Genomic DNA, 230686 nt, shown 5'->3' on the forward strand with positions numbered 1-230686 from the left:
CGACGACCTGGTCACCCTTGACCACCGGCAGCCGCTTCACGTGGTTCTTCTCCATCAGCTCCACGATCTCCGCGAGGGCGGCGTCTTCCGTGATCGTCAGGGGAGACCTGGTCATGACCTCAGACACCTTGCGTCCATGCTCGTGGACGAAGTCGGCGGCTGATTTTCCCGGCCCGAGAATAAAACGGAGCCAGCGGCCACGCTTGCGTCCCGTGCCGATCTCCGTACGGCGGATGAAATCACCTTCCGAGACGACGCCGACCAGCTTGCCGCTGGCATCGACCACCGGCAGGCCGCTGACGTGGCGTTGGAGCATGATGTTGGCCGCGTCCACAATCGACGTATCCGGCGAGACGGTGATGACGGGACGGGTCATGATCTGATGGGCGCGCATGGCGAACTCCGATGTCAAAAGCTGCAGAACCGTAATCCCGCGGTCAAGCCGTGAATTGACCCAGGTCAAAGAGGAGGTTGCTCGGTTATTGATGCAGCTCAAGGTTTTGGGCGTGACGTGGGTTAAAGGTGAATTGATTAGCAAGAGGAGAGGTGCCCATGTCTGAGCTCTCCGGGGCAAATGTCGTGGCCGAGGAAACGGCCAAACTGTCCGAACGTGTTGCTCTGTCCAATAAGCATGCGCTTGAGTTGCTCGTCGGCTCGCAGCAGATCATTCTGGAAGAGATTCTCTTCGCCAGCAATGAGGCGCTGGACCGCACGCGCACGGAAACGCATCTGTTGGCCGAGTTCGTATCGAAGCTGGCCGGGGTGCATTCCGTCAAGGGAATCCAAACGATGGTCCAGGAATGCGGGCAGCATCAGCTCGACTTCGTCAGGCGTGATTGCGACCGGCTCTTCAAGCATGGGCAGCGGCTCATTGATGCCAGTGTGAATCTCGTGGGGCAACGGTGGCGAAACTGAAGAGTGGGGGGGCATCGCGTCCGGATCGTCGCGAAGCAAAGAGCCTCCAGGTCCGAGGCGGGGCGCAGGACGTTGGCGGTGCCGCTCCGGTGTTGGCGGAATCGAGCCAGCTGGCCCGCCTCGACGCGCAGCCGCTCCCTCAGGATGCCGAGACGATTGCCAGGGAGTTCAGCCGCGAGGATCATGAGCTGGACAAAGCCTTCAGCGCGGTCCTGGCGCGCGTAACCGGCGGAATCTCGCCGGCTGCGCTATCGATGGCCTATCTGGATTGGGCTTGCCATCTCGCGGCGGCGCCTCAACGCCAGATTGAAATCGCCCGGAATGCCTGGCATGGTGCTCGGCAGCTCGCCGAGCGGTCGTTGCATCTTGCGGACCCGGACCGGGCTCCCTGGGATCTGATAAGGCCGCAGGCCAACGATCATCGCTTTTCCAAGCCGCAATGGGCGATGCAGCCGTTCAACCTGATGGCTCAAGCTTTCCTGCTCGGCGAAGATTGGTGGCACAAGGCAACGACGGGCGTCCGCGGAGTCAACCCGGCCAATGAAGCCGTCGTGGATTTCTCGCTTCGTCAGCTGCTCGATATGTTCGCGCCATCGAACTTCGCAGCGACCAATCCCGAAGTGCTGGAAAAAGCAGTTCGAAGCGGTGGCGAGAACTTCGTTTTCGGCTGGCAGAATTGGCTCGCCGATCTCATGCAGGTTCTGCAGCCCGGAAAGACATCAGGTCGCTCCGAGTTCGTGGTCGGCCGGACGGTCGCGACTGCGGCTGGCAAGGTGGTGTACCGAAATCGTCTGATCGAGCTGATCCAATATGCGCCGACAACCGAAAAGGTGCGGCCGGAACCGGTGCTGATCGTGCCCGCATGGATCATGAAGTTCTACATCCTCGATCTATCGCCGCACAATTCCCTGGTCAGGTATCTGACCGACCAGGGCTTCACGGTGTTTATGATCTCCTGGCGAAATCCGGGAGCGAAGGACCGGGATCTTGCCTTCGACGACTACCGCTCGCTGGGCGTGATGGCCGCGTTGGGCGAGATCGGGAAGATCGTCCCGGACACGCCGGTCCATGCCGTCGGTTATTGCCTCGGAGGAACGCTGCTATCGATCACCGCGGCGGCCATGGCGCGGGATGGAGACGCGCGTCTCAAAACGATCACCCTGTTTGCGGCTCAGACCGATTTTACGGAAGCCGGAGAGCTGACGCTTTTCATCAATGAGAGCCAGGTCGCATTTCTCGAAGACATGATGTGGGAGCGCGGCTATCTCGATACGACGCAGATGGCAGGCGCCTTTCAATTGTTGCGATCCAACGATTTGATCTGGTCGCGGGTCTCGCGTGACTATCTTCTCGGCGAGCGGGCCAATCCGAGCGACCTGATGGCGTGGAATGCGGACGCCACGCGCCTGCCGTATCGGATGCACTCCGAATATCTGCGCAAGCTGTTTTTGAACAACGATCTTGCCGAAGGACGGTACAGGGTCGAGGGAAAGCCGGTGTCCCTCTCGGACATTCATACGCCGATGTTCGTTGTCGGCACGCTGCGCGACCACGTCGCCCCGTGGAAGTCCACTTACAAGATCCATTACGAGGTCGACGCCGACGTCACCTTTGTCTTGGCGAGCGGCGGACACAATGCCGGCATCGTGGCGCCGCCAGATGAGCCCGGACATTCGCATCAGGTGCGCACCAAGGCGGCTGACGCGCCGTATCTTGGTCCAGACGAGTGGCAGAGCACGTCGCCGCGGATCGAGGGCTCGTGGTGGCCGACCTGGACCGCTTGGCTGGCGCAGCAGTCTGGAGTGCCGGGCGCAGCGCCGCAACTGGTGACGGACCACTCGAACGAACTTGGGAGCGCGCCGGGCGACTACGTCCACACGTAGGCTCGGCATTCGTCTTGGGCCGTTGCCCGACCGTGCGGCGCCGTCCTCAGCGGTTGATCCGAAGTTGCGATATGCTTCGGTCCAGCGTCGTTTCCGGCGTTCCCGACGCATCCACCTGAAACCAATCCAGAGCGCCGATGTCATAGCGTTCCTGCTCTTGAGCGACCGCCTCCGTGGCGTCGGACGCATCGTTGACCCGGTGCTGAATCCTCTCCTGGCGGACGCGCAGGTCTGCAACGAGGAAGAGGCCAGCAAAGGGCACTTGCAGTCGATTTGCCAATTGCTGGACTGCCTGACGTTCGGCCTCGCGTGCAAACACGGCGTCGACAATGACGGTGAAGCCCTGGGCCAGCACCTGCGCGGCCTGGTTCATCAGTTCGTGATACACTCTGGCGCCCGATTCAGGCGTGTAGGCGGTCGCCGGCAGTTGCTCGCTCTGGGACACGCCACACAGCTGCTTTCGCAGCACGTCGCTGCGCAGCACGATCGCTCCCGGTATCGGCGCCAACTCAGGGGCGAGCGCGCGCGCCAAAGCAGACTTGCCAGTTCCTGACAGGCCGCCGACGGCGATCATCATTGGAGCGGCCGGCTGAATGAGCCGGCGCGCCAGCTGAAAGTAGCTTTTGGCGATCTCGAATGTCGTTGAGAGAGGGGAATCGCTATGTTCGGCCGCCCCGCGATTGAGTTTCGCAAGGAAGACCTGTGCTCGAATGGCTGCTCTCATGGCCAGGAACAGGGGCAGAGCAGCAAGGCCGTCCGTCTGTTCGGGCTCCGCAACAAGGCGATACGTGTTCAGGAGATGATTGGCCGCGACGGGCAGGTTGAAGTGCAGCAAGTCCATCAGCGGAAATGCAAGGTCGTAGAGGATGTCGATCGTGGCGATGCGGTCGTCGAATTCGATGGCGTCGAACAGCACCGGCTTGGCGTCGATCATGACGATGTTGGCCAGATGGAGGTCGCCGTGGCAGCGCCGGACATCGCCTTTGGCAGCGCGCTGCTCGAGCAATGGCTTGACGCGCAAGAAGGCCGAGCGACAGAGCGCATGAAGCTCTGCGATCTCTCCTTCCGGAAACCGCCGGCTAGCCTCAAAGCTGGCAATGGATGCGTCGATCCAGCGCGGGACGGAATCGATCCACGCGCTGTCCGTGACTTTTGCGGCAACCTGATGTGACGCTGCGATGGTCTCCGCCAGATGGTCGGCCAGATCAGAGTTCACCTCCGCATGTTCCGCGAGATGATCCAACGTCTGGCTCTCATCGAAGCGACGCATCTCGACCGCATATTCGATCGGATCACCTGGCCCGTCGATGGAGAATTTCCCGTTCGGTGCCTTCGTGATGGCAACGACACGGAGATAGATGTCGGGAGCAAACGGGTGATTGATCTCCAACTCTTTCGTGCATGCGGCTTTGCGTAGTGCGAGCGTCGAATAGTCCAGGAATGGAAGCCGGATTGCACGCTTGATCTTCAGCGCGCGGTCGCCAAACAGGAAGACGGATGCCGCGTGTGTATCGATGCGGCGAACGTCTGGATGCCTGTTGCCGTCGCCCAAGAACGCGAAGACGAGATCCTGATCGGACGGTGACGTCATGAGCGCGGCTTCCCGTGTTGGCATTCAGGCGTCTGGCACAAGAACGGCTGCACCAAGAATTTCGCCGCGCCTCAATCGGGCAAGAATGGCATTTGCGTCCGACAGAGGATAAGCGGTCGTATGTGTTTCGATGTGGGAGTCCCGAGCCACGCGCAGAAAGTCGAGGCCGTCTTGTCGCGTCAGGTTGGCGACGGACATGACCTGACGCTCTCCCCAGAGGAGCGAGTAGGGGAAGGTTGGAATGTCGCTCATGTGAATGCCCGCACAAACGACCCGGCCGCCTTTTCGAACCGCCCGCAGAGCGGCTGGAACGAGCTCGCCGGCGGGCGCGTAGATGATGGCCGCATCCAGAGCAACATCGGGACGCCGGTCCGATGCTCCAGCCCAGGTTGCGCCGAGATGGCGAGCGAGATCCTGCGCCGTTCGATCATCTTCGCGGGTGAATGCGTAGATCTCGCGGCCTTGCCAGCGGGCGACCTGGGCGACGATGTGTCCTGCTGCTCCGAAACCGTAAATCCCGAGCCTTTCTGCGTCCCCGGCCATGACGAGCGAACGCCAGCCGATCAGGCCGGCGCACAACAGCGGCGCGACCGCGACGTCATCACCGAGACCGTCGAGAGGAAATGCGTAATTTGAGTCGACGAGCGCGTGGCTCGCATAGCCGCCGTCACGCGTGTAGCCGGTGAAGCGAGGCTCATCACACAGATTTTCCATTCCTTGCGAGCAGAACGCACAGTGGCCGCAGGTGTGCCCTAGCCAGGGAACGCCCACTCGCGCGCCGAGCTGATGCGTCGTGACGCCCGCACCGATCCGGTCGACATGGCCGACGATCTCGTGACCAGGAATGATCGGATAGCGAATGTCCGGCAGTTCTCCGTCAACGAGATGCAGGTCGGTGCGACAAACACCACATGCGCTGACCCGGATACGAATCTCGCCGGGTCCAGGCTCGGGATCTGGGAGCGTCTCGGACTGGAGAACTCCTCCCGGTCGTTGCAACACCATCGCGTGCATCGAGGACTCCTGGGCAGCGTCGCGCCGGTGACATAAGTCATGCCAGGACGCAGGGGTTTGATGTCCGTCAAGGTCGCATGCGCGCTGGAGAGCCTATCAAATGTCGGCTGGTGGAGCGAGGGCGGGCGTCCGAGAACGGAGCAGCGTCACATCTCTCCCGTACTGGGATGATAAGCCGCGCTGGACCTGTCGCGGATTGAAACTAAGATGCTTGTGCGGGACGCGGCCGCCGTTCGCAGGCTCTTGCTGGATATCGAAATGTCGACCTATCGATTGCGGAACCTGTTGTTGCCTCGCTCCATCGCTCTGGTCGGGGGAAGTCCGCGGCCCAGCTCGGTCGGAAGGGCCATTCTCGACAACGTCGTCAAGGCGCAGTTCGAGGGCAAGCTCGGCCTCGTCAACTCGCGATATTCGGACATATCCGGCATCGCCTCTGTGGCGAGTCTCGTCGAATTGCCCTTCGTGCCCGAATTGGTCGTGATCACGACGCCGCCGCCTTCCATTCCCGATCTGATCGATCGCGCGGGTGCCTTGGGGACTGCCGGTGCCCTGATCATTACCTCGGGGCTTGGACACGGAGCAGGATCGCTGGCGGATCAGGCGGAGAAAGCCGCACAGAAGTACGGCATGCGTTTGATCGGTCCCAATTGCCTGGGCATCATGATGCCGACCATCAAGCTCAATGCGAGCTTTTCGGCACATATGCCGGTCGCGGGGAGCTTGGCGCTGATCTCGCAGTCCGGTGCCATCGCTGCCGGCATGGTGGATTGGGCCGCACAGCGCGGCGTGGGGTTCTCCGGCATCGTCTCGATCGGTGATCAGCAGGATGTCGATCTTGCCGACCTGCTGGACCATTTCGCGCTGGACGGTGGAACCCGCGCGATCTTGCTCTACATCGAAGCCATCAAGGACGCCCGAAAGTTCATGTCGGCGGCGCGAGCTGCAGCCAGAGTCAAGCCGGTCGTCGTGGTCAAGTCGGGCCGCGGCGCGTTCGGCGCGAAGGCCGCCGCAACCCATACCGGCGCATTGGCCGGGGCAGATGCCGTCTACGAAGCGGCGTTTCGCCGCGCGGGCGTTCTGCGGGTCTCGGATCTCCGAGAGCTGTTCGACTGTGCCGAGACGCTGGGCCGGGTCGAATCTCCGACAGGCAAGCGGCTCGCGATTTTAACAAATGGCGGCGGGATTGGTGTGCTCGCCGTCGACCGCCTGGTCGAGCTCGGAGGAGTTCCGGCGGCCTTGTCGCCTCCCGTCCATGACAAGCTCGACGCCGTGCTGCCCCCGACCTGGTCCGGGTCGAACCCGGTCGATATCGTCGGCGATGCAGATGCTGCCCGCTACACGGCTTCACTCGAGGCCCTCTTGGCCGACCAGGCCAATGACGCAATTCTCGTCATGAACGTTCAGACTGCGATTGCATCGGCCAGCGACATCGCGACCGCAGTCACCCAGTTCGTCAGCGCCTATCGCAAACAGCACCGGCGTTGGGCGAAGCCGGTGCTGGCGGCATGGGTTGGCGCAGAGCAGCCGGTCATCGAGACCTTGAGCGGCGCGGGGATCCCGAATTATCCGACCGAGGATGATGCCGTCCGGGGCTTCATGCATCTCGTTCGCCACCGTGAGGTGGTCGAGTCGCTCGCGGCCGTCCCGCCGGCAATGCCGAGCTCATTTGCGCCGGACGTCGAGGCGGCCCGCAAGATCGTCAACACGGCGCTCGCCGACGGGCGAACCTGGCTCGATCCCGTCGAAATCAGCCGGCTGCTGGAGGCTTACGATATCGCAATGGTGCCGACCTTCGCGGCGTCCACTGTGGACGAGGCGGTCGCCTATGCAAGTCAGCTCTTTGCCCAGGGTGCCACGGTCGTATTGAAGATCCTGTCGCGCGATATCGTTCACAAGTCGGACGTCGGCGGTGTCGTCCTCAATCTCACCACGGTCGAAGCCGTGCGCAACGCGGCGAACGAAATCATGGCCCGCGCCAAGGCTGTTCGGCCCGACGCCAGGATTTCCGGGGTGATCGTGCAGGCCATGGTGGTTCGTGCCAAGGCGCGGGAGCTCATCATGGGACTCGCCGATGATCCAACGTTCGGCACCGTGATCGTGTTTGGTCGTGGCGGCACAGCTGTCGAGATCATCAATGACAAGGCGCTTGCTCTGCCGCCGCTCGATCTCCAGCTGGCGCGCAACCTCATCGAGCGAACGCGGGTCTCACGATTGCTGCGGGCCTATCGCGACGTACCTGCGGTCAAACCGGATGCGGTCGCGCTGGTCCTGGTGAAGCTTGCACAGCTTGCAGCGGACGTTCCTGAAATCCGTGAGCTGGACATCAACCCGGTGCTCGCAGACGAGAGCGGCGTCTTGGCTGTGGACGCGCGGATCGCGGTGGGTGAGGTCCCGCCCAAGTTCAAGGGCTCCGGGCCTGCGAATTTCGCCGTTCGGCCCTATCCAAGCCAGTGGGAGCGTCATCTTCAAGTCAAGGATGGCTGGCGCATATTTGCGCGACCGATCCGGCCTGAGGACGAACCGATCATTCATGAGCTCCTCAAGCACGTGACGGCTGAGGATCTGCGCCTGCGCTTCTTTGCACCGATGAAGGAGTTCACGCACGAGTTCATCGCGCGCCTGACGCAGCTCGACTATGCGCGCGCGATGGCCTTCGTCGCCCTCGACGAAGCGACCAATGAACTGGTCGGCGTCGTGAGGATTCACTCCGATTCGGTCTATGAAAGCGGAGAGTACGCCATCCTGTTGCGGTCGGACCTGAAGGGCAGGGGCCTCGGTTGGGCGTTGATGCAGCTGATCATCGAATATGCAAAGGCGGAAGGTCTGAAGATGATCTCTGGCGATGTACTTCAGGAGAACGTCGTGATGTTGGAGATGTGCCGGAATCTTGGATTTGAGGTCAAAACCGATCCGACCGAGCGTGACCTCTGTAACGTGAAGTTGAGGCTTTAGATTGTCGGCGCAAGCTGCGGCGGAAAGCGCGTTCAGGCCGTTGGAGCGCCATCAGGCGGCGGATTCGCTGTCTCGTTCTCAGATCCGGCATGCGCGCGCAGCGCCCTGATGACCATCGTCGCGAGGGGAACGACAAGAAGCGGAATCAGCTTGTTGAGCGGATGATTGACGATGTTCGAGATGTCAGCTTGCAGGGACCGCGCTTCGAGCTGAAGCGCATCCATCGATGAGGAATGAATCTCGTTGGCCAGCTCGATCTCGCGACCTGACGGCGCACGGGACGCGAGGATCAGCAGGACCGCCGCGATGACGAAATTGCAGCCGCCGAGCGCTGCGGCAGCCAGCACTGCGGAGGTGACCTGGACCAGCGCAAGATAGGCCGCCAGTTCGAGCATCAGCAGACCGAAGACGGCAATTAGCGCGGCGAAGGCGCGCAAGCCAAGGCCGACGAGCAGATGTCGAAGCCTGATGTCGGCGATGACACGGTCGGTACGCCAGAGAAGGCGTAAATGTTTAGCGACATTCTCCGTATCCACTTAAGTTCTCCGCAAGAGGAGGCCGATGGCCATGCCGATCGTAAAGGCTGTAGCCGTCGCCATGATCGGACGAGCCCGGATCAGCTGTTCCAACTGAAGATCGCCATCGCTCAGACCTGACCGCAGTGCGCTGATCGCTGCCTCGATCGGCTCTGTCGTCGCCTGCGCATTGGCGCCGGTTTGATGTGTGGCAGCGTGCCGCAACAGGTGCCCGAGCTCGTGCGTCAGAGCATCCAGTTCGTTCCTGAGTGTTGCAGCGTCGATCGCCATGTTTTGTCCTGTGTCAATCCATTGTAGAAGCAGCAACAGCGGGAAGCTTGATTTCGCTCAATCGTGTGCCATGTGCCGTTTGATGCATGTCAAGCGGGGCGGGCCGGTGGGATCTAGGAACGTGCTGTGTCCAGCGACACGCAGAGCGAGGGAGACATTCGATTGCGTTCTCATCCGGGATTGATCGCCGAGGCGACGGAAGAGGTGCTCGAACTCCGTCCGAGTGGCCCCTGGGTCTCTCTCAACGTCGCTGAGCTCGAGAGCTTGACCGGCTCGGCCAGCGCCAAGCTGGGCGCCGCAAAAGCTGTGAAGCTCGACCTCGGCGAGGTCACCGAGATCGACACCGTCGGAGCCTGGCTGCTCGAGAAGCTTGGTCGCCAAGCTTCCGCTAACGGTCGCCATGTCGAAATGACTGGCGTTGCCGAGAACTACCTCGGACTGGTCGAGGAGGTTCGACAGGTCAATCGGCGCGAGATCGCGCCGGTGCCGCATCAGAACCCGATCGTCGCCAAGCTCACGGATCTCGGCCGTTCGACGCTGTCTGCCGCCCAGGACATCACCGTGTTTCTGGACATGCTTGCGGCGCTGTCGTTCGCCTTGGTGCGAACGCTGCGACGGCCGCAATCGCTGCGCATCACGTCGCTCATCTATCAGATGTACCGGATCGGCTGGCAGGCCATCCCGATCGTGGTGTTGATCACGTTCCTGATCGGCGCCATCATCGCCCAGCAGGGCATCTTCCACTTTCGGCGTTTTGGCGCTGAGTCTTATGTCGTCGACATGGTCGGGATTCTCGTTCTGCGTGAGCTGGGTGTCCTGATCGTTGCGATCATGGTGGCGGGACGATCGGGCAGCGCCTACACCGCGGAGCTCGGATCGATGAAGATGCGGGAGGAAATCGATGCCCTGGTGACGATGGGGCTCGATCCCGTCGAGGTCCTGATTTTGCCGCGGATCGTCGCGCTGGTCTTGACGTTGCCCATGCTGGCCTTCATCGGGTCAATGGCCGCGCTCTATGGCGGGGGATTGGTCGCCCAGCTCTACGGTGGCATGGGACCGGCCATCTTCATCGCGCGACTGCATGAGGCGATCTCCGTCACGCATTTCGAAGTGGGCATGTTGAAGGCGCCGTTCATGGCGCTTGTGATCGGCATTGTCGCGTGCAGCGAAGGCCTTCGCGTGAAAGGGAGCGCGGAATCGCTGGGGCAACAGACGACGACGTCGGTCGTGAAGTCGATCTTTCTGGTGATCGTGCTTGACGGCCTGTTCGCCGTGTTCTTCGCATCCATTGGAATGTAGCAATGGATGATAGTGGAAAATCGAGCGCCATTCGGGTGACCGACCTCGTCGTGGGCTTCGGCCGGCAGGTCGTGTTGAACGAGCTCTCTCTGGACGTTCGCCGTGGCGAGATTCTCGGATTGGTCGGCGCATCCGGTGGCGGCAAATCGGTCCTGATGCGAACGATCATCGGGCTCATTCCACGGCGCAGCGGGACCATCGAGGTGATGGGCGTACCGCTTGGTGGCGCGGCGGAGCGTGCTACCCAGAAAGCGGCAACGCGCTGGGGCATCCTGTTTCAGCAGGGAGCGCTGTTTTCATCGCTGACCGTCAAGCAGAACGTCCAGTTTCCGTTGCGCGAGAATCTGCAGATGTCGCAGGGGTTGATGGACGAGATTGCCATCGCCAAGCTCGAAATGGTTGGCCTTCGCGCCGAGGATGGCGACAAATTTCCAGCGGAACTCTCCGGCGGCATGACCAAACGCGCTGCGCTGGCGCGGGCACTCGCGCTGGACCCGGCGATTGTGTTTCTCGATGAGCCGACCTCCGGTCTCGATCCGATCTCCGCCGGCGATTTCGATGCTTTGATCAAGACCCTCCAGCAGACCTTGGGACTGACCGTGTTCATGGTAACGCATGACCTGGCCAGCCTGAATACCGTCTGCGACCGTGTCGCTGCGTTGGCCGACGGCAAGATCGTTGCGATTGGCCCGATGAGTGATCTGCTTCGATCCGAACATCCCTGGGTAAAGGCCTACTTTCATGGCAAGCGATCCCAGATGCTGCAACCGAAAGCGAGTTGAAGATGGAAACACGTGCCCCCTTTGCTGTCATCGGCGGCTTCGTGCTGGCGGCCATCGTCGCAATCTTTGGCTTCGTGTATTGGCTTAACAACACGGGGGGCCTCGGGCCGAGGACGACCTACCGTGTGCAGTTCGAGGGATCCGTACCCGGCCTGCTGGTCGGCGCTGCCGTTCTGTTCAACGGCATCCGCGTTGGCGAAGTGACGGAGCTCGGTTTGGCGCCGGACAACCCGCGCCGGGTCAATGCGACGATTTCGGTCTCGTCGGCCACGCCGGTGCGCGCCGATACCAAGGTCGGCCTGGAATTCCAGGGATTGACGGGCGTGCCCGTCATCGCGTTGGAAGGTGGCTCGTCGTCGGCCGCAGCTGGCGGCGTGTCGCTCCTGGTGGCAGAAGCTGGCGCGGGTCAGAGCATGACCCAGGCTGCACGTGATGCCTTGCGACGCGTCGATGCTGTTCTTGCGGAGAATGCCGGTCCGCTGAAGGACACCATCGCCAATCTCAAGACGTTCTCGGATGGGCTGGCGCGGAATACCGGCAAGCTCGATGGGATCGTCTCTGGCCTCGAGAAGATGACAGGCGGCGGTGCGCCGGCCCAGAAGACCACCTATGATCTGGTGGCGCCGCGGGATTTGGGCCCGGTCACCAAGGTCATCAAAGGGCAACTCGCTATCCCCGATCCAACGGCGGTGGCGATGCTGCAGACCCAGCGCATGCTGTTCTCGCCGGCCAAGGATTATCCGGGCTTCGCCGATTTTCTATGGGCGGACAGCATTCCCAAGCTGCTGCAGGCGCGTCTGATCGATGCATTCGAAAACTACGACGTGAGCCACGCGCCGCTGCGGACATCGGATCTCGGCCAGCCGGATTTTCAGTTGCTGATCGACGTTCGCCGTTTCCGGATCAATGCCGATGCGGCGGCGGTGGCTGAGATCGGGTTGTCGGCGCGGCTGGTGGACAAGAGTGGCAAGGTCATTGCGTCTCGGCTGTTTGACGACAGTCAACCGCTGGCCAAGCTCGATCCCGCGGAGTCGGTGGCTGCTTTCGACCAGGCTTTCGGTCGTGTCGCCAAATCGATTCTGGCTTGGACGATCCAAGCTCTCTAGAGCATGATCCGGAAAAGCGGAAACCGGTCTTCCGAAAAGATCATGCTCAAACAAGGAGATAAGATCACGATGCGTTTCCGCCGAAACGGGTCGTGATCTAGTCGGGGACGCGGCGCCGGGTCTATTCGAGGCTCTTCAGATACGACAGCAGGTCGTTGATCTCGGGAGGAGAGAGCTCGAATTGCGGCATCGCCGGGTGGCCGGTGACGATCCCTTCGGCAAGCGCCTCGCCCAAGGTCTCGATCGGATAACGCAGGTGCAGCGTTCGAAACGGAGGAGCCGGTCGAAATGGACTGTCTCCGACCTTGCCGATGGCATGGCATCGCGCGCAATGCGTCTTCGCATAGATCCGGCCGCGCTGTTCGGGAGTTGATGCAGCATGGGACGGAAGAGACAACGAGAGGGTCAGAAGGAGAGCGCAGAAGGCGGACCGCTGCATGCATCACGTCCAAGTCACAAGGTATTTTGCGCCACGATAGTGCCCGGATTGTCCCCTCATTTGATTTGAATCAACTGGAACTCCGAGCATCCGCTAGAATGCGGCTATTCTCTTTGCGCTTGGCCCAGCGGAGCCCTGTATGAAGACGTCTCTCGTTGCAGTCGATTTCCACGGGCAGGGCTGCGCCGATTGTGCCGTGCGAGGGTTCAGCGTTTGCGCATCGCTGGATCAGTTCGAGATGCGGGAGTTCGAGCAACTCAGCCGTCGCGTCAGCTTCGGCTCCTGCGAGACCGTTTTCGCGCAAGAGGATACGTCGTCTTGTTTTTACAATCTGCTTGATGGAGTCATGAGGCTCTACAAGCTCTTGCCCGATGGTCGCAGGCAGATCGTCGGATTTGTGCTGCCCGGCGACTTCGTGGGGATGACGACAGAAGACCGGCATGGGTTTTCCGCCGATGCCATCGGTCCGGTCACGGTGTGTCAGTTCGCCAAGCTGCCGTTTGGTCGTTTCGCCGAAGACAAGCCAAATCTGTTGCGTCGAATGAACCAGCTGGCGGTCCAGGAGCTCAATCAGGCGCGGGACCACATGGTGCTGCTCGGTCGCAGATCGGCTGAGGAAAAGGTTGCGACCTTCCTGGTCGGCTGGAGGGATCGGCTCGTCGAGCTGCGAGGCCCTTCGAACATCGTGCCGCTCCCGATGAGCCGTCAGGACATTGCCGACTATCTGGGACTCACCATTGAGACGGTGAGCAGGACATTTACGAAGCTTGAGCGGGACGGAGTCATAGCCATCCTGCCGGGCGGCGTATCGCTCCGGGATTCGGCCCGCGCCGAGGCTCTGGCTGCTGCCTGAGGCGCTCGCGGCGCTTTGCATTGATTTGAATCAAAGACTGCTGTGCGTCCGCTGAGGGACAGTGTCTCAAACTCTAAGAAGGGGGAGAGAGATGCCGTTCGATGCCATGATGGTCAGCTTTGCAGTGGTGGCGGTTTTTGTAGCCTTTGCGGCGGTCCTGCTCTGGGCCGATTCGCAGACCAAGCCTCGGACCTGACGCCGGGATACGTTCGGGCCTAAGCAGCCGACCCTCCCGCGACTGATTTCCGGGAGCGGGGGCGGCTTTGCGCAAGGCGCCGGAAGTCACCGCTGGGCCGCAAGAGAGGCTCCCGTTGGCTCCTCGGCCAGCTCACGCCTGGTCTCCGGGGCCGATGGCTTTGGCTGCCTCCATTGATCTTCGCCGTATTTTCCTGGACAAACTGCCGATCTGCCGTATTCCGAAGGGGAAGCGGACATCGAGGGATGGGTGGTCGGGGCCGAAGGGTCGTCTGTGCCGGTGGCGATAGACGAGCCCGTGGTGCCCTGACGCCATCAGGGCCTCCGTCACCGGCTCGACATCTCCTTGGTGGGTAGGGTAGGGGCGCCTGGGAGATGCGGTGTGACTGAGGAGAAGAAGGCCAACAGCCGATCATCGAGCAGCGGCAAGCTATCGGTGCTGCGGCAGCATCCGATTTTTCGCGAACTCGAGCCGGATGCCCTCGATCAGCTGTGCCGTTATGCGAAGCCGACCACGCTCAAGCGCGGCGCCACCATCTTCTCAAAAGGCGACCCCGGCTCGAGCCTGTATGCAGTGATCAGCGGCACAGTCAAAATCAGCGTCTCGTCACCTGACGGCCGCAACGCCATCCTGAACCTGATCAGCGCGGGCGAGATCTTTGGCGAGGTCGCTGTGCTCGACGGACGCGAGCGAACCGCTGACGCGACGGCCAACACGAATTGCGAAATACTGGTCATCGATCGCCGCGAGTTCCTGCCCTTCGTCAAGAGCCAGCCAGTGCTTGCGATGAAGTTCATCGAGCTGCTCTGCGATCGGTTGCGCTGGACCAGCGATCAGGTCGAGCAGGTCATCCTGCAGGATCTTCCCCGACGTCTCGCCAGTGCTCTGCTCGGTCTTACCGAGAAGCAAAAGGTCGATGCGAGCCGCACCATCGCCATCACCCAGCAGGAGATCAGCGAGATGGTGGGCATGACGCGCGAGAGCATCAACAAGCAATTGCGAGCTTGGGCTGCGCGGGACTGGGTGCGACTCGAGCACGGCGCGATTGTACTCCTGAATCCGGAGCCTCTGCGCGGTTTGGCCGAGGCCGGTGAGGACGCGGACGAATAGGACGCGACGCCACAACCCGCGCTCTTCCAGCACAAATCTCCCGATTGCACGAACCTCGCTAAGCGATTTCTTGAATTCGCTTGATCATGTCCTGGTACTTCGGGCCGTATTTGTCCCAGACTGGCTTGACCGCCTTCTGGAAGGGCGCCTTGTCCGTGATTGCGATGATCTCGCTTCCGCCCGCCTTGGCCTTCTCCATGGCCTCGCGCTCGTAGGCCTTCCAGAGTTCGCGCTCTTCCACCTGAGCTTCGCGCGCGAATTTCTTGATCAATGCCTGATCTTCATTCGAAAGATTGGCCCAAGCCCGCTTCGAGAACACCAGGATCTCCGGAATGACCAGATGCTGTGTCAGCGAGTAGTAATTCGCTGCGGTGTAGTGATTGCTGAAGACATAACTCGGCGCGTTGTTCTCGGCTCCATCGATCACGCCTGTCTGCAGCGCACTGAAGACTTGCTCATAACTCATTGCCACGCCGCTCCCACCCAGCGCGTTCATCATATCGATGAAGATCGGATTGCCGATCACGCGTATCTTGAGGCCCTTGACGTCCTCCACCTTCCGGATCGGCCTCTTGGTGTTGTAGATGCTTCGCGCGCCGGAGTTCATCCAGCAGAGGGCTACGAGGTTCGCGCTCGGATGAGCGCTGACGCGGTCGAGCAGGTCCTGCCCGATCGCGCCGTCCATCATCTTCTCGGAATGTTCGATGCTCTTGAACAGGAACGGCATGTTGACGACGTTGATGTCATCGACGATCGGTCCCAATGATCCGGCGCTCACGCGCAGCATCTGAATCGCCCCGATCTGGGTCTGTTCGATGGTCTCCTTCTCTCCGCCGAGTTGCGCAGATGGATACATCTGGATTGCCAGCCGGCCATTCGTCGCAGCCGCCAGCTTCTTGCCGAGGCTTTCCGTCGCTGCGACGGTTGGATAGCCGGGCGGCTGGACATCGGAGGCTTTGAACGCCGCATTCGATTGCGCGAGCGCGGCCGAGAACGGTGGCAGAGTCGTTGCACCGGCGATTGCGGCTGTCAATTTGATGAAGTCGCGTCTCTTCATGGCGTCCCTCCGCCGACTTTTCCCTGATCGCTAGCCGAAGTCGGATGCTGCGGCCATCGTTTACCAGGTGGGTTGGTCGAAATACTCTGGATTGAGAGTTTGGATTTCGGAGATGTTGTCCAGAAGCCGTTCCAGATGACTTGCCATGGCGGCTCGCGCAATGTCCGGCTTGTGCTTTTCGATCGCCGCCAGGATTGATCCATGTTCAGCGATCACTTCCGACATTCGTCCGATCTGAGGCAATGTCAGTCGACGATAGCGGTCGACGTGAACCTTCACTTGCAGGATCAGCTTCCATATTCCAGGGTAGCCTGCAACCTCAGCGATACCTGCATGGAACATCTCGTCCGCTTGGTGGAAGGCTTCGCGATCCTTCGCAGCGCATGCCTCGCGCTGACGTTCGATCGTTGCGTGCAGATCGAGGAGCTGACTGGGGGACGCGCGCTCCGCCGCCGCCCTCGCGGTGGTCTCCTCGAGAGACTTGCGGATGATGATTGTCTCTGGCAGCGCAGCAATTGGAATTCTCGATACGAAGATGCCGGACTGCGGGAAGATCTCCACCAGTCCCTCATCCGAAAGCTTCAGAATGGCTTCTCGAACAGGCGTCCGACTCACGCCATAGGCTGTTGCGATCTGTGCTTCCGAAATGGGCTCGCCCGGTCGGCGCGCCAGCGAGACCAGCTCAGCTCGGAGATCCGTATAGATGCGCGACGCGGCGGTTTCGCCGCGGCGCCGTCTGTTCCGGCGGATGCGAGAGGCGGCCGGACGCGGCACGGACGCCAATTTCCTTGGGACACGGCTGGGCATCATTGCTCCTCAACTGATATACTAATATATGAAACTCCCTTGGCAACAGTAAACGCCTGATACCTGAGGCATCCTCATGGTGCGATGCAAGGCTTCGGCCCCTTCCAGCAGGCATTCAGTGGAGGCGTTGGTGCGTGTGTTGCGACGATAACCGCGTTTTCGGTGACGGCCGAACAGGTGCAAATCGTGGGCGCGACGTTGCGCGTCAGGATCTTCGCCGCAGGAGGATGCGCCGGGTGATCCAGAGAGGAATGCTTCCCGGGCAGGAGACCGTCGCGTTTTGCTCATGCGACCGCTTCGCAAACGCTCTCGGCTGATGCCGTGTTTGATGTTAACAATCGGCCCATGAACCAGCAGACTCGCATCGATATCCGCCACTCCACCTGTCCGCACGATTGTCCGTCGGCCTGCGCGCTCGACGTGGAGGTGATTGATCAGAACACGATCGGGCGTGTTCGCGGCTCGAAACGGCAGACATATACGGCGGGGGTCGTGTGCGCCAAGGTGGCGCGATATGCCGAGCGCATTCATCATCCCGAACGGCTCATGCATCCCATGCGTCGTGTCGGCCCCAAAGGCTCGGGCGAGTTCGCGCGCATGTCCTGGGATGAAGCGCTCGACGAGATCGCAGAGCGGTTTCTCCAGACCGAGCGTGAGTTCGGCTCGCAATCCGTCTGGCCCTATTACTATGCGGGCACGATGGGACTCGTGATGCGAGACGGCCTCAATCGGCTCACGCACGTCAAGAAATACTCGCGGTTCTATTCGACGATCTGCGCCAACGTCGCGCGCATCGGCTTTGCGATCGGCACCGGAAAAATTGCAGGCGTCGATCCGCGCGAGATGGCGCTGTCGGATTTAGTCGTCATCTGGGGCACGAATCCTGTCAACACGCAAGTCAATGTCATGACCCATGCGGCGCGCGCGCGAAAAGAGCGCGGTGCCAAGATTGCGGTAGTCGATATCTACGACAACGAGACGATGAAGCAGGCTGACATCAAGATCATCCTGCGTCCGGGCACCGATGGCGCGTTTGCGTGCGGCGTGATGCACGTTTTGTTTCGCGATGGTCATGCTGATCGCGCCTACATGGCCAAGTACACGGATTGTCCTGATGAGCTCGAGGCTCATCTGAAGACGCGCACTCCGGAATGGGCCTCGCGGATCTGCGGTGTTCCGGTGAACGAGATCGAAGCTTTTGCAAAGCTGGTCGGCGAGACCAACCGGACGTTTTTCCGTCTCGGCTATGGCTTCACCCGCAGCCGGAATGGTGCCACGCAGATGCATGCCGCGTCCTGCATCCCCGCCGTGACCGGCGCTTGGCAATATGAGGGGGGCGGGGCGTTCTTCAACAATGCCGCTCTGTGGCACTTCGACGAGTCGATCATCGAGGGCCATGACGCGATTGATCACTCGATCCGTTTCCTCGACCAGTCGAAGATCGGGCGTATCCTGACGGGAGATCGCGACGCGCTCTGTGGTGGGCCGCCGGTCAAGGCGATGCTGATCCAGAACACGAACCCGATGACGGTGGCGCCTGAGCAGGATCTGGTTCGCCAAGGCTTCGCACGCGAGGATCTGTTCGTTGCGGTCCATGAACAATTCATGACCGAGATGGCGCAGATGGCCGACATCGTGCTGCCGGCGACGATGTTCATGGAGCACGACGACCTCTACTACGGCGGCGGCCACCAGCACATTTCGGTCGGGCCGAAGCTGATCGATCCCCCCGGTGAATGCCGTTCGAACCATGAGGTGCTGCAGGGACTGGCGCGCCGACTGGGCGCAGTTCATGCTGGCTTCGAGATGACGCCGCGCGAATTGATCGACGCGACCTTGAAGAAGAGCGGCCATGGCGACATCGCCGCGCTCGAGGCCGATGTCTGGCGCGACCTGCAGCCGGATTTTCGCACCTCGCATTATCTCGACGGCTTCGCGCACAAGGACGGCAAATTCCATTTCAAGGCGGACTGGGTCCACCCGCCGTTCGGACGGGTGATGGGCAACCCCGAGCGGATGCCGTCTCTGCCGGACCATTGGGCGGTGACCGAGGAGACGGACGAGCAGCATCCGTTCCGTCTCGCGACGAGTCCCGCGCGCTCGTTCCTCAACACGTCGTTCAACGAGACCCCATCCTCCCAGGCGCGGGAGGGGGCGCCATCGGTGATGATCCATCCGCTCGATGCTGGCTCGCTCGGCATCGCCGAGGGCGACGTCGTGACGCTCGGCAATGCGCGCGGGCAAACCTCCCTGGTGGCCCGGTTGTTCGACGGCGTTCAGCGTGGGGTATTGATCGCTGAATCGATCCACCCGAACCGCGCTCATGTCGGCGGTCGCGGCATCAACTCGCTGACCGCGGCCGACACCGTCGCGCCCATCGGGGGCGCTGCCTTCCACGACAACAAGGTATGGCTGCGAAAATCGACGGGGTAACCCGGCGCTTCGACGCTAAAACGCCAGCATTATCAGTGTTTTGAAATTCCGGCGCGGAGTATTGACTGCGCCGGGAAGGGATCTGTTTACCTCATCGCTCCGACCTGCAAAAACTCCTTGAGCATCGCTCATGCATGCGATACATATTTTGAGCATCGCTCAAAATATGAGGAGTCATCCAATGCAGGTTCTCAGTTCTCGCGGTCCGCAGCTTTTTTCCCTCGACCTTCAGCCTTTGCTGAACGGTTTGGTCCGGGCGGCGTCTCACCTTGTGGCGGCGCGTGTTGAGCGGATCGCCAATGCTTGTGACGTCGCCGGTCTTCTGGCCGCGCGGCGAGCACGGCGGGGTGCTGGAGACCAACTCTTTCGCGCCGCCGGTCGGGAAGGGCGCCGGCTTCGCCGCGGTGGCCTGTTCGGCTGCTTCCACTATTTGAGCGAACTGAGCTGACCTCCGCTCAAATCGCCGGTCCCAGCGCAACGAAGCGGTCACCATGTGCTCACGTCCCATCGTTTCCGTGCAACGGCCCTCTCTCTGGATAAGCATTTTGCACATGACCTTCGCGATATCGTTCGTGCTGGTCGGCGGCGGCATCGTTGCGCTGCCGCTGGGCTCGCAGCTACGCACTGGCTTCGCAGCAGGGCTCGTGGCGCTGGTGTGGTCCTCCCTCACGCTGGCCGACACGATGGCGCTGCTGTCGCGAAGCCCGCTGCGGAGCAGCCGGCCACGGAAACAGGTTCGTCGCCGCGCATAAGAGAGATCTCGGGCCCTACGAGTGTCTATTTCAGCACCAAGCTTCAACGCTCTTGCGATCCTTGCGGCCAAGCTGCCGCAGCACACCAGGAAACGACCATGATCAAGCAGTTGATGTCCTCGCGCCGCTTCGCCCCGCTGTTCTGGGCGCAGTTCTCTTCGGCGCTGAATGACAACGTCCTGAAGAATGCGCTCGTCATCATGCTGCTCTATGGCGCGGTCACGTCCCACGGCGATGCGCTGGTGACCGTGGCCGGCGCTGTCTTCATTTTTCCGTTCTTCATCCTGTCCGGGCTCGGGGGCGAGCTGGCGGATCGCTACGTGAAGGGCGTCGTCGCCCGCCGGCTGAAGTTTGCCGAGATCTTCGCCGCCGGCTTCGCGGCGCTCGGCTTCTTCCTGCATTCGGTTCCGCTGCTGTTCGTTGCCCTTGGCATGTTCGGAATCATCGCCGCGCTGTTCGGCCCGGTGAAATACGCCATGCTGCCGGATCAACTCACGGTCGGCGAGCTCGCCACCGGCAATGCGCTGGTCGAAGGCGCGACCTTCATGGCGATCCTCATCGGTACGATCGCCGGCGGCCAACTGGTCTCCGGCTCCTCGCATATGGGCTGGGTCGCGCTCGCGGTGATCGGCCTTGCCGTGATCTCCTGGGCGTCCGCCTCGCGCATTCCGCACACCGCGCCGTCCGCCCCGGATCTCTGCATCACGGCCAATCCCTGGAGCTCGACGTCGCATCTGTTGAAGTCGCTCTATGCCGCGCCGCGGCTGTGGGACGGCATGGTGATCGTGTCGTGGTTCTGGCTGGTCGGCGCCGTCGTGCTGTCGCTGCTGCCGGCGCTGGTCAAGGATGTGGTCGGCGGCACCGAAGGCGTCGTCACGCTGTGCCTTGCGATCTTCGCGGTCGGCATCGCCATCGGCTCGCTGTTCGCCGCCAGCCTCAGCCATGTCCGCCCGAATCTCGCTCTGGTGCCGCTCGGCGCCATCATCATGGGCGTGCTCGGTCTCGATCTGTCCTGGGCTATCGCGACCACGGACACCGCAAAGGGTCTCACGCCGCTCGGCTTCATCGGCTCCTGGGCAGGCGCCCGCATGCTGATCGATTTCGCGTTGTTCGCGTTCGGCGGCGGTCTGTTCGTGGTGCCGGCGTTTGCCGCCGTGCAGGCCTGGTCGGAGTCCAATGAGCGCGCCCGTGTCATCGCCGCCGGCAACGTGCTGCAAGCGGCGTTCATGGTGGTCGGCTCGCTCGGCGTGGCTCTTCTTCAAGCTGCAGGCGTCTCGATCGCCTGGATCTTCTTCGGCCTTGCGCTGGCGAGCTTCGGCGCCGTCTGGTTCGTCCTGAACAAATGGGGCCGCGAGGGCGTGCGCGACTTCGGCGCGATGCTGTTCCGCGCGCTGTTCCGCACTGAGGTGCGCGGGCTGGAAAACCTTCCGCCGGTGGGCACCCGGATGCTGATCGCGCCGAACCATGTCAGCCTGATCGATGGTCCGCTGCTGCATGCGGTGTTGCCGATCGATGCGACCTTCGCTGTCGACACCGGCATCTCCAAAGCCTGGTGGGCGAAGGTCTTCCTGAAGCTGGTGAGCCACATCACGATCGATCCGACGAAGCCGCTCGGCGCGCGCGACCTCATCAAGCTGGTGGCGAGCCAAGAGCCGGTGGTGATCTTCCCGGAAGGCCGCATCACGGTGTCGGGCTCGCTGATGAAGGTCTATGATGGCACGGCGATGATCGCCGACAAGGCCGACGCCGTCGTCGTGCCCGTGCGCATCGAGGGCGCCCAGCGCTCGCATCTCAGCTATCTCAAGGACGGCCAGATCAAGCGGTCCTGGTTTCCCAAGGTGACGGTGACGATCCTGCCGCCGGTCAAGCTCACGATTGACGCAGCCCTCAAAGGCAAGACTCGTCGCAATGCAGCCGGCGCGGCGCTGCAGGACGTCATGATCGACGCGATGGTCAAGAACGCCATGCTCGACCGCACCTTGTTCGAGGCGCTGGCGCATGCCCATCGCGACCATGACACCGGCAAGGTCATGATCGAGGATCCGCTCGGCACCAAGCTGACCTATCGCAAGCTGCTGCTTGGCGCGCAGGTGCTCAGCCGCAAGCTCGAGCACGGCACCATGGTCGGCGAGAACATCGGCGTGCTGCTGCCGAACTCCGCCGGCGTCGCTGTCGTGTTCATGGCGCTGCAGTCGATCGGTCGCGTTCCGGCGATGCTCAACTTCTCCGCCGGCCCGGTGAACGTGCTGGCTGCGATGAAGGCTGCGCAGGTCACGACGGTGCTGACCTCGCGCGGCTTCATCGAGAAGGGCAAGCTCGACAAGCTGATTGCCGCGATCGAGGGTCAGGCCCGTCTGGTTTATCTGGAGGACGTCAAGGCCTCCGTCGGCGCGGTCGACAAGATCAAGGGCATTCTCGACGGCAGCAAGCCGCGCGTCCCGCGTAACGCCGATCACCCAGCCGTGATTCTGTTCACCTCGGGCTCGGAGGGGACTCCAAAGGGCGTCGTGCTGTCCCACCGCAACATCCTGGCCAATGCCGCACAGGCGCTGGCGCGGGTCGATGCCAATGCTAACGGTCTTGTGTTCAACGTTTTGCCGGTGTTCCACTCCTTCGGCCTCACCGGCGGCATGATGATGCCCATGTTGGCGGGCATCCCGATCTACATGTATCCGTCGCCGTTGCATTACCGGATCGTGCCGGAGTTGATCTACCAGACCGGCGCCACCATTCTGTTCGGCACCGACACCTTCCTGACCGGTTATGCCCGCTCCGCCCATGCCTATGATTTCCGCACGCTGCGGCTGGTCATTGCGGGCGCAGAGCCGGTCAAGGATCGCACACGGCAGATCTACATGGAGCGCTATGGCATCCGCGTTCTCGAAGGCTACGGCGTCACGGAGACTGCGCCGGTGCTGGCGATGAATACGCCGATGGCCAACCGCGTCGGCACCGTCGGCCGCCTCTCGCCGCTGATGGAGTACCGGTTGGATAAGGTGCCGGGCATCGAGGAGGGCGGCCGTCTCTCGGTCCGCGGTCCCAACGTCATGCTCGGCTATGTCAGGGCGGAAAACCCCGGCGTGCTCGAAGCACTTCCTGAGGGCTGGCACGACACCGGCGACATCGTCACCATCGACGAACAGGGCTTCATCACGATCAAGGGACGCGCCAAGCGCTTCGCTAAGATCGCCGGCGAGATGGTCTCGCTCACGGTGGTCGAGCAGATCGCCGCAACCTTGTGGCCGCAGGCGGCCTCGGTCGCGGTGTCGATCCCGGACCAGCGCAAGGGTGAGCGCATCGTTCTGATCACCACGCAGAAGGATGCCGAGCGCGCCGCCATGCAGCGCCAGGCCAAGGCGCAAGGCGCGCCGGAGCTTGCGGTGCCGGCTGTCGTGATGGTCGTGGACAAGATCCCGCTGCTCGGCTCCGGCAAGACCGACTATGTCGGTGCGAAGACGCTGGCCGAGGAAGCTGCCAAGGAGGCTGCTTCGGAGCGCGATGCGGAGGAGAAAGAAGTCGCGTGATGGCATCGCTGCGCCGACGTCGCCACCAGAATGGCCCCCGCCACGCGGGGGTCGTGCTGCTGCATGGCATCGCCGGTCGCTCATTGATGCTGCGCCCGCTGGAAAAGCGGCTGCAACGCGCGGGCTTCGCCACGCTGAACCTCGACTATGAGAGCCGCAAGAAGCCGCTGGAGCGTCTGGCAGAGGACATCCATCCGGCCATCACGGATTTTGCCGCTGCGATCGATGGCCCGATCCATTTCGTGACCCATTCGATGGGCGGGTTGCTGGCGCGGGTCACCATCGGCCGTCACCGTCCTCCGCGGCTTGGCCGCGTCGTCATGCTGGGCACGCCCAATGGCGGCAGCGAAGTTGCCGATCGGCTGCAGAACGTCGCGCTCTACCGCGCCTATTTCGGGCCGGCCGGTCTGCAGCTGGTGACGAAGAACAACGTCGCGCTCGCCTCGCTCCCGCCGGCCGATTACGAAATCGGGGTGATCGCCGGAAACCGTTTCCTCGATCCGATCGCCGGCTTGTTCCTGCTGCCATGGCCCAATGACGGCCGCGTCTCGGTCGAGAGCTGCAAGTTCGCCGAGATGACGGACTACACGGTGATCAAGGCCTCGCATATGGGCCTCTTGGTGCATCCGACGTCGTTCCGGCAGACCGTCGCGTTCCTGCGCGACGGCCAGTTCGAGCCGGCGAGTCCGCTGCTGCGCGGCGTCATTGCCGAGATCGGCCGCCGCGCGGCCTCCTGACGCAAGTTTTCCTTGCTCCTCGCGGCTATCCCGCCACAATCCGGCATTCGACAGCAAGCGACAGGCAAGGCAATGACCGACGACAGCGTGATTCTCGACAAGCGCGGGCAGGCCCTCTGGATCACCATCAACCGCCCGGAGAAGCGCAACGCGCTCAATGGCGACGTCATCGCGGGCATCTCGCGCGGCTACCGCCAGGCGCATGACGATCCGGAGGTGCGCGTCATCGTGCTGACGGGAGCGGGGGACAAGGCCTTCTGCGCCGGCGCCGATTTGCAGAACTCGGGCGCTGCCTTTGCCATGGATTTCTCGCGGCCCAATGTCGACTACGCGGATCTGCTGAGACTCTCGCAGAACGCCACCAAGCCCGCGATCGCGCGTGTCGGCGGCGTCTGCATGGCCGGCGGCATGGGACTGTTGTGCATGACCGACATGGCGGTCGCAGCCGATCACGTCGCCTTTGGCCTGCCGGAGGTGAAGGTCGGCGTGTTCCCGATGCAGGTGCTGAGCCTGCTGCAGACCATCGCGCCGCCCAGGCTTGTCAACGAATGGGCGCTGACGGGCGAGCCGTTCGATGCCAAGGCCGCGCAAGCCGCCGGTCTGCTCAATCACGTCGTTCCCGCCGCCGAACTCGATGCCAAGATCGACTGGCTGATCGGGCGCATCGTCGACAAATCCCCGACCGCGATCCGCCGCGGCAAATACGCGATGCGCGCGATCGCCTCGATGTCGTTCGACGAGTCGATCGCCTATCTCGAAAGCCAGATCGCGCTGCTCGCGATGACCGAAGACGCCAAGGAAGGGCTGAAGGCGTTTGCGGAGAAGCGTAAACCGGTCTGGCCGGGGAAGTAGCTCGCTCGCTGCAATGAGTTTCAAGACGTGCATCCGCGATCTCGCGGCGCCTTGCGCCCGAGTTGTTGTTCCGACATCGGCCCTCGAAGGAAGAGGGCGCAGGGAAGGCCGGGAGCTCGCCGCCCCCATGGCCCGCCTGCAGGAAGAAAAGCAGGCGGCAGTCACCACAGGTTTGGCCGCAACTTCCGGCCTTCCCTGCACGACGGGCTTACGGCTTATACGTGATCTCCCTGGTGCGCCGGGCTTTCTGGCCACCATCCCCATGCGAAGCAAAGCTTCGCCGTGAGTTGACATCAGCGTCGGGATGTCAGGACCACACGATTTCGCCGTCCGCCGCGCCACCAGTCGTCTTGCGCAAACGCGCCTGATGCCGCGACGGCCATCGCATCAACGGCCCAACGCTCGTGACGATCGCGAGGCGCCCCTCTCGTGGGCCGTGACGCCGGGAAATGTGCATCTGATTTGCCCGACGAGGCTGGGCAAGAATCTCGGGCGTTTTGCGTGGCGGGATGTACGATTCGGCTTATGACGAATCGCCCGTTCAAGAGCGGTGAGAGCCGCGAGCAAGCCAGCCTGTTTCCACCGCGGATCGAGGATTACGTATCTGCGGACAATCCGGTTCGTGCGATCGATGGCTATGTCGATGCGCTCGACCTTGCCAAGCTTGGATTTCGGCACGCCGACCGGCGCGCGGCGGGAGCGGGACAGCCGCCATACGCCCCGTCCGATCTGCTGAAGCTGTACCTGTATGGCTATATCAACCAGATCCGGTCATCACGCCGGCTGGAGCGTGAAGCCTGCCGCAATCTGGAACTGATCTGGCTGCTGAAGTCTCTCAAGCCCGGCTACCGGACGATCGCCAATTTCCGCAAGGAGAACTGGGCGGCCCTGAAGGCCGCGAACCGCAGTTTCGTGCTGCTGCTTCGCGAACTCGATCTGATCGGCGGGACCCTGGTCGCGGTCGACGGGGCGCTATTCCACGGCAATGCCAGCAAGGACAGCATCTTCACGCGCGGGAAGCTCGCCAAACAGATCGCCAAGCTCGATGAGGAGATCGAGGCGTACGGCAAGTCCCTCGACACCAACGATGCAGCAGAAGCCAAGCGGCCCGACAACGGCAAGGATGGCAATGGCGGCGGCGATGTCGGGGACAGGATCAAGGAACTGATGGCGCGGCGTGAGCGCGCTCAGTCCGATCTGGAGAACCTTGACAAAAACGACAAGGGACAGGTGTCGAAGACCGACCCCGATGCGCGGCTGCTGAGCAAGGGCGATCAGACGATTGCAGGCTACAACGTCCAGAGCGTCGTTGACGACAAGAACAAGCTGATCGTCGCCAGCGAGGTCGTCAATCGCAGCGATGTCCGACACCTGCATATGATGGCGATAGCGGCCAAGGAGAACCTGGAGGTCTCGTCGCTGCAGATATTGGCCGATGTCGGCTACTACAACAGCGAGGATATCAAGGCTTGCGAGGATGATGGCATCACCGCCTATGTCCCGCTGCATCACGGCAATGGCAAGAAGCACACGCGCTTCACGCGAGCTGACTTCACCTACGATTCCGCAACCGACACCTACCGGTGTCCCGCAGGCCAGGCGCTGCATCCCACGAAGAAGCTCTGGAAGAATACGAGCGGCAGAATGGAACGCCGTTACCTGGGCTCAGTGCCGACCTGCAGCGTCTGCCCCCTCAAGGCGTCTTGCCTCTCCGCGAAGGCCAAAAGCCGCAACGTCTCTCGGTGGGAGCACGAGGAGGTGCTGGATCGTCACCGCCAGAGAATGGCGAGCGAACAGGCTGGCCAGCTGATGCGTCGCCGCTCAGCCCTCGTCGAACATCCGTTCGGCACACTCAAGTGCCGCGCCGGGTATCAGCATTTCCTCGTCCGCAGCTTCGACAAGGTTCGCGGGGAATGGAGCCTCATGGCGCTCTCTTACAACTTTAGCCGCGTCCTCAACATTCTCGGCCTGAACGACTTCCTCGCCCGCATCACCGCGTGGGCTATTGCAGCTCAACACGCCGCCTCTGCCGAGGCCAACGCCGCACGAGAGGCGATTCCGCTTGCCTTGATACGAAACTGGACGATGATACGGCTATGGCTCGAAGTCGCACCGCGCCGAGCCCTCCTAGCCTCCTAATTTGGATTCTTGCCCAGCCTCGACGAGGCTGGGCAAGAATCTCGGGCGTTTTGCGTGGCGGGATGTACGATTCGGCTTATGACGAATCGCCCGTTCAAGAGCGGTGAGAGCCGCGAGCAAGCCAGCCTGTTTCCACCGCGGATCGAGGATTACGTATCTGCGGACAATCCGGTTCGTGCGATCGATGGCTATGTCGATGCGCTCGACCTTGCCAAGCTTGGATTTCGGCACGCCGACCGGCGCGCGGCGGGAGCGGGACAGCCGCCATACGCCCCGTCCGATCTGCTGAAGCTGTACCTGTATGGCTATATCAACCAGATCCGGTCATCACGCCGGCTGGAGCGTGAAGCCTGCCGCAATCTGGAACTGATCTGGCTGCTGAAGTCTCTCAAGCCCGGCTACCGGACGATCGCCAATTTCCGCAAGGAGAACTGGGCGGCCCTGAAGGCCGCGAACCGCAGTTTCGTGCTGCTGCTTCGCGAACTCGATCTGATCGGCGGGACCCTGGTCGCGGTCGACGGGGCGCTATTCCACGGCAATGCCAGCAAGGACAGCATCTTCACGCGCGGGAAGCTCGCCAAACAGATCGCCAAGCTCGATGAGGAGATCGAGGCGTACGGCAAGTCCCTCGACACCAACGATGCAGCAGAAGCCAAGCGGCCCGACAACGGCAAGGATGGCAATGGCGGCGGCGATGTCGGGGACAGGATCAAGGAACTGATGGCGCGGCGTGAGCGCGCCCAGTCCGATCTGGAGAACCTTGACAAAAACGACAAGGGACAGGTGTCGAAGACCGACCCCGATGCGCGGCTGCTGAGCAAGGGCGATCAGACGATTGCAGGCTACAACGTCCAGAGCGTCGTTGACGACAAGAACAAGCTGATCGTCGCCAGCGAGGTCGTCAATCGCAGCGATGTCCGACACCTGCATATGATGGCGATAGCGGCCAAGGAGAACCTGGAGGTCTCGTCGCTGCAGATATTGGCCGATGTCGGCTACTACAACAGCGAGGATATCAAGGCTTGCGAGGATGATGGCATCACCGCCTATGTCCCGCTGCATCACGGCAATGGCAAGAAGCACACGCGCTTCACGCGAGCTGACTTCACCTACGATTCCGCAACCGACACCTACCGGTGTCCCGCAGGCCAGGCGCTGCATCCCACGAAGAAGCTCTGGAAGAATACGAGCGGCAGAATGGAACGCCGTTACCTGGGCTCAGTGCCGACCTGCAGCGTCTGCCCCCTCAAGGCGTCTTGCCTCTCCGCGAAGGCCAAAAGCCGCAACGTCTCTCGGTGGGAGCACGAGGAGGTGCTGGATCGTCACCGCCAGAGAATGGCGAGCGAACAGGCTGGCCGGCTGATGCGTCGCCGCTCAGCCCTCGTCGAACATCCGTTCGGCACACTCAAGTGCCGCGCCGGGTATCAGCATTTCCTCGTCCGCAGCTTCGACAAGGTTCGCGGGGAATGGAGCCTCATGGCGCTCTCTTACAACTTTAGCCGCGTCCTCAACATTCTCGGCCTGAACGACTTCCTCGCCCGCATCACCGCGTGGGCTAGTGCAGCTCAACACGCCGCCTCTGCCGAGGCCAATGCCGCACGAGAGGCGATTCCGCTTGCCTTGATACGAAACTGGACGATGATACGGCTATGGCTCGAAGTCGCACCGCGCCGAGCCCTCCTAGCCTCCTAATTTGGATTCTTGCCCAGCCTCGTCGGCGCAACAGACCCAAGGGTGCGACATAGTAACCCGACGGGCAAATAACCTGCGAGAGGGCCGTATCAGGATTCCGAGCGAGGCCGCATCGGCTGCAGCTGATTATACATCAGGCTGCGCCACAGCCATTCGACCGGGCCGAACTGAAACAGCTTCAGCCAGCCCCAGCTGGCGATCGCCTGGAGCACATAGACGATGATGCCGATGCCGAGGGCCAGCGAGACGCTGAGCCGGCCGAACAGACCGAGACCATAGCCGTAGAACACGAGGCCGAAAATGACGGACTGCATGAGGTAGTTGGTGAAGGCCATTCGCCCGATCGGAGCCGCCCAGCCGAGCAGGCGGATGCCCCGGGGGGTGCTCGCAGCCGAGACGACCAGCGCCCCATAGGCTAGCGCTAGACTGACCGTGGCAAGCGATGAGCCGGCGTCGATTGTCACGGCGAAGGCGGCCAGCGCCGTCAGCAGCAACATGGTGCGGTGACCGGAAGCCTCGCGCACAATGCCAGAGCGCCAGACCATGAAACCAGCGAGAAATAGCCCGAGCGTGCGCGGGAAGATCCACAGATGCAACGGCGCGATCGCGCCAATCTCGGATAGTCGAAACGCGAGGATCTGGAGGAAGCTGCCGTTGGCGTAGACGCGATTGGCATCGGCCACATGCTGCATCATCCAGGCCGGGCTCGGCAGCGGTACCACGGAGGTCAGGCCCCCGGTGAAATACACGCCGAGCAGCGCGAGGCTGCTCGCGATGACCACCCAATTCGGGGCGAACAGGAACGGCAGCACGATTAGTCCGGCGAGCGCATATTCAGTGAGGATATCGCCATTCCATAACAGCGTGAGGTGCAGCAGGCCAATCGCGAGCAGGACGAGTAACCGCCGGAGCAGAAGGGGGATACGGCGGTGCGCAACGATCCTGTCGAACTGCATCGCCAGCCCGATGCCGAACAGCAGCGAGAACAGCGCAAACGCCTTCATGGAGACGGCCCGCGCGAGTATGTCCTCGACGGCCCTATTGAACGGCGTATCGCTCATGACGGCCCACATGAGCCTGGTCATGTCGGGCGAGGAGGAGCCGGTGAAGAAAGTCGTGCCCGCCTCACGGGATCTCGACGCCGGCAGAAACTGGCCGAAGATCGAGATGCGGAATTCGAACACCACGTTGATCGCCATGACGCCGAACAAAGCGATGCCGCGCAGGATGTCGAGGCTGATGAGGCGGTCCGTAGCAGGGGCAGTGAGCGGCGGACTCTGCGTAGAGTCTCTGTCAAGAGGAGCTGTCAACTCGACCTCTATGGGACGGACGCATTACCGGCAAAGTGGTAGGGTCTGGTGGGTGAAGCAGTGGAGGCGGCGTCAGTCAAGGCATCGTTGCTGATGCGCTGCTGCCTTCAAGGCATTAGGATGGAGACATGACGTTGTCCGCCTTCGATGCAACAGACGGCCTCACCATCAGGCCAATGCGACCAGACGAAATTGCGCTCACCCTAGACTGGGCCGCGGCCGAAGGCTGGAATCCCGGTCTGTCCGACGCCGCCTGCTTTGCGGCGGTCGATCCGCAGGGCTTCCTCGTCGCCGAGCTCAAGGGCGAGCCGGTGGCGACCGTGTCCTGCGTGAATTACGACGATCGCTTTGCCTTTCTCGGCTTCTACATCGTGCGTCCTGACATGCGCGGGCACGGCTACGGTCTGCGGCTCTGGCAGGCTGCGATGGCGCATGCGGGATCGCGGGTGGTTGGGCTCGACGGCGTGGTCGCGCAGCAGGACAATTATCGCAAGTCCGGGTTCAGCTACGCCTATGCCAACATCCGCTTTGGCGGCCGGCCCGCGGTGCTGCGGGCCTCGGCCGGAGCCGATCTCGGCGCGCTGGCGGACGTGCCGATTTCGCTGATCGAAGCATCGGATGCGACCGTGTTTCCGGCGGCGCGACGCGCGTTCCTGCAGACCTGGATCGGCACGCCCCAGCATGTCGGCCGAGCTCTGCGAAGGGACGGTGAGTTGGTGGCTTGGGGCGTGATCCGTCCCTGTCGCACCGGCTACAAGATCGGCCCGCTGGTGGCGGATCGCCGCGCCGATGCCGAGGTCATTGTCGCGGCGCTATGCGGTGCGATCGGCGATGGCGAGATTTTCCTCGACGTGCCCGCGATCAATCCGGAGGCGGTCGCGCTCGCCGAGGGTCTTGGGCTCAAGCCGCTGTTCGAGACGGCGCGCATGTACACCGGGCCGATTCCGCCGCTGCGGCTCGAACGGGTGTTCGGCGTCACGAGCTTCGAGCTCGGCTAGCTCAGCGCCGAAGCGGCCGCGCGAAGCTCAGCTCGTGGCCATCGGGGTCGGTGAGGTGGAAATAGCGCTCGCCCCATTCGGCATCGCGCGGCGTGGTCGAGGGCGAGAAGCCGGCGGCCAGCGCCTTGGCATAGACCGCGTCCACGTCCGAGACATGGAAGATGATCCGACCCCACCAGCTCCATTGTTTGTCCTCGGGGGTGGCGATGAGGTTGAGAAAGCCAGCGCCGACGCGGAAGGTCGTGAACGGCGACTCCGCGCCGCCATAGGGAATATCGTCGAAGCCGAGCGCGCGATAGAAGGCGACCGCGCGGGCCATGTCGTGGGTGGCAATGGTGATCGCGCTGATGCTCTCGATGGTCATGGAGGCGCTCCGGACCGGACTGCAAGTCGCGGAACAGAGAAGCGCATCTGACCGTGGCGGCGCAAGGGCGGCATGGCGGCGTACAGTCTAACGCCACCTCCGCCGGCTCATCGTCGCTCCCAGCGCAAAGAAGAGCGCAGCTCCGATCGCGACCGTCGCAGCGCGGGCGACGTCGCCGGGCAACAGCACGGCCTGCTGCGCGGCCTCCTTGCTGAACGAGCCGCGGGTGCGGTGCAGGCGCGTGACCGGATGGTCGAGATTGTCGGTGCGGTCGGGCACCAGTGGCACATCGGTCTGCTGTCCCGCGATCGCCTTGGCGGCGAGGTAGTGGTCGAGCAGAGCCGGCGCGACGGCATTGCCGAGGATGGTGAGCAGCGTCGGCCAGCCGATCCAGTATTCGCGGAAGCCGCCGGCGGCGACGCGATACACGGCGTCGGCGATCACCTCCGGCTCGACCGGACGCCCCATCGGGCGTGGCGTATGCGCGAGATGCGCCCGCGCCCAATCGAATTGCGGCGTGTTCACCGCCGGCAGATCGACCATGCACAGGGTGATGCGCGAGCGCTCATGCATCAGCTCCGCGCGCAGCGAGTCGGTGAAGCCGTGGATCGCATGCTTGGCGCCGCAATAGGCGGCCTGAAGCGGAATGCCGCGATAGGCGAGCGCCGAGCCGATCTGGATGATGCGGCCCTCGCCGCGCCGGCGCATCGAGCGCAGCGCCGCCATCGTGCCGTGCACGAAGCCGAGATAGGTCACGTCGGTGACGCGGCGGAATTCATCGGGCGTGATGTCGGCGACCGTCGAGAACACCGTCTCCATGGCGTCGTTGATCCAGATGTCGACCGGACCCAACCGCTGTTCGAGCCGCTCGGCCGCTTCGAACAGCGCCTGCGCGTCGGCGACATCGACGGCCTCGTACTCGGCATGGGCAAAGCAGCCCTGCAGCTCGCGCTGAACGTCTCGCAGCGCTTCCTCATCGCGCGCGATCAGGCCGACGCGGTCGCCGGCTTCGCCGAAGCGCTTGGCAATGGCGCGGCCGACACCGGCGGACGCGCCGGTGATGATGACGGTACGGGATCTCATCCGAGGCATGTCCGGTTCTCCGTGCGCCCCGTGGTACAAACGTGCAGCGGCCGGCAATGTTTCGGCCGCGAAGATCCGCTGCCAATGAAGTCTTGTTAAGCTTCCGAAGCGTCACCGCCGCGCTTGTCCTCGGGAACCGCGACGACGTCAAAATTACGCGCCAGTGCCGCGAGCGCCAGCTTCATGTCCTGGCCCTGCATGGCCGCGCCATGGCCGGTGATCACCGTCTCCGGCGACAGCGCGTCGATGGCGCGAACGGACTCGCGCGCGGCTGCCCAGTCCGGCGTGAAGTACATCGGCGGCCCGTGCATTTCCGGCGCCTGCGTCACGGACGCGTAGACGGATTCCTGCGCTGTCGTGACGATGGCATCGCCTGCGATCAGCAGGCGGTCGCGTTCGCGCCATAGCGAGACATGGCCGGGCGCATGGCCCGGCGTGTGGATCCAGCGAAACCCCGACATGAACGGGACCGAGTGGTCGGGCGGCAGATCGCGCAAATGCGCGCCGACATCGACCGGGCTGGTCGGGAACAGCGGCGATAGCCGCGCCAGCATGCCGCCGCCGACATGGGGATCGGGCGGCGGATAGGAGCGGGTGCCGTTGAGGTAAGGGTGTTCGAGCGGATGGGCGTAGACCGGAACGTCCCATTCGCGGCTCAAGGTCTCGAGCACGCCGACATGGTCGAAGTGACCGTGAGTGAGCACGATGCAGGCCGGCCGGCCGCTGCCGCCGAAGCGGGCCTGTGCGGCGTGACGGATCGCGGGCCCTGAGCCGAACACGCCGGCATCGATCAGCACCCAGCCGCCATCGCCTGCGCCAGCCTCGCCGTAGAACGCGACATTGACGATAGCGAGCTGTCGATAGGCGACATCGGGCGCGATCTCGCGCACGCCATCGTCGCGCGCGGCGTCGGCTTCATGGTTCTCGGCCAGCGCCGATGCAGGCAGCGGAATCTGAGTCATGCGGCCTCCGTGGTGAGATCACCAGGGAAGCCGCGGAGGGACGAAAGGTTGCTAAAGCGCGGAGACCCTAGCCCGCATTGGCCTTGAGGCCGGCGGCCTCGATGCCGGCGACGGCGCAGATCTCGTCATTGTCCGAGGTGTCGCCTGAGACGCCGACGGCGCCGAGCAACGTGGTGCCGTCCATGATCAGTACGCCGCCGGGCACCGGCACCATGCGGCCCTGCGCCAGCGTGTTCACGGCGTCGATGAAATAGGCCTGCTCCTGGGCGCGCTGGAACAGGGCGCGGGAGCCGAGGCCGAGCGCCAGCGCGCCATAGGCCTTGCCATGAGCGACCTCGGCCCGCATCAGGCTGGTGCCGTCCTGCGCGGCGGCGGCTTTCAGGCAGCCGCGGGCGTCGAGCACGATGACGGCGAGCGGCTTCAGCTTCTTCTCGACGCCCTTGGCGAGCGTGGCGTCGAGGATCTTGCGGGCGGTGTCGAGCGTGAGGTCGGCCATGTCGGGAGTCCCTGTGTCGTTAAGTCAAACGAGCTGCGTAGGGTGGGCAAAGCGTAGCGTGCCCACCGTCTTGCGAAGCGGAAGTCGGCGGTGGGCACGCTTCGCTTTGCCCACCCTACGGACTACGTAGCGGCGCGCCCTCGCTCCAAACTCATCGCCAAGAGCTGCGCGGCGTGGACGGCGCCGCGGGCGGCGCCGTCATGGATCTGGTGGCGGCAGGAGGTGCCGTCGGCGACGATGAAGGTCGAAGCATCGGCCTTGCGCACGGCTGGCAGGAGCGAGGCTTCAGCCATCTGCAGCGAGACGTCGTAGGTCTCGGCGCCATAGCCGAACGCGCCGGCCATGCCGCAGCACGAGGACTCGATGGTCTCGACCGCGAGTTCGGGGATGAGCCGTAGCACCTGCTCGACCGGCTTGAAGGCGGCAAAGGATTTCTGGTGGCAATGACCATGCAGCAGCGCCTTGCCGGGCAGGGGACCGAGCGGCAGCGCGAGCCGGCCGCTCTCGGCCTCGCGCGCCAGAAACTCCTCCAGCAGCAGCGCATGCGCGCTGATCGTCTTGGCGGTGGTGTCGTTGCGCAGTGACAGCAGCTCGTCGCGCAAGGTCAGCAGACAGCTCGGCTCGAGGCCGATGATCGGCACGCCGCGCGATGCGAAGGGCGCGTAGGTCTCGACCAGCCGCTGCAGCTCGGACCTGGCTTCGTCGACGAGGCCGGCGGAGAGGAACGTGCGGCCGCAGCACAGGGCGCGGCCGCCGTCGGCCGGTTTGGGAATGTAGACGCGATAGCCGCCGGCGATCAGTACGCGCAGCGCCGCGTCGAGATTCTCGCGCTCATAGACGCGGTTGAAAGTGTCGCCGAACAGCACGACCTCACGGCCATCGGCCGGACCAAACGCTTCGGCATCGACGTGGAACGTGTCGCTGCGAAACGCCGGCAGCTGGCGTCTGGCGCTGATGCCGACGACGCGCTCCATCAGCACGCGCAATGGCGCGACGTGATTGCGCAGATTCACCAGTGGCGCGAAGCGGGCGGCGAGATCGGCGTAGCGGGGTAGATAGGCCACGAGCCGGTCGCGCAAGGTGAGACCATGCGTGGTCGCGCGCGCGGCCAGCACCTCGATCTTCATCTTGGCCATGTCGACGCCGGTCGGACATTCGCGGCGGCAGGCCTTGCAGGAGACGCAGAGCTTCAGCGTCTCCATCATCTCGTCGGACGACAGCGCGCCTGGCCCGAGCTGGCCGGAGATCGCCAGCCGCAACGTGTTGGCGCGGCCGCGGGTGACATCCTTCTCGTCGCGGGTGGCGCGATAGGACGGGCACATCACGCCGCCGTCGAGTTTGCGGCAGGCGCCGTTGTTGTTGCACATCTCGACCGCGCCCTGGAAACCGCCGGCGGCTCCGGGATAGGCGGACCAGTCGAGCACGGTCTTGATGTCGTCGACGCGATAGTCCGGCGGGTAGCGGAACAGCGTGCGGTCGTCCATCTTGGGCGGATCGACGATGCGGCCTGGGTTCAGCACGTTGCCGGGGTCGAAGCGTTGCTTCACTTCCTTGAAGTCGGCGACGATGCGGGGGCCGAACATCTGCGCGTGGAATTCCGAGCGCACGATGCCGTCGCCATGCTCACCGGAATGCGAGCCCTTGTATTCACGCACCATGGCGAAGGCTTCCTCGGCGATGGCGCGCATCGCCTTGACGTCCTTCTCCAGCTTCAGGTTCAGCACGGGCCGCACATGCAGGCAGCCTTCGGAGGCGTGCGCATACATCGTGCCGCGGGTGCCGTGCTTGGCGAACACGTCGTTGAGTCGTGCCGTGTAGTCGGCGAGATGCGGCAGCGGCACGGCGCAGTCCTCGACGAACGACACCGGCTTGCCGGCCTCCTTCATCGACATCATCACGTTGAGCCCGGCGGCGCGGAAATCGGCGACCGCGGTCTGCAGCGCGGGCTCGGTGATCTCCACCACGCCGCCCCAGTTGCAGATCTCGTTGCTCCAGGAGAAGCCGAGATCACCCATCAGCTCACTGAGCTGCTTCAGCTTGGCGAGGTTCTCGTCCTTGGTCTCTTCGGCAAACTCGACCACCAGGATCGCGTCGGGATCGCCGCGGACGGCGGCTGTGATCACCGGCTGGAACATCGCAATGTCCCGGCCGAGCCCGATCATGGTGCGGTCGACCAGCTCGACCGCGATCGGCTTCAGCTTGACGAGGTGCTGGGCCGCGTCCATCGCTTTGTAGAAGCTGCCGAAATGGCAGACGCCGAGCACCTTGGTGCGGATCAAGGGCCACAGCTTCAGCTCGATTTTGGTGGAGAAGGCGAGGGTGCCTTCCGATCCGACCAGCAGGTGGGCGAGGTTGTTGGCGGCGTTGCGCGGCGTCAGCGCGTCGAGATTGTAGCCGCCGACCCGGCGCTGCACCTTGGGAAATTTGTCGGCGATCTCCGCCGCCTCGCGCTCGCCGAGCGCGAGCATGTCGCGGAACAGCGCGCGGGCGCTCTCCGGTGCGCTGATGTCAGCAAGATCACGCGGCACCTCGCCGAAACGCGCCAGCGTGCTATCGGCGAGCGCGGCGTCGATCGCGATGGTGTTGTCGCGCATCGTGCCGTAGCGCAGCGAGCGGCCGCCGCAGGAATTGTTGCCGGCCATGCCGCCGATCGTCGCCCGCGAGGCGGTGGAGACGTCGACCGGAAACCACAGCCCGTGTTTCTTGAGCTGGCGGTTGAGGTCATCCAGCACGATGCCCGGCTCTACGGCGCAGGTGCGGCCCTCGACGTCGAGCGAGACGATCCGGTTCAGGTGCTTGGAGAAGTCGACGACGATGCCTTCGTTGACCGTCTGGCCGCATTGCGAGGTGCCGCCGCCACGCGGGGTGACGATGCGGCCATCATCGCGGGCGATCGCCAGCGCCCGCAGCGCCTCGTCCATGGTGCGCGGCACGACCACGCCGGCCGGGATGACCTGGTAGAACGAGGCATCGGTGGCGTAGCGGCCCCGGTTGAAGCGATCGAAGAAGACGTCGCCCGTGATCTCGGCACGGAGCTTCTGTTCGAGCCTGGACGGACCGGCATTGGCGTTCGGCATGAGGATCCCTGATCAGCCCTGGTCGCGTCGCAGTTCACCGGGCCTTGGCCCGGTGTCAATCATTTCTGGAACAGCGTCAACCAGATTGCATGCAATTCGAGGAGGGCGATATCGACCTTAGTCTACTCTGGCCGGCTTTCCACTAGGGGTAGAAGCGGGGCCGGCTTGCTCTTCGGCAAAGTAGGTAATGGCGGCCGAGCCCTTGTTGCGCAGGTGCTGAAACAGGATGTCCGAGAGCTCGCTGCCGGCGCGCCGGCGCAGCGCGTCGAGGATCAGCTCGTGCTCGCGCATCGCCTCGCTCCAGCGCTCGCGCCTGCGGGCGAAGTTGGCCGAGAAGCGTACGCGGCGGATGCGGCCCGCGAGGCTGTCATAGGTCGCATGAAGGGTGGCGTTGGCAGCGGCATCGACGATCGCGCGGTGGATGAGCTGGTTCATGCGGAAATAACCCTGCATGTCCTGGCGCATGTAAAAGCCGTACATATCGTGATGATATTGCTCGATCTTCGCGATCTCTTCATCCGAGATCTTCTCGCAGGCGAGGCGGCCGGCGAGGCCTTCCAGGCCGCCCATCAGGTCGAACAATTCCTGGATGTCGGCTGCGCTCAGGGGGCGGACACGCGCGCCGCGATTGGGCAGCAGCTCGACGAGGCCTTCGGCTGCCAGCACCTTGAGAGCCTCGCGCAGGGGCGTGCGGGACACGCCCAGCATTTCGCACAGCTGCCGCTCCGACAGCCGCCCGCCATCCGGCACATGGCCCTCGACGATATAGTCGCGCAGCCGCGCCAGGATCTCGTCATGCAGCGACGTCTCGTCCCGCGCCGGGGCGGGACGGTCGTTTGGCCCGGTCAATGGGACCGTTTCGATATCTGGAATCGTGGAACTCATAGAAACGATTGTAGCGGTAGTTAAAGATGGGGTCGACCGCAGAAATGCATGCTCTACGCACTTGTTAATTTAAGAATTGCATGCAATTATTGGTGTCAGAATGCCGTTGTCGTCTGGAGTTCTGCCGTGACCCGTCACCAAGGCCGTCATTTCCTGCACATTCCGGGCCCGAGCCCGGTGCCCGAGCGCGTGCTGCGGGCGATGGACATGCCGGTGATCGATCACCGCAGCGCCGAGTTCGCCGAACTCGGCAAGGCCGTGCTCAGCGGCTCGCAGAAGATCTTCAAGACCACGAGCCCGGTGATCATCTATCCGTCCTCGGGCACCGGCGCCTGGGAGGCCGCGATCGTCAACACGCTGTCGCCGGGTGACAAGGTGCTGATGGTCGAGACGGGCCACTTCGCCACGCTGTGGCGGCAGATGGCGGCGCGCTGGGGCATCGAGGTCGATTTCATCCCCGGCGACTGGCGCCGCGGCGTCGATCCCTCGATCATCGAAGAGAAGCTCGCGGCCGATACCGCGCATCAGCTCAAGGCCGTGATGGTCGTGCACAACGAGACCTCGACCGGGTCGACCAGCCGCATCGGCGAGGTCCGGGCCGCCATCGATCGCGCCAAGCATCCGGCGCTGCTGATGGTCGACACCATCTCCGGTCTTGCGTCCGCTGACTTCCGCTTCGACGAGTGGAAAGTCGACGTCGCCGTCTCCTGCTCGCAGAAGGGCTTCATGCTGCCGCCGGGGCTCGGCTTCAACGCCGTCTCGGACAAGGCGCGCGAAGTTGCCAAGACTAACAAGATGCCGCGCTCGTTCTGGGACTGGGAGGACATGCTGAAGCTGAATGCGAACGGCTTCTTCCCCTACACCCCCGCGACGAACCTGCTTTATGGCCTGCGCGAGGCGATCGCGATGCTGCTCGAGGAGGGGCTCGATCAGGTCTTCGCACGCCACCTCAAGCTCGCGGCGGCGACGCGTGCGGCGGTGGAGCACTGGGGTCTCGAAGTGCTGTGCCAGGAGCCGAGGGATCATTCACCTGTGCTGACGGCCGTGTTGATGCCGCCCGGTCATAATGCCGACGAGTTCCGCCAGGTCGTGCTGGACAATTTCAACATGTCGCTCGGCTCGGGCCTGTCCAAGGTCGCCGGTAAGGTCTTCCGCATCGGTCATCTCGGCGAGTGCAACGAGCTGACCCTGATGGCGGCGCTGAGCGGTGTCGAGATGGGGCTGCGGGTGGCCGGCGTGCCGCATCGGGCCGGCGGCGTCGATGCCGCGATGGCGCTGCTGGAGCAGCCGATCGCGGGGAATGCGCCGCGGCATCTCGCGGTTGTGAATTGAGGCGAAATCGCGTGCGGGCGCGGGCCGCATCGGCCCTTGCCGCACTGCACAGAAGAAGGGGAGTCGTGTGCATCTGAGGGATGTCAGCCCGAAGCGATCGGTGCTTGCGTCTTCTGTGTTGACGCCAGCGGTCTGGCGGGAGAAAAGCGCGACGAGCGCGTGGGATACCACGTCCGCGCACCAACCAAATGACCGGGGATGGACGCCAATGACTGTGCACACAGGACGGCATTTTCTTCAGATTCCGGGGCCGACCAACGTGCCCGACCGCGTGCTGCGCGCGATGGACATGCCGACGATGGATCATCGCGGCCCCGAGTTCGCCGAGCTCGGCTTTGCCGTGCTCGCAGCATCGCAGCGGATTTTCCGCACCAAGCAGCCGGTGATCATCTATCCCTCGTCCGGCACCGGTGCGTGGGAAGCCGCGATCGTCAACACGCTCGCCCCCGGCGACAAGGTGCTGATGGCCGAGACCGGCCAGTTCGCGGTGCTGTGGAAGGGTATCGCCGACAAGTTCAAGCTCGACGTCGACTTCGTTGCCGGCGACTGGCGTCACGGCGCCGACATCGCGGCGATCGAGCAGCGTCTTAACGACGACAAGGCGCACAAGATCAAGGCCGTGTGCATCGTGCACAACGAGACCTCGACCGGCTGCCTGACGCCGCCGCTCGAAGTGCGCAAGGCGATCGACCGTGCGGGCCATCCGGCGCTGCTGATGGTCGACACCATCTCGGGCCTCGGCTCGATGGAGTATGAGCACGACGCCTGGGGCATCGACGTCTCCGTCGCCGGCTCGCAGAAGGGACTGATGCTGCCGCCGGGCCTCGGCTTCAACGCCGTCTCGGAGAAGGCGCTCGCGGTGGCCAAGGCCAATCCCGGCATGCGCTCCTATTGGGACTGGCAGGAGATCATCACTTTCAACAAGCTCGGCACCTTCCCCTATACGCCGGCCTGCAATCTGCTGATGGGTCTCAACGAGGCGCTGAAGATGCTGGAGGAGGAGGGCCATGAGAACGTGTTCGCCCGCCACCGCCGCCACAGCCTCGCCACGCGCGCGGCAGTGAAGGCCTGGGGCCTCGACACGCAGTGCCAGGATGCGCAGGCGCATTCGCCGGCGCTCACCGGCGTCGTCATGCCCGAGGGCCATGACGCCGATGCGTTCCGCAAGACGGTGCTGGAAAACTTCGACATGTCGCTCGGCACCGGCCTGAACAAGATCAAGGGCAAGGTTTTCCGCATCGGCCATATCGGTCACTTCAACGACCTGATGCTGATGGGGACGCTGTCCGGCGTCGAGATGGGCCTTGCGCTCGCCAATGTCCCGCATCGCGCCGGTGGCGTGCTGGCGGCGATGGATGTCCTCAAGGCGCGCGAGGCCGCGCCGATTCCGAAGGTGGCCTGATGAACGCGCCTGCGAGCGGCTCCGACGATCTCATCTATGCCGTCGACGACGGCATCGCCAAGATCACCTTCAACCGGCCGCAGGCGCGCAACGCGATGACCTTCGCGATGTACGACCAGATGGCCTCGATCTGCGAGGCCATCAATGCCGACCGGTCGATCAAGGCGCTGATCCTGACCGGGGCAGGCGACAAGGCCTTCGCCTCCGGCACCGACATCTCCCAGTTCCGCGCCTTCAAGACGGCCCAGGACGCGCTTGACTACGAAGCACGGATCGACCGCGTGCTCGGCACGCTCGAGCTGTGCCGCGTGCCTGTCATCGCCGCGATTGCAGGTGCCTGCACCGGCGGCGGCGCCGGCATCGCCGCATGCTGCGACATCCGCATCGGCACCGAGAGCACACGCATCGGTTTTCCGATCGCGCGCACGCTCGGCAATTGCCTGTCCATGTCAAACATTTCGCGCGTGGTCTCATTGATCGGGCCGGCGCGCACCAAGGATCTGATTTTCAAGGCGCGGCTGGTCGAGGCGCCGGAGGCGCTCGCGCTCGGCCTGCTCAACGAGATCGTGCCCGATGCCGACACGCTGCAGGCCCGCGCGCTGGAGACGGCGAAGCTCGTCGCCTCGCATGCGCCGATCACGCTCGAAGTGACCAAGGAGGCGGTGCGCCGCATCCGCCGGACGTTGTCGCGCGACGAGGGCGAAGACCTGATCCTGCGCGCTTACATGAGCGAGGATTTCCGCGAGGGCATGGACGCCTTCCTGAACAAGCGGACGCCGAATTGGAAGGGCAAGTAGTCCGATGCCGGTCTTGCGACCTTATGCCGAGGTCATGGGGCCGCATCACGCTTGTGTTCTTGAACTGACCACAATAAGCCAGCAGTATCCTGGTAGGATACAAGCCGGCGCTTTGAACGGGGATGAAAACACGTGCGTAACCTGATCAAGATCGCGGCCACCACGGTGGCCCTTTTCGCTAGCGCGCCGGCCTTTGCCGGCTGGGAGCCGACCAAGCCGGTCGAGATCGTCGTCGCCGCCGGCGCCGGCGGCGCCTCCGATCAGATGGCCCGCATGATGCAGGCCGCAATCCAGAAGAACAACCTGCTGAAGCAGCCGGTCGTCGTGTCGCTGAAGGGCGGCGCGTCCGGGGCCGAAGCACTGATGTACATGAAGTCCAGCGACGGCGACGCGAACAAGGTGCTGATCGCCTATTCGCTGATCTACATGCTGCCGCTGTCGGCCAAGCTGCCGTTCGACTGGCGCGAGCTGTCGCCGGTCGCCGTCATCGCGCTCGACCAGTTCGTGCTGTGGGACAATGTCAACGGCCCGAAGACCGTCAAGGAGTTCATCGACGCCGCCAAGGCATCGAGCTCGCCGTTCAAGCTCGGCGGCACCGGTTCGAAGCGCGAGGATCACGTGCTCACCGTGTTCCTCGAGAAGAAGACCGGCGCGAAGTTCTCCTATCTGCCCTACAAGTCCGGCGGCGAGGCCGCGACGCAGCTCGTCGGCGGCCATACCGAAGCCAACGTCAACAACCCTTCTGAGAATCTCGAAGTCTGGCGCGCCGGTCAGGTGCGTCCGCTCTGCGTGTTCGACAAGGAACGCATCTCCTACACGACCAAGGTCACGGAAACGCAGTCCTGGAACGACATCCCGACCTGCAAGGAGCAGGGCCTCGACGTGCAGTACCTGATGCTGCGCGGCATGTTCCTGCCGGGCAAGGTGACGCAGGAGCAGCAGGAGTTCTACGTCGACCTGTTCAGCAAGCTGGTGCAGACGCCGGAATACAAGGACTACATGGAGAAGCAGGCGCTCAAGCCGATCTTCCTCACGGGCAAGGACATGATCCAGTTCCTCGAAGAGGACGGCTCGCTCAACAAGCAGCTGATGACCGAAGCCGGCTTCGTCGCGAAGTAGCACGGGGCCAAGGGGAGCAGGACCGATGTCCAACGCTGAGCTCGAGATCGCGGTCGACGATCCGACCGCGCCGGAGGAGAATTCTCCGTCCGTCACCTCCAACCGTGCCGTGGACGTCGGCGTGTCGCTGCTGCTGCTCGCGCTGGCCGTCGTGCTGGCCTGGGACAATTGGCGGACCGGGGCATCCTGGGACTCCACCGGGCCGGAGCCCGGCTACTTCCCGTTCTATCTGTCGGTGATCCTCGGCGGCGCCAGCCTGTACGGAATCGGCGCCGCGTTCCTGTCGAGCAAGGAGGCGGTCGAGACCTTCGTCACGCGGGCGCAGCTGCGCCGGGTGATGGCGGTGTTCGTGCCGACGCTGCTGTTCTGCATCGCCATGCAGTTCCTCGGCATCTACGTCGCGAGCTTCCTGTTGATCGCCGGCTTCATGCGGATCGTCGGCAAGATCGCGATCTGGAAATCGCTGCTCACGGCGTTCCTGTTCAGCGCCGTGATGTTCGTGACGTTCGACATCATCTTCGACGTGCTCATGCCCAAGGGACCGCTCGAAGCGGCGTTCGGGTACTAACACCATCGGTCTATCCCCACGTCATTGCGAGCGCAGCGAAGCAATCCAGACTCGAACGCGCAACCCTGGATTGCTTCGTCGCTTCGCTCCTCGCAATGACGAGGAAACAGTTGGATTGAAATCATGGAAGCCTTGGGTCTGCTGCTGCACGGGTTCGCGGTCCTCCTGACCTGGAAGACGCTGCTCTTGATGATGGTCGGGCTGGTGCTCGGCGTGTTCGTCGGCGTGCTGCCGGGGCTCGGGGGCCCCAACGGCGTCGCCATCCTGCTGCCGCTGACCTTCTCGATGGATCCCACCTCGGCCATCGTGATGCTGTCCTGCATCTATTGGGGCGCGCTGTTCGGCGGCGCCATCACCTCGATCCTGTTCAACATCCCCGGCGAGGCCTGGTCGGTCGCGACTACCTTCGACGGCTATCCGATGGCGCAGCAGGGCAAGGCGGCGGAGGCGCTGACGGCGGCCTTCACCTCGTCCTTCATCGGCTCGCTGGTCGCGGTGCTGCTGATCACATTTCTTGCGCCGTGGATCTCGTCCTTCGCGCTGAAGTTCGGACCGCCGGAGTTCTTCGCGGTCTATCTGCTGACCTTCTGCTCCTTCGTCGGCCTGGGACGCGAGGACAAGCACAAGACCGTCATTGCGATGGCGCTCGGCCTGCTGCTTGCCGGCGTCGGCATGGATACGGTGTCGGGTCAGCTGCGCATGACGTTCGGCTCGACCGACCTCTTGCGCGGCATCAACTTCCTGGTCGCCGTGATCGGCCTGTTCGGCATCAGCGAGATCCTGCTGACCATGGAGGAGCGCCTCGCGCTGCGCGGCCACGCGGCGTCGATCTCGCTGCGCACGGTGCTCGCTGTGTGGAAGGACCTGCCGAAATACTGGATGACCCTGCTGCGCTCCTCGGTGATCGGCTGCTGGCTCGGCATCACCCCGGGCGGCGCGATCGCAGCGTCTTTCATGGGCTACAATCTCGCCAAGCGCTTCTCCAAGGACCAGAACAGCTTTGGCAAGGGCCGCATCGAAGGCGTGTTCGCGCCTGAGACCGCCGCGCATGCCTCGGGCACCGCGGCGCTGCTGCCGATGCTCGCGCTCGGCATTCCCGGCTCGGGCACTGCGGCGATCCTGCTCGGCGGCCTGATGGTGTGGGGCCTCAATCCCGGACCGCTGTTGTTCGTCGAGCACAAGGATTTCGTCTGGGGCCTCATTGCGTCGATGTATCTCGGCAATGTCGTCGGTCTCGTGCTGGTGCTCTCGACCGTACCGATCTTTGCTTCCATCCTTCGCGTGCCGTTCGCGGCGGTAGCGCCGATGATCGTGGTGTCCTGCGCGATCGGCGCCTATGCGATCCAGAACGCGATGTTCGATGTCTGGCTGATGCTCGGCTTCGGTGTGGTCGGTTATGTCTTCAAGAAGATCAAGATCCCGCTGGCGCCGTTCACGCTCGCGCTGGTGCTGGGCAGCCGCGCCGAGGACGCCTTCCGGCAGTCGATGATCATTTCCGGCGGCAACATGAAGGTGTTCTGGGCGAACGGCCTGGTCGGCACCATCACGACGCTGGCGATCGTGCTGCTGTTCTGGCCGCTGATCGACCGACTGGTCGCGAGCTTCGGGAAGTCGACCCCGCCGGCGGCGAAGGTCGAGGCGTAGGGAATAGGCCGCGGCGTCTCGGGCCTCATGGTTCGAGACGCGCCGCGGGACACCTTGTGTTTAGCCAATGTCGCCCGGGGCGCGGCGCTCCTCACCATCAGGGTAACCTTCTTGCCGCCAATCCTGCCCCTCGTCCTGAGGAGCCCGCCTCTTGGCGGGCGTCTCGAAGGACGGCCGCAGCGAGGTGAGCGCCAAGCCAGCTCTCACCACGCGTAGCGCACCGTTCCTTTTCCGGCATACGACCGCGTGACGTTCGACGCTTCGCTCTCGAATGTGGCCATCGCGCTCCAGCCGTTCAGCCAGCTCATCTCGACCGAGGTCGTCGTCAGTGCGGAGTCGCGTGCCTGCGCCGCGCCGTTGACGACGAAGCTCGCGCCCGGGAGCGTCTGGAAAGTGGCGGCCACCGAGCGCTCGGGATTGAAGTCGTGCGCCCAGGCGAGGCGGCCGCGCAGAGTGAGAGCGCCATCCGCCAGCGCATAGGATTTGTCCGTACGCAGGCCGAGCTCGGTGCGCGTGTCGGTGACGGTCTTGCCGGCGTAGGTCAGGGCGAAGGTCCCGGCACCCGCTGTGGCTTGCTCGACGTAAGCCGGCAGGCGCAGGCTGGTGACTTGCGCGGCTGCATAAGGCGTGACGCCGATGCCGCCGAGCGGCGCGACGAGCCGAGTGCCGCCCTCGATCCGGCCGGTCCAGGCGTTGGCCTGATAGCTCGCGTGCAGCCGGTCGGTGCCGGAGATGGTGACGGTGCGGTCGGTCGTGACGTCCTGCCAGCCATAGGCCAGCGCCGCGCGCAGATAGCTCGGGCCGACATGGTGATGCAGATACGCGCCGGCCTGGAACAGGTCGGAGCGGCCCGAGCCGAGGCCATTGACGCTGAAACTGGTGCCGCCGCCGGCGAGCGCGAAGCCCGCGATGGTCTGCGGCGCGATCCGATAGTCGGCGCCGACGGCGGTGCCGGCTATCCGGCTGGTGGTGTCGTTCGAGCCGACGGTTGCATTGCCGCTGGTCGATTGCGCGCCGCCGAAGCCAGCGGCCCAGACGTTCCAGCGCTGCGCGAAGTCTGCGGGCTTTTCGTCCGGCAGCATCGCGAAGGCATCGGTGCGCTTGCGCGACGTCTCGGCATAGTTGGTCGCACCGCCGGCTTGACGTTGCGCGAAGGGATCGGTGAGCAGGCCGGCGAATTGGCTCATGGCGTTGAAGGTGGTCTGCTGCACGCCGGTGGCGCTCTCGCCGGACGCCTGCGTCAGGCCGACCTGATTGAGCTTGCCGAACACGACCGGAATGTCGCCGGTGCGATCGAAGAACGCCGACAGCGTATCGCCGACCGCCTTCTGATTGCCGTTGAGGCCGCCGGGCAGGGCGAAGGCAAGGACCAGGTCGAGATAGACGTTGTTGGCGTCGTAGCTCAGGCTGGTCTTGAAGCCGGAGGGCAGATTCGTCTTCACCACCGCGCCGAAGCTGCCGGAGAGGCCGCCGCTCGCCGTCAGAATGGTGTAGCGCTTGTCGACATAACCGCCGTTGGCGAAGGCCGCATTCACCGTGGCGCCGCCGAGGGTGGCCGACCCGGTGACGCTCGTGAATGAGGCTGTCGTTGGATTGAGCTGCACCAGATAGGCCGCGCCGGACTGGAACGCGAGATTCCCGACGATCGTCATCGACGAGCCGGCGGTGCCGTTACCGGGCGCGAGCGTGCCGCCATTGTTGATACTGACGGTCATTGGCGGATCGACGAGGCCCGCGCCCATCAGCGTGCCGCCGGCATTCACGGTCACTCCCGAGGTGTTGGTGATCGCACCGGCGATATCGAGCACGCCGCCATTGATGATGGTGGCGCCAGTGTAGTTGTTCGTGCCGGTGAGCGTCATCCGGCCAGAGCCCGTCTTTGTAAAGCCGCCGCTGCCTGTGATCGCGCCGGAGAACGTCGTGCTACCGTTGTTGCCGCCTGCCGTCAGCGTCGCCGCGCCGAGCAGCACATTGCCATTTCCCGCAAGCGAGCCGATGCTCTGGTCGAAGCCGTTGAGGTCCAGCGTGGCGCCTGATGCAATCATGAACGCGCTGGCCGAGGCGAGCACGCCGGAGGCGCCGGCCTGCAAGCTGCCCGCGCTGATCGTCGTCTGCCCGGTGTAGGTGGTCGGCCCGTCGAGCCGCATCGTGCCGGTGCCGACCTTGGTGAAGCCGCCGCTGCCCGAGATCGTGCCGGTGTAGCTCGTGCTGGAGTTGTCGCCGCCTGAGGTCAGCGTGCCCGCGCCGAGCAGCACTGCGCCGCCGCCGGTCAGCGAGGCAATGGTCTGATTGAAGCCGTTGAGATCGAGCGTGCCGCCATTGTCGACCTCGACGGAGCTCAGGGGGGCGAAGGCGCCGGCCGCACCTGCCCGCAACGTGCCGCCATCGACGATGGTTGGCCCGGTGTATGTGTTGGTGCCGCTGAGCGTGAGCACGCCGGGGCCGCTCTTGTCGAAGGTGCCGCTGCCCGAGATTGCGCCCGAGAACACGGTGGCGCCGCCATTGTCGCCGACCGCGAGCGAGCCGTTGCTGCCGAGCAGCACGTTGCCGCTGCCGCCCAATCCGCCGATGGTCTGGCCGGTGCCGTCGATATCGAGCGTCGCGCCGCTCGCGATCATGTAGCTGCTGGCGACCGAGAGAACGCCGGACGCGCCGGTCCGCAACGTGCCGCCGCTGATGAAGGTGTCGCCGGCGTAGCTGGTGACCCCGGTCAGCGTGAGGATACCGGCGCCGAGCTTGGTCAGCCCACCGCTGCCGGTGATCGTGCCGCTGAGCGCGGCGTTGTTGCCGTTGGTGTCGAAGCTGCCGCCGCCGGCGTTGAGCGTGATGTTGCGGGCCGAACTGAAGCCCGCGAGAACTTGTAGCGTGCCGCCGCCGAAGGAGAGCCCGCCGGAGGCGGCGCCGAGATTGGCATCGGAGGAGACCGCGAGCGTGCCCTGGTTGATTGCCCACGGGGTGACGGCGCTCGTAGTGCCGGTCAAGGTCCAAGTGCCGGTGCCGGTCTTCACGAAGCTGGAGAAGCCCTGGTATTGCGCCGAGCCGCCGATATTGGAGATGTCGAACGTGCCGTTGGCCGCGCCGCCGAGCCGGAAGGTGTCGCTGCCCGCGCCGACCACGTTGCCGTTGATGATCGAGCTCGCCCAGATCTCCAGCGTGTTGCTGCCGCCGGTGAAGGTGATGGCGTTGCCAAAGAGATTGCCGCCGGCGTCGTTTCCGCCCGAAATCGTCCCGCTGTTGATGATCGCGAGATTGCTGCCGCGGACGCCGTCCCCGGCGAGGCCCATTTGACCGCTGCCGGTCCCGCCCTGGCCCGAGCCTGACCCGCCCGAACTTCCGCCGGCAATGATGCCGGAATTGACCAGCGTGCCGCCGGCAGCGAAGATCACGCCCGAGCCGCCCGAACCTCCGTTGCCGCCCGCGCTGCTCCCGTTGTTGGCCGTGGCGTTGCCGCCATCTCCGCCGTCGCCGCCCGCGATCGTGCCGGCGTTGGTGAGCATCACATTGGTGCCGGTCAGCAAGGCCCCATAGCCGCCGTCGCCGCCATTACCTCCATAGCCGGCGAGTCCGCTCGAAACGCCGCCGTCGCCGCCTCGGCCGCCACTGACTGTCCCGGTGTTGCTGTAGGTGAGGCCATTGCCGTCGATGACGACGCCATAGCCGGCAGCGCCGCCGCCACCGCCGCCGTGATTGCCGCTGGTCGTGCCGCCGCGCCCGCCGTTGCCGCCGGTGATCGCGGCGGCATTTGTGGTGCTGGTGGTTACGAGCGCACCGTGCGCGCCGCCCCCACCGCCGCCACCGCCGCTAGAAGTGGCGCCCGATCCGCCTGTGTTTCCCCTGTCTCCCGGTCCTAAGCCGCCTGAACCGCCAACGACGGCTCCGGCGTTAGCCGATCCGCCGAAGCCACCGGTGACGCCGGCGCCGCCGCCGCCAGGACCGATCGGCGTGCCAGATTCATTGCTGCCATTGCTCCCGGCGCCGGTGGCCGAACTCGTCCCGCCATTCGTCAAGGTGCTGGAAATGCTGCCGCCAGAGCCGCCACTGGTCGCCTGCGCGAGTGCGGCGTTGGACATCAGCAGCGAGGACGCCAGTGCCGTTGCCGACAGCCAGAACCGCCGCGCGCGCTGCGGCCGTCTGAACGGGGCGGAATGAAGTTGGGTGGCGAACAGCACTTCAGTCCTTTGCACAACTCACGTTCAAGCCGGCCCCGGATCGAGGCATAGGCTCTGACGAAGTGCAGGTAAAACACGCAGACCGGTACTGTGACTTTTTGGGTGGATCCGGGATTGCCCTGCTTCGTTTCGCTCTGTTGCTGATGCGCAACGTCGGATGCGAGAGGAGCACGGTGGGGGGCTCCTGTCCCGCACCACCGGTCGTAGCGGACCGTCGGCTTGCCGGCATACGACCCTGTCGCGGATCGCAAGCGAACTTGGCGCCTCCGCCACGTTCATGAGGCCACAGCTTCGCAGCGGCGGACCGTTGTTCGAATCGCTCCGGCGCTTCTCCAGAGGTTGTGTCTTTGCGATGACAGCATTTTAGGCAGAGCGGTGGTAGGCTTCATTCATGGGCAGATTTCGTCCTGCTCAGCGTGGTGCCGCCTCACGGATGGTCATCGCGCCCTGATGTTTCCTCCCGAGACGATCTCTTGCCCGGCGCTTGCGTCGGGCTTTTTTTTCGCCGGGCTCGTTGGTGAGTTCAGCGCGCTTCAGTTCATCCGGGGACACAAAAACGAAAGCCTCCGTCCGGCTGATCGGACGAAGGCTTTGTCGGAAAACATTGTGAGGACGCGCGTGAACCCGCGTCAGCTGCGTCTCAGTTGACGGTCTCCTCGACCGGCATGTGGTACCAGTCGGACTCGTTGTCGAGCATCGTCTCGTCGAACGGAAGCGCGCTGCCATGGTTCAAAGCGGCCGCGTTGACGTCGCGAACCATATCCATGGCCGATAGAAACTCGTTCAACTCGGATGCGCTCATGACCCGCTACTCCTCACGCCCGCGGGCCACCTCAGGTCCGCGTCAACTGATGAGAAGAGGTTAACGCGGTCTCGCTCTGGCCTCAATCCCGCCCAGGTCGAAGTTCCAACGTGGTGACATCTGGGCCACAGCGGCAGGATGCCGCGGCTCCGTCATATTGCACCTGCTCACACGACGCGATGCAGGCGGAGATCGGCGATTTCGCCGTCGGTGAAGCCGAATTCGGAGAGGATCTCCTCGGTCTGCTCGCCGAACTCCGGCGGCCGCGCCGCCATGCTGCTCGGCGTGCGCGACAAGGTGAAGGGCTGCGCCACCAGCGTGATGTCGCGGCCGTCCTCGGTCGGCACAGGCTGCGCCATGCCGAGATGCTTCACTTGCGGATCGTCGAACATCTGATCGATTGCGTAGATCGGCCCGCAGGGCACGCCGGCGGCGTTGAGCTCGGCAACCCACTGCTCGCTGGTCTTCGACAGCGTACGCGCGTTGATCTCGGCGTTGAGCGCGTCGCGGTTCTTCGAGCGCGCCGGCGCCGTCGCGTAGTCCGGGTTGTCGATCCATTCGGGCGCGCCGAGCGTCTGGCACAGCCGCTCCCAGATACGCCCCCCGGTCGCGGCGATGTTGATGTAGCCGTCCGAGGTCTTGAACACGCCGGTCGGAATGCTCGTTGGATGATTGTTGCCGGCCTGCGGCGCGACATCCTTCTCCATCAGCCAGCGCGCGGCCTGGAAGTCGAGCATGAAGATCTGCGCCTGCAACAGCGAGGTCTGCACCCACTGGCCCTCGCCGGAGACCTCGCGCTCCAAGAGCGCGGTGAGGATGCCCATCGCGCAGGACAGGCCGGCGGAGAGATCGGCGATCGGAATGCCCGCGCGCATCGGGCCCTCGCCGGGCGCGCCGGTGATCGACATCAGCCCGCCCATGCCCTGCGCGATCTGATCGAAGCCCGGCCGCTTGGAATAGGGGCCGTCCTGGCCGAAGCCGGAGATGCTGCCATAGACGATGCGCGGATTGACCTTGCGCACGACCTCGTAGTCGATGCCGAGCTTGGTCTTTACATCGGGACGATAGTTCTCGATGACGACGTCGGCCTGCTTCGCCAGCCGCATGAACACGTCGACGCCCTTGGGATCTTTCAGGTTGAGCGTCATCGCGCGCTTGTTGCGATGCAGGTTCTGGAAGTCGGAACCACGGCGCGGGCCGCCGAGCGCCTCGCCGCCGTCCTCCATCATCGCGTCGATCTTGATGACGTTGGCGCCCCAGTCGGCGAACTGCCGCGCACAGGTCGGGCCGGCGCGCACCCGCGTCAAATCGAGCACGGTGAAGCGGGACAGGGCTTTGGACGCGCGCGGGAAGGCCATGCGGACGAACTCCAGGGGACGTGACATGGCTGTATAGGAGAGGGCGCTTAACGCGACAATTGCGCAGGGGCCGTGCGCGCCGCACGGCTCATGCTGCTGTTGCAGGGCTTGGTCTTTCCGGAACCATGCCTCAGCGTTCGTCGGCGATCACCTTGCCGTCGTTGGGCAGCGTGCCCGGCGCAACCAGTTCGACGCTGCCGCCGAGCTTGGTGATGCTGCGCAAGCTCGCGTTCAGCGTCTCGGCGAGAACGTCCGACGGCGAGGCGCATTCCGCCTTCAGCGTCATTGCGTCGGTCTCGCCGGCGCGGGTGACGACGAGCCGGAGGCGGCCGAGTTCGGGATGACGCTTGCCGATCTCGGCGACCTGCTCGGGCCGCACGAACATGCCCTTCACCTTGGTGGTCTGGTCGGCGCGGCCCATCCAGCCCTTGATGCGCATGTTGGTACGGCCGCAGGCGCTGAGGCCGGGCAGGGCGGCGGTGAGGTCGCCGAGCGCCAGGCGAATCCAGGGATGGGCAGGATCGAGCGAGGTGACGACGATCTCGCCGACGTCGCCAGGTGCCACGGGATCACCGGTGCCGGGGCGGACGATCTCGAAGATCAGGTCTTCGTTCACGACCATGCCATCGCGCGCTGAGGTCTCATAGGCGACGATGCCGAGATCGGCGGTGCCGAACGCCTGGTAGGCGTCGATGCCGCGCGCCTTGATCTCGGCCTGCAATGACGGCGGGAACGCCGCGCCGGACACCAGCGCGCGCTTCAGTGAGGAGACGTCGCGGCCGGCGCTGGCAGCGCCGTCGAGCAGGATCTTGAGGAAGTCCGGCGTGCCGCTGTAGCCGATCGGACGATACGCCTCGATCAGTTCGAACTGTGCCTCGGTATTGCCCGGACCGGCCGGGATCACCGCGCAGCCGAGCGCACGCGCCGAGGTGTCGAAGATGAAGCCGCCGGGCGTCAGGTGATAGCTGAAGGTGTTGAGCACGATATCACTGCTGCGGAAGCCGGCTGCGAACAGGGCGCGCGCGCCGCGCCAGGGATCAGCGTGTGCGGCTTCCGGCTCGAAGATCGGGCCCGGCGAGGTGAAGAGGCGGGAGAACGCGCCGGGCGATTGCGCGACGAAGCCGCCGAACGGCGGCGCCGCTTTGTGCAGGGCGGGCAGCTCCGACTTGCGTAGCACGGGAAGCTGCGCCAGCGCGGCACGGCTCGTGATGTCCTGGGGATCGATACCCTGCAGCAGCGCCGCATAGGCCGGCGCATTCATCGCTGCGCGCAGCACGTCGGGCAGCCGGCCGAACAGATCCTGCTCGCGCTCAGTGGGATCACGAGTCTCGAGGGCGTCGTAGTGGGTGGTCATCTGCTGTCTCGTCTCGTTCACCTCTCCCCGCTTGCGGGGAGAGGTCGCATCCCATCGTCAGATGGGATGCGGGTGAGGGGGACTCTCGGCGAGCACGGTGTGAGGAGAGTCCCCCTCACCCCGACCCTCTCCCCGCACGCGGGGAGAGGGAGGGCTACAGCCAGCGCTTCCGCCGCTTGAAGCTCTTCAGGTTCTTAAAACTCTTGCGCTGGTCGCCGGCGCCGCCGAGGTAGAATTCCTTCACATCCTCGTTGTCGCGCAACGCGTCAGCGGTGCCGTCGAGCACCACCTTGCCCTGTTCCATGATGTAGCCGTGGCTCGCGACCGACAGCGCCGCGCGCGCGTTTTGTTCGACGAGGAGAATGGTGACGCCGAGATCTCGATTGATCTCCTTGATGATCGCGAATACCTCTTTCACCAGCAGCGGCGACAGGCCCATCGACGGCTCGTCCATCAGGATCATCTTCGGCCGCGCCATCAGCGCGCGCCCGATCGCCAGCATCTGCTGCTCGCCGCCGGAGAGATAACCGGCGAGGCCGGTGCGCTCCTTCAGCCGCGGGAAATAATTGTACACCATCTCGATGTCGCTGTTGACCTCGCGGTCTGAGCGCGTGAACGCGCCGAGCTTGAGGTTTTCCAGCGAGGTCATGTCGGCGACGATGCGCCGACCCTCCATGACCTGGAAGATGCCGCGGCGGACGATCTTCTCCGGATCGATGCCGTCGATGCGCGCGCCGTCGAACATGATCTCGCCGCGCGTGACCTCGCCGTCCTCGGTCTTCAACAGGCCCGAGATCGCCTTCAAGGTCGTCGACTTGCCCGCGCCGTTGGCGCCGAGCAGCGCCACGATCGCGCCCTTCGGCACATCGAGGCTGAGCCCGCGCAGCACCAGGATGACGTCGTCATAGACGACCTCGATGTTGCGCACGGAGAGCAGCGGGGCTGCGCTCGCGCTGGCTGCGCTCATCCGTGAACCTTCCAGTGTATCGGTCATGGCGACACTCTATCCGTCGTCATGCCCGGGCTTGACCCGGGCATCCACGTCTCTCAGCTGGCTGTGGATCGGCGTGGATGACCGGGACATCTGCGCGAAGACGCGCTTCGCGCTTTTGCCCGGCCATGACGCTGGGTGGAACTACCAACCCGCCCATTCGGCCTTGCGCGGGAGCTCGATGGTCTTGACCTTCTCGAGCTTGATCACGCCCTTGGCCATGAGGTCGTTGAGATCGCCATCGGTCGGGCCGGTCACGCGGGCGCGATAGAGGTCGACCTTCATGGTGCCGCGGTGGTCCTTCTCGGTCCAGGTCGAGGGGCTGCAGACACCCTCCATGCCGGCCGGTACCCAGTCCTTCTTCTGGTGGAAGCCCTTGGCGACGTTCTCTCCAGTGGCGCCGCCGTTCTTGGCCGCCCAATCCAGCGCCTCCTTCATATAGAGCGAGGAGCAGATCGCGGCGACGTAATGCACCGGGCGATAGACCTTGCCGGTGGGATCGGACATCTTGGCGATCTCCTGCACCGTCTTCATACCGGGCGCATCGCCGCCCCAGCCGACCGAGGTGCGCAGCGGGAAGATCACGCCATCCGCGGCATCGCCCGCGGTCTTGGCGGCGTTCTCATCCATGCCCCAGACGTTGGAGAGGAACTGGATGTCGACGCCGGCATTCTTGCAGGCCTTCATCACCGAGATGTTGGAAGCCGCGGTGTTGCCGAGATAAGCGTAGTTGGCGCCCGAGCTCTTCAGGCTCAGGCACTGCGCGCTGTAGTCGCCGGGCGCGAGCGCGAAGACCAGCGGCGGCAGCACCTCGAAGCCGAGCTCGGTGGCGAGCGCTTCGCCGGCGGCCTTCGGCGCGTTGGGGTAGGGGTGGTTGGCGCCCATGTGGACGAATTTCGGCTTGCCCGGCTTGCCCTTGGCCTTCCAGTCCTCCGCCGCCCAGGTCAGCTCGGCGCGCAGTGCATCCGAATAGCTCGGACCGTAGAAGAAGTTGTAGGGCGCGGGCTTGGCCTTGCCGCTGGTGCCCTCGGGATCAGTGAGCGCGGCTGCGTAGGAGCCGGACATGTCCGGGATCTTGTCGTTGGCGAGGAAGCCGGTCAGCGCCTCGGTGTCGGCAGTGCCCCAGCCCATGATCGCGGCGACCTTGTTGTCCGGCGCTGACCACTTCTTGTACAGTGCGATCGCCTTCGGCACCTGATAGCCGTAATCGTTGCTGTCGACCGCAAGCTGCTTCCCGCCGATGCCGCCGTTCTTGTTGATCCAGGCGAAGGTGTCGACGACGCCCTGGCCATACGGCGTGCCGACGTCGGACGTGCCGCCCGAGAGATCCTGCAGATGGCCGATCGCGATCTGCTGTGCGTTGGCCTGCGACGCGAAGGTGCCTGCGAGCAGCGCCAGCGCCGCCGAGCCGAGCCATGATTTGATGTTCATCGTGCTTCCTCCTGTGGTGCGTTCCGGGCCGGATTGTCGCCGGTCCCTGTTGGTTGGAATCAATGTGAGAACGGATAGAGCTTCCAGTATGTCTTGATCTGCCGCCAGCGATGCGCGAGCCCGTCCGGCTCGAACATCAGGAAGGCGATGATGATCAGGCCGATCGCGATCTCACGCAGGAATGTGATGTTGTTGTTGAGCGCGAGCGCCTTGTCGATCGCGCCGCCCTTGAGGTAGTGGCTCAGCAATTCCATCGATTCCGGCAGCAGCACCACGAAGGCGGTCCCCATCAGGGTGCCCATGATCGAGCCGGTGCCGCCGATGATGATCATGGCCAGGAACAGGATCGAGCGCTCGATGCCGAACCCTTCCTGCGAGACCACCAGCTGGTAGTGCGCATAGAGCGCGCCGGCGATGCCGGCGAAGAACGCTGCGAGGCCGAACGACAGCGTCCGATACTTGGTCAAATTGATGCCCATGATCTCGGCCGAAAGATAATGGTCGCGGATCGCGATCAGCGCCCGGCCGTCGCGGGTGCGCATCAAATTGGTGACAAGGATGTAGCTGACCAGCACGTAGGCCAGCACGACGTAGAAATATTGCCGGTCGCCGCGCAGCGTATAGCCTAGAATCGAGAACGGATTGGCCGAGGCGGGCACCGAGCCGCCGGAGAACCATTCGGCGCGTGAGAAGAAGTCGAGCAGGATGTACTGCGCGGCGAGCGTCGCGATGACCAGATAAAGGCCCTTCAACCGTGCGGCGGGAATGCCGAACACCAGCCCAACCAGCGCCGTGACCACACCGGCGAGCGGGATCGCGAAGAACACCGGGATGGCATAGGCGTTGTTGAGATAGGCCGAAGTGAAGGCGCCGAGCAGGAAGAAGCCGGCCTGGCCGATCGAGATCTGGCCGGTGAAGCCGACCAGGATGTTCAAGCCGAGGGCTGCGATCGAGAAGATGCCGATCTGGATCGCGATCGACAGCCAGAACTCCGAGAACACCTGCGGCGCGAAGCACAGCAGGATCACGCCGGCAATCGCGAAATTGCGGCTGGTCCTGGTCGGGAAAATCGTGGTGTCGGCCGCGTAGGAGGTGCGGAAGTCACCGGCGGGGATCGTGGAACGTGCGACCATGATGGGCTTCTATCTCGCCTCGGGCTTGAGTTGCGTCATGGGCTCGCCCTTCTTCTTTGTTTGAGCATGATCGTTATCCAAAACCGGTGCCCACTTTTCGGCGATCATGCTCAGATCCGCTCGATGTCTCGGGTGCCGAACAGGCCGTAGGGCTTGATCATCAGGATGATGATCAGCACGTAGAACGGCGCGATCTCGTACAGATTGCCCCAGTGCAGATATTGGCTGTCGACGTACTGGGCGATGTTCTCCAAGAGACCGATGATGATGCCGCCGAGCACGGCGCCGCCGACGGAGTCGAGGCCGCCGAGGATCGCCGCGGGGAACACCTTGATGCCGTAGGCCGAGAGGCCTGACGAGACGCCATTGACCACGGCGACGACGACGCCGGCCACGGCCGAGACCGTAGCCGAGATCGCCCAGGCCATCGCGAACACGCTCTTGACGGAGATGCCGAGCGACTGCGCGACCTGCTGGTTGAAGGCGGTGGCGCGCATGGCGAGCCCGTATTTCGAGGCTTTGAAGAACCAGGCCATGCCGAGCATCATCAGCACCGACACCACCAGGCTCATCACGTAGACGGTCTGGATCTGCAGACCGAAGATGTCGACCGCCTTGCTGGAAAACACCGGCGGGAACGGCTGCGGGTTGACGCCGTAGATCCATTTCAGCGCGGCCTGGAACACGGTCGAGAGCCCGATCGTCACCATGATGACGGAGATGATGGGCTCGCCGATCATTGGCCGGAAGATGACGACCTGGATCGCGATGCCGAACGCAAACATGAAGATCAGCGACAGCGGCATGCCGGCCCAGAACGGCACCTGGAATTTGGTGAGCAGGGTCCAGCACACCCAGGCGCCGATCAGCAGCAACTCGCCTTGCGCGAAATTCACGACTTGGGTGGCCTTGTAGATCAGCACGAACGACATCGCGACCACGCCATAGAGCGTGCCGACGACGAGGCCGTTGACCAGGAGCTGTATGAGGAAGGCGGTGTTCATGATGCGGGCACGCTGTAACCCTCTCCCCTTGTGGGAGAGGGTGGCTGCGCGTAGCGCAGCCGGGTGAGGGGTTCTCTCCGCGGGCGAGCGAGGGGAGAGAGACCCCTCACCTGACCGCGCTCGTGTCGACCGGCGGAGATGCCCTCTCCCACAAGGGGAGAGGGCGCAGTCATGCGCAGTCGCATTCGTAGCTGCCCAAGTCCCTGTTCGTCATCGCCGGGCTTGACCCGGCGATCCAGCGCCAGAGGGGCTTTCGCAAGAGGATGGATGCGCGGGTCGAGCCCGCGCATGACGACCATTGGCGTGGTCGCTTCTGTGTGACTGAAATTGCGTGAGTGGGTGAACGGCGATCGCATCACTCAGCCGCCTCCGCCATGGCGCCGTGTCCACCGAGATCCACCACCTTCAGCGTCGTGCGGATGCGCTGCGTCGTCCCGTCCTGGAAGCGGATGATGGTGTCGACGGGGATGGCCGGCTTGCCGCCATAGATGCCGTCGATGATATCGGCGTATTTCTCGTTGATGACGCTGCGGCGGACTTTGCGGGTACGGGTCAGCTCGCCGTCGTCGGCATCGAGCTCTTTGTAGAGCAGCAGGAAGCGGGCGATGCGCTGCGCTGGGGGCAGGTGCGCGTTGACGGTCTCTACCTCTTTCTGCAGCAGCGCGTAGACCTCGTTGCGCGAGGCGAGATCGGAATAGGTGGTGAACGCGATGCGGTTCTTCTCCGCCCATTTCGAGATGATCGAGTAGCGGATGCAGATCATCGCCGCGAGGTGCTCGCGGCCGGCGCCGAGCACGACGGCCTCGGCGATGTAGGGCGAGAATTTCAGCTTGTTCTCGATGTATTGCGGCGAGAAGCGCTCGCCGCGCGCGGTCTCCGCGAGATCCTTGATGCGGTCGATGACGACGAGCTGTTTGGCGTCGTTGAAATAGCCGGCGTCGCCCGAATGCATCCAGCCGTCCTTGATGTCGGCGGCCGAGGCTTCCGGGTTCTTGTAGTACCCTAGGAACATGTTGGGATGGCGCACCAGGATCTCGCCGATGCCCTGGCTGTCCGGCTGATCGATCTTGATCTCGATATCCGCGGCCATCGGTACGCCGGTCGTGTCGGGATCGACCTTGTCGTCGGGATGCAGGGTGTAGGCCCCCAGCAGCTCAGTCTGGCCGTACAGCGTGCGCAGCGGCACGCCCATGGCGCGGAAGAACTTGAAGGTGTCGGGCCCGAGCGCGGCGCCGCCGGTGGCGGCCGAGCGCAGTCGGGTGAAGCCGAGCCGGTCGCGCAAGGCGCGGAACAGCAGCATGTCGGCGAAGCTCGAATGCTGACCCTTCTCCAGCGCGGCGAGGCCGCTCGACATGCCCAACTGATACAGCCGCTGCTTCAGCGGCGAGGCGTCCATGACCGCGGCGCGGACATCGGCCGCGATCTGCTCCCACACCCGCGGCGCGAACAGCACGAAGGTCGGCGCAATCTCGCGGAAGTCGTTCATCATGGTGTCCGGCTCTTCGACGAAGTTGACCTTCATCCGGCAGAGCAGGCCTTTGCCGAGCACGTAGACCTGTTCCATGATCCAGGGCAGCGGCAGCACCGAGACATATTCGTCCTCCGGCCCCTTGGGGTCGAAGGCGAGATAGGTGGCGCAGTGCTTGAGCACGCGCGCGGCCGAGAGCATCGCAAGCTTCGGATGCGACGTGGTGCCCGAGGTGGTGCAGAGAATGGCGACGTCGTCGCCGACGGTCGCATCGACCATGCGGTCGTAGAGGTCAGGCTCACGGGCCGCTCTATTGCGGCCGAGCTCGGCCAGCCTGTCGGCCGGCATCAGCCGGGGATCATCGTATTTCCGCATGCCGCGCGGGTCGGAATAGATGATGTGCTTGAGCGCGGGCACGCGGTCGGCCAGGTTCAGCAGCTTGTCGACCTGCTCCTCGTCCTCGGCGAATACCAGCCGTGCCTCACCATAGTTCAGGAGATAGGCGGCCTCGTCGTCGAGCACGTCGCGATAGAGGCCGAGACTGTGGCCGCGGATCGCATGCGTCGCGATCTCCGCCGCGACCCAGTCCGGTCGGTTGTCGCCGATGATGCCGACGACGTCGTCCTTGCCGAGACCAAGCTCGACCATCCCCAGCGCGAAGTCGCGCACGCGCGTCTGGTAGTCAGCCCAGGTGAACGTCCGCCACAGTCCGAGGTCTTTCTCGCGTAGCGCAATGTCCTTGCCGTGCTCTTTCGCATTCAGCCGCAGCAGCTTCGGATAGGTATCGGCCTGCTTGACGCGATCCGCATAGTCCATCATGCCGCGTCCTCCGCGATGGAGGGCGCCTCGTCAGGATCGACCAGCAGTTCATCCTCCTCACCGAGATAGGCGCGCTTGACGTGGGGATCGGCGAGCACAGCAGCCGGATCGCCCTCGGCGATCTTGCGGCCGAAATCGAGCACCATGACGCGATGGGAAATGTCCATGACCACGCCCATGTCGTGCTCGATCATCACGACGGTCATGCCGTATTCCTCGTTGAGGTCGACGATGTAGCGGGCCATGTCCTCCTTCTCCTCGAAGTTCATGCCGGCCATCGGCTCGTCGAGGAGGATGAGGTGCGGCTCCAGCGCCATCGCGCGGGCGAGCTCGACGCGCTTGCGCAGGCCGTAGGAGAGGGTGCCGGCTGGCGCCTTGCGCACCGACTGCAGGTCGAGGAAGTCGATGATCTGCTCGACCTTCTCGCGGTGCTTCAGCTCCTCGCGCCGCGCGCCGGTGAGCCAATACAGCGATCCCGTGAGGAAGTTGTTCTTCAACAGATGATGGCGCCCGACCATGATGTTGTCGAGCACGCTCATGTGGTGGAACAGCGCGAGGTTCTGGAAGGTGCGGCCGATGCCGATGTTGGCGCGCGCGTTCGGCGGCAGGCCGGTGATGTCGCGGCCGCGATGGAACAGGCGGCCCTCGGTCGGCTTGTAGCGGCCGGAGATGCAGTTGACGATCGAGGTCTTGCCCGCGCCGTTCGGGCCGATGATCGAGAACAGCTCGCCCTCGCGCACGCCGAAGCTGACGTCGGTCAGGGCTTTCACCCCGCCGAAACGCAGCGAGACTCCGCGCGCTTCCAACGTATAGTCCAAATCGTCCTCCCGAAGTCCTTGTCGGCGCTTGTCGCGCTCTTCAAGCCTCGTGGCGCGACGTCTGTCGCGCCGCTGTCGTCGCAATCCTAGCCCGCTCACCGGTTCCGCGCCATCCGACGAATGACGGGCCATGTGGGTGCGGTGCACTTTGCCGCATCAACGAGAGGCCTGCATCCTCCGCCCTGGGGATACGCCGAGTCGAATGCGGTGGTCCTCGATAGGGGAAAGCGCTATCAGGAACTGTCTTGCGCCTGACAATTCCCAGGCAAAATTCATGACGCGTTTGTTGCGATGCAATATGGTCGCGGCGAGATTCGACGAGACGAGATGACGGCTTGATCGCCTCCGACACCCTGCTGCGCATCGCGCCCTGGTCGCGCCATTTGAAGCCCGAGGAGGTCGACGTCGCCTCGGCCGGCATCGTCGAGCGTGCCTTCGCCGCCAACGAGCACATTTTCCTGCGCGGCGACCAGTTCGACTACTGGACCGGCATCGTCACGGGTCTGGCGCGGATGAGCACGGTCTCGCGCGGCGGCAAGGCGACGACCTTCGCGGGCATGTCGGCTGGCGCCTGGTTCGGCGAGGGCAGCGTGCTCAAGAACGAGCCGCGTCGCTACGACGTGGTGGCGCTGCGTGACACCCGGGCGGCGCTGATGGAGCGGCCGACCTTCATGTGGCTGTTCGAGAACAGCGTCGGCTTCAACCGCTTCCTGGTCACCCAGCTGAACGAGCGGCTCGGCCAGTTCATCGGCCTGGTCGAGGTCGGCCGCACGCTGGACGCGACGGCGCGGCTTGCCCGCAGCATCGCCTCGCTGTTCAACCCGATCCTCTACCCGAATACGACTCGCCACCTGGAGATCACCCAGGAGGAGATCGGCGCGCTCTCCGGCCTGTCGCGGCAGAACGCCAATCAATGCCTCAAGACCTTGGAGCGCGAGGGTCTGTTGCGGGTGGAATATGGCGGGATCACGATCCTCAATCTCGACCACCTGCGCTGCTATGGAGACTAGATCTGTTGTACCGAATTGACGTGGCACGTCAGGAGTTGGCCCGTGGCGTCGAGCTTTGATCTTGCCGGAAAGCGCGTCTTCGTCGCAGGACATCGCGGCATGGTCGGCGGCGCGCTGCTGCGGCGGCTGGCGCGGGAACGAGTCGATGTGGTCACGGTGTCGCGCAGCGAGGTCGATCTGCGCGATCAGGCCGCGGTGTTCTCATGGTTTGCGAAGGTGAGGCCGCAGGCCGTGTTCCTGGCCGCGGCCAAGGTCGGCGGCATCGTCGCCAACAACACGCTGCGTGCCGAATTCATCTACGACAACATCGCGATCGCCACCAATGTCATCCATGCCGCGCATGTGAACGGCGCCGAGAAGCTGATGTTTCTCGGCTCGTCCTGCATCTATCCGAAGCTCGCCGCGCAGCCCTTGCGCGAGGATTCGATGCTGACGGGGCCGCTGGAGCCGACCAACGAGCCCTATGCCATCGCCAAAATCGCCGGCATCAAGATGGTCGAGGCCTATCGCAGCCAATATGGCGCCGACTTCATCAACGTGATGCCGACCAATCTCTATGGTCCCGGCGACAACTATCATCCCGAATACAGCCACGTCGTTGCGGCACTGATCCGGCGCTTCCATGAAGCGAAGCTGGCCGATGCGCCGGAGGTGGTGGTCTGGGGCACCGGCACGCCCCGGCGAGAGTTTCTCTATGTCGACGACATGGCCGATGCCTGCGTGCATCTGATGAAGACCTACTCGGATCACGAACTGGTCAACATCGGCACTGGCGAGGACATCACGATTGCCAACTTCGCCCGCGTCGTAGCGACAGCCGTCGGCTATCACGGCCGCATCAGCTTCGATCCCTCGCGCCCCGACGGCACACCGCGCAAGCTGCTCGACGTCTCACGCCTGGCGAAGCTCGGCTGGCGCGCGACGACGTCGCTGGAGGAGGGCCTTACGCGCGCCTATCAGGCGTTCCTGCAGGAGATTGGCCGCGCTAGCGCCTAATCCTGCGCTGTCGTCCCGGCCTTGAGCCGGGACCCATACCGCGTAATGTCTGAAACGGGCAGGCGGCGCATTCCACGCGTCTCATCGCGTTCGGTGACTATGGGTCCCGGGTCAAGCCCGGGACGACACCGTTAGCGAGGTGCCGTCCGTTGTGACTTCACGCCCAGCGCGGTCGCCATGGCCGAGATCAGCGGCTTCATGAAATACGCCTCGCCCGCCGGCGTGATCGATGGCGACAGGCCATGCGCAGCCAACTCCTCCGTCACGACAGGCCCCACCGACGCGATCGGCGTGCGCGCCAGGCCCTGCCGCAGCCGATCCTCCATGCCGTGCGCCTTGGCAACATCAAACAGCCGTCGCGGCTGGCCGGAGCTCGTCAGCGCGATGGCGTCGACCTTGCCAGCCGTCATCTCGTCGATCGCGGTGAGGATGTTCGCATCGGCCGCCTTGGCGTCATAGACGTAAGGCAGGACAGCATCGACCTCGGCGCCACCGGCTTGGATGGCGCCGATCAGCGCGGAATGGTCCTTGTCGGGATAGAGCTGCAGGCCGAGCCGGTGGCCCTTCAAATCGTAGCGCGCCAGCAGCTCGGCGACGCCCTCCGAGGTCGGCTTCTCGGTCGTCACCTGTGATTCCAGTCCAAGCTCGCGGAGAGCCCGGCCAGGCTTCGGCCCGCGAGTGAACTTTCGCGACTTGCCCAGCGCGGCGACAAACTCCGCTTCCACCCCGATTCGGCGCACCACCGTCATCAGCCGGCGCAGGCCCTCGCCGGTCATCAGCACGAGATCATCGAATGGGTTGGAGATGCAGCGGCGAATCCAGGCTTCGATCGGCGCCGGATCGGGCGCATCCTGGATCGTGAACATCGGACATTGCAGCACGTCGGCGCCTTGCTCGGCGAGCAGCCGCGAGAACTGCGCTTCCTCGCGCGTTTCCAGGATCAGGATGCGGTTGCCCGTCAGCCGGTCGGCCATGCCATTCTCCACCGAAAGAGGTGATGTTTTGTTCATCCTGCCCCCTCGCCGAGCGTTGGCGCAAGGGCGCGGAGGGTGATAGAGCAGGGCCCGAAGCGGCCCTCGAGCCTGCCGCAAGATCAATCTCCCCATCCGGTACGCCATCGCCATGTCCGACCACCAGTATGTCCTGACCCTGTCTTGCCCGGATCGTCCCGGAATCGTCTCGGCCGTCTCCACCTTCCTTGCCCATAACGGCCAGAACATTCTCGACGCCCAGCAGTTCGGCGACTTCGAGACGGGTCACTTCTTCATGCGCGTGGTGTTCACGGCCGCCGATCTCGCCGTGAATCTGCCGGCGCTGCAGACCGGCTTCGCGGCGATCGCCGAGCGCTTCTCCATGGATTGGCAGATGCGCGACCGCGCCGGGCAGCGCCGGGTCATGCTGCTGGTCTCCAAGTTCGACCACTGTCTGGTCGACATCCTCTATCGCTGGCGCACCCGCGATCTGTCGATGATCCCGACCGCGATCGTCTCCAACCATCCGCGCGAGACCTATGCCGGGCTCGATTTCGGCGACATTCCGTTCCACCACATGCCGGTCACCAAGGACACCAAGCGCGACCAGGAGCAGGCGATCCTGAAGCTGGTCGAGGAGACCAAGACCGATCTCGTGGTGCTCGCGCGCTACATGCAGATCCTGTCGGACGAGATGTCGGCGAGCCTGTCCGGCCGCTGCATCAACATCCACCACTCGTTCCTGCCGGGCTTCAAGGGTGCAAAGCCCTATCACCAGGCCTATGAGCGCGGCGTCAAGCTGATCGGTGCCACCGCGCATTACGTCACCCGCGACCTCGACGAAGGCCCGATCATCGACCAGGACGTCGAGCGCATCAGCCACCGCGACACGCCGGAGGATCTCGTGCGCAAGGGCCGCGACATCGAGCGCCGCGTTCTGGCGCGGGCGATCCGCTATCACCTCGAGGATCGCGTCATCCTCAACGGCCGCAAGACCGTCGTGTTCATGGACTGATCGAAGCGCGGGCGGACGTCGCCGGCGGTCCAGCCGAAATCGCGGACCGCAGGCCCTCAACGTCGAGGCGTGGCCGCCTGGGCATTCGAATCCGACTGCGTCTCCTTGTCGCGCTCGCTGGCCGGCAATTGCCGCTGCCGCTCGCGCTCCTGCATGAAGCGGTCGTATTCCGGCGTCCCGGGTCGGGGCGGGGCACCCGCCGGCAGACCTCCGGCCCATTGCGGCATCAGGTCGCCCATCCCGGCCCCGACCGTCGCATTGATCGACGAGCAGCCGGCCAAGGAAAAGGACAGGGCAACAGCGGCTGCCAGCGGGACGAGAACGAGACGAAAACTGCGTGGCATGAGGTCAGAAACACCCTAGGGAACAAGGCAGGCCAGCAGCGCGGCAATGTCCGCCTTCAACCGGCCAATTCAGTCGATTTGATGCCCGGTAATATAATACTCTTTTCCGGCCCTGGCGGTCCCTCCGTCCTGACGGTCATCGCCCGCCAACCCTCCGAAGAAATTCCGCAGTTGCATGGCTGGCATACAGAATCTATTCCGAATTGCTATAGCTGTTAGAGCGTGCGGCAGGTGTCAGGCGGTCACAAATCGCTCTAGCGTCGCCGCAAAACTGAACATTTGATCGTAAGTGCCGCCCTTCGAAGCGGCGCAAAGGGAGGATGGCACGTGAACAATCGAATTGCGGGTCTGATGTTGGCCGGCGCGGCTGCCGCGCTCGCCGTTGGTCCGGCTTACGCCGAAGATGCGTTCAAGATCGGCCTGATCGTGCCGATGACCGGCGGCCAGGCGTCGACCGGCAAGCAGATCGACAACGCGATCAAGCTGTACATGCAGCAGAACGGCGATACCGTCGCCGGCAAGAAGATCCAGGTCATCCTGAAGGACGACGCCGCGCTGCCGGACAACACCAAGCGGCTGGCGCAGGAACTGATCGTCAACGACAAGGTCAACGTCATCGCCGGCTTCGGCGTGACCCCGGCCGCTTTTGCCGCCGCCCCGCTCGCCACCCAGGGCAAGATCCCGGAGGTCGTGATGGCCGCGGGCACGTCCGTCATCACCGAGAAGTCGCCCTACATCGTCCGCACCAGCTTCACCCTGCCGCAGTCCTCGACCATCATCGGCGACTGGGCGGTCAAGAACGGCATCAAGAAGGTCGCGACCCTGACCTCGGACTACGCGCCCGGCAATGACGCGCTGGCGTCGTTCAAGGAGCGCTTCACCGCCGGCGGCGGCGAGATCGTCGAGGAAGTGAAGGTCCCGCTGCAGAACCCGGACTTCGCGCCGTTCCTGCAGCGCATGAAGGATTCCAAGCCGGATGCGATGTTCGTGTTCGTGCCGGCCGGCCAGGGCGGCAACTTCATGAAGCAATATGCCGAGCGCGGCCTCGACAAGAGCGGCATCAAGGTCATCGGGCCGGGTGACGTGACCGACGACGACCTGCTCAACGACATGGGCGATGCCGTGCTCGGCGCGGTGACGGCGCACATCTATTCGGCGGCGCATCCGTCCGAGAAGAACAAGGCGTTCGTTGCGGCCTACAAGAAGGCCTACAACAGCCGTCCGGGCTTCATGGCGGTCGGCGGCTATGACGGCATCCACCTGATCTACGAGGCGCTGAAGAAGAGCGGCGGCAAGACCGACGGCGATTCGCTGCTCGCGGCGATGAAGGGCATGGCCTGGGAGAGCCCGCGCGGCCCGATCTCGATCGATCCGGAGACGCGCGACATCGTCCAGAACGTCTACATCCGTAAGGTCGAGAAGGTCGACGGCGAGCTCTACAATGTGGAGTTCCAAACCTTCGACGCCGTGAAGGATCCGGGCAAGGCGAAGAAGTGACGCTTCCATCGGCCGTCATGGCCGGGCTTGTCCCGGCCATCCACGTCGTTCTTCCAGGAAGGCGCAGCGTGGATGCCCGGGACAAGCCCGGGCATGACGGAGTTTGGAGCTGCTTGCCCACCTCTCTTCTCTGGTCGCGTGACTAATGACCTCCATCCTCACCAACCTGTTCGACGGCGTCGCCTACGGCATGCTGCTGTTCGTGCTGGCCTGCGGGCTCGCCGTGACGCTCGGCCTGATGAACTTCGTCAACCTGGCGCATGGCGCTTTCGCCATGGCCGGCGGCTATGTCTGCGCCGTGCTCGTCAACCGCATCGGCTGGCCGTTCTTCGCCGCTCTGCCGCTCGCCTTCGTCGCCAGTGCGCTGATCGGCGCACTGCTGGAGCGGACGCTCTACCAACACCTCTACGCCCGCAGCCATCTCGACCAGGTGCTGTTCTCGATCGGCCTGGTGTTCATGATGGTCGCGACCGTCGACTACATCATGGGCTCGTCGCGCATCTTCATCAAACTGCCGGCGGTGCTGCAGGGCCAGTTCGACATCGTCGGCGTCGGCATCGGCCGCTACCGGCTGATGATCATCGTGATCTGCGGCCTGCTCACGGTGGGGCTGCAGCTCGTGCTGTCCAAGACCCGGTTCGGCAGCCGGCTGCGCGCGGCGGTGGATGATCCTCGCGCGGCCAGCGGCCTTGGCATCAACGTGCCGCAGGTGTTCGCCTTCACCTTCGCCTTCGGCTGCGGGCTTGCCGGGCTCGGCGGCGCCTTGAGCGCCGAGATCCTCGGCCTCGATCCGTATTTTCCGCTGAAGTTCATGATCTACTTCCTGATCGTGGTCACCGTCGGCGGCTCGTCCTCGATCACCGGGCCGTTCCTGGCCTCGCTGCTGCTCGGCATCGGCGACGTCGCCGGCAAGTACTACGTGCCCAAGCTCGGCCCCTTCGTCATCTACACCATCATGATCGTGATCCTGATCTGGCGCCCGAACGGCCTGTTCGGTCGCACGGCGACGCGGTGAGGATCGCATGACCACGAACGCACAAACCGAGGTCGGCTTTCACGCCCGGCAGCACGGCCGCTGGCACTGGAGCGAGTTCGCCTTCTGGATCGTCGTGCTGGCGGTCGGGCTCGCCTTTCCGTCGCGCTACTTGATCATGACCGAGATCCTGCGGCTGGCGCTGTTCGCGCTGTCGCTCGACCTGATCCTCGGCTACGCCGGCATCGTCTCGCTCGGCCACGCCGCCTTCTTCGGTGTCGGCGCCTATTGCGCCGGGCTGCTGTCGGTGCACGGGATCATCAACGAGCCGGTGCTGGCATTGATCGTCGCGGGCCTTGCCGCCACCGTGCTCGGCTTCGCCACCAGCTTCCTCGTCATCCGCGGCGTCCACCTGACGCGGCTGATGGTGACGCTCGGCATTGCGCTCCTGATGGAAGCGCTCGCCGAGCGCTTCTCGAACATCACCGGCGGCACCGACGGTCTGCAAGGCATCGACATCCAGCCGATCTTCGGCGTGTTCGCCTTCGACATGTTCGGCAAGACCGGCTTCTTCTACGCACTCGCCGTGCTGTTCGTGCTGTTCCTGCTGGCGCGAATGATTGTGAATTCGCCGTTCGGCCTGTCGCTGCGCGCCATCAAGAACAACCCGCTGCGGGCGGCCGCCGTCGGCATTCCCGTCAACAAGCGCCTGATTGCGATCTACACCGTCGCGGCGTTCTACGCGGGTGTTGCCGGCGCGCTGTTCACGCAGACCACGGCGCTCGCCTCGCTCGACGTGTTCTCGTTCGAGCGCTCGGCCGATCTCGTGCTGATGCTGGTCATCGGCGGCTCCGGCTATCTCTATGGCGGCCTGATCGGCGCCGCCGTGTTCCGGATGCTGCAGGAGCTGTTCCAGTGGATCACGCCGCAATACTGGATGTTCTGGATCGGCCTTGTGCTGGTCGTGATCGTGCTGGTCGGCCGCCATCGCATCCACGCTTACGCGCTGTGGCTGCCCAATCTGATTCTCCGGCAGATCGCCGGCCGCAAGGCCGCGGTGGCCCTCACCGATAACGAGGCGCCATGACCTACGCCTTGGAAACCCGCGACCTCGACAAGCATTTCGGCGGCCTCCACGTCACCCGCAATCTCTCTCTTCAGATCGTGCCAGGTGCGCGGCACGCGCTGATCGGCCCGAACGGCGCCGGCAAGACCACGGTCATCAATCAGCTCACCGGCGTGCTGGAGCCGAGCTCCGGCCGCATCCTGCTCGAAGGCCAGGACATCACCGATCTGCCCGTGCACAAGCGCGTGCTGCGCGGCCTGTCGCGCACCTTCCAGATCAACCAGCTCTATCCGGATCTGACGCCGCTCGAGACGATTGGTCTGGCTGTGTCGGAGCGGCTCGGCGGCGGTGGCAATTGGTGGCGGCGCATGGGCACGCGCGACGACATCAACGCCGAGATCGCCGACACCCTGGAGCGCTTCCGGTTGCTCGACGTCATGAACGACCGCACCTCGACGCTCCCTTACGGCAAGCAGCGCCTCCTGGAGATCGCGGTCGCGATCGCCGCCAAGCCGCGCGTGCTGCTGCTCGACGAGCCCGCCGCGGGCGTGCCCGAGGGCGAGCGCAAGGACATCCTTGCCGCCGTCGCCGCGCTGCCGCGCGACGTCACGGTGCTCCTGATCGAGCACGACATGGATCTCGTCTTCTCCTTCGCCGACCGCATCTCGGTCCTGGTCTCCGGTGCGCTTCTGGTCGAGGGCACACCTGACGAGGTCGCGCGCGATCCGCAGGTCAAGGCCGTCTATCTCGGCGAGGCTGCGTGATGACCGATCTGCTCTCAATCGAGAATCTACGCGCCGGCTATGGCCAGGCGATCGTGCTGCCGAACATGTCGCTGTCGCTGCCGGAGGGGCAGGTGCTGGCGCTGCTCGGCCGCAACGGCACCGGCAAGACCACCTTGATCAACTCCATCGTCGGCGTCACCCGTCGCTTTTCCGGCAAGCTCGCGCTCGGCGGCACCGACATCACCTCGTTGCGTGCCGACCAGCGCGCCCGCGCCGGCATCGGCTGGGTGCCGCAGGAGCGCAACATCTTCCGCTCGCTGACGGTGGAGGAGAACATGACTGCGGTGGCGCAGCCGGGGCCATGGACGGTGGAGCGTGTCTACCAGATGTTTCCGCGGCTCAAGGAGCGGCGCAACAATTTCGGCAACCAGCTCTCCGGCGGCGAGCAGCAGATGCTGGCGATCGGCCGCGCCCTGACGCTGAACCCGAAGGTGCTGTTGTTGGATGAGCCGACCGAGGGCCTGGCACCGATCATCGTCGAGGAACTGCTTGCTGCGATCGGTACCATCAGCCGCGCCGGAGGGCTGTGCTCTATCATCGTCGAGCAGCATGCCCAGAAGCTGCTCGCGCTGGCCGACCGTGTCGTGATTCTGGAGCGCGGCACCATCGTGCACGACGCGCCATCAAGCGCGCTGAAGGCCGATCCCGCGCCGCTTGAGCGGCATCTCGGGGTGGCCAGCGCTGCGGCGCACTGACACGAAGGGCCGCCGGGCTGGGCCCGGCCTCTGAAGCGCGCTGTCTCGAACCGAACGAGGCGTTATTCTGTATACCGGAACATCGACCGCAGGGATCGTTCGTCACGGCCGCTGTGTGACTGGAATCGTGAAATCGGCCTAGACGCCAAAGCCAGACGGGCGCACGGGGCGGACTTTCCACCCCCGCACACAATCCTGACCGAACGGAATTGTATACTGATCGGAGACGCGCTAGGGCTTGCCCCGGCTTTTGAGAACGCGCGGGCGCCGCCACGGGGCCGCTCGTCGAGGCAGGATCATTTAACCGATCCAACGACCAGATCGAAGACGTCGACCATTCCAAGGAGTGAACAGATGCAACGCACCAAGCCTCCCTTCCGCGCCGACGAAGTCGGCAGCCTCTTGCGCCCGCAGAAGATCAAGGAAGCCCGCGCCAAGCTCGAGAAGGGCGAGATCTCCGCGGCCGACCTCGCCAAGATCGAGGACATGGAGATCGAGAAGGTCGTGCACCGCCAGGCCTCGACCGGCCTGAAGCTCGCGACCGACGGCGAGTTTCGCCGCTCCTGGTGGCATTTCGACTTTCTCGCCAAGCTGACCGGCTGCGAGCTGTTTCACCCCGACGCCGGCATCCAGTTCACGGGCGTGCAGACCCGTCACGACGCGGTGCGCGTGATCGGCAAGCTCGACTTCCCCGACGATCATCCGATGCTCGACCACTTCCGCTTCCTGAAGAAGCATGCCGATACGGCGCATGTGACGGCGAAGATGACGATCCCGTCGCCGGCCGTGCTGCACTTCCGCGGCGGCCGCAAGTCGATCTCCAAGGAGGTCTATCCCGATCTCGACGCCTTCTACGAGGATCTCGGCAAGACCTACCGCAAGGCCGTGAAGGCGTTCTATGACGCCGGCTGCCGCTATCTGCAGTTCGACGACACCGTCTGGGCCTATCTCTGCTCGCAGGACGAGTTGCAGAAGGCGCGGGAGCGTGGTGACAATCCGGATGGCCTGCAGCAGATCTATTCGCGCATCATCAACTATGCGATCGCCGAGCGTCCCGCCGACATGACGATCTCGACCCACGTCTGCCGCGGCAATTTCCGTTCGACCTGGATCTCCTCGGGCGGCTACGAGCCGGTGGCCGAGACCATGCTCGCCAACACCAACTATGACGGCTACTTCCTGGAGTACGACAGCGAACGTGCCGGCGGCTTCGAGCCGCTGCGCTTCCTGCCGAAGGGCAACAAGGTCGTCGTCGTCGGTCTCGTCACCTCGAAGGTCGGCGAGCTCGAGAAGAAGGACGACATCAAGCGCCGCATGGAAGAGGCCTCGAAGTTCGCTCCCCTCGACCAGCTCGCGCTGTCCCCGCAATGCGGCTTCGCCTCGACCGAGGAAGGCAACATCCTGAGCGAGGAAGAGCAGTGGGCCAAGCTGCGCCTCTGCGTCGAGCTCGCCGAGGAAATCTGGGGCAAGTAGTCAGCCGCCCGAGATGGCGCGCCTGGCGATCAGGCGCGCTGATCGTGCCGATCAATGATGTGGAAGCGGGGCCGGAGCAATCCGCCCCGCTTCGTTTTTGCGCAGCAGGGCGCGGCGGATCAGCCGCTGGGCGGGCGCCTCGAGCCAGTCATAGGTGAGATAGGCCGCGCTCAGCGTCAGCCCGATGAAGCCGATCCAGAACAGCTGGCTGCCATACGGGATCGGTCGACCCCACGCCGCGAAGGCCAGCGCGATCACCAGCTGGATCGGGAAGTGCAGCAGATAGCACGAATAGGTCATGTTGCCTGCGACCTGCAGCAGGTCTTCAATACGCCTTGGCAGCGTGATCGGCGTTGTGCAGACGAACAACAGCATCGGCGTATAAATCAGCAGCAGCGCCGCGGCCCGCTCCGCGAGCCCGACGCCTGACAGCCAGAGTACCAAGGGAATGCCGACGACGGCGCCCGCGGCGAGCGTCTCGAGCTTTGGCCGATACCAGGCATCGGTAACGCTCTGCCGTGCCATCGCGGCGAGCCCGCCCGCATAGAAGAACACGAAACATTTGCCGACCAGCGTGCCGCTTGCGATCCCCGCCAGGATCATCGCCAGGTTCAACAGCGGCGAGGCGGTGACGAAGCGCAAGCCTGCGAAGAACGCGGCGTAGACCAGCACCTCGATCGAGACCGACCAGATCGGTCCGTTGAAGCTGACGCCGGTTGGCGGCAGCCAGTCGCTCGCCATGAACAGCTGCGCGACGAAATGGGCGAGATCGTTGCTCTGGTACACGAACGCGTAACCGTGCTGAGCGACGTAGGCGGCTTGCAGCCCCGCGACCAGCAGCAGCGTCGCGAGATGCAGCGGGTAGAGCCGCGAGAGCCGGTTGACGAAGAACGTCCAGCCGTCGACCGTGCCGTCCGGGATGAGCGCGCTGTACTTCCAGAAGAAGATGAAGCCCGAGATGCACCAGAAGATCACGACGCCGTACTCGCCGAGCTCATAGAACGGGAACAGCACGCGATAGAACGGCAACTCGCTGCGGATGAGACCGGCCGGCGCGTCGGCGACGTAGGCGAAATGCGGGTAGTGCCACAGCAGGACCGAGATCGTGGCGAGGAAGCGCAGCAGCTCCAATCCGAGCAGCTTGTGAGTCCCAGGCGAGGTCGAGTTTGGGGGCTGGGCCATGCAGGGACCTGTTAACCGTCGCAATGGGATGTGCTGACTGATCCTACCCGGACCCGAGTGAAGGATTGTTTTCGCCTGCGGAAGTTAAGCTTCGGCCGGTCGTCTTCAGCGGCAGGCGAGCTCGATGGCCTGCTGGATCGCCTGGTCCCAGGAGCGATAGCCGGCGGCATTGAGATGGATGCCTTCGAGCGTGAACGGGGACTCGATCGGCGGCAGGGGCACGAAGGTCGCGCCGTTGCGCTTCGCGAGATCCGGCAGCGCGGCGCGATAGCCGGTGATGCTTGCAGTGGCGATCTTCTCCATGGCCGCCGTGAACGGACCGCGCACTTCGACCGGAGGAAACTCGATGATGGAGAGGCGCGTGCTGAGTTTCGCCAATTCGCGCAGCAGCGCCTCGTAGCGCCCGGCAAAGACGTCGCTGGAGTCGGGCTTGGCCGTCAGCGCGTCGTTGACGCCGAGTGAGACGATGATGGCGAACGGCTGCTTCGGTCCCAGCGCCGGCTTCAGCCAGCCGGCGAGGTCGCTGCGGGTGCCGGCGCCGGCAAGCCCGGCGTTGACGATAGGATGCCCGCAGGCGCTGGCGGGCAATGTCGCGGCCTCGACGATGCTGTCGCCGAGCACGATGATCGGGTCACCCGGGCGCGACAGCAGGTTGTAGTGGACGACAAGCTGGCGGACGGTGCGGTGATCACCGCCGGACGGCGCCGCGGAGCGGCGCGCGAGCACGAACGTCGCGGCTGCTGCGGCAATCACCGCAAACAGCACGAACCCCAGCCGCGCCTGCGTCTTCGCTGCCATGTTGACGATTGATGCTCCTCGATCGCCGACGCTACCGCGAATTCGCGAACGGATCTCTAATTTGCGCGCGTCCAGGTCGAGGACCGGCAGATCGCGCCGCCAAAGGCGCAGCCCGCGGTCGTCAGCGTGCCGCCGGAGAGCGTCATCTTGGCATCATAGGTCTTGCCGTCGTCGGGATTGCTGTAGCTGCCGGCCCAGGCGTTGGGCCCGGTCGGCTTCATGCCGGAGAACAGCCGCTGGCCGACCTTGGCGGGCGTATCGGTGCCCTCCTTGATCCAGACCAGCGTGCCGCAGATGGCGCCGCCGCAGGGCGCGAACTTGACCTTGGACGCACCGGTCTCGCGCAGCCAGACGCCGGTGACGTCGTCAGCCAGCGCCGGGCTCGCGGCAAGCGCGAGCGAAAAACCAAGTCCAAGGATGAGTCCGAGGATGAAACGACCGATCATGCGAGCCTCCCTGCATCGTTCGAGACGTGTCTTGTTGCGTCGGATCGTGTCGGCAACGAGATGCCGACGGCGATCCGCGTCGTCTCTGTTGAGCAAAGAGGATAGCAGGATTCGGGCGTGCTGCATCTGCTCCGAACAGGGGCTTTGGGGAGCCGTCTGTCGCAGCCACCGAGTTCCCGCAGCTCTATTTCGTCGCCAGATAGACCTCGCCGAGCAGCGAGGAGTTCGACCACGGCACCTGTCGGTTTTTGGTGCCGGCGACGACCTCGGCGCGCACCCGCGTCAGCATCTGCTGCACCTCGAGCCCGGGCGTGCCGATGTGGCGCGACAGTGCCGCGGAAAACGGGCTGTTCTCGCCATCGCCGTCGAGCGCGACCTTGCCCGGAGCCGTCGCAAACGCGATCAGCGTGCCGGCGCCCGAGGTCGCACCGGTGCCGAGCGAGGATGGGGCGGCCAAGCCACTGCCGCTCAGGCTCCGGCTTGCCGCAGTGCCGGCGCCTTCCGGCGGCGCGAACGGATTGTTGCGGCAGGCATCGAGGATCAGGATGTTGGTGCGGACCTGATCGTCAAGCCCGGCGAGGATCTGGTCCATGTCGACCATGGCTGACGTGACGTTGCTTCCCGACCCGAACGCGATGTCTGTGGGCACAAGATAGTTGCGGCCGTCGATCTGCACGCCATGCCCGGCATAGAACACGACGGCGACCTGCGCCCGCGCGGCTTCGCGCAGGAAGTCGCGGGTCTTGGCCTGCATGGCCGCCCGGTCCAAATCGGTACCCTCCACCACGGTGAAACCGATATCGCGCAGGCTCTTGGCGATCGCGCGAGCATCCCGCGGCGGGTTGGGTAGGGCCTGCACATGCGCATAGGCGCCGTTGCCGATGACCAGCGCCATGCGTTGTCCGATCGGCGCTGCGGCGGTCGATGACGGTGAGATCTGCGTGTCCGTCCGTTGCGGCGGCGGGGCCGGCTCCGACAGCAGCGACAGCCGCACCTTGGCGGTGGCCTGGTTAGCCTTGCTGCCGGAATCCGACGCGGTCGGCTTGAGCGCGGCCGCGTAGTCGCTCTTCGCGGCATCGAGCTCGCCCTTGGCCTCATAGGCGAGCGCGCGATGCACCAGCGCGGCAATGACGACGCTGCCGGGCGGCGTCATCACATTGGCGGGCGGATTCTGCGCCAGCCGGACCGCCTCGGAGCCATCGGCGATGGCGCGCTCGATGTTGCCTTTGGCGCGCCAGATCACCGAGCGGTTGGTCATCGCCGAGGCGAGCGATGGATTGAGCCGGATCGCTTCGTTGATGTCGCTCAGTGCGCCGTCCAGATCGCCCTGGGCGGCCTTGGTGATGCCGCGGTTCTGCCAGCTATAGGCTTCGCGCGGGCTGAGCTTGATGGCCTGGTCGTAATCGCCGAGCGCATGGGCGTAGTCGCCCTTGGAGCGATAGGCGTTGCCGCGGTTGTGATAGATGGTTGCGCTCGGCGGCCCAAGCTTGAGGGCGTCGTTGAAGTCGGCGATGGCGATGTCGTCCTCGCCCTTGTCGTAATAGGCGGAGCCGCGGAGATTGTAGACCGCCTGCGACGGCTGCAGCCGGATCGCCTCGGTGGCGTCCGCGATCACATGAGCGTAGTCGCCTTTCTTGTTCCACCCGACCGCGCGCCAGAAATAGATCGTGGCGAGCTGGCCGCCGGAGAACACCTTCAACGCGATGATCTTGGTGCAGGCCGCGATCATCTGATCCGCTGGCGTCGTCTCGGTGGTGCAGAGCGGGCCGAGCTGCGAACGGGATTGGGCGGACGCTGCGGGCGCGATCAGGGCGGCCAACAACGGGAGGAGCAGCAGGAGCGAGCGGCGCATAGGCACGGACCGTGAGGCGAAGAGCGAGGACGACTGATCGTCTGTTGTCGCCAATGATCCCTTGGTTCAAGGCGCCTCCGCCCCATGCGCCGTCTCACGAGCTCGATCCCGCTGATGTATTGAGCTGCGCCCTACGGCCTCTGCGCGCGGCGCGGCCGCACCTCGACGAAGTCGGCGGCGATCTGGACGTCGAAGCGGGAGAGGAAGCTCATGCCGAGCAATCCGTCGATCCCGGTGCCGTAGTCCTTCTGCTCGCCACTCTGAACCGCCACCGGAATTCCAGTCGCTTGGAGCGAGTTCAGCTTGATCTTGTCCGCCCGGGACAGCCGCGCCTTTGTCTCTCCGTTCGCCGTGACGAGCGTGATGTCGCTGCCTCCGCTCTGAGGCAGCTTGGCGCGCTCAGCGAAGCCGGTGCGGACCGAGACGTAGCTCGCGCCGGTGTCGAGGATGAACGATCCCTTGATGCCGTTGATCTCCGCCTTGATCACGATGACGTTCTTCTGTCCGCGTAGCGGAAAGCGCTCCTGATGCGCGTCGGTCGATGCAGCGCAATTGCCCTGGCGTTCGTAGTCGGCGATCATACGCTGGGTCTGGCTGGTGTCGCGGGCGCGCGGATCGAACGACACCCACTGGCTGATCGGCGAGATCGCCTCGCAATAGCGCTTCAGCGCCGCATAGGACTCGGACATCTGGGTAAAGACCCGGCTCGCGACCTTGGCCTTGTCCTGCGACAGCTCGATCGTGTCGGAGTAGTCGGCCAGCGCGCGCTGGTGGTCGCCGGCGCCGGCCAGCGCCGTGGCGCGCAGATAATGCGCATCCCGATTCGACGGAGCCCTCCGGACATACTCGTCGGCGACCTCGACCGCTTTGGGATAGTCGGTCAGCTTCATGTAGGTGTCGGCGGCGCGGTGCAGGGCCATGAGCGGGGCGCCGCAGTCCTTCACAAAGCGGAATTGGCCTTCGGCGGCCTGACGGCGATAGCCGAGCTTGTCGAGCATCAGCGCGAGGTCGCCGATGCTCTTCTGGTCACAGGGCTCGCGCTTCAGCTCCTGCAGCCGCAGCCACACGAACGGATCCCGGGCCGCCTGCAGCGGCAGCGCGCCGAGCCGTTCGTAGACACCTGCGAAGACCTCGTCCGGATTTTCATCGAGGTAGCCGGCAGCCGCCTGACTCAGCGTCGCGACAAACAGCAGCGCGGCCACGGACAGCGTGGACCCCAGATACCTCGACATGCGCACCCCAGCGTTGATCCCGCGGGAACTGTATCGCTTCTAAGCGTGGCGGAACAAGGTACCGACTCGCGGCTATGCACGGTGGGCAGAAGGTGCTACAGCGTTGGGCTACGGGCCATCTGCCCACCGCTGTTTCCCACCCTTTCCGGCCGCATGAAGAACGACCAGCTGCTCGCCCAGATCACGGAGTTCTGCCGCCAGTCGGACATGGCGGAATCGACGTTCGGCCGGCGGGCCGTCAACGACGGCAAGCTCGTGCAGCGGCTGCGCGAGGGCAAGCGCATCACCATCGATACGCTGGACCGCATCCAGGCGTATATCGCGGCCTCCACGGGCACGCTGCCGCCGCCGCGGCTCGACGTGGTGCCGGAGAAGCGCGACCCCAAGAGCAATTTCCGCTTCTTCGAGAACCGCCAGAAATATCTGCTGTTCGTGCACACCTGCAGCGAGAAGCGGGTGGTCGCCGAGCGCGTCGGTCTCGAGCTCGCCAGCATTCATCCGCGTCCGCCGGCGCTGCGGCTGTTCGACGCCGGCGTCGGCGATGGCACCGTGCTGTCGAAGGTGCTGCGGACGATGCACGGCCGTTTTCCACACATTCCGTTCTATGTCGCCGGCAAGGAGCTGAGCCTCGAGGACGTCCGGCTGACCCTGGAAAAGGTGCCGGACCGGCTGTTCGAGCATCCGGCCTCGGTGTTCGTGTTCACCAACATGAACTATGCCGAGGCGCCCTGGCTGACGCCGGCCTCACCGTCGGTGGCGGCCTCGATGATCTGGCACGAGGTCGTGCTGCAGGGTGATTCCTCGGGCGATTTCGAGGCGCAGATCACGGCGCTGAAGCCGTTCCTGGAGCAGAACTGGCGCGCCAACGTCTCGCAGCGCACGGGCATGCCGGTCTATGAGCGCCCGATCGCGCTGGTGCTGTACCGCGAGGACCACCGCTTCCTGCTCGACAACATCATTCCCAGGGCAGGGCGGGTCGAGGCCAATTTCGACCTGATCATCGCCTCGCAGCCCTATCGGGCGCGTTCCTCGGTGAATTTCCGCGCCAAACGGATCATCGCACCGCTGGCGCGGGCCCTGAAACCCGGCGGCCGGCTGATCGGAATCCACTCCCACGGCCAGGATCCGGGCCTGGAAATCATCCAGTCGGTCTGGCCCGGAGAAAATCCTTTCTCGGTCAGCCGGCATGAGCTATTGCGCGCCGTCAAGTACGAGCTGGGCTCCAGTGGGCGGGACTTAAATTTTAACGCCTATGCGGACAATCGCTCGATTTTCAGGTATGAGATGGAGGCTCTGCCCAACGAGGTCACCGGTGCGATCGGAACCTCGACGGCCTTTGCAGCCTGGAACGCGGCGGTGTATGTCGCGCAGATCGAGGAAGACCGCCTGACCGAGGTGGCCCACTCGTCCCGCGCGCTCGATGCCGCCAGAGAGGTCCTGCGAAAGCACAACGGGCTGTGGTTCTACGACGAGTCCTACGTCATCTCGCGGCGTCGCGACTGACATCCTGGGGATCAATCGAGGTCACCTTGAGATCAATACAAACGACCGCCGTGGGCGGCAAAGAAGGGGTTGCTTGATGCGCGCGTCATATCTGTTCACGTCGGAATCGGTGTCCGAGGGCCATCCGGACAAGGTCTGCGACCGGATTTCGGACGAGATCGTCGACCTGTTCTACCGCGAAGGACCGAAGGCCGGCATCGACCCCTGGCAGATCCGCGCCGCCTGCGAAACTCTGGCGACCACCAACAAGGTCGTGATCGCCGGTGAGACCCGTGGTCCGTCCTCGGTGACCAACGAGCACATCGAGCACGTCGTCCGCGAGGCCATCAAGGACATCGGCTACGAGCAGCAAGGTTTCCACTGGAAGACCTGCGACATCGAGATCCTCTTGCATCCGCAGTCGGCCGACATCGCGCAGGGCGTCGATGCGCTGCAGCCGGGCGAAGTCAAGGAAGAGGGCGCCGGCGACCAGGGCATCATGTTCGGTTACGCCACCAACGAGACGCCCGATCTGATGCCGGCGCCGATCTTCTACGCCCACAAGATCCTGCGCCTGATCTCGGAAGCCCGTCACTCCGGCGTCGAAAAGGTGCTCGGCCCGGACTCCAAGAGCCAGGTCACCGTGCAATATGAGAACGGCAAGCCGGTCGGCGTGCGGGAGATCGTGGTCTCGCATCAGCATCTGGTCGAGGACATGACGTCGGCGCAGGTGCGCGAGCGCGTGGAGCCCTACGTGCGCAAGGCGCTGCCGGAAGGCTGGATCACTCCGAAGACGATCTGGCACATCAACCCGACCGGCAAGTTCTTCATCGGCGGTCCCGACGGCGATGCCGGCCTCACAGGCCGGAAGATCATCGTCGATACCTACGGCGGCGCGGCCCCGCATGGCGGCGGCGCGTTCTCCGGCAAAGACCCGACCAAGGTCGATCGCTCGGCCGCCTATGCGGCGCGCTATGTCGCTAAGAATATTGTCGCCGCCGGTCTCGCCGATCGCTGCACCCTGCAGCTTGCCTACGCCATCGGCGTGGCGCGGCCGCTGTCGATCTATATCGACACTCACGGCACCGGCAAGGTGTCGGAGGATGCGCTCGAGAAGGCCGTGGCCAAGGCCATGGACCTGACGCCGCGCGGTATCCGCACTCATCTCGACCTCAACCGTCCGATCTACGCGCGCACCTCGTCCTACGGCCATTTCGGCCGCACGCCGGACAATGAGGGCGGCTTCTCCTGGGAGAAGACCGACCTCGTGGAGCCGCTGAAGCGCGCGGTGTGATTCATACGTCATCTCCCCTCGCGCGCGGGGAGAGATGACTGCCGATGCCCCGCATCGGTGTCGTTAGATTGAAGACGGCGGCAGAAGGCCGCCATTGCCTCTCCCCGTAAGGAACGGGGAGAGTGATCTGGACTGCGCCTCGACGCGTCTATCTCATTCGTTACGATCAGTTCGAATTCATCCGACCAGGAACCCCCACATGACCGCCAAGCCAGGTTTTACCGACTACATCGTCAAGGACATGTCGCTCGCCGAGTTCGGCCGCAAGGAGATCTCGCTTGCTGAGACCGAGATGCCCGGCCTGATGGCGACGCGCGAGGAGTATGGCCCGAAGCAGCCGCTGAAGGGCGCGCGCATCGCAGGCTCCCTGCACATGACCATTCAGACCGCGGTGCTGATCGAGACGCTGGCCGCCCTCGGCGCCGACATCCGCTGGGTCTCCTGCAACATCTACTCGACCCAGGACCACGCCGCGGCCGCGATCGCCGCCGCCGGCATCCCTGTGTTCGCCGTCAAGGGCGAGACCCTGGTCGACTATTGGGACTACACCGCCAAGCTGTTCGACTGGCATGGCGGCGGCCATCCGAACATGATCCTCGATGACGGCGGCGACGCCACCATGTACGTCCATCTCGGCCTGCGCGCCGAGAACGGCGATACGGCGTTCCTCGACAAGCCGGCCTCCGAGGAAGAGGAAGTGTTCTTCGCGCTGCTGAAGAAGCAGCTCAAGGAGAAGCCGAAGGGCTACTTCGCCGAGATCGCCAAGTCGATCAAGGGTGTCTCGGAAGAGACCACCACCGGCGTGCATCGTCTGTACGACATGCAGAAGGCCGGCACGCTGCTGTGGCCGGCGATCAACGTCAACGACAGCGTCACCAAGTCGAAGTTCGACAACCTCTATGGCTGCCGCGAGTCGCTGGTCGACGGCATCCGCCGCGGCACCGACGTGATGATGTCGGGCAAGGTCGCGATGGTCGCGGGCTTCGGCGACGTCGGCAAGGGCTCGGCCGCCTCGCTGCGCCAGGCCGGCTGCCGCGTCATGGTCTCAGAGATCGATCCGATCTGCGCGTTGCAGGCATCGATGGAGGGCTATGAGGTGGTGACGATGGAAGATGCCGCGCCGCGCGCCGACATCTTCGTGACCGCCACCGGCAACAAGGACATCATCACCATCGAGCACATGCGCGCGATGAAGGATCGCGCCATCGTCTGCAACATCGGCCACTTCGACAACGAGATCCAGGTCGCCTCGCTGAAGAACCTGAAGTGGACGAACATCAAGCCGCAGGTCGACGAGATCACCTTCCCCGACGGCAAGCGCATGATCCTGCTGTCGGAAGGCCGCCTCGTGAACCTCGGCAACGCGATGGGCCATCCGTCGTTCGTGATGTCGGCGTCCTTCACCAACCAGACGCTGGCGCAGATCGAGCTCTACGCCAACAACAAGGACGGCAAGTACAAGAAGGAAGTCTACGTGCTGCCGAAGTCGCTCGACGAGAAGGTGGCCCGCCTGCACCTCGCCAAGATCGGCGTCAAGCTCACCGAGCTGCGCCCCGACCAGGCCGCCTATATCGGCGTCAAGCAGGAAGGCCCGTTCAAGTCGGACCACTATCGCTACTGAGTTCTGCGCTTACGCGCGGCGGAGACAGCGAAGGCCGGGGCATTGCCCCGGCTTTTTTGTTCTCTGCGTAGGGTGGGCAAAGCGCCGTCTTGCTCAGTGTCTCGACAAACGACGGCAGAAGCGTGCCCACCACGATCGGGCATCGCATGCATCACGGTGGGCACGGCGCGCAATGGATCTGCGAATGACGCGACGGCGTCGTCCGCGCCTTTGCCCACCCTACGGCCGCGGCGCTCTGCACGGACGTTGTCATTGCGAGCGAAGCGAAGCAATCCAGGGATGTGGGCGAGACTCTGAATTGCTTCGCTTCGCTCGCAATGACGGAGAATGCGCGCGCTCTAGGACATCACTCGGGCGTCGCCACCCCGGCAGCGGCGAGACGATCACCCCGTCCGCCGCGACGCCAGCGCAGACGCCCGCACGGTCTTCGCGCGCTTCCCCGCGTGATGCTCCTGCCGCGCCGCGATCCGCTTGTGCTTCTTCGTCTCCACCGCGGCGACCTTCACGGCCGGCGTGCGGTGCTTGGTGTATTCCTCGCCGTCGACCGGGCCGACATGCGGCGGGTCGCGGTCGAGATAGGGGCGGCCGACACCAAAACTCTTGCCGTTGGCGTCGACCCATTTCCACAGCTGCTCGGTCGCCACCCAGCGCTGTGCGCGCGTCGCGCCGTTGACGCTGACGATGTCGGCGGCAAGGCCGTGGCCGTAGCCGCCGCGCAGGCTGCCGCCGTGATAGGATCGGTTGGTGGCAGCCTTCAGCCCGCTCGCGATCTCCTGGCGATAATCGTCGCGGAAGCCGCTGGTGATGCCGGGCGCGAGACCTGTGGCCTCCGCGGCGTGCAGCGTGTGAAACAGCTTCAGCTTGAAGCCGCGGTCCATGCCGCCGATCACATATTCCGCCATGCTGCGGCCGACGCGCTCGGCGGCCTTCGGATCCTTCCAGGCGAAATCATTGTCGACGAGCCTGGTGAAGCTGCGTGTCACCTTCACCATGCGGCCCTTGCGCTTGATCGTGACGACACGGCGCTCGGTCTCCCTGATCTTGTCGAGCTTCGGCGCGCGCTCATACAGCGCAAACAGATAGCGATCGACACAGGCGTCGATGTCGGGGCACTCGTCGAGGATCTCGATGCGATCGGCGCTGGCGACGGTAGATCTCGGTACTTCGCCCGCGGCCGTCGGCGCGACCAACTCATCGACGGGCAGGGGAGCCGACGGCGTGATCGATGCCGTCGTCAGCGCTGTCTCGGATGAGAGCGGCTGCGTGGCTGTCGGTGCCGTCGTTGTCGATGCCGTCACTTCCGCCACGACCGGCGTCGTCGCTGGCTCCGGCTCGGCGGCTGCCGCGGGCCAGGCGATGACGCAGCCTGCGAGAACAACCGATCGGCACAACGCACGCGTGGTGAACTGCTGCGAGCTCATCATCCGGCCTCCCCAAGATCCGTGCTCCTGCAGGCAGGAGCGGTCAGGCATCCGATACCTGCGATTGTTCGGCGCTTCGCGGCAGGGTGCAATAACACAGCGGGCGTCGTTGGCAGCTTTTGCGGGAACTGTGTCCTCAGTGCAACGATCAGGGATTGTGAGTTCCCTGTGTCCCCGATGAGTCCGTTTGGCGTTGGAGTCCGCGCTGCATCGTGCGCCGTAGCAGCTTGCGCCCCGTCAGCATGGCGCGCGCGAGGTTCTCGCCCTGCAGACGGCTGACCAGCACGACGCCGGCGACATGCAGCACGACCAGCGGGATCAACAGATACGAGGTGATCTCATGGGTATCCTCGACCCACCACACGCCGAAGAACCGCACCGTCACTTGCATCGCGCCGGTGACGGCGGACACGATCAGCACGAGCAGCAGCACCAGCTGCATCGCCGTGCCGGCCGGGTTGAGGCCGAGATAGCGCCCGGTCTTGCCGCGCCGCAGATTCCACAAATAAGCCGGTGTCGCGCGGAGCCGGGCGCGGAGGCTGCGAAAGCGCGAATGGCGCGTGCCGAGAACGCCCCAGATCAGCCGAAAGGTGAGCAGCCCGAGGATCGCGTAGCCGGCCACGCGATGCAGGCCATCATAGACGTTCGGTGTGACCCCGGCGACGACCACCAGCGCGGCCAGCATCCAATGCCACAGGCGCAAGGGAAGATCCCAGACCAGCACGGTCTCGGCCTGGTCTGGGTCCTTGGAGCTCGATCTCGGAGCTGTGCCGTGCATGGCCGTCACATCAGGGCGTGCAGCGATGCTGCACGCGTGCCGATTACTTGGCGCAGATTACTTGGCGCCGACTACTTGGCGATCGTATGCTTCAGGCTGAGGTCTTCCGGGCTGTAGAACAGCTCATACAGCTTGCCGGCCTTGACGCCATAGACCTCGTAGCAGCTGCCCTCGACCTTGGAACGCCGCACCTCATAGCCCGCATCCTTGGCCTTCGCCTCTGCCTCGGCGGCCGGCTTCCACTGGGGCTTGTCGAGCTTGGTGCAGTCCTTGTAGCCGTCGGCCAGGGCCGGCGAGATGGCGAAGCCGGCGAGTGCGGCGCCGATCGCGGCAGCGATGGTCAGTCTCATCAATCCCTCCAATGAGCAAAATCAAACACGATGCATCGTGGGATCAGGGAAGACGGCAATGGCCGCAATGTGTCAACGGAGCGGCAGCTGGAATCGCTCTTAGAGCTTTTCCAGATTGAGGTTGGCCCCTTAAAACACGGCCCGTAGCGATGTCACCGGCATCCGCGACGTTAGGTCTCGCTGCTCGCCAAAACCTACTCTCGACGCGCAAACACAGCGGAGCGTCCGGGTGCATTCGGCACGGGATCCGGCAGATCGATCCGCAGACACTGCGCCCGGACGGTTGCGTCCGGAAAGTCCGCCATCACCTCCGTCTCCACGCAACTCATCGACTCCCGGTCATCCTCTGACATGCTGCCGTCGAAGATGCAGAAGATGTCGATCTTGCGATCGACGAGCTCAAACTGAACGGTCCGCAGCGATGGCGTCACCTCGCCGAGAAGAGCGCGGGTCAGGGATAGAAAAACGGACGATCTCTCAAGCACGGCTCAAACTCTGACCTTTCGACGGATCCCCGCAAGCAGGCGCGAAGACGACAGGTGTCACCCTCGTTGAACAGGACCAGCGAGGGGATCGTCAACGCAGGCAGCGCCGTCGCTGGACGATGCTGCCGATCTCTGTCAAGATGTTCGGCATGATCTTGCATGTTCACATCGCAGGCGCGGCGCTCAGCCGTCGAATTACCGACCCGGCCTGATCCGTCGGGCCGGGCGCGGTTGCCTGCGAATGCCATGTTGTGAACGTTTCGGCGCCTGAGGCGGCGCCGCATGTGAGGTCTCGATCCATGTCTCCGAACCCACCCATGCTGCACCTCTTGTGCGGCAAGATCGCTGCCGGCAAGTCGACGCTCGTGGCGGAGCTCGGCCGGCGCCCGGCCACCGTCGTGATCGCCGAGGACGATTGGCTGGCGCAGCTCTATCCGGGCGAGCAGACGAGCCTCGCCGACTATGTCCGGAATTCCTCGCGGCTGCGTGCCGTGATGGGCCCGCATGTCGTCGCGCTGCTGCGCGCCGGCGTTTCGGTAGTGCTGGATTTCCCCGCCAACACGCTGGCGAGCCGTGCCTGGATGCGCGGCCTGTTCGAAGCCGCCGGCGTGTCGCACCAGCTGCATCATCTGGACGTGCCCGATGACGTCTGCAAGGCGCGGCTGCGGGCGCGCAATGAAGCGGGTGGGCATGCGTTCAATGTGACCGACGAGGAGTTCGATCTGTTCACCTCGTATTTCGTGGCGCCGACGCCCGAGGAAGGTTTCGACGTTGTTGTGCATCGGTCGTAAGCTCGGACACGGAGTTGGAATGATGCGTGGGTTCTGGGGTGTCGTCGTCTCCATGGGAGTCTTCCTCCCCGCTTGTCCGGCCCAGGCGCTGGATTGTGCAAAGGCGCAGCAGCCTGTCGACAAGATCATCTGCGCCACGCCGGAGCTGAGGAAGGCGGACGAGGCGATGAGCGCCGCCTATTTCAAGCTGCTGCGCGAGACGACGGATCCTGAGTTTCACGAGGCGCTGATCCGGAGCCAGCGGCGCTGGCTCAAGACGCGGTCCGGTGGCGTCGACCGGTTTGGTGCGGCCGAGAACGATTCGGAAGCCCAGCTAAGCGACGCGCGCATCCTCCTGGACCTCACACGGGGCCGAGCATACCAGCTGCAAAGCGGCGCGTTTACCCGCGCCCTCGAGCGGCAACGGCAGATCGTTGCGAAGGACAGCGGCGGTGCATTCGCCGGCTATGATCCGGCATCATGCTTCTTCTCGCCTCCGCCTTATGGAAACTGGAACTATACGTGCCTCAGCAGCATGTATCGTCAGCACCAGGACCGCATCTGTAGCGTGAGCTTGGAATGGGCCAGCGGACATATCTCGGAGACGCGGAGCCTCGACGTCGTCAAGGACGGCCTCGCGAGCCCAAAGGCGAGCTGCGCAATCCGCGATTTTGCCGGCGACGATAAATGCCCCGAGCCCGATGATGACGCGGATACCAAGGACATCGCGCATTGGACCATAGCGTCGCCGGGAGCGGCCTCAGTGCCCGCGCCAACGCCGGAGCGGCGCTGGAAATATGACCCGGATGCCGACGCGCGCCTGGATAATCAACCATGGATGCAGGATTGTCTGTTTGCGCCGGTCTTCCCGCCACCCGGCCAGACCCGACCGGCTCCCGGAGCCAAACCGTGACAGTCCCGTAGCGGGATGAGCGCAGCGACATCCGGGCTCGCGGAGACGGCGTGTAAGACCTGGATGTCGCCGCATTCATCGGGGCTACAAGGCCACTCCTAGTGGCTCTCTAGCCCGATCCTGAACCGCCTATTTTGCCGCCCCTTGTTGTCCACCTTCAGAATCCGAATGCGCCGCGCCTGCGCGGTCGACACCAGATGTGTGCCGCCGCAGGCCTGGCGGTCGAGGCCGTCGATATCGACGATGCGGATCATGCCGTCGGCCTGGCGCGGCGGGGCGACGGATTTGGCGCGGAACAGGCCGGCGGTCGCCTGCGCGGCGTCGTACTCCATGTCGAAGGAGCGCACCGGACGGCCGTCGGCGATGGCCGCGTTGACGGCGTCCTCGATGGCGCGCAACTGCTCCGACGCGACTTTCGGTAGATCGAAATCGACGCTGAATTCGTCGGCGTCGGTCATGCGGACGCCGGTCAGCAGTGCGCCGTCGAGCAGCGTGTAGACGGCGCTGTTGACGAGGTGGGCGACCGTGTGCTGCTCGCACATCCGCTGTCGAAAGGCGAGATCGACATGGAGCTCGATCGTGCCGTCGGGAATGGCGTCGTCTCCGATCAGGTGCCAGAGGCCGACAGCGGTCGGCTCGAAGCCCACGACGTCGCGCACGATCCCGTTCCACGCGATCGTGCCGCGGTCCGGCAGCTGTCCGCCGCCGCCGGGATAAAATGGCGAGCGCGCCAGCAGCACCGCGCCCGGGCGCGCGTCAAGCGCTGGGATGTCGAGCTCAAGCACATCGGGATGGTCGACGGCGAAAGGGCGGGGCAGGAAGTCGGTCATGTAACGACGGCTCGCGTGGCGTGGCCGGGATGAGCGGAGCGAGCTTCGGGCGCGGCGATGCGCAAGGCTCCGAATGTCGTCGCGCTCGGACAGCCCGCGAAAAGAGGATACGCAGCATCACGCCGTGACGCAAATGGCCGGTCAGACCTGTTCGGCGCTCAGCGCCGCCTCACCGGCACGCCGCAACCGTGAACCACGCCATCCGGAACGCGCCATCACGCAGGCGCAGGCACACGGCGTCCCCGGGCTGGAGCCGCTCGTACAGCGCTTGCGTGACATGCGCGTCGGTGGCCATCGCAAACGGGCCCCACGCCTCCAGCGTCACCTGATGGGTCGCAAGACGGCTGTGGCCGAGATGCTTTGAGAGCACGCGGCTGCGTAGCAGCGCCGGCGCCGAGTGGTCGAGCGCGGTGTTGAACTGGCCGAGCGTCCCGAACGCATAGGCGCCGACGAACAGCGATGCGAGCAGGATACGCCAGCCGCGGCGGCGCAGCTGGCTCTCGAACCTGATGGCGACGATCAGGAACACGACGGCCACTGCGACCGCGAACGCCGCCAGCGGCAGCCAGCTGACGAGGTTGACGTCCGACAGCGTTCGCGCGGCCAGCGTGCCCGCGGCCACGATGCAGCCGGTGCCGAGATTGGCGCCATAGCCGGAGCCTAGGCCGATGCGGAACCGGTCGGGGAAACGCAAGGTGAGGATCAGCGCCAGCAGCGGGATCACGGTGACGACCGCGATCAGCTGGCCCGTCGGGAAGCTCGGAAACAGCGACCAGCCTGCCAGCCCGATCGCAGCGATGTTGACGCCTAACGCGATGCGCTGCGCCAGCGCGCCGCGTTCCCGGCTGCCGTCTGTGCCGGGCGGTTGATGGTGCGGGGCGGGGGCGTTCATCGCGAGGTCCGTCTGAGGATGACCATCTTGGATACAGCAGGAGAGTTGATCGACTACGAACGCGCCGCCGATTTGACAGCGGCGGTCGGGGTTGCGACTGTCCGCCACCGGCGCGGGACGCCGGACCAGGGAACGCCAGGACCGCCTCATGTCAACAGAGCATGTCGATGTGCTGATTGTCGGCGCCGGACTGTCCGGCATCGCCGCTGCCTATCATCTGCAGCACAAATGCCCGGGCAAGCGGTTCGCGATCCTGGAAGGGCGCGGCGCCATCGGCGGCACCTGGGACCTGTTCCGCTATCCCGGCATCCGCTCCGACAGCGACATGTACACGCTCGGCTATTCGTTCAAGCCGTGGACCGATCCGAAGGCGATTGCCGATGGGCCGCAGATCCTGAAATACGTTCGCGACACGGCGACCGAGAACGGCATCGACCGCCACATCCGCTTCAACCATCGCGTCCTCAACGCCTCCTGGTCCAGCGCAGACGCGCGCTGGACCGTCGAGGCGGAGCGGAAGACGGAGCAGGGCACTGACATCGTGCAAATCACCTGCGGCTTCCTGTTCATGTGCTCGGGCTATTATCGCTACGAGAGCGGCTACCTGCCGGACTTCAAGGGCATGGCCGATTTCAAGGGCCGCATCGTGCATCCGCAGGCCTGGCCCGTGGATCTCGACTATGCCGGCAAGCGCGTCGTCGTGATCGGATCTGGCGCGACCGCGGTCACGCTGGTGCCGGCGATGGCCAAGACCGCCGCGAATGTGACGATGCTGCAGCGCTCGCCAACCTATGTCGTGTCGCGACCGGCGCAGGATGCGCTGGCGAACAAGCTGCGCCGGCATCTCCCCGCTGGTCTCGCCTATCGTTTGATCCGCTGGCGCAACGTGCTGTTCGGGATGTACTTCTTCCAGCTCAGCCGGCGCAAGCCGGAGCGCGTCAAGCAGCTCATCCTCGGCGGCGTGCGCGCCGCGCTCGGCGCCGACTACGACGTCGCCACGCATTTCACCCCACGCTACAATCCCTGGGACCAGCGGCTGTGCCTGGTGCCGGACGGCGATCTGTTCAAGACCATCCGCGAGCAGCGCGCTTCGGTGGTGACCGCCGGAATCGAAACGTTCACCGAGCGCGGCCTGCGCCTCTCGGACGGCCGCGAGCTCGAAGCCGACGTGGTCGTCACCGCGACCGGGCTGGTCTTGCAGGTGCTCGGCGGCATCGAGGTCGTGGTCGACGGTCGAAAGGTCGATTTCGCGAAGACGCTGAACTACAAGGGGATGATGTATTCCGACGTGCCGAACATGGCGGCGACGCTCGGTTACACCAACGCGTCGTGGACGCTGAAATGCGACCTGACCTGCGAATATGTCTGCCGTCTGCTCAACTACATGGACCGGCACGGCTACCGCCAATGCGTGCCGCACAACGACGACTCCACGGTCACGCCGCTGCCGTCGCTCAGCTTCAGCTCAGGCTATGTGCAGCGCGCGATCGCCGACCTGCCCAAGCAAGGTTCGAAACGGCCGTGGCGGCTGTACCAGAACTACGCGCTCGACATCGTCTCACTGCGCTTCGGCAAGGTGGATGATGGGGTGATGCGGTATTCGTGAGGGGAACGGAAGCTCGCGGCCTGCGCTGCTGCGGCGAGGACATGTAACCCATCGCTCGAAAAGCTACCGATGAGGCGGGACGAACGTCGATGCGGTGCCGGTGTTCTCCCTCTCCCCGTTCTTCACGGGGAGAGGGTCGGGGTGAGGGGCCGCGGCACGGGCAGACCTAGTGAGTTGACGTGTGCCGCGCTGCTTCGGAGCGGATGTCTGATGCTGCACGCCTTGTTGGTGAGCAGAGCGCGCTCGTGACGCGCACCGCCCGTGTAGCTGCCCCTCACCCCGACCCTCTCCCCGTGAAGAACGGGGAGAGGGAGCAGAGCGGCGCTCGTGGCGAACGAACGGGCTACATCCTCGGTCGTCGACATCACCGCTCCGCCGCACCGCCGGTGCGCTCCCTCTCCCCGTTCTTCACGGGGAGAGGGTCGGGGTGAGGGGCGCCACACGGGCAGACTTAGTTGGTTGACCTGTAGCAGGCTGCTTCGGAGCAGCTAGCGGATGTTGCACACCCTCTTGGTGAGCAGAGCACGCTCCGAGCGCGCACCGCCCGTGTGGCTGCCCCTCACCCCAGCCCTCTCCCCGTGAAGAACGGGGAGAGGGAGCAGAGCGGCGCTCGTGGCGAACGAGCGGGCCACATCCCCGGCTGTCAACGCTCCACACTCACCGCTCCGCCGCCTCTCGCAACGGCGCCCGGCTGAGCTCGTTGCCGGCGGCGATCGCCTTCTGCATCAGGCGGACCAGCTCCTTTGCCTCGGCCTTGGTCAGGCCGCGCACCATCATCCGCTGCGCGGTCTCCACCGCCGGCGTGATCGCCTCCAATGTCCGCCGCCCCTCCGCGGTGATCGAGAGCTCCCGCGCGCGCCGGTCGCGCAGGCTGGCCTGGCGGACGACCAGTCCCTTCTGCGCCAGCCGGTCGATCACGCCGGTGATCGTGGTGCGGTCGTAGGCGATCAGTCCGGCCAGCGTGATCTGGTCGACGGCAGGGTTCGCCGCAATCGCCGCCAGGGCGGCGTACTGAACCGGCGTCAGGTCGAATCCGGCCGCCTCGACCTCGGCCAGGAACACCGCCACTGCGATCTGCTGAAACCGGCGCGCCAAGTGCCCCGGCATCTCCTGCATCTCGGCCAAATCCCATCTCCCTCGCTCGCTTGACAAGCATACTGATGATCAGCATACTGATCAATAAGGAACAGCGCGGGAGGGCGCCACATGCAATTCCACCTGAATGGATTCCAGCCGGGCGATCCCGAGATCGCGGACGCCGCCGAGCGCGTGGCGAGCCAAGGTGCGAGCGGCCCTTTGCCGACTGATGTCGACGTCCTCATCGTCGGCTGCGGCCCGGCGGGGCTCAACCTCGCTGCCCAGCTCGCAGCCTTTCCAGATATCAAGACCTGCATCGTCGAGCAGAAGCCCGGCCGGCTGCTGCTCGGCCAGGCCGACGGCATCGCCTGCCGCACGATGGAGATGTTCAACGCCTATGGCTTTGCCGAGAAGGTGCTGAAGGAAGCCTGCTGGATCAACGAGACCACGTTCTGGAAGCCCGACGAGGCCAACAGCGCTGACATCGCGCGCAGCGGCCGCGTGCAGGACGTCGAGGACGGCCTGTCGGAGATGCCGCATGTCGTGCTGAACCAGGCGCGCGTGCACGACTTCTTTCTCGAAATGATGCGCCGCTCGGCCGCGAAGCTCGAGCCGTACTATTCGCGGCGGCTGCGCAATCTCACGATCGATCCCGCAGCGCCCGCCGGCGCGCATGGCGTGACCGTCAGCTTCGACCGCATCGATGCGGAGCACGAGGGGCAGGTCGAGACCATCAGAGCGCGCTACGTCGTCGGTTGCGATGGTGCTCGAAGCCAGGTGCGCAAGGCGATCGGCCGCGAGCTGCACGGCGATTCCGCCAACCATGCCTGGGGCGTGATGGACGTGCTCGCCGTCACCGATTTCCCCGACATCCGCTTCAAGTCGCTGATCCAATCGTCCAAGGACGGCAGCCTCTTGGTGATCCCGCGCGAGGGCGGCTATCTCGTGCGGCTCTATGTCGAGCTCGCCAAGCTCGAGGTCGGCGAGCGCGTCGCCGGCCGCAACATCACGGTCGACGAGGTGATCGCCAAGGCGCGGCGGATTCTCTCGCCCTATATGCTGGAAGTGAAAGAGGTCGCGTGGTGGTCGGTCTACGAGATCGGCCAGCGCATCACCGACAAGTTCGACGACGTGCCGGAGACGGAGGTCGCCACAAGGCTGCCGCGCGTATTCATCGCCGGCGACGCCTGCCACACCCATAGCCCGAAGGCGGGGCAGGGCATGAACGTGTCCATGCAGGACACCTTCAATCTCGGCTGGAAGCTCGCTGCCGTCTTGCGCAAGCGTTGCGCGCCGGAGCTGCTGCACAGCTACTCGGCCGAGCGCAAGGCGATCGCGCAGGAGCTGATCGATTTCGACCGCGAATGGTCGGGGATTCTGGCGTCCGCCGCCAAGCAGGGCGGCGCGGACGCCGCCAAGACGCAGGACTATTTCGTGCGCCACGGCCGGTATACCGCGGGCACCGCGACGCACTATCGGCCGTCGGTCCTTACCGGAGACGACACCTTCCAGCCGCTCGCCACCGGTTTCGTGATCGGCAAGCGCTTCCATTCTGCCCCGGTGATCCGGCTCGGCGACGCCAAGCCGCTACAACTCGGTCACGTCATCAAGGCCGACGGCCGCTTCCGCCTGTTCGCCTTTGCGGGTAGCGAAGATCCGACCGCGCCGGACTCCGCCATCCGCCGCCTGTGCCAATTCCTCAGCGAGGAAGCAGCCTCTCCCGTGCGTCGCTACACGCCTGATGGCGCCGACATCGATTCGGTGATCGATCTGCGCGCGGTGTTCCAGCAGGGCCATCGCGAACTCGCGCTCGAGAAGATGCCCGCGCTGCTGCTGCCGCGGAAGGGCCGCTACGGCCTGATCGATTATGAGAAGATGTTCTGTCCGGATCTGAAGAGCGGCCAGGACATTTTCGCGATGCGCGGCATCGATCGCGCCAGCGGCTGCCTCGTGATCATCAGGCCCGACCAGTATGTCGCGGATATCATGCCGATCGACGATGTCAGACGGCTGGCAGCGTATTTCGACGGCTTCATGCTGCCGGCCGGCGGAAGGTAAACGAATTCCAAATCGCAGCTCCGGATTTCCGGGGCAGGCGCTAGCCAGATCCCAACGTTTCCTCGCTAAAAGGAAGATCTCGGATGGACGATTGAGTGGGTGAGCGTCGAGATGTTGATGTTGGCGAACCGTCGTAAGAGCGAACGTCGGCTGTGCAGGAGGATCGCGAAGATCCATTATGGCAATGGCAGCCTGCCGCGGGACTGCACCGTGACGGATATCTCCGATGGCGGCGTGAAGGTCGTGGCTGAATTCGTCGAGATCCCGCCGCAGTTCACGATCGTGTTCTCGCCCGACCATCAGCGCAAGTGTCGCTTGGCCTGGCGCATCGGCTGCGAATTCGGCGCCGAATTCATCGATTGAGCGGGACGGCCGCAACAGCTTAACGGGACCTTAGGGTTAATCTGCCAGCGTGCAGATCATCCGGTCCCGAAGTAGTTCAGTTGCATGCGTACGCGGCCCTTTCGTTCCCTCCCTCTGCGCCGGCCTGTGGCGTTCGCGCTGTCCTTCGGCGTCGTGCTGCTCGGTCTCGGCGCCTGCCAGACCACCGATCTCGGCGATATCACCGGCGCGCTCGGCGGCAAGTCCGAAAAGCCCGGCGGGGCCGCCTCCGACCCGCGCGCCGAGCTCGACCAGCTCCGCGAGCGCTTTCGCGCCACCCCGAGCGATCCCGACGTCGCGCTGCGCTATGGCAGCGCGCTGCGCGCCACCGGGCAGCGCTCGCAGGCGGTGGCCGTGCTCGAGCAGGCGACCATCGCCAATCCCGGCAACAAGGCGCTTCTGGCGGCTTACGGCCGCGCGCTCGCCGACAACGGCAATTTCCAGCAGGCGTTCGACGTGCTGAGCCGGGCGCATTCGCCCGAGGATCCCGACTGGCGCATCCTGTCGGCGCAGGGCGCCGCGCTCGACCAGATGGGGCGCAACGAGGAGGCGCGGCAGTACTACGCGACCGCGCTGAAGATCGCGCCCGACGATCCCTCCGTGCTGTCCAATCTCGGCCTGTCCTATGCGCTCTCCAACGAGCTGCCGAAGGCCGAGGAGCAACTGCGCAAGGCCAGCGCCAATCCGGATGCGAGTCCGCGGGTGAAGACCAATCTCGCCGTCATCGTCGGCCTGCAGGGCCGCATGAGCGAGGCGGAGAGCATCGCACGCTCCGGGCTGCCGCCGGAGCAGGCCAATGCCAACGTCGCCTATGTGAAGCGGATTCTGGTGCGCCGGCAGATGGCGCAGCGCGAGCTGTCGCCGCGCCACGACCGGCCGGTGGCCGGCCAGCCCGACAAGGCCTTGGCGAAGGCGCTGAGCCGCTCCGACGACTGAGCGCTATTTCGCGCCGAGCAGTTTGGCGATCGGCGCCAGCAGCGAGCTGCGCTGCGGCCTCGCCTCGACCCGCCCCGTCAGCCGGTTGGCGATCTGCTGAAACAGTTTCGGCGTCCGGCTCAGCGCCCCGACCTCCGCGATCATCTGGCCGTTATTGGCGGCGGTGCCGAACAGCTTGCAGTCGAACGGGATCACCGCGACCGGCTCGGCCTCGACGGTCTTGGCGAAGCGCTTCAGGTCGATCTCCGGCCGCTTGGGCATGCCGACCTGGTTCAGGCAATACAGCGGCGGCCGGTCATTGGGGCGCGAGGCCTTGAGCACGGAGAGCAGGTTCTTGGCGTTGCGCAGGTTGGCGAGATCCGGCTCGGCGACCACCAGGATGTCGTCGGCATTGATCAGCGCGTGCCGCGTCCAGGCCGACCATTGGTGCGGCACGTCGAGCACGATGCATTGCTGCGTCAGGCGCAGCGTATCGAAGATCGCGTCGAACGCCTCGGCGCCGAAATCATAGACGCGGTCGAGCGTCGCTGGCGCCGCGAGCAGATTGAGATGCTCGGTGCATTTGGCGAGCAGGCGGTCCATCAGCGCCGTATCCGGCCGGTCCGGCTGGAAGATGGCGTTGGCGATGCCCTGCAGCGGGTCCTGATTGTAGTCGAGGCCGGCGGTGCCGAACGCCATGTCGAGGTCGATGACCACGGAATCCAGCGTCAGGTCGCGCGCCATGCTCCAGGCGACGTTGTGCGCGACGGTCGAAGCGCCGACGCCGCCCTTGGCGCCGACCACCGCGATGATGCGGCCGGTGATGACCGCCTCGGAGGCCGAGAACAGGCTGCAGATCGAGCGGATGATGTCGATGGTCTCGACCGGGCCCATGACGTAGTCGTTGACGCCGCGCCGCACCAGCTCGCGATAGGCGACGCCGTCGGACGGGCTGCCGATCAGCACCACGCGGGTGCCGGGATCGCAGACGCTGGCGAGATCGTCGAGGCCGGCGAGAATGTCGCCGTCCGGCCTGGTCTCGATCACGATGACGTTCGGCGTCGGCTGCGAATGATAGGTCTCGATGGCGCGGGCCATGCCGCCGGCCTTGATCGTGATATGCGCCTTGCCGAGCCGGCGGTCCTGGCTCGCCGCGAGCACCGCCGACGAGGTCTGGTCGGTCTCGGTGAACGCCTGCACGGAGACGCGGGGGACCGGCGCGATGTGATCGTCGAGCGCCGGGCCGCTGGGCGCCGGCTGCTCATCCTGGCTGAGACGGGACGCTTTGATCATTTGCCTGTATCGCTGAGCTTGGCCTTGTCGGCTTCCGGATAGGTGATCGCCGTCGACTCGCCCTTGCGGTATTTCTCGAACAGGGCGGTGCGGCGCGGCGTGTAGGCGGCCGTCTCCGAGCGCGGCTGCTCGAGATCGGCCGGATTGTCGATCATCGCAGCGAGGTTGCGCTGCGTGGCGCAGCCGAAGTTCTGATAGTGCTGATTGCTGCTGTAGCCGGGATTGTTGATGTTCGGCCCAAGATCGTCGGGCCACAGCCCGCAGGGGCCGGCGACGGCGGCCATCTTCGGATAGGTCAGGCGGATCACCGCGAGCTGCCGCGGATCATCCGGCGTGGTGTGCCGCAGCGTGATGGCGCGCGACGGCACGCCGCCTGAGGTCAGCACCGCGTGGATTTCGCGATAGGCATCGGAGGCGGCGCGCGCATTCGGCGTCCCGGCCGGCACGTCGGCGATGATCGCGCCGGTGCCTTCGCGCTGCCAGGAGCGCGCCAGGCCGATGACGTCGTCGCGCTGCGGCGAGGTGAGGCCGCCGCGGCCGCTGCCGATGAACACGACGATCGACTTCCGGCCTTCCTCGATCGCGATCGGATGGCGCATCTTGTAGTCATCGGGGATGGTCGCGACGACCTCGCCGGTGGTGGAGTTGCAGGCGCCGAGCGTGAGCGCGAGGCCCGCGATGGCCCCCAGCCGGTGCAGCGCGCGCAAGCCGTGATGTTCCGATGATCCCGCCATGATCTGATCCCCCCGTGCCCCGAAATCCCCGTCGTCTCAGTCGATGATGAAGCCGAAGCCGGCCGGCTGCCCCGTGGCCGTGTCGACCTTGGCGGCGATGCCGTACAGCCGGTTCATGCGGCCGAGCAGCGCCGATTCCGAATCGGTCGCCGGCGCAAAGCCGTCATCCGGCCGCGACAGCTCCTTCTGCGCGACGGCGCGCACGACATAGGGCGTCACCATCACCATCAGCTCGGTCTCGTTGTTGACGTAGTCCTGGCTGCGGAACAGCTGGCCGAGCACCGGCAGCTGATTGAGCCCGGGCAGGCCGTTGATCGCCTGCTTGGTCTGGTTCTGGATCAGGCCGGCCATCGCCATCGAGCCGCCGGAGGGAATCTCCAGCGTGGTCTCGGCGCGGCGGGTGCGGATCGCGGGGATGGTGACCGACGAGGCCGAGCCCGCGCTCGTGGCGTAGGACAGGGTGATCGCGTTGTCGTTCGACAGCTCCGACACTTCGGTCATGACGCGCAGGCTGATGCGGCCTTCGCTGAGCACGACCGGCGTGAAGTTCAGCGAGATGCCGAACTTCTTGAAGGTGACCGACGTGCTGCAGAGTCCGGTCTTCGGATCGCAGGCGTAGCCGCCGGGGACCGGGAATTCGCCGCCGGCGATGAAGGTCGCGGACTCTCCCGAGATCGCGGTCAGGTTCGGCTCGGCCAGCGTCTTGACGACACCCGCGGTCTCCATCGCGCGCATCGTCGCCGACACCGACGACAGATTGCCGCCGCCGATGGCGGAGAGGCCGTTGCCGGCCACCAGCGACTTGCCATAGGCCGTGAACGGATTGGTCTGGTTGAAGTTCACCACCGCAGTGCCGTAGGTCATGCTGGCGCTGAGGTCGATGCCGAGCTGCTTGACGATCTCGCGCCTCACTTCGGAGACGTTGACCTTCAGCATCACCTGGTCGCGGCCGCGCACGGCGATCGAGTTGACGACCTTGTCGGTGCCGCCGACCAGCCGTGCCGCGATCTCGCCGGCCTGCTGCGCCTCGACCGGGCTCGACACCGAGCCGGTGAGGATGACGCCGTCGCCGACGCCGTCGATCTTGACGCCGGGAATGCTCTGGCTCAGCGCCTGGCGCACGCCGTTGAGATCGCGCTTGATGGCGATGTCATAGGCGGCGACCTGCTGTCCCTCGCCGTCGAAGAACACCACGTTGGTCTGGCCGACCGCGGCGCCGATGATGTAGGCGCGCCGCGCCGAGCGCACCACGGCGTTGGCGATCTTGGGATCTGCGACCAGCACGTCCTTGACGTCCTGCGGGAAGTCGACGACCACCGACTTGCCGATGCCGAGCGACATGTAGCGGACCTTCGACGAGCCGACCGAGACGACCGGCGTGTCCAGCCGCTCATCGGCCGCCTTCACCGGCGCCAGCGCCGGATTGAGCGCGAGCGCGACGGCTGCCGAGATGGAAAGCGCGCGGACGATCCCCATCCCCATCTTTGCGCGTTGATGCCCCTTCATGGTCCCCGTCCTTACTTTGCGCCCTGCGAGGTCGAAACCCCGTAGCGAATGATCTCGATGGCGTTGCCCCGCTGCGCCATCTGCTGCTGTTGCTGCGTGTCGGACTTGCTGGTCTCGCTCGCATTGACGTCGGCGATGCTGCGCAGCGCGAGTGCGAGCGTGCCGGCCTGGCGTGCACGGGCCAGCGTCTCCGCCTGCTCCGGCTTGAGCTCGAGCGTCACGGTCTTGCCGACCACCGTGTTCTGGCCTTCCTTCTCCTTCGGCGCCTGGTCGATCGCGAGCACGCGCACATTGGTGAGGATGGTCTCTGAGCTGACGGAGTCGGCCGCGCCCGGCTTGTCCGGATTCTTGTCGCGCTTGGAGAGAATGACGTCGACGCGATCGTTCGGCAGGATGAAGCCGCCGGCGCCGGTCTCCGGCGAGATCTCGGTGGAGATGGCGCGCATGCCGGCGGGCAGGATCGCGGCCATGAAGCCGGAGCCGTCCGACTTGACCAGCTTCTGCTCGCGGATCGGCTCGCCGACCACGAACGGCGCGCGCGCGATCGAGCCGACCAATTGATTGGCGGCTTCCGGGCGATCGCCGCGCCGGATGAAGATGTTGCTCGCAGCCTCGGGCCAGGTCTGCCAGACGAGGTCGCCGGGCTTGATCGCCTGTCCGAGGCCGATGTCGGCCTTGGCCACCAGCACCTCGACGGTCGGCAGCTGCACGACCGGTGCGGCGGGCGCCGGCTGCTGGCCTTCGGAGTTGCTGACGAGATAGGCCGCAACGCCGCCAGCGCCGAGAGCGATGGTTAACACCACGATGCGTGCGGTCATCATGCGCGGAACTACTTTCTACTCATACACGGGGAGCAAACACGCTGATCGATCGACAGCGGTTCTCCCTGACTAACGACTAAGCGCCAATGGTATAAGCAGACTTGAACGAGACGGGCCGCAGCACCCGCCCCAAGCAACGATTGCGCAAGTGGTGAACAGGTTGTTAGCGTGCAAATAGTGAAACGCCGCGAATGTGTTAGCATTTCGTGGGCGGCGCGTTTGCACGCAGTAATCGTCGCGCGTGCAACAGAATGAGATCGTGAGTTGCAGCCGCGCCTCAGTGGTCATCTCGTTAAGCTTGATCGTTTGCTAACAACGCGTCGTAGGAACGATGACGGCCTCGACGTGGTTGTGCGGTCGCGCGAGGAGATGCGGATCGGTCGATCATGCTTGCCTGCGCCCGCGCGAGACGTCCGCGCTGCACTCTCCAGGGGAGCGACGATGCCGATACAGCATGCCGCGCTGCACCGTAATCAGACGGGGCCGCATCTTCAGAAAGCGGAAAGGGGTTGGACCTACGATTCCGTTGAGCGGGATTTCCGACCTGATTTTCAGACTTCTTTAGGTTTTTGCGCGCACCGTCCCGTCATGATGGCTGGGTTCGTGCGCGGTGTATTTCGTTCGAAAATACACGCAGAGATTGCATTGACTGCGGCGCGCTGCGGAGAGCGGCGGGCGGTCGCGGATCACGGGGATCAATGGGGATCGAGGGGAGGCGTGCGATGTCGGTTGCTCGATTCCTGAGGCAACGCGCGGTCCGGATCCAGACGGTCGGCACCTACACGCTGCCGAACTGGTATGATCCGCAAGGGAAGCTGCGCTCCTTCGCCTGCCGCACCACGCGGGTGTCGCCGTTTCGCGCGCTGCTCGACGTGCCCGTGGTCGGCAAGGTCGGCGATCGGCTGACGTCGTATTTCCGTGACTTCGGCAAGTTCGAAGGCGAGATCAGCGACACCGTGCATGGCGGCTTCCTGCTCGAATTGGAGATGACGCGCGCCGAGCGCGCCAAGCTCGCCGAGAAGCTGGTCTGGCTGGAGAAGAAGCAGAAGGATCCGACGATCCGCGATTCCCGCCGCGAGGCGCGCTTCGTGCCGAACTCGCCGCATTCGGAGCTGACGCTCGCCGACGGCAGCTGCATCCCTTGTCTTGTCATCGATGCCTCAATGTCGGGCGCGGCCGTCTCGGCCGCCGTCCAGCCGGAGATCGGCACGCCGCTCGCGGTCGGCAGCTGCATCGGCCGCGTGGTCAGGCATTTCCCCGACGGCTTCGCCGTCAGGTTCGTCGATACGATCCCGGCGTCATCGGAGCTCGAGCGGCGCGTCATCACCCCGCCGACCCGCCCCACCCGCCAGAAGCTCGTCACGCAACATGCCGACGAACGCAGCGTCGAGACGCCGCAGGACTTCTTCCTGGTGTGAAGGCGTCGGGGCAGGGCGGTTGCATGTAGCAAGCGCCGTCGCTGCGAGCTCGGGCTCCAAACGTCCTTCGAGACGCCCGCCTGCGGCGGGCTCCTCAGGACGAGGGCTGACTTCGTGGCGAAATCTCAACCCTCTCCATGGACGCACCACCGGCGTGTTCATGGTCCGTGTGCAGGCCCCCCTTTGGTGCCACCCCTCATGGTGAGGAGCGTCGCTCTTGCGACGCGTCTCGAACCATGAGGCCCGCGAGCGCGCGACCTGCTGAGTCTGCCGAGCAACATCCGCGGTTTCGCGTATTGGGCGTGTCAGCGAATCCGGGCAAGGGGAACTGGCAGCCGTCCGCACGGTTAACGCGCTGTTAAGCGGCGTCGTGAAAGCTTGGCGACGCCGGGTGCAATGCCAGGAGGACCAGTCCCATGGAGGCCCAGAAGACCGCGGTCGACGCCGTCGTCATCCTGACCGGTTGCGACCGTGACGCCGTCGCCGCCTTCATCCGCCGGATGTATCTGGCCGGCGTGCGCGATCCGAAGCGGCTGACCTTCAAGGGGCTGCAGGAGATGGCGCGGGGTTGACGTCCCGCCGCCGAGGGCCGGCGCCCAACCAGCCCAGCTGTTGCCGCCAGAACACGCTTCAGGACTTTCGCGCGTGAGTTGCGATCACATCCCGCACTGCGGGGGATGCAGCCTGCCGCACTTCCGGCTAAATTGAGTTCCTCGCGGCTGGTATCAGGCGACCGTCTTCGATCTCGCCCATAAGGCGACACGGTTCTGCGCAACACGCTCTGAGCGGCCGGATCATGGGGACCGGGCATGCTCAGTCAGTTCTTCGCGCCACAGCTCATCGGCCTCTACATCCTGATCGGGGCCACCCTCTACGTCCACTTCCGCGGCAAGGAGCGGCTGCGCTTCGCCCGCCAGCTCGGCGATCACTCCACCTATCTCGCCCCCTACAATGTGCTGATGTATGCCGGCTCGGCCGTGCCGAACACGCCGGTAATCCCGGTCGAGCAGTTTCCGGAGCTCAAGACGCTCACCGACAATTGGCAGGAGATCCGCGAGGAGGCCGTGCGCCTGTTCGACGAGGGTTTTATTCGCGCCGCCGCCAAGAACAACGATTGGGGCTTCTATTCCTTCTTCAAGAGCGGCTGGAAGCGCTTCTATCTGAAATGGTACGACGACTTCCTGCCGTCGGCGCGCACGCTGTGCCCGAAGACCGTGGAGCTACTGAACTCCATTCCGAATGTGCACGGCGCGATGTTCGCGATGCTGCCGCCCGGCGGCAAGCTCGGCGCCCACCGTGACCCCTTCGCCGGCTCGCTGCGCTATCACTTAGGCCTGGTGACGCCGAACTCCGACAAGTGCCGCATCGTGGTCGATGGCGTGCCCTGCGTCTGGCGCGACGGCGAGGCCTTCATGTTCGACGAGACCTTCATCCACAGCGCCGAGAACGCAACCGACATCAACCGCATCATCCTGTTCTGCGACGTCGAGCGCCCGATGAAGTACGGCGTCTTCACCGCCATGAACCGCTGGGTCAGCCACCACATCGTCAAGGCCTCGGCGACCCAGAACGTCGAGGGCGAGCACGTCGGCGTGCTGAACAAGGTGTTCGGCAAGCTGTATGAGTTTCATTTGGCCACGCGCAAGGTAAAGGCGTGGAATAGGACGGTGTATTACGCGGCGAAGTATACGGTGACCGTGGCCATCGTGGGGGCGATCGTGGTGTCGGCGTTTCGGTGAGGAGAGGAGGGCGGATTAGCGGAGCGTAATCCGCCGCCCTAGAACGTGAACGGTGGCGGATTGGGCCTTCGGCTAATCCGTAGTTCGCTTTCTTGTGCGCAGTTGTCGGTTTCGGCCCCTGGCTGACCTGCTGTCCTTTAAGCGTGCTAAGATGTCGCCTTCTTCAGGAAATTCGTTGATGGCTGCCGGAGATTTTTCATGAAAATATCATTTGAGAATTTTCGTGGCTTTAAAGCCGTCGGTCCGACAGAGGTTCGGCCTATCACGCTGCTGGTGGGTGAGAATAGCTCGGGAAAAACATCGTTCCAAGCAGCCTTGCGCTATCTTCTTTCAGTTAGTTCATTTCTATCGCAGGAATCAACGGGATTTAATCAGTCTCCATTTTTGCTTGGTGGGTTCGAGGACATCGCTTACAGCCGTGTAGGGCGCCGAGGAACTAATTCGAATTATTTCTCCATCGCTGTTCAGAGAAGAACGCATCGCATGAGCGATCGAAATTCAGTGCCGCTTGCCGAAAATATCGCGGGCGAGTATCGAATGTCACTTCGGTTCTTTGATTGGCTGGGGCAGCCTGCGTTGCAGGCGGTTGAATTCGCCGTTGATGCCAAGGCGGTGCTGATTGATTTCGTCGAAATGAAGGTTGTCTTCAAAGATCAAGAAAAAAATCGATCTTACGAATACGAAGTTGCACATGAAATGCATCCTCAGCTTGAGCAAACAAGACGTATCCCGTCTAGTATGGGAATAATTATTTCGCAGCTTTTCTTTTTGACTTTCGGAAGGGATATCCCATCGCGCCGGGTGATCCTTTCAACTGATGCTGGAAATGAGGTGGAGTCATTCAAGGTGGTTCTAAGTACAGCTTACCACGTTTTTTTTAATTCAAGCGGTGACTTGCGAGTTTTGGCGCTTTCTCCGATGCGCACTGAGCCGAAGCGGGTGTATGAGGTCTTAGATGCGCAAGCTTCTCCCATGGGGGCTCACGTGCCAATTCGGCTGGCTCAGGAAAAAGTTCAGGAGATCGAAAGTTGGAACTTAAAGCGGGACTATTTCTCTCGGTTCGGCAAAGAGGCTGGACTATTTTCCAACATTGATATTCGAAGATTGGGCTCAACGCAGAATGATCCCTTCCAGATTATGGTGTCTGTGGGTGGAAAGAAGCGCAATATTGTAGATGTCGGCTATGGGGTCAGTCAGGTTTTGCCTCTGCTGTACGAAATGGCGGAGACGAGTCGACGCAAGCTATTGCTGATGCAGCAGCCGGAAGTTCATTTGCATCCCAAAGCTCAGGCGGAGCTTGGGAGTTTAATTGTTGATACGCATTCCCGTATGAAGCATAATTTCGTGGTCGAAACTCATAGCGATTTTATCGTCGATCGTATTCGGAATCATATCCGTTTAGGCGAGTTGAAGCCTTCTCAGGTGTCGCTCTTGTACTTTCATCGTCCGAAAGATGAGCTTGTAATTTCGCATATTGAGTTGGACGACCGCGGGGATGTTGTAAGTCCCCCTATTGATTATAGGGACTTTTTCTATCGCGAAGAAAAGAATTTGTTCGGGTTTTGAAGATGTGCCTTATCATCGATAACAATGTTGCTCACGAGGTTGTTCAAAAATCGCGATCAGCGATGCCAATAATAAAGGCATTGGATTGCCGAAAGGTCATGCTTGCCACGGGCGGGCTGCACTTGCAGGAGTTGCTCGGCAATAAGATGGGGCGATTGATAAAGGAGCTTATTAGAAATGGAAGGGCGAGAAATTTCTCGGGTCCAATAATTGAAAGCAAGACGAAGGAATACGAAGCTAACGAAAGCGTGCGTTCAGATGATCCTCATATTCTCGCTTTGGCTGCGGTTTCGGGGGCCAGAGTTCTTTACACGAGGGATAAGGATTTGATTGGCGACTTTCGAAATAAGAGTCTGATCAGCCCTAGAGGCTCTATATATTCGAGCGAAAGGAACGAGCATTTGTTGCGGCGATGTTGCTCCTGTTGACCTCGTTCGTTGGTTGGAGGAATTTCGTTCGAAATGCGCGGGTCAGGGGGGGGCGTCGTGCAAATCACACCCATCGTGCCAAGTCCTGTCAAGATCTTCCGGAAACATAAATCGCTTGATATTTTCGCCAAATCAGCATTACAGTCCACCCATCCCGTTGCACGGTAGGGGACGGTTCGCGGTCGTCACGGACGTTGGCAGCGGGGAGCGGTGGACGCGGGCGGCGGCGTGCTGTTAGCACGGACGAACGTTTGTCTCGCGGACGGTGAAGGCGTGTGGTTCTGATACTCCGACGCTAGTATCAACCCGGCAACGATGCCTAACGGCATCGCGTTGGGGATGGTGGCCAGAAAGCCCGGTGCACCAGGAAGAGCGCGCTATAGCCTGTTAAAACCATCGCGCGGGGAGGGCCGGGTGTGTTCGGCCAGACCTGTGGTGACTGCCGCCTGCTTTTTTTCTGCAGGCGGGCCACGGGCGCGGCCAGCGCCCGGCCTTCCCTGCGCCCTCCATTCTCAGGAGGGCGGGAGTTGGAGCATCACTCGGGCGCGGGATGCGTCGCGAGAAGGTGGATGCTCGTTCCCTCGACGCGATGCTGTTTGAGATTGTGGAAATGATGACGCGGCTTTCGGCGTCGTGAGCGAACTCGTCCGGAGTCCTCATGACGCCCCTGGATTGCTTCGCTGCGCTCGCAATGACGGAATATGCGGCCGACCGCGGGGGCGGTGAGCTCCCCTCCCCCTTGCGGGGAGGGGTTGGGGGTGGGGGTCTCCGGGCGATGACGTTTGTTGGGACGCGGGGGATCGTTGGGAGCGGTGCTGCGGAAGAGCGTCGGAGAAAGCGGTGCGGTGGTCGCTGTGGGAGTGGGGTCGTTGCGCGACTTGATCTTGGCGGATCGAGGCAGCGGATTTCGGGGACCCCCAACCCCCGACCCCTCCCCGCAAGGGGGAGGGGAGTGGACCGGTCGTGGTGCGAGAGCGTGCCCATTGCGAAGCCCCTAAAGAAAAAGGCCGCGCTGTGCGTGGCCTTTTTGAAAGCTAGGTCTGCGGCGGTGGCCGCCGCGCGAGGCGTTGGCGGCTTACTTCGCCGTCGGCCCGATGCTCACCTTCAGCGTGCCGACGCCGTCGACGCCGCATTCAATCTTGTCGCCGGCGACGACCGCCGCGACGCCGGCCGGGGTGCCGGTCATGATGATGTCGCCGGCGGCGAGCTCGACCTGTTGGGAGAGCTTCCAGATGATCTCCGGCACGTTCCAGATCAGCTCGGAGAGGTCGCCGGTCTGGCGCTCGGTGCCGTTGACCGATAGCCAGATCTTGCCCTTCGACGGGTGGCCGATCTTGGCCGCGGGCACCACGGCCGAGCAGGGCGCGGAGTGATCGAAGGATTTGCCGACCTCCCAGGGGCGCTGCATCTTGCGCGAGGCGAGCTGCAGGTCGCGGCGGGTGAGGTCGATGCCGACGGCGTAGCCGTAGACATGGTCGAGCGCCTTGTCGGTCGGAATGTTGAGGCCGCCGCTCTTGAGCGCGACCACCAGCTCGACCTCGTGATGCATGTCCTGGGTCAGCGGCGGGTAGGGGATCACGGCGCCCTCGGGCGCCAGCATGTCGGCGTGCTTCGCAAAGAAGAACGGCGGGTCGCGCTCGTCATTGCCCATCTCGCGGATGTGCTCGAGATAGTTGCGGCCGACGCACCAGATGCGGCGGACCGGGAAGACACCGGCTTCGCCCTGGACGGGAAGCGAAGGCTGCGGGAAGGCCGGGATGACGGTGGAGCTCATGAAAGGTCTCGATGCGGTGAGATGATCGGATCAGGACGTCGCGGTCATGAAGTTGCGGTCATGGGGATCACGTTCGGCCCCATGTCGCGCTGTTGCAGGCGGAAGAACGAAGCATAGCGGCCGCCACGGCGCAACAGATCGTCATGCCGGCCGCGCTCGACGATGTCGCCGGCCTCGACGACGAGGATGGCGTCGGCGTTCATGATGGTGTGCAGGCGATGCGCGATGACGATGGTGGTGCGGTTCTGGCAGAGATGCTCGATCGCCTCCTGCACCTGGCGCTCCGACTCGGAGTCCAGCGCGGCGGTGGCCTCGTCGAGCAGGATGATCGGGGCGTTGCGGATCAGCGCCCGCGCCACCGCGATGCGCTGGCGCTGGCCGCCGGAGAGCTGCGTGCCGTGCTCGCCGACCGGCGTGTCGTAGCCGAGCGGGAAGCCCATGATGAAGTCGTGCGCGCAGGCAGCCTTCGCCGCCTCGATGATCTCGGCGTCGGTGGCGCCGGGCTTGCCGAAGGCGATGTTGGCGCGAATGGAGTCGCGGAACAGATAGACGTCCTGGCCGACATAGGCGGCCTGCTCGCGCAAGCTACGCCGCGACACCTGCGAGATCGTCTGGCCGTCGATCAGGATGTCGCCCTCGGTCGCCTCGTAGAAGCGCAACAGCAGCGCCAGCACCGTCGACTTGCCGCCGCCGGACGGGCCCACCAGCGCGGTGACCTTGCCAGGCTCGGCGATAAAACTCATGCGGTTGAGCACCGGCTCGTTGCCGCGATACGAGAACGAGACGTCGCGCAGCTCGATCTTGGCTTGCGTGAGCTTCAACGCCGGCTTGTCGTCATCGGGCTTCTCGCTAGCCGGGCTGTCGACCACTTCGAGCAGCATGCGGGCGCCGACGAGCTGGCTGTTGAGATCGATGTTGAGCCGCGCGAGACGCTTGGCCGGTTCGGTCGCCATCAGGAAGGCGATCATGAACGAGAAGAACTGGCCGGGCGTGGCGTCGAGCGCGACCACGGAATAGCCGGCATACATCAGGCAGCCGGCGACGGCGAAGCCGCCGAGCATCTCCATCAGCGGGTTGGAGCGGTTGGAGACGCGGGCCATCTTGTTGGCGTTCTGCTCGACGGCGGCGATGTTGGCATCGATGCGCGCCCGCATCGTGTCCTCGAGCGTGAACGCCTTGACGGTGCGGATGCCCTGCAGCGATTCCTGCATCGTCTCGAGGATGTCGGCATTGCCGGTGAACTGGCTGTAGGCGAGGCCCTTGATGCGCTTGACCAGCTTGCGCAGCACCAGCATCGCCGGCGGCACCACGACGAGGCCGAGCAGCGACATCCAGGGATCCTGCAGCACCATCACGGCTATCATGCTGATCAGCGTGACGAGATCGCGCCCGATGGCGTTGATCAGCATGCTCAGGATGTCAGTGATCGACTTGGCGCCGGAGGTGAGGCGGGCCAGGAACTCGGAGGAATGCCGCTCGGAGAAGAAGCCGACGCTCTCGTTCATCAGCTTGGCGAACAGCTGCCGCTGATTGTTGGCGAGGATGGCGTTGGAGATCTTCGACAGGATAACGGCGTAGCTGTAGGTGGTCACGCCCTTGACGAAGAGAAGCAATACGGTGACGCCGGAAAGCAGGACGATGCCCGGAATGCTCTTCTCGACATAGGCCTTGTTGATGACCTGGCCGAGCACGTAGGTCGCCGCGGCGCTGGCTCCGGCGGCGACCGCCATCAGCGCAAACGCAGTGAGATAGCGGCGCCAGTAGACGAGGCCCTGTTCCATCACGAGGCGGCGGATCAGGATCGCGGCGCCATAGGGATCGTCGGTGATCTTCTTCGGAAATTCGGCCATTCTGGTCCCTGGCCGCCCTCGACAAATCGCCGGGCGGACAAGAGTGCTTGCCCGCTCGGGGCGGCTTTTTCAAGCCCCCCGCATCCCGCTTAAGTCCTTGATTCTAGGCCGAGGCCCGCTGCTCATGCTCGCTGTGGCGTTCCAGAAACAGTTTCTGCTCCCAGGCCAGCGCGTGGGCGGCGATTGTGTCCAGATCGTCATAAGCGGGCGTCCAGTCGAGCAGCGCCCTGAGACGGCTGGTATCGGCGACCATGGCCATCATGTCCCCCGGGCGGCGCGGTCCGTATTGCACCGGGATGGCGCGGCCGGAGACGCGGCGGACGGCCTCGATGGTCTCGAGCACGGAATAGCCGCGGCCATAGCCGCAGTTCAGCGTCACGGAACTGCCGCCGCCGCGCAGATAAGCGAGCGCGGCGCGGTGCACCTGGGCGAGGTCGCTGACATGGATGAAATCGCGCACGCAGGTGCCGTCCGGCGTCGGATAATCGGTGCCGTAGACGTCGATCTTGGCGCGCTGGCCGGTGGCGACCTCCATCGCGATCTTCATCAGATGCGTGGCGCCGACGGTGGCGGAGCCGATGCGGCCAAAAGGATCGGCGCCGGCGACGTTGAAATAGCGCAGCACGGCGTAGTTGAGATCATGCGCCGCGGCGACGTCGTGCAGCATGATCTCGGTCATCAGCTTCGAGCTGCCATAGGGCGAGGTCGGCCGGGTCGGCGCGGTCTCGGGCACCGGGATCTGCTCCGGCGCGCCGTAGACGGCGGCAGTGGAGGAGAAGATGAAGCGGCTGACGCCGCGCTTGACCGCCGCATTCAGCAGGCTGCGCGTGGTCATGGTGTTGTTGCGGTAATACAGCAAGGGATCGCGCACCGATTCCGGCACTACGATCGAGCCGGCGAAATGGATGATGCTGTCGACGCCGTGCTGGCTGATGACGCCGTCGACGAGGTTCTCGTCGCCGGCATCGCCGATGAACAGCGGCACGCTGTCGGGCACGAAGCCGGAAAAGCCGGTCGAGAGGTTGTCGATCACCACGACGCTCTCGCCGGCCTCGGCCAGAGCGAGCACCATGTGGCTGCCGACATAGCCGGCGCCGCCAGTGACAAGCACGGTCATTGTTTGACGCGATCCCTGTTTGTTTTGCGGCACACTAACGCCCGCGAAATGAAGGACCGGTTGCGGGAATCGCGAACTGGCGGGCGTGCTTAATGTTGCGTATAGGGAACCGTTCCAATTGGAGTTGATGGTGCAAGCCGACCCGTTTTCCGCAGCCGATCTCGACGTGATCGTGCCGAACCTGCACCGCCGCTATTCGGGCGTGACGGCGACCAATCGCATGGTGGCGCCGAAGCTTGCGAAGCTGGTGCGCGCGGCGTGGCTCGGCAGCTACGCGCCGGAGGGGATCGCGCGGATGCGCGCGCGCGATCTGCTCGGCGTCTGGGGCCGGCGGCGGCCGCTGATCTGGCACGCGCGCCGCAATGACGAGATGATCGTCGGCGTGCTCATGCGAGCGCTCGGCTGGCCGTTCAAGCTGGTGTTCACCTCGGCCGCGCAGCGCCATCATAGCTGGATTACGCGCTGGCTGATCCGCCGCATGGACGCGATCATCGCGACCAGCGACATCTCGGCGTCCTATCTGAAGCGCGAGGCGGTGGTGATCACGCACGGCGTCGACACCGAGGTGTACAAGCCGCCCGCGGATCGCGCCTCCGCCTTCGCCGAAAGCGGGCTGCCGGGCAAATATGCCATCGGCTGCTTCGGCCGTGTCCGCGCGCAAAAGGGCAGCGACGTGTTCGTCGCCGCGATGTGCCGGCTGTTGCCGCGCTATCCGGATTTTTCCGCCGTGCTGGTCGGCGCCGTCACGCCGGAGCAGATGTCGTTCGCAGCCGAGCTGAAGAAGCAGATCGCGGCCGCAGGGCTGGAGCAGCGCATCGTCATCACCGGCGAGCTCGACATCGCCGATGTCCAGCGCTGGTATCAGCGGCTGACGATCTACGCCTTCACTTCGCGCAACGAAGGCTTTGGCCTGACCTTGATCGAAGCCATGGCCGCCGGCGCCGCGCTGGTCGCCGCGCGCGCGGGAGCTGCGGAGATCGTGGTGGAGGAGGGCGTCTCGGGAAAGCTGGTGCCGCCGGGCGATGTCGATGCGCTGGTGGCAGCGCTCGAGCCGCTGATGCAGAATCCAGAAGCGGCTCGCGTCATGGGCGCACGGGGGCGGACGCGCGTGGTGGACAAGTTCAGCCTCGAGGCGGAGGCCGAGAAGATCGCCGCGGTCTATCGCGGGCTGGTCTGAGCGATGACCTCGGTGACGAACGCATCGAGGTCGCCGCCTTCGAACAGGAAGCCGGGCAGGCCGGCGGCTTCGGCGGCGGCAATGTCGGAGGCGCGATCGCCGATCACGAAGCTGCCCTCGCGCCGGACGGGCCAATGCTGCATCAGGTCGAGGATCATCCCCGGTGCCGGCTTGCGCCAGGGATGCTCGCGCAGATAGCGCTCCACGGAGCCTTCGGTATGGTACGGGCAGTAGCGAATGTCGTCGATCACAGCCCCCTGCGCCGCCAGCTCGGCCCGCATCCAGTCATGCAGGCTGAGCACGTCGTCCTCGCTGAACAGCCCGCGCGCCACGCCGGACTGGTTGGTGAACAGGAACACGTGATAGCCGGACTCATTGAGCCGTCGGATTGCCGGCGCCACATTCGGCATCCAGCGGATGCGCTCAGGCGAGCCGATGTAGTTGTCGTCATGATTGATGACGCCGTCGCGGTCGAGAAACGCCGCCGGCTTCAAGGGAGCGCTGGTCATCTAAGTCTCGTCTCGCATCAAGGCCGCCTCGATCGTCTCGCAGATGCCATGGGCGGTGGCGAGATGAATCTGCTGGATCAGCGGCGTGTCGTCGCTCGGCGCGACCAGCAGCTCATCGCAGAGCTCGCCCATCGCGAGCCCCTTGGTGCCGGTGAAGCCGATCGTGATCAGCCCGCGCTCCCGCGCCTTGCGCAGCGCATTGAGGATGCTCGGCGAGCGCCCCGAGGTCGAGATCGCCAGCAGCACGTCGCCTCGTGCGCCGAGGCCCTCGACCTGGCGGGCGAAGACATGGTCGAAGCCGTAATCGTTGCCGATCGCGGTCAGCGCCGAGGTGTCCGTGGTCAGCGCGATCGCCGCCCAGGCCGGTCGCTCCTGCTTGTAGCGGCCGACGATCTCGGCGGCGATGTGCTGCGCATCCGCCGCGCTGCCGCCATTGCCGACGATCAGCAGCTTGTGGCCGCCGCGCAGCGCCGCGATGATGGTCACCGCAATCCGCTCCGCGCTGGCGAGCATCGCCGCATCACCGGCGGCACGCTCCATCGCCGCGCGGGAGCGGGCGAGATGGCTGGCGATCAGGCTGTCTGGTGCGTGGGTCACGATGACGGCTCAGGGGGCGATGAGGCCGGTGTATGGGGCGCGCTGCTCCAGCGCAAGCTAGGGCGCGACCGAAATGGCCGCGTCAGCCAGCACGCGCTGCGCGATCGCGGCCACGTCCATCGCCGGGATGTCACGCATGCAGCGATGGTCGTTCATGCGGCAGACCGGGCGATGGCAGGGCTGGCAGGTCACCTGCGTCTTGGTCTGCACCGTCGCAGCCAAGCCGTTCAGCGGCGCCCAATGGTAGGGGCTTGTGGGGCCGAAGATGCCCATGGTCGGCGTGCCCAGGGCGGCGGCGATGTGCATCAGCCCCGAATCATTGGAGATGGCCACGCCCGCGGCAGCCATGGCCAGGATGCCATTGCGCAGATCGGTTCCGGTGAGGTCGCGAACCGCGGGTCCGCCGGTGGCGACGATCTCGGCCGCCAGCGCCTTCTCGCCGGGGCCTCCGACCACCCAGACGTCGAGGCCGGCGTCGAGCAACAGCTTGGCCGCTTCGCCATAGAACGGCCAGCGCTTGGCGGCGCCGACCGATCCGGGCGCCAGGGCGACCGCCGGGCGGCTGCCGAGGCCGTTGGCCTCGCGCCAGCGCGCGACGTCCTCGGGCGGCACCCGAAGCTGCGGCACGGGCCATTCAGGGGGCAACGGCGCGCCGTCGGGCCGAGCGAGCGCGGCATTCTTGTCGATGAAGCGCGGCAGCGCCTTCTCGCCCCAGCGCCAGCGATTGAGCAGGCCGAACCTGAATTCGCCGACGAAGCCGACGCGCTCGGGAATGGCCGCCAGCGCCGGCGCCAGCGCCGATTTCCAGGTCCGCGGCATCACCAGCGCAGTGCGATAGTGGCGCTCGCGCAACAGGGTGGCGAGCTGCCACTGCCTGGCCAGCGCCAGCCGGCTGCGCGGCAGGTCCCAGACGATGCCGGAGCGCACGCCCGGCATGTAATCGACCAGTGGAGCGCACAGCGAGGTCACCAGCAGGTCCACCGGGCGATTCGGCCAGCGCTCCTTGAGCACCCGCACCACGGTGTGGCCGCGGACGAAATCGCCGATCCACATATAGGGGATGATCAGAATCGGGCTGGTGTCGTCAGCGTCCACCGCGCTCTCTGCCGAATTCGAATTCATTCTTTGACTGCCTGGCTCCGGCGCGCTGGTAGCCGCTCGGCCGCCGCAGGTAAAGTGGGCCGGGCCCGGCCTTTACCAAAGCGCTTACACTTTGGCCGCGCATGCGCTACGCGAGGGCCGGGTTTTCGGGATCAGGACGGGTTACGGAATGTTGCTGGTGACTGGCGGCGCCGGGTTTATCGGATCGAATCTGGTGGCGGCGCTGAACGACGCCGGCCGCACCGACGTCGTCGTCTGCGACACGCTCGGCAGCGAGGGCAAGTGGCGCAATCTGGCCAAGCGGCAGCTGGCCGATGTCGTGCCGCCGTCCGATCTGGACGCCTGGCTGAAGGGCCGGAGGCTCGACGCCGTCCTGCACATGGGCGCGATCTCCGCGACCACGGTCGTCGACGGCGACCTCGTGATGGAGCGTAATTTTCGCAGTTCCTTGCGCCTGCTCGACTGGTGCACGGCGAATACCACGCCGTTCATCTACGCGTCCTCGGCGGCCACCTATGGCGACGGCGCGCAGGGGTTCGTCGATGATCCGTCGCTCGACGCGCTGAAGACGCTGCGGCCAATGAACCTCTATGGCTGGAGCAAGCATCTGTTCGACATGGCGATCGCCGCACGCGCCGAGCGCGGCGAGCGTCTGCCGCCGCAATATGCCGGCTTGAAGTTCTTCAACGTGTTCGGTCCCAACGAGTACCACAAGGGATCGATGATGAGCGTGCTGACGCGCCGCTTCGATGAGATCAAGGCCGGGCAGCCCCTTCAGCTATTCAAGTCGCATCGCGAGGGCATCGCCGACGGCGACCAGCGCCGCGACTTCATCTATGTCGACGATGTCGTGCGCGTGATGCTGTGGCTATTGGCCACGCCGTCGGTCTCCGGGCTCTTCAACGTCGGCACGGGGCAGGCGCGCAGCTTCAAGGACATGATGCTGGCGGTCTATGCGACGCTCGGAGCCACGCCGCGGATCGAGTACGTCGACATGCCCGAATCGATTCGCGGGAGCTACCAGTACTTCACCCAGAGCCATGTCGACCGCCTGCTGGCCGCAGGCTACAACGGCGGCTTCACACGGCTCGAGGATGCGGTGGCCTTCTATGTCCGAGATTATCTCGATTCCGCCGACCGCTTCCGCTAAACGATTTCGTTCCGACCACTGCACCGAGACCGCCGCTGATGTTCGACTTTGACGATCTCTCGCAAGCGATCGCCCGCCAGACGGTGCTGTGCGTCGGCGACCTCATGCTCGACGAGTTCGTCTATGGCGAGGTGTCGCGGATTTCGCCGGAGGCGCCCGCGCCGGTCATCGCAGTCCAGCGCAGCGAGACCAATATCGGCGGGGCCGGCAATGTCGCGCGCAACATCGCCGCGCTCGGCGCATGCTGCATCTTCGTCGGCCTGGTCGGGCAGGATGCAGCGGGCGATCAGCTCGAGGCCGAGCTTGCCAAAGTCGACGGCATCGAGCCCGTGCTGGTGCGCGATCCCTCGCGGCCGACGACGCGCAAGGTCCGCTTCGTCTCCGAGCATTTCTCGACGCACATGCTGCGCGCCGATTGGGAGCGCGCTGCGCCGGCATCTGAAGACATCGAGCAGAAGCTGATCGCGGCGATCCTGCCGCTGATCGCGCGGGTCGACATCGTGCTCCTGTCGGACTACGCCAAGGGCGTGCTGACCGCGCGCGTGCTGCGCAACGTGATCGACGCCACGCGCAAGGCCGGCAAGCGTGTGATCGTCGATCCCAAGAGTGCCAATCTCGCGATCTATCGCGGCGCCAGCGTGCTGACGCCGAACCGCAAGGAGTTTTCGGAGGCGACCCGCAGCCGTGCCGAGACCGAGCAGGAGATCGCAGTCGCTGCGCAGGACGCGATCTACCTCGCGGATTGCGAAGCCATCCTGGTGACGCAGAGCGAGCGCGGCATGACCCTGGTGCCGCGCCAGGGCGATCCGGTTCACGTGCCGGCCTATCCGGTGAAGGTGCGCGACGTCTCCGGCGCCGGCGATACGGTGGTTGCCGTGCTCGCGGCGGCGCTAGCAGCCGGCGCGGCCTGGGAGGACGCCTTGCGGATGGCGAGCGCAGCTGCGGCGGTGGCTGTCAGCAAGCAGGGCACGGCCAGCGTCACCTCAGCTGAGCTGCGCCGAAAGATCCTTCCGCATGCCTATCGGGCGGCCGAGGAGAAGATCATCGAAAGTGATGGCGAGCTCACGGCCCGCGTCGCGGCGTGGCGCGCGGAGGGGCTACGCATCGGCTTCACCAATGGCTGCTTCGACATTCTGCATCCCGGCCATGTGAAGGTGCTGACGGCGGCGCGCGCTGCCTGCGACCGTCTGGTGGTCGGGCTGAACAGCGATGCCTCCGTGAAGCGCCTCAAAGGCGAGAGCCGTCCGGTGCAGGACGAGCGCGCCCGCGCTGAGGTTTTGGCGGCGCTGGAGGCGGTGGATCTCGTCGCGATCTTCGCCGAGGACACGCCGCTGCGGCTGATCGAGCTGGTCCGGCCGAGCGTGCTGGTCAAGGGCGGCGACTATACGCGCGAGCAGGTGGTGGGCCACGAGGTCGTCGAAGCTTCGGGCGGCCAGGTGCTCCTGATCGACATCTTGAAGGGACACAGTACGACGGCGCTGGTGGACCGCGCCCGGAGCGATCAGCGATGAGCGCGCTCGCAGGTCATCCCGGCCCGGCGGTGCTGGCCCGCCGCTGGCGCGATCCCGCTGCGTGGCGGACCACCGTGGACGTCGTGGCGATTCTCCTGGCCGCCTCGCTGCCATGGTCGACCTCGCTGGTGTCGATCCTCGGCGTCGTCATGCTGATCACGATGGTGCCGTTTCTCGACCTCGACCGTTTGCTGAAGATCCTGAAGCAGCCGATCTCGCTGGCGCCGATCGCGCTGTTCGTCCTGGCGCTGGTCGGCACCTTGTGGTCGGACGCGGCCTGGGGTGCGCGGCTCTACGCGGTCGGGCCAGCCGCGAAACTCTTGGTGCTGCCGGCGCTGCTCTATCACTTCCAGCGCTCCGAGCGGGGCCTGTGGGTGTTCACGGCCTTTCTCGCCTCCTGCGTGCTGATGGTCGTGATGTCGACGGCGGTCGCGTTCAATCCGGCCTTGGCGCTGAAGGCGAACGCCGACCGCGGCATCTTCGTGAAGAACTACATCGATCAGGGCCAGGAATTCTCGCTGTGCGCCGTGGCGCTGGCTTATCCGATCGCGCAGCTGTTGCGCGCCCGTCGCTTCGTGCCGGCCGGCATTCTCACCGCGATCATGATTGCTTTCCTCGCCAATATGATCTTCATCGTGGTCTCGCGCACGGCGCTGGTCACGATCCCCATCCTGCTCGCCGTGTTCGGCCTGATCCACCTGAAATGGCGGGCCAATCTGATGATCGCGGTCACGGCTGTCGTGATCGGCCTGGCCGCATGGTCGGTCTCGCCGCAGTTACAGCAGAAGGTGTCGACGTTCACGCAGCAGTACCAGGATTACAGGAATGACCGCGGCGTCACCTCGATCGGCGAGCGGCTGGAGTTCTGGCGCAAATCGCTGCACTTCTTCGCCGATGCGCCGCTGATCGGGCATGGCTCGGGCTCGACGCGTCATCTGTTCGAGCTGGCCGCGAGCGGCCGCACGGACCTTGCCGCCGGCACAGTGGTCGGCAATCCCCACAACCAGACGCTTAACGTCGCGGTGCAGTGGGGCACGCTCGGCGTGGTCATTCTCTACGCGATGTGGGCGGTGCATCTGCTGCTGTTCCGGGGCGACGGCCTCGTGCCCTGGATCGGCTTGCTCGTCGTTGTGCAGAACATCTTCACCTCGCTGTTCAACTCCCACATCTTCGATTTCCACGAGGGGTGGATGTATGTGATCGGCGTCGGCGTCGCCGGCGGCATGGTGCTGCGATCACGGACGAAGCCCGACGCGGGGCAGGGGGCCGTCACGCCATGACGCGCCTGTCGCAACTCAATTCACGCAACCTGCTGATCGCGGCCCACGACCTCCTGGCCAGCATCGTCGCGCTGTTTGCGGCGTTCTACATCCGCTTCGAAGGCGCCAGCACGTTCTGGGATCGGGTGCCCCTGCTGCTGCAGATCCTGCCTTACTTCATCGCCTTCAGCTTCGTCGTCTTCTATTTCTCCAACCTGCTGACCACCAAGTGGCGCTTCACCTCGCTGCCGGACGCGCTCAACATCGTGCGGGTCGCCACCGTGCTGGCGCTCGCCTTCCTGGTGCTCGACTACATCATCGTCGCGCCCAACGTGCGCGGCACGTTCTTCTTCGGCAAGCTCACGATCATCCTGTTCTGGTTCCTGGAGATCTTTGCGCTCAGCACGCTGCGCTTCGCCTATCGCTATTTCCGCTACACGCGGGTGCGACGGCACGCGCGATCCGAAGATGCCGCGCCGGCGCTTCTGATCGGCCGCGCGGCGGATGCGGAGGTCGTGCTGCGGGGCATCGAGAGTGGAGCGGTCAAGCGGATCTGGCCGATCGGCATTCTCTCGCCGTCCACGGCCGATCGTGGCCAACTGATCCGCGGCGTTCCCGTGCTCGGCGGCATGGATGACGTCGAGGACGTCGCGGCCGACTTTGCCCGGCGCGACCGGCCGATCGCGCGCGCGCTGATGATGCCCACCGCATTCGAGCCCGACTGCCATCCGGAAACCTTCCTGATGCGCGCGCGGCGGCTGCGCCTGATCGTCAGCCGGCTGCCGTCGCTGGAGAGTGGCGATGCGCCGCGACTCGCGCCGGTCGCCGTCGAGGACCTGCTGCTGCGGCCAAGTCACAAGATCGACTACGGCCGGTTGGAAGCGCTGGTGCGCGGCAAGGCCGTCGTCGTGACCGGCGGCGGCGGCTCGATCGGGGCCGAGATCTGCCAGCGCGTCGTGGCGTTCGGTGCGGCGCGGCTGCTCATTCTCGAAAACTCCGAGCCGGCGCTCTATGCGATCACCGAGGCGCTCGCGGCCGAGCCCGAGGCGAACGTCGCCGTCGAGGGCCGCATCGCCGACATCCGCGACCGCGACCGGGTGTTTGCGCTGATCGGCGAGTTCAAGCCGGATCTGGTGTTCCACGCCGCGGCGCTTAAGCACGTGCCGATCCTCGAGCGTGACTGGAGCGAGGGCGTCAAGACCAACATCTTCGGTTCGATCAATGTGGCTGATGCTGCTGTCGCTTCGGGGGCCGAGGCGATGGTGATGATCTCCACCGACAAGGCGATCGAGCCGGTGTCGATGCTGGGCCTCACCAAGCGGTTCGCCGAGATGTACTGCCAGGCGCTCGACCGCCAGCTCGCCGAGCGGCCGGCGGGGCGGCCGCCGATGCGGCTGATCTCGGTGCGCTTCGGCAACGTGCTGGCGTCGAACGGCTCCGTCGTGCCGAAGTTCAAGGCGCAGATCGAGGCCGGCGGTCCGGTGACCGTGACGCATCCGGATATGGTGCGCTACTTCATGACGATCCGCGAGGCCTGCGACCTCGTCATCACCGCGGCCTCGCATGCGCTGGCGCCGCAGCGGCCGGATGTCTCGGTCTATGTGCTCAACATGGGCCAGCCGGTGCGTATCGTCGAGCTCGCCGAGCGCATGATCCGATTGTCGGGACTGCAGCCGGGCTACGACGTCGAGATCAAGTTCACCGGCATCCGCCCGGGCGAGCGGCTCAACGAGATCCTGTTCGCGAGCGAGGAGCCGCCGGTCGAGATCGGCGTCGCCGGGATCATGGCGGCGACGCCGAACGAGCCGCCGATGCCGACACTGAAGGCGTGGATCGCGGCGCTTGATCAGGCGATCGGGCGCAATGATCCCATCACGATCAAGTCGGTGCTGAAGGATGCGGTGCCGGAGTTCGGCTCGAGCGCAGCCTGAGCTTCAGCGGCGTGGCCGGGAAAACCGGCTCAACACCCAGGTGACGGCGCCGAGACCGAACACGACCAGGATGGCGTCCGCTGCCGGGGAGTGCAGCCCCACAGAGAGCATGGTGAGCGCCGCAAGCGCGATGTTGAGGATGAACACCTCGCGCACGACGGCGGCCACCGTGAAGCCGTTGTCGGTGGCACGCTGATAGAAGTGCGTGCGGTGCGCCGCCCAGAACGGCTCGCGCCGCGCCATCCGCCGCAGCAGGGTGAAGGTGGCGTCGACCAGATAATAGAGCGGCAGCAGCAATGCGGCGGCAATGTATCCCTGCCAGGCCAGATGCAGCAGGCCCCAGCCGAGCAGCAGGCCGATCGGCAGACTGCCGACGTCGCCGAGAAAGACTTCCGCGACAGGGCGGTTGAAGGGCGCAAAGCCGAGCATGGCGCCGCATAGCGCGGCCGCGATGGCGGTCGGCGGCCAGGGCAGCTCACCGGAGAGGCCGAACAGGACCAGCGTCGCGGTGATCGGCACCGCCTCGGCCACAGTCATGAGGTCGAGCCCGTCCATGAAGTTGACGAGGTTGACGAACCACAGGCCTGCTATCAGCAGCAGCGTGCGCTCGACGGCCAACGGGATCAGAAATAGGCGGAGATCATCAGGCGCGCTGAAGACGACGAGGCCGACGGCCAGACCCTGCAGGATGAAGCGCGGCAGCACCGGGATCGGCCTGATGTCGTCGACCAGGCCGACCAGCCCCAGCATCGGCACGGCGACGAACAGCATCGTCAGCGGCGCAAAGCCGAGCACGGATGCAAAGGCACCGCCGACCACGAGCGTCGCACCGACCACCGCAATCCCGGCGCCCTGCGGCGTCGGGATCTTGTGCGAGGAGCGCGCGTTCGGCCGAGCCAGCGCATAACGCTGCAGCAGCGGGCGCAGCAGCACGATCGAGACGGCGCACATCACGGCCGCCAGCAGGGCGATCAGGGCGGCATTGGCGGCTGGGGTGGCGATCATCGGCGCGTGTCCTTAGCCACGGTGAGGCGATCATAGAGCGCCACGACGGAACGGCCGATGATCCTGGCCGAGAGCTTGTCCTCGACGAGCTGCCGGGCCGCCTGGCCGTAGCGCGCGCGCAGCTCGGGCGAGGTCGCCAGCTGCAGCATCGCCTGCGCCAGGGCGGCCGCATCCTCGACCGGCGCCGAGAGCCCGGTCTGGCCATGGATCGCGATCTCGCGACAGCCGGGAGCATCGGTCGACACCAGCGGTCGGCCGCAGGCGGCAGCTTCCAGCAGGCTGACGGGAAGCCCTTCCCGATGCGAGGGCAGCACCGCGACATGGCAGCGCCGCCAGAGTTCGGTGATATCCTTGATCTGGCCGAGCAAGGTGATGCCGGGCTGGTGGCGCCAGGCTTCCATCTCCTCGGCAGACACCGAGGCCGGGTTGGCTGGATCGGGCGACCCGGCGATCAGCAGCTGATCGTCGCGGCCCTGCTGGCGCAGCATCCGGTGGGCGGCCACCAGCGCGCGGATGCCCTTGTCCGTCAATAGGCGCCCGGCGAAGCCGAAGGTGATCGGCCCATCCGGCTCGGGCAGCCGCTGGAAGCGGTCGGTGTCGACGCCGGAGCCCGGAATCAGCGTGATCTTGTCGGCGCGCACGCCCATCGCCTGCAGCGCGTCGCGATCATCCGGATTCTGCACCAGCACGCAGCTCGGCGCCCGGTTCATCAGCTTTGGCAGCAGCCACAGCAGGCCCTGCTTGAGCAGGCGCGAGCGCCAGCTCGACGACGTGAAGATATAGCCCATGCCGGTCATGGCGTTGATGACCGGCGTGGCTTGGCCGAGCGCGGCGAGCGAGCCGAGCACGCTGGCTTGCAGACCCGAATGGTGCACGACGTCCGGCTGGATCGCCGTTTCCACGGCACGGATCGCGCGGATCGTGGGCATGGCCGATGAGGGCGACAGCCCGCCGCGCCGGAACGGGATCGGATGCAGCACGAAGCGCTCGGCAGCGATCGCAGCCTCGCCCGCGTTGACGTTGGTCGCGACATGCACCTCATAGCCAGCATCGCGCGCCGCCCGCGCCATCGGCAGCCGGTGCATCAGAAAGGCGTAATCCTCGTTGGCCACGTAGAGCAGGCGGCGGGGCGAAGCGGAGCGGGGCGGGGGCATTGAACTCACGGTCTCAAGCGGTCTCGGCGCCGTATAGGCCAAGAGCCGCCCTGGCGCGAGCCGTTATCTACCTCGCCCGCCGTCGTGAACGCCCGCGGGAGGTCCGGCGGTCGTTAGCCGTGTCGCCGGTCCGCAACGCCGCTCGGCTCAGACCAGGTGGAAGCTCGACAGGTGCGACAGCAGCTCGGCCGTCGAAACATGCTGGATCGTGATGGTGTCCAGTGCCGCATCGGTGATGACCGCGTTGCCCGCCGCATCGTCATGGATCGCCGCCTGCAGCGCCGACTGGTCGGCGAAGAGGTTCTGGCTGAACACGATCTTGTCGGTGCCGAGGGTAAAGTCCGCGATGCTCGCCTGGCCGAAATGCGCCGCGAACACGAAGGTGTCATGCCCCTGCAGCGACACCGGCTGAGACGCCGTGCCGGGCTCTTGCGCGGCGGCGCTGGAGATCAAAGTGCCGCCCTGGCCGTCCGCCGTGAAGTGGAAGTTGTCATGCGACAGCGGCCCGACGAAGTGCAGCGATGAGCTGTTCGTCCCGTCGCTCAGCGACAGTACCCCGCTCGCCTCGTCGAAATGCGTCTGCAGCGACGTGAAGGCGATGCTCTTGAGGTCGATCTGGGCTGCGGTGCTGCCGAAGCCGACGAGATTGCCGCTGAAGGACGGCGAGGGGAGGACCAAGTCGGTGCCTGCAGACGTGCTGGCGGTCATTGCGGTCGCCGTCAGCGCGCTGACGGACGGCGGAATCCCGATCGTGCCGTCGCCGTTCAGGTCCTGGTGAAAGCTGGTCTCCAGGGCCTCGAGGGAGGCCGAGCTGCCTGCCACGGCGCCGATCGCATTGCCGGTGTAGTTGCCGGTACTGTCGGTGTTCCAGACCGTGTAGAGGTCGGAGCCGGCCATCTTCCAGGCGATCTGATAGCCGCTGCCCGAGGCCTCCGCGCCGATCGCCGCCCAGCCGCCGAACTGGCCGGCGACGACGATGTTGCCGCCAAACGTCACGGGGATTGCCGTGCCACCGGACACGGGCGTCATCAGGTAGGTCGTGCCGGAAAGGGACAGGCTTGTCGACCCCAGGGCCTCGATCACGCTGCCGCTGGGCGTCGTGCTCGGCGCGCCGATGGTGCCGTCGCCGTTCAGGTCCTGGTGGAAGCTGGTCTCCAGGGCTTCGAGGGAGGCCGAGCTGCCCGCCACGGCCCCGATCGCGTTGCTCGTGTAGTTGCCGCTGCAGTCGGTGTTCCAGACCGTATAGAGGTCGGAGCCGGCCATCTTCCAGGCGACCAGATAGCCGCTGCCGGATGTCTCGGCAGCGATCGGATTCCAGCCGCCGAGCTGACCGAAGGTCACGACGCTGCCGCCGAACTTGATCTGCGGACCGGTGCCGCCGGCCACCGGATTGAGGAAGTAGCTCGAGCCGGCGAGCACCAGGCTGGTCGATCCGGCCGATTCGATCACCGTGCTCGGAATGCCGATGGTGCCGTCGCCGTTCAGATCCTGCTGGAAATTGGTCTCCAGCATTTCCAGCGCATTGCTGCTGCCGCTGACGGCGCCGATGGCATTGCCGGTGTAGCTGCCGCCGCTGTCGGTGTTCCAGACCGTGTAGAGGTCGGAGCCGGCCATCTTCCAGGCGATCTGATAGCCGCTGCCGACGGCTTCGGCGGCGATCGGGGTCCAGCCGCCCAGCTGTCCCGGCGCGACTGTGGAGCCGTTGAACTTCACCTGGGGGCCGGTGCCGCCGGCGACGGGATTGAGGAAATAGCTGCTGCCGGATTGGACGAGGCTGGTGGCGCCCATGGCCTCAATGACGGTGCTCGCCACGCCGATCTTGCCGTCCCCGTTCAGATCCTGCTGGAACGAGGTCTCGAACGTCTCGAACGAGGTCGAGCTTCCGGACACGGCGCCGATCGCGTTGCCCGTGTAGTTGCCGGCGCCGTCGACGTTCCAGACGGTGTAGAGATCCTGCCCCTGGAACTTCCACGCGACCTCGTAGCCGCCGCTGCCGTTGGATTCGACGCCGATCGGCATCCAGTTGCTCAGCTGGTGAACCACTACGTTCGCGCCGTTGAACCGCAGCGCCACCGTGGTGCTTCCGCCGATGGTGTTCAGATCGTAGATCACGCCGACCTGGGCGAGGCTGATCGATCCGAGAGCCTCGAGGACCGTGTTGGCAAAATACGGCGCCGAACTGACCGCCGGGTTGAGTTGGGCGAGGCCTGCACCGGCCACGGCGGAATTGGCCATCGGCACGGCGGTCTGCTGCAGGATCTCCGAAACGTTCGCCGAGCTCAGCGTCGGGTTGGCTGTCAGGATCAAGGCCGAGATCGCGGCGACGGTGGGCGCAGCCGCGGATGTGCCGTAGAAGTCGGTCATGCCGGAGACCGTCGTCGCGATGTTGTCGACGCCGGACACCACAACAGGGTTGAGCTGAAGCGGCGTGGTAAGGCGCGTGCCGTCATTGGCGAACAGGATCTCTGTCCCGGCTCCCGATGACGAAAAGCTTTCCGAGACGGCTGTTGCGCCGAAGGCCGGCGTATTGGCACTGTTCACCGCTCCGACGGTGATCACCCCTGGTGTCATCGCGTGACCGAAAACAGTGCCGACGTTCGCGCCGCTGATGGAAACCGGTGCGCCGTTGCCTGCCAGGATCTCCTTGATCATGGAGGGAGGAGTAAATCCTGTGTTCGCGATGACGATTTGGTAGGTGCCCGAGACCGAGAAACGCAAACCAATCCACGGGTTCAAAGAATTGTTTGTAACGTATCCGAGGAACTGTCCATTCTGAAACACGTCGACCGCGAGGTGTGATGTGTCTTGACCCCAGGCCTGGTCCCATTGCACGAGCAGGCTCGCGCCTGCGGTCACGGTCATGGTTTGCGCGATGCTGCCGCCGAAGCTCAGCGCATTGCCATCGAAATATTTCCCGCCGATGCTGCCCGAGGTCGCCGTCCATGACGTCTGGTAGGCCGAGCTTCCGTTGTTGCCGGCCGAGGTGACATAGGTCACGCCCATCGCCTGAACGGTCTGAATCGCCTGAGCGACAACGCCGTTCTGGAAGAAGGGCTCGTCCGAATAGCTCACATCGTCGACGATGACCTTGCAGCCGGCATTGGCGAGGGCGATGATGCCGTTGGCAAAATCCTGCTCGCTTTGGAACGCCGTGTAGAAGGCGAGGCTGGCATCGGGGGCGATGTCGTGGATGACCTGCATCATCGCACGGCCTTCGTCCGTCCCGCCGGATGGCATGTCCTTGAGAATCTGGATCTTGGAGTCCGAAGGCAAGGCTCCGCTGGCTTCGTCGGCCGCCGCGCCACCGAGATTGTTGAAGCTGCTGGACAGCACGCCGATCTTGATGCCAGCTCCCGTCACGCCGGTGGAGTTACCGCCCAGCGCCTGCACGACCTGGGCGCTCGTCGCCCCTTGCGCACCGACCGCCGAGGTGACGGCTTCCGTCACCGCGTCCTGAAGTGATCCATGAGCCGCTGAGCTCGGGCTGACCTGTGCCGATCCGCCCTGCACAGGTTCGCCAAGCGCCCAGGTCTGCAGCAATGCCCCCGCGCCGAACCATGGTTCGGCGCCGGTCGACAGCGCCACGGCGCTCGCGCTGATGCCATGCTCGACGACATGCGTCGTCTCGGTTGTCACAACACCGGCAGGCGCGGGCGGATTGAAGGTGCTCTCCTGAATGACCTGCCAGGACGAGCCGACGACGGCCGTCCAGGTGGTGGCTGCCTTAGCCGCGTGCTGCGCCCTGACATGGGCCTCCACGTTGATGCTGCTCCACTGGGTGACCGGCGTCGGCTCGCCATCGCCCTGCGTGGCGGTGTCGGTCGCGGCTTCGGCGCTGGACGGCAAGGGGAGAGGAGCGGACGGACCATGCTGCGGCTGCGCGACGGCGGATGGCGATACATCGTCGACGTCACCAGGTCCAGGTCGCAGCGGCACGTCTCGTTCGTGATGATTGTCGGCCACGGGATCGAAGATGAGGGACTGTGCGGCCTCGCGTCGGGACTGGGAGATTTCGTCGGCGCGATTCGGTTGGGATAGCATGGATGCAACGATGATGACCCGTCATGGAAACCGACGGAGAGATGGAAATGAAGCACCGTGCCGTGATGCTCCGCGATCTTGTATAAAATCGTACCGAAGAATGGCGGCTCCCGCCATACGTCATGGTTGGACCAGGCCGATCAATTTCAATCGTGGGTAGCATCCGATCCGGCCACGATTGCCCCCATCTGGTTGCCACTGTGACGCAGCCGCAGTGCTGCCCCCCAGGACATGACGGGACATTCCGGCTGTCGCCGGCCCCGTAGCCCGAGGTTTGTGGCTCAGAGGATGTGGAAGCTCGACAGATGCGCGAGCAGGTCGGCCACCGAAACGTGCTGGATCGTCATCGCATCCTGCGCCGCGTCGGTGATGACCGCACGGCCTGCGGTGACGTCGTGAAGCCATGTCAGCGGCGCCGATTGGCTCGACAATCCGTTGTGATCGACGACGAACGTGTCGCTGCCCGGAGTGAAGCCGGGCGTGCTGATCAGCCCGAAGTGCTCGCCGAATACGAAGCTGTCGTGTCCAGCCAGCGGGACGGATTGGGGAAGGGGGCCCGGAGCGGAAGCCGGGACGCCCGAGATCTGCGTGCCGCCGCTGCTATCATGGGCGAAGTGGAAGTTGTCCTGCGAGGGCGAGCCGAGGCCGGGCAGGGTCGGCATCACGTCGGTGCTGCCGGCATTCATCGCCTGGACGCCTGCCGAGGCGTGCGCGGGCACGCCGATCGTGCCGTCCCCGTTGAGATCCTGATGAAGGTTAGTCTCGAGCGTTTCCAGCGCGCTGTCGCTGCCGCTGAGAGCTCCGATCGCATTGCCGATGTAATTGCCGCTGTTGTCGGCGTTCCAGACGGTGTAGAGATCGGCGCCGGTCATCTTCCAGGCGATCTGATAGCCGCTGCCGACGACATCGGCGCCGATCGGATTCCAGCCGCCGAGTTGACCGACCGTCACGACGCTGCCGCCGAACGAGATCTGCGGTCCGGTGCCGCCGGCGATCGGATCGAGGTGGTAGCTCGATCCGGATTGCACGAGCTTGGTCGATCCGAGCGCTTCGATCACGGCGGTTGGGATGCCGATCGTGCCGTCGCCATTGAGATCCTGATGCAGGTTGGTCTCAAGCGCTTCCAGTCCGCTGTTGCTGCCGCTGACGGCGCCGATCGCGTTGCCGATGTAGTTGCCGCTGCCGTCGACGTTCCAGACCGTGTAGAGGTCGGAGCCGGACATCTTCCAGGCGATCTGATAACCGCTGCCGACGGCATCTGCCCCGATCGGCGCCCAGCCGCCGAGCTGGCCCACAACCAGATTGGCGCTGCCAAACTTCACTTGAGGACCGGTTCCGCCGCCGACGGGGTTGAGGAAGTAGCCGTTGCCGGCCTGGACGAGACTGGTTGCGCCCAGCGTCTCGATGATCGTGGTCGGGACGCCAATCGTGCCGTCGCCATTGAGGTCCTGTTGGAACGAGGTCTCGAACGCTTCGAATGCAGCTGAGCCACCTGCGAACGCGCCAATCGCATTGCCAGTGTAGTTGCCGCTGCTGTCGACGTTCCAGATCGTATAGAGATCGGCGCCAGCCATCTTCCACGCGATCTGATAGCCGCTGCCGCTGGTCTCGGCAGCAATCGGGTTCCAGCCGCCGAGCTGTCCGATGACGAGGTTGGCGCCGCCGAACTTGACCTGCGGGCCGGTACCGCCGCCGACCGGATTGAGGAAGTAGCCGTTGCCCGCCTGCACGAGGCTGGTCGCGCCAAGCGCCTCGATGACAGTGGTCGGAACGCCGATCGTGCCGTCACCATTCAGGTCCTGATGGAACGAGGTCTCGAACGCTTCGAACGCCGCTGTGGCTCCCGAAACACCGCCGATCGCATTGCCGGTATAGTTGCCGCTGCTGTCGACGTTCCACACCGTGTAGAGGTCGGCGCCAGCCATTTTCCAGGCGACCTGATAGCCGCTGCCGCTGGTCTCGGCCGCGATCGGGTTCCAGCCGCCGAGCTGTCCTGGCTGAACGGTGATGCCCCCGAACTTGATCACCGGCCCGGTGCCGCCTGCGACGGGGTTGAGGAAGTAGCTCGTGCCTAGTTGAACGAGCTTGATCGATCCCAGCGCTTCGATGGTCACCGGCGTTGCGGAAACGAGATGGAAGCCAAGCGCATCCATCTGCTTGAGATCCGCGGCGGTGAGGGTCTGCAGCGTGTTGTAGGTGTAGAATTCGTTGAACGGATCGTTGGCGCCCTGGACGCCGCTGTTGAGAAAGTCGCTCGGATCTGACGACTGCCCGTAATCGCCGATCTTGGTGACGCCGCCATCGACGGAGAAATAGGCGGTGGAGGCGGTCGCGCCACCGGTCATCAGGCGGACGCCCGGACTCGAGAACCGGAAGAGATCGAAGATGTCCGGCTGCGGCCCGTAAGGCACGCGGCCGAATGCATGCGTCAGCTCGTGCAAGGCAACGCCGACCAGCAGATTCGAATTGATGTCGGTCGCGAAAGTCGCGCTGCCGTCGTCCGTCGTCGTGTCATTGGCGCCAAGGCCGCCCCACAGCTTCAGCTGCGAATTCCAGACCGCCACATAAGACTGTCCCTGGATGCTCGACGCCGCAGGCAGGGCATTGAAGGTTGTGTCTCCAGCGCTGGCGTAGTTGATGAGGTTGGACCTAACGCTGGAATAGGTCATCCACTGACCGCCGTCAGGGCCCGCGGCGGCGCCGCCGCCGGTGCCGCTGTAGTCGATCTTGATGTTGACGGTGATGCGGTCCGAGATCACCGACGCGAGAATTGCTGCGGCCTGCTGGATTCCGGCGCGGAAGCTCGCAGGCGCATTCATTGCTGCGGTGTCGAACAGCAGATTGATAGTCAACCCGCCGGCGTTCACCGCGGTAATGGCGCCCACTCCGCCGAAATCGCCCTGGGCGAGCTCAGCTTCGACCGCTTCCTCTGGAAGCTCGACCGGGTTGCTCGGAGGCGGACCGACATCATCGGTGATGGATGATGATTGCGGCACGGATTGCAACAAGGACATGATGTCGGTCTCGCCGGTTCCCACGATCGACGCATGCACGGACGGTGTCGATTCGCGCGAATCCGATTCGCGACCATGCCGGCTCTACCTATCAGGCCAACGGCGTTGCTCGGCGGTTAATGTCAGCCTAGGTGCCGCGTAAAACTACGGCAACCATACGAGGTGCCGGTTCTGCGAACGGAAATTCAGCGAGCGGAAGTTCCCAGCGTGGTCAGTCCAGAAGTTCCGGCAGCCGGTTCAAGAACGCCGGGACCGGTAGCGACGCACCAAAGTTGTAGGCATTGCTGCTGAGCGCCCGGCGATAGCGCGCGAGCAGGGGCTCGTCGTCCCGCAACGGCCGGCCGACGCCGTCGAGGCAATCGAGCTTGTAGCGAACGGCGGCCGTGATGTCCTGCGCGGTATTGGCGTGAATCTCGAGCCCGTGCCGCGCCAGCACGGCGGTGTCGATCAGCAGCGCTTGCAGTGGCTGGCGGTAGGTCTCCCTCAGAGACAGATAGCGCCGGGCACGCCGGTCGTAGACTGGGCGCACGGTGAAGTCGGTGCGCTCGTGCCAGAACTGGCAGTCGTTGGAGATGCAGTTGACCAGCAGCATCGGTGTTCCCAGCGCCTGCACGGCGGTGGTCAGGCCCGAGGTCGTCCCAATGAACAGGCGGGCGGCGGCGCAGAGATAGAGATCCATCTCCGCCGACTTGATGTCGCTGTGCGCGTAGTCGAATACGCCGGCCATGCCACGCAGCGGCGTCATGCTGCGGTCGCCGAGCCGGACCACGGCGCCGCCGCGTGCTGTGACGGCAGCAATGGCGTCCAGGTAGTCACCGACATTGGCAGAGCGATGCTGGCGCGTCGTGCCGGGCCCGTCACCGTGATAGCCGCCCTCGCGGATGTGGATCGCGACGAACCAGTCGGCGGTCACGCCCGCGGCGCGCAGCCTGGCAGCGCCTTGTTCCATCAGCTCTGCTGGAACCGTCACGATCGGCCCGCGCTGCTGCTCCGCCCATGCCACCTGCGCCCGCGACGCCGCGTGGGCCCACGGCTCAGCCAGACCGTCCTTGCCGCGCACGGCGATGAACTGGTCACCGACCAGCCGCTGATAGGGCAGCAGGTCGTCGACGAGAGCTGGGTCCTCGATGATCGTGACATGCGGATCGAAGAGCCTGAGGAAAGGCTGGTTGACCACCTTGCTTTGCGGGGCGAGCAGCACGTAGTTGGCGCGTGGCAGCATGCCGAGCGCGGCCATGCGCAGGTGGCAATCGATGAAGCCGATATGGCCGATCAGTGTCACCCATTCATAACCGAGCAGGCGGACCGGGAGCGTGGGATCGAAGATGCGGCTGGCCGCGGCAATGCGCTGGATCAGCGGCTGCGGAATCGACCATTTGCGCGCCAAGGCGTCCTGATGATCGAGCGCCGCCTGGTAGCTGCGGAACGTGTCGTCGTAGCGGCCCTGGTGATAGAAGTTCTCGCCGAGCTGGATCAGGTTGTCGTAGATCAGGAGTTCGCCGGCATTCTCCAGCTCCCAGGCGCTTGGCGTATAGGTGGAGGGATCGTAGCCGCCGGCGTAGTTCTGATGCACCATGACCGAGCGCGGATCGCGTTCGACGGAAGCCTTGAAGCATGCGGCCGCACGGACGTGGTCGCCAGCCAAAGCATGGACAGCACCGAGCTTGCGCAATGCGTTGCCGTCGCCCGAGGCTGCGGCGGCCGTCAGGAAATGCGCCGCAACTGGCAGATTACCACGATACATGTGGGCGACGCCGACCGCGAAATTGATCGCGAAGCTGTCGACCGCCTCAGGCCGCGGCACCTCGCGGGTGATCCGGTCATAGGCGCTGCACAGCGCCAGGGTGGTGAAATAGGCCTGCGCGCCGACACCTGCCCGCGCGCGCACGTTGCTGCGGAAGATCAGGTTCAGGATCCGCACCGCACGCAACGCGCTCGGTTTGCGGCTGGCGGCGAGATGAACCTGCGCCGCCGCGGCCAGCGTCGTCGACGTCAGCCGGGCCAGCAGCGTTCCGATAAACGTGCCACGTTCGAGCTGCCTGTCCAACCACCGCAGCAGTCCGGCGCCGGCCGGCGCGATGATGAGCCTGGTGTCGAGGATGGTTGCGGCGCGGGTGGTCAGTGGCAGCAATTGCCGGCGCCGCGCGCTCAGGAAGGTATAGAGACGAAACGCCGATGCCGTCAGCCAGCTCCGCGGCGACCAGCGGCTTCGCGGCGCAGGCAAGGACGGTACGATCGGGGTGGCCAGGGTCGGTGCGGGGGCTCGCTGCTGCCCGACGAGGCGACGCCGGAGAGAGCCGAAGGGCGCACGAACCGTCATGGTGCGCGATAGCCTGGGGTGGCGGACAGGATCGCGCGTCGGGCTGTGGTCTGGGCGAGCAGACGCGTCAGCGACATCGGCCGGGTCCGCAAGGCCATCCACGCCAGCGCGGCAAGATGGCCGGCGGAGCCGAAGCTCAACAGCAGCCGCAGCAGCTGAGTGTCGAGCTCGTTGCCGTCGAGCAATGCGGAGATGCGCGCAGCCTTGGCGGACGGCGCGGTCTCGCCACCCAGCACCATCCGCGCCGCGCCGAAGCGATTGCGCCGTGCGAAGACGTTGTCATAACCGTCGGGAAACAGCTTGCTGTGCGCGATCAGCGCGCCGATCTCCGCGAGTTTGGCGTTGAGCGATGCGGGGTCTGTCGCCGTGGCGGTCGAGTAGTTCTGGCCGTGAATGCGCCAGTAGCCCAGCGCTTCCGCGATGAAGTAGCAGCCATAGGTCAGGGCCAGGCGCCGTGCGAGAAATGCGTCCGAGAACGAGCCGAGCTTGACGTCGAAGCCGCCGAGCGCCTGCAAGGCCGTGCGGCGATAGAGCGAGGTGGTACCCGAGAAGTAGTTGTCGCCAAAGCGCAGCGCCTGGCGAATGTCGGCCGGCGTCAGCATCGCCGATGCCGGAGCAAGCAGCATCACCGGTCGCAGCATCCGTTTCGCGGACGGCCCCTTCGGACCGATGATCTCGCAGCAGGCGACGATGAGGCCGGCGTCCGGATGGTTCGCCGCCTGTGCCATCGCCTTTTCGAGATATGTCGGATGCAGCGCGTCGTCGGCGCCGAGAAAGCCGATCCATGCGGTGTCCGCGATCGCCAGCGCTTCATTCTGCCCGCGCACGACGCCCTGATTGGTCCCGTGGCGGATCAACCGCCAGCTCGGCCTGTCCGAGAGGAAGCGTTCGATGACCGCAATGCTGTCATCGGTCGAGCAGTCGTCGATGACGATGACGCGGTCAGGCGCGCGGGTCTGATTGGCGATACTGCCGAGCGACTCCGGCAGGTAGTGAGCGTGATTGAAGTTGGGGACGACCAGGGTGACGGTCGGCGCGGCGGCTGGGCTGGTCATCGGGGTCATGGCTCAGCGAACATCCTGCCGCATAGGTCCCACACCTGTCGGTCAGGCTGTCGGCAGCTCTTTCAATACATCATCCAGAGCGCCGAAGGCGCGCACGCGGCCGCCGTCGAGATAGAGTCCGAGATTACAGGTGTCCCGCAGCAGGCCCATGTCGTGGGAGGCGAGCACGACGATGCCGGAACGGCCGGTGATCTCCTGCAGCCGGCCGTGGGTCTTCTTGCGGAACTGGGCGTCGCCGACCGCGATCCACTCGTCCATCAGGATGATGTCGCCGTGAATGGAGGCCGCGATCGAGAACACCAGGCGCAGCAGCATGCCGGAGGAATAGGTCCGTATCGGCAGCTCGAGATAGTCTCCGAGCTCGGCGAATTCGGCAATCTCCGGCACGCGCTGCTCGATCTCCTCGGGCGAGAGCCCCAGAATCAGGCCGCGGGTGCGGATGTTCTCGTACCCCGACGCCTCTTCGTCCATGCCGAGGCCGATGTCGAACATCGGAACGTTACGCCCGACGACCCGCAACGAGCCGCGTGTGGGCTCATAGATGCCGGCGAGCACGCGGATCAGCGTGGTTTTGCCGGCGCCGTTGTGGCCGACAAGGCCGAGCCGGTCGCCCTGCTTCAACGTGAAGCTGAGGTCGTCGAGCGCCTGCACGAACTGGAACGAGCCATCGCTCTTCGAGACCCGGCCGCCGACGCGCGAGGCCGCCTTGATGGCCAGATGCCGGAACGACCGCGCGTTCGGTGGCGCGACCGGAAACTCGATGCCGATTTGCTTGGCTTCAATCAGAGTCATGATGAGGGTGGTCCGAAGTCCATATAGGCCGTAACGTCAGGCCCAATACACGACGCGCGAGCGATAGCGCGTGTAGATATAGATCATGGCGGCAGTCAACACGACGACCGATCCGATGGCACCGGCCCAGGTCGCGAGGCCGGGAACGTCGCCCATCAGCGGGCCGCGCGTGACCGCAAGCAGATAGGCGATCGGATTGAGCGTCACGATGAACTCGCCGCCACGGATGCTCGACGGCTCCCAGATGATCGGGGAAATGAAGAACAGCAGCTGCAGCACGGCCGCCATCACCGGCGGCACGTCGCGATAGCGCACGCAGATCATCGAGACGATCACCGAGGCGCTGACGACAAAGACGTAGACGATCATCAGGCCGAGGATGGCGAGCACCATTCCGAAGCCCACCGACCACGGATAGACCAGCCATATGAACGGAATGACCGCGATGTTGTGCAGGAAGATGATCAGGTTGCGCTGAACCATGCGCATCACGTGGATCAGAATCGGCATGTCCACGGCTTTGATCATGCCGCCCGCATTGATCATCGTGTAGCAGGATTCGCTGAGCGAGGACGATATGAAGCCCCAGATGGTCATGCTGACCATGAAGTGGGGCAGGTAGGTCTTCATGTCGGCGCCGAGGAAGCGGCCGGCCACGCTGCCCATGATCAGCGCCGTGATCGCGTTCGTGGCCGTGATCCACCATGGTCCGAGCATGGTGCGGCGGTATTTCGAGCGGATGTCGCCGGCCGCGAGCGCGCGCCAAGTGACGTGACGGGTGATGAACGGCGCGATGTCCTCGCGGCAGCGCGCCCATGAGACGCGACGCTGATCCGCAACCACGAACCGTTCGACCTGTCCATCGGTCACGGTGGTCATTCCTGCTACCTCGCGAGTGCCGTAAGTGTCTGGCAATTCACCCGAAAATGATCATCCGCGCCGCGCGGCGTCGGACGGCCACGGTCCCTGCTGGACCATGTTACGCGAGGGCTGTCAACCTGCCTGGGCGAGGCCCCCGCGCCAGGCTGCTCAGATCGTCTTCGACCCCGAGGCATCGACGATCCGGGGCTCCGGCAGCGGCACGAGGAAGCGGCCGCCCGCATCGAGATACGCCTGATTCCGCTTCAGAATCGGATCGGCATAGATCCAGGCGAGAATCACGACGATATCGGGCTTGCGGGTGGCAAGCTCGCTGGAGGGCAGCACCGGGATATGGGCGCCGGGGCTGAAACGGCCTTGCTTGAGCTGGTTGTCGTCGACGATGAACTTGACCCGGCTCTCCAGCTCGAAATGGTAGAGCAGGGTGGTCGTGGTGGTCGAGGCGCCATAGGCCGCGACCAGCTTGCCGGCGGCGATGGCCTCGTCGAGCGTGGCGAGCACCCGGCGCTTGCAGTCTTCGATGGCGACGAACCAGTCGCGGTAGATCTGCGGCTTGGTGACGCCGCGGCGCTCCTCCTCGGCGATCAGCTTCGACAGCTCCGCCGAGCGCGGCCGCTTGCCGGTCGATTTCGGCTGCGCGAAGGCGCGGATCGAGCCGCCCTTGGTGCCGGTCCGCTCGACATGGAACAGCGTCATGTCGTGCCGGTTCATGAACGTCTCGAGCGGGATCAGCGCGTGATGCGAGACGTGCTCGTGGTAGATGGTGTCGAACACCATGTTGTCGATCATGTCGACGATGTAGGAGACCTCGAACACGAAGGCGCCATCGTCGGCGAGCAGCAGCCGGATGCCCTTGACGACATCGGACATGTTGTCGATATGGGCGAACACGTTGTTGGCGCAGAAGAGCTTCGCTTCGCCTTGCTCCGCCTTGATGCGCGCCGCCAACGCGCTGGTGAAGAAGTCCGGGATCGTCGGAACGCCTTCGCTGGTGGCGGTCGCTGCGATATCGCGCGCGGGGTCGACGCCCTGCACCCGCATGCCCTCGGCCTTGAACGCCTTCAGGAGCGAGCCGTCATTGCTGCCCATCTCGGCGACGAGGCTGCCTTTCGGGATCGCGAGCGTCGACACCACCGACTGGGCATAGCGCTTGAAATGCTCGACGAGGCCGAGCGAAACCGAACTGCGATAGGTGTAGTCGCGAAACAGGATGTCGGGATCGACGACGTCGAGGTTCTGCAGGTGACCGCAGGACAGGCAGAGATAGCAGTCGAGCGGATACAGATCCTGCGTCTCGCTCAGCCGGTCGGCGGTCACGAACGCATCGCCGATCGCCGAAGGCCTGATCGGCAGCACGTGATCGAGCGAGGTCGAGCCGCACAGGCGGCAATCGGTCTTGTGCTTGACGTGCTGCATGGTTTGGCGGTCCTGGGTTGGCGATCCCCTGGCGGGGACTGGTCGGCCGAAGCGTGAATTGCGGCCGCGTTTTACAGCCCCGCGAAGCTCTTGGCGACCTCTTCTTGCCAGACTGTGGACACTCCGCCATCGAGGAACAGGCTCTGCCCATTGATGAACGACGCGCGCGAGCTGCACAGGAAATCGAGGGCGTCGGCGCATTCCTCGGCGGTGCCGAGCCGGCCGAGCGGGACCAGCTTCCGGTAGGTCTCCATCAGCTTGTCGTTCTGCTCGTAGAAGACGCGCGATTCCCGCTTCAGATAGGTCAGCGGCATGATGGCGTTGACGCGGATGCCGCGGCGGCCGAGCGTCGCGGCATAATGCCGGACCATCGCGTTCAGGCCGCCCTTCACGACGTGGTACCCGACCGGCTGCGACGATCCGACGAATTCGGCATAGACCGAGCTGACCACGCCGATGGCGCGGTCGCCGTCCTCGGCAAAATGGCCGGAAAAACCTTCGATCAGGTCGCGCGAGGCGGTCAGGCCGACTTGGATCTCGCCGGCCCAGGGATCCCCCTGGCCGCGGTAGCGCTGGCTGAGCACGACGTAGCGGATGGGCCCCTGAGCCTCGGCAATCTCACGCCAGAGCCCGACAAAGCTCTCGCTGCGCTCGAGATCCGCCGAAAAATGCTTGAGGCCTGGCTGATCGGGAAAATCGGCCGGCCGCTGCCGCGACACCACGCTGACGGCGCAGCCGCGCGCCAGGAATCGCTCGACGACCACGCGGCCGAGCCCGCGGGTGCCGCCGACCACCACGGCATGATCGGTCATGCCGCAGCATCCTGCAGCGCTGCGACGCGCCGGACGAGGTCGGCCTGATAGGCCGCAGCGGCGGCGGTGTCGCTGTCCTCGGGGGCGAAATCGGCGAACACGCTGGCGCCGGGGCGGAACGGTCCGTTGGTGATCTCGTGTACGACCAGGAGTTCGCTGCGGATGATCAGCGTGTGGAAAAATGCGTTGGACATGCGGTAATAGAACGGCCGCGTCCCGCCCGGCGCCCCCAGTTCGACGACACGCGCGATCTCGCCGGAATCGTCGAACACGACGATGTCGACCTCGCCCTCGACGATGTGGAACGCCTCGCTCTTGCCGGGATGCTTGTGCGGCCGAATGTACGAGTGCGAATCGATCGCGATGATCATCTCATGCAGCTGATCCTCGCCGTCCGGATGCGCGTTGATCCGCGCCCGTCGCTTCGGGCTGGCCTTCACGGCGGCCTTCAGCGTGTTGATCTCGGCTTGCCCGACCGCAGCGATCGGTCCTTCGGCCAGGAACACCTCGGGGGATTTTTGAACGAGGCTCATGGAGCGAGGTCCTTCGTGATTGCGTTGTCGAGCGCGGCGTAGATCGAGCGGAAAGCCACGCCACGCGCCGCGAGGGGAGCGAGCTTCTCGCGCACCTTGCCCTCGATATGCGGGGCGACCGCGAACAGGCAGGTGGTGATCCGCTCGTCTGCCAACAGGCGCGCGGAGCCTACCACGGGGACGCGAAAGCCCGGTGGAAAAAAGCCGGCCTTGTCGGCGTCATCATCGACGGCAAGCGCAAACATATCGGCCACGCCGAACGCGTTGGCGAACATGATGGCGTGATGCCCGATGCCGAACAGGGCGAGTCGGTCGCGGTCCGGGCCAGCAAGGGCCGCCAGCTTGGTGCGCAACTGCGTGCGGGTCGGAGCAAAATTGTCGCGATAGGCCTGGAACAGGCTGGAAGATCCAAGGGGCTGGGCCGCGGCAGGTGGAGCATCCGCGGGCGTGAGAACGGCCGCCAGGGCATCTTCAAGGGCGCCGGGGTAGCGGAGCAGAGCCAGCACGCGATAGCCGCTCACCTCGGCCAGCCGGCGCAGCGTATCCTCGACGAAATAGCAGCTGTGCTCCTCCCACAGGAAGCAATAGTCGCGCGCTGCCAGGAACTTGCTGCTGTCTGGAACCTCGATCAGCAGCAGGGCGCCCGGATTGAGCAGGTGTTGGAGTGCCTGCAGCGCCTGCACCGGCTCGGCCGCATGTTCAACAATGTAGCGGCAGGAGACGATATCGAAGGTCCCGCGTCGCCCAACCTCGGCCGCCAGCCGCTCGGCATTGAGGTTCGCCTGCCAGGTTTCGAGGTACGGGTGGCGCCCAGGCGCGCTGGCGCCATCGAGCGCGAGCGCAGCGCTCGCAAGGCCGCGTGCTTCCAGTCTGGCCAGCAGGGGCGCCTCGAACGGACCGGTGCCCAGGACGGTGCTGGCCTGCGGCTTCAGGGACAGCAGCTCTGCTGTCAGAGCGTCAAGATGGCCTTCCGGTTCCCGGTAGCGGATCCAGGGCACCTCCGGTGTCAAGCTCGCGGGAGGCGGAACCTCGCGCAGCTGAACGAGCTGACACGTCTCGCAGGCGACGACATCGAGGGTGATCCGAAACGCGGCACCGCTCTCGCGCGCGAACCGATTGCAGATCGGGAGTGCCCCGAGCGGGAGCGCCGGCGTCGCGATTGGCTCACTGCACAATCGGCAGCCGGATAGAGGTCGAGTAGACATTGGCTGGATCGCTCGATCTAGGGACACGTTCAAGTTCGCTGTTGTGTCCAGCGCGCCGGCAGCGACGGAGGTTGTCATCGCAGTGTAATCTCAATAGCAGTGTCAACGGGAGCATGACAACGTTAAATGTCGGCCGAGCCGGATCCGAGGGCCGAGTTAGCAAGCGGAATTCACGTCATGTTTCCTATTGCGCGCGGGGTCTATGAACGTTTGTCCTCTCTCGTCCTGAGTGCAACCAGCGAATCACTGTCAAAACACCGACCGATATTCGTTCTATGCAGAAGCGGGGCATCGGATAATAGGGCGGTCTTGCATCCAATATGCTTCACACGAAGCGGGCTTTCGCGGCTATGATTCCGCGAATGATTCAACGTTGGTAAAGGGGGCACCTGCGTGAAAGACATGGTACTGGTTCTAAGGTCGATCTTGCGCATGGCCTTCGTGAGCACGGTCATTTTCTGTGTTCTTCTTGCGATCGGCGCCGGCTTCTTCGGCGCGCTGCTGTCGGGAGGCATGACGTTCATCTTCATCTCGCTGGGCATCGGGCGGACCGTGCTCGAGCAACTGGCTCTTTGGTCCACCATTTTACTGATTGTTGATAGAACAGGGCTTCTGCCGATCACCGAGTGGGTGCGTGGGATCGTCATGGTCATCAGCCGTTCGTTGACTTGACAGCCTAATGAGCATGCCGCGTGTATGGCTGACTTGATTCTAAAAGCAGCCCATGGACCGGCATTGAGGACGAAGCGCTCGGCCACAGGCCGGGCCACAATTGGGGGAGCGGATGCAGCGCTTCAAGGAGCCGTTAGTTCTGCATGGCTTAAGTCGCGGACGCGGACCCGTCGAGCTGTTGAATACCTCGAGTCATCCGCCGGCCGGGTGGACTCGTGCTAGAACCCTGTCTTTGCTGAAGCCGCAGCGATGGGAGCGCCTCCTCGTCGCCGCGGCCGTCAAGCTGCTGAAGCTGCTGCCGCCCCGGCTGGCGTTTCTGGTCCTCGCCTTTTTCGAGATCAGAGGTCTGCGCGAGCGCCGTTTGCTGGAACGCGCCTATCAGGTCCACTGCGTATCGCTGCTGGCGAAGACTCCCGGCTTGCGATTCTCAGGGCTGCTTGGGCGATGCATTCCGGCACTATCGGCTGAGCTCCTGCTACGGATCGGGGCCGACCGGGAGGCCTATGAGCTGATTGTTCAGCGCCAGCTCGCCGTCCGCTCACCAGCGCTAGCGAATATGATGGTCCGGGCGCTGTTCGAGCGCGGCGAGTTTGACAAGGCGCTCCGAATGGCCTCGCAAACCGATGTCGGGGCAGGGTCGGAGCCGGAGAGTGACCTCGCCTTCCTCAGGGGTATGCTCGAAATCATGGCAGGCAACGAAGCCCTCGCGGTCGAGAGCATGTCGGACGCATGCCGTGGCATCTCCGACTATATGCGTCCTCACCAGAACATGGCGTCGCGACCGGCGCGCAACTATCATCCCAATCCGCTCGACTTCACCTGTGGCTCTGCCGGCAGGTTGTTCGATCTCTGCAACTTCGCCGGCCAGCGCGTGACTCATGTCGGCTATGGCGACGTCGGCGTCGGTCTGTTCGCCAGAGCGCTTGCGGCGCAGTCGGACCTGCGCGCCAAGGCGCCGCCGGCCGTTTCCGCCGAACTCAGCCACCTGTTGCACAGGCTTGGCATTCCACTCGAGGAATTGCGCGTCATTCCCGAGGAATGGACGACCCAGATCGGTCATCTCGGCATGCTGGACATTCTGTTCCGCATGCGTGAGTTGGGGTGGTGGTCGGGAAGGCCGTTGATCGTCGTACGACCGGACGTCGTTGCGAACCGGGCATTTTTTCGGTTGTTCGAAGGATTTGCCGATATTGTCGTGATCGGACAAACCATTTCCCACGCAGTAGGTGAAGAGCTTCTGTCGCTGCAGCGCTGGTACGGCATGAACTTCAACGTGTTCCAACTCCCGAACGGCGACATCGTGCCGTGGCAGGAAGCCGGGGCCCGCGCCGTCGTGCAATGGGAGCAGGACGGCCGGCGCCATCCGTTGCGCGACGCATACGATCGCGTCTATGGGGCCGACCCGAAGGTGCAGGACGACTACCGGCGCATGCGCGAGGCCTGGGGGATGAAGCCGGACGACTGGTTTGTGTGCCTGCATACCCGCGACGGTTCTCATTATTCGGAGATCGATGGCACCGGCCAAACCCATCGCAACGCGCCGATCGAAACGTACTTCGATGCGATCAGCAACATCACCGAAAGGGGCGGCTGGGTGATCAAGCTCGGGGGCCCGAACTCGCCGCGACTTCCTCCGCGCGAGCGCGCTGTCGACTATGCACAGAGCGCATTCAGATCCGAGCTGACAGATATCTGCCTGATCCGAAATGCAAAGGCCTTCATCGGCACGACGTCGGGATTGACGAATGTCGCGATCAGCTTCGGTATTCCAAGCGCCCTCGTGAATTGCATCACGACGGACCCGCAGTTGTGGAACGGCAACGTTCGGTTTGCGCTCAAGCCCGTGCGGCTGGCGGACGGAACGATGCTGACTCAGGCGCAGCTCACCTCGTCTCCCTGGCGCTGGAGGTCGTTCGACGCAGGCGTTCTCAGCCGGAGCGGAGCGCAGCCGCTGAACAATACCTCGGACGACATTCTCGCAGTAGTGGCGGAGGTGATCGACCTCGGGTCCGGCGCTGCAGCTGATGCTGCTTCGCAACGCCTTCATTCACGTTGGAAGAAGCAGCTTCCGCTGCCCCATTATTACGGCGCGGGCAGGATCAGCGCCCACTATCTAGAGAAATACGAGAGCGATTTCCTGGCTGCAGGCCTGTCCATGGAGTGACAGCGCCGCCTGAGGAAACGGCGGCGGGACGACGCCGGCCGACCCTGGCGACGATGTCGCGCGAGCCCGGCTCACGATCCCGCCGGATGCGGAGCGCCGGCTTCAGGGCTCTCTCAGTAGGTCCTGACCATATTTCTCCAGGAAGTACCTGCTCGGTCGCGAGCTGCCGAAGAAGCCGGGCACCTGGACGTGACGTTCCCATTTGCCGTCGACTCCGGGAGCGGGGCCGCGCCGCAGCGGATCGGAGATGTCGAGCACCTCGCGCACGGTTTCGAGTATCTCATCCGAGCTGCTCTCGCTCACCGTGAGTCGGGCACGCGCCATCGATTCATGGGTCGGATAAGCCCAGCGATACTCCTCGGATGTCCATTCGCTCAGCGACAGCATCCGGCCGTCCGCATTGAATACCGGCTTCAGCGCGAAGCGCGTGTCCGTCGACCACAGCAGGCCGATTGAGCTCAACGCATTCACCATCGCGGTCGGAATGCCGAAGCTGCTGGCGACATAGGCAAAGCCAGACGTCGTGCCGATGAACATGCGTGCACGACGCATTAAGTGAATGTCCATCTCCGGGAACGCATCGTCGCTGCGGGCATAGTCCACCACGCGTTCCATCTGCGGGAACGGCGGGACCTTGCGGCCGCCCATCCGGACGACCCAGCCTCCGCATGCGGTGATGTGACGGACCGCAGCGAGATAGCTGGCGAGCGAGGCATTGCGGATGGATTCTCCTACGCCGTCGGTGTCGTTGCGTGCCTGGGCGTCGCGCACATGCAGACAGACGAACCAGTCTCCGTCTGCCATGCCCCATCGGCGCCGGTAGTCCTGGTAGGTCAGCTCGACGCGGTTGTCGGCAAGTAGGCGGCGGTCATAGATGTCTCGCAGCGGAAATGTGCGTCGCCGGCTTTCCCACTGCTTGAGCGCGAGCGAGCCCGCATCGTTCCAGTACACCGCGCGCCCGTCCTCGAAGCGGAAGGCCTGATGGGAATCGCCGATGAACGGTGTGAGACTGGCGAGCTCGTGCCAGACGCCGGCGCTGACGTTGTCGCCCAGGGTGAGCGTGGGACAAATATCCGAGAACAGCGACAGGAACGGCTTGTTGGCGATCCGGTCCTTGTAGGCCAGCAGCAGCGGCTGGCCCTGCCACCACTCCATCTCCCGCATCATCAGATGAACGTTGAGATGACCATTATGGCCGATCAGCGCGCTCCAGTCCGGAGACAGCAGCCTGACATCCGACAGGTCGGTATCAAGCTTTTTAAGGAGCGCCTTGAGTTCTGGGCTGGGAGCGGGAAGATGGCGGCGCAGCCACTTTTGCGTCTCTGTGAGCTTGACGTAGACCTGCGGGACGTGGAAGCCTTCGCCGCTGTGATATGTCGTCAGCAGAAGGTGGCGATAGGCATAGAACAGGTTGATCTCCGTCAGCACCTTGCGTTGTGGATGTTCGCTGGGAAAGCGTTCCCAATACTGGCCGCGGTCCTCACGGGCGGCGAGAATATCATCGTGCCGGGGGAGGCCGAGTTGCGTGGCGAGGATCTCGATCAGCTCCTTGTCGCAGAAGAAGTCGGGCACATAGCGGTCGAGCGGGGCTTCGAACGGCTCTGGATCGCCGTCGCGGCGCGCGTCGTATTGCCGTCCCTCGAAGGAGGTCTGCTCGAACCGGAAGTTCCGGTGCTCCAGCATCAGCTTGATCAGCTCCGCGAACCGGCGCAGATCCTGCGGGCGAAGCGCGTTCCATTTGATCGTATGGGCCTGCGCCAGCAACTCCATGAAGTAGCCGGACATCAGCTTCTTCGTCAGCTTGCTGATCGCCTCCATGAATTCGTCATCGGCGCGCTCCCAATCGATCCTGGGAAACAGCTCCAGAACGCGCTTCTCCTTTTCGCACATCAGGAGGAAGAGGATCAGCTCGTTACAGTACTGATCCGAGTGGCCCCTCGCGAGCACCCATTGCATCTCCTTTTCGATGTCGGGACCGCAGAAATAGCGAAACTGCCGATCGAACTCGTTGCGATGGGCATAGCGATGAAAGATCAGCGCGAGCATGAAGGCCTGCTTGAACGTCAGCAGGGCGAAGATCAGGTCCTTCAGGGATTCCGCCCGGTCCTGCCCGGCCGCGTTCAGTAACCAGCCGATCGCCCTGGCGGCACGGCCGGCAAGGTTGGATTTCAGCCCCTGCACGAAACCACGCCTACGTGGCGAGGGATGTCCGGCTGAATTGTGATGAACGGACTCGACGGACATTTCCAAGGCCCCATGACGATATCGAAGGCACAGTGGCACTCTGCAGCCAAACCGCGCGGTGACGAAACGGGTCTGCCGCCTTTCCGCACCCGGATCGATCGCGCAGACGTTGCAGGATCATAGAGCGCGCGTGTGTCTCCCGCCAGTCTGTCGCTCGTCTTGGACAAGGGGATGCGAGAGGGAGCGGCGCCAGGATAATGCGTGCCAGCGGCATTCCCGTGGGCGGATCTTGCGCGACTGCATCGATGCACGGCGCAATCTGACGGACTCTGGCCAAGCGAAGCAGGCGAGACCGGAGGCCTTCGTTGCCGAGATCCGAAGCATGCCATGGCCTTGCTGTTGGAGACCGAACTCGTGGGAGCGTGCGGGAGGATAATCCGCTCGATTCGGGTTGATCGGGTCGGGCCTTCACAGTAATCGTTCGTGCTGTTTCCGAGTTTACGCCGGAGGTGCGCATTGCCGCCCGAAATGATTTTGACCGAGAGTTCGCCGGTCGGCAGCTCTCCGGTCCGCGGGAAGACGCGCGCGGAGCAAAAATTAGGCCGATACTATCCTCTGGTGCGCGTTCTCGCGCGCCTTCCCGGCCGACATGTCCTGCGCAATCTGGCCTTTACGGTCTTGCCGTTCAGGGCGAGATTCTGGCTGACGGTCCAATTCCGTTACTTCTTCCAACATCCGGGGCTCGATCGGCACTTCATCTTTTTCTGCGGCCCTTTTCTAGGCAAGCATCTACATTGGATCATCAACAGCTCTCTTTGGACGAGCCGCCCGAACGAGGTCGCCTTCTATCTTGTGCTCACGGGGCACCGGCGAGAAACCCTACCGCTGCTGCGCCGGCTGACCTGGGATGGAGATCATCCGACCGCCGAGCTCGCTTTGAACGGAACGGGCATCGTCGGCGACGGATATGCAATGGATATGCTCACGCAGATCCATGATCTCCAGTGGTCGACGGCTGCCGAGCGGTCGCCGGCGATGCGGACCTTCGTCCGGCTGATGCTCGAGCATCGCAACTTCCAACATGAAGAACGCGCTTTTCGTGGGCGGGTCGAGCTCGACCATGTCCCAACGGACGTGCCGGCTGAACAGTTCATCCCCTATTTCTTCCGCGATCGCGAGATCGTTGCGCGCCTGATGCAGGATCTCGGTCTTGTCGATGAGAGCGGCGTGCTGCGGAAGCTGGACGAGTCCGGGCAGTATTGGGAAAGCCTTCCGCCTGATCTTCCCGATCGCGCCGTCGCGCTTGATGTCTATCTGTTCTATGCTTATCGCGAGCTCCTGCTCAGAACTTACCACAACGGCGAAGGGGACAAGGTTCCCTCCGTGTACAGCCGCTGCCTGGAGACGCAACGTCGTTTGCGCAGTCATCTGCCGAAGCCGTCGTCCCAGCTCAAGCGCACCCTCGCCGGCATCGGCGTCGAGCTCGGCGAGGTCCGGCTGCTGTCGCCGGACTGGAGCGCCTTGATCGGTCACAACGGCCATCTCAACGTGCATCTGATGATGCGGAGTATGGGCTGGTGGACCGGAAAGCCGGTCTTGCTGGCCTACACGGACAGGATCGCCAACAAGCCGTTCCTGTCGCTATTCTCCGATATCTGCCCAACGCTCACGCTGGGCGAGAATGTCTCTCCCGGCGTCTGGCACGAGCTCGCCAGCCTGACGCCCTTCCTCGGCGACTCGCATCAGGCGTTCCAGTTCGAGGACGGGCAGACCATGTATTGGAATGATGCGGGCGCGATGGCCCTGCAGCAATGGGAGCGCGAGGGCAGGGGTTTTCCGTTGCGCGACATCTACGATGCGCGTCTGCAGGCCGACGACCGCACCGAGATGCTGTACCAGTCGCTCCGTCGCAAATGGGGGCTTTCGCCCGATGACTGGTTCGTGTGCCTGCACATGCGCGACGCCGAAGCGCGGGGCGAGACGCTCGGCACTGGGGAATCGATCCGCAGCGCGGCGATCGGAAACTATCTGGACACCGTGCGCTACATCACTGATCAGGGTGGCTGGGTGATCCGGATGGGCGGACGCAAGGCGCCGCCGATGCCGGATATGCCGCGCCTGGTCGACTACGCACGCTGCGAGGACCAGATGGCGGAGATGGACATCCACCTGATGCGCCGCGCGCGCATGTTCATCGGCACGACCTCGGGCTTTGCTTATGTCGCGAGCAGTTTCGGCATTCCGACCGCCATGGTGAATGCCCTGAGCTCCGTCGGGCTGTTGTGGTCGAAGGATACGCGCTTCTCGCTCGAGCCGGTGCATACGCGCGAGGGACGTATGCTGTCGCTGAGTGACGTGACCTCCGAAACTTGGCGCTGGACGTTTCCGACCTATGAGACGGTCAAGGCTGCAGGCTTGACGGTGAGCGAGAGCAGCGCCGACGAGATCCTTGAGACAACCAGGGAGGTGCTGGATCTGTCGTCTGGAGCGCCGCCTGCCATACCGCCGGTCGACGATGCCTGGGAAAAATGTGTGAATATCCCCGGATTCTTCGGCAATTCGCGACCGTCGCGCTACTTCCTGGACAAGTATGCGTCGTCGCTGCTCGCACGCTCCTGAAACGAACCGTCCGATGAACTTCGCTCAACCCAATCTCTCGCAGCAGGAAGCCCGCGCTACGCGGCTCGGCTATCGTCAGGATATCGACGGCCTGCGCGCCGTGGCCGTGTTGCCGGTTCTCGTCTATCACGCCTTTCCCGCGGCAGTCCCGGGCGGGTTCTATGGCGTCGACATTTTCTTCGTCATCTCCGGCTATCTGATCACCGGGATCATCCATAAGCAGATGCTATCGGGCACATTCAGCATCGCCGACTTCTACGCCCGCCGGATTCGCCGTATCTTTCCGGCGCTGATCACTGTGGTGCTGGTCACGTTCCTGATCGGATGGTTTGTGCTGCCGCCGCGCGAGCTGAAGTCGCTCGGCACCAACATCGCGGGCGGCGCGGTCTTCGTCCAGAATTTCATCCTGCTCGGACAAGTCGGCTATTTCGATCTTGCCGCCGAGAAGAAGCCGCTGTTGCATCTATGGTCGCTGGCGATTGAGGAGCAGTACTACATCGTCTGGCCGCTGCTCCTGATGCTGATCGGCTCATGGCGGCGCCGGAGCCTCGCCATCACGCTCGTCCTCGCTGCGGCGTCATTCGTGGCCTGTCTCATCGTGCAGCCCCGCGCGCCCGACCATGCGTTCTACTTGCCGGTGACGCGGGCGTGGGAGCTGCTGGTCGGCTCGGGCTTGGCGCTCTGGGTCAATGGGCGCGCGGCCGAAGACCGTCCGCTGCCGCTGATCGGAGCGCCGATCGTCGGCGAGCTCGTCGCGCTGGCCGCGATGATCGCGATCGCGCTTGCGTTCTGGCGCTATGGGCGCCCGACGCCGCATCCGGGCGGCGCGACGCTGCTGCCCGTGCTCGGCGCGGCTGCCCTGATCGCGACCAGCGGCACGCTGGTGCATCGCTACATCCTGTCGACGATGCCTGCCGTCTTCGTCGGCCTGATCAGCTATCCGCTGTATCTGTGGCACTACCCGCTGATGGCCTATGCGCGCATCCAACTCCTCGACGCGGTGCCGGCGTCGGTCATGGTCGCGATCATCGCAGCCAGCCTGGTCCTCGCCTGGGCCACCTACCACTTCATCGAGCGGCCGATCCGGTTCGGCTGGCGGCTGGCGCGGCTCAAGGTCGGCGGATTGCTCGGCGGCATGATCGCCCTGGGCATCGTTGGTGTGGTCGCCGACCGCACCAACGGCCTGCCCGTACGCATCCCCGCCGACCTTCGCGGTTTCATGCTGACAGGCGAAGAGACCTCGGTACACTGGCGTCGCGGAAAATGCCTGTTATTGCCGGATCAGAGCGCCGCCGATTTCGCGTCCGAATGCGCAGGCGATGGTCGACACCCGCTGATCGTGGTCTGGGGAGATTCCTTCGGATCTTCGCTCTATCCAGGTCTGGCCCACTTCAAAGCCGAGCGTGGTTTTGAGGTCGCCGAATTCACCGCTTCGGCTTGTCCGCCCCTTCTTGACTACGTTCAGCCGGACCGTTCTCACTGCCGGGGAGCTAACGACTTCGTAGCCGAGCGCCTCGCCTCGCTGAAGCCTGAACTCGTAATTTTGTACTCAACTTGGAGCTATTCGGCGGAAGACCTGCGCAAGGGTCTTGAGCTGACCGTTGCGCGATTGAGGAACATTGGTGTGCCAAAGGTCATCCTGCTCGGACCACCCGCGACTTGGCTGGGAGATGGTCTGGTCTCTAATCTGCTCGACTATTACTTCCAAACACATTCGCTCTTGCCTGTGCGAACTTTCTATCGCTCCAACGACAACTGGACGCGCGCCTTGGAAGAGTTCCTCGAAGGCCAAGCCAAGGCGCTCGGAATTCAGTACGTCTCGACCCGAAAGATCATGTGCAACAATGATGGCTGTCTTGCACGGATCGGGAAAGATGGAGCCGATCTCACTAGCTACGACATTGGCCATTTAACGTACCCCGGCTCGATATTCGTGGCCAGGCAGGTGCTGGATGCCATACCTGGCTTCGAGAAATAAGCGCGACGTCCGAGCGCCCGGGGCCGCCATGGATCGTCTGACAGAGCAGGCCGGTCGTGAGGGACACGAGGCTGGGGACGACCTCGACCGGGTAGGTCGCCGCTATCTCTTCTGCCTACTCGGACTGATGGCGGCGATGCTGGGAGGACTTTGCCTTTCGCTGGCCGCCCAGGGCGGCGATCATTTCAGCGCGATCAGCAGGGTGGACGACCACGCCTGGTACCGCAATTTCGGCGGCGACAGGGTCACCGAGATCCAGGACCAGGACCTGTTCTACCACGGCATTGGCCGCTCGATCGAACACGCGCGCCAGGCCGATATCATCATCCTCGGCTCGTCGCTGGTGTCGTTCGCGGTCGATCAGGCGGTCATGCGCGAGCAGTTGGAACAACGCTACGGCCTGAAATTCTACAACATGGCCTTCGTCGGCGTCGCCAGTGGCGAATTCGCGCGGCAGATTGCGCTCAAGCATCACGTTCACCCGCGGCTGTGGGTTCTGAATGCCGACGACGGCGGCGGTGGCGGGAACTTCTTCCACCGTAACCTGACCCGCGCGTTCGGCGCCGACGTGCGTCCGATCCCCAGCACGAAGCTTAGCCGCTACGGCGCAACCTACGAGATCATCCGGCGCAATCTTCGCTGGCGCGTCGAGGATGCGACACGGCATGCGCGCGACGCGCTCGCCGGCCCGCTGCCGCGTTTCGATCGAGACGATAGGACGGGGGCGGCCGACATGAGCGCTTTTCCGCGGTTTCTCGCCGACCGCAATCCCACGGTAAAGATGACGCGCGATCCAGATTGCCACACCACGCCTGACATCGTCGCCAACGCCCGCGAGTTCGTGCAGTCGCTGGGTGCCCCCGTTATTCTGACCTTCGTCCCCAATTTTCACGGCTGCGTGACCCAGGTGCGCGAGATCGCGGCGGCCATCGGCGTAGAGACGGCGCTGCCGCCGCGCACCGACTATTCGAGTTGGGACGGCGGCGGTCATCTCGACGCCAGGGGCGCTGCCGATTTCACCCGCGATCTCGTCGCTGCGCTAAAGACCACGCGTGCCTTCCAGGACCTGAGCGCGAATGGCGATCGTAGACAACCCTGAAACGATGGCGGCGCGCCGCGAGGACGAGTTGTCGGTCGGCCACGCGCCGGCCTATCGGCCCGACATCGACGGGCTGCGCGCCGTCGCCGTGATCGGGGTGCTCGTGTTTCATGCCTTCCCCCGGCTGCTGCCCGGCGGCTTTGCCGGCGTCGACGTGTTCTTCGTGATCTCCGGCTATCTCATCACCGGCATCATCGATCGGCAGTGCGCAAACGGGACTTTCAGCTTCCGGAGCTTCTACGCGCGCCGGATCCTCCGGATCTTTCCGTCGCTCATCATCGTCGTGCTCGCGACCTTCGCGATCGCCTGGTTCGTCTTCCCGGTCGGAGAGATGGAAGCTCTCGGGTCCAACATCATGGGCGCCGCTGCGTTCGCCGAGAACTTCATGCTGCACGAGCAGATCGTCGGCTATTTCGATCCCGGCGCGGAGCGTCTTCCACTGCTGCATTTGTGGTCGCTCGGCATCGAGGAACAGTACTACATCATCTGGCCCGCAGCGTTGATGCTGATAACCCGATGGCCGTCGCAGAAGGCGGCCATCGTGGCCGCGCTCGGGCTCGGCTCCCTCGTGGTCTGCCTCGCTACTCCGGCGGGGGAGGCAGCCTGGGCGTTCTATTCGCCGACCACGCGCGGCTGGGAACTGCTGGCCGGCTCGCTCCTGGCGGTGTTGATGGGACAGCGCGCCGCCCGCCCGATCGCTCCGGCGCTCCGCAACCTGCTCGCCGCGGTCGGCGTGGCCGGGATTGCGGTCGCCTTGTTCGGCTTCAGCGTCAGCTCACCCTGGCCGGGCGTTCGCTCCATCGTCCCCGTGCTGGCGACGATGGTGCTAATCGCGACTAGCGGCACGCTGGTCCATCGCGTCCTGGCGTCGCCGCCAATCGTGTTTGTCGGCCTGATCAGCTACCCCCTCTATCTCTGGCACTTTCCCCTGATCGCCTTCACCAAGCTGCAGTTCGGCGGCGAAGTGCCCGAATGGATTCTGCTGGCGCTGCTCGGTCTGAGTGCGGGGCTCGCATGGCTCACCTATCGCTTCATCGAGCGGCCGATCAGGTTCGGAACCCTCCCGATCGGATGGCGGATCGGGCCGCTGCTGGCGGGCATGGCTGCGCTGATCCCTCTAAGCGCGGCTGCGACCAGCACGCGGGGCCTGCCGATCCGCTTCGCGCCTGAGATCCGCGGCTTCATGCTCTCGGGCTCGGAAACTTCGTCGCACTGGCGTCGCGGCCGCTGCCTGCTGCTGTTGCAGCCTGCGTCGGCGTTTGGGGCCGATTGTGCCGGGCAGGGGCGTCGGCCGCTGCTGCTGATCTGGGGCGATTCCTATGGCGCGGCGCTTTATCCGGGCTTGCTGCAGCTCTCGACCGAACGCGGCTACGACGTCGCGCAATATACCGCTTCGGCCTGTCCGCCGCTGATCGGATACACGCTGGATGCTCGGCCGTTCTGCAAGAGCATCAACGACGATGTCGTTCTGCGGATCGGCCGTCTGCGGCCGGATGTCGTCATTCTCGACGCCACCTGGGGCCACGCCGAGGCCGTGCTGCGCCAGGATCTGCCCCGCACGGTGGCGCAGCTCAGGGCGAACGGTGTTGCGAAGATCGTGCTAATGGGCCCGCCGCCGAGCTGGCAGGGCGTCGGGCTGTCGCACAACGTGCTGGACTACTATCGGCAGACCGGAGCGGTGTTGCCGGAGCGGACCTTGTTCCGCTCCAATGACGAATGGACGCGGAGCCGCGACGCCCTGTTCCGCGACCTCACACGCGAGCTCGCGATCGATTTCATCTCCGTCCGCGACGTGTTCTGCAACGGTGAGGGTTGTCTCAGCCGCATCGGCGCCGGCGGCACGCAATTGACGGCCTTCGATGCCGGACACCTCACGGTGCCCGGCTCGATCTTTCTGGCGCGCCACGCCATGGACGAGCTGCTGGGTCCTGCCCGGCAGCCGCCCCGGTGAGCCGGGTCAGACCGGGTCGGCTGGGATGCCGCGATAGGAGTGGATGATGAAGCGGGTACCGCCGACCGAATAGTCGCCGCCATTCGACGCCTCGATCGCGAACATCTCGACCAGCTCCTTCCAGGCCTGCCGCTCACCGGTGGTGGGAATCGCGCGGTTGGCGTTCCAGTCATCGAAGCAGATCACCGCGCCGGTCGAGATCATGCCGCGCTCGAACAAGGGGACGAGGGCATCCATGGTCGACTGGTAGAGGTCGCCGTCGAAATGGATCATAGCAAAGCGCGTCTCCGGCGGCAGCGTCTTCACCGTGTCGGCGAACCAACCTTCGTAGAGCTGGAAACGGTGCGGCGGGATGATCTTCCCGATCAACTCGCGCAGCTGTGGCGCCGCCAGCACCTTGCAGCCGCCCTTGGCCCATGCGCCGGAGACCACGTGCGGAGCGGATTGGTCGACCGGCGAGGTGATCTCGGGCAGACCTTCGAAGCTGTCGAACAGGCGCAGCACGCGGAACGGGTTTTCGCCAGACGCGCTCTTAGCGAGGGGTTGCCGCTGCAGGTCGAACACCATCGAGGTGGCGAGGGCGCGGGCGCTGAAGCCGCCCATGGTGCCGAATTCGGCGATGTCGCCGTTCACATGGGAGCTGTTGATGTACTGCACGCACAATGTCAGCGCCTTGGCGATCTCCTGGGCCGGGAGGATCAGCACGTCGGCATAGCTGTAATAGGCGGCGGGCGAGGGCAGCTGTCGTGCGCTGTACTTCTCCAGCGCAATGTCCTGGATGATGCGACCGTCATCGGTCTCCTGCACGGACGGGGCTGCGATCGCCACGGCCGGAGGCCTGTTGTCCTGCGCAGGGGAGTTGCTCGCCTGACCATACGGCCAGGGCAGCGGCGGCTCGAACAGGATCGCCCGCTTAACCGAGCGCATCCAATACAGCACGTCCGGCGGCAGCGAGGTCGCGAGCGCATTCTTCAGCGGTTGCATCATTCATGTTTCTCCGATGCGGCCGAGGTCGAGCACCGCAAATCGATGTTGATAGGGTTGGCGTCAATACAGGCTAGCGGTGCGGCCTTCGCTGCCGAGCGCGTCGGCGTCTGCGGGCCGCTCCTTGGGCACCTTGACGAAGAACGGGTCGGCCGGCCAGTGGTTCATGCCGACGACCATGATCTGCATCTCCTCGTCCGGCATGCGCGGCATGAACACCAGGTCGATCGCCGAGCGTGTCTTGTGCGTCGGCGGGCTGCCGCGATGCATGAGTCGCGTCGCGTCGAACACCAGCAGGTCGCCGGTCTTGCCCAGCACGGTATGGTCGCGATGATTGGCATCGCGATACTGGAACGGTCCGGTCTGCTCGTCGACGTCGCAGAGATAGAGCACGCCGCGGATCACGCCGGCAGGACAGCCATCGCTGTGCCATTCCTGCGGGCCGACGCCGTCCGTCAGATGCGGTTTGGAGCGGACCAGCCGGACATTCGCAACCTTGGCCGGGCAGCCGAGCACCCCGCGGAAGAAGGCGTCGAAATCGCCGCCGCTGAACAGCACGCGCAGATAGTCGACCAGCGCCGCTGAAGGCATCCCGGTTTGCAGGTCCTGGGTATAGGGGGCGACGCTGTTGCCGGCCCAGTCCCAGGCCGAATGGCGGTTGCTGACGTCGCGGTCGAACTGCTCGGTCTCGCGGAACATCGCCGCCTTTTCAGGATTCGTGCTGATAACTGTCACACCGTTCTGCTGGAATGCGACGATCTTGTCGGCGAGCTGGCTCGGCGTCTTGTGGGAATCAAAGCGGGGCGCATGAGCCGTGCACATCGACGGTGGCGCGTTCGTAGCCGGCAGCAGCGACAGCAGCCGCGGCTGTGCGCTGCCGCTGGCGCTCGTGGAAATCTGAGCCGGCGAGTGGTCCGGACCGGGCTGCCGCACCAGCTGCTCCAACGTGTCCGCCCGCACCAGACGGTAGCCGAGCGCGCCGAGCGCCTGGTTGACGCCGCCCTTGAGGCGTTGCTTGGCCGTACTGATCATCGATGGCTTGGTCATGATGTCCTCATGCTTAGCTCTGCTTGGCTGGCTGGAATGGATCCAGTCCGCACGCCATCTGATAGTAGAGCTCGTAGCGGGGATGATTGGCGACGAGACCGCGGCTGTCGATCGCGTGATCGATCAAGGCTTCCAGCAGCATGCGAGCGCCCTTGGGCGGCAGATGCACGCCGTCGAAATCGAATTCGGGGCGCAGCAGATCGCCCTTTGTCAGGTCGGACCAGCGGTCGACCATGAACAGGTTCACTGAGCGCACCTTCTGCGCCAATTTCCAGTTGAACGCCTGAACCAGCTTGGTGCGGACGGAGACGGGACAGTCGTAGTTCTGCAGCTCGCGCACACGCGCTTCCTGCCGAGTCGGTGGAACGACGCTCTGCACATAGATGCGCCTGAAGCCGGCTTTGACCAGCTGATCGAGCCCGGCGGTGAAGGGCCCGAGCCTCGCCTCGATAGCCTCGTCGATCAGGTCCCAGGGCACGAGCGGCTTGTCGAGCAGAGGCAGCGTCGTCGCGAACGGCGGCACGAAATCGTGGCTGTCCTTCAGCAGCTGCAGGATCGGCCCGCGCACATCGATCTCGCCGACGGTGAGCATGATCAGCGGCGGGTGCACGGCCTGGCCGGCCGCCTTGGCAATGGCGAAATCGACCTCGTCCATCGACAGATGCGTCGCGCGACCGTTGCGGACGAGGCCCTCATATTCCAGGAAGGCGATGAAGTCGGCATGAAACTCGCCGCTATCCGGATTGTAGAGCTCTCGCGCCGTGGCGCCCGGAATGTATTTCGTGCGGGCCATCACCCATCCGCCTGTCCATCGCTCCCGGAACACCATGTTGCGGTAGGGCAGGGAATGGCTGTCGCCGACGATATAGACCGGCAGAACCGTTTCGAGCTCGGTGTCCACGCTTATGCGTCCTCTCACATCACAGGCTGGCGTTGGCAGCCGCTCATCGTCCAATCGTCCTGCTAGCAGCCAGCGCGCGGTAGAACTCGTTCTCGTCGCAGATGATCTGCGCCACGGGCGCCGCAGCGGCCGGCCGCTTGACGTCGTAGTCACCAGAGGATCGCGCCGCGTCGCCAGCGCCATCCTTGGTGAATTGGGCGAAGAACACGGCCATCGCACGCGCGACGCCCTCGGCTGTGACCGTGCGGGCATCTTCGGCGAAATATGACCCGGCGTTCTTCGCATTGGTGATGATCTCGTAGGACGCGAAGTAATGCACGTGGTCGTAGCGTCGGACCATCTCCTCGGCGGCGACGCGCAGCACGCTCTTCGAATAGGTCGTAGCCTGCAGAACGTGGCGAGGCTCCATGGTGGCCGCGAGCGGCACGGGCGAGACCGTCAGGATGATCTTCAGCTGCGGATTGGCCGCCGACATCAGGTTGATCGCCTCGCCGAGATAGCCGGTGGTCTCCGCGACCGAGAGATTGTGGAAGGCGTATTTGGCATCGTCGTACTCACCGGCGCTGCCGCAGCCCGGGCAAGTCGGATACACAGTGCCGTCGAGCTTGGACACCCAGCTCTCGGTCAGGCCGAGCGTGAAGATGAAGATGTCCGTGGTTTCGATCAGCTGCCGGACCGCCTGCAAATGCCGCTCCAGATCGGCTTCGGCCTCGACCATCGAGACGTAGCCGCGCGGCGTGATGCGGGGGCGCAGCAGGTCGAACACCCAACCGTCGGGGTTGGTCCAGAACTGATCGGCCGGCCGGAAGCCGCCGAATGCCCGTTGCAGCAACTGCAGCAGCTGCAGCGTGCTGTAGATGTTGCCGTAGCGGGCGGAGAACACGCCATAACCGAAGCGCTCCTCCTGCTCGGGCGTGAGATGCGGCGGCGCGGGCTCGGTGACGTAGTAATTGTAGCCGCGCTCCTTCAGGGCGCGCGAGATGTGCTGCGCGAAACAGCTTCCGGCCGAAGCGATCCGCTGCTCCGGACCGAAACGCAGCTGTGCCGTTAGATGCGGATCGAGATCCGGCGTGCTGCGCTCGGCGACCGCCTGGCGCCAAAAGCTGCTTGGAGGCAGCGTGGTGTAGGGGCAGTTCATGCATTCACCCTCTGGGCGTGCGGAGCTGCAGGATGATCGGGCGGTGCTGCGCACATCATCGTCAGGCTCTCGGCTTCATGCCGAGGTAGGAATGAACGATGAACTTGGTCCCCTGAATCGAGTAGTCGCCGCAATGGCTGGCGACGATCTTGAACCGGCTGACGAGGTCGGCCCAGGCCTTGCGCTCGCCGGCCGCGGGGTCGGCCTCGTTGCAGTTCCAATCATCGAAGCAGATCACCGCGCCCTTCGCGATGAAGCCGCGCTCGAAGCACGGCACCAGCGCATCCATGGTCGACGAATAGAGGTCGCCGTCGAAATGGATCAACGCCAGCCGCGTGTCGTCAGGCAATTGCTTGACGGTGTCGGCGAACCAGCCCTCATAGATCTGGACCCGGCTCGGCGGAATGATGGCTTCCACCATGGTGCGCAATTCGTTGGCGCTGAGAATGCGACAGCCGCCCTTGGACCAGGTGCCGGACTTCACGTGCTGCGAAGCCAGGTCGACCGGGGCGGTGATCTCAGGCAGCCCTTCGAAACTGTCGAACAGCCGCAGCTTGCGCAGCGGCTGGTTCGGCTGATAGCGCGGGTCGAACACCATCGCATTCGCGAGGGTGCGCGCGGTGAAGCCGCCCATGGTGCCGAATTCGGCGACGTCGCCTTTGACATCGGCGCTGTTGATGTACATCACGCTCAAGGTCAGTGTGCGCGCGATCTCCTTGGCAGGGAGAATGAGAACGTCGTCGACGTCGAAGAACAGATAGGGCGCGCTGATTTTGTGTGCGTCGAGCCGTTCGAGCGCTTCGGTCTGCCGCGTCCGGGGCTCGGGCGCGTCCGCGGCCTCTTCCGTGGCCGTCACGGGCACCGGTGCAGGTTCGGGGGCAGACCCCGGAGCCGGAACGTTCTGCTGCCGTTCCGGGGGCGGCTGTCCCATCAGTGCGCGCTTGATCGAGCGCAGCTTGAACAGTGTTTGGGGGGGCAGACCTTCGGCGATCGCCACTTTCAATGACTTCGTCATGACAGCCCCGTTCCCCGCCGCTCGCGTTGTTGGCTGCTATTTTATAGATGCATTTTGCGAAGATCGCAAAAGCGGTATGCACGATCCTCACCCGTTTTGCGTGGGTCGCAGCCCCGGGCAGGTCGGGAACGGGCATCCCGGCTGCCGGTGTTCGAGCCCTTGCCATGTGCGCGGCGACGACGAATTGGCCCGCATCTTTTGATGCACCACCGTTGTCGAGTGCCGCGACGAAAAATATCGCTCTTATGGTTCTCTGTCGCCAACCCGCCTCATGCAGAGGGACGTACGCGTCGTCACGATACGTAGAGGTGGGCTGCAACGGACGTGACGGCTGTGTCAGACGAGCACAGTCCGGCGCGGACGGCAAAGTCGTGTGGTCCTGGCCTCTCGACGCTGGGGTCAAGCTCGTGGGCGCTTTGACGGCGCGTATGGGCCATGGGGGCAGGAACGCCGATCCCCAGGGAGAGCACGAAGGACACCGTTAAAGCCGATCGCGCGGGGAAGGCCGGGTCGTCCGGCTGTACTCGTGGTACCTGCCGCCTGCATTCTTTTGAGCAGGCGGGCCACGGGCCTCAGCCGAGGTCCGGTCTTCCTCGCGCCCTCTCGTTCCGAGAGGGCGATGATCTCAGCATCACTCGGACGCCGGTGCGTCGCGAGAGCGCCTGTCCACGCTCTCTTCTCGCCCTCATTCGAAGAAGATGAATTCGTGGTCGCCGGTGTAGCCGGAGCGCTTGAATTCGAAGGCCCATTCCTCGGGGGTGTGGAAGATGCGGCAGGTGAGTTGCCAGTACATCAGGTTCACCTTCTCGCGCTCGTTGCGGTAGCCCTCGACGCAGAGATATTTGCCGCCGCGGCTGACGCGCTCCATCTCGCGCAAGGCTGCATCGAGATCGTAGTTGTAGAGATTGTGCAGCGTGTTGATCGAGATGACGAGGTCGAAATGCTTGTCCGGGTAGGGCAGCTTGGCCGCGGAGCCGACCTGGCAGAACGGCTTGACGCTCTCCATCGTGTGCTCAACGCCGTAGGACGAGATGTCGATGCCGGCGACTTCGAGGTCGGGAATAGCCTCGCGGAAATCGTGCAGGATGAATCCCTTGCCGGAGCCGACGTCGAGCACGCGCATGCCGGGCTTGATGCCGTAGGTCTCGATCATGGCGTCGGCGACCTTGCGCCAGCGGCCGTCATATTTGTAGCCGCCGTAGCCGGTCTCGCGGCTGCCGTCCCAGTAATCGTAGTCGTACTTGATCGCCATCTCCGCGACATCGGCCTTGTCGCGCTGGGTGACGCGCGCGAGGTAGTCGCGCTTGGTCGATTTGTGGACGAGACTGACGAACTCGCGATAGGCCATGAAGATCTCCGGGCGTGTGAGTGTCGATTAATCGGAAGTGGCGCCGATCAGGCCGAGCTGCGCCTCGGCCTTGGCAAGCTGCGCGACGCAGCGCTGCGCCCAGGCGCCGGTGTCGGCGAAGGCGCGCCTGGTGGCGCCGAGCGGCAGGAAGTCGTTGAGAATGATGCAGGTCCATTTGACCTGGTAGGCGTCGATCAAGAGGCGGCAGCGCGCCACGCTGGCGGCGTCGAGCCCGAGGCCCTCGCTCAGGCGGTCGATGAAGTGCTCGTGCACGGCGAGCGGCACCGGCACCTCCGGCTGGCAGAAGAAGTCGGAGACGAGCTTGGCCGGATCGTCGCGCCCGGCATATTCGAAATCGAGGAAGGTGAGCTTGCCCTGATCGTCGATCAGCGCATTGTGGAAGCCGAAATCGGACGGCGACAGGCAGATCTGGTCGGCGGGGATGGCGGTCTCGAATGCAAGCCCTTCGCCCGCAGCGCCGCGCAAAATGTTGGCTTTAACGTCGGCCCATTCCGGCTGCAGCCGCTCTGCCACGAAGGCCCTCGCTTCGGTCACATGCGGCACGTCGGCATCGAGCGTTGCGAGCCGCGCGACGCGGCGCTCGACGGTGGCGAGATGTTCGGCGAGCGAGAAGCAGGCCTCCGATCCCGGCGCCAGGGCAGGGCGGGGTGGGGCGTTCACCGCGAGCACGAAGTCGATCGCGGCATCGACATGAACAGGCGCCAGTTCGGGCGCGGTCAGCTTGCGTCCCTCGACGAAGCTGTAGAGGCCGGCCTGCTCGGCGCGATCGCAGGCCAGAGGCTCCGGCACGACGCGGACGCCGTGCGACCAGGCATGGCTGATGAAACTCCACTCCGCGCCGAGCCGGTCGCGGGTGTCGCGGGCGTCGGTGAAGTAGCGCTTGAGGACCAGCGGGCCAGCTTCAGTATCGAGACGGAAGACCTGGTTGTTGCGGCCGCCGGCGAGCCGCGTCAGCGCCGTCGGGCTCGCCTTGCCGGCCTGCGCGGTGAGGCGCTGCGCCAACGCCAGTAGGGCGGCATCGGCCTCGGCGCTGGCCTCAGCCGCGGTCACGGAGATCCGCCGCGATCTCGGCCCACGACGCGCGGCGTTCGTAAGGCACGGCCTTGGCCGCAAACTGGTTCTCCGGATCGAACAGCACCTTGCGCATGCCGTCCGGGAATCCGCTCATGCCGAGGATCTCCGGAAGATCGTCGACGAAGACCTCGCAGCCCAGCGCATGGGCACGGGCGACCTTCTCGTCCTTGGTCAGCTCGAAGAACACCCTATCAGGCGCGATCTGGCCGTGCGCAGAGCCCATCAGGCCGCGATCGGTCAGGAAGCCGCGCGCGGCGGCATGCATGTCGTGCTTCGGCCCGAGAATGGGATGCTTGGTCTTATGGCTGACGATGAACAGGTCGTGGCCGGCGCCGCGGGCGGCCGTGACGAATTCGGCGAACCCAGGATAGGGCGACACCAGGTCCATGCGGGCACCGTAGACATAGCCCTGCAACTCCGTGAAGTCGTCCTTGCGCCCGGAGCCGTTGAGATGGTCGCGGACGCTGTTCTTGTCGCGGCCGAGATCGGCCGGGATCAGGCCGCGCTCCAGCGCAGCCGCATGAAACACGCCGTCATAGCAGGCGATCGTGTTGTCGAAGTCGATCCCGATCCGCATGGCCAGAACTTAAGCCAGCGACATGTCGATCAGAGGACGGCCGACCTTGCCGGCGGCGAGGTCCTGCAGCGCCTGGTCTGCCTGGGCGAGGCTGTAGGGCTTCGACAGCAGGTCGCGCACCGGGAAGCGGCCGGAGCTCAAAAGCCGCCCGTAGCGCCCGTAATCGCGGTCCGGCACGCTGTCGCCGCCCCAGGTGCCGAGCAGGCTCTTGCCTTGGTTGAAGACGCCGGGGTTCAAGGTCAGCGCCGCGCCGTGCTTGGCATTGCCGATCACGACCGCGCGGCCGCCCTGTTGGCGGGTCGCGTTGACGGCCTGATCCATCACGCCGGGGATGCCGGAGGATTCGACCGCGAGATCAACGCCCTGCGGCACGATCTTCTTGATCTCGGCCAGCACGTCGGAGGCCGCATCGATCACATGCGTCGCGCCATAGATCTGCGCCAGCGCGCGGCGGGTCGGGTTCGGATCGATGCCGATCACCGGCATCGCTCCGGCCAAAGCCGCCGCCATCAGCGCGTTCAAGCCGATCCCGCCGGTGCCGAACACGGCGACCGCGTCGCCCGGCTGCACCTTCAGCACGTTGTAGACGGCGCCCATGCCGGTCGGCGCGGCGCAGCCGAGCAGCACGGCGACATCCATCGGCAGGTCCGGCGGCAGCAGGGTCAGGCGGTTCTCGCTGACCACCGAATGACGCTGGAAGGTGGTGACGCCGCCGGCGTTGACCTTCTTGCCGTCCCAGTCATAGACGGCGCCGCCGGCCTCGATGCCGGTGCCCTTGATCCAGGACAGCACGACCTTGTCGCCGACCTTGACCTTGGTGACGGCGCTGCCGGTCTCGATGACCGTGCCGGTGCCCTCATGGCCGAGGCAATGCGGCACCCATTTGTCCTCGCCCTTATCGCCGCGCCACTCCATCACCTGGGTGCCGCAGGCGCCGGAATAGGCGATCTCGACCAGCACCTGGCCCGGCTTCAAGGCGGGCGTCTCGATCTCGGCGAGCACGAGCGGCTGGCCGGTCTGGACCAGGAGGGCAGCTTGGGTCTTCATGTGATGTCTCAGCTCAAGGCGTGGATGATCTTGTCCGCGATCTGGTGGCCGGTCAGGCCGAGCACCTCGCGGGCATATTCCTGTTCACCGGACTTCTTGAAGAAGGCATCCGGCGTCCCGAACCGCAGGAATTTCTTCGCCTGCGTCTCGCTGTCGACGAGCCACTCGGAGACGGCGGCGCCGAAGCCGCCGATCAGCGAATGCTCCTCGATGGTCGCGACCAGCTTGAAGCGGCTGAAGGCCTGCTTGAGCTTGTCCTCGTCGAGCGGCTTCACGGTGTGGAAGCTGACGACCTCGGCCGAGATGCCCTTTTCCTTCAATCTGTGTGCGGCTTCAATGGCTTCCGGCAGCATGTTGCCGGTCGAGAGCAGGCAGACGTCGGAGCCTTCCTCCATCGTGATCGCTTTGCCGATCGCAAAATCCGCGATGGGGCCCTTGTGAACCACCGGCTCACCCTTCTTGCCCATGCGGATGTAGACCGGACGGTCCTGCTTCATCGCCGCGCGCAAGGCGCCGCGCACCTCGAAGGCATCGCCCGGGCAGATCACGACCATGTTCGGGATCGAGCGCAGGAACGAGATGTCCTCGCAGGCATGATGGGTCGGGCCGAGGCCGGAATAGGCGAGGCCGGCGCCGACCGCGACGATGGTTACCGGGGCCTCGTGATAGCAGACGTCGGTGCGGATCTGCTCCAGGCAGCGCGTCGTCACGAATGGGGTGATCGTATAGGCGACCGGGCGCAGGCCGTTCATTGCCATGCCGGCGGCGACGCCCATCATGTTGGCCTCGGCGACGCCGCAGTTGAAGAAGCGGCTCGGGTGCTTGTCCTTGAACTTGTCGAACAGGCGGTTGCCGATGTCGCCCGAGAGCATGACGACGCGGCTGTCCTCGTTGCCGAGCTTGGTCAGCTCGTCGGCGAAAGCATTTCTCATGACAGGCCGAGCTCCTTGAACGACTTGACGACTTCCTCCGCGGTCGGGGCGCGGTAATGCCAGTTGTTGTCGTCCTCCATGAACGACACGCCCTTGCCCTTGACGGTATGGGCGATCAGCGCCACCGGCTTGCCGGAGCCGTTCGGGATGTTCTGCATGGCCTCCGCCAGCGCACCGACGTCATGGCCGTCGATCTCATGCGCGTCCCAGCCGAAGGCGGCCCATTTGTCGCGCAGCGGCGCCAGCATCAGGGTTTCGTTCGAGCGCGCGGTCGCCTGCCACTTGTTGTAGTCGACGATGACGCAGACGTTCTCGAGCTTCTGGGCGGCCGCGAACATCGCGGCCTCCCACACCGAGCCCTCGTTGTTCTCACCGTCGGAGAGCAGGGCGAACACGCGGTAGTTCTCACCCTTGATGCGGCCGGCCAGCGCCATGCCGCAGCCGAGCGGCAGGCCGTGGCCGAGCGAGCCAGTAGCGGCTTCGACGCCGGGCAGCAGGTTGGCCGGCGGATGCTCGGCGAGCCGGCCGCCGTCCTGGCAGTAAGTGTCGAGCTCCTCGATCGGGAAGTAGCCCTTCATGGCCAGGGTCGCGAACAGCGCCGCGGCGGCGTGGCCCTTGGAGAGGATGAAGCGGTCGCGCAGCGGATCAGTCGGCTTGGCCGGATCGACGCTCAGCACGTGCCAATAGGCCGCGGTCAGCACGTCCGCGCAGGACAACGACGAGGCGAGATGGGCGGCCTGCGCCTTGTGCGACATTTCGATGATCTTGCCGCGCAGCTTGGCGGCCTGCGCCTTCAGGGCGGCGGCGTCAGGTTTGGCCGCGGTGTTCCGGACTGCCACGTTCATCGTGCTCTCCAGTCGCGCCTCCCGGGGAGGCGCAGGTATAGATCAGGGTTTATGCTCGTATTTGGTCGGCAGCTTGGCCATGACATCCTCGAAGCGTCGCGCCCAGGCGATGACGTCGTCGATCCCCTGTTCCAGCGAGAAGGTGTCGCGCCAGCCGAGCTCGGTGCGCAGCTTGAAGCTGTCGAGCGTGTAGGCGGTGTCCTTGCCGGGGCGCTCCGGTCCGATCTCGACGCAGTCCTCGAAGTTCTTGCCGAGGCGGGCGAGGATCATCTCGACCAGGGTGCGGATCGACACCAGCTCGTAGCCGGAGATGTGATAGGTCTCGCCGAGCTTGCCGCTGCGACCGATCTTCACGGTCGCATCCGACACGTCGGTCATGTGGATGAACACGCGCACCGACTTGCCGCCGCCGTCGAGCCGCAGCTTCTGCCCGGTCATCGCGGCCACGATGGTGCGCGGCACGATGCGGTAGAGCTGCTGGCCCGGGCCGTAGACGTTGGCGGCGCGGGTGAAGACAACGGGGAATTGGTAGTTGGCGAAATAGGTGCGCAGGCTCATATCGCCGGCGGCGCGGGACACCGCATAGGGCGTCGACGGGTTGAAGGCTGCGTCCTCACGCACCCAGCCCTCGGTCGAGCCGTAGACTTCCGGGGTCGTCACGTGGACGTAGCGGTCGAGGCCGTCGTAGTTGCGCAGGATGTCGTGCAGGCGGACCGCGGAGACGACATTGGTCATCATCCAATGGTCCGGATACAGCCAGCTCTCGCCGACCATGCTCTGCGCCGCGAAGTTCACGACATGGGTCGGCCGCTCGGCGGCCAGCAGCGCTTTCAGCGCATCGAGATCGTGATTGAGGTCGACACGCTTGAAGCGCACGGTGCCCGGCCGCTTCTGCCATTTGTAGGGCAGGAACGCGTCATGCGGCTCGTCGGAGCGGCTGGTCGCGATCACGTCGTGACCGGCCGCGGCCAGGAAGTCGACGAAGGTTGCGCCCGAGAAGGAGTTCGAGCCGAGGATCAGGTACTTTTCGTTCGCAGCCATCGTCTCTGTCCGTCAGACCTCGCGCGTCGTGATGATGTCGCCACGCTGGGCGTACAGCCATTGCATGATCATGTGGCCGATGACCATCTGTGCGTCCTCGGCGATCTGCATGTCGTCAACAGCGAAATGGATCGGCACGTCCGCCAGCGCCTTCGCTTTGCCGCCGGTGAAGCCGAGCACGGCATAGCTGGTCATGCCGATCTTCTTGCCCTCTTCGAGCGCCTTCAGGATGTTCGGCGAGTTGCCGGAGCCTGAGAAGGTGATCAGCACGTCGCCCTTGCGCGCGAGCACCGCGAGCTGCAGCGAGAACACCTGGTCGTAGCCTTCGTCATTGGCGAGGCAGGTGATGACCGATGGGTTCGATGACAGCGAATGCACGCGCAGGCCGGAGCCCGGCGTCTTCGACAGCGCGTAGAGGAAGTCGTTGGCGAGGTGGTTGGCGTTGCCGCCGCTGCCGCCATTGCCGCAGAAGAACACCTGCCGTCCGGTCTGCCAGCAGTCGCGCAGATCGTAGGCGAGCTTCTCGACCGGGCTCCAGTCGAAATCCTTCAGCACGGTGCTGAAACGGCTTGTGTAGTCGGCGAACAGGCTGCCGGGGGTCTTGAAGGCCAGGACGTTCATTTCACGACCTCCTTCTCCATCCATTTCAGATTGTACCAGCGGTCATCGTTCTTGAGCTGGCCTTGCGAGTACATGCCGATGATCTCCTTGATCGCGTCCTCCACCGTCTTCTTCGGACGGAAGCCGGTCGCGAGCAGGCGATCGGAATTGACGCGATAGCTGCGCGGATCGTTCGAGGGCGTCACGATGACCTCGGCCGGCACGTGCTTGGTGACCATGTTGGCAATGTCGAGGATCGAGATGTTCTCGAACCCCGCATTATAGACACCGGTGTGCTCGGGATGATCGAGCAGGAAGAGATAGAGATCGGTGATGTCGTCGATATGAATGTTCGGACGCGTCTGGTCGCCGCCGAACACGGTGATGCGGCCGTTCATCAGCGCCTGCATCGTCAGCATGTTGACGGAGACGTCGAGGCGCTGGCGCGGGGAGTAGCCGCAGACGGTGGCGGGGCGCACGATCTGCACCACCATGTCGTCCTTGTAGGATAGCACGATGCGCTCGCCGCACATCTTGGTCTTGTTGTACTCGGAAATCGGCAGCAGCTCGAGATCCTCGGTGACCTGCTCCTCTTCCTTCACGCCGTAGACGCTGCCGGACGAGGCGTAGATGAAGCGCTTGATGCCGTGGCGATAGGCGCGATCAGCGAGCTGCATCGTGGCGAGACAGGAGATCTCCCAGGTCAGCTTCGGATCGAGATCGCCGCAGGGATCATTGGCGACGCTGGAGAGATGGATGATGGCGTCGACGCCCGTCAGGTCGATCGCATCGGGATTGCGCACGTCGCCCTGGACAACCGTGAGATCCGGATGCGGATCGAGGAAGTTGCCGAACCACATGATGTCGAATGCAACGACCTTGTGGCCGGCCTTCAGGAGCTTCGGCACGAGCACGCTGCCCTTGTAGCCGCACGCTCCGGTCACGAATATCTTCATCTGAGCAATCCCCGTGGCTCGCCTGTCGTGTCGCCGGCTGGCGCGTCGCGCGCACCTTTATACAAATTGGCTGGGGAAGGCGACCGGCCCGGCGGCGAAAGCCGCCCGTCAAACGTCCCCGCCACGGCGCGGTTCGTGATTAAACTCCAAATGGGCTCGGCGCAAGCTTTCCGGGTTGCCGATATCCCGATGATAACCGCTGGTTTCAACGCACAAAATGCGTCCGACATAGTTGGGGATGATTTCGGTGGAGAGATCGACGACAGGTTTTCCCAGCGCGGCGATGTCGCTGATGACGGCGGGGTCGAACACGTAGACCGCGCCATTGGCGAGGTTCCCAGGCGGATTCTCGACCTTCTCGTGGAAGGCGATCACCCTGTGCTGAGCATCCAGCTCGAGAATCCCGCACGAGCTCGGATCGTCGGTCCGGAACGCGAGCATCGTCATGATGCAGCCGCCAGGCCGGCCCTGATGGGCGGCGAGCAGCCCTTTCACGTCGAAATCGGTCAAATTGTCTGCATGGGCCACCAGGAACGGCTGATCGCCGAACCAGGCGCGGTTCGCCAGGATCGTGCCGCCGGTGCCGAGCAGTTCATCCTCGTGAACGAGATCGATCCGGTCGCGCCAGCGCGACTGCGCGACGTGAGCCACGACCTGTTCGGCCAGCCAGTGCGTGTTCAGCAGCGCCCGCTCGATGCCGCCCTCGAAGACGAGGTCGAGCCAGTAGTCCAGCAGGGGCCGGTCGTGCACACGCACCAGGCATTTCGGCGTCGTATTGGTCAGCGGACGCAGCCGGCTTCCGATCCCGGCGGCGAGCAGAAGGGCACGCATGACGGCATCCTACTCGTGGCTGAAGCCGGTTTCGTCGATCTCGCGCACGAGCTCTGCCGTCGTCAATGGCAGGTTGCCGACGCGGGAGACTTGAAGGGCCGCGGCCAGCGAGCCGAGATAGGACGCCTGCCAGATGTCGGCCCCCGCACGCAGGCCCATCGAGCAGGCCATGAAGAAGCTGTCGCCCGCTCCCGAGACGTCCTTCGGCGAGGGATTGAATGCGGGCAGGCGGTCGGAGGTGAAGGCGCCCTCGGCCATGGTGTTGATCAGCGCGCCCTCGGCGCCGAGCGTGATCACCAGGTTCTTGGTGCGGGCCCGCTCGACCAGCCGTTCGCTGATGACGGCGAGGCCCGAGGTGAAGTCGTTCAGCGCGACGCGCGCTTCGCGCTCGGTCGGCGTCAGCAGGGTCATGCCCTTGAAGCGGGAGACGTCGCCGGTCTGCGAAGAGACCTGGCTGTCGGCCGCCATCATCACGCCCTGGGAGCGGGCGCGATCGGCGATCGCATCGACCAGATCCTGCGGCAGGCAACCATAGTTGAAGCAGGAGAACAGCAGGAGATCGCAGGTCTTCAAGGCGCGCTCGACCGACGTCAGCATCTGCCGCTGCAGGTCGGCGTCGGAGGCGTGCTGGCGCAGATGGTTGACACGCAGCAGCGTCTTGTTCAGCGCGCGAAAGCGCTGTTTGCGCGTGGTCGGCCGGCTCTGGTCGGTGAAGGCGTTGAAGTTGACGCCGTGCTGCTCCAGCGTGTTGCGGGCGAACCGCGCGGCCTCGTCGTCGCCGACGAGGGTGAAGAACTTCACGTCCGCGCCCAGGCCATGCGCATGCGCCGCCACCGCACCGGCGCCGCCGACGAAGGTGCGGGTCATCAGCGGGGTCACGACGATGGTCGGATCCTCCTGGGACATGCCGACGGCATCGCAGGTGACATATTCGTCGATGATCAGGTCGCCGATCACGGCCACCCGCATGCCGGAGAGCTTGCCGAGCAGATCCTTCAGGTTCGAGATCTCGAAACCGTGGCGCTTGGGAAACTCCAGCGGCTTCCGCACCGTCGAAATGTCGATATTGGCGTCGCGCTCCAGCAGCGACAACGATGCGAAGCGCAGCTCGCCAGACGAGAAGATCAGGCGGCCGCCATAGGCGTCCACGGCGGTCTGCTCGGGGTTGGAGCGGTCCTCGAACTCCTTGCCCTTGACGACCACCGTCGGCTTCAGATGTGAGATGAAATCGGAGGCGGAGCTGTCTAAACGCACGGCATGGTGCACAAACGCAATGGAGCGGACATTCTCGAGCCGCATGTCCTGTGCCAGGGTCACGCCCGGCGTTGAATCCGGGTTGACGCCGACCACGAGCACGTCGGCCTGCTCGGCGGCGAACTTCAAAAGCCGCAGATGTCCAGGATGCACGACGTTGAAGTTGCCCGACACGAATGCAATCGTCTGCCCGGATTCACAGGATGCGCGGATCGCCTGGCAGGCCAGATCCATACGCGCCGTCTCACTCACCTGATCCAAGGAATTCGCCTCCGGCTCGCTCGTGCTGAGGTGCTGCGCGCTGTCAGTGCGCGGGCTGATTGATCGAATCGCAGACGCAGAAGCGCAAGGACGGCTTGTGGCTTCGGCTTCGGAAAACCGGCTTCGACATCTCTAGCTTCAATCGTCGTCGTTGATTTCATTGTGGAAAGTCGATGCATTGTCATGATCGGTGCAGAGGAACGCAATGCTTCCCTGCCTTTCAGATTACCTCTTTATCAGGTGTGCGCAGCAGCACAAACCCTTCTGAGCTGTGCTGCGCGTCCGGAACTTGAATGCTGTGCGTTACTCCGCCGGCGCAGCGCCTCGTCACCATGGGGCTCGACCTGGCGCTGATTGTCCGCCTTCCGGCGGCCGGACGCCCCTCGATGGTGGGGGCCACCTCGACAAACAGGGCGCTGCAAAGTTCATGCGCGCTCTGCTGTCGAGCTCATCGAGACGAAGAGCTTTCAGGAAGGCTTTTCGGCGCGAATGAGCAGTGAGATCGACGCTTCGACTCGCGAGGCGGCTCAGTGATAGAGATCGAACTGCTCGTCCTTCGAGCGCTCGAGGTCAGTCGCGAGGATGTTTCGGTCGATCTTCGGGAAGAACTTGGCGAACTCGGGCCGTGCGAGCAGCGCGAGATAGGTCTTGAGCATGCCTCGTTCCGAGGGATGCGCGGGATCGAAGAAGTTGCCATCGTCCCGAGAGATCTCAGTGCGGCTCATATCGAAGAAGTGGACGCCCATGGCCGAAAAACGCTCGACGGTTGGCTTGCTCCGGAGTTCGCGCCAAAGACCCGAATAGGGCCAGTAGGCTTCATCGGTGTCGAGAAATGCGGCGGCGCTTTCCAGCAATGGATATTGAATGGCAACGACCGTAAAGCCCCGTTCTTGCGCCAGCCGAGACAGTCGCTCGATCTCGCTTATTTGGCGCTCGCTCAGATGAGGAGCTCCCGGAAACGAGGACGTCACATATTGAGCCCCGCGCGCCAAGGTTTCCGCTGCGATGGCCCGATAGGGCGGAGCCACCATGACGGAGCCGTCCTTGCGGAAGCCGAACTTCCCGCGAATCGCTTCTGTTCCGACCAGCCGGTTGTTGTCCACCTGTTCAAACTGGGGCGTCTTCACGGTCGACAGGAATGTATTCGCGTCCATGCCTGTCCGCATGGCGAAGTCGGCCACGTCGTGCAGTTTCCGTCGATGCGAATCGATGCCCTGGTTGAAGTCCATCGTCCGCTGCTTCTGCCAGGCTTCGGCAAGGGCATCGCCGAACAGGAAGTAATCCAGCGCCACGATGACCACGCGCGGCTTGGCTGCTGTCGTCGCGCGGTCGATGAAATCGACCACGTGGGTGAGCGGCCAAGCCGTCAGGCAAGCGTTGTAGGCGACATACGGCCGGAACATCTGCGCGCGGGCCTGGCCGCAGCGCGAACTGCCGACCAGCAACACTTCGGGCTGGACCTGCTTGATGCGCTCGAGCTTGTAGGGCGCATAATCCTTGAATCCGCCGAGCCAGAGCAGCCGGTCATTATCGGATTGTTCTGCCGCGATAATAGACAGCGGAACGGTCGCCCCCAGACGCCATCCGACCCCCTCGAGGACGGCGAGCAGAGGCACGAAAACGGCGGCAAATAGCGCTAGTAAAATCGCAACATACCGCGTCAAGGCTTCATACCCACTCGATGGTATCTTCAAGCTTCTGGATGCAACGAGCCCGGCCAGCAACTCGTGTCGTCCTGCTTGTGGTACACTCCGTGGCAGCCGATAGGCAAGCTTGCCGAAAAACAGGCACGGTCAGTGGCCCGCAAGATAGATGCCGGCGGGGTCGATGCTCGGAAACTGCGCCCGGAAATCCGGCGCGCTCAGCAGATGCAGCATCACCCTCGCAGCGCCGGCTTCGGCCAGATGATAGGCGTCGACGAAGCTGGAACTCTCGTCGGCCATCGGCAGTCGCGCCAGATCAAACAATGGAATTCCGAGGCCTCGCAGCCAGCTTCTGGTCTCATCGGACGCGAACTCCCGCCACGCGCCAAATCCGACAGGTCCGTCCTGCTCACGATCGAGAAGTTCGACACCGGCGCGAATGAACGGCAACTGAACGCCGAAGAGTGTGATCCCGCGCGATCTTGCGAGCTCTGCAAGCCGCGCAATCGGCTGCTTCAGCCTGGATGACAGGCCGGGCGCGCGGGGCAGAGTCTGTGCGAGCGTCTCAGCATTCATGAAGCGCGAGCGGGCGTCGGAAACGTGACCTGCCGAGTAGACATAGGAGCCGTCGCTACGGAACCCTTCCTGGTGGGCGATGGATTGGGTGCCCACAAAAGCGCTTGGAGCACGCAGATAGTCGCGGAACGTGTCAGGGTGGCGTGTGGCGGTCCGCGCGAAGTCAAGAAGACTCGCGCTCAGGTATTTGAAGGAATGATCGTAGTGCATCCGTCGGGTCGTCGCGAACCATTCTTCCCACCGATCAGCGAAGAGAAAATGATCCAGCGAAAGGATCGCAACGCGGGGACGCAGCCGTTGGGTGGCGCGGTCGAACAGGTCGGCCAACTGCGACGTGGTCCAGGCCGTAAACGAGAGATTGTAGAAGCGGTAGGGTGCAAATAGCGACGCGCGAAAAGTGCCGGCGCGCGAGCTGCTGAGCCAAACGATTTCGGGATGCTCCTGCTCAAGCCTCGCCAGCTTGTACGCTGCATTGTAGCGCAAATCGAAAGGCAGCACGATCTGGTCAGGATTGTCCCGCTGCGACCCAGCGAGATCTTCCAGCCGCGCCGCCGCGCCGAACGGGCGCGCCAACTGAAAAAGCCCAACCGGCAGCAGGTAGCCGGCAAGGGCAGACGTCGCCAGCACGGTTGTGACGTAGCGCCGTGTCAAATTCGTCGGCCGCGACGATTTTTGGCGACAGCTGCTGATCATTCATAGGGCTGACGTTGTACCATTTCGTATCGAGACCAGTGCAGCTTGCTCGCTGCACATCGATTGCGGTCGATCAGAACTGGAAATACAGGAACTGGGACGTGTCACCGGCAATGATGTTCATGAGCACGGCAGCAACAAGTGCCACCGACGTGCCAATCGCCCAGGTGAGGGACGGTCGCCATTTGAAACCCAGAACACTCCACGGACGCGGATTGTGATAGGTCTCCAGTCCAACCTTCCAGTTTTCGAACATGGCGTTGACGTTGGGCAGGACGAGGCACGCGCCGTAGCCCACGAAAATCGCGATCATCAATCTCGAATCGACCAGATTGGTGATCGTGATCTTCTCCGGCGAGGACAGCCCGATCATGCCCTTGATAAGCCGGACGGCCGCGTTCGGATTGTCGGCGCGGAAGAACACCCAGGCGAGAACGACGGCCGACTGCGTCAAGAACAACGCTGCGGCAGCGTACCAGACGGTTCCGGTGTAGCGGGCCAGCCCCGGCCGCTTTTCGACGAACTTGCCCCAGCGATGGTTCACGATCAGGAACAGTCCGTGCAGGGCGCCCCAGATCATGAATGTGAAGCCGGCGCCGTGCCACAGCCCGCCGAGCAGCATCGTTGTGAACAGGTTGGCGTTTCGCCGATGCTCGCCATGGCGGTTGCCGCCGAGGGGGATGTAGAGATAGTCGCGCAGGAACCGCGACAGCGAAATGTGCCAGCGCCGCCAGAATTCGACGATGCTTTGCGATTTATAGGGGGAATCGAAGTTGAACGGCAGCTTGATTCCGAACATGATCGAAATGCCGATCGCCATGTCCGAGTAGCCGGAGAAGTCGAAATAGATCTGGAGCGAATAGGCCAGCGCGCCCCCCCAGGCATCGATGAGATGAAGATGGCTGGAATTGGCCGCCTGGAACACGGGATTTGCCACCATCCCGAAGCCGTCGGCGATGAACGATTTCTTGAACAAGCCGATGGTCAGAATGGTGAGGCCGATCGCTACGTTCTCGATCGATATTTTTCGACTATCCTCCGAGCCAAACTGCGGCATCATCTCGCGGTGATGAAGGATGGGGCCGGCGACCAGATGCGGAAAATAGGTGACGAACAGCCCGTATTTGACGAAGCTGCGTTCGCTGGAATAGCCGCCGTAGACGTCGGCGAGATAGGCGATCTGCGTGAATGTAAAGAACGAGATGCCGAGCGGCAGCACGATCGCCAGCGCAGGATATTTCGATGCGGTCAGCGCATTGAGGATCTGAATGCCAAAATTTGTGTACTTGTAGAACGCCAGCGCGGCGAGATTGAGCGTGATTGCGGCTGCGAATAACCCGCTTCGCGCCTTGCCGCTCTGGCCGGCGATCAGCAGTCCCATCGTGTAATTGAAGACGATGGAGACGAGAATGATCGGAACGAAGTGAATGTCCCAATAGCCGTAGAAGGTGAGCGAGGCCGCGGCAAGCCAGCTCAAGCGGGCCGCCGGTGAGGCTACGAACCGCGCCAACAGGAAGTATCCGGCGAAGGTCACCGGCAGGAACAAGAACAGAAACTCAAATTGCGTGAAGAGCATAAAAAAGTTTCTTGATGTTGCCCCGGGTCAGTTTGCTTTACCAACGATTGCGCGGCGTGCCAAGTTGGGCAGTGCGGCGTTTATCCTGATTTTCAGGGGATGTTTCCGCCGTACAAGACGGATACCGCAATCCAGGAGCCCTCGATTGGGCGGCTTAGCGGAGGCTTTTCTGCTCGGAATTCTTCTGCTATGGCAGATTGGGGACGAGCGACCGAACTCGCGAAAGCCCGTCGCGCACCCGCTGATGCAGTCTCTCCAGAATTCGATGCGCGGCTCACCCCATGCACATTCCCGATAGGAGCCATGGACGTGATCTGGTCCGTTCTCTCTGGCTGCATCTGTTAATTGCTTCTTCGAGTGGGGTCACTACCCTCATAGATGCCGGGAACGGCGCGACCGGCTTCAGCGATGATTCGTGAGATGTTTTCCAGAGGGCTCTTCGTCGAGCACGGGGCCGGCGACGGCGTATCTCGCCAACAAGCCGTTATTCCCGATGAGATAGCGCGTAGCGACGCGAGCCGCAGTGCAAGGGGGCGGACGTCCTCTTTCGTTGCTGGCATACTCCCCGGCGACGGCTCGAGCGAACGCCAATCAGCGATGACAATCGACCCGTCAATGCAGACTCTCAAGTGAGATCTATGTCATGTCGACAATGGCCAGGCCGGCGCAGCTGATGTCTGAATCGGTCATCTTCAAACGTTACGTTGCCCTGGTCGTGACCTTTGGTCTAGCGGTTGTCTTGGCTTTGTCGTTCTGCCTGTCGCTGCTTTCGCGGGACGGTTGGAAATTCGGTGATGCCCTCATGCAGATCCCACGTCAGGGAAACTCTAGCTGGTATCGCGATTTCGGCGGCCGCAACATCCCGCAGATTCAGGATCAGGACATCTTCTACAGCAATCTCGGGGGGACGATCGACGCAGCCAGACAGGCTGACATCGTCTTTCTGGGGCCATCCTTCGTCAGCTACGCTCTTGATCGACAGACTCTCCAGGAGTCGCCGGCAACTGCCGGATTAAACATCTTCAACATGGCTTTCGTCGGCATACGGGGAGGGGAGTTTTCCCGGCGTGTCATCAAGCGCTGGAGCGTCCGTCCTCGCCTCTGGGTGATCAACGCCGACGATCAGTTCGTCCATTTCTTCAGTCATGATCTGAATGTCACGCTCGGGCCGGAGAAGCAGCTGATCGCTGCTGCCCAGCGCAATAGGCTCCGCGGTTATCTCACAGTCCTGGGGCGAAATCTGCACTGGCGCATCGAGGACGCGATCGCTGCTTACCGCACCGGTCAGTTCTCGCCCTCGGGTCTCTACCGCCATATAGCCAATGGAGACATGGGTTTGGATGCCAATCCGGGTTATGTTGCTTTGGGCAACAGGCCCATGTTATCGGCCCGCGATCCCGACTGCCACACGAACCAGGCGGTGATCGATTATGCGAAGACCTTTGTTGGTGAGGTTGGAGGCGAAGTCGTGCTCACGCTGGTCCCGCATAGCCAGTCTTGTGTCCAGCAGGCGGCAGAACTCGCAAGGGCGCTCAATGTCGAGTTGATCGCGCCCCCATTTGACGGCCTGACGACCATCGACGGTGGCGGACATCTTGACCAGCAAGGCGCGAAGAAATTTACGAGCCATCTTGTCCGCGAGATCGTTAATACCTCTGCCTTCAAGCGAGCATTCGAGGCTGGCCCAGGCGAGAGCAAATGATGTCATATTCGTCGAAACCCGAACGACGGAATGGTTCACGGTTACTCGGAACCGCTCTGTCTATGTGAGGTGTCCTGAGTTAATTTGCTGGCGTGGTCCGCTGGTATTCATATCCATGTTCGGCTTGGCTTGTTTGTAACACCTCTGTTATAGCTCAGAGCGATCGGATGGGTTCAACCTGGGCTGGCATCTGCGAGGGCTATTTGCGTAGTCGAGCAACAGTCGCTCGGCGCCGGGGAACGCCAGCCGCTCTGGGAGGCGATCTCGGAACGCCCGTCGCGGGCGACTTGCAATGTCGGTCGCCTCGGCGCTGCCTTGAGCCGAATGTGGGGAGTCGGGGAGCCCAGGGTGTGTGGAACTTGGTGGCATGAATCTGCAGAGGCAAAGGTCGTTACGCTTTGGTCGGCGGCGTTTGATTTATTTGGCCTTCGTCGTCGTTGGAGCGTTTCTGAATCTGCTGCCGCGGCGCCTGGTGTTTCTTGCCCTGGTGGTCTCCAGTGCCATGAGGCTTCCCGGCCAGCGGCGGCTCTGTCAGGCGTATTTTCCGTACGTCACCTCGCACCTTGCTGCACAGCCTGAGTTTCGTTTCTCGAGCGCTCTCAGTCGACATTTCCCTGACGCTTCGATCCGGGTCTTGTGCGGAATCGGCGCCTATTGCGAGGTGGTCGAGAACGTCGGCAGATCCACTTTGGAGACAAAGCCCGCCGATGTCCGATATGCGCTCGTTCGATCGCGATTTGAACTGGGCGAGTTTGCAGAAGCGCGTGATGCGGCAGCAGGAGCGAAGGCAGAAGAGCTGGAAGGGTTGGTCGACCTCGCTTTTTACAAGGCGATGGTCGACGTGATTGGTGGGGATGAGGCTGGGGCACTCGATGCCACGTTCTGGGCCTGCCGTGGCAGTTTGCATTTCTTCCGGCCTCACCAGAATATTGCGGCCCGGCATCTACCTCGATACGTCCCGAACACCCTCGATGTCCTCTGTGGCACGCCCGGAAGGCTATTCGATTTGTGCAACTTCGCCGGACAGCGCGTAACGCATGTCGGCCGCGGCGAGATCGGAGTTCGGCTGTATCAGCGAGCGTTGGATGCGCAGCAGGAGCTTGGGACGTCACTGCCTGAGGTTTCTCATGAGTTGAGGAATCTACTCGACGGGCTCGGCGTGTCCTTGAATGTGTTGCGGCTCATTCCGGAGGAATGGGTGACGCAGATCGGCCATCTGGGAATGCTCGATATCCTGTTTCGCATGCGTGAGCTGGGCTGGTGGTCGGGCGAAGCCGTGATCGTTGTCCGCCCCGGATTGATTGCCAACGACATTTTCTTCAAGCTCTTTGAAGGTCTCGCCAAGGTTGTGGTGATCGGCGAGACGGTGACGGAGCGGCTGGGCGAAGAATTACTGTCGTTGCAGCGCTGGTGCGGGATGAATTTCAATGCATTCCGGCTGCCTGACGGCAAGGTCGTCCCCTGGCAGGATGCGGGGGCTATGGCGATCGATCAATGGGAGCGCGAAGGCAGGGGGCACCCGCTATGCGTCGCGTATGATCGGACATCGACGGCCGCAGCCGCGCGTTTCGAGCAGTTGCGCTCCACCTTCGGCATGAAGCGGGACGACTGGTATGTCTGCCTGCATACGCGCGACGCAGCGCATTATTTCGAATTCATGGGGACCGGCCAGACTCATCGCAATGCGCCGATCGAGACGTTGCTGGATGCGATTCGCCTGATCACGTCCCGCGGCGGCTGGGTGATCAAGCTCGGCGGGCCGAACTCGCCGAAATTGCCGCCGATGGAGCGCACCATCGACTATGCGCTGAGCGAATTCAGGTCCGATCTGATGGACATCCATTTGATCCGCCATGCCCGCGCATTCATCGGGACGACATCCGGACTGACGAATGTCGCGGTCAGCTTTGGCATCCCCTGTGCGATCGTCAATGCGATCACGACCGACGCCCAATTGTGGAACAAGAATGTCCGCTTCGCTCTCAAGCCGGTGCGGCTCGCCGGGGGAACCATGCTGACGCAGCGCCAGCTGACCAGCACGCCTTGGCGCTGGCGGGTGTTCGATGCCGCCGTGCTCGGTCGCAGCGGCGCGCGGCCGGAGAACAATTCGGCAGAGGATATCCTGCACACGGTGGATGAGGTGCTCGCGATCGCCGATGGCCGGACGGCCGAGTTCGATGCCGCTCACGATGCGGAGAGAGTTCTCTCGCTGTGGAGACGGGCGCTCTCATTGCCGTATTATTACGGGACGAGCCGGCCGAGCCTCGGCTTTCTCGCGCGGCATGAGAGGGAATTTCTCCTGGAAGCGGCGAGCGAGGGCTGAGCGATGCGGCGTCACGCAGCATCTGGGGGCGCATCATGTGCGGCATAGCCGGTCTGCTGAGACCTGGGGGAGCCGATGAGAGCGGTTTATCGGGCACCGCCGCGCGGATGACCGCGGCGCTGGCGCATCGTGGCCCGGATGCGTCGGGGATCTGGACGCGTGCTGATGCCGGGATTGCTTTTGGCCAGCGCCGTCTTGCGATTCTCGATCTTTCCGAAGCAGGCGCGCAGCCGATGCACAGCGCCTGCGGCCGCTACACGATCACGTTCAACGGCGAGATCTACAATCATCTCGACATTCGCGCCGAGCTCGAGGTCGCTGGTGCTGCGCCGAACTGGCGGGGCCATTCCGATACGGAAACGCTGCTGGCCGCGATCAGGCAATGGAGCGTCGCACCAGCGCTGCAGCGCTTGATCGGAATGTTCGCCTTCGCGCTGTGGGATGCCGAAACCCGGCAGTTGATCCTGGCGCGCGACCGCTTCGGCGAGAAGCCGCTGTTCTACGGCTGGAGCGGGGCCGACCTGGTGTTCGGCTCCGAGCTGAAGGCGCTCGCGGCCCATCCGGACTGGGCGCCGTCGCTCGATCGCGCCGCGCTCACCGCGTTCATGCGCTATTCCTATGTGCCCGCGCCCGCGACGATCTGGAGCGGCGTCCGCAAGCTGCCGCAGGCCTCGTTCGTGAGCTTCGCCGCCGACGCGGCGCCTGGAAGCGCGCCTGCGCCGCAGGCGTATTGGTCGCTGCGCAACCGTGTCGTCGAGGCGCAGAGCCACCGCATCGGCAATGAGACGGAGGCGATCGCCCGCCTGGAACAGCTGCTGTCGGTGGCCGTGAAACGGCAGTGCCTGTCGGACGTGCCGCTCGGCGCGTTCCTCTCCGGTGGCGTCGATTCCTCGACCATCGTAGCCCTAATGCAGGCGCAGACGAGCCAGCCGGTGCGGACGTTCAGCATCGGCTTTTCCGAGGGCGGCTACAACGAGGCTGAGGATGCGCGCCGGGTCGCGCAGCATCTCGGCACCGATCATACCGAGCTCTATGTCGATGCGCGGACGGCAATGGATGTCATTCCAAAGCTGCCCCGCATCTACGACGAGCCATTCGCGGACTCCTCGCAGATCCCCACGCATCTGGTGGCGCAGCTGGCGCGCCGGCACGTCACCGTCGCGCTGTCGGGCGACGCCGGTGACGAGTTGTTCGGCGGCTACAACCGCCATGTCTGGGGTGGCGCGCTGCAGGCGCGGCTCGGTCGCGTGCCGATGCCGCTGCGCCGGGCTGTCGGTGCCGTGCTCGGTGTGATCGCGCCAGAGCCAGCGGATACGATCCTCAAGCTGCTGCAGCCGGTGCTGCCGGCCCGATTGAAGGTGCGTCATGCCGGAGACCAGGTCGCCAAGCTCGGCCACATTCTCGCGGTCGATGGCTTTGATGGCCTGTATCGCACCCTGTGCTCGATCGACCAGGATCCGCTTCGCACGGTGATCGGCGGCGAGGAGCGGGCGAGTTGGGCCGGCGGGGAGATGCAGCAATTGCGCACGCAGCTCGATCCGCTCGATCGCATGACGCTGGCAGATTCGCTCAGCTATCTCAGCGACGATATCCTGCAGAAGGTCGATCGAGCCGCGATGGCGGTGGCGCTGGAGACGCGCGTGCCTTTCCTCGACAAGGACGTCGTCGAGTTCTCGGCCACCGTTCCCGCCCACATGAAGGTGCGTGATGGTCGCGGCAAATGGCTGGTGCGGCAGGTGCTGTATCGCCATGTGCCCGCCGAGATGATCGACCGGCCGAAGACCGGCTTCAGTGTTCCGCTTGATGCGTGGTTGCGCGGGCCGCTGAAAGCCTGGGCCGCGGACCTGTTGTCGCCGGCGAGACTGAAGCGGCAGGGCCTGTTCGATTCGGCGCGGGTCAGCCGCATGTTCGACGAGCATCTGAGCCGTCGCCACAATCATTCCTATTGGCTGTGGAACGTGCTGATGGCCCAGGCCTGGCACGACGAATGGGCAGGAGCCCGATAGCTCAGTCCTCGACCGTCGCCGGAACGGTCATGTCGCCCTTGCCCTTCTCGGCGCTGAGGATCCAGACCATGCCACCCATGCCGCCGACGATGAAATACACGGCGCCGAACAGGATGGAGACCACGGTGCCGTCGGCCGGCGCCAGCCCGGCATAGCCAAACGCGACCATCATCGTCGCCTCGCGCAGGCCCCAGCCGGCGATCGAGATCGGCAGCATCGTGATGAGCATGATCGGCGGCGTCAGCAGGAACAGTTGCTCGAAGGCAGCCGGGGCCGCGATCGAGCGCACGGCGCACCAGGCGATCACGACGGCGAGCACGTGGATCGAGAGCGACAGCACTGCGATCTTGGCAGCGGTGGCGCGGCCGAAGATCACTTTGTTCGCAATCACGGAGCACGCGTAGACGTGGCGCGTCGGCCACCAGGCCTTCATCCATCTGGCCGGCAGATAGCCCATCACGAGAAAGCCGACGCCTGCCGCCAGCGCGGCCATATCGACCAGCACCAGCGCGAGCCGGCCGTGCTCGTCGGCGATCATGCCGTAGCTCCACGGCAGGCTCGCCACGATGATCAGCGCCAGCGCAATGAAGCCGACGGCCCGGTCGGTGAGGATCGAATAGCTCGCCGCGCGCCAGCCGGCGCCGGTGCGGCCGATCAGCCATAGCCGGACTGCGTCGCCGCCGATCGAGGAGGGCAGGGTCTGGTTGAAGAACGCGCCGATCATGTTGTAGCGGAACGCCCTGAGATCGGTCAGCGGTGCGCCGCACAGCGCGGAAATCTCGCGCCAGCGCAGCGCGCCGATGAAGATCTGCAGCAGCGTGATGACAACCGCCAGCGCGATCCAGGCGATGTTGATCTGGCTGAGCCGCTCGCGGATGGCCGCAAAGTTGATCCCGCGCAGCGCCAGATACAGCAAAGCGAGCGACACCACGATTCGGAGGAGGAGAATCAAAAACGCACGCATGCGAGGGTCGGCTTCGCTCTTGGTTGAGGGGTCCCAAACTTGAGAGGTCCCAAGCCGAGTGCGAGACGCGCAACTCCCCGTCCTGGCAGGACCGGACCTCGGACGGGTCCCGGCCGACGCGACGGCCGACCCCTTGCGGTCCTGATGCCCCGGTGGCTAAACAGTCGCAGGGGTGGCGTCAATGGCCTCCGAAACGACCGGAATATCAATTTATGTCTCATGGCCGGAAGATTGCGGTAATAGGCCTTGGTTACGTCGGCCTGCCGGTCGCTGCAGCGTTTGCGCGCGCGGGCTGTCCGGTCATCGGATTCGACATCGATGCCGGCAGGGTGGCCGAGCTCCGGGAGGGGCGCGACCGCACCTGTGAGGTCGATGCGGCCGATCTCCGGCGCCCGGGGCTGCACTTTACCAGCGATCCGGGCGAGATGGCCGCCGCGGACTTCTTCATCGTCACTGTCCCGACGCCGATCGACAGCGCGCGCCGGCCCGATCTCAGCGCCATGCTGGCCGCCACGCGCACGGTCGGCACGGTGCTGAAGCGCGGCGACATCGTGGTCTATGAGTCCACCGTCTATCCCGGCGCCGTCGAGGAAGACTGCGTTCCGTTGCTGGAAAGCTGCTCCAGGCTGGCGGCCGGCGCCGATTTCAACGTCGGCTATTCGCCGGAGCGCATCAATCCCGGCGACAAGACGCATCGCTTCGAGACCATCACCAAGGTGGTGTCGGCGCAGAATCCGGCAACGCTGCAGGTCGTGGCCGATGTCTACGGCTCGGTGGTCACGGCCGGCATCCATCGCGCGCCGTCGATCAAGGTCGCCGAAGCCGCCAAGGTGATCGAGAACACCCAGCGCGATCTCAACATCGCCTTCATGAACGAGCTGTCGCTGATCTTCCAGGCGCTCGCCATCGACACCGGCGACGTGCTCGCGGCGGCCGCCACCAAGTGGAACTTCCTGCCGTTCACGCCGGGCCTCGTCGGCGGCCACTGCATCGGCGTCGATCCTTATTACCTCACCTATCGCGCCGAGAAGGCCGGCTATCACCCCGAGGTGATCCTGGCGGGCCGTCGCATCAATGACGAGATGGGCCGGCGCATCGCGCGCGAATGCATCCGCGGGCTGTTGAAGCGGAGGGGACGCAGCGGCGTCGTCACCATCCTCGGCATGACCTTCAAGGAGAACGTACCGGACATCCGCAATTCCAGGGTGATCGACATCATCAACGAATTGCAGTCGTTCGGCATCGAGGTGCAGGTCGCCGATCCCCTGGCGGATGCCGCGGCCGTGCACGAGGAGTACGGCATCGGTCTAACGGCACTGGAGGCGCTGCGTCCGGCTGACGCCGTCGTGCTCGCTGTCTCTCACGATCAGTTCCTCGCCGGCGGCTGGCCTCTCGTTCAAGGGCTGCTGCGCGAGCAGAGCGGTCTCGTGCTCGACGTGAAGATGAAGCTCGACCGCGCGAGCAAACCCGGCGCCATCGAGCTGTGGCGGCCCTGACGGAGCGACCATGGCAAACGATCCTATCCTCGTGACCGGCGTGGCCGGGTTCATCGGCTTCCACCTGACGCAGCGGCTGCTCGCTGAAGGACGCCAGGTGATCGGCATCGACAACATCAACGCCTACTACGATCCGAAGCTGAAGGAGGCGCGGCTCGAGATCCTGAAGACGCAGCCCGGTTTCACCTTTCACAAGCTCGACCTGGTCGATCGCGCGGGCATCAAAGCGCTGTTTGCTCAGCATCGCTTCCCGGTCGCGGTGCATCTCGCTGCCCAGGCCGGCGTGCGCTATTCGCTGGAAAATCCGCACGCTTACGTCGATGCCAATCTCGAAGGCTTCATCAACGTGCTCGAGGGCTGCCGTCATCACGGCTGCGGGCATCTGTTGTTCGCCTCGTCATCCTCCGTCTACGGCGCCAACACCAAGCTGCCTTTCTCGGTCAAGGACAACGTCGACCATCCGATCAGCCTCTATGCCGCCAGCAAGAAGGCCAATGAGCTGATGGCGCATTCCTACAGCCATCTGTACCGGCTGCCGGCGACGGGCCTGCGCTTCTTCACCGTCTATGGCCCGTGGGGACGGCCCGACATGGCGATGTTCATCTTCGCCAAGGCCATCCTCGCCGGGCAGCCCGTCCGGCTGTTCAATCACGGCCGGATGCGGCGCGATTTTACCTATGTCGACGACATCGTGCAGGCGATCGTGCGTTTGATCGGCCGTCCGCCACAAGGAAACCCGGATTGGGACGGAAACAAGCCGGATCCCTCGAGCAGCCGGGCGCCCTGGCGGATTTACAATATCGGCAACAATCACCCCGAACAGCTGATGGACGTGATAGCGCTGCTGGAGAAGGAGTTCGGGCGGCCGGCGATCAAGGAGATGTTGCCGATGCAGCCCGGAGACGTCGAGGCGACCTATGCCGATGTCAGCGATCTCGAGCGCGACATCGGCTTCCGGCCGGCCACCTCGATCGCCGACGGCATTGAACGTTTTGCGAAATGGTACCGCGAGTATCACGGAATTTGACGGGTTGATTTCATGACCGGACGCATCATTCCTCTCATCATGTGCGGCGGCGCCGGGACCCGGCTGTGGCCGGCGTCGCGGGAAGTCCGGCCCAAGCAGTTCCTGCCGTTGTTCGGCACCCGTTCGACCTTCCAGGACACGCTGCTGCGTGTCTCCGACGCCGACCTGTTCGCGCGGCCGATCATCATCACCAATGCCGCCTACCGCTTCATGGTGCTGGAGCAACTGGCCGAGATCGGCATCGAGGCCGACGTGCTGCTCGAGCCGATGCGCCGCGACTCCGGTCCGGCGATCGCCGCCGGTGCCGCCTTTGCGCAGTCGCGCGACCCGGAGGCGGTCGTGCTGGCGCTGGCCGCCGACCACGTCGTGCGCGACACCGCGGCCTTCCTGGCGGCGTGCCGCGCCGGGCTTGCGGCCGCAGAGGCTGGCCGCATCGTCACCTTCGGCGTCAATCCGGAGCGTGCGGCGACCGAGTATGGCTATATCAGCCCGGGCGCGCCGGTATCCGGAGAGGTGCGGGCGGTCGCGAAATTCGTCGAGAAGCCGGATCAGTCGACCGCCGAGCGCTACATCCGCGAGGGCTATCTCTGGAACAGCGGTAACTTCATGTTCCGCGCCTCGGTGCTGCTCGATGAGTACCGCAAGTACGATACCGGCAGCGTGCAGACGGTGACCGACGCGGTCGCCAAGGCCGGCCGCGACCTCAGCTTCATCATCCTGGATGCCGGCGCCTTCGGCGCCGCCAAGCCGATCTCGATCGACTATGCGGTCATGGAGAAGACCGAGCGGGCCGCTGTGGCCCCGGTCTCCTGCGGCTGGTCCGATGTCGGCTCCTGGCATGCTGTCTGGGAGCTGTCCGACAAGGACGGGCAGGGCAATGCCGCGCGCGGTACCGCCGTGTTCGAGGATTCCCGCAACTGCAACGTCGTCACCGACAAGGCGCTGGTCGCGCTGGAGGGCGTCGATGATCTCGTGGTCGTCGCGGCGCAGGACGCCGTCCTGGTGTCCCGCCAGCGCGATGCCAACGGCTTGAAGCGGCTGGTCGCCAAGCTCAAGACGGTCGCGCCGGAAGTGACCGAGGCCCACATCAAGGTGCATCGCCCCTGGGGCAGCTATCAGTCGGTCGACAATGGCGAGCGCCATCAGGTAAAGCGCATCATCGTCAAGCCCGGCCAGCGGCTGTCGCTGCAGAAGCACTATCATCGCTCCGAGCACTGGATCGTGGTGCGCGGCGCCGCGCGGGTCACCGTGAATGAGACGGTGAAGACCGTGCATGAGAACGAATCGATCTACATCCCGATGGGCGCGGTTCACCGGCTGGAGAACCCCGGCAAGATCCTTCTGGAGCTGATCGAGGTCCAGACCGGCTCCTATCTCGGTGAGGACGACATCATTCGCATCGAGGACGATTACCGCCGCGAGTAGGGCGGCACTCTCCCCGCGAATCACGCGAGCCGTGCTAGATAGCCCCGGACGTCCGCCGGAGAGCTGTCCTTGTCGAGCACGATCGGATCGCGCGCGTTCCAGAATGCGCGCCTGCAGAAGAAGAACCGCAAGCAGGCCGACGGCATGCTGCCGAAGGCCGTCGAGGCCTATCGGGCCGGCCGGCATGCGGACGCCCAGGCGATCTGCGGACAGGTGCTGACCCTCGTGCCCGATCATTTCGAGGCCTTGCACCTGCTCGGCGCCTCCGCGCTCGACAGCGGCCGGTTCGATCTCGCCGAGCAGGCGCTGACGCGCGCCATTGCCGTCGAGCCGCGCAATGCCGAAGCCCTCGCCAATCTCGGCCTCGTGCTGGCCAGCTTGAAGCGCTACGAGGAAGCCCGCGCCGCGCAGGAGCGCGCCGTCGCGCTGAAGCCGACCTTTGCCACCGCATGGACCGGCCTCGGCAATACGCTGATGAACATGCAGTTGTTCGAGCAGGCGGTCGCGGCGCATGACCGGGCCATCGCCATCAAGCCCGACTATGCCGACGCCTATTGCAACCGGGGCATGGCGCTGCTGCTGATGCAGCGGAACGAGGAGGCCCGCCAGAGCTTCGATCGCGCGCTGGGGCTTTCGCCGCGCCACATGCAGGCGACGTTCGGCAAGGGGCTCGTCAGCATCAATCTGCGGCATTTCGATCAGGCGCTCGCGGCCTTCAATGCTGCGCTCGCCATCAAGCCGGGGGCGGCGGCCGTTATCGCGCAGCGTGGCCGGCTCTTCATCCAGATGGCCCGGTTCGACGCGGCGGAGGCCGATTTCGAGGCCGCGCTGGCCACCGATCCGCGGCTCGAAGCCGCTCTGCTCGGCAAGGCGCATGTCGGCGTGCTCACCGACCGGATCGCGCCGGCGATGCTGGCCTGCAAGCGCGTGCTGGAGACCAATCCGTCGTCGGAAGTCGCGCTGCTCTGGCTGGGCGCCTGCTTCGCCCGGCAGGGCGACACCGCCGCCGCGATCCAGCATTTCGAACGCGCGCTCGAGATCAAGCCGGATTTCGAGGACGCCATTCTGAAGAAGATCTTCGCGCTCGACTTTTATCCGGGGGCCGACGTTGCCGCGCACCAGGCGGTCCGGCGCGAGTGGTGGGACCGGATCGGCGTGCACATCCCGCGGTGCGAGCTCACCGGCATCGACCGCGACCCGGAGCGCCGGATCACGGTCGGCTACGTGTCGTCCGATTTCCGCAGCCATTCGGCGGCCCTGACGTTCCTGCCGGTGCTGCGCCATCACGATCACCAGGCGTTCAAGGTGATCTGCTACTCGGGCTCGCCGCTGGTCGATGCCGTGACCGAGCAGTGCAAGGCCGCCTCCGACGGCTGGGTCGATGCCTGGCAATTGTCGGACGAGGAGCTGGTCGCGCGCATCCGGTCGGATCAGGTCGACATTCTGGTCGACCTCTCCGGGCATTCGGCCGGCAACCGCCTCACCTTGTTCGCGCGCAAGCCCGCGCCGATCCAGGTCACGGCGTGGGGCAATGCGACCGGCACCGGCCTGCCGACCATCGACTACTTCTTCGCCGATCCGGTCACGGTGCCCCAGGCCGTCCGGCCGCTGTTCGCGGAAGAGGTGTACGACCTTCCGGCCCTGATCACGACGGACCCGCTGCCGGATGCGCAGCCGACGCCGTTGCCGATGCTCCATAATCGCTACGTCACCTTTGGTGTCTTCAACCGCGTCGACAAGATCTCCGATCAGGTGCTCGGCGTATGGGCCGCCTTGCTGCGGGCGCTGCCCGATGCGCGCATCGTGGTGAAGAACGGTGCGCTCGACGACAGCTTCTTGCGCGACGGGCTGATCGCGCGGTTCGCGGCCCATGGCATCGCGGAGCATCGGCTCACCTGTCTCGGCTCGTCGATGCGGCATGAGCACATCGCAGCCTTCGCCCAGATCGACATCTCGCTCGATCCGTTCCCGCAGAACGGCGGCGTGAGCACCTGGGAGTCGCTGCAGGCGGGCGTGCCCGTCGTCGCCAAGCTCGGCAACAGCTCGGCTTCGCGCGCCGGCGGCGCCATCGTCAAGGCGGTCGGTCTCGACGACTGGGTGGCCGAGGACGACGACGGCTACATCGCGATCGCCCTGAAGCACGCCGCCAACCCCGCTGCCTTGGCGCAACTGAGGGCCGAGCTGTCGGCCCGCGTAGCGAGCTCCCCGGCCGGCAATGTCGTGACCTACACGCGGAAGGTCGAGGAAGGCTACTGCACGTTCTGGCGGCGCTATTGCGCGGCTGGGGCTTGAGCCTGGCCGACCACTTGTCCCGCGAATCGAGCGCCGTGTGCTAGCCTCGTGCGCGGTCGTTGTGAGCGGCTCGTCCTCCGGCCGGCTTGTTTGTTCGGGCGGCGTCACCGGCCGAATCAGTTGCGTCTGTTGCATCGGCTCATCTGATCTGGAGACGATCCTTGGCTGGCAATGTCGGCTCGCGCGCGTTTCAGAACGCCCGACTCGAGAAGAAGAATCGCAAGCAGGCTGAGCCATTGCTGGCGGCTGCGACCGCCGCGTATCACGCGCGGCGGCCGGCGGAGGTGCGCTCGCTGTGTGCCCAGGTTCTGGCGCTGCTGCCGGATCACGCCGGTGCGTTGCGGCTGCTCGGCATGGCCGCGCTCGATTCCGGCGCGTTGAGCGACGCCGCGGCGGCCCTGGCGCGCGCGGTGGAGATCGATCCGCGCGATGTCGATGCGCACGCCAATCTCGGCATCGTGCTGTCCAATCTGGGACGCCATGCCGAGGCGCGACGGCACCAGGAGCGCGCTGTGGCGCTGGTGCCGAATTTCGCTGCCGGCTGGAATAGCCTCGGCAGCACGTTGCTGCGCCTGCAGGAGGCGGAACCGGCGATCGCCGCCTATGAGCGCGCGGTGACGCTGAAGCCGGACTACGCGGACGCGCATTGCAACCGCGGCATGGCGCTGTTGCTCGTCGACCGCAGCGCCGAGGCGCTGCAGAGCTTCGATCGCGCGTTGGCGCTCAATCCACGTCATATCCAGGCGCTGCATGGCAAGGGTCTCGTCGGCCTCAAGCTCCGCCATTTTGACGAGGCGCTCGCGGCGTTGAATGCGGCGCTCGCGATCAGGCCGGATGCGGCAAGCGTCCTTGCCGAGCGCGGCCAGGTGCATCTGCAGGCCGGCCGGTTCGACCAGGCCAAGGCGGATTTCGACGCGGCGCTGGCGCGTGAGCCAAACCTCGAATCCGCGCTGCTCGGCCGAGCCCATCTCGGCGTGCACCAGAACGACGTGGCACCGGCCATGGCGGCCTGCCGCAAGGTGCTCGAGCAGAACCCTTCCTCCGAGGCGGCCTGGACCTGGCTCGGCGGCTGCTATGCGAAGCAGGGGGACATCGAGGCGGCGCTGCAGCACTTCGACCATGCCCTCGCGCTCAAGCCCGATTACCGGGATGCGATCGCTGCGAAGATATTTGCTCTCGACTTCCTGCCAGACGCCGACTTCGCGAGGCAGCAGGCAGTCCGCCGAGAATGGTGGGAGCGGATCGGGAGGCAGCTTCCACGCGCGGCGCTGGCGTCGCGCAACAGGGATCCTGAGCGGCGGCTGGTCATCGGCTATGTCTCGGCGGATTTCCGCAATCACTCGGCGGCCTTCACCGTGCTGCCGGTGTTGCGCCATCATGATCACGCTCAGTTCGAGGTGATCTGCTATTCCTGCTCGGCGCGCCAGGACGAGGTCACGGCGCGCTGCCGCGCCGCCGCCGATGGCTGGGTCGATGCCTGGCAGATGTCCGACGACGATCTGGCCGCTCGCATCCAGGCAGACGGCGTCGACATCCTGGTCGATCTCTCCGGCCATTCCTCCGGCAACCGGCTCACTTTGTTCGCCCGCAAGCCCGCGCCGATCCAGGTCACGGCCTGGGGCCACGGCACCGGGACCGGCCTGCCGACGATCGACTACTTCTTCGCCGATCCGGTGACCGTGCCGGCCGAGATGCGTCATCTGTTCGCCGAGCAGGTGTACGACTTGCCGGCGGTGATCACGACGGATCCGCTGCCGGTCATGCCGTCCACGGAGTTGCCGATGCTGCGCACCGGCTATGTCACCTTCGGTGTCTTCAACCGGATCGACAAGATCTCCGATGCGGCGCTGTCGGTGTGGGGGCGGCTGATGGCGCAGCTGCCGGAGGCTCGCACCGTCGTCAAGAATTCCGCGATCGATGACGCCTTCCTGCGTGATGGCCTCGTCGCGCGCTTCGTTGCCCACGGCATCGCGGCGGACCGCGTCATCTGCTTCGGCTCCACGACGCGCGAGCAGCACGTCGCGCAATTCGCGCATGTCGACATCTCGCTCGATCCGTTCCCGCAGAATGGCGGCGTCAGCACCTGGGAGTCGCTGCAGGCCGGCGTGCCCGTTCTGGCGAAGCTCGGCTGCAGCCCAGCCTCGCGCGCCGCGGCCGCGATCAATACCGCGCTCGGTCTTGACGACTGGGTGGCCGCGGACGACGACGGCTATGTCGCGATCGCCCTGAAGCATGTCGCGGAGCCGGCCAGGCTGGCCCAGCTCAGAGCCGAGTTGCCGGCGCGTGTTGCGGGCTCTGCCGCCGGCAATGTCGAGACCTACACACGCAAGGTCGAGGAAGCCTATCGGCTGTTCTGGCGGCGCTACTGCGCCAACCCGGGTTGAGTGCGTGCGGGGCTGCGAGTCATAGCCCCGAGTGGATGTCGTGCAAGATCTTGGTGGAGCCTCTCCGTGGCAAGCGATGTCGGGTCCCGCGCCTTTCAGAATGCGCGGTTGCAGAAGAAGCACCGCAAGCAGGCGGATGAGCTGATGCCGCGCGCCGTTGCCGCCTATCGCGCCGGCCGCGCGGCCGATGCACAGGCTGTCTGCGGTCAGATTCTGGCGCTGCTCCCGGAGCATTTCGATGCCTTGCATCTGCTCGGCGTGGTGGCGCTCGACAGCGGCCAACTCGAGCTCGCCGAGCAGGCCCTGACCAAGGCTGTCGAGATCGAGCCGCGTCACGCCGAAGCGCTGTCCAATCTCGGGCTCGCGCTGTTCAACCGCAAACGCTACGAGGAGGCGCGCAAGTGCCAGGAGCGCGCGGTTGCGCTGAAGCCCAATCTCGTCGTCGCGCTCACGGGGCTCGGCAACACGCTGATGCGCTTGGGCCTGCAGCAGGAGGCGATCGCGGCGCATGACCGGGCGATCGCGCTGAAGCCGGACTACGCCGACGCCTATTGCAACCGCGGCATGGCGCTGCTGACGCTCAATCGCAATGCCGAGGCCAATCACAGCTTCGATCGCGCATTGTCGCTCACCCCGCGTCACATGGAGGCGATGTTCGGCAAGGGCCTCGCCTGCATCAATCTGCGCCATTCCGACGACGCGCTCGCAGCCTTCGATGCTGCGCTCGCGATCAAGCCAAACGCTGCGCAGGTGCTGGCCCAGCGCGGCCGGCTGCATCAGCAGGCCGGACGTTTCGACAGAGCGATGCCCGATTTCCAGGCCGCGCTCGCGCTCGATCCGCGTCACGAGGCGGCGCTGCTCGGCTTCGCCCAGCTCAGCGCCATCAAGGACAACATCGCGCCGGCGATGGACGCCTGCCGCAAGGTGCTGGAGCAGAACCCGCATTCGGAGGTCGCCTGGACCTGGCTCGGCGAATGCTTCTGCAGACAGGGCGACCTGGCGACAGCCTTGCAGCATTTCGAGCGCGCGCTCGAGATCAAGCCGGATTTTGGTGATGCGGTCACTGCCAAGATCTTCCTGCTCGACTTCATGCCCGACACTGACTTTGCCCAGCATCAGGCTGTCCGGCGCGAATGGTGGAGCAGGATCGGCGCCCAGATCGCGCGGCGGCCGACGCCGCTGCGCGACCGCGATCCGGAGCGGCGGCTCACCATCGGCTATGTCTCGTCCGACTTCCGGATGCATTCGGCAGCGCTGGTGTTCCTGCCGGTGCTGCGCCATCACGATCACGGCGCGTTCAAGGTCGTCTGCTATTCCTGCTCGCCGCTGCAGGACGGGATGACGGCGCAGTGCCGTGCCGCTGCCGACGTCTGGGTCGACGCCTGGCAGATGTCCGACGAGGAGCTCGCCGATCGTATCGAAGCCGATGAGGTCGATATCCTGGTCGATCTCTCCGGCCATTCTGCCGGCAACCGCCTGCCGGTGTTCGCCCGCAAGCCGGCGCCGATTCAGGTCACGGCCTGGGGCAGCGGCACCGGCACCGGCGTGCCGACGATGGACTACTTCTTCGCCGACCCCGTCACGGTGCCGGAGGCCGCGCGCCCGCTGTTTGCCGAGCAGGTCTACGATCTGCCGGCCGTGATCACCACCGATCCGCTGCAAGGATGGCAGCCGACGCCGCTGCCGATGCTGCGCAACGGCCACGTCACCTTCGGCGTCTTCAACCGCATCGACAAGATCTCCGAGCCCGCGCTCGCGCTGTGGGCGCGGCTGATGGCGGAGCTGCCGGACTCGCGGATCGTGATCAAGAACGGCGCGCTCGATGCGCCCCTGCTGCGCGACGGCCTCGTCGCCCGCCTCGTGGCTCACGGCATTGCCGAGGAGCGCATCAGCTGCCTTGGCCTGTCGACGCGCGATCAGCACATCGCCGAGTTCGCCGCGATCGACATGTCGCTCGACCCGTTCCCGCAGAATGGCGGCGTCAGCACCTGGGAGTCGCTGCAGGCCGGCGTGCCCGTGATCTGCAAGCCGGGGCACAGCGCAGCGGCGCGGGCAGCAGCAGCCATCAACACCGCGGTGGGGCTGCCGGATTGGGCCGCTGAGGACGACGACGGCTACATCGCCATCGCCCTGAAGTATGCGCGCCAACCGAACGAGTTGGCGAAGCTGCGAGCGGAGCTGCCGGCCATGGTCGCGAGCTCCGCCGCCGGCAATGTCGAGACCTACACGCGCAAGGTGGAGGAGGGCTATCGCCTGTTCTGGCGCCGCCATTGCGCCTCCGTTTGAGCTACAGGCGCGCGGCACCGACGATCCGTCCATCCGGTGCCTCGAGCAGCACGGCCGCATCCTCGCTCTCCGGCATCGGCTCGTTGAGCCGCAGCGCGGCGCCGCTCCAATCGCCGAGCGCGCGCACCGAGCGCACCACATTGAGCTCCTCCAGCGTGCGGCCGCCATTCTCGCCGCGACGGATCGCCGTCTCGTGCCGGCGGTCGAAGCCGACCAGAACGATTCGTCCGCGCCCTTCGCCGCTGCCGATCTCCACGTCGAGCTTGTCGCCATTGCGTGCGAGCTTGACGCTGGCCGCGGTGGAGCTCGTCCTGCGGACGCGATCGATCGCCGGTCCGATCTCGGCTCTGTTGGAGCCGACATGGCTGGTCAGGCCGTCGACCACGATCTCCGGCGTGTAGGAGCCGTCGCCGAAGCGGCTGCCATAGCGGGCCTGGCGGTCGGTCGCGGCGGACAGCGAGAACGGATCCTTCCAGCCGAGGCGGTCCCAGTAGGTCACATGAAAGGCGAGCGGCAGCACGTCGCGTCCCTGGCGTACTAATTCGTTCAGATAGGCATTCGCAGGCGGGCACGACGAGCAGCCCTGCGAGGTGAACAGCTCGATGACGACGGGCCGCTTGACCTCCGCCGCGGCCGAGGGCGACCAGGGCGCGAATGAGGCGAGCAGGATGGCGAAGTGAGCAACGTGGCGTAGCGAGGCGTGGCGTAAGGACATGGCGTTCTCCCGCGAGGTGGCATGACCTCCTTCGCAGGCCCGAGCCATCGCGTTACCGCCGCGCAGCCCCCACACGCAGGCGTGATGCGATCCCGCGCTCTGTCCACCGCCTGTCGCGATCGTTGAGCGGGCCGCGCGGCACACGCGAGGACGACCGCGCAGGCCCTTCAAAACGCTCCGTTTTTTCCCGGGCTCCGATGTAACTTTCTGAATCAAATCGTGTCCTGAAAAAGGTTTCCGCGTTCGCCTCGCTTGAAGTGACATGCTAGGAGAGCTTCGACCGGCTGATTTGCAGTTCGTTAACTGTTATGGCCATTCCGTGACTTTGATGGGGTCGAGCGACATGAGTTCCAAGGGGGCGGGCCACAAGGCCGAGCTGAGGCAGGCGCTGCGAGTCGGCGTGATCGGAGCCGGCGTGATGGGCAGCAACCATGCCCGCGTGCTCGCAGGCCTCCCCGATGTTCACCTCGTCGGCGTCGTCGATCCGCTGCCCGCGCATCGCAGCCGTGTCACCGAACTCGCGAACTGCCCGACTTTCGAGAGCCTCGATCAGCTCGCCGCCGAAGGCGTCGATGCGGTAACGATCGCGGCGCCGACCCATCTGCATCACGAGCTCGCGCTGGCCTGCATCGCCCGCAAGGTGCATCTGCTCGTCGAGAAGCCGATTGCCTCCACGGTGGAGGAGGGCAGGGAGATCGTCGCGGCCGCGCATCGCGCCGGCGTCACCCTGATGATCGGCCATGTCGAGCGCTTCAATCCGGCGGTCGCCGCGATCAAGAAGGCGATCGCCGGCGAGGACCTGCTGTCGATCGCCATCACCCGCGTCGGCCCGTTCCCGCCGCGCATGTCGAATGTCGGCGTCGTCATCGACCTCGCCGTGCACGACATCGACCTCATCCGCTGGTTCACCGAGTCTGACATCATCGAGGTGCAGCCGCAGCTGTCGAGCGCGGTGGCCGAGCGCGAGGACATCGCGCTGCTGCAATTCCGCACCGCCTCCGGCGTGCTCGCTCACATCAACACCAACTGGCTGACGCCGTTCAAAGCGCGCAACGTCACGGTGGCGACGCGCGGCAAGTACATCATGGGCGATCTGCTCACGCGCCAGGTCACCGAATGTTTCGGCTTCAAGCCGGACGGCAGCTACTCGATGCGGCATCTGCCCGTCGGCCATGATGAGCCGCTGCGCGCCGAGCTGATCGCCTTCCTGCACGCGGTGCGCTCCGGCACGTCGCCTGCCGTCACCGGCGACGAGGGCGTCGCGAGCCTGGCGATCGCCACGCAGTGCCTGGAGACCTCCAGCCATCGCCCGGCCGAGGCCGCCACCAAGCGCCGCGCCGCTGCCGGTTAGTCGCATCTCTGCTTCACCCATTTCCGCCTTTCGAAAAGTCGTCAGAGCTCATGAACCAGCATTTGCGTCATCAGCCCATTCCGTTCATCGACACCGCCGCGCAGCGCCAGCGGCTCGGCAAGTCGCTCGATGACGCGGTCGCCCGCGTGCTCGCGCACTGCCAGTTTCTCGGCGGCCCCGAGATCATCCAGCTCGAGAAGGAGCTCGCCGAGTTCTGCGGCGCCAAATATGCCGTGAGCTGCTCCAGCGGCACCGATGCGCTGCTGATGGTGCTGATGGCGCAGGGCATCGGCCCGGGCGATGCGGTGCTGTGCCCGTCCTTCACCTTCTGCGCGACCGGCGAGTCGGTGGCGCTGACCGGCGCCACGCCCGTGTTCGTCGACGTGCTGGAGGACACCTTCAACATCGACCCGGCCTCGCTCCGCCGCGGCATCGCCACCGCGAAGCGGCTCGGCCTGAAGCCGAAGGCGGTGATTCCGGTCGACCTGTTCGGCCAGGCCGCCGATCACGATGCGATCGCCGCGATCGCCGCGGACGAGGGCATGTTCGTGCTCGACGACGCAGCCCAAGGCTTTGGCGCCAGCTACAAGGGCCGCCGCATCGGCACCTTCGGGCTTGCGACCGCGACCAGCTTCTATCCCGCCAAGCCGCTCGGCTGCTTCGGCGACGGCGGCGCCATCCTGACCGACGACGCCGGCCTGCTTGAGCGCCTGCGCAGCGTGCGCGCCCATGGCGGCGGCAGCGATAAATACGACAACGTCCGCCTCGGCCTCACGGCGCGCCTCGACACCATCCAGGCCGCGATCCTGATCGAGAAGCTCCGGATCTTCGAGGACGAGATCCGCGCGCGCAACGAGGTGGCGGAGCGCTACACCGCGGCGCTGGCCGACGTGGTGAAGGTGCCGCGCCTCGTCGAGGGCTGCACCTCGGTGTGGGCGCAATACACCATCCGCCTGCCGCGCGGCGTCGACCGCGACACCTTCGCCGCCGCGCTGAAGGCGCAGGGCATCCCGACCGCGATCTACTATCCGAAGTCGATGCACCAGCAGACCGCCTACCGCATCTTCCCGAGCGCCGACGGCGGCCTGCCCGTCAGCGAGCAGCTCTCGTCGGATGTCATCAGCCTGCCGATGCACGCCTATCTGGATGAGGCGACGCAGGCCCGCATCATCGACGTCGTGCGCGGCGCGCTGGCCTGAGGCCTCGCGCAGTCTGTAGGGTGGGCAAAGGCGCGCCCGCCTGAATGCTTGTTGCGCCGATCCATCGCGCGCCGTGCCCACCATTGCCACCGCCGACGCGGATGCGCGGTGGGCACGCAACCGCCCTGCGGGCGGCCGCTTTGCCCACCCTACGGCCTATCAACAAACACCACCGTCGTCCCGGCGAACGCCATACCCCCAGGGAACGGTTTTGGCCCCGCTGGTCATTGGCCCTTTGCCCAACACATCAGCCGCAGCGTATGGATCCCGGATCGGCGCCACGCCGCGCTTCGCGCGCCGTGGCTCGTCCGGGACGACAGCTGTCGGTGAGGTGCGACCGCCTTTCAAGCTGACCACAGCGTTGGGTTGGTTACGGCAGCGTAGGGTGGGCAAAGGCGCGCCCGCCTGAATGCTTGTTGCGCCGATCCATCGCGCGCCGTGCCCACCATTGTCACCGCCGACGCGGATGCGCGGTGGGCACGCGACCGCCCTGCGGGCGGCCGCTTTGCCCACCCTACGGCCGAGCGGGGCGCATTCCGATTTACATCTCAAACAGCGATCGACACAGGGGCGCGATCTCGCGGCACATCATGCCCGAGGCCTGCGATCAGTTCACCCTCGCAAATAGTGCAGAGGGCGCAGGGAATGCGGGGTGAAGGCCTCACCCATGGCCCGCCTGCTGAAAAAATGCAGGCGGCAGGTACCACAGGTTCAGCCGACATTCCGGCATTCCCTGCGCGATGGGCTTCCGGCTGCTTCGCGATCTCCCCGGTGCACCGGCTATTTGGCCACCGTATCGCGACAACGTGCTTCGCACGCCATCGCGGACCTCAGCGTCGGGAGGCCAGGACCACGCGACTTGACCGTCCGTGAGCGCTCGTTCGTCCGCACGCCACGAGGACATGCTGCGAGCTCCCACGGCCATCGCATCCCCGCCTCGCGTGTCGTGACGATCGCGCGCAACGCCCCTTCTGCTTGAGGCGGGATGCGGCGAGATAATCATGATTTCCGAAAAATAGCAAGTAGATTATTTTTATCGGAATCTGACGACAGCGCGCTCAGGGCGCGTCCCGCGGCTTGGACCCACCCGAAGGAGGGGCATGGCGTAGGGCGGATTAGCGGAGCGTAATCCGCCATGGTGGCCTTGTTGTACGCGCCAGATGCGTGGGGCGCCACGTCCGCGTACTTTCGTGACGATCTGAACGAAGGCGCGAGGACGACCGAAAGGGTTGTATCAGGCGCGGCGGATTACGCTGCGCTAGTCCGCCCCACGGCTGCCCCAGGACCGCGTGATGATCGTAGCGGGCAGGCGGCCCGTTCCGCGCGCCCCATGGGCTGCACGGCGTATGGATCCCGGATCTGCGCCCGCCGCCGCTTCGCGCCGGCAGGCTTGTCCGGGATGACAGCGGAGTATGCGACATGCATCGCGCTTGCCATTCTGGCAGTAACAGCGCGGCGGATAGCGTTGCTCTCATCGGCTCTCCCGCTCGGGAGAATGAGGAAAGAGTTGCGCGTATCAGCTGCCGATCCATAGTGTCGAAGAACGATCGACCACAGGTGCTCATGAACGTATTCCGATGTCACGTCCCTCTCGTCACGCTCGCGCTTCTTGTCCTCGCCGCGACGCCCGTTCGCGCGGTGACCACGCCCGTGCAATGCACGCTCGTTGTCGATGGGACCTCCTATATCGATGGTGTCTGCGAATTTACGCGTGACAACCGCGAGGGTTCGTTCTCGATCTACGGCGACCAATATTGGGCGACGGTCGATGTCGGACGCGACGGCGGCGAGGCGTTCTGGAATGAAGCCGCCGGCGCGACCCATGCCCAGAGCCGGCTTGGCGAGGTCCGCCGGTCGGGCGGCTGCTGGCAGAATGCCCGCGCCCGCATCTGCGCGGTCGCGCTCCCGACGGCTCGTCGGGAGCAACTGCTCGCGCTCCGTCCCAAGGGGAGCAAGATCTCGCCTGAAAATGCAGACGACTGGTGTATCTCGACTCCGGACGCCCGGTTCGAACGTGGCGCCACCTTGGCGATGGACCGGTGCGATCATTTCTGGGGTATCCGCCAGCGTGTCTTCCGCCTGCAGGGCGATGCGCTCGCCCTGGATGCACGGCCGGACCTGTGCATCGACGCGCGTACCGCGGCCGGCACGCAGCAACCGACGCTCGTGATCGACGCCTGCGCTGATGTCCGCGTCCGCTGGGTCTACGATCGGACCGAGATGACCATCCGGTCGAACGATCTGTGTTGGAGTGTCCTCTGGCCCGACAACCGGACTTCAGCGGTCGTTCAGCCTGTTCCCTTGACCGCGGTCCGCTGCCAAAGGCATCCGGAGACCAGCCGATTCAACATCGAGTAGGCGGAGCGCGAGGGCAAGCGGCGCATGGGCGATCGCCGCGCCGCGATAGCGTCTTCGATGCGATCCGACCTCTTCCCGCGAGCGGCGTGAGGCGACGGCAGCCTCGGCCACAACTTTGGCTTTGAGAAGGCGTCGTTTCCGTTCCCCGCTTCAAACTCCCGCGCCAATCCTCTACAAGCCCCCCATGCTCGGACGTATCTTCACCGTCGGCGGCTATACGCTGCTGTCGCGCCTCACTGGTTTTGCCCGTGACATCATGCTGGCGGCCATCCTTGGCGCTGGGCCGATTGCCGACGCGTTCTTCATTGCGTTTCGGCTGCCGAACCATTTCCGGGCGATCTTTGCCGAGGGGGCGTTCAACGCCGCCTTTGTTCCGGCCTATGCGCATGTGCATGGCGAGAAGGGGCCGGCGTCGGCGAGCCTGTTTGCGGACCGGATCTTCACGCTGCTGCTGGCCTCGCAGGTGGTGCTGCTGATTCTCGCCTGGGTGTTCATGCCGCAGGCGATGACGATCCTGGCGCCGGGATTCACCGACGATCCCGCGCAGCGCGACATGGCGATCACGCTGACGCGGATCACCTTTCCCTATCTGCTGCTGATCACCCTGGTGACGCTGTATGGCGGCATGCTCAATGTGATGCAGCGCTTTGCCAGCGCCGCGGCCGCCTCGATCTTCCTCAATCTCGCGATGATGGTGACGCTGGCGCTGGCGGCGTTCTTTCCGAACGCCGGCCATGCCGCGGCCTGGGGCGTGCTGATCTCCGGCTTCCTGCAATATGTCCTGCTCGCAGGCGATCTCGCCCGCCACGGCGGGCTGCCGCGGTTTGCGCCGCTCAAGCTCGACGACGACATCCGCGCCTTCTTCAAGGCGCTGGGGCCGGCGACTCTGGGATCGATGGGCACGCAAGTCGCGATGTTCGCCGACACCATCATCGCGACGTTCCTGCCCGCCGGCGCGATCTCGGCGCTGTATTATGCCGACCGTCTCAACCAGCTGCCGATCGGCGTGATCGGCATCGCCATCGGCACCGTGCTGTTGCCGGAAATGTCGCGGCGGCTGACGGCGGGTGATCACCAGGGCGCCATGGAGCAGCAGCGCCGCGCCTTCGAGTTCACGCTTTTGTTCTCGGTGCCGTTCGTCGCCGCCTTCCTCGCGGTGCCTGATGTGATCACGCGCGCGATGTTCGCGCGCGGCGCCTTCACCAAAGGCGATGCAGCGGCGGCCGGCGCGACGCTCGCGGCCTATGCCGTGGGCCTCATTCCCTTCGTGATGATCCGCAGCGCGGTGTCGACGTTCTATGCGCGCAAGGATACGGCGACGCCCGTGAAGGCCTCGCTCACAGGGTTGACGGCGAATGTCATTCTGAAGGTGCTGTTGATGGGCTCGCTGGCGCAGGTTGGCCTAGCGCTGGCCACCGCCGTCGGCGCCTGGATCAATCTGCTGCTTGTGCTCGGCTTCGCCGTGCACAAGCGCTACCTCGTCGTCGATCGCCGTCTCACATTGTCATTGTTGAAGTTCGCTGCGACCGGCGTGCTGCTCGCCGTGGTACTCCGGTTCACGGTTGTCCTGGCTTTGCCGCATTTGGCCGCGCTCGGCCGCCTGCAGGACGAGGCCATGCTGGGCCTGCTGATCATGATCGGCGCGGTGATCTATGCCGCCGCCATTCTCGGGCTGTTCGGCCTGCGCTGGCTCAAGGCGCTCGTGCGCCGCTGAGGCAGGCGCGTGGCATGACATACAACTGCGCGCGAACTGATGAGATCCTACGCGCGTATCTGTTATGCCTTGCGCCACTGCGGCGCGGCGAATATTGTCGCGCGCGGGGAGATCATTCGTGACGCAACGGCGGCAAACTGCAAACTGGGCGAGGAGGGCGGTCGGCATTCTCGCCGCCTATCTGATCGCGTTGCAGATGGTGCTCGCCGGTGCGATGTCGGCGCAGATGGCGGCCGCAGCCGCCAACGATCTCGGCGTGATCTGCACCGATGCTGACGGCAACGTCCACGGCACCGGCGCGCCGGACTCCGCCGTTCTACACAAGGACTTCTGCGCGGTCTGCGCCTTCGCCGCCCATGCCGCGCCGGTGCCGACACCTGTCGTCGCGATGCTGGTGCGCAGCGCCAGCGAATTGCGGCTTGCCAGCTTCGCCGCCTGGGCTGCGCGCGATTCCCGCCTCCGTGAACCCCGCCTGTCGCAAGGACCTCCCGCGAACGCCTGATCGCAATTTGTCGTCAGGTTTCGTTCGTCCAGAGGTTCATCATGTCCCGTTCCGTAACCGCGCTTTGCGCGGCAACGTGCCTTGTCACGTTGTCATCTCCCTGTTTCTCGCAAGCCCGTGAGCCAAGCAATCTGCCGACGGTCACCGTCGACCCGGCCAGGCCCTCGGCGTCGCGCCCGGCGCGGCCCGCCAACAATGATCAGCCCGCGCGGCGGGCGCGCGCGCCCCGATCCGCAGCCGCCCCGCAGACGGCCACGGCGGCTCCCGCCGGTCCCGCGCCGAGCCGGACCGCCCCGAATACGCAAACGGCGACCCAGCGCATTCAGCAGATCGCGGGCGCCGTCGCCGTCGTGCCGGATACCGCGTTCAAGAACGGCTCGGCGCAGACCATCAAGGATGTGCTCGACTACGTGCCCGGCGTGTTCGCCCAGCCGAAATGGGGCGACGACACCAGGCTGTCGATTCGCGGCTCCGGTCTGTCGCGCAACTTCCATCTGCGCGGCACGCAGCTCACTCTCGACGGCATTCCGATCAACACCGCCGACGGCTATGGCGATTTCCAGGAGATCGACCCGACGGCCTATCGCTATGTCGAGGTCTACAAGGGCGCCAATGCGCTGCGCTATGGCGCCAACTCGCTCGGCGGCGCCGTCAACTTCGTCACGCCGACCGGCCGCGACGCCTCGGCGTTCGAGAGCCGGCTGGATGGCGGCGCGTTCGGTTTCCTGCGTGGCCAGGCCTCGACCGGCGGCGTCACTGGTGCGGCCGACTATTTCGTGACCGGCTCGGCATCGCGGGTCGACGGCTATCGCGACCACAGCTGGGGACAGTCCGAGCGCGGCAGCGCCAATCTCGGCTACCAGGTGTCGCCCGATTTCGAGACCCGCTTCTATCTCAACGCCAACACGGTGCGGCAGCGCATTCCTGGCGAGGTCAGCAAGACGAGCGCGCTCAATTCGCCGGAGACGGCGGCAGCCAACAATGTGTTGAACGACTGGCAGCGCAACATCGATACGGTGCGCGTCGCCAACAAGTCGACCCTCCATCTCGACAACATCGATATCGAGTTCGGCGTGTTCGCGGTCGACCGGCACCTGATGCACCCGATCTTCCAATGGCTCGACTACCGCTATCACGACTATGGCGGCTTCGTGCGCGCCGTCGACGATCGCGAGATCGGCGACCATCGCAACCGCTTCACCGTCGGGCTCAACATCCAGAACGGCACGATCGATGCCGACCAGTTCGTCAATATCGGCGTCAACAAGGGGGCGCAGACGTTCGCGGCCGTGCAGCGTCCCGAGAACTACACGCTCTACGCAGAGAACGCATGGTACGTGACCCCGGCGGTCTCGCTGATTGCGGGGGCGCAATATCTGCACGCCGTTCGCGAGCAGCGTGTCGACCTCACGACCGATCCGACGAAGAAGTCCGGCTCCAGCGTCTTCGATCTGTTCAGCCCCAAGCTCGGTCTGCTCTGGGACGTCGATCCGGGCTGGCAGGTGTTCGCCAACATCTCGCGCAGCGGCGAGGCGCCCAGCTTCGGCGAAGGCAACGGCGCGGTGATTCCGTTCTACGACATCAAGGCGCAGACCGCGACGACCTACGAGATCGGCACGCGCGGTCGGCGGCCTGACGTCACCTGGGATTTCGCGCTCTACCACGCCGATATCCGCAACGAGCTGCAGTGCTTCTATTCGTCGTTCGGCAATTGCAACGTTACCAATGCCGACAAGACGATGCATCAGGGCGTCGAGGCGGGCCTCGGCCTCAGCCTGCTGAAGGGGCTCGCGGTGAAGAGCGATGCGCCCGACCGCGTCTGGCTCAATCTCGCCTACACCTATAACGACTTCCGCTACGATAACGATGCGACCTGGGGCAACAACCGCCTGCCGGGCGCGCCGCCGCACTTCCTGCGCGCGGAGCTGCTGTACAAGCATCCGGCGGGCTTCGCCGTCGGGCCGAACGTCGAGTGGGTGCCGCAATCCTATTTCGTCGACAGCGCCAACACGCTCAGCACGGAGTCCTATCTGCTGTGGGGCCTGAAGGCGACCTATGACGACGGCAAGAATTTCTCGGCGTATCTGGAAGGCCGCAACCTCGCCAACAAGGCCTACATCGCGACCACCAGCATCATCGATCGGGCAACGCCGACCTCGACCCTGTTCAATCCCGGCAACGGCCGCGGCGTCTATGCCGGCCTTCGTTACAAGCTGTGAGGAGCTGCATCATGCGCGATCACAAATTCATTCGCAAAGGACTGATGTCGTGAAATCGATCCTGTTTGGCCTCGCTGCTCTCTCCGCCGCGCTCGGCAGCGTTCCGGCGCAGGCGCATGTCGTTCTCGACAAAGCGGACGCTCGCATCGGTAAGACCTTCAAGTCCGTGCTCGCCGTGCCGCATGGCTGCGAGGGCGCGGCCACCGTGCGCCTGACCGTGCAGATTCCCGAAGGCTTGATCGCGGTCAAGCCGATGCCGAAGCCGGGCTGGACCATCGACGTCAAGAAGGGCGCTTACGCGCGGGCCTATCATTTCTTTCACGGCGCGCAGCTCAGCGACGGCGTCAAGGAGATCAGCTGGAGCGGCCGGCTGGAAGATGGGTTCTACGACGAGTTCACCTTCACGGGATTCGTCGCCGACACGTTCAAGGCCGGCGATGTGCTTCCCATTCCCGTGGTCCAGGACTGCGAGACAGGCACGGCGAAATGGGTTGAGCTCGCCGCGCCCGGCCAGGATCCGCATGCGCTGAAATATCCGGCGCCGCTGTTGCGGCTCACGTCCGCCGAGCCGCCGCCGCGCGGTGTCGCAAAGGGCGACATCACGGTGTCCTCGGGCTGGAGCCGCGCCACGCCCGGTGGCGCCAAGATCGGCGCGGGCTATGTCACGCTCACCAATACGGGCCGTGAGCCGGACCGGCTGGTCTCCGTCAGCGCTGATATCGCCGAGAGCGTCGAAATCCATGAGATGTCGACGCGCGACGGCGTCATGGTGATGCGGCCGATCGAAGAGGGGCTAGCGCTGCCGCCGGGACAGACGGTCACGCTGACATCCGGTGGCATGCATCTGATGCTCACCGGCCTCAAGGCGCCGCTGGTCGAGGGCAAGTCGGTCGCGGTGACGTTGCAGTTCGAGCGCGCCGGCAAGATGGCCGTGCTGCTCGACGTGCTCGGCGTCGGCGCCCAGGGACCCGGGCAACAGGACGGCGCCAAGGCGGAGCATGCGCATCATTGATGGCGGCGAGGGCGGTCCCGGCGTCCAATGTGGGCTCCGGGGCTGCCCGATTGCGGCGCAACATCATTGAGCCGCACTGTCTGTCCGCGCGTTGACCCGACGAGAGTTGACCGGTCGCGTTCCCCTGCGGCGGAGTTGCCGTTTGCGCGAGGCCTCGTTCCGCTGCAATATGGCGCCCAACATCGCCAAAACGAAGTGGGACGTGAAACCAGATGGCAGCTCCAATCAAGTTCGGTATGGGACAAAGCGTTCTCCGCAAAGAGGATGACGCGCTGATTCGCGGCAAAGGCCGCTATACCGACGATCTCGCGCCATCGGCCGCCCTGCATGCCCTCGTGCTGCGCTCGCCGCAGGCCCATGCCAAGTTCACCATCGACGTCGCCGACGCGCGGCTGCTGCCGGGCGTGGCGCTGATTCTCACGGCCGAGGACACCGCGGAACTCGGCGGCCTGCCGTGCCTGTTCAATCTCGAGACCGATCCGTTCACCGCGCCGCCTTACCCGATCCTGGCCAAGGACGAGGTGCGCCACGTCGGCGACGCGGTCGCTTTCGTCGTGGCCGACACGCTCGATCATGCGCGCGATGCGCTCGAGGCGATCAAGGTGGAGTGGACGACGCTTCCGGCCGTCACCGGCGTCGTCAATGCGATCAAACCGGGCGCGCCGCAGGTGTGGGCCGATCACAAGAACAACGTGCTGTTCGACGTCTCGATCGGCGACAAGTCGGCGACCGAGGCGGCGTTTGCGAAGGCGCATGCGGTCGCCGAGATCCGTATCGTCAATCCGCGCGTCGTCGCGAGCTTCATGGAGACGCGCGCCGCGGTCTGCGAATACGACACCAAGCGCGATCATCTGACGCTCACGGCGGGCAGCCAGGGCAGCCACCGCCTGCGCGACATCCTGTGCCAGAACGTGCTGAAGATCCCGACCGAGAAGATGCGGGTGATCTGCCCGGATGTCGGCGGCGGCTTCGGCACCAAGCTGTTTCCGTACCGGGAATACGCGCTGGTCGCGGTCGCTGCGCAGCGGCTGCGCAAGTCGGTGCGCTGGGCGGCCGATCGCTCCGAGCATTTCATGGGCGACGCGCAGGGCCGCGACAACGTCACCACAGCGCGGATGGCGCTGGCGGAGGACGGCAAGTTCCTCGCGATGGACGTCGATCTGATGGGCGACATGGGGGCCTATCTCTCGACCTTTGCGCCCTATATCCCTCATGGCGGGGCCGGCATGCTGCCGGGCCTCTACGACATCCAGGCCTTCCACTGCCGGGTGCGCACGATTTTCACCCATACCGTGCCGGTCGATGCCTATCGCGGCGCCGGCCGTCCTGAGGCGGCCTATGTGGTCGAGCGTCTGGTCGACGCCTGCGCGCGCAAGCTCGAGATGTCGGTCGATGCCATCAGGCGCAAGAACTTCATCCCGCCGCGTGCGCTGCCCTACAAGACCGCGACCGGCAAGGTCTATGACTCCGGCGACTTCAACGCGCATCTGAAGCGCGCGATGGAGATCGCGGAGTGGAAGGATTTTTCGAAGCGCGCCAAGGCCGCCAAGAAGAATGGCCTCGTCCGCGGCATTGGCCTTGCGAGCTATGTCGAGGTCTGCGGCACGATGGGCGAGGAGACCGCCCATGTGAAGCTCGATCCCAACGGCGACGTGACGATCCTGATCGGCACGCAGTCGAGCGGGCAGGGCCACCAGACCGCTTATGCGCAGATCGTCGCCGAGCAGTTCGGCCTGCCGCCGGAGCGCGTCCATATCCACCAGGGCGACACTGCGCAGGTGCCCACGGGTCTCGGCACCGGCGGCTCGGCCTCGATCCCGTCGGGCGGCGTCAGCGTGCAGCGTGCGACGCATGAGCTCGGCGACAAGCTCAAGCAGATCGCGGCCGAAGCGCTCGAGGCAGGCCTCGGAGATCTCGAGATCGCCGACGGCGTGATCCGCGTCGCTGGTACCGACCGGTCGATCTCCTTCGCCGATCTCGCCAAGCGTCCGGGCGTCGATCCCGCCAAGCTCAGCGGCAGCGCCACCTTCGCCAGCGCCGACGGCACCTATCCGAACGGCACGCATGTCGCGGAGATCGAGCTCGATCCGGCCACCGGCATCATCAGGATCGTCAACTACGTGATCGTCGACGATTTCGGCGTGACGCTGAATCCGCTGCTGCTCGCGGGCCAGGTGCACGGCGGTGCGGTGCAGGGCATCGGCCAGGCGCTGATGGAGCAGGTGGTCTACAGCAACTCCGATGCGCAGCTCGTCACCGGCAGCTACATGGACTACGCGCTGCCGCGCGCGGCGGATGCGCCGACCTTCACCTTCGAGACGCACAACGTGCCGTGCAAGACCAATCCGATGGGCGTGAAGGGCGCGGGCGAGGCGGGCGCGATCGGCTCGTGTCCGGCGGTGGTCAACGCCATCGTCGAGGCCCTCTGGCGCGAGTACAAGATCGACCACATCGACATGCCGGCGACGCCTGAGCGCGTCTGGATCGCGATCCGGGAGCAGCACCGCCGTCACAGTCTCTGAGTACGGTATCCCTGAACACCCTCCGATATCCGCCTCAATTCCGGAATAACCCGCCGGGACAGGGGTTGACCAACCAGGCGCGACCCGTCCAGGTGGGCTGGACGGGATTGTGACAACAAAGGAGCGAATTGATGAAGCGGACTGTCGTGGTAGCAGCAGCGTTGCTGCTAGGGGCCGGCGCCGTGATGGCACAGGAGAACCTGGTCAAGCAGAGCCAGGACATCATGAAGGCGAACGCCAAGAACCTCGGCGGTGTCCTGATCGCCATGGTCAAGGGCGAGAAGCCGTATGACCAGGCCGCCGTCAATGCCGCTCTGGCACAGCTCGACGAGACCGCCAAGAAGCTGCCGACGATGTATCCGGCGAGCATGAAGGGCGCGAAGTTCGAGGGCGACTACAGCGCCTCGCCGAAGATCTGGGAAGACCAGGCCGGCTTCAAGGCCAAGATCGACAGCTTCGCCAAGGTCGTCACCGAGGCCAAGGCCAAGATCAAGGACCTCGACAGCCTGAAGGCGACCGCGCCCGGGATCGGCAAGGAATGCGGCGGCTGCCACGAGACCTTCCGTCTCAAGAACAGCTGATCTGACGCAAGTTTGAAGGGGGCGGACGCGGGCTGCGCGTTCGCCCCCTCTTTGTTTGTCCAGCGTCGACATCCTATTCTCGCGGGCGCATCTCGATCGCAATCCCTCCCGCAGTCACGGAGCCACCATGCACCGACGCTTCCTGCTTGCTTTGTGTGTGCTCGGCGTCGCCGGTCTCGCGGTATTCTGGTGGCTGACCCGGCCATCGACGATCGCGCTCGCAGCGGCGACGCGCGCGCCCGATCTCGCCAATGGCCAGGAGATGTTCAACATCGGCGGCTGCTCGTCCTGCCATGCTGTGCCGAACCAGCAGGATCGTCTGAAGCTTGGCGGCGGCCTGCCGTTGGAGTCGCCGTTCGGGACGTTCTATGCGCCCAACATCTCACCTGATCCGAACGATGGTATCGGGCGCTGGAGCGAGGCTGAGTTCGTCAACGCCGTTGTGCGCGGCGTGTCGCCCGGCGGCAGTCACTACTATCCGGCGTTTCCCTATACCTCCTACGCCGCGGCAAAGGTCGACGACGTGAAGGATCTGTTCGCCTACATGAAGACGCTGCCGCCGGTGAGCGGCGCGTCGCGCCCGCATGATCTGCCATTCCCGTTCAACATCCGCCGCACCGTCGGGGTCTGGAAGCTGCTGTTCTTCGACGACAGGCCGTTCGTCGCGGATGCCTCGCGCTCCGCGGAGTGGAATCGCGGCGCTTATCTGGTGAACACCTTCGGCCATTGCGCGGAGTGCCACAGCCCGCGCAACCCGCTCGGCGGCATCAAGACGGCGCAGCGGCTCGCCGGTGGTCCTGATCCGGAAGGGCAGGGCTTCGTGCCGAACATCACCCAGAAGGGGCTCGCAGACTGGAGCGAGAGCGATATCAGCTATTTCCTGGAGACCGGGCAGCTGCCCGACGGCGACAGCGCCGGCGGCTCGATGGCGCGCGTGATCCGCAACACCTCGCAGCTGACGGCTGAGGATCGCAAGGCGATGGCCGCTTATCTGAAGTCGCTGCCGCCGGTCGAAGGCCCGCCGAAGCCGAAGAAATCCGCGAACTGAACCTGCGAGCTGAGCCGGCGCCCCGATGTCGGCTAGATCGGCTTGAAGCTGCCGTCGCTCTGGATCACCACCAGCGACACCGGCGGCGGGTTCTCCTTGCGCGCGCTGCCGAAGCTCACGACCAGCCCGCCGATATCGAACTGGCCGACCTCGTTGATAATGCGCAGCAGCTCGGCGCGGGTCGGGTTCGGCCCGGTCATCGCCAGCGCGCGCGCCACCAGGCGCCCGGTGATGTAGCCCTCGAGCCCGATGAAGTCGGGCGTCTGGCTCGGATCGAGCGCCTTCATCGCCGCCTGATAGTCTGCGACGACGCGGCGGTCGGTGTCCCATGGAAACGGCACCACCTCGGAGATGATGACGCCGCGCCCCTCCGCGCCGAGCTCCTTGGCCAGCGCATTGCCGCCGACGAAGGACACCGCCGAGAAGGTCGGGTTGAAGCCCGAGCGATGCGCCATCTTGATGAACTCGGCGCACGGGCCGTAGGTGCCGACCAGGATCACGGCTTCCGGCTCGGCGCGCCTGATGACCTTGAGCGCGGCACCGACCGCGCGGGTGTTGCGCTCGAACGTGCCTTCGGCGGCGAGCTCCAGGCCGCGGCGATCGAGATAGGTCTTCACGCCCGCAAGTACGTCGCGGCCGAACGCGTCGTCCTGATAGAAGATCGCGATCCGCGTGAGGCGCAGCTCCTCGGTGAGATGCTTGATCGTGGCTTCCGCCTCGGCCGCGTAGCTGGCGCGGATGTTGACGATGTTCTGGAATTCGGGAGCACGCAGGTATTCGGCGCCGGACACCGGGCCGATGAAGGGCACATCGTTCGAGGCCGCGATCGGCGCGGTCGCCATCGCGGTCGGCGTGCCGACGGCGCCGATCAGCGCGAACACCTTGTCCTCGTAGATCAGCTTGATCGTCTCCACGACGGAGCGGTCGGGATCGTAGCCGTCGTTGCGGCTCGCGAGCTTCAGTCGCCGGCCATAGACGCCGCCCTTGGCGTTGAGCTCGCTGAAGGCTGCGAGCAGGCCCTGCCGCGCCGCCTGGCCCAGCGCCGCCGACGGGCCTTCCAGCGCCGCCACCTGGCCGAACAGGATCGAGTCATTGGTCACGCCGAGTTCGTCGGCACGAGCGGACCCGTGTGGAAGCGTGACCGCCAACACGATGAGGAGGACGGATTTCCGAAAGCTTGAGAACCAGTTCATTGCGATCTTCGATGCACGGGTACGCCTGATGACAACTCATCCTACATGCGTTGAATGAAGACCTCGCTAAAGAGGTACCGCTCGCTTGATCGCGTTTTAGGCGGCCTGGAAAAGTCAGTCGTTAACCAAGCCTGGGTTTCTGGTACTCCACCACTGATCATCTTTGACCGTCTTTAACTTAGCCCGTTGACCATCAGGCCCACGCGTAGTGAGGGGCAGCCGTTTGGCGGGGGCCATATTGCAGGTTGAAGAGTACAGCGCACCGACGCTGCAGGAACAGGAAAGTGCTCGCATCGGTAGCGGGCGCGAGAGGCTGCGCGCGTCGCTATCGCGATACCGCCTCTATCGGCCTGCGATCATCGCCGCATGCGTCGGCGTCGTTCTGTCGATTGCCGGCACGGTGGCTGTCGGACGCTGGGAAAACCGGCTGGCGCGTTCTGATTTCGAGGGACTTGCCGAAGCGCAGGCGATCCTGGTGCAGAACGGCGTCAACGAATATGTCAGCCGCCTGACCGCGCTGCGCACCCGTTTCGAATCCGCCAACGACGACATCACCCGCAGCGAATATCAGACCTTCAGCGCGCGTCTGTTCGAGGCGCACCGCGGCATGCTGCGTCTCGCCTGGCTGCCGCGCATCAAGCGCAAGGAGCGCGGCGAGTACGAGGCCGCCGCGATCACCGACGGCGTTCCCGCCTTCCGCATCAAGTCGTATCCCGACGGCACGGTCGCGCCCGAGAGCGACGAGTATTATCCGGTCTACTTCTCCACGGAGGCGAAGACCTCGCCGGTGTACGGCCTCGATTATTGGAGCATCCCCGATCATCGCGCCGTGCTCGAGCAGTCGCGCGACTATGATATGATCGGCGCGCTGCGCACGCGGCAGAACCTGATCAATCAGAACGAGCGCAACAACGCCGTGATGATCGGCATCCCCGTCTATGCCAAGGGGACGTCGCGCACCACGGTCGCCGATCGCCGTCGCAATCTCTCCGGCTTCATCGTCGGCGTGTTCGATCTGCCGATGCTGTTGCAGTCGGTGCGCGCCAACAATCCGAACAGCCCGGCGCTGCAGATCAACCTGCTGCCGCCCGAGCGCGTGATCAATGCGTCCGGCGTGGACCCGCAGCGCTGGCCGGCCGATCCCAACATCTGGTCGACCACCTTGCGCATCGGCGATGCCGACTGGGTGTTTCAGGCGGCGCCTGCCGGCGGACTGATGGCCAGTCACAACCGCGCCCTCGCGCTGTATGCGGCGGGCATGGCGACGACGATCTTTCTCGCTGTCTATCTCGCGCTGTCGAGCCGCAACGCACTGCAGCTGGCGCTCGCCAATCGCCGCGTGCTCGAGCTGGCGCAGACCGACGCGCTGACGGGGCTCGCGAACCGCGCCTTCTTCCTGGAGGAGATGGAGCGTATCAATGACGAGAAGAACGGGCGCTTCACCGTCTTCCTGCTCGATCTCGACCGCTTCAAGAACGTCAATGACTCGCTCGGCCACGGCGCCGGTGACGAGCTGCTGGTGCAGGTCGCGCAACGCCTGCGCTCGCAGCTGCGCGATGAGGACGTGCTGGCACGGCTCGGCGGCGACGAGTTCGCGCTGATCCAGGCCGGCTTCAACGACCAGCGCGCGGCCGCGATCGAGCTCGCGCAGCGCATCACCCGGCTGATCGCCGAGCCGTTCCAGATCGCCGGCCAGCGCGTCGAGATCGGCACCAGCATCGGCATCTCGCTGGCGCCGCAGCACGGCCGCGACCAGGAGCATCTGCTCAAGAAGGCCGACCTCGCGCTGTACCGCTCGAAATCCGCCGGCCGCAGCTGCTACACGATGTATGACGATGCGATGTCGGCCGAGCTGGAAGCGCGCAACACGCTGGAAGGCGATCTGCGCGACGCCATCGCGCAGTGCCAGTTCGAGGTGCACTACCAGCCGTTCTACGACGCGGACACCCGGCAGCGCCGCGGCGTCGAGGCGCTGGTGCGCTGGCGCCACCCGGTGAAGGGGCTGGTGCCGCCGGACAAGTTCATCCCCCTGGCGGAATCGACCGGCCTGATCGTGCCGCTCGGCGAGTGGATCATCGGCCGCGCCTGCGACGATGCGACGGCATGGCCTGATGATGTCAAGGTTGCGGTCAACCTGTCGCCGGTCCAGTTCAAGCAGGCGGAACTGTTCGATGTCATCCAGTCGGCGCTCGCAAGGTCCGGCCTCGATCCGAAGCGGCTGGAGATCGAGATCACCGAGTCGGTGCTGCTGGAGCGTGCGGCGGAGAACGAGAGCTTCATCGACCGGCTGAAGGGACTCGGCATTTCGCTGGCGCTCGACGATTTCGGCACCGGCTATTCGTCACTGCGCTCGCTGACGGCATTCCCGTTCAACAAGATCAAGATCGACAAGTCCTTCGTTGCTAATCTCAGCGTGCGTGACGAAAGCGCCGCGGTGATCTCGTCGGTCGTGACGCTGGCGCGCGGGCTCGGCATCCAGATCACCGCTGAGGGCGTCGAGACCGAAGAGCAGCTGTCGCAGCTGCGCGCGCTCGGCGTCAACTTCGCGCAGGGTTATCTGCTGGGACGGCCGATGCCGGTCGAACAGCTCGAGCAGCACCTCGACATTTCGCGCACGGCGTCCGTGCCTGATGAGGACGCGCAGCCGGAGGCTGAGGCGTCCGAGAGCGACGAACCGCGTCCGGGCGCGGTGGTTGCGCTCATTCCGCGGTCCGGGGCGCTGCTATCCCTCGCATCCAACGGCTGAGCGGCGAGGCCGGTTCGGCGTCGCCGTCCAACGGCATCTGCGGCAGGCCCAGCATCGCCGCCTCGCGCGCGGCGCTCGGCGTGATGCCGTAGGCGGTCTTGAACAGACGGGTGAAATGCGCGTCGGTGCCGAGCTGCCAGCGCCGCGCCACCTCGCTGATGCGCTGGGAGCGCGCCCCGCTGCCGGCGAGATCGAAGAATGCGCGGTGCAGGCGGCGGCTGCGGATGTACTCCGCGATGCCGCCGATCGGCGCGAACATCCGATAGAGCGACGCCCGCGACATCCCGAAATGCAGCGCCACGGCGTCGGCGCTGAGCTCGGGACTGGCCAATTGGGATTCGATATATTGCCGGATGCGCAGCAGCGAGGCATCGGCCGTGATGCTGCGATCGGCATCGCGCCGCTCGAGCTCGCCGCGCAGGCAGGCCGAGATCAGCGACACCGTGCCGTCGACCACGGCCTGGCACTCGTCGAAGCTCATGCGCGGCGCGCAATCGAGCAGTGCGCCGAAATGCCGCGCCAGCAGCGGCGCCATCGCGCCGCTGCGCGGCAGGACGAGCCCGTGCAGATCATCGACCTGCAGCAGGCGGGCGTCGAACATCGGGCGGGGAACGACCAGCGTGACGTTCTCGAATGCGCTCGCACGCGTCTCGAGTGTCTGCGCCAGATCCAGCACGCAGAGATCGCCGGCTTCGACCTTGATTGGCCGCTGGCCGGCGACGCCCTCATAGCCACCCCTCACATAGAGCTGGATGATGACGTGGTTGACGCCGCTGCGCGCGATCGTCTGGGGGGAGCGCCGGAAGCGCTGGCTGCTGGCGCGCGCGGAGCCGAGCAGGACGGAGCCGAGTGCGTAAGACAGGACGTCGGCCCTGAACGGTGACGCTTCGCCGGCCGCGAGCTCATCGACATCGAAGAACGTCGAGGTCGCCTCGCGCCAAGCCGCAATGTTGGTGTCGGTGTCCATCTGCTCGGCCGAGAAGCCATAGCTCGGCAGCAGGGACGCAATAGCTTTCATCTCACTCGTCACTGAAGTCACAGACTGTCTTGAGCTTTCGTCTCAACTTCTTGATCGATCGTATCGGGGGGCGCGCCAGCCTTGACCCGCCGCGCGATGCACACGTTATAGGACGCCTATCGCCAAGTTGCCGCAAAGGAAAGCCGGGCCGGTCGATGGTCCCCCCGTTTCCCCTCGCGATCGAAAGGTCCGGAGCTCCGAACCGCTGCAATCATCTGGCGTGAGATGAGCGCGCGCTCGCTTACCGTCTTTTATGACGAAACCATGCTTGTGCCATTTTGAGGAACTCGGCGCCCGTCGGTCACGACGGGCGCCTTTCTCTATGGGGCACCGCGAAGCGTTCAGCTCGCGCCGAAAGCCTTGAAGGTGATGATGGTGTGGGTGTCCTGGATGCCCGGCAGGACCTGGACCTTCTCGTTCACGAAGTGGCCGATGTCGGTCTCGTTATCGACGTAGAACTTCACCAGCAGGTCGTAATTGCCGGCCGTCGAATAGATCTCGGAGGCGATCTCGGCCTCGGCCAGCGCATTGGCCACGACGTAGGACTGGCCGAGCTTGCACTTGATCTGGACGAAGAAAGGAACCATTGCAGGCGGTCTCCGGAAGGCGTTTCGAGCCTCAATATAGCGTTTTCCAGCGAAGTCGATACGCTTTCTCCGGCGGCGGCCCTGCTTGCCCGGCGTGGCCGGCCCGCGCTAGGAGAGGGGGATGAGCACCCCCGTCGCACTCACCATCGCCGGCTCGGATTCCTCGGGCGGAGCCGGCATCCAGGCCGACCTGAAGACCTTTGCCGCGCTGTCCGTCTACGGCGCCTCGGTGCTGACGGCGCTGACCGCCCAGAACACGACCGGCGTGACCGGGGTGCACCTGGTGCCGCCCGATTTCGTGACGGCGCAGATCGACGCCGTGTTCGACGATCTCGCGGTCGGTGCGGTCAAGATCGGCATGGTCGCGCAGGCGCCGATCACCGAGGCGATCGCAGCGAGCCTGTCACGCTGGAAGCCGGCGCATGTTGTGCTCGATCCGGTGATGGTCGCGACCTCCGGCGCGCGGCTGCTGCCGGAGGACGCGATCGAGGCGCTGCGCAGCCGGCTCATCCCACAGGCCGCGCTGATCACGCCGAACCTGCCGGAGGCGGCTGCGCTGCTCGGCGAGCCGATCGCTGATACAGACGAGGCCATCGCGGCGCAGGGCCGGCGCCTGCTCGCGCTCGGCTGTCCGGCCGTGCTGATCAAGGGCGGCCATGGGCAGGGCGCCGAGAGCACCGACTATCTCATCACTGGCGACAGCTCCACCGCGTTGCCGGCGCCGCGCGTGGCGACGAAGAACACGCACGGCACCGGGTGCTCGCTGTCGTCGGCGGTCGCCGCCGGCTTGGCCAAGGGCGAAGGCCTGCAGACGGCCGTGCGCAACGCCAAGGCCTTCATCTCCGGTGCGATCGCGGCCGCCGATCGCTTCACGGTCGGGCATGGCCACGGGCCGGTGCATCATCTCTATCGGTTCTATTGAGGTCACACGGTTTTGAGACCGCAGGCTGCGGTCGATCCATGTGATGGCGGTCGGTCATGCTACGTGGAGACGGGCCGTCGATCATCACGGACGGCGCTTGGGTTCAGGGGGATGACTGATGAGGACAGGTATCGTCACGGCTCTGGCGGTTGCGCTCGCCGGTATCGTTGCGACGCCCGCGCTGGCGGAGCGCGCTTATTCGGCTGACGAGGAGCGCAACAAGCAGATCGTGCTCGACTTCTATGAGCAGGGCCTCAATCGCAAGGACTTCGCGGCCGCCTCGAAATATCTCGGCACCTACATCCAGCACAATCCGAGCGCCGAGGATGGCCCGGAAGGATTCCGCAAGTTCATCGAATTCCTGAAGGCGAAGTATCCGCAATCCCACAGCGAGATCACAAAGGTGCTGGTCGATGGCGACTTTGTCATCCTGCGCGTGCATGCCGTCCGCGAGCCCGGCACGCGTGGCAATGCGATCGTCGACATCTTCCGCCTGAAGGACGGCAAGATCGAAGAGCACTGGGACTCGGTGCAGCCGATCCCGGAGCAGTCGGCCAACACCAACGGCATGTTCTGAAGCAACGGCGCCGCTCACTTCTCGTGGGCGGCTTCGACCTCGCGCGGATGCCCGTTGCCGATGCGCGCCCGATACTCGCCCGGCGATTCTCCGAACCAGCGGTTGGAGGCGCGGAAGAACGTGCTCTGGTCGGCGTAGCCGAGCAGATAGCCGATGTCGGTCAATGACAGGCGTGGATCGGCGAGATGGCGCTGGGCTAGCTCGCGTCGGGTCGCGTCGACGAGGTCGCTGAAGGACAGGCCTTCCTCGGCGAGCCGGCGCTGGAAGGTGCGATCGCTGAGGCCGAGCGCAGCCGCGATCGCCGAGCGCAACGGGCTGCCGTCAGGAAGAAGCTTGGCGATCGCGCTCCGGGCCCGATACGCCGTGTCTGTCTTGACCAGGCGTTCCAGCGCCTCGTCGGCGATGCGATCATGGATCGGCATCAGCTCGGGCGCCGACGTCGTCAGCTTGCAGGCGAGATCCTCATGCGAGATCAAAAAGCCGTTGAAGGGCGCGTCGAACTCGAGCGGTGACTGGAACGCCCTGTTGTAGGCTGCGATGGACAGCGGCACGGCATGCGAGAAGCGCGCGGCGAGCGGCGTCAGCGGGCGGTCGAGCATCCAGCGGCACAGATTGAGCAGATTGATGATGCCGTAGTCGTAGCGCTGCCGCGGGATCGGGCATTCGCCGCCATAGACATCGGTGCGCACCCAGCGGCCGCCCTGGCCATCCTCCAGCGTGATCGCGACGGCGTCGCTGACCAGACACATGTAGCGGATCAGGCGCATCAGCCCTGTCTGCAGATTCGGGCTCGACATCATCGCATAGCCCGCCACCCCATAATTGTGCGGGCGAGGGGCTGCGACATTGACGAGGCCGATATCGGGATTGCCCGAGCGTTCGGCCGCCAGCACCCACAGCCGGCTCAATGCCTCCGTGGGCCAGCGGTGATCGCAATCGTCGAGATCCTTGATCGAAAGTCCGACCTCGGCAAACAGCGCCGCTGCATCGAGGCCCTGCTCATCGAATGTGCTCGCGACGCCGCGCATCCAGGCTGACGATGTCGATCTGATCTGCTGCGCCATCCCCTTGGCTTACCCCTGGCTAGTCCCTGGCCTTCTGGAGCCAGTGCTTTGGCATCCTCGGATCATTGTGCAGGTGCACATGAGATTGCATAGCACCAGGAATTGGCGATCGCGATACGAAATTCGTCGCGGCGATCGCGTGGCTGGCGCAGGAGACAACCATGCCCGTTCTCAAAACCAATGACGGCACAGAGATTTACTACAAAGACTGGGGTACCGGTCAGCCGATCGTGTTCAGCCATGGATGGCCGCTGTCGTCGGATGATTGGGATGCGCAGATGATGTTCTTCCTCAATCACGGCTTCCGCGTCATCGCCCATGACCGCCGCGGCCATGGCCGCTCGGCCCAGGTCTCCGACGGCTACGACATGGACCATTACGCCGACGATCTCGCCGCGCTCACCGCGCATCTCGACCTCAAGAACGCCATCCATGTCGGCCATTCCACCGGCGGTGGCGAGGTCGTGCACTATCTCGCACGCCACGGCGAGAGCCGCGCGGCCAAGGCCGCGATCATCGCCGCGGTGCCGCCGCTGATGGTGCAGACCGCGGCCAATCCCGGCGGCCTGCCCAAGTCGGTATTCGACGACTTCCAGACCCAGACCGCGACCCGCCGCGCGGAGTTCTACCGCGAGATCGCCGCCGGCCCGTTCTACGGCTTCAACAAGCCGGGCGCGAAGCCGTCCGAGGCTGTCATCCAGAACTGGTGGCGGCAGGGCATGATGGGCAGCGCGAAGGCGCATTATGACGGAGTCGTTGCGTTCTCGCAGACCGACTTCACCGAGGATCTGAAGAAGCTCACGCTGCCGGTGCTGGTGATGCACAGCGAGGACGATCAGATCGTGCCTTACGCCGACTCCGCGCCGCTGTCGGCCAAGCTGCTGAAGAACGGCACGCTGAAGACCTACAAGGGCTTCCCGCACGGCATGCCGACCACCGAGGCCGCGACCATCAACGCCGACCTCTTGGCCTTCATCAAGGGCTGACGCCCTCTGCATCACACATCTGTCACGGAGATCTCATGTCCAAGCTCGAAATGCTGACGCCCCAGAACTGCGCCGTCGCTCTGATCGACTATCAGCCGGCGATGTATCAGGGCGTGCAGTCGCACGACCGTCTCGGCGTGTTCAACAACATCCAGATCGTCGCCAAGGCGGCCAAGCTCTTCAAGCTGCCGACCGTGATCACGACCGTCGCCAAGGATTCGTTCTCCGGCCCGTTCATGCCGGAGATCACCGATCTCTTCCCGGAGCACGACATCGTCGACCGCACGGCGATGAATTCCTGGCTCGATGCCGGCTTCCGCAAGCAGGTCGCCGCGACCGGCCGCAAGAAGTTCATCATCGCGGGACTCTGGACCGAGGCCTGCGTGCTGTTTCCTACGCTCGACATGCTGCGCGAGGGCTATGAGATCTACATCCCCGCCGATGCCTGCGGCGACCTCTCGCTCGAGGCGCACAACCGCGCGATGGATCGCGCCGTGCAGGCCGGCGCGGTGCCGATCACCTCGTGCCAGTTCGCCTTCGAGCTGCAGCAGGACTGGGCGCGCGCCGAGACCTATGACGGCATGATGGAGATCCTCAAGGCGCATTCGCCCTACGGCATCCAGATCCGCTTCTCGAAATGGGCGCTCGGCGAGCACGCTTCCGAAGGCGGCCCGAAGTAGCGCTGGAGCATCCCATGAAGATCTATCTGTTCTCGCTCGGGGCAGGGCTCTTGGTCGGCGTGATCTACAGCCTGCTTCAGGTCCGCTCGCCGGCGCCGCCACTGGTGGCGCTGGTCGGCCTGCTCGGCATCCTCGTCGGAGAGCAGGTGATCCCCGTGGGCAGGCAGCTCTTGAACGGCAGCAGCATGGCTGCGGCCTGGCAGAAGGCGGCCTGCGCCACGCACATTTTTGGCCTGCTGCCCGGCCATCACGGCCGGGCGGACACCACCCCTCACGCTGCGCCAGACGAGAAGGCCTCATGAGCGACCATCCCGATCTCATCCTGCATCGCGGCCTGTTCACGACGCTCGACCGTTCCAATCCCCAGGCGAATGCGGTCGCGATCCAGGACGGCGTGTTCACGGCCGTCGGCCATGAGCAGGACGTCATGAAGCTCGCCGGCCCCGCGACGAAGATGATCGACCTCAAGGGCCGCCGCGTGCTGCCGGGGCTGATCGACAATCACCTGCACATCATCCGCGGCGGCCTCAACTTCAACATGGAGCTGCGCTGGGACGGCGTGCGCTCGCTGGCGGACGCCATGGCGATGCTGAAGGCGCAGGTCGCGATCACCCCGCCGCCGCAATGGGTGCGCGTCGTCGGCGGCTTCACCGAGCATCAATTCGCCGAGAAGCGGCTGCCGACGATCGACGAGCTCAATGCGGTGGCGCCTGATACGCCGGTGTTCCTGCTGCATCTCTACGACCGCGCCATCCTCAACGGCGCCGCGCTGCGCGCCGTCGGCTACGACAAGGACACGCCGCAGCCGCCCGGCGGCGAGATCACGCGCGACGCCCATGGCAATCCCACCGGATTGCTGCTCGCCAAGCCGAACGCCGCGATCCTCTATGCGACGTTGGCCAAGGGACCGAAGCTGCCGTTCGACTATCAGCTCAACTCGACGCGGCACTTCATGCGCGAGCTGAACCGGCTCGGCGTCACCGGCGCGATCGACGCGGGCGGCGGCTTTCAGAACTATCCGGACGACTATGCCGTGATCCAGAAGCTGTCCGATGACGGCCAGCTCACGATCCGGCTCGCCTACAATCTGTTCACGCAGAAGCCGAAGGGCGAGAAGGACGACTTCCTGCGCTGGACGCAGAGTTCGTCCTACAAGCAGGGCAACGACTATTTCCGCCACAACGGCGCCGGCGAGATGCTGGTGTTCTCGGCCGCCGATTTCGAGGATTTCCGCGTGCCGCGGCCGGACATGCCGGCCGAGATGGAAGGCGAGCTCGAGGAGGTCGTGCGCATCCTCGTGCACAACAAATGGCCGTGGCGGCTGCACGCGACCTATGACGAGACCATCTCGCGCGCGCTCGACGTGTTCGAGAAGGTCAACCAGGATACGCCCCTCGACGGCATCAATTGGTTCTTCGACCATGCCGAGACCATCTCGGATCAGTCGATCGATCGAATCGCGGCGCTCGGCGGCGGCATCGCCGTGCAGCACCGAATGGCCTATCAGGGCGAATACTTCGTCGAGCGCTACGGTTATGGCGTGGCCGAGGCGACGCCGCCGGTGAAGAAGATCTTGGACAAGGGCGTGAAGGTCTCCGCCGGCACCGATGCGACGCGGGTCGCGTCCTACAATCCCTGGGTCTCGCTGGCGTGGCTGGTGACCGGCCGCACCGTCGGCGGCCTGCGGCTTTATCCTCAGCGCAACTGCCTCGATCGCGAGACCGCTTTGCGGATGTGGACGGAAAACGTGACCTGGTTCTCCAATGAAGAGGGCAAAAAGGGCCGCATCGAAGTCGGTCAGTTCGCTGATCTGATTGTGCCGGACCGCGACTTCTTCGCCTGTGCTGAAGCCGAGATCGCCGACATCACCAGTGAGCTCACCATGGTCGGCGGCCGCGTCGTCTACGCGGCGTCCGACTTCAAGACGCTCGACGATGCCGCGCCGCCGCCGGCGATGCCCGACTGGTCCCCCGTGCGCCGCTTCGGCGGCTACGGTGCGTGGCTTGCGAAGGATGACACCGGCGCGGTGCGCGCCCAGGCGATGCAGATGTGCGGCTGCGCCAATACCTGCGGTGTGCACGGCCACGACCACGCCCGGTCCTGGTCGAGCCAGCTGCCGGTGTCCGACCTCAAGAGCTTCTGGGGCGCGCTCGGTTGCGCCTGCTGGGCGGTGTGATGGCCGCGATCCCGGACACACCGCGGCCGATCGCTACGGTGCTCGCCTGGCCCTGGCTGTGGCCCGCGGCCCGGCTCGCGCTGGTCTCGGCGTATCTGATCGGCGGCGTCCAGAAGCTCACGGACTTCCCCGGCGCGATCGCCGAGCAGGCCCATTTCGGCCTGCAGCCGGCGGCGCTCTGGGCCGTGGCCGCGATCGCGGTCGAGCTGATCGGCTCAGTGCTCGTCGTGGCCAACCGGTTCGTCTGGCTCGGCGCCGGTGCGCTCGGCGTGCTGACATCAGTCGCCATGCTCACCGCCAACGACTTCTGGCACATGGAGGGCCATGACCGGTTCATGGCGCTCAATTCCTTCTTCGAGCATCTCGGCCTGATCGCAGGCCTCGTGCTCGTCTCCATCATGTCCTGGCGCGCGCGGCGCGCCTGATCCGGTTTCTCTTTGTCTGAGGTTGTCATGATCCGCTCCCGTGATCTGCTCGGCGCGCTCGTCGCCACCACGCTGCTCGCCGCTCCCGCATTCGCCAAGGACAGCGCGCCGCTGATCGGCGTCGGCGCGCAATACGACACGACCCACGTCTATGTCGCGCCCGACGATGTCGAGAAGTTCGTGACGAGCTTCCTCGCCACCTTCGGCGGCCAGAGCACCAAGCAGGTGGTCGCGACGGTGACGCCGACCCCGAGCAGCACGACCTCGCAGCTGTTGCAGACGCCGGTCGGCACGGTCTCGCTGTTCGGCTTCAAGACCGGCATCCCGTATCCGTTCGGCGCCGAGCGCACCGGCTATCTCGTCACCGACATGGACGCGGCGATCAAGGCGGCCAAGGCCGCCGGCGCCGACGTGGTGGTCGCGCCGTTCCCCGATCCGATCGGCCGCGATGCCGTGATCCAGTGGCCGGGCGGCGTCAACATGCAGCTGTACTGGCACACGACCAAGCCGTCCTATGCCGCCTTCGAGACCGTTCCCGAGAATCGCGTCTATGTCTCGCCGGATCGTGCTGAGGCCTTCACACGCGCCTTCCTGCGCTTTGCGAAGGGCAAGGTCGTCTCGGACGAGGCCAAGGCGCCCGGCCTCGAGATCGGCCGCCCGAATGATCATTACCGGCGCATCCGCATCGAGTCGGTGTTCGGCCGCATGACCGTGCTCGTCACCGATGGCCATCTGCCGTATCCGTTCGGCCGCGAGATGACCGGCTATGAGGTCGCCGATCTCAAGGCCACGCTCGACAAGGCCAAGGGCGCGGGCGCGACCGTGCTGGTCGAGCCGTTCACCGCCGACAAGCGCGAGCAGGCGCTGGTGCAATTTCCCGGCGGCTATGTCGCGGAGATCCACGCGCTGGTAAAGTAGCCGGATGGGGGCGCGCGTGGGAATCGCTCGGGCACTGACGAGGACGGCGGCCGCTGCTGCGATGATGGCGGGGTCATGCGGCGTGGCCATCGCCGAGGACGACCGTCCCGCCATCCGCACCAACCGCTGGCAGGAGGACTGGTCCGCCCTCGCCAATCCGGCGCTGCGCACAGGCCCGTTCGATCCGATCAAATACATCCCGTTGCAGGCCGGCGTGCCGCAGAGCTACGTCTCGTTCGGCACGACCCTGCGCGAGCGGTTCGAGAGCCTGGATGCGGCGAGCTTCGGCATCGGCGGCGCCAAGCCCGACTCTCACGTCCTGCAGCGCCTGCAGATCCATGCCGACGCGCATTTCGACGAGCATTGGCAGGCTTTCGTCCAGCTCGAGGACATCAGAGCCTTCGGCAAGGCCAACATCACCTCGGTCGACCAGGATCCGCTCGATCTTCGGCTCGCTTTCCTGGCCTACGTCAATGCCACCGCGCAGGGCACGTTCAAGGCTCGCGTCGGGCGGCAGGATTTCGACTTCGACCTGCAGCGCTTCGTCTCGTCGCGCGACGGGCCGAACGTGCGGCAATCCTTCGATGCGCTGTGGGGCGATTGGGAGAGCGGTCCCTGGCGCTTCATCGGCTTCGTCAGCCAGCCGGTGCAGTACAATCTGGCGCGTCCGTTCGACGATACATCCAACGGCAAGTTCCTATTCCACACCTTCCGCGTCGAGCGGCAGGTGCTCGGCACCAACGAGCTGTCCTCGTATTACTCCTACTATCAGCGCGACAATGCCCGCTTCCTCGATGCCGCGGGTCTCGAGCAGCGCCACGTGCTCGACCTCCGCTTCGCCGGCAAGCTCGCCGGCTTCGACTGGGATCTCGAGGCGATGGGGCAGGCGGGCTCGGTCGGTGCCAAGCAGATCCGCGCCTGGGGCGCAGGCGCCCGCGCCGGCTATACGTTCGCTGATGTCGCGTGGCAGCCGCGTATCGGCCTGCAGCTCGATGGCGCCTCCGGCGACCGCCATCCGGGGGATGGCAGGATCGAGACCTTCAATCCGCTGTTCCCGAACGGCTATTATTTCTCGCTGGCCGGCTTCACCGGCTACACCAATCTGATCCACCTCAAGCCGTCGCTGACCGTGAAGCCCACGGCTGCGCTGTCCTTCATGGCCGCGATCGGCCTGCAATGGCGCGCGACGACGGCGGATGCGATCTACGTCCAGCCCAATGTCGCGGTGGCCGGCACGGCCGGGCAGGGCAGTCTCTGGTCCGGCGTCTATGCGCAGCTCCGCGCCGACTACCGTTTCAACGCCAACCTCACCGGCGCCCTCGAAGCCGTGCACTATGAGATCGGCGACACGCTGCGCCGCGTCGGGGGACACGATTCGAACTACCTCGGCATCGAGCTGAAATACGCGCTCTGACCAACGAAGGCAGAAACCTATGGCGACCACCGACTCGCGCATCGTCCCGCTGCTTCTCAGCGTCAATGCCGGCTATGTCGACACCGCCGGCTTCCTGGCGCTGCAGGGCCTGTTCACCGCGCATGTCACCGGCAACTTCGTGACCTTCGGCGCGGCGCTGGCGCTCGGGACTTCGGGCGCAATCGCCAAGCTGCTGGCGCTGCCGGTGTTCTGCATCGTCGTGATCGCGACGCGGCTGACGGGCACCTGGTTGTCGCGCAAATGGTCGCGCGCCTTCGAGGTCCTGATCGCGGTCAAGCTGGTGCTGCTCGTGCTCGGCGCCGCGCTGGCGATCCATTTCGGCCCGTTCCACAATGGCGACAGCCATGAGGCGATCCTCACCGGCATGGTGCTGGTCGCGGCGATGGCGATCCAGAACGCCGTCCATCGCATCCATCTGCCGACGTCACCGCCATCGACCCTGATGACCGGCACCACCACGCAGGTGATGATCGACATCGCCGACAAGATCTATGTCGGCGACAAGGGGCAGGCGCCACCGCCGGGACGGCTGGTCCAGATGGCGGTCAACGTCGCGGCCTTCGCGCTCGGCTGCGGGGGCGCCGCGCTGCTGTTCGTCAGGCTCGGCAGCTGGTGCTTCGTGATCCCGCCGGTCGTCGCTGCGCTGACGCTCATCGTACGCATGGCTGGTCCGCAGCCGACGCGCTGAACTAAACTCATCTTTGGCTCCAGCGGCCGGTCCGAGCGTGCCCACGATTGGATGACGGAAATTTTAAGTCTCCCTCACGAAAAGTTATCGATCCCGAAGCGGGGCTCCGGGCTTGCCTGTTGACAACCGTCATCTATTTTAGAACGGAACAGTTTCGTTCTTTTCGGAGCGCCGAAATGGCCGTCCAGTCGTCGTCCACTACCGAGTCCACGCCTCCCTCCAAGCCTGCCGACCAGACCGTCCCGGCGCGCGAGCGCGCGCTCAAGCAGTGGCGCGGCGACGCCGTCAAGGAGCTCCGCCGCGAAGCCGATCGCGAAACGGAGCGGCCGGATGAGCCAGCTCCTCCGCAAGAGGAACAAAGTGAGCAGGGCGACAAGCCGCGCATGGGCCTGCTGCGGCGGCATCCAATCGGCGCCGCGGTCGGGCTCGTTCTGCTGCTCGCCGCCGCCGCTGGCGGCTACGTGTATTACGATGCGGCGAGCCATTTCGAGAGCACCGACGACGCCTTCATCGCCGCCCGGCAGTTCTCGATCGCGCCAAAGGTCTCGGGCTACATCACCGCGGTTCCGGTCACCGACAACCAGCACGTCAAGGCTGGCGATGTGATCGCGCGCATCGACGACCGCGATTACAAGACGGCGCTGGCCCAGGCCGAGGCGCAGGTCAGGTCTGCGGAGGCGGCGATCCACAACATCGACGCCCAGATCGCGGTTCAGCAGGCACAGATCACGGCGGGCGAGGCCCAGGTCGAGCAGTCCCAGGCTGGGGAGACGTTCGCCGAGCAGCAGGCCAAGCGCTATCAGGACCTCGCCCGCACCGGCTCCGGCACGGTGCAGAGCGAGCAGCAATACACCTCGCAGCTCCAGCAGGCGAAGGCCGCGCTGACGTCGGCGCAGGCCAATCTGCAGGTCGCGCAGCGCCAGTTGGAATCGTTGAAAGCCCAGCGCGAGAGCGCCGACGCCAATCTTGCGCAGGCGCAGGCGCAGCGCGACCAGGCCCAGCTCAATCTGTCTTACACCACCGTGACCGCGGCGCAGCCCGGCCGCGTCGTCAACCTCAGCGCCGCCGACGGCCAGTTCGCCGCTCAAGGCACGGCGCTGTCGATGTTCGTGCCCGACGAGGTCTGGGTCACTGCGAATTTCAAGGAGACCCAGCTCGACCAGATGCGCCCCGGCCAGCCGGTGACCCTGGAGATCGATGCTTATCCCGAGCGTGAGATCCGCGGCCATGTCGCGAGCGTGCAGTCCGGCTCGGGTCCGGCGTTCTCGCTGCTGCCGCCGCAGAATGCGACCGGCAACTACGTCAAGATCGTGCAGCGCGTTCCCGTGAAGATCGAGATGGACGATCCGCCGACCGACGTCGCACTCGGACCGGGCATGTCGGTGGTGCCGAAGGTGCGGGTCGATCCCAAGCCGTCGCTCTACGAGCGGCTGAAGGCCGTGCTGTAAGAGGTCCGTCATGAGCGAGGCTGCTGCTCTCTCCGCGCCGCGCGCCGGCAGTCCGTGGATCATCGCGGTGCTGGTGGCGCTCGCGACCTTCATGGAGGTGCTCGACACCACCATCGCCAACGTCGCGCTGCCCTATATCGCGGGCGGCATGGGCGTCAGCCAGGACGAATCCTCCTGGGTGGTGACGACCTATCTCGTCTCCAACGCCATCATCCTGACGGCGTCGAGCTATCTCGCCAAGCGCCTGGGGCGCAAGACCTTCTTCATCATGTGCCTCGGCCTGTTCACCTTGAGCTCGGTGCTGTGCGGCTTCGCCTGGAATCTGCAGGTGCTCTTGCTGTTCCGTATCCTGCAGGGGCTCGGCGGCGGCGGCATGGTGCCGGTGGCGCAGTCGATCCTCGCCGACTCCTTCCCGCCGGAAAAGCGCGGCCAGGCGTTCGCGCTGTTCGGCGTCGCTGTCGTCGTCGCGCCGGTGGTGGGTCCGACGCTCGGCGGCTATCTCTCCGACAACGCCTCCTGGCACTGGTGCTTCCTGATCAACGGCCCGGTCGGCGTCGCCGCAATGCTGCTGATCTGGCTGATCCTCAAGGAGCCGCAGGAGGTCACCGAGGAGCGGCGCAAGCAGGCGCATGGCTTCGACGTGGTCGGATTCGTGCTGGTCGCGACGTTCCTCGGCGCGCTCGAACTGATGCTCGACCGTGGTCTGGAGGACGACTGGTTCGACTCGCGCTTCATCGTCATCACCGCCGCGGTCTGCGTCACCGCCTTCATCGCCATGATCCCCTGGGAGATGAACCAGAAGAACCCGACGGTCGACGTGCGCATGCTCGCCTCGCGCCAGTTCGGCGCCTGCTTCCTGGTGATGCTGGCAACCGGCGCGATCCTGCTCGGCACCACGCAGATGCTGCCGCAGATGGTGCAGCAGGATTTCGGCTACACCGCCACCTGGGCCGGCCTCGTGCTGTCGCCGGGCGGCCTGGTCACCATGGCCATGATGTTCGTGGTCGGGCGGCTCTCCGGCAAGGTGCAGCCGAAATACATGATCATGACGGGCGCTGCGGTCGTGGCGTTCGCGATGTACGACTTGACGCGGGTCTACGCCAATGTCGACTTCTGGTTCTTCGCGGAGTCCCGCATGCTCATCGGCATCGGCCTGCCGCTGATCTTCCTGTCGATCACCACGGCGTCCTACAACGGCATTCCCCCTGAAAGAACCGACCAGGCCTCGGCGCTCATCAACGCCGCGCGCAACACCGGCGGCTCGATCGGCGTGTCCTTGGCCGCCAACATCCTGGCGCATCGCGGCCAGTTCCACCAGAACCGTCTGGTCGAAAGCACGATCCCGTCGAACCCGGCCTATCAGGACACGCTGAACCAGGTCACCAACTACTTCGCCTCCCACGGCAGCTCGATGGTTCAGGCGAAGCAGCAGGCACTGGCCTGGATCGGCCAGACCGTGCAGTCGCAGTCGTCGCTGCTGGCGTATGTCGATGTCTACTGGGCCCTGATGCTGATCTCGCTGTCGGCGATCCCGCTGGCGCTGACCCTGCGCAAGGTGAAGCTCGGCGGCGGGCCGGCCATGGCGCATTGAGCGACAACTGCGTAGGGTGGGCAAAGGCGCAGCCGCGCTCTCTCCACGGTTCCCGATCGCAATGGCGCCGTGCCCACCATTCTTTCCGCGTGTGCGGACGTACGGTGGGCACGCTGCCGCCTGACGGCGGCTGCTTTGCCCACCCTACAACTAGTCGCGGTGGTAACTTGAGGCGCGTCGGTGCCGATGAATGCGCCCTCTCCCCTTGTGAGGGCTTTGCGCAAAGAGGTGATTGAGGCTGATCTAGCCTCGTGGGCTTTTTTGAAGGCGGTCGGCCTCTGTCGTTTGGCTGAGACCGGCTGCTATGGCGGCATTCTGCGTGCCCATCCCCATGATTTTTCATCCGCAGGCATGCCTCTCCCGTGGTGAGGATAGGATACCCGCGACGCGACGTAGATTGTAGGCACAGCAAGCAAGAACAACCTGGACCTTGTTGCGCGTGTAATTGAAGAAGCGCATGCGCCGCAGACCATATTGTTCCTTGAGAACCGCATAGGGTCTTTCAACCTCTGCGCGCACCTTTGCGATCAATTTATTGAGCTGCTTTTGCCGGGCTGTAAGTGCGTGATGCTTGTTCGCCCGGTGCATCAAACGGTCCTTGATGCCAGTCTTCTTCAGGCGCGCATGCCGGCGATGGGTGTAGTAAGCCTGATCGCCATAAACCGCTTTCTCGTCACCGCAGAAGAGCCGATCCGCGGGCTTGGTGTCCGTGACCGAGGCATCCGTCATATGAATGCGGCGAATGATCGTGTGACCCGCATCCACGCCGGTGTGGATCTTGTAGCCGTACACGCTCTTTTTGCCTTTCTTTCCCCACTTCGCATCGGGGTCGACAGAGGGCTTTGGCGGGGTCTCCTCTCGCTCTTTGGACGCTTTTCGAGGCGGTCTCGCACGAGCCGGAATCAATGAGGCATCCACGAGGGTGCCCTGCTTCAAGATCAGATGCTTGGCTTCGAACTGACGGTTGATCTCCTCGAATATCTTCTCAATCAGTCCATCCTTGGCAAGTTCCTGCCTGAACCGCCACAGCGTGGTGTGATCCGGCGTGCGGTCGTGCAGGCTGAGGCCGACAAAGCGACGGAACGACAGACGGTCCGCAATGGCAGCTTCCAGCGCCGGATCGGACAAATTGTGCCAGATTCCGGCGAGCAAACACCGCAGCAGGACCTCCGCCGGATAGCTGCTGTTACCAGCGCCGTCGCCACCTCGCTTGCCGAGCAGCGATCGCAACGGCGCCCAGTCCACCACAGCGCCTACTTCGTCCAGGATGCTGCTTCGCGACTTACGAACCAAGCTGTCCGCCAGGCTCATCTGTCCGACTTTGCGCTCGACCATGATTTTCGCCCCGACTCACGATAAAATTATCGAATCACGAAGCTGCAATTGCGCAAAGCCCTCCTTGTGGGAGAGGGCATGTAGGACAGCGCGACAAGCTTGGTTGGGTGAGGGGTCTGTCTCGACGAACGCAACTCGCGGAGAGATACCCCTCACCCAACCGCATACCTGGATGGACCGGCGATGCCCTCTCCCACAAGGGGAGAGGGCGCTGTATTTGGCAGCGCCCTCGGCGGTCTCATGAGTAGAACATCACCGTACAGGATCAGGTCGTTATCACACCGCCTCGTCCGCGATGCCATTGCGCAGCAGCCCGATCTTGTCGATCTCCACCTCCACCACATCTCCCGGCTTCATCCACAGCGGGGGTGTGCGGCGGGAGCCGACGCCGCCAGGGGTGCCGGTGGCGATGACGTCGCCGGGCTCGAGGCGGGTGAAGGAGGAGCAGTATTCGATCTGGCGCGGGATATCGAAGATCATCTGGCTGATCGTCGCTTCCTGCACCACCTCGCCGTTGAGCCGCGTCTGCAGCTTGAGCGGGCCGAGATCGTCGATCTCGTCTGATGTCACCAGCCACGGACCGAATGCACCGGTGTCAGGGAAATTCTTGCCCGGCGTGAACTGATGCGTGTGGCGCTGGAAGTCGCGCACGCTGCCCTCGTTGTAGCAGGCGTAGCCTGCGATGTGCTGGAACGCCTCACTGCGCGGGATGTAGCGGCCAGGCTTGCCGATGACGATGGCGAGCTCGCCCTCGAAATCGAGATCGGTGGAGACGCGCGGGCGGATGATGTTGCTGAGATGCCCCGTCTGGCTGTTGGCGAAGCGGCCGAACACCGTGGGGTTTTCGACCTCGGAGCGGCCGGTCTCCTTGCGATGGGTCTCGTAGTTGAGGCCGATGCAGAGGATCTTGTCGGGGTTCGGAATCACCGGCAGAAAGGTGATGGCCGAGAGCGCATGCCGCTGCGCGCCGCTCGCCGCGGCCGCGGCCTGCTTCAGCGCATCGGCGGCGATCGCCGACTTCAAATCGGGAAAGCGGTCGCGCAAGATGGCGCCGAGATCGGCGATTTCATCGCCTTCGACCAGTCCCCAGGACGTGACGTTGTTGATTTTAAAGCTCGCGAATTTCATGGGATGTCCTCTGGTCAGGTCGAGACCGCCGCGACGGCGGAGGGGGAGGTTGGTTCCTGCGCCGTCCGCGCGAAGCGCGCGATCGTGCGCTCCGGGAAGATCAGGGCGAAGGCGGAGATGGCTCCGACGATAAGGACGCCGGCGGTGAAGGTCATGGCATGGGCATAGCCGAGCGGCGCGTTGCCGCCGGCCTCGCCGACGATCCATCCGGTGAGTGCATTCGAGATCAGCGCGGACGCGGCGTTGCCCGAATAGATCACGACGATCAGGCGGCCGCGCTGCACGGCCGGCGCGATGGCGCCGAGCGCGACGGGGCCGAAGATCGTGGTGAGGCTGGGGGCTGCGAAAGCAATCGCGACGCAGGCGAGCTGTAGCGGGCCTGACGTGACGATGCTGAGCAGCAGCGCGCAGCCGGCGGCGAGCAGCGCCAGCCCCGAGGCATGGCCGAGGCAGGCGCGCAGGCTGAAGCCCTTCCGCTGCAACAATTGCGTCAGCCAGGAGCCGCCGAGCAGCAGAGGCGACTGGAACAGATAGATGCCCGAAATGATCCAGCCGACCTCGACCTGCTTGTAGCCGAGCCCTAGCTGCAGGAAGGGCGGCAACCAGGTCGCGGACATGCCGACGATCCAGTACGACGCGGTCGACATGATGATGACGCCGATCACGGTCGCATCGCCCCACAGCACGCGCGTCGGCAGCGCCTTGTCCTTCGCCACGACTGCCGGTGCCTGCGCGGAGTAGGGGCCTTCACCGCCGACGAAGAACCAGCCGACCATCCAGGCCAGACCGAGCAGACCGCAGAACAGGAAGCCGGTACGCCAGCCATAGTTGACGATCACATAGGTCAGGATCGGCCCGCCAGCCAAAAGACCGACGCTGATGCCTTGCAGCACGACGGCGCTCGGCACGCTGCGCTTGTCCGCGGGAAACCAGTTGTAGCAGGCGTGCAGCGCAGTCGGCAGGCCGGGCCCTTCACCGGCGCCGAGAATGATGCGGCAGATCACCAGCACCGCGACCGAGCTGGAGAAAAAGATCGGCAGCTGCGTCGCCGACCAGATCCCGGCCATGATCAGCAGCAGCCATTTCACCGGAAAGCGGCCGACCACGAACATGCCGACCGCCATGCCCGACAGCGAGAACAGCAGGAAGAAGCTGCTGCCGATCAGGCCGAAATCCTTCGGGCTCAAGCCGAGCTCCTTCATCATCGGCACGGCCGACAGGCCGAACACCAGCTTGTCGAAGAAGTTCAAGGTCTGGAACAGGAACAGCATGATGAGGACAGCGATGGCGCGTCCTCCCGCCGATCCCGTTGTGGCTCCCGTCGATGTCGTCATGGCGCTTCCCCGTGTGATTGATTGTTTTGTGATTAGTGCAGTCGGTCGTTCAGCTCGCTCAGCAATGCCGCGAGCTCAGGCGCGTCCTTGGCGACGCCGTAGACGTAGTGGTCGGGCCGCACCAGCGCGGCTCTGCAGCCGTGGCGCTCGAACCAGCGCGCGACCACGCCGCTCTCTTCGTGCAGGCCGCTGCCGCCGACGATGATTGTCGTGATGTCGGCAGGTGCGGTCGCGCTGTCGATCGGCGCCGTGCCGTCGAGCACGAGACGCCAGCCAGTGCCAGTGATCGTGTCGAGCAACGCCCGTCCGCCATCGCGCAAGATCCACGGCTGCGGGAACAGCGTGCCGTTGGCGGCACTCGGCTTCGAGGCCAGTAATCCCGTCGTCAGCGGCGGCACGATCTCCTGACGGGTGATGGTGCGCGGTGAACCGCCGCCTTCGGCGAGGATCCGCGCGTCGCGCGCTGCGGCAGCGACCGGTTCCTGCTCGCAGATCACCCGGCCGATCGCCTTGATGCGCGTGGTGAGCTCGCGCACATGCGTGCTGCGCTCGGTCTCGTAGCTGTCGAGCAGCGTGTCCTGTGACTCTGCCCGCAGCACGCGGATGAGCTTCCAACTGAGGTTCGCCGCGTCGCGCAGGCCCTGGCACATGCCCTGGCCGATGAAGGGCGGCTGCTGATGCGCGGCATCGCCGGCGAGCAGCACGCGTCCCTGCCGCCAGCGGCTCGCCACCAGCGCGTGGAAGCGATAGCTCGCCGCGCGCCACAGCTCGCCATCATCAGGAGAGAGCCAGGGCGAGAGCAACTGCCAGACCTGCTCCGGCTGCTCCATCACATGGCGGTCCTCGCCGGGACGGAGCATGATCTCGAAACGGCGGTGGTTGCCGGGGCCGATGATGTAGGTGGTGGGACGCGCCGGATTGCAGAACTGAGCGGCCGTCTTCGGCAGCTTGCCGGCGCCGTTGTCGTTGACTCGGAGATCGACCACCAGCCAGGGCTCGTCGAAGTCGAGATCGTCGAAGTGGATGCCGAGCTTCTGGCGGACCGTGCTGGAGGCGCCATCACAGGCGATCACGTAGTCGGCGGTCACCTCCCGCGCCCTGCCATCCTCGTGCGTGAGGACGACGGTCGCCGCCTGCGCATCCTGCCGGACGTCCACCAGCGTGGTGCCGAGCTCGACAGTGACCGACGGACAGCGCGCGACGCGGTCGCGCATCACCTGCTCGACCGGCGGCTGGGTGAACACCATGCTCGGCGTGTAGCCGAGAGGGTAGGGCTCGCCGACCATGTCGATGCGTCGGATCAACTGTCCCTGGGCGCCGAAATGCTCCGAGGCCGGGAACGGCGCAACGTAGCGGCTGACCTCACCGGCGATGCCGAGATTGTCGAACAGCCGCATGATCTCGTGATCGAGCGCGATCGCGCGCGGCTTGTCGTAGATGTCGCGGGCGCGGTCGATCGCGAGTGTTGAAATGCCTTCGCGGCCGAGCAGGCCCGCGATGACGGCCCCGGTCGGACCGAAGCCGATGATGATGACCTGATAATGGTCTGCTGACATGAGGAAGCTCGTAGCTGAGAGGATCAGGCGGCGAAGCCGACCGCGAGCTGCGCGGCCTTGACGTGATCGGCCTTGGGCGGCGCGATGCCCCATTGATCGGTACGGCCGGGCGGCCAGACCCAATGGTCGGGCCCGCGCACGACGTAGTCGTCGTCGACCTGCAGCACCTCGGCGGTGTATTCGATGACGGTGCCGACGGGATCGATGAAATAGGCGAACACGTTGTCGCCGGGCCCATGGCGTCCGACGCCCCAGGCGATCGGATAGCCGGCGTCGATCATGCGGCCGGCGCCGCGCATCACGCCTTCCCAGGTCGGCATCAGGAAGGCGACGTGGTTGAGGCCGTCGAGCTTGGCGCTGGCGATGACCACGGCATGGTGGTCGGAATTGCAGCGGACGAAGGCCATCGCTGCCGAGCGATCGGTCAGCTTGAAGCCGAGCGCCTTCTCGTAGAACGCGGCGGTGCGGTCGACATCTCTGCTGTTGAGATTGACGTGGGCGAGGCGCTCCGGAAGCTCCGGCCGCGAGGGTTTGGCCTCGTGTCTGGCGTCGCCGTGCACGAAGCGCAGCACGCAGCCTTCCGGGCTGCGCAGGCTCATGATCACGCCGCCATCTGGCGCCGCGTTCGGCGCAGGCGCGGCGATCAGCGTTGCACCCTCGCGGATGGCGTTGCGTGAGACCGCGTCGAAATCGGTCGCCTCGGCCAGGCGGAAGGTCACCGCCTTCAGCTCTGTGCGCTCGCTCCGATGCAGCGCGACGACGTGATGATCGCTCCCTGTGGCGCGCAGGTAGACCACGCCATCGGCCATCGCCACGCGCTCGAGTCCCCAGACCTCGCGATAGAACGCCTCGCAACGTCCGAGATCGGGCGTGCCGAGGTCGACGCTGCGCAGAGCCGTGACCGGAAACCGGGTCATGGACGTGTCCTCCCGCGCGATCACCTTGGAGGTGCGCGCTATCTTTCTTGTGCCATGGCCGGTGATCCGGCTCGATCTTCTTTATTACATAAAAAATAGAAATCAAACAGAATTTATAAATTTTATGTTCTGAGGCAAAGCTCTATATTTGGTAGCGGAATCGGAGGAGATCGAACGTGGATGCGGTGGTGGAGGCCGAGGGGCAGGGCCCGTCGACCCAGGCAAGCCATGTGTATGACCGGCTGCGCGAGGACCTGCTGTCCGGGCGGCTGGCGCCGTCGCGCAAGCTGCAGATGCGCTTCCTGACCGAGACCTATCAGACCGGGCAGACGCCGCTGCGCGAGGCGCTGAACCGCCTCACGGCCGACGGGCTGGTCGAGGTCCGCGAGCAGCGCGGCTTCTACGTCAAGGACATCAGCCGCGCCGAGCTCGCCGAGCTCACCAAGACACGCTGCTGGGTCGAGGCGCTGGCGCTGCGCGAGTCGATGAAGGCGGCGACGCCGCAATGGGAGGAGCAGCTGGTACTGGCGCAGCACCGGCTCAGCCGCGCGCCGCGCTCGCTCAGCGCTACCACCTTCGAGGACAATCCGGAGTGGGAGCGGCTGCACCGCATCTATCACCGCGTCCTGATCGCAAACTGCGGCTCGCAATCGCTCGTCGCGTTCTGCGGCCAGCTCGCCGACCAGCTCTATCGCTACCGCCGGCTCTCGATCCGCAAGGCGTTTCCGTCGCGCGCGGTCGGCGACGAGCACGCCGCAATCGTGCAGGCGGTGCTGAACGCCGATGTCGAGGGCGCCGTCGCGCTTCTCACCGCGCACTATCAACGCACGGCCGACGTGATCCTTCAGGACGAGACGATTTTCCCGGAGCTGCGCGTCACTGGGCGGGATTAGCGTGGCTTACATCGCCGCGGACAGGAAGAAGTCGACGCGGCCTTCGACATAGGCCTGGGCTTCCTTCTTCAGCGCGCGCATATCCTCGCCGAGCAGGGCGCGGAACAGCATCGAGAAGACGACGAGATCGATGAAGATCTTCGCGGTCTCCTCGAGTTTGTCGGCAGCGAAGGCGCCCTTGCCGTAGAGACCTTCGGCGCGCGCCAGCTCGCCGATCACATGGCTGACATTGCGCGTGGCGCGCTCGCGTGCCGAGTCCTGGATCTCGAGCGTCAGCTCGGGAAAGCGCGGGTTCTCGGCGATCGCAGTGCGCATCAGGCCGATGGTCTCGCCGACGAAGGCGCGCTCGATCAGCGTCATGGCAAGGTTGACGAGGCGTGCACGGAAACTGCGGCCCTGCGGCACCAGGTTCTCATATTGCGTATTGTTCGCCGCCTGGCGGCAGATCACCGCCGCGAACAGCGCAGCCTTGCTGGGGAAGCGCGCGTAGATTGTCGGCTTGCCGGCGCGCGCGGTCTGCGCGATCTCGTCGACGCTCGCGCCCTCGAAGCCCTGCGTGAGGAATACCGTTTTGGCCGCATCCAGGATGCGCTCCTCGACCTCGCCGGCACGTTCGAGCGAGGGACGTCCGACCTTGCCGCGCGCCGTCTTGGAAGCAGCCATCCGTTCCGCCATCGCCTTCTGTCGTGCTCCTTGTGGGGGTCCGCCTGTTTGGCACAGCGGCCCGCATTGATCAATCAAGCGGGCCGCCGTTGGTTCGGTGCGTGGTGCGGAATAACGGCTTGCCTCGGGGGTCCCAAGACTCCAGACTGCGCAAAACCACCGGGGGAAACCATGCATCGGAAGTCTGGCTGGGCGCTGCTCGTCTTCGCCGCCTGCCTCGCGGCCACGCCGCTCGCTCACGCCGACACCATCGTCCTGAAATCGGAGCTGAACGCCGCCAACGAAGTGCCGCCGAATGCGAGCACGGCGTCCGGCACCGCGGAGGCGAGCTTCGATACCGCGACCAAGACGCTGACCTGGAAGATCACGTTTTCGGGTCTGAGCGGGCCGCCGATCGGGGCGCATTTCCACGGCCCCAGCGAGCCCGGCAAGACCGCCGGCATCGTGCTGCCGTTCAAGAGTCCGGAGCCGCCGATCACCGGCGCCGCCGCACTCACCGATGCGCAGGCCGCCGATCTCATCGCGGGCAAATGGTACGCCAACGTCCACACCCAGGCCAATCCGGGCGGAGAGATCCGCGGGCAGATGGTGAAGCAATAGAGCATGATCCGGAAAAGTGGAAACCGGTTTTCCGAAAAGATCATGCTCAAACAACGAGATAAGCTCATGATGCGTTTCCACGGAAACGCATCATGAGCGCGGCTAAGCCGCCAGCTCCGGCTTGGTCACGCGGCCCACCGCCGCGGCGCGACGCACGTCGAGAAACTGCTTGAAGCGGTCCAGCGACAGCGGCGCGGCGACCAGATAGCCCTGGCCTTCCTCGACGCCGCAGGCGAGCAGCGCGTCGACCTGTTCCTGGTGCTCGATTCCCTCGGCGACGACGGACATGTCGAGCTCGCGCGCCAGCGCCACCAGCATCTGCACCACCACGACCGCCGACTGATCGCGCGTGATCGCGTCGACGAAGAACTTGTCGATCTTCAGGATGCGGGCACCGAGCCGCTGGATGGTGGACAGTCCGCTATGGCCGATGCCGACGTCGTCGAGCGCGATGCGGAAGCCGAGATCGCTGAGCTCCTTCACCACCGTGGTCGCCTTGGTGAGGTCCGCGAGCTCCTCGCGCTCGGTGACCTCCAGCACGACCTGGCGCGTCGAGACGGAAGACGAGGCGACCACCTTGCGCAACTCGTCGATGAAGCCGTCGCCGAGCAGATGCCGCGGCGTGATGTTGACCGACATCTTGAACAGCTTGTCCTGCTTCATCTCCGGCTGCAGCTCGCGGAGCGCGGTCTTGAGGATCTGCCAGGTCAGCGTCTCGATGCGGCCGGTGCTCTCGGCGAGCGGGATGAAGCTCATCGGCTGCATCACCCGGCCATCCGGCCGCTCCCAGCGCGCCAGGATCTCGCAGCCGACGATGTCGCCGGTCTTCAGCCGGAAGGTCGGCTGCAGATAGGGCTTGAACTCATTGGCCGAGAGCCCGCGATCGAGTTCGGCGACTGGATCGACCGGCCGGTTCAAGTAGCTCGCCAGCAGCAGGCCGAACAATCCGCCGAGCACCCCGGCGGCGAGCATGGTCAACAGATAAGCCGTCTCCTGCCGCGCGCTCAGGCTCTGCGGTCGCACATGGATGGTGGCCTGTAGCGGATAGCGGTCGGACACGGTGGTGAAGGCGACCGACTGCGCCGACGGCTTGGCTGCGGCGCCGGGATGATAGAAGGCGACCTGCTCGCCATCGGGCAGGGTCAACGTGATGTCGCTCTCGCCGCGCAGGCCGACCGGCATGACGTCGAGCAGATTGCCGTCGATGCGCAGGATGGCCGCCAGCGACCTGGTCGCGTCGATGTCGCGCATCACGGCGAACGCCGCGCCGGTGAACTGCTCGACCTGGAACAGGCGCAACTCGCCGTCGGTGGATTTGAACATCTCCTCCTGCCGCGCCCAGCCCTTGTCGAATTCGAGCGTCTCGGGATAGGCCGAGCACAGCACCGAGCCATCACGATTGACGGTGCGGATGTCCTTGATGATCGTGCCTTGATAGACGTTCAGGCGCAGCGCCTGCAGCGCGATGGCGCTGCAATCCATCGGTCCCCTGGCGATCAGGCGATTGAGGATCGCGCCGGCGGAATCGATCGCGGCCTCGGAGCGGCGCAGCGCCACCTTGCTGAGTTCGCTGAGTTGCCGTGTCGTCTGGCCGCCGATCAGTGCGGTCACGGCGAGATCGGCGCCGGCCAGGAAGACGCCGACACAGGCGGCCACGGCTCCGACGCGAAGCATGTGTTTGCGCTGCAATGCCATCGTGTCGTGAACGTCCCCCGTATGACCACGGGGCATCGTTTCGCCGAAGCTTCAACTTTTCGTATATGCGCGTCATCATGCCCAGCGCCGCCGCCGAGCAGGTGCGGAAGACCCGAAAGCTGGTTAAGCAAATCTTAAAGCGCTCAGGCCGCCTTGTCCGGCGCTCCACCGGGCACGGCCGCGTCCGCGCGCTCCGCCGACAGCAGCATCAGGGCTGTGAGCGCCGACAGGCTGAGGCTCGCCGATACGATCAGCACGCCGCGGCCGAGCGCATCGATCAGCAGGCCGAACAGCAGCGGCGAGAAGGCCTGGCAGATCCGCGACGGTGCGCCGATCAGGCCGAGCCGATAGGCGTAATTGGCGGGACCGAAGATCGCGAGCGGCAAGGTGCCGCGCGCGATCGTCAGGATGCCGTTGCCGGAGCCGTGCAGCAGCGCGAAGGCCGCAGCGGCGCCGCCGCCGAACAGTCCGATGGTCAGGGCGCCGATCGGATGGGTGATGCAGGCGAGCCGCGCCGAGGCGAGCGGATGGAAGCGGCTGAGGAAGCCGGCCTCGAACACCCGGGCGGCGACCTGCGCCGGCCCGATCATCATGCCGGCGAACAGCGCCTGCGCCGGCGTCGCGCCGAACGCCTGCATCAGCCGCGGCAGATGCACCGCCATCGCCGCGGTCACGGTCCAGGCTGCGGCCATCGCGAAGGCGATCAGCACC

185 protein-coding genes (2 of these 185 running past the window's edge) are annotated in these 230686 nt (G+C 64.8%); 90 read left to right on the forward strand and 95 right to left on the reverse strand.

Annotated features, from left to right (window positions below):
- Positions 1-394, reverse strand: partial view of a CBS domain-containing protein gene (locus tag BRAD285_RS08345; protein ID WP_006609776.1) — the 5' portion only. The gene continues 335 nt to the left of window position 1, outside the view; 394 of the gene's 729 nt are visible here — the first part of the coding sequence; the start codon lies at positions 392-394; its stop codon lies off the left edge, out of view.
- A 158-nt stretch (positions 395-552) separates the two neighbouring features.
- Here BRAD285_RS08345 and BRAD285_RS08350 point away from each other — a divergent pair, with 158 nt between their 5' ends.
- Both BRAD285_RS08350 and BRAD285_RS08355 read left to right on the forward strand, forming a co-directional pair.
- Positions 553-915 (forward strand): hypothetical protein, encoded by a 363-nt coding sequence (locus BRAD285_RS08350; RefSeq protein WP_006609777.1) that lies wholly within the window; start codon positions 553-555, stop codon positions 913-915.
- A 155-nt stretch (positions 916-1070) separates the two neighbouring features.
- A complete protein-coding gene (locus BRAD285_RS08355) occupies positions 1071-2798 on the forward strand; it encodes an alpha/beta hydrolase (RefSeq protein ID WP_244422044.1) in 1728 nt (575 codons plus the stop codon).
- A gap of 46 nt (positions 2799-2844) precedes the next feature.
- Here the strand turns inward: BRAD285_RS08355 and BRAD285_RS08360 are convergent, their stop codons facing one another.
- Both BRAD285_RS08360 and BRAD285_RS08365 read right to left on the reverse strand, forming a co-directional pair.
- Positions 2845-4389, reverse strand: a complete 1545-nt coding sequence (locus BRAD285_RS08360) for a bifunctional aminoglycoside phosphotransferase/ATP-binding protein (RefSeq protein ID WP_006609779.1) — start codon at positions 4387-4389, stop codon at positions 2845-2847.
- 24 nt (positions 4390-4413) lie between these two features.
- Entirely contained in the window at positions 4414-5403 is a 990-nt protein-coding gene (locus tag BRAD285_RS08365) for a zinc-dependent alcohol dehydrogenase family protein (RefSeq protein WP_006609780.1), read from the reverse strand.
- Between the two features lie 258 nt (positions 5404-5661).
- On the opposite strand from BRAD285_RS08365, the gene BRAD285_RS08370 reads away from it, so the two are divergent.
- Positions 5662-8355 carry a bifunctional acetate--CoA ligase family protein/GNAT family N-acetyltransferase gene (locus BRAD285_RS08370; protein WP_006609781.1) on the forward strand — a complete coding sequence of 898 codons (2694 nt, stop codon included), beginning with the start codon at positions 5662-5664 and terminating at the stop codon, positions 8353-8355.
- Positions 8356-8387: 32 nt separating this feature from the next.
- On the opposite strand, the gene BRAD285_RS08375 is transcribed toward BRAD285_RS08370, so the two are convergent.
- Positions 8388-8891, reverse strand: coding sequence for a hypothetical protein (locus tag BRAD285_RS08375; RefSeq protein ID WP_006609782.1), 504 nt, complete (start codon positions 8889-8891; stop codon positions 8388-8390).
- Positions 8892-9161, reverse strand: a complete 270-nt coding sequence (locus tag BRAD285_RS08380; RefSeq protein WP_006609783.1) for a hypothetical protein — start codon at positions 9159-9161, stop codon at positions 8892-8894.
- Positions 9162-9323: 162 nt separating this feature from the next.
- On the opposite strand from BRAD285_RS08380, the gene BRAD285_RS08385 reads away from it, so the two are divergent.
- Genes BRAD285_RS08385 through BRAD285_RS08395 form a run of 3 tightly spaced genes read left to right on the forward strand, consistent with a single transcriptional unit; the run spans position 9324 to position 12348 of the window.
- A complete protein-coding gene (locus tag BRAD285_RS08385) occupies positions 9324-10460 on the forward strand; it encodes an ABC transporter permease (RefSeq protein WP_006609784.1) in 1137 nt (378 codons plus the stop codon).
- Positions 10461-10462: 2 nt separating this feature from the next.
- Complete coding sequence (locus BRAD285_RS08390) at positions 10463-11242, forward strand: ABC transporter ATP-binding protein (RefSeq protein ID WP_006609785.1); 780 nt, start codon at positions 10463-10465, stop codon at positions 11240-11242.
- A 2-nt stretch (positions 11243-11244) separates the two neighbouring features.
- A complete protein-coding gene (locus BRAD285_RS08395; protein WP_006609786.1) occupies positions 11245-12348 on the forward strand; it encodes an MlaD family protein in 1104 nt (367 codons plus the stop codon).
- Between the two features lie 121 nt (positions 12349-12469).
- On the opposite strand, the gene BRAD285_RS08400 is transcribed toward BRAD285_RS08395, so the two are convergent.
- Positions 12470-12787, reverse strand: a complete 318-nt coding sequence (locus tag BRAD285_RS08400) for a cytochrome c (protein WP_006609787.1) — start codon at positions 12785-12787, stop codon at positions 12470-12472.
- 139 nt (positions 12788-12926) lie between these two features.
- Here BRAD285_RS08400 and BRAD285_RS08405 point away from each other — a divergent pair, with 139 nt between their 5' ends.
- Positions 12927-13640: a helix-turn-helix domain-containing protein gene (locus BRAD285_RS08405; protein WP_006609788.1), complete on the forward strand. Its 714-nt coding sequence runs from the start codon at positions 12927-12929 to the stop codon at positions 13638-13640.
- Positions 13641-14217: 577 nt separating this feature from the next.
- Positions 14218-14946, forward strand: coding sequence for a Crp/Fnr family transcriptional regulator (locus BRAD285_RS08410; protein ID WP_006609789.1), 729 nt, complete (start codon positions 14218-14220; stop codon positions 14944-14946).
- A 58-nt stretch (positions 14947-15004) separates the two neighbouring features.
- Here the strand turns inward: BRAD285_RS08410 and dctP are convergent, their stop codons facing one another.
- Together dctP and BRAD285_RS08420 are read right to left on the reverse strand one after the other, a co-directional pair.
- Positions 15005-16003, reverse strand: coding sequence for a TRAP transporter substrate-binding protein (gene dctP, locus BRAD285_RS08415; RefSeq protein WP_035644682.1), 999 nt, complete (start codon positions 16001-16003; stop codon positions 15005-15007).
- A 60-nt stretch (positions 16004-16063) separates the two neighbouring features.
- The gene (locus tag BRAD285_RS08420) at positions 16064-16753 is read right to left on the reverse strand and encodes a GntR family transcriptional regulator (RefSeq protein WP_035644712.1); all 690 of its coding nucleotides are present in this window, start codon (positions 16751-16753) and stop codon (positions 16064-16066) included.
- A gap of 402 nt (positions 16754-17155) precedes the next feature.
- On the opposite strand from BRAD285_RS08420, the gene BRAD285_RS08425 reads away from it, so the two are divergent.
- Entirely contained in the window at positions 17156-19243 is a 2088-nt protein-coding gene (locus BRAD285_RS08425; protein WP_006609792.1) for a molybdopterin oxidoreductase family protein, read from the forward strand.
- A gap of 91 nt (positions 19244-19334) precedes the next feature.
- On the opposite strand, the gene BRAD285_RS35305 is transcribed toward BRAD285_RS08425, so the two are convergent.
- Positions 19335-19736 carry a hypothetical protein gene (locus tag BRAD285_RS35305; protein WP_139020546.1) on the reverse strand — a complete coding sequence of 134 codons (402 nt, stop codon included), beginning with the start codon at positions 19734-19736 and terminating at the stop codon, positions 19335-19337.
- 58 nt (positions 19737-19794) lie between these two features.
- Here BRAD285_RS35305 and BRAD285_RS08430 point away from each other — a divergent pair, with 58 nt between their 5' ends.
- The 6 genes from BRAD285_RS08430 (at position 19795) to BRAD285_RS08455 (ending at position 28939) form a co-directional block, all read left to right on the forward strand.
- Entirely contained in the window at positions 19795-19995 is a 201-nt protein-coding gene (locus BRAD285_RS08430; protein WP_244422042.1) for a hypothetical protein, read from the forward strand.
- 98 nt (positions 19996-20093) lie between these two features.
- Positions 20094-23519 (forward strand): acyl-[ACP]--phospholipid O-acyltransferase, encoded by a 3426-nt coding sequence (locus BRAD285_RS08435; protein ID WP_006609794.1) that lies wholly within the window; start codon positions 20094-20096, stop codon positions 23517-23519.
- The gene (locus tag BRAD285_RS08440; RefSeq protein WP_006609795.1) at positions 23519-24256 is read left to right on the forward strand and encodes a triacylglycerol lipase; all 738 of its coding nucleotides are present in this window, start codon (positions 23519-23521) and stop codon (positions 24254-24256) included. Before BRAD285_RS08435 ends, BRAD285_RS08440 begins: the two co-directional genes overlap by 1 nt.
- A 72-nt stretch (positions 24257-24328) precedes the next feature.
- Positions 24329-25108, forward strand: coding sequence for an enoyl-CoA hydratase/isomerase family protein (locus tag BRAD285_RS08445; RefSeq protein WP_006609796.1), 780 nt, complete (start codon positions 24329-24331; stop codon positions 25106-25108).
- Positions 25109-25633: 525 nt separating this feature from the next.
- On the forward strand, positions 25634-27247 hold the full coding sequence (locus BRAD285_RS08450) for an IS1182 family transposase (RefSeq protein WP_087877574.1): 1614 nt from the start codon (positions 25634-25636) through the stop codon (positions 27245-27247).
- Between the two features lie 78 nt (positions 27248-27325).
- Positions 27326-28939, forward strand: a complete 1614-nt coding sequence (locus BRAD285_RS08455) for an IS1182 family transposase (RefSeq protein ID WP_087877634.1) — start codon at positions 27326-27328, stop codon at positions 28937-28939.
- An 89-nt stretch (positions 28940-29028) separates the two neighbouring features.
- Here BRAD285_RS08455 and BRAD285_RS08460 read toward each other — a convergent pair whose 3' ends face one another.
- Positions 29029-30249 carry a DUF418 domain-containing protein gene (locus BRAD285_RS08460; RefSeq protein ID WP_006609522.1) on the reverse strand — a complete coding sequence of 407 codons (1221 nt, stop codon included), beginning with the start codon at positions 30247-30249 and terminating at the stop codon, positions 29029-29031.
- Between the two features lie 128 nt (positions 30250-30377).
- Here BRAD285_RS08460 and BRAD285_RS08465 point away from each other — a divergent pair, with 128 nt between their 5' ends.
- Positions 30378-31247 carry a GNAT family N-acetyltransferase gene (locus BRAD285_RS08465; protein ID WP_006609521.1) on the forward strand — a complete coding sequence of 290 codons (870 nt, stop codon included), beginning with the start codon at positions 30378-30380 and terminating at the stop codon, positions 31245-31247.
- Between the two features lies 1 nt (position 31248).
- Here BRAD285_RS08465 and BRAD285_RS08470 read toward each other — a convergent pair whose 3' ends face one another.
- The 6 genes from BRAD285_RS08470 to BRAD285_RS08495 form a co-directional block, all read right to left on the reverse strand.
- Positions 31249-31611 carry a VOC family protein gene (locus tag BRAD285_RS08470; protein WP_006609520.1) on the reverse strand — a complete coding sequence of 121 codons (363 nt, stop codon included), beginning with the start codon at positions 31609-31611 and terminating at the stop codon, positions 31249-31251.
- A gap of 87 nt (positions 31612-31698) precedes the next feature.
- Positions 31699-32703 (reverse strand): SDR family oxidoreductase, encoded by a 1005-nt coding sequence (locus BRAD285_RS08475; RefSeq protein WP_006609519.1) that lies wholly within the window; start codon positions 32701-32703, stop codon positions 31699-31701.
- A gap of 86 nt (positions 32704-32789) precedes the next feature.
- Entirely contained in the window at positions 32790-33656 is an 867-nt protein-coding gene (locus tag BRAD285_RS08480; RefSeq protein ID WP_006609518.1) for an MBL fold metallo-hydrolase, read from the reverse strand.
- A gap of 67 nt (positions 33657-33723) precedes the next feature.
- Positions 33724-34152, reverse strand: coding sequence for a heme-binding protein (locus tag BRAD285_RS08485; RefSeq protein ID WP_006609517.1), 429 nt, complete (start codon positions 34150-34152; stop codon positions 33724-33726).
- A 122-nt stretch (positions 34153-34274) separates the two neighbouring features.
- The gene (locus tag BRAD285_RS08490; RefSeq protein WP_006609516.1) at positions 34275-37229 is read right to left on the reverse strand and encodes an FAD-binding and (Fe-S)-binding domain-containing protein; all 2955 of its coding nucleotides are present in this window, start codon (positions 37227-37229) and stop codon (positions 34275-34277) included.
- 117 nt (positions 37230-37346) lie between these two features.
- The gene (locus BRAD285_RS08495; protein WP_006609515.1) at positions 37347-38114 is read right to left on the reverse strand and encodes a GntR family transcriptional regulator; all 768 of its coding nucleotides are present in this window, start codon (positions 38112-38114) and stop codon (positions 37347-37349) included.
- A gap of 126 nt (positions 38115-38240) precedes the next feature.
- Between BRAD285_RS08495 and BRAD285_RS08500 the strand changes: the two genes are divergently transcribed.
- From BRAD285_RS08500 to BRAD285_RS08525, 6 genes are all read left to right on the forward strand, one after another.
- Complete coding sequence (locus BRAD285_RS08500; protein ID WP_006609514.1) at positions 38241-39446, forward strand: alanine--glyoxylate aminotransferase family protein; 1206 nt, start codon at positions 38241-38243, stop codon at positions 39444-39446.
- Positions 39447-39654: 208 nt separating this feature from the next.
- Positions 39655-40848, forward strand: a complete 1194-nt coding sequence (locus BRAD285_RS08505) for an alanine--glyoxylate aminotransferase family protein (protein WP_035644552.1) — start codon at positions 39655-39657, stop codon at positions 40846-40848.
- The gene (locus BRAD285_RS08510; RefSeq protein WP_006609512.1) at positions 40848-41645 is read left to right on the forward strand and encodes an enoyl-CoA hydratase/isomerase family protein; all 798 of its coding nucleotides are present in this window, start codon (positions 40848-40850) and stop codon (positions 41643-41645) included. Before BRAD285_RS08505 ends, BRAD285_RS08510 begins: the two co-directional genes overlap by 1 nt.
- Positions 41646-41777: 132 nt before the next feature.
- Complete coding sequence (locus BRAD285_RS08515) at positions 41778-42764, forward strand: tripartite tricarboxylate transporter substrate binding protein (RefSeq protein WP_006609511.1); 987 nt, start codon at positions 41778-41780, stop codon at positions 42762-42764.
- Positions 42765-42789: 25 nt separating this feature from the next.
- Complete coding sequence (locus tag BRAD285_RS08520) at positions 42790-43332, forward strand: tripartite tricarboxylate transporter TctB family protein (protein ID WP_006609510.1); 543 nt, start codon at positions 42790-42792, stop codon at positions 43330-43332.
- Between the two features lie 123 nt (positions 43333-43455).
- A complete protein-coding gene (locus BRAD285_RS08525) occupies positions 43456-44976 on the forward strand; it encodes a tripartite tricarboxylate transporter permease (protein ID WP_006609509.1) in 1521 nt (506 codons plus the stop codon).
- 203 nt (positions 44977-45179) lie between these two features.
- On the opposite strand, the gene BRAD285_RS08530 is transcribed toward BRAD285_RS08525, so the two are convergent.
- The 10 genes from BRAD285_RS08530 to BRAD285_RS08570 form a co-directional block, all read right to left on the reverse strand.
- On the reverse strand, positions 45180-49145 hold the full coding sequence (locus BRAD285_RS08530) for an autotransporter domain-containing protein (protein ID WP_050886733.1): 3966 nt from the start codon (positions 49143-49145) through the stop codon (positions 45180-45182).
- Positions 49146-49785: 640 nt separating this feature from the next.
- Positions 49786-49947, reverse strand: a complete 162-nt coding sequence (locus BRAD285_RS35710; RefSeq protein WP_006609506.1) for a hypothetical protein — start codon at positions 49945-49947, stop codon at positions 49786-49788.
- Positions 49948-50114: 167 nt separating this feature from the next.
- Positions 50115-51305 (reverse strand): CaiB/BaiF CoA-transferase family protein, encoded by a 1191-nt coding sequence (locus BRAD285_RS08535; RefSeq protein WP_006609505.1) that lies wholly within the window; start codon positions 51303-51305, stop codon positions 50115-50117.
- Between the two features lie 130 nt (positions 51306-51435).
- On the reverse strand, positions 51436-52659 hold the full coding sequence (locus BRAD285_RS08540) for a phenylacetate--CoA ligase family protein (protein ID WP_006609504.1): 1224 nt from the start codon (positions 52657-52659) through the stop codon (positions 51436-51438).
- Between the two features lie 154 nt (positions 52660-52813).
- The gene (locus BRAD285_RS08545) at positions 52814-53653 is read right to left on the reverse strand and encodes an ABC transporter ATP-binding protein (protein ID WP_006609503.1); all 840 of its coding nucleotides are present in this window, start codon (positions 53651-53653) and stop codon (positions 52814-52816) included.
- A gap of 141 nt (positions 53654-53794) precedes the next feature.
- Entirely contained in the window at positions 53795-55081 is a 1287-nt protein-coding gene (locus BRAD285_RS08550; RefSeq protein ID WP_006609502.1) for an ABC transporter substrate-binding protein, read from the reverse strand.
- Positions 55082-55140: 59 nt separating this feature from the next.
- Positions 55141-56214 (reverse strand): branched-chain amino acid ABC transporter permease, encoded by a 1074-nt coding sequence (locus BRAD285_RS08555; RefSeq protein ID WP_006609501.1) that lies wholly within the window; start codon positions 56212-56214, stop codon positions 55141-55143.
- A 110-nt stretch (positions 56215-56324) separates the two neighbouring features.
- Positions 56325-57218, reverse strand: a complete 894-nt coding sequence (locus BRAD285_RS08560) for a branched-chain amino acid ABC transporter permease (RefSeq protein ID WP_006609500.1) — start codon at positions 57216-57218, stop codon at positions 56325-56327.
- A gap of 355 nt (positions 57219-57573) precedes the next feature.
- Positions 57574-59505 carry a long-chain fatty acid--CoA ligase gene (locus tag BRAD285_RS08565; protein WP_035644549.1) on the reverse strand — a complete coding sequence of 644 codons (1932 nt, stop codon included), beginning with the start codon at positions 59503-59505 and terminating at the stop codon, positions 57574-57576.
- Positions 59502-60323: an ABC transporter ATP-binding protein gene (locus BRAD285_RS08570; protein WP_035644545.1), complete on the reverse strand. Its 822-nt coding sequence runs from the start codon at positions 60321-60323 to the stop codon at positions 59502-59504. Before BRAD285_RS08570 ends, BRAD285_RS08565 begins: the two co-directional genes overlap by 4 nt.
- Before the next feature lie 335 nt (positions 60324-60658).
- Between BRAD285_RS08570 and BRAD285_RS08575 the strand changes: the two genes are divergently transcribed.
- Entirely contained in the window at positions 60659-61333 is a 675-nt protein-coding gene (locus tag BRAD285_RS08575) for a Crp/Fnr family transcriptional regulator (RefSeq protein WP_006609496.1), read from the forward strand.
- A gap of 99 nt (positions 61334-61432) precedes the next feature.
- Positions 61433-62329 carry a GDP-L-fucose synthase gene (locus tag BRAD285_RS08580; RefSeq protein WP_006609495.1) on the forward strand — a complete coding sequence of 299 codons (897 nt, stop codon included), beginning with the start codon at positions 61433-61435 and terminating at the stop codon, positions 62327-62329.
- 131 nt (positions 62330-62460) lie between these two features.
- Here the strand turns inward: BRAD285_RS08580 and BRAD285_RS08585 are convergent, their stop codons facing one another.
- Positions 62461-63303, reverse strand: coding sequence for a uroporphyrinogen-III synthase (locus BRAD285_RS08585; RefSeq protein ID WP_006609494.1), 843 nt, complete (start codon positions 63301-63303; stop codon positions 62461-62463).
- A 148-nt stretch (positions 63304-63451) separates the two neighbouring features.
- Between BRAD285_RS08585 and purU the strand changes: the two genes are divergently transcribed.
- Positions 63452-64315 carry a formyltetrahydrofolate deformylase gene (gene purU, locus BRAD285_RS08590; protein WP_006609493.1) on the forward strand — a complete coding sequence of 288 codons (864 nt, stop codon included), beginning with the start codon at positions 63452-63454 and terminating at the stop codon, positions 64313-64315.
- A 56-nt stretch (positions 64316-64371) separates the two neighbouring features.
- Here the strand turns inward: purU and BRAD285_RS36265 are convergent, their stop codons facing one another.
- A complete protein-coding gene (locus BRAD285_RS36265; protein ID WP_139020536.1) occupies positions 64372-64659 on the reverse strand; it encodes a hypothetical protein in 288 nt (95 codons plus the stop codon).
- A 351-nt stretch (positions 64660-65010) separates the two neighbouring features.
- Here BRAD285_RS36265 and BRAD285_RS08600 point away from each other — a divergent pair, with 351 nt between their 5' ends.
- From BRAD285_RS08600 to BRAD285_RS08625, 6 genes are all read left to right on the forward strand, one after another.
- Positions 65011-66156 (forward strand): ABC transporter substrate-binding protein, encoded by a 1146-nt coding sequence (locus tag BRAD285_RS08600; protein ID WP_035644542.1) that lies wholly within the window; start codon positions 65011-65013, stop codon positions 66154-66156.
- 145 nt (positions 66157-66301) lie between these two features.
- The gene (locus BRAD285_RS08605) at positions 66302-67171 is read left to right on the forward strand and encodes a branched-chain amino acid ABC transporter permease (RefSeq protein ID WP_006609490.1); all 870 of its coding nucleotides are present in this window, start codon (positions 66302-66304) and stop codon (positions 67169-67171) included.
- Between the two features lie 7 nt (positions 67172-67178).
- Positions 67179-68216, forward strand: coding sequence for a branched-chain amino acid ABC transporter permease (locus BRAD285_RS08610; protein WP_006609489.1), 1038 nt, complete (start codon positions 67179-67181; stop codon positions 68214-68216).
- A complete protein-coding gene (locus BRAD285_RS08615) occupies positions 68213-68959 on the forward strand; it encodes an ABC transporter ATP-binding protein (protein WP_006609488.1) in 747 nt (248 codons plus the stop codon). Before BRAD285_RS08610 ends, BRAD285_RS08615 begins: the two co-directional genes overlap by 4 nt.
- A complete protein-coding gene (locus tag BRAD285_RS08620; protein ID WP_006609487.1) occupies positions 68959-69675 on the forward strand; it encodes an ABC transporter ATP-binding protein in 717 nt (238 codons plus the stop codon). Before BRAD285_RS08615 ends, BRAD285_RS08620 begins: the two co-directional genes overlap by 1 nt.
- Positions 69676-70029: 354 nt before the next feature.
- Positions 70030-71148, forward strand: coding sequence for a cobalamin-independent methionine synthase II family protein (locus tag BRAD285_RS08625; RefSeq protein ID WP_006609486.1), 1119 nt, complete (start codon positions 70030-70032; stop codon positions 71146-71148).
- A 51-nt stretch (positions 71149-71199) separates the two neighbouring features.
- Here the strand turns inward: BRAD285_RS08625 and BRAD285_RS08630 are convergent, their stop codons facing one another.
- The 5 genes from BRAD285_RS08630 to BRAD285_RS08650 form a co-directional block, all read right to left on the reverse strand.
- Positions 71200-72330 (reverse strand): acyltransferase, encoded by a 1131-nt coding sequence (locus BRAD285_RS08630; protein ID WP_006609485.1) that lies wholly within the window; start codon positions 72328-72330, stop codon positions 71200-71202.
- A gap of 105 nt (positions 72331-72435) precedes the next feature.
- Positions 72436-73128, reverse strand: a complete 693-nt coding sequence (locus BRAD285_RS08635) for an SGNH/GDSL hydrolase family protein (protein ID WP_006609484.1) — start codon at positions 73126-73128, stop codon at positions 72436-72438.
- A 56-nt stretch (positions 73129-73184) separates the two neighbouring features.
- Positions 73185-73574 (reverse strand): DUF2147 domain-containing protein, encoded by a 390-nt coding sequence (locus tag BRAD285_RS08640; RefSeq protein ID WP_006609483.1) that lies wholly within the window; start codon positions 73572-73574, stop codon positions 73185-73187.
- A 184-nt stretch (positions 73575-73758) separates the two neighbouring features.
- A complete protein-coding gene (locus BRAD285_RS08645; protein WP_006609482.1) occupies positions 73759-75426 on the reverse strand; it encodes a caspase family protein in 1668 nt (555 codons plus the stop codon).
- Positions 75427-75557: 131 nt separating this feature from the next.
- Positions 75558-76658: an aspartyl protease family protein gene (locus BRAD285_RS08650; protein WP_050886729.1), complete on the reverse strand. Its 1101-nt coding sequence runs from the start codon at positions 76656-76658 to the stop codon at positions 75558-75560.
- Positions 76659-76811: 153 nt separating this feature from the next.
- On the opposite strand from BRAD285_RS08650, the gene BRAD285_RS08655 reads away from it, so the two are divergent.
- The 3 genes from BRAD285_RS08655 (at position 76812) to ahcY (ending at position 81055) form a co-directional block, all read left to right on the forward strand.
- Positions 76812-78161: a hypothetical protein gene (locus BRAD285_RS08655; protein ID WP_006609480.1), complete on the forward strand. Its 1350-nt coding sequence runs from the start codon at positions 76812-76814 to the stop codon at positions 78159-78161.
- A gap of 76 nt (positions 78162-78237) precedes the next feature.
- Positions 78238-79434: a methionine adenosyltransferase gene (gene metK, locus BRAD285_RS08660; protein ID WP_035644537.1), complete on the forward strand. Its 1197-nt coding sequence runs from the start codon at positions 78238-78240 to the stop codon at positions 79432-79434.
- A 199-nt stretch (positions 79435-79633) separates the two neighbouring features.
- Positions 79634-81055, forward strand: coding sequence for an adenosylhomocysteinase (ahcY, locus tag BRAD285_RS08665; RefSeq protein WP_006609478.1), 1422 nt, complete (start codon positions 79634-79636; stop codon positions 81053-81055).
- Between the two features lie 383 nt (positions 81056-81438).
- On the opposite strand, the gene BRAD285_RS08670 is transcribed toward ahcY, so the two are convergent.
- The 3 genes from BRAD285_RS08670 to BRAD285_RS08680 all read right to left on the reverse strand — a co-directional run bounded on the left by BRAD285_RS08670 (position 81439) and on the right by BRAD285_RS08680 (position 83604).
- The gene (locus BRAD285_RS08670; RefSeq protein WP_006609477.1) at positions 81439-82479 is read right to left on the reverse strand and encodes a hypothetical protein; all 1041 of its coding nucleotides are present in this window, start codon (positions 82477-82479) and stop codon (positions 81439-81441) included.
- Between the two features lie 145 nt (positions 82480-82624).
- A complete protein-coding gene (locus BRAD285_RS08675) occupies positions 82625-83254 on the reverse strand; it encodes a cytochrome b/b6 domain-containing protein (RefSeq protein ID WP_035644533.1) in 630 nt (209 codons plus the stop codon).
- 71 nt (positions 83255-83325) lie between these two features.
- Positions 83326-83604, reverse strand: coding sequence for a PepSY domain-containing protein (locus BRAD285_RS08680; protein ID WP_006609475.1), 279 nt, complete (start codon positions 83602-83604; stop codon positions 83326-83328).
- A gap of 784 nt (positions 83605-84388) precedes the next feature.
- Between BRAD285_RS08680 and BRAD285_RS08690 the strand changes: the two genes are divergently transcribed.
- Together BRAD285_RS08690 and BRAD285_RS08695 are read left to right on the forward strand one after the other, a co-directional pair.
- Positions 84389-84880, forward strand: coding sequence for an ATP-binding protein (locus BRAD285_RS08690; protein WP_006609473.1), 492 nt, complete (start codon positions 84389-84391; stop codon positions 84878-84880).
- 19 nt (positions 84881-84899) lie between these two features.
- Positions 84900-85772, forward strand: a complete 873-nt coding sequence (locus BRAD285_RS08695; RefSeq protein WP_006609472.1) for a lysozyme inhibitor LprI family protein — start codon at positions 84900-84902, stop codon at positions 85770-85772.
- A 98-nt stretch (positions 85773-85870) separates the two neighbouring features.
- Here the strand turns inward: BRAD285_RS08695 and BRAD285_RS08700 are convergent, their stop codons facing one another.
- Both BRAD285_RS08700 and BRAD285_RS08705 read right to left on the reverse strand, forming a co-directional pair.
- Positions 85871-86602 carry an alanyl-tRNA editing protein gene (locus tag BRAD285_RS08700; protein WP_006609471.1) on the reverse strand — a complete coding sequence of 244 codons (732 nt, stop codon included), beginning with the start codon at positions 86600-86602 and terminating at the stop codon, positions 85871-85873.
- A gap of 169 nt (positions 86603-86771) precedes the next feature.
- Positions 86772-87494, reverse strand: coding sequence for a hypothetical protein (locus tag BRAD285_RS08705; protein ID WP_006609470.1), 723 nt, complete (start codon positions 87492-87494; stop codon positions 86772-86774).
- Positions 87495-87642: 148 nt separating this feature from the next.
- On the opposite strand from BRAD285_RS08705, the gene BRAD285_RS08710 reads away from it, so the two are divergent.
- Positions 87643-89100 carry an NAD(P)/FAD-dependent oxidoreductase gene (locus tag BRAD285_RS08710; RefSeq protein ID WP_006609469.1) on the forward strand — a complete coding sequence of 486 codons (1458 nt, stop codon included), beginning with the start codon at positions 87643-87645 and terminating at the stop codon, positions 89098-89100.
- 657 nt (positions 89101-89757) lie between these two features.
- Here the strand turns inward: BRAD285_RS08710 and BRAD285_RS08715 are convergent.
- On the reverse strand, positions 89758-90207 hold the full coding sequence (locus BRAD285_RS08715; protein WP_172889863.1) for a MarR family winged helix-turn-helix transcriptional regulator: 450 nt from the start codon (positions 90205-90207) through the stop codon (positions 89758-89760).
- 99 nt (positions 90208-90306) lie between these two features.
- Between BRAD285_RS08715 and BRAD285_RS08720 the strand changes: the two genes are divergently transcribed.
- The 3 genes from BRAD285_RS08720 (at position 90307) to BRAD285_RS08730 (ending at position 93552) form a co-directional block, all read left to right on the forward strand.
- Entirely contained in the window at positions 90307-92235 is a 1929-nt protein-coding gene (locus BRAD285_RS08720; RefSeq protein WP_006609001.1) for an FAD-binding monooxygenase, read from the forward strand.
- A 117-nt stretch (positions 92236-92352) separates the two neighbouring features.
- Positions 92353-92598, forward strand: a complete 246-nt coding sequence (locus tag BRAD285_RS08725) for a PilZ domain-containing protein (RefSeq protein ID WP_035644208.1) — start codon at positions 92353-92355, stop codon at positions 92596-92598.
- A gap of 84 nt (positions 92599-92682) precedes the next feature.
- Complete coding sequence (locus BRAD285_RS08730; protein ID WP_006608999.1) at positions 92683-93552, forward strand: tetratricopeptide repeat protein; 870 nt, start codon at positions 92683-92685, stop codon at positions 93550-93552.
- A gap of 3 nt (positions 93553-93555) precedes the next feature.
- Here BRAD285_RS08730 and BRAD285_RS08735 read toward each other — a convergent pair whose 3' ends face one another.
- Genes BRAD285_RS08735 through cpaB form a run of 4 tightly spaced genes read right to left on the reverse strand, consistent with a single transcriptional unit; the run spans position 93556 to position 97885 of the window.
- Positions 93556-94824 (reverse strand): AAA family ATPase, encoded by a 1269-nt coding sequence (locus BRAD285_RS08735; protein ID WP_006608998.1) that lies wholly within the window; start codon positions 94822-94824, stop codon positions 93556-93558.
- Entirely contained in the window at positions 94821-95558 is a 738-nt protein-coding gene (locus BRAD285_RS08740; protein WP_006608997.1) for a CpaD family pilus assembly protein, read from the reverse strand. Before BRAD285_RS08740 ends, BRAD285_RS08735 begins: the two co-directional genes overlap by 4 nt.
- A 36-nt stretch (positions 95559-95594) precedes the next feature.
- Positions 95595-97064, reverse strand: coding sequence for a type II and III secretion system protein family protein (locus BRAD285_RS08745; protein ID WP_006608996.1), 1470 nt, complete (start codon positions 97062-97064; stop codon positions 95595-95597).
- 11 nt (positions 97065-97075) lie between these two features.
- Complete coding sequence (cpaB, locus tag BRAD285_RS08750) at positions 97076-97885, reverse strand: Flp pilus assembly protein CpaB (protein WP_006608995.1); 810 nt, start codon at positions 97883-97885, stop codon at positions 97076-97078.
- A 722-nt stretch (positions 97886-98607) separates the two neighbouring features.
- Here cpaB and BRAD285_RS08755 point away from each other — a divergent pair.
- From BRAD285_RS08755 to BRAD285_RS08765, 4 genes are all read left to right on the forward strand, one after another.
- Positions 98608-99303, forward strand: coding sequence for a PilZ domain-containing protein (locus BRAD285_RS08755; RefSeq protein ID WP_006608994.1), 696 nt, complete (start codon positions 98608-98610; stop codon positions 99301-99303).
- 416 nt (positions 99304-99719) lie between these two features.
- A complete protein-coding gene (locus BRAD285_RS35720; RefSeq protein ID WP_006608993.1) occupies positions 99720-99875 on the forward strand; it encodes a hypothetical protein in 156 nt (51 codons plus the stop codon).
- Between the two features lie 237 nt (positions 99876-100112).
- Positions 100113-101042 carry an aspartyl/asparaginyl beta-hydroxylase domain-containing protein gene (locus tag BRAD285_RS08760; protein ID WP_006608992.1) on the forward strand — a complete coding sequence of 310 codons (930 nt, stop codon included), beginning with the start codon at positions 100113-100115 and terminating at the stop codon, positions 101040-101042.
- Between the two features lie 198 nt (positions 101043-101240).
- Positions 101241-102608 (forward strand): AAA family ATPase, encoded by a 1368-nt coding sequence (locus tag BRAD285_RS08765; protein ID WP_006608991.1) that lies wholly within the window; start codon positions 101241-101243, stop codon positions 102606-102608.
- Positions 102609-104111: 1503 nt separating this feature from the next.
- On the opposite strand, the gene BRAD285_RS08775 is transcribed toward BRAD285_RS08765, so the two are convergent.
- The 3 genes from BRAD285_RS08775 to galE all read right to left on the reverse strand — a co-directional run bounded on the left by BRAD285_RS08775 (position 104112) and on the right by galE (position 107777).
- Positions 104112-104810 carry a fumarylacetoacetate hydrolase family protein gene (locus BRAD285_RS08775; RefSeq protein WP_006608989.1) on the reverse strand — a complete coding sequence of 233 codons (699 nt, stop codon included), beginning with the start codon at positions 104808-104810 and terminating at the stop codon, positions 104112-104114.
- A 44-nt stretch (positions 104811-104854) separates the two neighbouring features.
- On the reverse strand, positions 104855-106660 hold the full coding sequence (locus BRAD285_RS08780) for an ABC transporter ATP-binding protein (RefSeq protein WP_006608988.1): 1806 nt from the start codon (positions 106658-106660) through the stop codon (positions 104855-104857).
- 103 nt (positions 106661-106763) lie between these two features.
- On the reverse strand, positions 106764-107777 hold the full coding sequence (gene galE / locus BRAD285_RS08785) for a UDP-glucose 4-epimerase GalE (RefSeq protein WP_035644188.1): 1014 nt from the start codon (positions 107775-107777) through the stop codon (positions 106764-106766).
- 127 nt (positions 107778-107904) lie between these two features.
- On the opposite strand from galE, the gene BRAD285_RS08790 reads away from it, so the two are divergent.
- Complete coding sequence (locus BRAD285_RS08790) at positions 107905-108954, forward strand: glycosyltransferase family 4 protein (protein WP_085962736.1); 1050 nt, start codon at positions 107905-107907, stop codon at positions 108952-108954.
- Here the strand turns inward: BRAD285_RS08790 and BRAD285_RS08795 are convergent.
- Genes BRAD285_RS08795 through waaF form a run of 3 tightly spaced genes read right to left on the reverse strand, consistent with a single transcriptional unit; the run spans position 108936 to position 111182 of the window.
- Entirely contained in the window at positions 108936-109463 is a 528-nt protein-coding gene (locus BRAD285_RS08795) for an HAD-IIIA family hydrolase (protein ID WP_006608985.1), read from the reverse strand. The genes BRAD285_RS08790 and BRAD285_RS08795 overlap by 19 nt on opposite strands.
- Positions 109464-110060 (reverse strand): D-sedoheptulose 7-phosphate isomerase, encoded by a 597-nt coding sequence (locus tag BRAD285_RS08800; protein ID WP_006608984.1) that lies wholly within the window; start codon positions 110058-110060, stop codon positions 109464-109466.
- Between the two features lie 57 nt (positions 110061-110117).
- A complete protein-coding gene (waaF, locus tag BRAD285_RS08805) occupies positions 110118-111182 on the reverse strand; it encodes a lipopolysaccharide heptosyltransferase II (RefSeq protein WP_006608983.1) in 1065 nt (354 codons plus the stop codon).
- A 148-nt stretch (positions 111183-111330) separates the two neighbouring features.
- On the opposite strand from waaF, the gene rfaD reads away from it, so the two are divergent.
- Genes rfaD through BRAD285_RS08825 form a run of 4 tightly spaced genes read left to right on the forward strand, consistent with a single transcriptional unit; the run spans position 111331 to position 117012 of the window.
- Complete coding sequence (gene rfaD, locus BRAD285_RS08810) at positions 111331-112311, forward strand: ADP-glyceromanno-heptose 6-epimerase (RefSeq protein WP_006608982.1); 981 nt, start codon at positions 111331-111333, stop codon at positions 112309-112311.
- A 38-nt stretch (positions 112312-112349) separates the two neighbouring features.
- Complete coding sequence (gene rfaE1, locus BRAD285_RS08815; RefSeq protein WP_006608981.1) at positions 112350-113822, forward strand: D-glycero-beta-D-manno-heptose-7-phosphate kinase; 1473 nt, start codon at positions 112350-112352, stop codon at positions 113820-113822.
- Complete coding sequence (locus tag BRAD285_RS08820; protein WP_006608980.1) at positions 113819-115102, forward strand: O-antigen ligase; 1284 nt, start codon at positions 113819-113821, stop codon at positions 115100-115102. Before rfaE1 ends, BRAD285_RS08820 begins: the two co-directional genes overlap by 4 nt.
- The gene (locus BRAD285_RS08825; protein ID WP_006608979.1) at positions 115099-117012 is read left to right on the forward strand and encodes a nucleoside-diphosphate sugar epimerase/dehydratase; all 1914 of its coding nucleotides are present in this window, start codon (positions 115099-115101) and stop codon (positions 117010-117012) included. The genes BRAD285_RS08820 and BRAD285_RS08825 overlap by 4 nt, the downstream gene beginning before the upstream one ends.
- 3 nt (positions 117013-117015) lie before the next feature.
- On the opposite strand, the gene BRAD285_RS08830 is transcribed toward BRAD285_RS08825, so the two are convergent.
- The 3 genes from BRAD285_RS08830 to BRAD285_RS08840 form a co-directional block, all read right to left on the reverse strand.
- On the reverse strand, positions 117016-118017 hold the full coding sequence (locus BRAD285_RS08830; protein WP_006608978.1) for a glycosyl transferase: 1002 nt from the start codon (positions 118015-118017) through the stop codon (positions 117016-117018).
- A complete protein-coding gene (locus BRAD285_RS08835; RefSeq protein WP_035644184.1) occupies positions 118014-119171 on the reverse strand; it encodes a glycosyltransferase family 4 protein in 1158 nt (385 codons plus the stop codon). Before BRAD285_RS08835 ends, BRAD285_RS08830 begins: the two co-directional genes overlap by 4 nt.
- A 147-nt stretch (positions 119172-119318) precedes the next feature.
- On the reverse strand, positions 119319-123017 hold the full coding sequence (locus BRAD285_RS08840; RefSeq protein WP_244421994.1) for a S8 family serine peptidase: 3699 nt from the start codon (positions 123015-123017) through the stop codon (positions 119319-119321).
- A 21-nt stretch (positions 123018-123038) separates the two neighbouring features.
- Here BRAD285_RS08840 and BRAD285_RS35315 point away from each other — a divergent pair, with 21 nt between their 5' ends.
- Positions 123039-123209 carry a hypothetical protein gene (locus BRAD285_RS35315; RefSeq protein WP_157681676.1) on the forward strand — a complete coding sequence of 57 codons (171 nt, stop codon included), beginning with the start codon at positions 123039-123041 and terminating at the stop codon, positions 123207-123209.
- Between the two features lie 284 nt (positions 123210-123493).
- Here the strand turns inward: BRAD285_RS35315 and BRAD285_RS08845 are convergent, their stop codons facing one another.
- The 9 genes from BRAD285_RS08845 to BRAD285_RS08885 all read right to left on the reverse strand — a co-directional run bounded on the left by BRAD285_RS08845 (position 123494) and on the right by BRAD285_RS08885 (position 135247).
- A complete protein-coding gene (locus BRAD285_RS08845) occupies positions 123494-126226 on the reverse strand; it encodes an NF038122 family metalloprotease (RefSeq protein ID WP_050886711.1) in 2733 nt (910 codons plus the stop codon).
- 211 nt (positions 126227-126437) lie between these two features.
- Entirely contained in the window at positions 126438-128546 is a 2109-nt protein-coding gene (locus tag BRAD285_RS08850; protein ID WP_006608974.1) for a TIGR04372 family glycosyltransferase, read from the reverse strand.
- Positions 128543-129610, reverse strand: coding sequence for a glycosyltransferase family A protein (locus tag BRAD285_RS08855; protein WP_006608973.1), 1068 nt, complete (start codon positions 129608-129610; stop codon positions 128543-128545). Before BRAD285_RS08855 ends, BRAD285_RS08850 begins: the two co-directional genes overlap by 4 nt.
- A 42-nt stretch (positions 129611-129652) precedes the next feature.
- Complete coding sequence (locus BRAD285_RS08860; RefSeq protein WP_006608972.1) at positions 129653-130402, reverse strand: ABC transporter ATP-binding protein; 750 nt, start codon at positions 130400-130402, stop codon at positions 129653-129655.
- Between the two features lie 36 nt (positions 130403-130438).
- Positions 130439-131281, reverse strand: a complete 843-nt coding sequence (locus BRAD285_RS08865; protein ID WP_035644181.1) for an ABC transporter permease — start codon at positions 131279-131281, stop codon at positions 130439-130441.
- 150 nt (positions 131282-131431) lie between these two features.
- On the reverse strand, positions 131432-132697 hold the full coding sequence (locus BRAD285_RS08870; protein ID WP_006608970.1) for a class I SAM-dependent methyltransferase: 1266 nt from the start codon (positions 132695-132697) through the stop codon (positions 131432-131434).
- Between the two features lie 71 nt (positions 132698-132768).
- On the reverse strand, positions 132769-133509 hold the full coding sequence (locus BRAD285_RS08875; protein WP_006608969.1) for an SDR family NAD(P)-dependent oxidoreductase: 741 nt from the start codon (positions 133507-133509) through the stop codon (positions 132769-132771).
- Positions 133506-134042 (reverse strand): WbuC family cupin fold metalloprotein, encoded by a 537-nt coding sequence (locus BRAD285_RS08880; protein WP_006608968.1) that lies wholly within the window; start codon positions 134040-134042, stop codon positions 133506-133508. The genes BRAD285_RS08875 and BRAD285_RS08880 overlap by 4 nt, the downstream gene beginning before the upstream one ends.
- Positions 134039-135247, reverse strand: coding sequence for a methyltransferase domain-containing protein (locus tag BRAD285_RS08885; protein ID WP_006608967.1), 1209 nt, complete (start codon positions 135245-135247; stop codon positions 134039-134041). The genes BRAD285_RS08880 and BRAD285_RS08885 overlap by 4 nt, the downstream gene beginning before the upstream one ends.
- A 432-nt stretch (positions 135248-135679) precedes the next feature.
- On the opposite strand from BRAD285_RS08885, the gene BRAD285_RS08890 reads away from it, so the two are divergent.
- Both BRAD285_RS08890 and BRAD285_RS08895 read left to right on the forward strand, forming a co-directional pair.
- Entirely contained in the window at positions 135680-135919 is a 240-nt protein-coding gene (locus tag BRAD285_RS08890) for a hypothetical protein (protein WP_139020519.1), read from the forward strand.
- A gap of 112 nt (positions 135920-136031) precedes the next feature.
- Positions 136032-138083: a TIGR04372 family glycosyltransferase gene (locus BRAD285_RS08895; RefSeq protein WP_139020518.1), complete on the forward strand. Its 2052-nt coding sequence runs from the start codon at positions 136032-136034 to the stop codon at positions 138081-138083.
- A gap of 102 nt (positions 138084-138185) precedes the next feature.
- On the opposite strand, the gene BRAD285_RS08900 is transcribed toward BRAD285_RS08895, so the two are convergent.
- Positions 138186-140264, reverse strand: a complete 2079-nt coding sequence (locus BRAD285_RS08900; RefSeq protein ID WP_006608964.1) for a TIGR04372 family glycosyltransferase — start codon at positions 140262-140264, stop codon at positions 138186-138188.
- Between the two features lie 519 nt (positions 140265-140783).
- Between BRAD285_RS08900 and BRAD285_RS08905 the strand changes: the two genes are divergently transcribed.
- The 4 genes from BRAD285_RS08905 (at position 140784) to BRAD285_RS08920 (ending at position 147914) form a co-directional block, all read left to right on the forward strand.
- Positions 140784-142886 (forward strand): TIGR04372 family glycosyltransferase, encoded by a 2103-nt coding sequence (locus tag BRAD285_RS08905; protein ID WP_244421990.1) that lies wholly within the window; start codon positions 140784-140786, stop codon positions 142884-142886.
- Positions 142887-142899: 13 nt separating this feature from the next.
- On the forward strand, positions 142900-144864 hold the full coding sequence (locus BRAD285_RS08910; RefSeq protein WP_035644178.1) for an acyltransferase family protein: 1965 nt from the start codon (positions 142900-142902) through the stop codon (positions 144862-144864).
- A 127-nt stretch (positions 144865-144991) separates the two neighbouring features.
- The gene (locus BRAD285_RS08915; protein WP_244563589.1) at positions 144992-145963 is read left to right on the forward strand and encodes a hypothetical protein; all 972 of its coding nucleotides are present in this window, start codon (positions 144992-144994) and stop codon (positions 145961-145963) included.
- Positions 145941-147914 (forward strand): acyltransferase family protein, encoded by a 1974-nt coding sequence (locus tag BRAD285_RS08920; RefSeq protein WP_006608960.1) that lies wholly within the window; start codon positions 145941-145943, stop codon positions 147912-147914. The genes BRAD285_RS08915 and BRAD285_RS08920 overlap by 23 nt, the downstream gene beginning before the upstream one ends.
- A 6-nt stretch (positions 147915-147920) precedes the next feature.
- On the opposite strand, the gene BRAD285_RS08925 is transcribed toward BRAD285_RS08920, so the two are convergent.
- The 19 genes from BRAD285_RS08925 to BRAD285_RS09015 all read right to left on the reverse strand — a co-directional run bounded on the left by BRAD285_RS08925 (position 147921) and on the right by BRAD285_RS09015 (position 168274).
- On the reverse strand, positions 147921-148901 hold the full coding sequence (locus BRAD285_RS08925) for a TylF/MycF/NovP-related O-methyltransferase (RefSeq protein WP_006608959.1): 981 nt from the start codon (positions 148899-148901) through the stop codon (positions 147921-147923).
- A gap of 60 nt (positions 148902-148961) precedes the next feature.
- Positions 148962-149945 carry a 2OG-Fe(II) oxygenase gene (locus BRAD285_RS08930; protein ID WP_006608958.1) on the reverse strand — a complete coding sequence of 328 codons (984 nt, stop codon included), beginning with the start codon at positions 149943-149945 and terminating at the stop codon, positions 148962-148964.
- A gap of 13 nt (positions 149946-149958) precedes the next feature.
- Positions 149959-150846 (reverse strand): hypothetical protein, encoded by an 888-nt coding sequence (locus BRAD285_RS08935; protein ID WP_006608957.1) that lies wholly within the window; start codon positions 150844-150846, stop codon positions 149959-149961.
- Positions 150847-150889: 43 nt separating this feature from the next.
- Positions 150890-151984 carry a GSCFA domain-containing protein gene (locus BRAD285_RS08940; protein WP_006608956.1) on the reverse strand — a complete coding sequence of 365 codons (1095 nt, stop codon included), beginning with the start codon at positions 151982-151984 and terminating at the stop codon, positions 150890-150892.
- 61 nt (positions 151985-152045) lie between these two features.
- On the reverse strand, positions 152046-152999 hold the full coding sequence (locus tag BRAD285_RS08945) for a TylF/MycF/NovP-related O-methyltransferase (protein ID WP_006608955.1): 954 nt from the start codon (positions 152997-152999) through the stop codon (positions 152046-152048).
- A gap of 685 nt (positions 153000-153684) precedes the next feature.
- Positions 153685-154347, reverse strand: coding sequence for a class I SAM-dependent methyltransferase (locus BRAD285_RS08950; RefSeq protein WP_006608954.1), 663 nt, complete (start codon positions 154345-154347; stop codon positions 153685-153687).
- Between the two features lie 27 nt (positions 154348-154374).
- Positions 154375-155418, reverse strand: a complete 1044-nt coding sequence (locus BRAD285_RS08955) for an aminoglycoside phosphotransferase family protein (RefSeq protein WP_006608953.1) — start codon at positions 155416-155418, stop codon at positions 154375-154377.
- Positions 155405-156019, reverse strand: coding sequence for a hypothetical protein (locus BRAD285_RS08960; protein ID WP_006608952.1), 615 nt, complete (start codon positions 156017-156019; stop codon positions 155405-155407). Before BRAD285_RS08960 ends, BRAD285_RS08955 begins: the two co-directional genes overlap by 14 nt.
- 9 nt (positions 156020-156028) lie before the next feature.
- Positions 156029-157066 (reverse strand): zinc-binding dehydrogenase, encoded by a 1038-nt coding sequence (locus tag BRAD285_RS08965; protein ID WP_006608951.1) that lies wholly within the window; start codon positions 157064-157066, stop codon positions 156029-156031.
- 8 nt (positions 157067-157074) lie between these two features.
- A complete protein-coding gene (locus BRAD285_RS08970; RefSeq protein ID WP_006608950.1) occupies positions 157075-157998 on the reverse strand; it encodes a transketolase family protein in 924 nt (307 codons plus the stop codon).
- Entirely contained in the window at positions 157995-158843 is an 849-nt protein-coding gene (locus BRAD285_RS08975; protein ID WP_006608949.1) for a transketolase, read from the reverse strand. Before BRAD285_RS08975 ends, BRAD285_RS08970 begins: the two co-directional genes overlap by 4 nt.
- Before the next feature lie 42 nt (positions 158844-158885).
- Positions 158886-159884, reverse strand: coding sequence for an NAD(P)-dependent oxidoreductase (locus tag BRAD285_RS08980; RefSeq protein WP_006608948.1), 999 nt, complete (start codon positions 159882-159884; stop codon positions 158886-158888).
- A gap of 12 nt (positions 159885-159896) precedes the next feature.
- A complete protein-coding gene (locus tag BRAD285_RS08985; RefSeq protein ID WP_006608947.1) occupies positions 159897-160505 on the reverse strand; it encodes an SIS domain-containing protein in 609 nt (202 codons plus the stop codon).
- Positions 160502-161440 carry an NAD(P)-dependent oxidoreductase gene (locus BRAD285_RS08990; RefSeq protein WP_006608946.1) on the reverse strand — a complete coding sequence of 313 codons (939 nt, stop codon included), beginning with the start codon at positions 161438-161440 and terminating at the stop codon, positions 160502-160504. The genes BRAD285_RS08985 and BRAD285_RS08990 overlap by 4 nt, the downstream gene beginning before the upstream one ends.
- 108 nt (positions 161441-161548) lie before the next feature.
- Positions 161549-162271 carry a nucleotidyltransferase family protein gene (locus tag BRAD285_RS08995; RefSeq protein ID WP_006608945.1) on the reverse strand — a complete coding sequence of 241 codons (723 nt, stop codon included), beginning with the start codon at positions 162269-162271 and terminating at the stop codon, positions 161549-161551.
- Between the two features lie 9 nt (positions 162272-162280).
- On the reverse strand, positions 162281-163759 hold the full coding sequence (locus BRAD285_RS09000; protein ID WP_371507558.1) for a PfkB family carbohydrate kinase: 1479 nt from the start codon (positions 163757-163759) through the stop codon (positions 162281-162283).
- Between the two features lie 554 nt (positions 163760-164313).
- Entirely contained in the window at positions 164314-165450 is a 1137-nt protein-coding gene (locus tag BRAD285_RS09005) for a hypothetical protein (RefSeq protein WP_035644172.1), read from the reverse strand.
- A gap of 129 nt (positions 165451-165579) precedes the next feature.
- Entirely contained in the window at positions 165580-166698 is a 1119-nt protein-coding gene (locus BRAD285_RS09010) for a hypothetical protein (RefSeq protein ID WP_006608942.1), read from the reverse strand.
- A gap of 73 nt (positions 166699-166771) precedes the next feature.
- Entirely contained in the window at positions 166772-168274 is a 1503-nt protein-coding gene (locus BRAD285_RS09015) for an MBOAT family protein (protein WP_006608941.1), read from the reverse strand.
- Between the two features lie 673 nt (positions 168275-168947).
- On the opposite strand from BRAD285_RS09015, the gene BRAD285_RS09025 reads away from it, so the two are divergent.
- The 3 genes from BRAD285_RS09025 to asnB all read left to right on the forward strand — a co-directional run bounded on the left by BRAD285_RS09025 (position 168948) and on the right by asnB (position 174305).
- Positions 168948-169976: a hypothetical protein gene (locus BRAD285_RS09025; RefSeq protein ID WP_244563590.1), complete on the forward strand. Its 1029-nt coding sequence runs from the start codon at positions 168948-168950 to the stop codon at positions 169974-169976.
- A gap of 367 nt (positions 169977-170343) precedes the next feature.
- Positions 170344-172299, forward strand: a complete 1956-nt coding sequence (locus BRAD285_RS09030) for a TIGR04372 family glycosyltransferase (RefSeq protein ID WP_035644166.1) — start codon at positions 170344-170346, stop codon at positions 172297-172299.
- 35 nt (positions 172300-172334) lie between these two features.
- Positions 172335-174305, forward strand: a complete 1971-nt coding sequence (gene asnB / locus BRAD285_RS09035; RefSeq protein ID WP_006608938.1) for an asparagine synthase (glutamine-hydrolyzing) — start codon at positions 172335-172337, stop codon at positions 174303-174305.
- 1 nt (position 174306) lies between these two features.
- Here the strand turns inward: asnB and BRAD285_RS09040 are convergent, their stop codons facing one another.
- Positions 174307-175269 (reverse strand): lysylphosphatidylglycerol synthase transmembrane domain-containing protein, encoded by a 963-nt coding sequence (locus tag BRAD285_RS09040; RefSeq protein WP_006608937.1) that lies wholly within the window; start codon positions 175267-175269, stop codon positions 174307-174309.
- Positions 175270-175481: 212 nt separating this feature from the next.
- On the opposite strand from BRAD285_RS09040, the gene BRAD285_RS09045 reads away from it, so the two are divergent.
- The 6 genes from BRAD285_RS09045 (at position 175482) to BRAD285_RS09070 (ending at position 186179) form a co-directional block, all read left to right on the forward strand.
- Complete coding sequence (locus tag BRAD285_RS09045; protein ID WP_006608936.1) at positions 175482-176765, forward strand: nucleotide sugar dehydrogenase; 1284 nt, start codon at positions 175482-175484, stop codon at positions 176763-176765.
- Between the two features lie 10 nt (positions 176766-176775).
- A complete protein-coding gene (locus BRAD285_RS09050; RefSeq protein WP_006608935.1) occupies positions 176776-177792 on the forward strand; it encodes an NAD-dependent epimerase in 1017 nt (338 codons plus the stop codon).
- 12 nt (positions 177793-177804) lie between these two features.
- Entirely contained in the window at positions 177805-179217 is a 1413-nt protein-coding gene (locus BRAD285_RS09055; protein WP_006608934.1) for a mannose-1-phosphate guanylyltransferase/mannose-6-phosphate isomerase, read from the forward strand.
- Between the two features lie 69 nt (positions 179218-179286).
- On the forward strand, positions 179287-181509 hold the full coding sequence (locus BRAD285_RS09060) for a tetratricopeptide repeat protein (RefSeq protein ID WP_006608933.1): 2223 nt from the start codon (positions 179287-179289) through the stop codon (positions 181507-181509).
- 161 nt (positions 181510-181670) lie between these two features.
- Positions 181671-183893 (forward strand): glycosyltransferase family 41 protein, encoded by a 2223-nt coding sequence (locus tag BRAD285_RS09065; RefSeq protein ID WP_006608932.1) that lies wholly within the window; start codon positions 181671-181673, stop codon positions 183891-183893.
- Positions 183894-183959: 66 nt separating this feature from the next.
- Positions 183960-186179 carry a tetratricopeptide repeat protein gene (locus BRAD285_RS09070; RefSeq protein ID WP_006608931.1) on the forward strand — a complete coding sequence of 740 codons (2220 nt, stop codon included), beginning with the start codon at positions 183960-183962 and terminating at the stop codon, positions 186177-186179.
- A gap of 1 nt (position 186180) precedes the next feature.
- Here BRAD285_RS09070 and BRAD285_RS09075 read toward each other — a convergent pair whose 3' ends face one another.
- Entirely contained in the window at positions 186181-186894 is a 714-nt protein-coding gene (locus tag BRAD285_RS09075; protein WP_006608930.1) for a thioredoxin family protein, read from the reverse strand.
- 343 nt (positions 186895-187237) lie between these two features.
- Here BRAD285_RS09075 and BRAD285_RS09080 point away from each other — a divergent pair, with 343 nt between their 5' ends.
- From BRAD285_RS09080 to BRAD285_RS09125, 10 genes are all read left to right on the forward strand, one after another.
- Positions 187238-188245, forward strand: coding sequence for a Gfo/Idh/MocA family protein (locus BRAD285_RS09080; protein ID WP_035644162.1), 1008 nt, complete (start codon positions 187238-187240; stop codon positions 188243-188245).
- A 50-nt stretch (positions 188246-188295) separates the two neighbouring features.
- The gene (locus tag BRAD285_RS09085; protein WP_006608928.1) at positions 188296-189444 is read left to right on the forward strand and encodes a DegT/DnrJ/EryC1/StrS aminotransferase family protein; all 1149 of its coding nucleotides are present in this window, start codon (positions 188296-188298) and stop codon (positions 189442-189444) included.
- A gap of 1533 nt (positions 189445-190977) precedes the next feature.
- Positions 190978-191802 (forward strand): hypothetical protein, encoded by an 825-nt coding sequence (locus BRAD285_RS09090; RefSeq protein WP_139020659.1) that lies wholly within the window; start codon positions 190978-190980, stop codon positions 191800-191802.
- 184 nt (positions 191803-191986) lie between these two features.
- Positions 191987-193516: a murein biosynthesis integral membrane protein MurJ gene (murJ, locus tag BRAD285_RS09095; RefSeq protein ID WP_006613321.1), complete on the forward strand. Its 1530-nt coding sequence runs from the start codon at positions 191987-191989 to the stop codon at positions 193514-193516.
- A gap of 118 nt (positions 193517-193634) precedes the next feature.
- Positions 193635-194018 (forward strand): DUF2946 family protein, encoded by a 384-nt coding sequence (locus tag BRAD285_RS09100; RefSeq protein WP_006613322.1) that lies wholly within the window; start codon positions 193635-193637, stop codon positions 194016-194018.
- 41 nt (positions 194019-194059) lie between these two features.
- Positions 194060-196237 (forward strand): TonB-dependent receptor, encoded by a 2178-nt coding sequence (locus BRAD285_RS09105; RefSeq protein WP_006613323.1) that lies wholly within the window; start codon positions 194060-194062, stop codon positions 196235-196237.
- A 49-nt stretch (positions 196238-196286) separates the two neighbouring features.
- Positions 196287-197249: a DUF1775 domain-containing protein gene (locus BRAD285_RS09110; protein ID WP_006613324.1), complete on the forward strand. Its 963-nt coding sequence runs from the start codon at positions 196287-196289 to the stop codon at positions 197247-197249.
- A gap of 212 nt (positions 197250-197461) precedes the next feature.
- Positions 197462-199771: a xanthine dehydrogenase family protein molybdopterin-binding subunit gene (locus BRAD285_RS09115; protein ID WP_006613325.1), complete on the forward strand. Its 2310-nt coding sequence runs from the start codon at positions 197462-197464 to the stop codon at positions 199769-199771.
- Positions 199772-199902: 131 nt separating this feature from the next.
- On the forward strand, positions 199903-200352 hold the full coding sequence (locus tag BRAD285_RS09120; RefSeq protein ID WP_035647434.1) for a cytochrome c: 450 nt from the start codon (positions 199903-199905) through the stop codon (positions 200350-200352).
- Positions 200353-200479: 127 nt separating this feature from the next.
- Complete coding sequence (locus tag BRAD285_RS09125) at positions 200480-201400, forward strand: cytochrome c (protein ID WP_006613327.1); 921 nt, start codon at positions 200480-200482, stop codon at positions 201398-201400.
- A gap of 32 nt (positions 201401-201432) precedes the next feature.
- Here BRAD285_RS09125 and BRAD285_RS09130 read toward each other — a convergent pair whose 3' ends face one another.
- Positions 201433-202593 carry an ABC transporter substrate-binding protein gene (locus BRAD285_RS09130; protein ID WP_006613328.1) on the reverse strand — a complete coding sequence of 387 codons (1161 nt, stop codon included), beginning with the start codon at positions 202591-202593 and terminating at the stop codon, positions 201433-201435.
- Between the two features lie 238 nt (positions 202594-202831).
- Between BRAD285_RS09130 and BRAD285_RS09135 the strand changes: the two genes are divergently transcribed.
- Positions 202832-205339, forward strand: coding sequence for an EAL domain-containing protein (locus BRAD285_RS09135; protein WP_006613329.1), 2508 nt, complete (start codon positions 202832-202834; stop codon positions 205337-205339).
- Here BRAD285_RS09135 and BRAD285_RS09140 read toward each other — a convergent pair.
- Positions 205293-206357 (reverse strand): helix-turn-helix domain-containing protein, encoded by a 1065-nt coding sequence (locus BRAD285_RS09140; protein WP_006613330.1) that lies wholly within the window; start codon positions 206355-206357, stop codon positions 205293-205295. The two genes, BRAD285_RS09135 and BRAD285_RS09140, sit on opposite strands and share 47 nt — an antisense overlap.
- A 341-nt stretch (positions 206358-206698) precedes the next feature.
- Positions 206699-206944 (reverse strand): Lrp/AsnC family transcriptional regulator, encoded by a 246-nt coding sequence (locus BRAD285_RS09145; protein WP_006613331.1) that lies wholly within the window; start codon positions 206942-206944, stop codon positions 206699-206701.
- A 121-nt stretch (positions 206945-207065) separates the two neighbouring features.
- Here BRAD285_RS09145 and thiD point away from each other — a divergent pair, with 121 nt between their 5' ends.
- Together thiD and BRAD285_RS09155 are read left to right on the forward strand one after the other, a co-directional pair.
- Complete coding sequence (thiD, locus tag BRAD285_RS09150; RefSeq protein WP_006613332.1) at positions 207066-207866, forward strand: bifunctional hydroxymethylpyrimidine kinase/phosphomethylpyrimidine kinase; 801 nt, start codon at positions 207066-207068, stop codon at positions 207864-207866.
- Between the two features lie 118 nt (positions 207867-207984).
- On the forward strand, positions 207985-208443 hold the full coding sequence (locus BRAD285_RS09155; RefSeq protein ID WP_006613333.1) for an ester cyclase: 459 nt from the start codon (positions 207985-207987) through the stop codon (positions 208441-208443).
- A 14-nt stretch (positions 208444-208457) separates the two neighbouring features.
- Here the strand turns inward: BRAD285_RS09155 and BRAD285_RS09160 are convergent, their stop codons facing one another.
- Positions 208458-209507, reverse strand: a complete 1050-nt coding sequence (locus BRAD285_RS09160; RefSeq protein WP_006613334.1) for an AraC family transcriptional regulator — start codon at positions 209505-209507, stop codon at positions 208458-208460.
- Between the two features lie 161 nt (positions 209508-209668).
- Here BRAD285_RS09160 and BRAD285_RS09165 point away from each other — a divergent pair, with 161 nt between their 5' ends.
- The 10 genes from BRAD285_RS09165 to BRAD285_RS09210 all read left to right on the forward strand — a co-directional run bounded on the left by BRAD285_RS09165 (position 209669) and on the right by BRAD285_RS09210 (position 219854).
- On the forward strand, positions 209669-210493 hold the full coding sequence (locus BRAD285_RS09165) for an alpha/beta fold hydrolase (RefSeq protein WP_006613335.1): 825 nt from the start codon (positions 209669-209671) through the stop codon (positions 210491-210493).
- 35 nt (positions 210494-210528) lie between these two features.
- On the forward strand, positions 210529-211173 hold the full coding sequence (locus BRAD285_RS09170) for a hydrolase (RefSeq protein WP_006613336.1): 645 nt from the start codon (positions 210529-210531) through the stop codon (positions 211171-211173).
- A 14-nt stretch (positions 211174-211187) separates the two neighbouring features.
- Positions 211188-211475 carry a XapX domain-containing protein gene (locus BRAD285_RS09175; RefSeq protein WP_006613337.1) on the forward strand — a complete coding sequence of 96 codons (288 nt, stop codon included), beginning with the start codon at positions 211188-211190 and terminating at the stop codon, positions 211473-211475.
- On the forward strand, positions 211472-213349 hold the full coding sequence (locus BRAD285_RS09180; protein WP_006613338.1) for an amidohydrolase: 1878 nt from the start codon (positions 211472-211474) through the stop codon (positions 213347-213349). Before BRAD285_RS09175 ends, BRAD285_RS09180 begins: the two co-directional genes overlap by 4 nt.
- Positions 213349-213774, forward strand: a complete 426-nt coding sequence (locus BRAD285_RS09185) for a DoxX family protein (RefSeq protein WP_006613339.1) — start codon at positions 213349-213351, stop codon at positions 213772-213774. Before BRAD285_RS09180 ends, BRAD285_RS09185 begins: the two co-directional genes overlap by 1 nt.
- A gap of 27 nt (positions 213775-213801) precedes the next feature.
- Positions 213802-214692 (forward strand): hypothetical protein, encoded by an 891-nt coding sequence (locus tag BRAD285_RS09190; RefSeq protein ID WP_006613340.1) that lies wholly within the window; start codon positions 213802-213804, stop codon positions 214690-214692.
- 4 nt (positions 214693-214696) lie between these two features.
- Positions 214697-216106, forward strand: a complete 1410-nt coding sequence (locus BRAD285_RS09195; RefSeq protein WP_006613341.1) for an alginate export family protein — start codon at positions 214697-214699, stop codon at positions 216104-216106.
- A gap of 19 nt (positions 216107-216125) precedes the next feature.
- A complete protein-coding gene (locus BRAD285_RS09200) occupies positions 216126-216815 on the forward strand; it encodes a YoaK family protein (protein ID WP_006613342.1) in 690 nt (229 codons plus the stop codon).
- A gap of 176 nt (positions 216816-216991) precedes the next feature.
- Positions 216992-218263: an HlyD family secretion protein gene (locus BRAD285_RS09205; RefSeq protein WP_006613343.1), complete on the forward strand. Its 1272-nt coding sequence runs from the start codon at positions 216992-216994 to the stop codon at positions 218261-218263.
- Between the two features lie 10 nt (positions 218264-218273).
- Positions 218274-219854, forward strand: a complete 1581-nt coding sequence (locus tag BRAD285_RS09210) for a DHA2 family efflux MFS transporter permease subunit (protein WP_006613344.1) — start codon at positions 218274-218276, stop codon at positions 219852-219854.
- A gap of 339 nt (positions 219855-220193) precedes the next feature.
- Here the strand turns inward: BRAD285_RS09210 and BRAD285_RS09215 are convergent, their stop codons facing one another.
- From BRAD285_RS09215 to BRAD285_RS09235, 5 genes are all read right to left on the reverse strand, one after another.
- Entirely contained in the window at positions 220194-221189 is a 996-nt protein-coding gene (locus BRAD285_RS09215) for an IS5 family transposase (RefSeq protein WP_087877636.1), read from the reverse strand.
- A 276-nt stretch (positions 221190-221465) separates the two neighbouring features.
- Positions 221466-222317 carry a fumarylacetoacetate hydrolase family protein gene (locus BRAD285_RS09220; RefSeq protein ID WP_006609797.1) on the reverse strand — a complete coding sequence of 284 codons (852 nt, stop codon included), beginning with the start codon at positions 222315-222317 and terminating at the stop codon, positions 221466-221468.
- A gap of 14 nt (positions 222318-222331) precedes the next feature.
- A complete protein-coding gene (locus tag BRAD285_RS09225) occupies positions 222332-223651 on the reverse strand; it encodes an MFS transporter (protein WP_006609798.1) in 1320 nt (439 codons plus the stop codon).
- A gap of 32 nt (positions 223652-223683) precedes the next feature.
- Positions 223684-225207, reverse strand: coding sequence for a bifunctional 3-(3-hydroxy-phenyl)propionate/3-hydroxycinnamic acid hydroxylase (locus BRAD285_RS09230; RefSeq protein WP_006609799.1), 1524 nt, complete (start codon positions 225205-225207; stop codon positions 223684-223686).
- A gap of 23 nt (positions 225208-225230) precedes the next feature.
- The gene (locus BRAD285_RS09235; RefSeq protein ID WP_006609800.1) at positions 225231-226124 is read right to left on the reverse strand and encodes a VOC family protein; all 894 of its coding nucleotides are present in this window, start codon (positions 226122-226124) and stop codon (positions 225231-225233) included.
- 176 nt (positions 226125-226300) lie between these two features.
- Here BRAD285_RS09235 and BRAD285_RS09240 point away from each other — a divergent pair, with 176 nt between their 5' ends.
- A complete protein-coding gene (locus tag BRAD285_RS09240; protein WP_006609801.1) occupies positions 226301-227017 on the forward strand; it encodes a GntR family transcriptional regulator in 717 nt (238 codons plus the stop codon).
- Between the two features lie 6 nt (positions 227018-227023).
- Here BRAD285_RS09240 and BRAD285_RS09245 read toward each other — a convergent pair whose 3' ends face one another.
- A complete protein-coding gene (locus BRAD285_RS09245) occupies positions 227024-227680 on the reverse strand; it encodes a TetR/AcrR family transcriptional regulator (protein WP_006609802.1) in 657 nt (218 codons plus the stop codon).
- Between the two features lie 171 nt (positions 227681-227851).
- Between BRAD285_RS09245 and BRAD285_RS09250 the strand changes: the two genes are divergently transcribed.
- A complete protein-coding gene (locus BRAD285_RS09250; protein ID WP_006609803.1) occupies positions 227852-228280 on the forward strand; it encodes a CHRD domain-containing protein in 429 nt (142 codons plus the stop codon).
- A gap of 102 nt (positions 228281-228382) precedes the next feature.
- Here BRAD285_RS09250 and BRAD285_RS09255 read toward each other — a convergent pair whose 3' ends face one another.
- Positions 228383-229954, reverse strand: a complete 1572-nt coding sequence (locus tag BRAD285_RS09255) for an EAL domain-containing protein (RefSeq protein ID WP_244422046.1) — start codon at positions 229952-229954, stop codon at positions 228383-228385.
- Positions 229955-230118: 164 nt separating this feature from the next.
- On the reverse strand, positions 230119-230686 hold the 3' end of the coding sequence (locus tag BRAD285_RS09260) for an MFS transporter (protein WP_006609805.1). Its footprint extends 620 nt past the window's final position; the window shows 568 of its 1188 coding nt (coding positions 621-1188); its start codon lies off the right edge, out of view; the stop codon is at positions 230119-230121.

The sequence above is a fragment of the Bradyrhizobium sp. ORS 285 genome (assembly GCF_900176205.1).
Taxonomy (GTDB): Bacteria; Pseudomonadota; Alphaproteobacteria; order Rhizobiales; family Xanthobacteraceae; genus Bradyrhizobium.

Coding starts and splice junctions, on each gene's coding strand:
- BRAD285_RS08445 (WP_006609796.1), top strand. CDS start 24,329: ATGACCGACGACAGCGTGATTCTCGACAAGCGCGGGCAGGCCCTCTGG.
- BRAD285_RS08395 (WP_006609786.1), top strand. CDS start 11,245: ATGGAAACACGTGCCCCCTTTGCTGTCATCGGCGGCTTCGTGCTGGCG.
- BRAD285_RS08775 (WP_006608989.1), bottom strand. CDS start 104,810: ATGAGCTCCACCGTCATCCCGGCCTTCCCGCAGCCTTCGCTTCCCGTC.
- BRAD285_RS08865 (WP_035644181.1), bottom strand. CDS start 131,281: ATGACCACCGTGACCGATGGACAGGTCGAACGGTTCGTGGTTGCGGAT.
- BRAD285_RS08975 (WP_006608949.1), bottom strand. CDS start 158,843: ATGAACGTGGCAGTCCGGAACACCGCGGCCAAACCTGACGCCGCCGCC.
- BRAD285_RS08535 (WP_006609505.1), bottom strand. CDS start 51,305: ATGGCCTTCCCGCGCGCGTCCAAAGCCCTGTCCCGCTTCACCGTGCTC.
- thiD (WP_006613332.1), top strand. CDS start 207,066: ATGAGCACCCCCGTCGCACTCACCATCGCCGGCTCGGATTCCTCGGGC.
- BRAD285_RS09115 (WP_006613325.1), top strand. CDS start 197,462: ATGGCAGCTCCAATCAAGTTCGGTATGGGACAAAGCGTTCTCCGCAAA.
- BRAD285_RS08820 (WP_006608980.1), top strand. CDS start 113,819: ATGAGCGCGCTCGCAGGTCATCCCGGCCCGGCGGTGCTGGCCCGCCGC.
- BRAD285_RS08585 (WP_006609494.1), bottom strand. CDS start 63,303: ATGGCCGACCGGCTGACGGGCAACCGCATCCTGATCCTGGAAACGCGC.
- BRAD285_RS08645 (WP_006609482.1), bottom strand. CDS start 75,426: ATGCGCCGCTCGCTCCTGCTGCTCCTCCCGTTGTTGGCCGCCCTGATC.
- BRAD285_RS08835 (WP_035644184.1), bottom strand. CDS start 119,171: ATGCCCCCGCCCCGCTCCGCTTCGCCCCGCCGCCTGCTCTACGTGGCC.
- BRAD285_RS09170 (WP_006613336.1), top strand. CDS start 210,529: ATGTCCAAGCTCGAAATGCTGACGCCCCAGAACTGCGCCGTCGCTCTG.
- BRAD285_RS09045 (WP_006608936.1), top strand. CDS start 175,482: ATGTCTCATGGCCGGAAGATTGCGGTAATAGGCCTTGGTTACGTCGGC.
- BRAD285_RS08700 (WP_006609471.1), bottom strand. CDS start 86,602: ATGACCGACTTCCTGCCCCGCCCTTTCGCCGTCGACCATCCCGATGTG.
- BRAD285_RS08475 (WP_006609519.1), bottom strand. CDS start 32,703: ATGCCTCGGATGAGATCCCGTACCGTCATCATCACCGGCGCGTCCGCC.
- BRAD285_RS08695 (WP_006609472.1), top strand. CDS start 84,900: ATGATGCGTGGGTTCTGGGGTGTCGTCGTCTCCATGGGAGTCTTCCTC.
- BRAD285_RS09255 (WP_244422046.1), bottom strand. CDS start 229,954: ATGCTTCGCGTCGGAGCCGTGGCCGCCTGTGTCGGCGTCTTCCTGGCC.
- BRAD285_RS09125 (WP_006613327.1), top strand. CDS start 200,480: ATGCACCGACGCTTCCTGCTTGCTTTGTGTGTGCTCGGCGTCGCCGGT.
- BRAD285_RS08470 (WP_006609520.1), bottom strand. CDS start 31,611: ATGACCATCGAGAGCATCAGCGCGATCACCATTGCCACCCACGACATG.
- BRAD285_RS09010 (WP_006608942.1), bottom strand. CDS start 166,698: ATGATCAGCAGCTGTCGCCAAAAATCGTCGCGGCCGACGAATTTGACA.
- BRAD285_RS08780 (WP_006608988.1), bottom strand. CDS start 106,660: ATGGCCGAATTTCCGAAGAAGATCACCGACGATCCCTATGGCGCCGCG.
- BRAD285_RS08675 (WP_035644533.1), bottom strand. CDS start 83,254: ATGCACGGCACAGCTCCGAGATCGAGCTCCAAGGACCCAGACCAGGCC.
- BRAD285_RS08950 (WP_006608954.1), bottom strand. CDS start 154,347: ATGGCCTATCGCGAGTTCGTCAGTCTCGTCCACAAATCGACCAAGCGC.
- BRAD285_RS09105 (WP_006613323.1), top strand. CDS start 194,060: ATGTCCCGTTCCGTAACCGCGCTTTGCGCGGCAACGTGCCTTGTCACG.
- BRAD285_RS09140 (WP_006613330.1), bottom strand. CDS start 206,357: ATGAAAGCTATTGCGTCCCTGCTGCCGAGCTATGGCTTCTCGGCCGAG.
- BRAD285_RS09050 (WP_006608935.1), top strand. CDS start 176,776: ATGGCAAACGATCCTATCCTCGTGACCGGCGTGGCCGGGTTCATCGGC.
- BRAD285_RS08370 (WP_006609781.1), top strand. CDS start 5,662: ATGTCGACCTATCGATTGCGGAACCTGTTGTTGCCTCGCTCCATCGCT.
- BRAD285_RS08735 (WP_006608998.1), bottom strand. CDS start 94,824: ATGATCAAAGCGTCCCGTCTCAGCCAGGATGAGCAGCCGGCGCCCAGC.
- BRAD285_RS08870 (WP_006608970.1), bottom strand. CDS start 132,697: ATGCAGCACGTCAAGCACAAGACCGATTGCCGCCTGTGCGGCTCGACC.
- BRAD285_RS09195 (WP_006613341.1), top strand. CDS start 214,697: ATGGGGGCGCGCGTGGGAATCGCTCGGGCACTGACGAGGACGGCGGCC.
- waaF (WP_006608983.1), bottom strand. CDS start 111,182: ATGAATTCGAATTCGGCAGAGAGCGCGGTGGACGCTGACGACACCAGC.
- BRAD285_RS08390 (WP_006609785.1), top strand. CDS start 10,463: ATGGATGATAGTGGAAAATCGAGCGCCATTCGGGTGACCGACCTCGTC.
- BRAD285_RS08710 (WP_006609469.1), top strand. CDS start 87,643: ATGTCAACAGAGCATGTCGATGTGCTGATTGTCGGCGCCGGACTGTCC.
- BRAD285_RS08705 (WP_006609470.1), bottom strand. CDS start 87,494: ATGAACGCCCCCGCCCCGCACCATCAACCGCCCGGCACAGACGGCAGC.
- BRAD285_RS08880 (WP_006608968.1), bottom strand. CDS start 134,042: ATGAGCCTCGTTCAAAAATCCCCCGAGGTGTTCCTGGCCGAAGGACCG.
- BRAD285_RS08790 (WP_085962736.1), top strand. CDS start 107,905: ATGGTGCAAGCCGACCCGTTTTCCGCAGCCGATCTCGACGTGATCGTG.
- BRAD285_RS08635 (WP_006609484.1), bottom strand. CDS start 73,128: ATGGCAGCGAAGACGCAGGCGCGGCTGGGGTTCGTGCTGTTTGCGGTG.
- BRAD285_RS08605 (WP_006609490.1), top strand. CDS start 66,302: ATGACCTCCATCCTCACCAACCTGTTCGACGGCGTCGCCTACGGCATG.
- BRAD285_RS08995 (WP_006608945.1), bottom strand. CDS start 162,271: ATGCGTGCCCTTCTGCTCGCCGCCGGGATCGGAAGCCGGCTGCGTCCG.
- BRAD285_RS08350 (WP_006609777.1), top strand. CDS start 553: ATGTCTGAGCTCTCCGGGGCAAATGTCGTGGCCGAGGAAACGGCCAAA.
- BRAD285_RS08485 (WP_006609517.1), bottom strand. CDS start 34,152: ATGGCCGACCTCACGCTCGACACCGCCCGCAAGATCCTCGACGCCACG.
- BRAD285_RS08765 (WP_006608991.1), top strand. CDS start 101,241: ATGAAAATATCATTTGAGAATTTTCGTGGCTTTAAAGCCGTCGGTCCG.
- BRAD285_RS08490 (WP_006609516.1), bottom strand. CDS start 37,229: ATGCCGAACGCCAATGCCGGTCCGTCCAGGCTCGAACAGAAGCTCCGT.
- BRAD285_RS09230 (WP_006609799.1), bottom strand. CDS start 225,207: ATGTCAGCAGACCATTATCAGGTCATCATCATCGGCTTCGGTCCGACC.
- BRAD285_RS08845 (WP_050886711.1), bottom strand. CDS start 126,226: ATGTCCTTGTTGCAATCCGTGCCGCAATCATCATCCATCACCGATGAT.
- BRAD285_RS08550 (WP_006609502.1), bottom strand. CDS start 55,081: ATGAACATCAAATCATGGCTCGGCTCGGCGGCGCTGGCGCTGCTCGCA.
- BRAD285_RS08720 (WP_006609001.1), top strand. CDS start 90,307: ATGCAATTCCACCTGAATGGATTCCAGCCGGGCGATCCCGAGATCGCG.
- galE (WP_035644188.1), bottom strand. CDS start 107,777: ATGACCGTGCTTGTCACTGGCGGCGCCGGCTATGTCGGCAGCCACATG.
- BRAD285_RS09235 (WP_006609800.1), bottom strand. CDS start 226,124: ATGACCCGGTTTCCGGTCACGGCTCTGCGCAGCGTCGACCTCGGCACG.
- BRAD285_RS08580 (WP_006609495.1), top strand. CDS start 61,433: ATGGTCGGCGGCGCGCTGCTGCGGCGGCTGGCGCGGGAACGAGTCGAT.
- BRAD285_RS08920 (WP_006608960.1), top strand. CDS start 145,941: ATGGCGATCGTAGACAACCCTGAAACGATGGCGGCGCGCCGCGAGGAC.
- BRAD285_RS08480 (WP_006609518.1), bottom strand. CDS start 33,656: ATGACTCAGATTCCGCTGCCTGCATCGGCGCTGGCCGAGAACCATGAA.
- BRAD285_RS08555 (WP_006609501.1), bottom strand. CDS start 56,214: ATGGTCGCACGTTCCACGATCCCCGCCGGTGACTTCCGCACCTCCTAC.
- rfaE1 (WP_006608981.1), top strand. CDS start 112,350: ATGTTCGACTTTGACGATCTCTCGCAAGCGATCGCCCGCCAGACGGTG.
- metK (WP_035644537.1), top strand. CDS start 78,238: ATGCGCGCGTCATATCTGTTCACGTCGGAATCGGTGTCCGAGGGCCAT.
- BRAD285_RS08965 (WP_006608951.1), bottom strand. CDS start 157,066: ATGAAGACCCAAGCTGCCCTCCTGGTCCAGACCGGCCAGCCGCTCGTG.
- BRAD285_RS09165 (WP_006613335.1), top strand. CDS start 209,669: ATGCCCGTTCTCAAAACCAATGACGGCACAGAGATTTACTACAAAGAC.
- BRAD285_RS08360 (WP_006609779.1), bottom strand. CDS start 4,389: ATGACGTCACCGTCCGATCAGGATCTCGTCTTCGCGTTCTTGGGCGAC.
- murJ (WP_006613321.1), top strand. CDS start 191,987: ATGCTCGGACGTATCTTCACCGTCGGCGGCTATACGCTGCTGTCGCGC.
- BRAD285_RS08910 (WP_035644178.1), top strand. CDS start 142,900: ATGAACTTCGCTCAACCCAATCTCTCGCAGCAGGAAGCCCGCGCTACG.
- BRAD285_RS08940 (WP_006608956.1), bottom strand. CDS start 151,984: ATGAACTGCCCCTACACCACGCTGCCTCCAAGCAGCTTTTGGCGCCAG.
- BRAD285_RS09025 (WP_244563590.1), top strand. CDS start 168,948: ATGTCTGAATCGGTCATCTTCAAACGTTACGTTGCCCTGGTCGTGACC.
- BRAD285_RS35710 (WP_006609506.1), bottom strand. CDS start 49,947: ATGAGCGCATCCGAGTTGAACGAGTTTCTATCGGCCATGGATATGGTT.
- BRAD285_RS09000 (WP_371507558.1), bottom strand. CDS start 163,759: ATGGATCTGGCCTGCCAGGCGATCCGCGCATCCTGTGAATCCGGGCAG.
- BRAD285_RS08565 (WP_035644549.1), bottom strand. CDS start 59,505: ATGATGGACTATGCGGATCGCGTCAAGCAGGCCGATACCTATCCGAAG.
- BRAD285_RS08540 (WP_006609504.1), bottom strand. CDS start 52,659: ATGACCACCCACTACGACGCCCTCGAGACTCGTGATCCCACTGAGCGC.
- BRAD285_RS08510 (WP_006609512.1), top strand. CDS start 40,848: ATGAACGCGCCTGCGAGCGGCTCCGACGATCTCATCTATGCCGTCGAC.
- BRAD285_RS08990 (WP_006608946.1), bottom strand. CDS start 161,440: ATGAAGATATTCGTGACCGGAGCGTGCGGCTACAAGGGCAGCGTGCTC.
- BRAD285_RS09160 (WP_006613334.1), bottom strand. CDS start 209,507: ATGGCGCAGCAGATCAGATCGACATCGTCAGCCTGGATGCGCGGCGTC.
- BRAD285_RS08860 (WP_006608972.1), bottom strand. CDS start 130,402: ATGACTCTGATTGAAGCCAAGCAAATCGGCATCGAGTTTCCGGTCGCG.
- BRAD285_RS09130 (WP_006613328.1), bottom strand. CDS start 202,593: ATGAACTGGTTCTCAAGCTTTCGGAAATCCGTCCTCCTCATCGTGTTG.
- purU (WP_006609493.1), top strand. CDS start 63,452: ATGTCCGACCACCAGTATGTCCTGACCCTGTCTTGCCCGGATCGTCCC.
- BRAD285_RS08885 (WP_006608967.1), bottom strand. CDS start 135,247: ATGTCTACTCGACCTCTATCCGGCTGCCGATTGTGCAGTGAGCCAATC.
- BRAD285_RS09015 (WP_006608941.1), bottom strand. CDS start 168,274: ATGCTCTTCACGCAATTTGAGTTTCTGTTCTTGTTCCTGCCGGTGACC.
- BRAD285_RS36265 (WP_139020536.1), bottom strand. CDS start 64,659: ATGCCACGCAGTTTTCGTCTCGTTCTCGTCCCGCTGGCAGCCGCTGTT.
- BRAD285_RS08760 (WP_006608992.1), top strand. CDS start 100,113: ATGCTCAGTCAGTTCTTCGCGCCACAGCTCATCGGCCTCTACATCCTG.
- BRAD285_RS08915 (WP_244563589.1), top strand. CDS start 144,992: ATGGCGGCGATGCTGGGAGGACTTTGCCTTTCGCTGGCCGCCCAGGGC.
- cpaB (WP_006608995.1), bottom strand. CDS start 97,885: ATGATGACCGCACGCATCGTGGTGTTAACCATCGCTCTCGGCGCTGGC.
- BRAD285_RS09215 (WP_087877636.1), bottom strand. CDS start 221,189: ATGGTCGAGCGCAAAGTCGGACAGATGAGCCTGGCGGACAGCTTGGTT.
- BRAD285_RS08945 (WP_006608955.1), bottom strand. CDS start 152,999: ATGACGAAGTCATTGAAAGTGGCGATCGCCGAAGGTCTGCCCCCCCAA.
- BRAD285_RS08670 (WP_006609477.1), bottom strand. CDS start 82,479: ATGATGAGCTCGCAGCAGTTCACCACGCGTGCGTTGTGCCGATCGGTT.
- BRAD285_RS09040 (WP_006608937.1), bottom strand. CDS start 175,269: ATGCGTGCGTTTTTGATTCTCCTCCTCCGAATCGTGGTGTCGCTCGCT.
- BRAD285_RS09075 (WP_006608930.1), bottom strand. CDS start 186,894: ATGTCCTTACGCCACGCCTCGCTACGCCACGTTGCTCACTTCGCCATC.
- BRAD285_RS08745 (WP_006608996.1), bottom strand. CDS start 97,064: ATGAAGGGGCATCAACGCGCAAAGATGGGGATGGGGATCGTCCGCGCG.
- BRAD285_RS08690 (WP_006609473.1), top strand. CDS start 84,389: ATGTCTCCGAACCCACCCATGCTGCACCTCTTGTGCGGCAAGATCGCT.
- BRAD285_RS09155 (WP_006613333.1), top strand. CDS start 207,985: ATGAGGACAGGTATCGTCACGGCTCTGGCGGTTGCGCTCGCCGGTATC.
- BRAD285_RS08620 (WP_006609487.1), top strand. CDS start 68,959: ATGACCGATCTGCTCTCAATCGAGAATCTACGCGCCGGCTATGGCCAG.
- BRAD285_RS08980 (WP_006608948.1), bottom strand. CDS start 159,884: ATGGCTGCGAACGAAAAGTACCTGATCCTCGGCTCGAACTCCTTCTCG.
- BRAD285_RS08425 (WP_006609792.1), top strand. CDS start 17,156: ATGAACCAGCAGACTCGCATCGATATCCGCCACTCCACCTGTCCGCAC.
- ahcY (WP_006609478.1), top strand. CDS start 79,634: ATGACCGCCAAGCCAGGTTTTACCGACTACATCGTCAAGGACATGTCG.
- BRAD285_RS09120 (WP_035647434.1), top strand. CDS start 199,903: ATGAAGCGGACTGTCGTGGTAGCAGCAGCGTTGCTGCTAGGGGCCGGC.
- BRAD285_RS09210 (WP_006613344.1), top strand. CDS start 218,274: ATGAGCGAGGCTGCTGCTCTCTCCGCGCCGCGCGCCGGCAGTCCGTGG.
- BRAD285_RS08640 (WP_006609483.1), bottom strand. CDS start 73,574: ATGATCGGTCGTTTCATCCTCGGACTCATCCTTGGACTTGGTTTTTCG.
- BRAD285_RS08755 (WP_006608994.1), top strand. CDS start 98,608: ATGTCGGTTGCTCGATTCCTGAGGCAACGCGCGGTCCGGATCCAGACG.
- BRAD285_RS08505 (WP_035644552.1), top strand. CDS start 39,655: ATGACTGTGCACACAGGACGGCATTTTCTTCAGATTCCGGGGCCGACC.
- BRAD285_RS09220 (WP_006609797.1), bottom strand. CDS start 222,317: ATGAAATTCGCGAGCTTTAAAATCAACAACGTCACGTCCTGGGGACTG.
- BRAD285_RS08545 (WP_006609503.1), bottom strand. CDS start 53,653: ATGACCGATACACTGGAAGGTTCACGGATGAGCGCAGCCAGCGCGAGC.
- BRAD285_RS08960 (WP_006608952.1), bottom strand. CDS start 156,019: ATGCGGATCGGGATCGACTTCGACAACACGATCGCCTGCTATGACGGC.
- BRAD285_RS08615 (WP_006609488.1), top strand. CDS start 68,213: ATGACCTACGCCTTGGAAACCCGCGACCTCGACAAGCATTTCGGCGGC.
- BRAD285_RS08655 (WP_006609480.1), top strand. CDS start 76,812: ATGAAGAACGACCAGCTGCTCGCCCAGATCACGGAGTTCTGCCGCCAG.
- BRAD285_RS08400 (WP_006609787.1), bottom strand. CDS start 12,787: ATGCAGCGGTCCGCCTTCTGCGCTCTCCTTCTGACCCTCTCGTTGTCT.
- BRAD285_RS08525 (WP_006609509.1), top strand. CDS start 43,456: ATGGAAGCCTTGGGTCTGCTGCTGCACGGGTTCGCGGTCCTCCTGACC.
- BRAD285_RS09190 (WP_006613340.1), top strand. CDS start 213,802: ATGATCCGCTCCCGTGATCTGCTCGGCGCGCTCGTCGCCACCACGCTG.
- BRAD285_RS08610 (WP_006609489.1), top strand. CDS start 67,179: ATGACCACGAACGCACAAACCGAGGTCGGCTTTCACGCCCGGCAGCAC.
- BRAD285_RS08600 (WP_035644542.1), top strand. CDS start 65,011: ATGTTGGCCGGCGCGGCTGCCGCGCTCGCCGTTGGTCCGGCTTACGCC.
- BRAD285_RS09085 (WP_006608928.1), top strand. CDS start 188,296: ATGAACCAGCATTTGCGTCATCAGCCCATTCCGTTCATCGACACCGCC.
- BRAD285_RS09030 (WP_035644166.1), top strand. CDS start 170,344: ATGAATCTGCAGAGGCAAAGGTCGTTACGCTTTGGTCGGCGGCGTTTG.
- BRAD285_RS08795 (WP_006608985.1), bottom strand. CDS start 109,463: ATGACCAGCGCTCCCTTGAAGCCGGCGGCGTTTCTCGACCGCGACGGC.
- BRAD285_RS08520 (WP_006609510.1), top strand. CDS start 42,790: ATGTCCAACGCTGAGCTCGAGATCGCGGTCGACGATCCGACCGCGCCG.
- BRAD285_RS08495 (WP_006609515.1), bottom strand. CDS start 38,114: ATGAGTTCCACGATTCCAGATATCGAAACGGTCCCATTGACCGGGCCA.
- BRAD285_RS08855 (WP_006608973.1), bottom strand. CDS start 129,610: ATGACCCCGATGACCAGCCCAGCCGCCGCGCCGACCGTCACCCTGGTC.
- BRAD285_RS08970 (WP_006608950.1), bottom strand. CDS start 157,998: ATGAGAAATGCTTTCGCCGACGAGCTGACCAAGCTCGGCAACGAGGAC.
- BRAD285_RS08625 (WP_006609486.1), top strand. CDS start 70,030: ATGCAACGCACCAAGCCTCCCTTCCGCGCCGACGAAGTCGGCAGCCTC.
- BRAD285_RS08925 (WP_006608959.1), bottom strand. CDS start 148,901: ATGATGCAACCGCTGAAGAATGCGCTCGCGACCTCGCTGCCGCCGGAC.
- BRAD285_RS08875 (WP_006608969.1), bottom strand. CDS start 133,509: ATGACCGATCATGCCGTGGTGGTCGGCGGCACCCGCGGGCTCGGCCGC.
- BRAD285_RS08450 (WP_087877574.1), top strand. CDS start 25,634: ATGACGAATCGCCCGTTCAAGAGCGGTGAGAGCCGCGAGCAAGCCAGC.
- BRAD285_RS09250 (WP_006609803.1), top strand. CDS start 227,852: ATGCATCGGAAGTCTGGCTGGGCGCTGCTCGTCTTCGCCGCCTGCCTC.
- rfaD (WP_006608982.1), top strand. CDS start 111,331: ATGTTGCTGGTGACTGGCGGCGCCGGGTTTATCGGATCGAATCTGGTG.
- BRAD285_RS08365 (WP_006609780.1), bottom strand. CDS start 5,403: ATGCACGCGATGGTGTTGCAACGACCGGGAGGAGTTCTCCAGTCCGAG.
- BRAD285_RS09080 (WP_035644162.1), top strand. CDS start 187,238: ATGAGTTCCAAGGGGGCGGGCCACAAGGCCGAGCTGAGGCAGGCGCTG.
- BRAD285_RS35720 (WP_006608993.1), top strand. CDS start 99,720: ATGGAGGCCCAGAAGACCGCGGTCGACGCCGTCGTCATCCTGACCGGT.
- BRAD285_RS08465 (WP_006609521.1), top strand. CDS start 30,378: ATGACGTTGTCCGCCTTCGATGCAACAGACGGCCTCACCATCAGGCCA.
- BRAD285_RS08455 (WP_087877634.1), top strand. CDS start 27,326: ATGACGAATCGCCCGTTCAAGAGCGGTGAGAGCCGCGAGCAAGCCAGC.
- BRAD285_RS09180 (WP_006613338.1), top strand. CDS start 211,472: ATGAGCGACCATCCCGATCTCATCCTGCATCGCGGCCTGTTCACGACG.
- BRAD285_RS08650 (WP_050886729.1), bottom strand. CDS start 76,658: ATGTCGAGGTATCTGGGGTCCACGCTGTCCGTGGCCGCGCTGCTGTTT.
- BRAD285_RS09145 (WP_006613331.1), bottom strand. CDS start 206,944: ATGGTTCCTTTCTTCGTCCAGATCAAGTGCAAGCTCGGCCAGTCCTAC.
- BRAD285_RS08730 (WP_006608999.1), top strand. CDS start 92,683: ATGCGTACGCGGCCCTTTCGTTCCCTCCCTCTGCGCCGGCCTGTGGCG.
- BRAD285_RS08895 (WP_139020518.1), top strand. CDS start 136,032: ATGCAGCGCTTCAAGGAGCCGTTAGTTCTGCATGGCTTAAGTCGCGGA.
- BRAD285_RS08890 (WP_139020519.1), top strand. CDS start 135,680: ATGGCCTTCGTGAGCACGGTCATTTTCTGTGTTCTTCTTGCGATCGGC.
- BRAD285_RS09055 (WP_006608934.1), top strand. CDS start 177,805: ATGACCGGACGCATCATTCCTCTCATCATGTGCGGCGGCGCCGGGACC.
- BRAD285_RS09225 (WP_006609798.1), bottom strand. CDS start 223,651: ATGACGACATCGACGGGAGCCACAACGGGATCGGCGGGAGGACGCGCC.
- BRAD285_RS35305 (WP_139020546.1), bottom strand. CDS start 19,736: ATGGTGACCGCTTCGTTGCGCTGGGACCGGCGATTTGAGCGGAGGTCA.
- BRAD285_RS08715 (WP_172889863.1), bottom strand. CDS start 90,207: ATGCCGGGGCACTTGGCGCGCCGGTTTCAGCAGATCGCAGTGGCGGTG.
- BRAD285_RS08825 (WP_006608979.1), top strand. CDS start 115,099: ATGACGCGCCTGTCGCAACTCAATTCACGCAACCTGCTGATCGCGGCC.
- BRAD285_RS08435 (WP_006609794.1), top strand. CDS start 20,094: ATGATCAAGCAGTTGATGTCCTCGCGCCGCTTCGCCCCGCTGTTCTGG.
- BRAD285_RS09200 (WP_006613342.1), top strand. CDS start 216,126: ATGGCGACCACCGACTCGCGCATCGTCCCGCTGCTTCTCAGCGTCAAT.
- BRAD285_RS08850 (WP_006608974.1), bottom strand. CDS start 128,546: ATGACGGTTCGTGCGCCCTTCGGCTCTCTCCGGCGTCGCCTCGTCGGG.
- dctP (WP_035644682.1), bottom strand. CDS start 16,003: ATGAAGAGACGCGACTTCATCAAATTGACAGCCGCAATCGCCGGTGCA.
- BRAD285_RS09185 (WP_006613339.1), top strand. CDS start 213,349: ATGGCCGCGATCCCGGACACACCGCGGCCGATCGCTACGGTGCTCGCC.
- BRAD285_RS08930 (WP_006608958.1), bottom strand. CDS start 149,945: ATGACCAAGCCATCGATGATCAGTACGGCCAAGCAACGCCTCAAGGGC.
- BRAD285_RS08830 (WP_006608978.1), bottom strand. CDS start 118,017: ATGATCGCCACCCCAGCCGCCAATGCCGCCCTGATCGCCCTGCTGGCG.
- BRAD285_RS08380 (WP_006609783.1), bottom strand. CDS start 9,161: ATGGCGATCGACGCTGCAACACTCAGGAACGAACTGGATGCTCTGACG.
- BRAD285_RS35315 (WP_157681676.1), top strand. CDS start 123,039: ATGCTGCGGCTGCGCGACGGCGGATGGCGATACATCGTCGACGTCACC.
- BRAD285_RS08630 (WP_006609485.1), bottom strand. CDS start 72,330: ATGGCCCAGCCCCCAAACTCGACCTCGCCTGGGACTCACAAGCTGCTC.
- BRAD285_RS08560 (WP_006609500.1), bottom strand. CDS start 57,218: ATGAACACCGCCTTCCTCATACAGCTCCTGGTCAACGGCCTCGTCGTC.
- BRAD285_RS08430 (WP_244422042.1), top strand. CDS start 19,795: ATGACCTTCGCGATATCGTTCGTGCTGGTCGGCGGCGGCATCGTTGCG.
- BRAD285_RS08680 (WP_006609475.1), bottom strand. CDS start 83,604: ATGAGACTGACCATCGCTGCCGCGATCGGCGCCGCACTCGCCGGCTTC.
- BRAD285_RS08985 (WP_006608947.1), bottom strand. CDS start 160,505: ATGAACGTCCTGGCCTTCAAGACCCCCGGCAGCCTGTTCGCCGACTAC.
- BRAD285_RS08725 (WP_035644208.1), top strand. CDS start 92,353: ATGTTGGCGAACCGTCGTAAGAGCGAACGTCGGCTGTGCAGGAGGATC.
- BRAD285_RS08740 (WP_006608997.1), bottom strand. CDS start 95,558: ATGGCGGGATCATCGGAACATCACGGCTTGCGCGCGCTGCACCGGCTG.
- BRAD285_RS09175 (WP_006613337.1), top strand. CDS start 211,188: ATGAAGATCTATCTGTTCTCGCTCGGGGCAGGGCTCTTGGTCGGCGTG.
- asnB (WP_006608938.1), top strand. CDS start 172,335: ATGTGCGGCATAGCCGGTCTGCTGAGACCTGGGGGAGCCGATGAGAGC.
- BRAD285_RS09205 (WP_006613343.1), top strand. CDS start 216,992: ATGGCCGTCCAGTCGTCGTCCACTACCGAGTCCACGCCTCCCTCCAAG.
- BRAD285_RS09245 (WP_006609802.1), bottom strand. CDS start 227,680: ATGGCTGCTTCCAAGACGGCGCGCGGCAAGGTCGGACGTCCCTCGCTC.
- BRAD285_RS08440 (WP_006609795.1), top strand. CDS start 23,519: ATGGCATCGCTGCGCCGACGTCGCCACCAGAATGGCCCCCGCCACGCG.
- BRAD285_RS08405 (WP_006609788.1), top strand. CDS start 12,927: ATGAAGACGTCTCTCGTTGCAGTCGATTTCCACGGGCAGGGCTGCGCC.